The sequence below is a fragment of the Streptomyces sp. SLBN-8D4 genome (assembly GCF_049739545.1).
GTDB classification, from domain to species: domain Bacteria; phylum Actinomycetota; class Actinomycetes; order Streptomycetales; family Streptomycetaceae; genus Streptomyces; species Streptomyces canus_C.
Genome location: NZ_JBMGQC010000001.1, coordinates 6,152,432 through 6,383,117, shown reverse-complemented (window position 1 = coordinate 6,383,117; position 230,686 = coordinate 6,152,432). Strand labels below are relative to the sequence as shown.

The window sequence follows — 230,686 nt, the reverse complement described above, 5'->3', positions numbered from 1 at the left end:
GAAGTGCGGCGGATCCGTGCTTGTCGAGGCGGAGTTCGGTGATCGCCGCGTTGCGCAACCGCGGGAACACTCTGCGGTACTCCCTGAGCGGGATCGACAGCAGCGCGCACAGCGTCAGCCGCAGCAGGGTGTTGTGGGCGACGACGAGGACGCGCTCGCCGGGGTGGGCGGCGGCGATGGTGCGCAGGGCCTGCGTGCCCCGGGCTGCGGCCGCCGCCGGGTCCTCCGCGCCGGGGAAGGGGTAGGCCACCGGGTCCGCGCGGAAGGCCTCGGCGGCGTCGGGCACCTCCGCGGCGAACTCCGCGAGGGTACGGCCCTCCACCACCCCGAAGTCGCACTCCCTCAGGCCGGGTTCGCGGTGCGGGGAGACGCCGAGGGCACGGCAGGCCGGGTCGGCGGTGGCGATCGCCCGCGACAGGGGTGACGTCCAGATCGCGTCGGGGCGGTGTACTCCGGCCCACCGCCCGAGCGCCGCCGCCTGGGCCCGCCCCTCGTCGGTGAGCCCGATGTCGCTCACGCCCGCGTAGCGGTTCTCGGCATGCCAGATGGTCTGCCCGTGGCGGGTCAGCAGGAGGGTGGTGCTCATGTCTGGGTCCCGTCTTCGAGTGCGGCGCCGTCGTGGCTGGTCGCGCAGTTCCCCGCGCCCCTAGGTAGGTGGGTGTCCAGGCTGGTTTTCTCAGTTCAGTCGGCTGTGTGCGTGTGCCGCTACCGGGGTCGGGAGCCAGCCCCGCTTCGTGAGTTCGTCGATGAGGCGGGCGTAGGGCTCGGCGAACAGGGCCGTGCGGCCGGGGCGTGGTTCGAGGACCGTGCGGATGCGGACCATGCGCTCCGCGAGGTCCGGCAAGGGCTCCCCGGTGACGCCGTGGGCCGCCAACGCCGCCATTCCCAGGGCCGGTTCGGTCTGTTCGGGTACGCGGGCCGGGCGGCCGAGGATGTCGGCGCGGAGCTGGTTCCAGTAGGAGCTGCGGGCCGCGCCGCCGGTGAAGGTGAGGGGGCCGTCGAGCGGGGCGCCCAGGTGGTGCAGGTAGTCGCGGCAGAGGCGTTCCGCGAACCCGACGCCCTGGAGGAGCCCGGCCCAGCGGTCGGCGTCGTCGGCGGGGGTGCCGAGGAGGAGGGCGGTGGCGTCCGGCGCGCGGAAGGGGAACCGCTCCCCCCGCGACACCAGCGGGTAGGCCAACGCGCCGGACGGCTCGTACGCGGCCGCCCGTTCGTCCATGGCCCCGGGGTCCAGGTCCGTCGGGAGCGCCCCCGCGCCCACGCTCGACGCCCCGCCGGGCAGCCAGGTGCCGCCCGGCGCACGGTGGTTGTAGACCACGCCGCTCGGGTCCCGCACCGGGTCCGGGGTGGCCCCCTTCAGTACGAGGGTGGTGCCGAGCACCGAGTTCCAGGACCCGTGCCGCAGGGCACCCGCGGCGATCTGGGCCGCGCAGCCGTCGGTCATCCCGGCGACGACAGGCGTGCCGCCGGGGATGCCGGTCGCCTCCGCGGCGGCCGCGCAGACCTCGCCGAGCCGGGTGCCGGGCAGAACGACCTCGGGAAGGTCCAGGGCGACTTCCGGCCAGGCGCCGCGCTCGACGTCGTAGCCCGTCTTGAGGGCGTGGCTGGAGTCGGTGGGCACCGGGCGGCCGACCAGGTGTGCGGTGACGACGTCGGGTTGGTGGGTGACCCGGCCGCCCTGTCCGCCGTACTCCCGCATCAGCCACAGCGCCTTCGGCAGCGCCCACGTGTCCTGTACCGCGAGTCCCGCCGCACGCAGCCGGGCCGCCTCGTCCGCCGCGCGTGCGTCGTCGTACATGAGCGCCGGGCTCGTCGGCCGGCCCTCCGGGTCGGTCAGCAGCACCGTCCCCGACGTCCCGCACACCGCGAGTCCGCCGATCCGTACACCCGTCAGGGTGAGAAGCGCGGAACGGGACGCCGTGCGCACCGCCTCCCACCACTGACCCGGATCCTGCTCGTGCCGCACGCCCTCACGCATGCCGCCGAGCGGGGCGGACCCCTGGCCCAGCACGGTTCCGTCGGCCGTGACCGCCAGCGCGCGCACGCTCTGCGTGCCGAGGTCGATCCCCAGCCACGCCGTCTCGTTCTCGTCCGTCATCCCTGTCATCGGAGCCTCCCACCCGCACGGGGTCTATGCGTACCCGGGACTCGCGGCTCAACATCGTCTCAGTGAAGCGACGATCCGGAGGTCGACGATGACCCAGAGGACCGATCCCGTACGTGTCGTGGCGGCCGGCGACCACTTCGTCCTGCCGGGGCTGATCGCCGGGGCCGTCGAGGCCGAGCTGGGCGGCATCAGCGCGCAGACGAAGGAGGTGACGCTCGGCTGGCCCCTGGAGCCCTTCGGGCCCGTCTCGGAGGTGACGGAGGCGAGCGACGCCGAGGACGAGCTGATCGAGGCGCTGGACGGCGCGGAGGTCCTCGTCACCCAGATGGGCCCGGTCACCGAGCGGGTGCTGAACGCCGCCGACAGCCTGCGGCTGGTCGTCGTGTGCCGGGGCGGCCCGGTCAACGTGAACCTCGACGCGGCCAAGGCCCGTGACGTGCGGGTGTGCTTCGCGCCCGGCCGCAACGCCGCCGCCACCGCGGAGTTCACCGTCGGCATGCTGCTGGCCGCCGTGCGCCGCATCCCGCAGGCCCACGACCTCCTTGCCGGACAGGGCAGTTGGGAGGGCGGCGCCGCCTACTACACGTACGAGCACAGCGGCCTCGAACTGGAGGACCTGCCCGTCGGGCTCGTCGGCTACGGGGCCGTGGGCAGCCGGGTGGCACGCGTGCTGTGCGCGTTCGGGGCGCAGGTCATGGTGTACGACCCCTATGTGCGCGGCGAGATCCACGGTCTGCGGGTGCACTCCCTCGACCACCTCCTCGCCCGGTCCCGTGTCATCACCCTGCACGCCCGGCTCACCTCCGAGACCCGTGGTCTGATCGGCGCCCGGGAGCTGGGGCTGCTGCCCGAGGGGTCGGTCGTGGTGAACGTGGCCCGCGGCCCGCTGATCGACGAGTCCGCCCTGTGCGACGCCCTGGAGAGCGGCCGGCTGTCGGCGGCCGCCCTCGACACCTACGAGCTCGAACCGCTGCCCGCGGACTCCCGGCTGCACGCCCTGGCCGACCGGGTCGTCCTGACCCCCCACCTCGGCGGGGCGAGCCGGGCGGTGGCCGAGAAGGCGGCGAGGATCGCGGCGGCCGAGGTGGGCCGCTGGGCGCGGGGGGAGCCGTTGGCGCACTGCTTGACGTGACGGTCGTGGTCGGTCGTAGGAGGGCGTAGGAGGGAATCCGTATGTACGTCGGTATCGATGTGGGCACGTCCGTCGTCAAGGCCGCCGCCTTCGACGGCGGGGGCCGTCAACTGGCCGTCGAGTCACGCCCGGTGGAGCTCTCCCTGCACGGCGGGTTCGTCGAGCAGGACATGGACGAGGTCTACGGCGCCGTCGTCGACGTCCTCGGCAAGCTGACCGGGCGGGTGCCGGGGCCGGTGGAGCTGGCCGGGCTGACCGGGCAGGGCGACGGGGTGTGGCTGGTCGACGGGGAAGGGCGTCCGGTGCGGTCGGCGCTGTCCTGGATGGACGGGCGGGCGCACGAACTGCTCGACCAGTGGCTCGCGGACGGCACGTTCGAGACGGTGTTCCGGCGGACCGGCGGCGCGATGTTCCCGGGCTCGCCGGGACCCCTGCTGGCCTGGCTGGACCGGTACGACCCGAAGTCCCTGGACGCCGCCGCGGCCGCCGTGTACTGCAAGGACATGGTCTTCCAGCGGCTCACGGGGGCCGCGCGGGCGAGGACGGACGTGTCGGACGCGTCCATGCCCTTCCTCGACCCGCGGGCCCGGTCGTACGACAACCGGGTGGTGGAGCTCCTTGGGCTCACCCATCGCCGGCGGCTGCTGCCGCCCGTCGGGGATCCGATCACCACGGGCGAGGCGCGGGAAGGGCTGCCGTCCGGGACGCGGCTCTCGAACGGGCCGTACGACCTGCCGGCCTGTGCGCTGGGGGCGGGGGTCACCGAGCCCGGGGACGGTCTTCTGATCGTGGGGACCTGTCTCGCGGCGCTGGTCGCCACGACCGAGCTCGATCTGAGCGGTGAGCCGGCCGGCCTGTACATCTCCACCGACCGGCACGGGCACCGGCTGCGGGCGATGCCGGCGATGGTCGGGACCGCCGCGCTGGACTGGGTGCTGTCGACGACGGGCGTCACGCACGCGGAGGTGGACGAGCTGCTGGCGTCGACCCCGCCGGGGGCGCACGGGGTGCGGGTGCTGCCGTACTTCGCTCCCTCCGGGGAGCGGGCTCCGTTTGTCGAGCCCCATCTGCGGGCCGAGCTGAGCGGGGTCTCTCTGGAGACGACGCCTGCCGATCTGATCCGGGCGACCTGTGAGGGGATCGGGTACGCCGCTCGGCACTGTCTGGAGGCGGCGGGGCTGACGGGCGCTCTCGCGGTGTGCGGCGGGGGGACCCGGAGTCCTGCCTGGATGCAGCTGCTGGCGGATGTGCTCGGGCGGCCGCTCAGGGTCGTGGAGGGGGAGGTGGGGGCCCGGGGGGCCGTGTTGGCCGCGGCCGAGCGGTACGGGGTTTCTCTTGACGCCGGGGAGTGGACCGAGCCGACGGCGATTGTTGAGCCGGATTCGGGGCGTTCCGCGTACTACTCCAAGGGGTTCGAGGAGCATTTGGGACGGTTGGATGTGGCTCGGGGGCGGGCCGGTCGCTAGGAGTACACGGTGTTCATGCGGTGCTCGAATTGTGGTGGGACTCTTCAGGAGTTCCGCTCGCTCACCGACGACGAGCAGAAGTTCGTCCGGGAGCACAAGCCCAGGCACACCAGCCTGGGCTCGTACTTCCGGTGTGCTCGTGAAGGGTGTCTGCGGTATCAGCGGCGCGGGGACCAGAAGGACGGGGGGTCCTTCCCCAAGCCGGAGAAGTGACTACAGGTTGCTGAAGTCGGGGCCCTTGGTGCGGGTGCGCTTGATCTCGTAGAAGCCCGGGACCGAGGCGACCGCCACCGTGCCGTCCCACAGGCGGGCGGCCTCCTCGCCCTTGGGGGCCGGGGTGACGACCGGGCCGAAGAAGGCGATCTGCTCGCCGTCGGGGCCGGGGACCGCGATGACCGGGGTGCCGACGTCCTGGCCGACCTTGTCGATGCCCTCCTTGTGGGAGGCGCGCAGCTCGGCGTCGAACTCGAAGTCCTTCTGGTCGAAGTACCCGATCAGGTCGGCGGGCAGGCCGACGTCCGCCAGGGCGCCCTCGACGGCCTCGCGCGTCGGGCCCTGGCCCTCGTTGTGGATACGGGTGCCGAGCGCGGTGTACAGCGGGCCGAGGATGTCGGAGCCGTGCTTCTGCCAGGCCGCGGTGACCACCCGGATCGGCTGCCAGGCCTTGGTCTCAAGGAGTTCGCGGTACTCCTCGGGCAGTTCGTCGATCTTCGGTTCGTTCAGCACCGCCAGGCTCATGATGTGCCAGCGCACCTCGATGTCCCGGACCTTCTCGACCTCCAGGACCCAGCGGGAGGTCATCCAGGCCCAGGGGCACAGCGGGTCGAACCAGAAGTCGACGGGGGTCTTGCCGGAGGTGCTCGCGGTCTCGGACATGGGTCTCCTAGAGAAGTGTTCGTTTCACCCCGCAACACCGGTCGCCGCCCACCCCATTCCCGGCTGACCGATGTCAGGGGCACATGGCAGGATCGGGCCTGTCCGCATGCTGAACACCCATCCGAGGGAGCATCGCCCGTGCCCGGTGAGAATCTGTCCCGTGACGAGGCCCGGGAGCGGGCCGCCCTGCTGTCCGTCGACGGGTACGAGGTGTCCCTCGACCTGCGCTCGGCCGTCGGGGACGAGGCCGGGGACGGTCCGCGCACCTTCCGGTCGGTCACCACGATCCGCTTCCGGTGCAACGAGCCGGGGGCCACGAGCTTCGCGGACCTGATCGCACCGAGCGTCACGGCACTCTCGCTGAACGGCCGGGACCTGGACCCCGGCGAGGTCTTCGACGGCACCCGGATCGCCCTGGAGGACCTGGCCGCCGAGAACGAACTGATCGTGGACGCCCGGTGCGCCTACTCCCGCACCGGCGAGGGCATGCACCGCTTCGTCGACCCCGAGGACGGCGAGGTCTACCTCTACACCCAGTACGAGCCGGCCGACTCCCGCCGCGTCTTCGCGAACTTCGAGCAGCCGGACCTCAAGGCGCCCTTCCGCTTCGAGGTGCGGGCGCCGGAGGGCTGGACGGTGTGGAGCAACGGCGTCGGTTCGGAGCACGACGGTGTCTGGCGGTTCGCGGAGACCAAGCCGATCTCGACGTACATCACGTGTGTGGTGGCCGGTCCCTACCACTACGTGACGGATTCCTACGAGCGGGTCCTCGAGGACGGCACGCGCCTGGAGATCCCCCTCGGCGCCCTGTGCCGCAAGGGGCTCGCCCCCCACTTCGACTCCGACGACGTCTTCCTCGTCACCAAGCAGGGCCTGGACTTCTTCCACGAGCACTTCGACTACCCGTACCCCTTCGGGAAGTACGACCAGGCGTTCGTGCCCGAGTACAACCTCGGCGCGATGGAGAACCCGGGGCTCGTGACCTTCCGCGAGGAGTACATCTTCCGGGGCAGGGTCACCCGGGCGTCCTACGAGGGCCGGGCCAACGTCATCCTGCACGAGATGGCGCACATGTGGTTCGGCGACCTGGTCACCATGGTGTGGTGGGACGACCTGTGGCTGAAGGAGTCCTTCGCGGACTTCATGGGCACCTTCGCCAACGTCGGCGCGACCCGCTTCACCGACGCCTGGATCACCTTCGCCAACCGCCGCAAGGCCTGGGCCTACCGCGCCGACCAGCTGCCCTCCACGCACCCCATCACCGCCGACATCCGCGACCTCCAGGACGCCAAGCTCAACTTCGACGGCATCACGTACGCCAAGGGCGCCTCCGTACTGAAGCAGCTCGTCGCGTACGTCGGCCAGGACGCCTTCCTGGAGGGCGCGCGACGCTATTTCAAGCGGCACGCGTACGGCAACACACGGCTCGGCGACCTGCTGTCGGTCCTGGAGGAGACCAGCGGCCGGGACATGGGCGCGTGGGCGCGGTCCTGGCTCCAGACGGCCGGGGTCAACTCCCTCACCCCGCAGGTGCTGCTGAACGCCGAGGGGCGCGTGGACGAGCTGGCGGTCGTGCAGGAGGCCGCCGAGTCGCACCCCGAGCTGCGACCGCATCGCGTGGCGGTGGGCCTGTACCGCCGTACGCCCGAAGGGGCTCTGGAGCGGTACGTGCGTGCCGAGGCGGACGTCGACGGGCCGCGTACGGTCGTGGCGGAACTGGCCGGTGCCGAGGTGCCGGAGCTCGTGCTGGTCAACGACGACGACCTGACGTACTGCAAGACCCGCTTCGACGCGGGCTCCCTGGAGACCCTGAAGGCGGGGCTCGGCGACCTCACCGACCCGCTCGCCCGCGCCCTGTGCTGGTCGGCGCTGTGGAACATGACGCGGGACGCGCTGCTCCCGGCCGGGGAGTTCGTGGACATCGTGCTGCGCTTCGCGGGCCGCGAGTCCGACATCGGCGTCCTGCAGATGCTGCATGCCTGGGCCGAGTCGGCGCTCGTGCACTACGTGGCGCCCGAGTGGCGGGGCACGGGCGCGGGGCTGCTCGCCGAGGGGGCCGAGCGGGAGCTGCTCGCCGCCGAGCCGGGCAGCGAGCAGCAGTTGGCGTGGGCGCGGTTCTTCGCGCGGACGGCCGCGGACCGGGCCGCCTTCGACCTGTTGCAGGGCCTGCTGGACGGCACGTCGGCCATCGAGGGGCTGGACGTCGACCAGGAGCTGCGGTGGGCGTTCCTGCAGCCGCTGACCATGTGGGGGGTCGCCGACGAGAAGGCGCTGGCCGCCGAGCTCGCCCGCGACGACACCGCTTCCGGCAAGCGCCACCAGGTCCGCTGCCTGGCCGCCCGGCCCTCCGCGGCGGTCAAGGCGCAGGCGTGGGCGCAGGTCGTGGAGTCCGACGCGCTCTCCAACGCGCTGACCGAGGCGACGATCGCGGGGTTCGAGCAGCCGTCCCAGCGGACCCTGCTGGAGCCGTACACGGAGAAGTACTTCGCGGCGATCGAGCGGGTCTGGAAGGACCGCTCGATCCAGATCGCGATGAACATCGTCTCGGGGCTGTTCCCCTCCCTCCAGGACTCGCGGGCGACGCTGAACGCGGCCGACGCGTGGCTGGCGGCCCACGAGGACGCGGCGCCGGCGCTGCGCAGGCTGGTGCTGGAGGGGCGGGACGATCTGGCGCGGGCGCTGCGGGGGCAGGAATGCGACGCGCAGTCCGTCAACGCCGTCAACGCCGAGTGACCTTTGGCCTGAGCTTGGGCGTCCGGTAGCCGTTACGAAATACGGTCAATAGGAGCCGTAACCCCTGGTCCCACCCGAAAGGACCAGGGGTTTTCGCTCCCCGCTCGGCACCCGAACACCCGTCCTTTAGTGCTGTCTTGTCCGTATTTGTCGACGGGCGTGTAACAGCGGTTAGCGGGCGGTCCGGAGGCGGGAACCTCCGCTGCATGAACCACAACACCCCGGTCCCCCCGCTCTCCCCCCGCCCCCTGCGTCACCTCTCCGAGGTGCAGCGCCGTGTCGTGACGGCCGGCCGGCTGCGTGCGACCGGCGTCTCGGTCGCCGAGGCCAACGAGCAGTGCCGGCCCGGCGGCCCCTGGCAGCAGATCCTCCCGGGTGTCTTCCTGCTCCACCCGGGCCCGCCGACCAGCGAGGAGCGGCTGCACGCGGTGCTGATGTACGCGGCACGGGAGCAGAGCGCCGGGGTCCCGACGCAGCCGGGCGCGGAGGAGCCGCACCGCCCGGTGTACGCGGATGCGATGATCACCGGCCTGGCGGCGCTGACCCTGCACGGCTTCAGTTCGACCCCGCCGCTGCCCTCCCTGGACCGGATCGACGTCCTGGTCCCGAGGATGCGCCGGCTGCGCTCGACGGGCGGCGCGCGGATCGTCCGCACCTCGGGGCTCCCCGCCGCCGAACAGGTCACCGGCCTCCCGGTCGCCCCGGTGCCGCGCGCCCTCGCCGACGCGGTCACCGAACTGACCGACGGGGGCGCGGTACGCCGGCTGCTGACGGAGGCGGTGCGCGGCGGCCACTGCGAACCGGCCGCGGTCGTCCGGGAGTTGAACAACGCCAAGCTGCTGAGCCGCCCGCACGTGGTGGACGCGGTGGACTCCCTGCTCGCCGAGGGCCGCGCCATCGCGGAGGACCGCCTGTACCGCATGGTCGAGGAGTACGGCCTCCCCGACCCGGTGTGGAACGTCGACCTGAGGCTGCCGGGCGGCCCCCACCTGGGCGGCCTGGACGCGTACTGGCCGGTGCAGGCGGTCGCGGTGGAGCTGGACACCCGCGCTCCCCGTCAGGACGAGGACGCGCTCTGGTCCGAGTACGCCCGCAAGCGCGAGCACCTGGAGCGGCTCGGCATCACGGTCGTCCACATCACCCCGCGCAAGCTCCGTGACGCGATGGAACAGCAGGCGACGGTGGTCCGTACGGCCCTGATGGCCTCCGGCGACCGAGATCCCGCCGCGTATGTCGTGGTGCTGCCCCGGTAGTGACGGACCGGGGCGGGACCAGGAGGGGAGAGGAGGGGCCACGGCACTGGGGAGCGGGGCCCCTCCTCGCGTCGCGCGCCCGCGGCCGCTAGAGCGGGTCGGGCAGCGCGGGGTGGGCGACGCCCGCGGCGGCACGGTCCAGCAGGGCCGCGTACGACGCGATCATCCTCGTACGGCTGAAGCGTTCGCGGCTCGCCGCGAGGGCCGAGGCGAGGTCGGTTCGGGCATCCGCGGCCCGGGACCAGGCCGCCGCGATCTCCTCCGGGTCCGGGGCCGTGATCAGGCCGTGCCCCGCCACGATCGCCGCGCTGTCGCCGACGTCGGTCGCCACCGGGACCGCGCCGCACATCATGCCCTCGATCAGGCACAGCGGAGCGGCCTCGCCCCAGGCGGAGGTGAGAGCGACGACGTCCGAGGCGGCGTACAGCGTCTCCATGTCGCGCCGGACACCCAGCAGCCGCAGTCCCCGGTCCGCGAGAGCCGGGGCCCCTCGGAACGCCGTCGCGATGTCCGCGGTCAGCCCGGGGTTCGCCGCCGTCATGCCCGCCCCGCACATCAGCACCTGCCCGTCGGGGATCCGGCCGAGCCAGGCACGGGCGGCGGCGAGCAGCAGGGGGACGTTCTTCATCGCGTCGCAGCGGGCGGCGAAGACGACCACGGGGGCCGCCTGGCCGATGCCGAGTTCCGTGCGCAGCGCGAGGCGGCGGGCCGCGTCCGGGCGGAAGCGGAAGAGGTCGACCCCGTTGGGGATCACGTGGAGGAGCTCGGCGGGAATCCCGGCGGCCCGGTACGCGTCCCTCGTCGACTCGGCGCAGCAGACACAGGCCACGACCGTGCCGTCGGCGATGGCGGTCTTCAGCTCGTCGAGGGCGCGGCCCTGGTTCTCCGGGTCGGAGCGGTGCAGACAGACCACCACCGGGCGGCGCGGCAGCCCCGCCTGGTTCAGCAGCCCCAGCGGCTGTTCCTTCAGGGAGAGGACGACGTCCGCGCCGGCCGTCGCCCGGGCCGTTTCGGCCAGCTCCGGGCCGGTGAAGTCGGCCGAAACGCCGGTGCCGCGGAAGGTGCGGTCGAGGGAGGTGACGCCCACTCCGGCCGCGGTGAGCGCCCGGTAGCAGGTGTCGTCCGTCATCCGCTGCCGGGTCGTCTCCCGGTGCACCTCGCCGTACAGGCTCAGCACCCGATGGTGCTGGCCGCCCTCGGTGAGACCCAGAACGATGTCGCTGTGCACGATCCGGGCCCCACCGGAGAAGAAACCCTCGTAGACCGACAGCACTCGCAGCTCGCGTCCCGTACGCACACGACCACCCGCCTTGCACACCAATCGAGCCATCCCCGTGAAGTGCGGGTTAGCCGATATGAGGCGGTACGGACATTACGTCCGGATGAACGGCGCGCTTCGGATCCGAGTCGGCGCGCCTACCCGCCGCAGAACTCCGCCTCGACCACCGCGTCGGCGTCCCCCGACCAGTCGCCGTTGAAGTTGAAGGCGAGGGAGTGCCGGCCGTCGGCCGTGGTCACGGCCACGGAGGAGGAGCCGTGGATGCCGCCGTTGTGGCCCCAGACGTGGACTCCGCAGCTGAGCTTGCGGTCCATGAGCGCGAGGCCGTAGCCGGCGTTCGGGATCCCCTCGACGGGCACCGTCGTCTTCATCTCCTTCAGCTGCTTCGGCGGCAGCAGCCTGCCCTTCAGCAGGGCCGAGTAGAAGCGGTCCAGGTCGGCCGAGTCGGAGATCATCTCGCCCGCCGAGGAGGCGAGCGAGGGGTTCAGCTCGGTGACGTCGTACGTCGGTCCCGTCGCCGTCTCCGCGAGCTTGGAGTAGGCCCGGCTGCTGGGCCGGGGCACGGTGACGCGGGTGCCCGGGACCGAGGTGGCGCTCAGGTGCAGCGGGTCGATGATCCGGTGCCGGATCTCCTCGCCGTACGAGCGACCGGTGACCTTCTGGACCACCATGCCCGCCAGTACGTAGTTGGTGTTGGAGTAGTTCCAGGAGGTGCCCGGCGCGAAGTCCGGCTGGTGGGCCAGGGCGACCGCGACGAGCTGTCCGGGGCTCTGGGTGTCGTAACGGTGCTTGAAGAAGCCGTCCTTGAGGAAGTACGTGCGCCCGAACGTCTCGTCGGCGGTGTAGTTGAAGATCCCGCTCGTGTGGTTGAGGAGCTGCCGGAGGGTGATCCTGCTGCCGTCGTGGCCGTTGCCGCGGACCACGCCGGGCAGCCACTTCTCCACCGTGCCGTGGAGCGACAGCCGCCCCTCCGCCTCCAGTTGGAGCAGCACGGTGGAGACGAAGGTCTTGGTGATGGAGCCGACGCGGTAGCGGTCGTCCGCCGTGCGCGGGGCACGTGTCCTCAGATTGCCCACCCCGGCGGTGGTCGACCAGGTGCTGCGGCCGTCCCTCGCGGTGAGCGTCACCCCGGGCACCCCGTCCTGCACCGCGGCGCGGACGGCCTGCCGGGTGGCCGCGTGAGTGTCGGACCCGGCCGCCATCGCCGGAGCGGCGAGGCCGGTCGCGAGTGCCACCGCAGTCGCCCCGACCACCACAGTCGTACGTACGGTCATGTCTTCCCCCTGTTCAGGCACGCCAGGTCGGCGTGATCGGCGGGAGAGACCCCCGCCGGGAGGGGAAGGTTGAGGCCGGTCCGGCCGGTTGGGCGGGATTCAGCCCTTCTTCAGCACCAGCTCCGTGTTGCGGTCCCCCGAGGCGCCGCCGAGCTTGTCGCTGGAGCCGGGGGCGTTGTAGGCCAGTTCGCGGTAGAGGGCCGCGAGGCCGGTCTGGGAGAGGTCGGCGAAGTCGGTGCGGTGGGGGGCCGCGGACTCGACCAGGGTGGTGAAGATCGAGATCGTGCCGTCCTTGTTGTCGGCCAGCTCGATGACCCGGGCGAGGTGCGGGAAGTCGATGTGGGAGGCGGTGGAGATCTCCCAGAAGGAGCGGCCGTCGGGGGCCGAGTGGGCCTTGACCACATTGCGGTGGATGTGACCGTTGACCCAGGCGAGGACGTTGCTGTGGCTGGCCAGGAGGGCGACCACGTCTCCGCCGCCGTAGCGCCGCTCGTCCGGGTGGGCCGGGTCCCGGCGGAGGTTGTCCATGGAGTCGCTGGTGTGGTGGCTGAAGACGACGACGAAGGAGTCCTTGTTCTCCTGCAGCGTCCGGTCCAGCCAGCGCAGCTGCTTGGTGCCGACGGACCCCTGGTAGTGGCCTCCCGGGTCGGTGGTGTCGAGGCTGATGCCCACGACGTCGTCGGCGATGCGGAAGCTGTAGTACTGGGTGCCCGCGTCGAGGTTGGCGGTCGAGTAGCCATGTCCGACCGGGCCCACGCCCCGGTACGCGGGGTCGAGGTGGGCCGTGAGGTAGTCGCGGGCGGTGTAGGGGGCGCGCCGCTCGTCGGGGGTGACCGAGCGCATGTTCCGGGCGTGCGCCTTGAGCAGGTCGCGGAAGTGGTGGCCCTGCGGGTCGTTGGCCTTGCGGATCATGTCCTGGAGCTTCTTCGACTCGGACGCGGGCAGCGACATCAGCTTCTTGCCGCCGACGGCGTACTCGGCGAGCCAGGAGTCGCCGTGGCCGTAGCAGCCGAGCGGCAGGCTGTCGTGGTTGCCGACCGTGGAGTACCAGGGGATGGCGAGGCCGGGGCTGTTCACCTCCCGTATCGCGGCGGCGAGATAGCCGTGCAGGTGCGGGAAGCCGAGCTGCTTGTCCTGGTCGCGGGTGGTCGAGTCGGGCTGCCAGTACTGCTTGAGGCCGCTGTTCTGGACGCCCTCGTAGTGGCGCGGGTCCCCGGAGTTGGGGGTGATCCGGCCGCCGCTCATGACGGTGAGGAACCAGTCCAGCTCGTGGCGGGAGTTGTTGTCCGTGTTGTCGCCGGTCGTCATGGCGAACTGGAGCGGGGCGCCGGTGACGGGGCCGCCGCGCAGCGCGTTGACCCGCTCGACGAGCGAGATCGCGCCGGGCACGGTGAGCGCCTCCTGGGGCCGCCAGGCGTGCACGTCGGTCGAGCGCAGGTACTCCAGCCGCATCGGGTGCTGGCTGTCCATCAGGTGCAGGTCGGTGAACTGCACGAACGCGGCCAGGGAGGTACGCCGGCCGGCCCGCCCGGACTTCGGGGCGGCGAGCTCGGCGCGCACCTTGCGGCTCCAGCCGGGACCGTTGCCCAGGCGCCGGTAGCCGGAGCTCGTGCGCGGGGCGGCGACGGAGGCGACGGTGGTGCCGCGGGTGTACGGGGCGAGGGGGACCTCGACCGGGACGGCGGCCTTGTGGACGGTCTGCGCCACGGGTGCCTCGGCGGCACCGGTGGTCGTGGCGGCCTGGCTGTCGGTGGGCCGCAGGGCGTAGCCGACGCCCGCGGAGACGGCGACCGCACCTGCGGCGGCGAGGACGGTGCGACGGTGGACCGCCGGCGTGGTGCTGGCGACAGAGCGTGTGCGCGACATGGCGCGATCTCCCCGAGTGCGAACTGCGTCGGCAGTGGTCGCGGGGTGATCGCGTTCGCGAACAACCCGCTCGCTCTGGATGCTTGGCACCGGGAATGACCTGCGCGTGAACGAGACGGCAACGCGCAACGCCGATCACCGTACGTGGATCTTGGGCCACCCTGCGCGTTCAGGAGCGCTCGTCGAACGGCCCGGGGGCGGTCACTCCGTGTTCATCTTGCGGGGTACGACACCTATTCCCCGGGCCGTCCGGCCACCGGCCGCTCCCGCCACAGCCGCAGGCCGAAGTCCACCATGGGCACGCGCTTCAGCGCGGGTACCGCGTCCAGGTCGTGCCATGCGGCCATGTCGGTGGAGCCGCCGACCTCGTACCGCAGTTCGCCCCCGGTGACCCGGGCCTCGTACATGAGCCCCACGTGGTGGCGCTCGACCGTGCGGCCGAAGCGGCTCCGGGACGGGAAGCGCACCGACCGGACCCCGAGCATGCCGGTGATCTCGACGCGGTAGCCCGTCTCCTCCTCCACCTCCCGCAGGACGGTGTCGTGGGGGTCCTCGCCGTGCTCCATACCGCCACCGGGCAACGTCCACTCCGGCAGGCCGTCGTTGAGCCAGCGGGCCAGCAGGATCTGTTCGTCACGGACGCATATGGCGTAGGCCGCCACCCTCAACGTCTTGCGCATACGGGCAAGTTAGCCCGCCGGGACCGGATTGGCCGGTGAGTATTGGGGCGCGGACCAGCGCAGCGGGAGCGCCGAGGGGGTCTCGACCACCTCCCGTACGGTGAAGCGGACCCTGCGCTCCGGGCCGAACTCGGTGTGCGCCTCGCCGGTCAGCTGGAGTGCCGTGCCGGTGGTCCAGTCGAGGAACAGCAGGCCGGCCCGGGGGTCCGCGGCGAGGTTGCCGAGGGTGAGGAACATGGAGTTTCCCGGGTAGTCACGCCAGCTCAGCTCGCCCGGTGAATCGACGCGCACGAAACCGGGGTTGCCGCCCCGGTGGCTGACGTCGGCCCCGCCCTCGTGCACGGAGGCCAGGAAGAAGGTGTCGGCGGCGGTGACGAACTCGGCCTGCTCCGGGGTCAGTTCGGCGGTGCGTTGGGGTTTGCCCGGTCGGCGGTCCGGCACGATCTCGTACGACTCCCTCCGCTGAAGGTACTTGGGGCAGTTCGCGAAGACCTGATCGGCCTCGATCGCGAACCCCCGTGCCGTGGGCCCGAGTCGGCCGTTGAGACGCATCCGGCGGCGGGTGCGGGGGTCGAGGGCGATCGTGCCGACGGGCGTGCCGGGGGTGGCGAGCGCCGTCGCGAGGGGGTCGGACGGCAGCCGATCGCCGGTGACCGAGACGCGGTGCGGGCCCGTCGCCCTCACGAAGCCCGGCGCCCCGGCGAGCGGGGACGCCCAGACCCGGCCCGTCGAGGGGTCGGCGGCGCCGGCGACCAGCAGCGGCTGGAGTTCCAGGAAGGCCGCGGCAACGTCCCGGATGCCCCGGCCGACCGAGCGGCCCACGTGATCGGCCTGCTCGCGCACCCCCACCCGGTCCTGCACGGCCCGAGAGCCCGCGTGATAGACGCCCATGACTAGAAGAACCCGCAGGTCGGGGCGGTGCCGGAGGGTGCCGGGGCTTCCTCGGCACCGCTCGGCACGGAGATCTCCAGGCGGGTGCCGTCCGGGTCGTGGAAGAAGATGCCGCCCGAGCCCGAGCCCTCGCGGTGGGCGACCACGCCCTCGTGGGCGAAGTCCGCGCCGTACGCCCGCAGCGCCTCCTCGTACTCCCTGACCCGCTCGATCGAGTCCGCCTCGAAGGCGAGGTGGTGCAGACCCGCGCGGTCGGGTCCGTACGGCTGCTCCGCCTGCTGCCAGAGGGTGAGGACGAGGGTCTCGCCGTCGCCGAGGAAGGCGTACCGGCGGCCTTCCTCCTTGCCCTCGGCGAGGGGCGTGAAGCCGAGGACGTCCCGGTAGAAGGCGAGCGAACGGTCGAGGTCGGTGACGTTCAGGCCGATGTGGCCGGTGCGCAAGGTCACGGCTGTCCCCTTCAGCTTGGCCAACCCGCATGGTTAACCCTTGTAAGTGACTTTAAGGGTTAGAAGCAGCGGGCGCAACCAGTCACGTAGGCTTGACCGGTTAGCACGGAAGGGAGCCCCGCATGTCCGCCCCCCGCGATCCCCGCCCGCTCACCGGCGAGCCGCTCGCACTCGATCTGCTCAACACGCGATGGATGAGCGAGGGGAGCCTCCAGGACCTCCTCGCCGACGTCGACGGGCTCGGGGTGTGGCTCGACTCGGCCGGGCTGAGCGGTGCCCACACCCCGGACGGCAGGATGCTGCGGCACGTCCGGCAGGCCAGGGAGGCTCTGCGCACGGCGGTGGACGGGTCGCCGGAGGAGGGGGCCTCCCTGGTCGACGCGGTGCTGGAGCACGGGCGGGTGCGGGTCACGCTGACCCCCCAGGGCCCCGTCGAGCGACCCGAGTTGGGCGACCCCGACTGGGCGCCCGCCTGGCTCGCCGCCCGCAACTACCTGGAGCTGCTCAGCACCGCGCCGGACCGGATCCGGTCATGCGCCCACGAGTCGTGCGTGCTCCACTTCCTCGACACGTCGAGGAACGGCACCCGGCGCTGGTGCTCGATGGCGACCTGCGGCAACCGCGCGAAGGCGTCCCGCCATTACGCGCGCACCAAGGACGCCTGAAAAGACCGCCCCAAGGACTCGTAGGGCGAATCGCCCGCTTTCGCACGCATCTTCACCGATGCCCCTAAAGGTCATCGCGGGTTTTCCCCATACACCCATATCGATTCGGTCAACTCTCCCTAAACATCCTTCCCATGGGTAAAGCTGGGCGCTCATCCGGGGTCGTAATCCGGATCACCGTGGCCGGGACCGATCGGTCCCGGTCACACGCCTGCTCGTTCCTTTACTCACAAGGGATGCCGATGACCCTCACCCCCCAGAGCGCCCCGATATCGGGCGCGAGACGTGTGGCGCGCATAGCCGCGGCCGCCGGACTGGTCGCCGCGCTCTCCGCGGCGGGGCCGATACCCATGGCCTTCTCCGCGGACACGGGGACCACCCCCGCGGCGTCGGACCCGGGTCTGAAGTCCGCCGACGAGAAGCTCGGTTCGGACGACGCCGACGCGCTCGCCGAGGCCAAGGCCGACGGCGTCAAGAACATCACGCTGATGGTCGCCACCGCCCCCGGCAAGACCGAGCAGGTCGCCGAGGAGCTGGACGCGGTCAAGGGCGGCCTGGTGGGCCTCACGTACGACAAGCTCGGTTACGTCCGGGCCACCGTCCCCACCGCGAAGGCGGACTCGGCCATCGCCGCCGCCGCGAAGCTCTCCTCCGTGCACGGCATCGACGTCAAGCAGGACATCCCGCTGGACGACCCGACGCCGAGCGCCGACACCGCCAAGGGCGCCGCGCACAAGGCCGCGAAGACCTACCCGGCCCCGAGCGCGAAGACGCCCGCCGAGAACCCGTACAACCCGTCCTTCGAGACGGGCGCCGTCGACTTCGTGCAGGACCACCCGAAGGCGGACGGCCGCGGCGTCACGATCGGCATCCTGGACTCGGGTGTGGACCTCGGCCACCCGGCCCTGCAGAAGACCACCACCGGTGAGCGGAAGATCGTCGACTGGGTGACGTCGACCGACCCGGTCTCCGACGGCGACGCCACCTGGCGGCGGATGAACAACCCCGTCAGCGGCCCGACCTTCACCATCGCGGGCGCCACCTGGAAGGCCCCGGCGGGCTCCTACCAGTTCAACCTGTTCCGCGAGTCGGCCACCACCGGCGGTGACGCCAAGGGCGACGCCAACCGCGACGGCGACACCACCGACGTCTGGGGCGTCCTCTACGACGCGGCCGCCGGAACCGTCCGGGTCGACCTGAACAACAACAACGACTTCTCCGACGACACCCCGATGAAGCCGTACAAGGACGGCTACCAGGTCGGGTACTTCGGCACCGACGACCCGTCGACCGATGTCGCCGAGCGCCAGCCGTTCGTCGTCGAGATCCGCAAGGACGTCGTCTACGACGCCGCGGGCAGCAAGGCCGACTACGTCAACATCGGCGTCATCGAGTCCGAGCACGGCACCCACGTCGCCGGCATCACCGCCGCCAACGGCCTGTTCGGCGGCAAGATGAACGGCGCGGCCCCGGGCGCGAAGCTCGTCTCGTCCCGTGCCTGCACCTGGACCGGCGGCTGCACCAACGTGGCGCTGACCGAGGGCATGATCGACCTCGTCGTCAACCGCGGGGTCGACATCGTCAACATGTCGATCGGCGGCCTGCCCGCGCTCAACGACGGCAACAACGCGCGCGCCGAGCTCTACACGCGCCTCATCGACACCTACGGCGTCCAGCTGGTGATCTCCGCGGGCAACTCCGGCCCCGGCGCGAACACCATCGGCGACCCTGGTCTGGCCGACAAGGTCATCTCGGTCGGCGCGACCATCTCCAAGGAGACCTGGGCCGCCAACTACGGCTCGGCCGTGGAGAAGAAGTACGCGATGATGCCGTTCTCCTCGCGCGGTCCGCGTGAGGACGGCGGCTTCACGCCGACGCTGTCCGCCCCGGGTGCGGCCATCAACACCACCCAGACCTGGCTGCCGGGCTCCCCGGTCGCCGAGTCGGGCTACACGCTGCCGGCCGGCTACTCGATGCTCCAGGGCACCTCGATGGCCTCCCCGCAGGCCACCGGCGCCTCCGCGCTGCTCCTTTCGGCCGCCAAGCAGAAGCACATCGCGCTGACGCCGGCCACCCTGCGCACCGCCCTGACCTCGACCGCCGAGCACATCAAGGGTGTGCAGGCGTACGAGGAGGGCGCGGGCCTCATCGACATCGTGGACGCCTGGGACTCCATCAAGGACGGTGCCACGGCCCACGACTACACGGTCAAGGCGCCCGTCGACACCGCGATCGACCAGCTCCTGAAGACCCCGGGCTACGGCACCGGTCTCTACGACCGCGAGGGCGGTCTGCGGGCCGGCCAGAAGAAGACGTACGACGTCACCATCACCCGTACGTCCGGTGCGGACAAGGCGATCCGCCACGACCTGTACTTCGACAACAACGCCGGTGGCGCCTTCCGGATCCTCGGCAAGGACGACATCCGGCTCCCGCTGAACCAGCCGGTGACCGTCAAGGTCCAGGCCCAGCCGAAGTCCGCGGGTCTCAAGAGCGCGATCCTGGTCGTCGACGACCCGAAGACCGAGGGCGTCGACCAGCAGATCCTCAGCACGGTCGTGGTCTCCTCGCCGGTGAAGTACACGTACTCGGCGTCGAACACCGTGCAGCGCAACAGCACCCAGTCGTACTTCGTGACCGTGCCCGCGGGCGCCAAGTCGCTGGAGGTCGCGATCGGCGGGCTCAAGGACAAGAGCCAGACCCGCTTCATCGCCATCCACCCCTACGGCGTCCCGGTCGACAACACCGGCACCCCGTACTGCTACAACAACTACCTCGACGGCAACGGCTGCAAGGCCGACGCCCGTTCCTACGCCGACCCGCAGGCCGGTGTCTGGGAGATCGAGGTCGAGTCGCGCCGCACCTCGCCGCTGCTCGACAACCCGTACAAGCTGGACGTCGCCGTCTACGGCGCGGTCTTCGACCCGGAGACCGTGACCGTCCCCGAGGCCAAGGTCGGCACCCCGGCCACCGCCTCCTGGAAGGTGACCAACACCCTCGCCGCGATCGACGGCAAGCTGGCCGGCGGCCCGCTCGGCTCGTCCAAGACGGCCCGCCCGACCATCGCCGAGGGCGCCACCCAGACCACCACGGTCGAGGTGCCCGCGGGCGCCAAGTCGCTCGACGTCGCCATCGGCAACGTCTCCGACGTGGCCGCGGACCTGGACCTGACGGTCTACAACGCGGCCGGCACCGTGGTCGGCTCGTCCGCCGACGGTGACTCGGAGGAGGCCGTCTCGGTCGCCTCGCCCGCCGCCGGCACGTACACCATCGAGGTCGTCGGCTACTCGGTCCCGGCCGGTTCCACGGCGTACGACTACCAGGACGTGTTCTTCTCCAGCACCCTGGGCACCGTCTCCGTCTCCGACGCACCGGTGAAGCTCGCCACGGGCGCCTCGACGACCGTCTCCGGCAGCGTCACCGCCCTGGCGGCCGCTCCGGAGGGCCGTGAGTTCTTCGGCCAGGTCAGCCTCGTCAACGCGCGCGGCACGGTCGCGGGCGTCGGCAACGTGAAGATCGAGAAGGTCACGCCGTAACACTTCTCCGTACGGCGACGAGGGGCGGGCGTCCGAGGGGCGCCCGCCCTTTCTCGTGCCCTAGCAGCCGAGGCCGCGCGAGGCCGGGAGCGAGGCGGTGATCCAGGCCCGCTCCGGGGCGATCTGCTGCTCGCCGACCGCCCAGTGGTCGGGGCTCGGTGCGCCCCCGGTCACGCCGAACAGGACGCGGGTGCCCTTGGTGAGGGGTTCGGGCAGGTCGTACGCGCCGATCGCATAGGTGAGGTCCTTCACCCCGACCGTCGGCTTGTAGTAGCGACTCACGCGCACGGTGACCTGGAGTTCCCCCGCGGCGGGGAGCTCCTTGACCGCGGTGACCTCGGCCTCGGCGACCGTGGTGGCGCAGGCCAGGTAGGACGGGCTGCCGAAGCGGACGCCGGCTTCCGCCTTGGAGGACCCGGAGTCGGCCGAGCTCAGGTTGTCCGCACCGCCGCCGTGCCCCACGAGCCAGCCGAGCCCCGTGACGACGCCGGCGACGGCGGCCACCGCGAGGGTGCCGAAGGCCAGGGTGCGGGCGCGGCGGCGGGCGGCCCGGGAGGGCCGTGGGGGAGCGGCTCGCGGCGCGGGCGGCGCCTCGGCGAGCCTTTCGCCGAGGATCCCGAGCTGCATCCTCAGGAGCCCGATGTCGGCCTCGGCCGCGCGGTACTCGGCCAGGAACGCGGGGTCCGCCCGGGCCTCGTCGCCCGGCTCCTCGCCGGTGAGCGCGGCCATGAGCGCGTCGTCGTCGTACGTCTCGTTCTCGGCGCTCATGTCACACCACCTCGTCCTCGTGCAGGCGGGCGCGCAGGGCCCGCACCGCCGTGTGCAGGCGGCTTTTGACCGTGCCCTCCGGGACGCCCAGCTCCTGGGCGATGGAGCGCACCGGCAGGTCGGCGAAGAACCGCAGCACGAGGACCTGACGCTGCTGGTCGGGCAGCTCGTCCAGGCCCTGGGCGACGGCCAGGGAGAGCACACTGGTGTCCTCCCCCGAGGGGTGCTCGTGCTGGCGCAGCGAGGCGAGGCGCTCCCCCAGCCGCTCCTGGCGCTTCTTGGCCCGGTGCCAGTCCATGGCGAGGTTGGAGGCGACGACGGCGGCCCACGCGGACACGTCCCGTGGCGCCTCGTACCCCTTCGCCGCCCGCTCCAGCAACCGCAGGCGGACCTGCTGCACCCCGTCCGGCAGGTCCGCCTGCGGCACCCCGCCCAGGGCGAGCACGGCCCGCACCCGGCGTTCCTGCGCCGCGTCCAGGGGGTCGTCCCCTTCCTGGACCCGGCGAGCCTTTCCGCGCAGCACAAGCCACCCCCTCACCGCGTTTCCTCTACGACGCCGCAGCCCACGGAAACGTTCGCCGGATCCCGCGGAAAATCGCCGAGAGGTGTACGTCACACCGTCGGGCAGTCCATTCCTCGGGCATGGAGCGCAAAGAATTGGACAGGAAGCCCCGGGTCGGCCGCATGATGGAAAAGCGTCGGTCAAGTGCGCAGAGACAGTGCGAAGAGATAGGGAGTCACCGTGAGGGTCGGAATCGTCGGAGCCACCGGACAGGTCGGCACGGTCATGCGCGGGATCCTCAAGGAGCGGAACTTCCCGGTCACGGAGCTGCGCCTGTTCGCCTCCGCGCGCTCGGCGGGCTCGGTACTGGACGGCGTGACGGTGGAGGACGCGGCGACGGCCGACTACACCGGCCTGGACATCGTGCTGTTCTCGGCGGGCGGCGCGACCTCGAAGGCGCTGGCCGAGAAGGTCGCCTCGCAGGGCGCGGTCGTGATCGACAACTCCTCCGCCTGGCGCAAGGACCCCGAGGTCCCCCTGGTCGTCTCCGAGGTGAACCCGCACGCGATCGCGGACCGCCCCAAGGGGATCATCGCCAACCCGAACTGCACCACCATGGCCGCGATGCCGGTCCTGAAGGTGCTGGACACGGAGGCGGGCCTTCAGACGCTGATCGCCACCACCTACCAGGCGGTGTCCGGCTCGGGCCTCGCGGGCGTGGCGGAGCTGCACGGCCAGGTGCAGAAGGTCGCCGCCGACGCGGACAAGCTCACCCACGACGGCGGGGCGGTCGACTTCCCCGAGCCGCAGGTCTACAAGCGGCCCATCGCCTTCAACGTTCTCCCCTTCGCGGGCAACCTCGTCGAGGACGGCCTGAACGAGACCGACGAGGAGCAGAAGCTCCGCAACGAGTCCCGCAAGATCCTGGAGCTCCCCGAGCTGAAGGTCTCCGGCACCTGTGTGCGCGTCCCGGTCTTCTCCGGGCACTCCCTCCAGGTCAACGCCCGCTTCGCCCGCCCGATCTCCCCGGAGCGCGCGACGGAGCTCCTGGCGGGTGCCCCCGGTGTGACCCTCTCGGACATCCCGACCCCGCTGCAGGCCGCGGGCCAGGACGCCTCCTTCGTCGGCCGCATCCGCCGCGACGAGACGGTCGACAACGGCCTGGCCCTGTTCATCTCCAACGACAACCTCCGCAAGGGCGCCGCGCTGAACGCGGTCCAGATCGCGGAGCTGGTGGCGGCGGAGCTCAAGGGCTGACGCCTGTCGGACTCATCGGGCGGGCTGCCGGAAACGGCACCTGCCTGCCGGGGCGAGCGCGTCGCCGGGGCGCCCCCGCGCCACGTCACCGGTGCACCCCGACCGGGCCGCGCGGGCCAAGACGGCGCCCCCGCGCAAGGACCCGGAGCGCGACGCGGCGCAGCGTGTGCCCGACTGCCGGAAACGGGCGTCTGCCGCCGGAACAAGCACATATCCAGGGCGCCCCCGCGCCACGTCACCGGTGCACCCCGACCGGGCCGCGCAGGCCAAGACGGCGCCCCCGCACAAGGACCCGGAGCGCGACGCGGCGCAGCGAATCCCCGACTGCCGGAAACAGGCGTCTGCCGGCCGGGCCGCCGGAGCCGTACGCCCCGGTGGGGCCGACGCGGCAGGCCCCGGACAGGCGCCCTACGGTCTGCGCACCTCGTAGAGGAAACAGCCGTACTCGACGGCCCGGACGTGGACGAGCGCCACGGACGGGTCGTCGAACGCGTTTCGGAAGGCGTCGTCGCCGAGAGCCTCGACCAGCTCACCGCCGAGGATGCGTCCGTCGGCGGAGTAGCGGCGGACGGTCCGGTGAGCGTTGGCGAAGGGGTATCCGTCGCGCCCGTCCGGCCCCGCGCACTCGTCGCCGTGGATGAAGACGGGCCCCTGCTCGTCGTACGCCCCGGGCTCGGCGCCGGTCCCGGCCGCCCAGCGGCGCAGGGGCGCGTAGGAGACGAGCGCGATCCGCTCACCGGGCCGACTGCGGCGCAGACAGCAGCGGAGCGGGGCACCGCCCCCCTCGTCCGGGAAGGGGGCCGGGGGGCGGCCGGCGTCGTCGGCGGAGCGGAGTTCCTTGAGGGCGACGGCGTCCACGGGACGTGCGGTGTAGGTCGTCATGGGACCAGGCTGGCGCGGCCGAACACGGATGACCGGCGGGAATCGGACGGGGCGGCCCCGAACCGCAGGGTAATCCCCCGATCCGTGGGAGACAGTTCGTGGAAGGATGACCGAACCGCCGAACCTACACATAACGAGGAGATGACCGCGTGCCTGGCACAAACCTGACTCGCGACGAAGCTCAGCAGCGGGCGAAGCTGCTGAGCGTCGAGTCCTACGAGATCGATCTCGACCTCTCCGGCGCGCAGGAGGGCGGTACCTACCGGTCCGTGACCACGGTGCGCTTCGACGTGGCCGAGAACGGGGCGGAGTCCTTCATCGACCTCGTCGCTCCCACCGTTCACGAGGTCACGCTGAACGGGGACCCGCTCGACCCGGCGGAGGTCTTCAAGGACTCCCGGATCGCGCTGCCCGGCCTGCTGGAGGGCCGCAACATCCTGCGGGTCGTCGCCGACGCCGCGTACACCAACACCGGTGAGGGCCTGCACCGCTTCGTCGACCCGGTCGACGAGCAGGCGTACCTCTACACGCAGTTCGAGGTGCCGGACGCCCGCCGCGTCTTCGCCTCCTTCGAGCAGCCGGACCTGAAGGCCACCTTCCAGTTCACCGTGAAGGCGCCGACCGGCTGGACGGTCATCTCCAACTCCCCGACCCCGGAGCCGAAGGACGACGTCTGGGTCTTCGAGCCGACCCCGCGGATCTCGTCGTACATCACGGCCCTGATCGTCGGCCCGTACCACTCCGTGCACAGCGTGTACGAGAAGGACGGCCAGTCCGTGCCGCTGGGCATCTACTGTCGCCCCTCGCTCGCCGAACACCTCGACTCGGACGCCATCTTCGAGGTGACCCGGCAGGGCTTCGAGTGGTTCCAGGAGAAGTTCGACTACGCGTACCCGTTCAAGAAGTACGACCAGCTGTTCGTGCCCGAGTTCAACGCGGGCGCGATGGAGAACGCGGGTGCCGTCACCATCCGCGACCAGTACGTCTTCCGCTCCAAGGTGACCGACGCCGCGTACGAGATGCGCGCCGAGACCATCCTGCACGAGCTGGCCCACATGTGGTTCGGCGACCTCGTGACCATGGAGTGGTGGAACGACCTGTGGCTGAACGAGTCGTTCGCCACCTACACCTCCATCGCCTGCCAGGCGTACGCCCCGGACAGCCGGTGGCCGCACTCCTGGACCACCTTCGCCAACTCCATGAAGACATGGGCGTACCGCCAGGACCAGCTGCCGTCCACGCACCCGATCATGGCCGAGATCCGCGACCTGGACGACGTGCTGGTCAACTTCGACGGCATCACGTACGCCAAGGGTGCCTCCGTTCTCAAGCAGCTCGTCGCCTACGTCGGCGAAGACGAGTTCTTCGGCGGGGTGCAGGCGTACTTCAAGCGCCACGCGTACGGCAACACCCGGCTGTCCGACCTGCTGGGCGCGCTGGAGGAGACCTCCGGCCGTGACCTCGGCACCTGGTCGCAGAAGTGGCTGCAGACGGCCGGCATCAACATCCTGCGCCCGGAGATCGAGACGGACGGCAACGGTGTCATCACCTCCTTCGCCATCCGTCAGGAGGCCCCCGCGCTCCCGGCGGGCGCGAAGGGTGAGCCGACCCTTCGCCCCCACCGCATCGCCGTCGGTCTGTACGAACTCGACGACGACAGCGGCAAGCTGGTCCGCGACGAGCGCGTCGAGCTGGACGTCGACGGCGAGCTGACGGCCGTACCGCAGCTGGTCGGCAAGCGCCGTCCGGCGGTCGTGCTCCTCAACGACGACGACCTGTCGTACGCCAAGGTCCGCCTCGACGAGCAGTCGCTGGCCTTCGTGACCGAGCACCTGGGCGACTTCGAGTCGTCGCTGCCGCGCGCGCTGTGCTGGGCGTCGGCGTGGGACATGACGCGGGACGCGGAGCTCGCGACCCGCGACTACCTCTCCCTCGTCCTCTCCGGTATCGGCAAGGAGTCCGACATCGGTGTCGTGCAGTCGCTGCACCGGCAGGTGAAGCTGGCGATCGAGCTGTACGCCGCCCCCACGGCTCGCGAGGCCCTGCTGACCCGCTGGACCGACGCCACGCTGGCCCACCTGCGGTCCGCGGCGGCCGGCAGCGACCACCAGCTGGCATGGGCGCGGGCGTTCGCGGCGACGGCCCGTACGCCGGAGCAGCTGGACCTGCTGGAGGGGCTGCTCGACGGGTCCCAGGTCATCGAGGGCCTGGCCGTCGACACCGAGCTGCGCTGGGCGTTCGTGCAGCGGCTGGCCTCCGTGGGCCGCTACGACGAGTCGGAGATCGCCGCCGAGTACGAGCGGGACAGGACCGCGGCGGGTGAGCGCCACGCGGCGACCGCCCGTGCCTCGCGGCCGGCCGCGGAGGCGAAGGCGGAGGCCTGGGCGCAGGTCGTCGAGTCCGACAAGCTGCCCAACGCGGTCCAGGAGGCCGTCATCGGCGGCTTCGTGCAGACCGATCAGCGGGAGCTGCTCGCGCCGTACACGGACAAGTACTTCGAGGCGCTCAAGAACGTCTGGGAGTCCCGCTCGCACGAGATCGCGCAGCAGATCGCGGTCGGCCTCTACCCCTCGCTCCAGGTCTCCCGGGAGACCCTGGACAGGACGGACGCCTGGCTGGCCACGGCCGAGCCGAGCGCGGCCCTGCGCCGGCTCGTCTCGGAGTCCCGCGCGGGCGTGGAGCGCGCGCTGAAGGCCCAGGCGGCTGACTCGCTGGCGGACCAGTAGGACCCGGCAGGAGGCGGACGGCTCCGGTCGTCCGTCTCCCGCCCCGCGCAGGCAGTGCCGGGGGTGCAGGCGTCCCGGCGCACCGCCCGGGACGTGCTCAGCATCGTCCGCATGCGCAGGCGGACCGAGGTCGAGCGCGGGCCCGCTTCAACCACCCCCGCACACCAGCCGGGCCGTGTTCAGCATCGTCCGCACGTGCAGCCCGGTCTGCGCGGCCACCGGCACCCATCGCAGGTCGTACGTCTTCTCCAGCTCCTGGCTCCACTCGCGCACCAGGTCGTCGAGGATCTCGACGGTCCGGGGGTCGGTGCGGGCCAGGGCGCGGCTCGCCATCGCCGCCACCCTGAGCGGGATACGGCGGGCGGAGATCCCCCGGCTGGCGAAGTGGCCGTGGAACCGCCCGGGTTCCTCCGCCGCCCAGCTCGCCACGATCGACGGCGCCACGTCGAGGAGCTCCCGCGCGGCGACCCGCAGCGGCGCCAGATCCTCCGGTCCGGCCGTGTCGAGCCGTGTCCCGAGGACGGCCGCGAGTTCCCGGGTGCGGCCCAGCAGCACCTCCCCCAGCCGGGCGGCCTCGCGGTCCGGGTCGGTGACCGGCCGGGCGTCGCTCACCGAGGGCACGGCCCAGGCGGGGGCCTCGATCAGGGTGGTCAGGGTGCCGTGGCGGCGCGGATGGAGCCAGGTGCTCTCGGCGACGTACCCGCTCGGGTCGCGTTCGCCCTCGCCGTGGCCGTCGGGCAGCACCAGGACGCCGGGCGGGTCGAGCCGCCAGTCGGGGCCGTCGACGGGATGCCGGTCGACGGGGACGCGCAGCCGCGCGGCGGTCTCACGGAAGGCGGCCGCGGCGCCGGGCAGCTCCCGCGTCATCATCACGAAGGCACCGCCGAACTCGATGCCGTGCAGGGTGAACTGGGCGAGGGGCCGCAGCTCGTCGAGGAGCCGGACGAGCGTGGCCGACTCGGGGAGCGGCTTGCCGGGAGGCACGGGCAGGGACTCCGGCTGACGGGCGAACGCGGGCCGGTAGAAGTGCCGGTGACACTCCGTCAGCGAGGGCTCCGGCTCCTCCGGCTGCCAGCCGTGCGCGAGGTGCGCCCCGTCGGGGTCGAGGCAGAGCAGGAAGTGCCAGGTGCAGCCCAGGAGTTCGAGCAGGTGGGGCCTGCGGGCGAACAGGGCGGCGAGCCGCAACGCGGAGGCGCCGCCCACCGGTTCGTTGGCGTGCGCGCCCGCGACGGCGAGGATGTGGCGCTCGCCGTGTCCGGCGGACAGCAGCCACAGCGGGCGCCCGGCCCGGCTCTGTCCGACCTGGCTCAGCCGCAGCAGGCCGGGTGCGGCGCGGACCAGCGTGCGGGCCCTTCGCTCCAGTTCGTCGACTGCCGGATAGAGCGAAGTCCGCACGCCGGTCCTCCCACGCTGGTGATCAGATCAAGCACCCTGGGAATTACTGTCCCCAGTGGTCTCTTTCTTGTCCAGCGGGCGAATCACGATCTTGACCGGCATGTGAGCTCCTCTCAGCTGCCGCCGTTGCCGCCGCTGTCCCCCGTGGTCTCCTTCTTGTCCAAGGGGCGGATCACGATCTTTGTCGGCATCTCAACTCCTCGCATTCGTACGGGATTTGACCTTTCCGAAGCGATCGCTGACCGCTCTTGTCAAGGCTGTGCCGAGGGAGTCAGAGTGTCAAGGAGGTGTACGTGTGACGGGCAGGGGGCCCTGATGACGGAGGCGGCGGCGGTGACGGTCGAGGCGTTCCGGCGGCCCCGGATCAAGCCCGAGCACCGCGCCTACCGCACGGTCGACGGCAATGTCCGCGTCGGCAGCGTGATCCACGGCATCGGCGCGGAGATCGCGGACCCGCAGGGCTGGGTGTGGACGCTCGTCGAGGCGATGGACGGGACGCGGGGGCCGTCGGAGGTGGTCGCCGAGGTCCTGCGCGGGCACCCGGAGCTGTCCGGCGCGGACGCCCGCCAGGCGATGGCGGACCTGCTGGCCGCCGGTTTCGTGGACGACGCGGAGGCGCCCGTGCCGGTGCCGCCCGGCGAACAGGACCGCTACAGCCGGGGCGTCCCGCTGCTCCGCTGGATGGACCTGGCCCCTCGCACCAGCCCCTGGGACGCCCAGCTCCGCCTGCGCGAGGCCCGGGTCCTGCTGATCGGAGTCGGCGGCACGGGCGGCCACGCGGCCCAGGCCCTGGTCGCATCCGGTGTGGGCCACGTCCACTGCGTCGACCCGGACGTGGTCGAACTCTCCAACCTCAACCGCCAGCCCCTGTACCGCGAGTACGACCTCGGCCGGCCCAAGGTGGAGGCGGCGGTGGCAACCCTGCGGGCGCTCAACTCGGACGTGACGGTGACCGGGGAGCGGAGGGAGGTGTCGGGCCAGGAGGACTTGACGGAGCTGCTGGCCGGACCACAGCGGGCGGAACGGCTGCCGTGCCCGGCACGACCGCCGGGGGCCACCGGCCCGGGCTCCGGCGGCGGTCACCGGAGCCTTGACGCGGGCCCCGGACATACCTGCGCGCCCGCCGGGACCGAGGCCGGGCCGCCCGCAGCGGCCGAAGCCGGCCCGCAGAAGCTCGCGCGGCCGGTGTCCTCCTCCCCCTACGACCTCCTCGTCCTCGCCGCCGACCGCCCCGACGCGATCCGCCGGTGGACCAACCGGGCCTGTCTGGCGGCCGGGCTGCCGTGGGTCGACGCCGGATACCGGGGGCCTCTCGTGACCGCCGGGGTGTACGTGCCCGGTCAGGGGGCCTGCTGGGAATGTCTGCGGGACGGGGAGATCGCCCGGCGCGATCTGCGGCTCGGGCCCGGGCAGGACCCGGAGACCGCGTCGCCGCGGATGCCGTGGAACCCGGCGAGTGCCGTCACCGCCGGGCTCTCGGGGGCCCTGCTCGCGCATGCCGCCCTCGCCCTGCTGACCGGGATCCCCGCGATGGAGCCGGGCTTCCGCTTCGGTGTGAACCTCATGCTCCCCGGCGACCCCGTCCACCAGCGCACCCCCCGCCACCTGGACTGCCCGGCGTGCGGGGAGCGTGCGTGAACCGGGTACGGCTGCACGCGCTGGACTCCCGTCCCGACGGTGACGAGTGGATCGTGGGCCGCAGGGCGACCGGCCGGTTCGTCGCCCTGCCGGAGGTGGGCAAGCAGGCCCTCGATCTGCTCGACCAGGGCCTGACCCCGGCCGAGGTCGGCGAACGGCTCCGCACCCGGACCGGCGACGACATCGACGTACCGGACTTCGTGGAGGCCCTGCTGGGACTCGGGTTCGTGGCGGAGGTCGACGGCCGCGCGATCGATCAGGAGCCGCCCCCGGCCCCGACGTTGGCGTGGATACGGCCCCCTCGGGTGCGCTGGCTGCTCAGCCCCGCCGTTCCCGTGGCCCTCGCCGTCCTGATCGCGGTCACCTTGCTCACCCGGCCCCCCGTGCCGCTCGACTACCGGACCCTGTTGTGGAGCGCGCACGGCAGCGCGGTCGTCGCCCTGGGCGCGGCCGTCGGCTGGAGCCTGCTGCTGCTCCACGAGTGCGCCCATCTGCTGACCGCCCGCGCGACCGGGGTGGCGGGGCGGATACGGCTCGGCACGCGGCTGCAGTTCCTGGTGATGCAGACGGACATCAGCGGGATCGAACTCGCCCCGCGCCGCCACCGGTTGACCGCCTACCTCGCCGGCATCGCGACCAACCTCACGGCCGCGTCCCTGGCCGCCCTCGCCGCGGGCGCCACCACCGGCGCACCCCGCCGCGTCCTCGCCGCCGTGGCCCTGCTCGCGCTGCTCCCCCTGCCCTTCCAGCTCATGGTCTTCATGCGCACCGACCTGTACTTCGTCCTCCAGGACCTGACCCGTTGCCGCGACCTGTTCGGGGACGGGGTGGCGTACACGAGGTACCGGGCCCGGCGGCTGCTGCGGCGCCGGAGCCGCCGTACCGACGAGCCGGACCCCAGCCTCGGACTGCCCGCGCACGAACGACGGGCCGTCCGCGCGTACAGCGTGGTGCTGGTCGTCGGCACCACGCTGTGTCTCGCGTTCTTCGCCGCCGTCACGCTGCCCGCGGACGTCACGCTCCTCGCCCGGGCGATGGCCAAGTCGGTCGCCGCGGAGTCGACTTGGGACCGGCTGGACGGGATCGCCGTCGTCGTCACGCTCGGCGGCCTGCACGCCCTGTGGCTGCGCACCTGGTGGCGGGGCCGTCGGCTCAGACGGACACCATCCCGCCCGTCACGTTGACGAACGTGCCGGTGATGCCGCCCGCCTGGCCGGAGGCGAGGAACACCGCGGTGGCGGCGATCTCGGCGAGCGTGGGGTTGCGGCGGGTCATGCGCATCCCGGCGAGCTGGTCGATGATGCCCTGGACGGCGCTCTCGTCGATCGCCGGGTTGACCGCGGAGAGCTTCTCCACGGTGAACGTCTCCGGCACCCCGGCCGCCCACAGGCCCACCGCCCGCACCCCGCGCGGCCCCAGCTCGATGGCCAGGTTGCGCACGAGCGTGTCGATCGCCCCGTCCGCCGGACCGGTGCCGCCCATCATCGGACTGCCGTGCGCGGAACCGCTGTTGAGGGCGAGGATCACACCCGAGCCGCGCGCGGCCATCCGGCGTCCGGCGGCGCGGGCGGTGAGGAAGTTGGCGCGCAGGCCGTCGGCGACCGGCCTCATGAAGTCGTCGACCGCCATGTCGGTCAGCGGCGCGCCCTGCACATCGCCGCGCGTGACCAGGTTGATGGAGATGTCGATGTCCCCGACCTGCTCGGCGTGCGCCTCCACGGCCGCCTCGTCCAGCGCGTCCACGACGGCGACCTCGGCGTCCTTGATGTCGGCGGCCACCGCCTCCAGGGTCGTGCGGGTACGGCCCACGAGGTGGACCCTCGCGCCCTGCTCGGCGAAGGCCCGGGCGACGGCCCCGCCGATGGAACCGCCGGCGCCGTAGACGATCGCGGTCTTGTCGGTGAGCAGCATGGTGACTCCGTAAGTTGTTAGGCGGCCCGGGAGGGCCGGATGTGGCTGATGGTGGCTTGTCAGTTGTGGCTCACAAGGAGTGGCCGTCCGGTTCTCCGGGGCGCCCTGGCTGCTGATTGAGATGTGCGCGCCGTGTGCGGTCGCTGATTACGGAGATGACAGCGGGGTGTTCCTCGGGCCGACGGCACGCCGAGCGGTGTGAGGAGGGGCACGTGAGCAAGCGGAAAGCCCAGGTCTGGGCCGGTGTCGACGCGGGCAAGGGCCACCACTGGGCGGCCGTGGTCGACGAGACCGGTGCCACCTTGTGGTCCAAGAAGATCGACAATGACGAGTCGGCCATCCTGACCGCGCTCCTTGGAAGTGGTGCGTACGTGACATCCATGCAGACGTACGGCTCCGCGGATGCTCATCGGTCGGTCGCCGCTCGTCGGTCGGTCGCCGCTCGTCGGTAGGTTCGCCGCTCGTCGGTCGGTCAGAGCCGCAGGGGCAGTCCGAACGCGGGGAAGAGGTGCGGCTCGAAGGAGGTGATCTCCGCGATGCGGTCGCCGTGGCCCTGGTCGGTGAAACGCAGGACGTCAAGGACCTGGGCCCGGTAGACGCTCGTACCCGGCCTGCGGACGTAGTGCGCCGCCGCCTGCTGGCCGTTGGCCCGGGTGGGCAGGCTGCGCCAGTGCCCGAGGAACATCGGGGAGGCGGGATCGAGGCTGACCCGCACGAAGTCGATGATGGCGTCCCGGCCGACGAACCAGAACGGGTTCGGCGGCATGGTGAGGGTGACGTCCTCGGTGAGCAGCTCGGCCATCGCCGCGAAGTCGAGGCGTCCGACGGCGGCCATGTACCGGTCCAGTACGGCCTGTTGGGCCTCCGTGGGCACGGTGGCCCGCCAGTCCGAGCGCTCCCGGGGCAGGTGTGCGCGCAGGGTGGGCCGGGCCCGCTGGAGCGCGCTGTTGACGGAGGCCACGCTGGTCTCCAGGGCCTCGGCGGTCTCGGCGGCGGTCAGCCCGAGGGCGTCGCGCAGGACGAGCGCGGCCCGCTGACGCGGGGGCAGATGCTGGATCGCGGCGAGGAGGACGAGCTCCAGGGTCTCGCGGGAGACCGCGGCGGACTCGGGCTGCTCGTGCTCCTCGGTGAGGGGCGTCTCGTCGTCCGGGTAGGGCTGCAACCAGGTGATACGGGTGGGCGGTTCCCCGTCGCCGTGGTTCATCCCCGGCACCGGTTCGTACCGTTGCGGGCGGCGCGCGGTCCGCCGCAGCAGATCCAGGCCGGCGTTGGTGGCGATCCGGTACAGCCAGGTCCGCGCGCTCGCCCGCCCCTGAAATCCGTCCCGCGCTCGCCAGGCCCGCAGGAAGGTCTCCTGCACCAGGTCCTCGGACTCGTCGTAGGACCCCGTCATGCGGTAGCAGTGCACCTGGATCTCACGGCGGTACTGCTCGGTGAGGGCGCCGAACTCGGTTTCGGTGAGGTGCGTGACGGGGGCGGCTTCGGGGAGTTGCGTAACGGGGTCGGCTGTGACGGAATCCCCGGCGGCGGCCTGGGTGGTGTCGCGCACCGTGCGGGCCACCCGCCTCAACCGCGCGACCGATTCCGACAGTTCGGTGACGGTCGAGTAGAGGGCGTCCACGGGCTGCGGCGCCAGCTGCCCCGCCCGGCGCCCGATGTCGTCGATGAGGCCCTGCACGGTGAGGCCCTGGGGCTGCCGCCGTTCCCGGTAGGCCTTCTGCCGGCAGGCGGCGGAGCAGTACACGGAGCCGCGTCCGGTGCGGCCGGCTCGCGCGGCGAGCGGCTTCCCGCACACCGCGCAGACGTCTGTGGCCACGTGCGCCTCCGGGAGTTTCGTAACGCGGTGTCGGAGTGACGGTGTCGGAGTGACGTTACAACGCCCCCGCGGCGCGTGGGCCCGCTATCGGCGGGGCGTCGGAAGCCGCAGATCCGCAGGCGCCTCGCGATGCTCCCGCCCGGCAGAACCGAACGCCGACCGGGCAGGCGGCCACACCCCCAACTGCCCCACCACCGTCGCACCGAAGGCCACCGCCATGCCCGCCAGCTGCACCGGCGTCAGCGTCTGGCCGAGGGCCGCCCAGCCGACGACCGCGGCGGTCAGCGGGGACAGCGGGCCGAGGAAGGTGACCTGGGTGGCGGTCAGGCGGCCGATGCCGCGGAACCAGAGCCAGTACGCCACCGCCGTGTTCGCCAGCGCGAGGTAGAGGTAGCCGCCGACCGCACGCCCGTCGAGCGCGGGCGGGGCGCCCTCGACGAGGAGGGCGAGCGGCGCGATGAGCAGGCCGCCGGCGGTGAGCTGCCAGGCGGTGAGGGCGAGCGGGCCGACGCCCTCGGGGCGGCCCCAGCGCTTGGTCAGCACGGTACCGGCGGACATGGAGGCGGTGGCCGCGAGCGCCGCGAGTACTCCGACGGCGTCGAGGGCCCCGGCCGCCTTGAGCACGACCAGGCTGACGCCGAACGCGGCGACGAGTCCGGTGAGCACGCTCCGGGCGGTGGGCCGCTGCCCCAGCAGGACGGCCGACAGCCCGACGACGATCAGCGGTCCCACCGAGCCGACCACCGCGGCCATCCCGCCCGGCAGCCGGTACGCCGACAGGAACAGCAGCGGGAAGAAGGCCCCGATGTTCAGCGCCCCGAGCACGGCCGCCTTCCCCCACCAGACACCGCGCGGCAGCACCCGGGCGAGACCGAGCAGCACGAGCCCCGCGGGCAGCGCACGCATCATGCCGGTGAACAGCGGCCGGTCGGCGGGGAGGAACTCGGTGGTGACGGCGTAGGTGGTGCCCCAGGAGACGGGGGCGAGGGCGGTGAGAAGGATGGTGGCGGGGCGGTTGGCGGTCGGCTTCCTCATGACTCCCCCTTCTATTGGCTTACGAGAAAGTAGCTTACCCCTAAGCTACTTTTCCGCAAGCTACTTTCTTGCGGGCGAGCCGAAGCCTGCGGATACTCGGTGCATGAGTGCACAGCGCAAGGACGCCGTCGACGCGATCATCGAGCAGTGGGCAACCGTCCGGCCCGACCTCGACACCAGGGCCATGGAGGTCTTCGGGCGCATCTACCGCCTCTCCCGCGCCATGGGCGACCGCGTGGAGAAGGTGTACGCCCCCTACGGCATCTCCCGCGGCGAGTTCGACGTCCTCGCCACCCTCCGCCGCGCCGGCGAGCCGTACACCCTCTCCCCTCGCCAGCTCTCCTCGACCCTGATGCTCACGACCGGCGGCATGACAGGCCGCCTCGACAAACTGGAACGCGCCGCCCTCCTGCGCCGCTCCCCCGACCCCCACGACCGCCGGGGCCTCCAGGTGACCCTGACGGAGAAGGGGCTGGCCGTCATCGACGAGGCGGTGGCAGCGGGCCTGGCCGCCCAGACGGCGGCCCTGTCCCCCCTCGACGACGAACAGGCCGACCAACTGGCCGACCTGTTGCGGACGTTGCTCGCGGGCACCCAGGACTCGGAGCACTAACGGCCCACCCGGGCGGCCAGCGCTGCCCCCACCACCCCGGTGTCCGCCTCGTCCGCCGCCCACGCCACGTACCCGTCGGGCCGCACCAGGACGGTCGTACGGCGGGAGGTCGCCCAGCGCTCCACGGCGAGGCGGTCCTTGTGGGCGCCCCAGTCGCCGTAGGCCTCCGGCTCGGGGGTGATCAGGACGAACCTGCCGCCGCGCAGGGACTCGTAGAGGCGGCCACCGTCCGCGAGGGACACGTCGGGGACCCGGGTGCCGGTCAGGGGGTGGGAGCCGCGGGGGGCCGCGTACCGGTAGCCGATGCCGGTGAGTTGGCCGAGCATGCGCCGGCGGGCCGGGCCGACGTGGTCGAGGACGGTGGTGAGGGCGGCGCGCAGGGCAAGCTCCCAGGGGCGCTTGGCCATCGCGAGGCGGACGATGCCGCCGCTGCTGCGGAGGACGGCCTTGCCGACGGGGTGGCGTTCGGACTGGTAGGTGTCCAGGAGTTCGGGGCCCGCGTGGCCGCCCGCCACCTGGGCCAGCTTCCAGCTCAGGTTCGCCGCGTCCTGGAGGCCGGTGTTCATGCCCTGCCCGCCGGCCGGGGTGTGGACGTGGGCGGCGTCGCCGGCCAGGAAGACCCGGCCCACCCGGTAGGCGGGCGCCTGGCGTTCGTCGCTGTGGAAGCGGGACATCCAGCGGGCGTCGTGCATCCCGAAGTCGCGGCCCAGGGCGAGACGGGTGACCTCCTTGATCTCGTCGAGGTCGAGGGGCTCGCTGTCGGGGAGGTCGCGGGCGCGGTTCCAGGCGATGACCCGGTGGTAGCCGTCGCCGAAGGGGGCGATGAAGGCGAAGGCGTCACCCACGGCGTTGACGGTGAGCAGGGTCTCGGGCTGCTCGGCGAGGCGGACATCCGCCAGGACCACCGAGCGGATCACCGAACGGCCGGGAAAGGGCAGCCCGATCGCGTCGCGTACGGCGCTGCGCATGCCGTCGGCACCCACGAGGTACTCGGCGCGCAGGGGCTCCAGGACCCCGTCCGGCCCCTTGACCCGCACCGTCACGCCGTTCTCGTCCTGGGACAGCCCCGTCACCTCGGTCTCGTACCGGAAGTCGACGCCCGCCTCCACGGCCCGCCGCTCCAGGGCCTTCTCGACCTCGTACTGCGGCAGGACCAGGAGGTGGTGGAAACGGGAGGGGAGGGTGTCCAGGCCGATGGTCAGGTCGCCGAACAGGCGCAGCTTGTCCAGGCGCTGCCCTGCCGCCTCCAGGTCGTCGGCGAGACCGCGGGCATCGAGCTGTTCGAGGGTGCGGGCGTGCAGGACGAAGGCGCGGGAGAGGTTGCTGATCCGGTGCGGGCGCCTCTCGACGACGGTGACGGGGACGCCGGCGGTGGCCAGGTCACCGGCCAGCAGCAGCCCGGTGGGGCCGGAATCGACGACGATCACGGTGGGGGTGCCGATCACGGGGGTGCCGTTCATGGTGGCCTCCTGTTGCCAACACTTGCTTGCCAACACTTGTTGCCGACATCTCATTGCCAACGTTTGTTGGCCAACGCCTGTTGACGAAGGTAGCGCCACCCCGGCACCGCGTCAACACTTGTTGGCCAACAGTCGTTGACCTACGATTGTCGGCATGAACGAAACACCCCGCCGCCGCTCCGACGACACCCGCGACGCGATCCTCGCCGCGGCCCGCGAGCGCTTCGCCGCCGACGGCTACGAGCGGGCCACCATCCGCGCCATCGCCATGGACGCTCGCATCGATCCGTCCATGGTGATGCGCTACTACGGCAACAAGGAGGGCCTGTTCGCGGCGGCCGTCTCCGTGGACCTGAGACTGCCGGAGCCCGGCTCACTGCCCCGGCACGACATCGGCCGCGCACTCGTGTCGCACTTCCTCGACCTCTGGGAGGAGAACGAGGTGCTCACCGCGCTGCTGCGGGTCGGCGCGACCAATCAGGCGGGGGCGGAGCGGATGCAGGGCATCTTCCGGGAGCAGGTGATGCCGGTGGCCCTGCGGGTGTGTCCGGACCCCGAGCAGGCTCCCGCGCGGGCCGCGCTGGCCGCCACGCAACTGCTGGGGCTCGCGCTGACCCGGTTCGTCCTGCGGTTCCCGCCGACCGTGGCGCTGGCGCGCGAGGAGGTCGTGGCGTGGCTGGCGCCCACGGTGCAGCGCTACCTCACCGCGCCGAGCCCCTGAGAACGCGCCGGGGCGCCGGCCTCGCCCACGTACGGCTGATACAGCTGACGCGCGTACGTACGGCGGGAACGACGCCCCGGAAAAGACGAAGCCTGCGCCCCGAGAAAGGCGAGCTCAGCGCCCCGGGAAAGCCGACGTCACCGGCCCCGGAAAGGCGAGCTCAGCGCTCCGAGATGCCGAGCTCAGCGGTCTCGACAAGGGAAGGCCGACGCCCGGAGAGAGCCCGAGCTCGACGCCCCGGAAAATGTGGGTCAGGCCTTCGAGCCGGCCTTGGCCTCGGCCTCGGCGGGCTTGGTCCTGATGTTGCGGCTGGTCACCCGGTGCTCTTCCTTGGACTTGTCCAGGACCATCACCAGACCGGCGATGACCCCGAACAGCACGAGCGGGGCCACGACGAAGAGGCCCAGCGTCTCGATGACGCTCAGGCCCGTGCCGGGGTCGTCGCCGTCGTCGCGGGTCAGCGCGGAGGCGGGGGACGACATGAGCAGCATCATCAGCGTCGTACCGGCCACCAGGGCGCCGGCGCGCAGGGCGTTCTTCTTGTCCACGGAGTCAAAGTATCCAACGGCGGTTCGGGCCGCGCGTCCGGGGTGCCGTATGAGGCGCCCCCGGTCCGTGGGCGCCCGCCCCTACGGTGCCCGCAACACCTCCACCAAGGCGTGCAGGCGGGCCGAGGCCGCCAGGTCCTCCAGCGTCATCGCCCGCCCCTCCCCGTCCGCGATCGGCAGCCGCCAGTTCGGATACTGGTCCCACGTCCCCGGCAGGTTCTGCGGCCGGCGGTCCCCCACCGTGTCCGGCAGCCAGATCCCGACCATGCGGGCCGGGGTGTTCAGCAGGTACCGGTGCACGGCCTGGATCTGGGCCTCCTCGGTGGAGGGGTCGGCGCCGCCGCCGGTGCCGTGCAGCAGCCCGAGCCGGGCCAGCAGCTCCAGCCACTCACCCGTGTCCGCGGCGGCCTCCGCGCGCTCCTCGTCCAGCGGCCGGGTCAGCAGGCCGAGCCCGTCGCGGAGTTCGACGTGCTCCCCGGTGAGTCGTGAGGCCGTGGGCGGCAGGTCGTGCGTGGTCGCCGTCGCCAGGCAGTCCGCCCGCCACCGCTCGGGCGGCAGCGGACGTCCGTCGCCCTCCCAGTCCCGCTCGAACCACAGCACCGACGTCCCCAGCACCCCCCGCTCGCGCAGCGCCTCCCGCACGCCGGGCTCGACCGTGCCGAGGTCCTCGCCGATCACCAGCGCCCCGGCCCGCGAGGCCTCCAGGACGAGCACGGCGAGCATCGCCTCCGCGTCGTAGCGGACGTAGGTGCCCTCCGTGGGCGGCTGCCCCTGCGGGACCCACCACAGCCGGAACAGGCCCATGACGTGGTCGATGCGCAGCGCGCCGGCGTACCGGAAGAGGGCCCGCAGCAGCTGCCGGTACGGCGCGTAGCCGGACTCCGCCAGCCGGTCCGGGCGCCACGGCGGCAGGCCCCAGTCCTGGCCGCGGGCGTTGAAGGCGTCCGGAGGCGCTCCCACGGACATCCCGTCCGCGAAGTACGCCTGCTGGGCCCACGCGTCCGCGCCCTCGGGATGCACGCCCACCGCGAGGTCGTGGACGACGCCCACCGGCATCCCCGCCTCCCGCGCGGTGCGCTGGGCCGCGCCGAGCTGGCTCTCGGTGAGCCAAGCGAGGCGGCTGAAGAAGTCGACGCGGTCCATCAGCTCACCGCGGGCGCGGGCCGTCTCGGCGGAGCGCGGGTCGCGCAGACCGGGGGGCCAGCCGCGCCAGTCCGAGCCATGCGCCTCGGCCAGCGCGCACCAGGTCGCGTGATCCTCCAGCGCCTGGCCGCCCTCGGCGAGATAGTCGGCGTAGGCGGCGCGGCGGCCGGGCCCGAGCGGGACCTCGCGGACGAGTTCGAGCGCCTCCCGCTTCAGCTCCCACACCGCGTCCCGGTCGATCAGCGCGCCCTTCTCCAGCACGGATTCCCGCAGCCGCCCGGCCCGCTCGCGCAGGGTCCGCAGCCGCTCGGAGCCGGCGATCTGGGCGTACTCGGGGATGTCCTCGATCCGCAGGTGCACCGGGTCGGGGAAGCGGCGCGAGGACGGCCGGTAGGGGGACGGGTCGGTGGGGGCGCCGGGCACGGCCGCGTGCAGCGGGTTGACCTGGACGAAGCCGGCGCCGAGCGCACGCCCCGCCCAGGAGGTCAGTTCGGCGAGGTCGCCGAGGTCACCCATGCCCCAGGAGCGGTGCGAGAGCAGGGAGTAGAGCTGGACGAGGAAGCCGTACGACCGCCCCGGCGGCGCGGGCAGGCGCGGCGGGGCCACGATCAGGTGGGCGTCGCCGGTGCGGCCGTCGGGCGCGGTGGCGGTCAACCGGTGGACGCCGGGCGGGAGTTGGTCGGCGGCGGCGCGGGTCTCGCCCTGTTCGGTGGTGATGTGCAGCCGGGTGCCCTGGGGCAGGTCGGCGACGAAGGCGGGCGGGCTGCCGCTCCAGCACACCACCGTGGGCGGCAGCAGGCGCGCGCGCAGTTCGCGTTCCCGCGCCGCGAGAGCGGCGGCCGGGTCGCCGGCGTCGACGCCGAGGGCGGCCAGGGTCAGGGTGACGGCGGTGGCGGAGGCGGCGACCGTGCGGTCCGGGGAGGGTCGGTAGGACGTGGCGATGCCGTACGACTCGGCGAGCCGGGACAGCTCCGGACCGGGGGGCGCCACCATCTACGGCTCCAGGTATGCGTCGGACTCGCTGGTCAGGGCGGCGGCGTCGGCGAGCGGCGGCTCGCTGGTGAGGGGCTCGGCGTCGGGCAGGGGTGGTTCGCTGGTGAGCGGGGTCTCGGTGCAGGCGCCCTCGGCGCTGAAGACACAGAAGTGCTCAGCGGGCGCCTCGGGTTTGGACAGGGCCGGGAGCAGAAGGGGTGCCGATGCGGCCACGGGGGCCTCCTTGTCGAGTACGACGACGGGGGTTACCGCAGCCCTACCCACAGGACGCGACGACAGACGTACCAGAGGGGAGAACGTGCTTTTCGTCATGTTCCGTTGCTCTGTCGCTCCCGTCCACCGATCGTCCGCCGGCCGTCCGTGGAACACCATCTCGGGTGATCACTATTCACTCAGTACATGTACGTGATGCATACTGATCGCCATGAGCATCCGCCACATCCTGCTGGGGCTGCTCGCCGGAGGGCCGAGCCATGGCTACGACCTCAAGCGACGCCACGACGACCGTTTCCCCGAGGCCCGTCCACTGGCCTACGGGCAGGTCTACACGACCCTCCAGCGCCTGGTCCGGGACGGTCTCGCCGAGGTCGAGGGCACGGACTCCGACGGCGGCCCCGAGCGCACCAGGTACCGCTCGACCGAGGCGGGCGCGCGTGAACTGGCCGAGTGGGCCGGGCAGATCGCCCCGCCCGCGCCCTTCGTGACCAACGAGATCTTCTCCAAGGTCGTCGTCTCGATCCTGTCCGGCGGCGACCCGGACGCCTATCTGCGGGCCCAGCGCGCCGCCCACATGGCGCGGATGCGGGAGCTCACGGCGGTCAAGACCGCCAAGGGGGCCGACCTCGCCTCCGTGCTCTCGGCGGACTACGCCCTCAACCACCTCGACGCCGATCTCCGCTGGATGACCACCACGGCGGCCCGGCTCACCACTTTGACCGCGGAGGTCGACTCGGCATGAACACCAAGGGGGACATCACGGTGCCACTTCTCGAAGGGCGCGGGCTCGTCAAGGCGTACGGCCCGACGGAGGCCCTGCGCGGCGCCTCGGTCCGGCTGGACGCCGGCGAGATCCTCGCCGTCACCGGCACCAGCGGCAGTGGGAAGTCGACGCTGCTGCACTGCCTGGCCGGGATCGTCGGGCCGGACGAGGGTGCGGTGTCCTACGGCGGTGAGCGCCTCGACCGCCTGCCCGAGAAGCGGCTGAGCGAGCTGCGCCGCACGGAGTTCGGCGTGGTCTTCCAGTTCGGGCAGCTCATCCCCGAGCTGACGGCGATCGACAACGTGGCGCTGCCGCTGCTGCTCGCGGGCCTGACCCGCGCCGACGCCCACACGCGGGCCGGTGAGTGGCTGGAACGCTTCGGGGTGCGCGGCCAGGCCGGACTGCGGCCCGGCGAGATGAGCGGCGGCCAGGCCCAGCGGACCGCGCTGGCCCGCGCCCTGATCACCGGACCGAAGATCGTCTTCGCGGACGAGCCGACCGGCGCGTTGGACTCCCTGGCGAGCGAGCAGGTCATGACGGCCCTGGTCCACACGGCCCGCGAGTCGGGCACGGCGGTCCTGCTGATCACCCATGACGCCCAGGTGGCCGCGTACGCGGACCGCGAGGTGCGGATGGCCGACGGGGCCGTCATGCCGGTGGGGGTGACGGCATGAGCGCCGGCCCGAAGGCACGTCTGGGTGCCGATCTGCGGATGGCCTGGCTGCTGACCCGCGGTTCGGACCGGCGGGAGTGGTGGCGCATCGGGCTCACGGCCGGCGGGGCGGCGCTCGCGACGGGGATCGGGCTGGCGATCGTCGCGCTGAACTCCCTGGACGGGTACTACTCGGTGTCCTTCGGGGACGGACTGCTCAACTCCGCGAGCGACCGGCGGAACGTGAGTGTCGTCATGGCGCTGCTGCTCGTGCCGGTGCTCGGGTTCCTCGGGCAGTGCGCGCGCATCGGTGCGGTGCACCGGGACCGGCGGCTGGCCGCGCTGCGGCTGGCGCGGGGCCGATGCGTGGCAGGTGCGGCGGATCGCGGCGCTGGAGTCGGGACCGGCCTGCCTGGCGGGTTCGCTGACCGCCACGGCCCTCGGCGTACCGCTGCTGCTGCACCTGTGGGCCCGGCCCGCCGCGCTCGCCTGGGCCGGGTTCGCCCTGGTCGCCGTGGCCGTACCGGTGCTGGGCGCGGCCGTGAGCGTGCTGTCGCTGCGACGTGTGGTGGCCTCACCGTTGGGCTGGGTGCGGCGGGTACGGCCCGTGTTGGGTCCGGGGCGGGCCCTGCGGGCGGTGAGCGCGCTGCTCGGGGTCGCGGGGCTGCTCGTCGGCCTGTCGACGTTCACCGGCGGCCCGGTCCGCCTCGCCCTCGGGCCGCCCGCGCTGTTCGTCGTGGTCCTGCTCGTCGGGGCCGCGACGGTGTCCCTGGCCGGTACGACGGCCCGGCGGCTGGGCGGGGTCCTGGCGTCCCGCGCCCAGAGCCCGGCGCTGCTGATCGCGGCCGAGCGGCTGCGGGAGGACCCGTGGGCAGCCGCCCGTACGCATGCCGCGGTGCTGCTGGTGACGGTCGTGGGGGCGGGCTTCGTGGGCGTGCGCCAGGTGCTGCTGGAGACCCTGCACACGATGCGCCGCGAGGGGACGCTGTCGACGGACCTGGGGTACTACACGACCGGCATCGACCTGACGGCCGCCGCGATCCTCGTCGCCCTCGCTCTGACCTTGACGGGGCTCGCCGTGGGCACTGTGGAGTCCCTCGCCACCCGACGCCGGGGCCTGGCCGTCCAGGTCGCCGCCGGGGTGCCCCAACGGGTGCTTGCCAGGGCGCTGCTTCTGGAGACCGCGCTGCCGCTGGCTCCCGCGGTCGCGGTGGCGGGCGTGGGCGGTACGGCGATCGGCTTCTGGTACGCCTCGCTGGCCTCGCACGGGTCGGGCACGGTCCTGCCGTACGCCGCTCTCCTGGTCCCGCTCGCGGTGTACGCGGCCTGTCTGCTGGCCGCCGCCACGTCACTGCCGCTGCTGCGCCGCTCGGTGCGCCCGGCGGAACTCAGGCACGCCTGACGCGCTGATCTTCCGGTCCCGGAGGCACGGGGGACCTCCGGGACCGGATCCGAGCCGTCGTGTGCGGCAACACAAAGGCCCGGATCGTCGTCAGGCTGAGATGCCGTCGATCCGGGCCATGGCGTCCTCCGCGCCGTACGGTTGCAAGTACGGCAGCCAGCGCGGGTCCCTGTGGCCGGTGCCGATGATGCGCCAGGCCAGACCGGTGGGCGGAGCGGGTTTGTGGCGCAGCCGCCAGCCGATTTCGAACAGATGTCGGTCGGCCTTCACGTGGTTGCACCGGCGGCAGGACGCCACCACGTTGTCCCAGACGTGCTTGCCCCCGCGGCTGCGCGGGATGACGTGGTCGACGCTGGTTGCGACGCCACCGCAGTACATGCACCGGCCCCCGTCGCGGGCGAAGAGCGCCCTGCGGGTGAGAGGAACGGGCCCCCGATAGGGAACCCGGACGAATCGCTTGAGCCGGACCACGCTGGGTGCGGGGACTGTGACGGTCGCGCTGTGCATGAAGGCGCCGGATTCCTCAAGGGAGACCGCTTTGTTCTCCAGGACGAGGACGAGCGCGCGGCGGAGCGGTACGACGCCGAGGGGCTCGTACGACGCGTTGAGTACCAGGACATGCGGCACGGATGCCTCCTTGGGCGTCGGCGGCGCGTGGCTCGCGCCGGGACGAACTGAGGTCAGTCTCCCCTCTCGGCCGGGAGAAACGCCACCATGTGCCGGTAACGGGCTGGGAGTGTTTTCGACCACACGTTTCTTCATCCCCAGGTGAGAGCCGTCTCTCCCCCGAACATTGCAACGATCCACACACGATGCACCGTTAGTGTGGTGAGCCTGCTTTACCGGTGACCTTTTCGTGACCTTGACCGCCGTACCGGAAAGCAGACGCAGCACCTGGAGGTACCTGCCGTGTCCTTGTCCGCCGTCCTACTGGCCGCGAGTCCGTCGCCGTCGCCGTCTCCCTCGGAGACGTCGACGCCGGCCGTGCCGAGTCTCCAGGACGCCCAGGAGAGCGCGACCAACGCCGCGAGCTGGGTGGAGCAGAACTGGTCGACCTGGCTGGCGATCGGTCTGCGGGTCCTGCTGATCCTGGTGATCGCCGGAGTGCTGAGAATGGTCGTGCGGCGGGCCATCACCAAGCTGATCGACCGGATGAACCGCACCGCCCAGGCGGTCGACGGCACCTCGATCGGCGGTCTGCTCGTCAACAACGAGCGCCGTCACCAGCGCTCCCAGGCGATCGGCTCGGTGCTGCGTTCGGTGGCCAGCTTCGCCATCCTGGGCACCGCGGCCCTGATGATCCTCGGTGCCTTCGAGATCAACCTGGCCCCGCTGCTGGCGTCGGCCGGTGTCGCGGGTGTGGCGATCGGTTTCGGCGCCCGCAACCTCGTCACGGACTTCCTCTCCGGTGTCTTCATGATCCTGGAGGACCAGTACGGCGTCGGCGACACCATCGACGCGGGCGTGGCCTCCGGCGAGGTCATCGAGGTCGGCCTCCGCGTGACCAAACTGCGCGGCGACAGCGGTGAGATCTGGTACGTCCGCAACGGCGAGGTCAAGCGCATCGGCAACCTCTCCCAGGGCTGGGCGACGGCCGGCGTCGACGTGACCGTGCGGGCCTCCGAGGACCTCGACAAGGTCAAGCGGGTGCTGGGCGAGGTCGCCGAGAAGATGAGCAAGGAGGAGCCCTGGAACGAGCTCCTGTGGAGCCCGATCGAGGTCCTCGGTCTGGACAGCGTCCTGCTGGACTCCATGGTCGTGCGGGTCTCCGCCAAGACGATGCCCGGCAAGTCCCTCACGGTCGAGCGCGAGCTGCGCTGGCGCATCAAGCGCGCCTTCGACGCGGCGGACATCCGCATCGTCGGAGGCGCGACCGTCCCCGCCGACGGGGAGTCCGACGACCCGGCCGCTGCGGTCGCGGCCCCGTCGGTCTTCTCCAACTCCGACTCCCCGCAGCACGCCGCGGCCTCCCCGCTCGTCTCGACCCCGGCCCAGCGCCCGGCGCCGAAGTAGAGCGCCCCTCCCGCGAGACCGCCCCCGCAGGTAACGAGTCCGTTTCCTGCGGGGGCGGTTTGTCGTTCCCCTCTTGACGGAAGGGTGGTCCAGACCTATGTTCCGTGCATCCGATAGGAAACCTTCCTAACAGTCACCGGACAGTACAGTCGTCCGGCAGTCACGGAGAGGGGCACCCATGGCAGGCACACCACGCACACTCCGCGCCATGAACGACCGTGCCGCGCTCGACCTCCTGCTGGAGCACGGCCCCCTCTCCCGTACGCGGATCGGCAAGCTCACCGGCCTCTCCAAGCCGACCGCGTCCCAGCTCCTGGCCCGCCTGGAGGCCTCGGGGCTCGTCCTCGCCACCGGTACCAGCGAGGGCAGGCCGGGCCCCAACGCCCAGCTCTACGAGGTCGACCCGAGCGCCGCGTACGCCGCCGGGCTCGACGTCACCCCCGAGCGCGTCCTCGCCGCGGTCGCCGACATCACCGGCCGCACGGTGGGCTCCTGTGAACTGCCGACCCCGGGAAGGCGACCCGCCCAGCCCGTCGTACGGCAGGTCACCGATGCCCTCGACGGCGCGATGAAGGCGGCGGGGCTCGCCCGCGGCGACGTCCACCGGCTCGTCATCGGCACCCCGGGCGCCTTCGACCCGGGCACGGGCCGGCTGCGCTACGCCTCCCACCTCCCCGGCTGGCACAGCCCGACCCTCCTCGACGAACTCGCCGCCGCGCTGCCGATGCCGGTCGAGTACGAGAACGACGTCAACCTCGTCGCCGTGGCCGAACAGCGGCTCGGGGCGGCCCGCGGACACGAGGACTTCGTGCTGCTGTGGAACGAGGGCGGCCTGGGTGCCGCCCTGGTCCTCGGCGGACGGCTGCACCGCGGCTGGACCGGCGGCGCGGGAGAGGTAGGTTTCCTGCCGGTTCCCGGAGCACCTCTGGTACGGCAGGTCACCAAAGCCAACAGTGGTGGCTACCAGGAGCTCGCCGGTTCCCAGGCCATCCCCGAGCTCGCCCGTGAGCTCGGCATGGCGGACATCCCCTCGGGACCGTACGCCGACGTCGCCGCCGCCCTCGTCGGGCGGGCCGCCACCGAGGACACCGTCCTGGGCCGGCTGCTCCTGGAGACCTACGCCACCCGTCTGGCCACCGGTCTCGCCTCCCTCGTCTCCGTCCTCGACCCCGAACTCGTCGTCCTCAGCGGTGCCTCGCTCACCGCCGGCGGCGACACCCTGCGCGCCCTCGTCCAGGCCGAGCTGGAGGAACTGGCAGCCTCCCGGCCCCGGCTGGTCGTCGGCGCCGTCCATGAACACCCCGTGCTGCGCGGCGCGCTGGAGAGCGCGCTGGCGGCCACCCGCGACGAGGTCTTCGACACCTCGCGCTGACCCCCGTACTCCCCCACACCCTCATCTCACCGCCCGTCCCTGGGAGACCCCGTCATGCGCACAGCCCTCTCCTCCGCCATACCCTCGACCGCCCGAAAAGCGGCGTTTGCCCTGACCGTGTCCGCCGTGCTCGTCACCACCGCCTGTACCGGCCAGTCCTCCTCCGGCGCCGACGACGACGCGTCGAAGGAGACCACCATCAACTTCTGGCACGCCTGGAGCGCGGACTCCGAGGTGGCGGGAGTGAAGGAGTTGGTCGCCGGCTTCGAGAAGGCGCACCCCAACATCCACGTCAACGTCGTCGGCAACATGACCGACGACAAGATCAACCAGGCGCTGCGCACGGGCGGCGGCAAGGCCCCGGACGTCATCTCGTCGTTCACCACGAACAACGTCGGCAAGTTCTGCTCCTCGGGCGCGCTGGTCGACCTCAACCCGTTCTTCAAGAAGTCGTCGATCGACCCGGACACCACCTTCCCGGCCGCGATGAACCAGTACACGCAGTTCGACGGCGACCGCTGTGCCGCGCCGCTCCTCGGTGACGCGTACGGGCTCTACTACAACAAGACGGCGTTCGAGAAGGCGGGCATCACCTCGCCGCCCAAGACGTGGACCGAGTTCGAGGCCGACGCCAAGAAGCTGACGATCGCCCAGGGCGACTCGTACAAGCAGCTCGGGTTCATGCCGGACTATCACGGCTGGGAGACCACCACCGAGCACTACATGGGCCAGTTCTCGCCCACCTACTTCGACAAGGCGGGCAAGTCCACGGTCGCCGGCGACCCCGCCGTCGCCGCCGCCTTCACCCTCCAGAAGAAGCTCGTCGACGACCTCGGCGGCTACCAGAAGCTGGAGAAGTACCGCGCGGGACTCGGCGACGAGTGGGGTCCCAAGCACCCCTTCCAGACCGGCCAGGTCGCCATGCAGCTCGACGGCGAGTGGCGGCTCGGCATGGCCGTGGACGCCAAGCCCGGCTTCGACATCGGCGTCGCCCCACTGCCCGTCCCCGACGACCAGGCCGACCAGTACGGCAAGGGATACATCACCGGCACCATCGCCGGCATCGCCGCCAACAGCACCAAGCAGAACGCGGCCTGGGAGTTCCTGAAGTACATCACCACGGACACGGACGCGGTGGTCGGCTTCTCCAACGCCATCCACAACGTGCCCTCGACGCTCGCGGCCCTGAAGTCCCCGAAGCTGAAGTACGACCCGCGCTTCAAGACCTTCCTCGAGATCGCCGCGAACCCGAACTCGACGACCGCCCCGTCCTCGATCAACGGCGGTGTCTACCTCACCACCGTCCAGCAGCTCGGCTACGACTACGAGAGCGGCAAGGTCACCGACCTCAAGAAGGGCCTCGCCGCCGCGGCCAAGCAGATCGACACGGACATCGCGCAGGCGAAGTAGCGATGAGTACCGTCACTCTGGCGTCGAAGCGCCGCAGGTCGGCGCTTCGCACGGCCGCCTTCATGTCACCCTGGCTGATCGGCTTCACGGTCTTCTTCGCCTATCCGCTGCTGTCGACCGTCTACTTCTCGTTCATGCACTACGACGGCTTCAAGCCGCCGACCTGGAGCGGGACGAAGAACTGGACCTACGTCTTCGAGCACTACCCCTTCTTCTGGCCCGCCCTGCGCAACACCCTGTGGCTGGTCGTGGTGATGGTGTCCCTCCGGGTCGTCTTCGGCCTCGGGGTCGGTCTGCTCATCACGAAGATCAAGACGGGCACGGGGGTCTTCCGGACGCTGTTCTACCTCCCCTACCTGGCCCCGCCCGTCGCCGCCACCATGGCCTTCGCCTTCCTGCTCAACCCCGGTACGGGACCGGTCAACTCGATCCTGGAGAAGGTCGGCATCCCGGCGCCGGGCTGGTTCAACGACCCCACCTGGTCGAAGCCGGCCCTCACCCTGCTCGCCCTGTGGGGCATCGGCGACCTGATGGTCATCTTCATGGCCGCGCTGCTGGATGTTCCGCAGGAGCAGTACGAGGCCGCCGAGCTGGACGGGGCGTCGGCCTGGCAGCGGTTCCGGTTCGTCACCCTTCCCAACATCTCGCCGATCGTGATGTTCGCCGTGGTCACCGGTGTGATCCAGACGATGCAGTACTACACGCAGCCGCTCATCGCCGGGAAGGTCGCCTCGGGGGTGATCCAGGGCGCGGGCACGCAGTTCGAGCCCGGTTACCCGGACAAGTCGACGCTGACCCTTCCCCAGCTCGTCTACAACCTCGGCTTCCAGCGCTTCGACTACGGCTCCGCGTGTGTCGTCGCCCTCGTCCTCTTCGCCCTGTCGATGGTGTTCACCGCGTTCCTGATGCGGCGCCGGGGCGGTCTCATCCAGGCAGGTGACTGACCATGACCCAAGTACTGGACCGGCCGGTGGAGTTGAAGACGCCGGCCTCGCCCGCCGAGCGCACCGCCCGCCGCAAGGCACTGCTCGAATGGGTGGCGATCCACTCGCTCGGCATCGCCGCCGCGCTCTTCTTCACCCTCCCCTTCGTGTTCGTGTTCCTGACCTCGCTGATGAGCGACAGCCAGGCACTGAGCCGGGATCTGATCCCGCACACCTGGGAGTGGGGCAACTACAAGCGGGTCTTCGACACCCCGGGCTTTCTGACCTGGTGGCGCAACACGCTGGTCTACGCGGGACTGGGAACAGTCCTTACGGTCGTGTCATCGATCCCGGTGGCGTACGCGCTCGCCAAGTTCCGCTTCCGGGGCCGCAATCTCTCCCTGATGCTGGTCATCTCGATGATGATGCTGCCGCCCCAGGTGGTCATCATCCCGATGTACCTGTTCTGGGCGAAGCAGCTCGGGCTGTCCGGCACCCTGTGGCCGCTGATCATCCCGATGGCGTTCGGGGACGCGTTCTCGATCTTCCTGCTCAGGCAGTTCCTGATGACGATCCCCAACGAGTACGTGGACGCGGCCAAGGTCGACGGCTGCGGCGATCTGCGCACCCTGCTGAAGGTCGTCGTCCCCATGGCCAGGCCCGGGATCGCGGCCGTGGCCCTGTTCCAGTTCTTCTACGCCTGGAACGACTACTTCGGCCCGCAGATCTACGCCTCGGAGAACCAGAACGCCTGGACGCTGAGCTACGGCCTGGAGTCCTTCAAGGGCATGCACCACACCGACTGGAATCTCACCATGGCCGCGACCGTGCTGGTCATGGCCCCCGTGATCCTCGTGTTCTTCTTCGCGCAGAAGGCGTTCGTCGAGGGCGTCACGCTGACCGGAGTGAAGGGTTAACCACGTATGCGGCATCTCCCCGGGGGGCAACCCCCGGACCCCCGGCCGACGATCACCGCTCCCCACGCCCGGAAGCGAGGCAACCTTCAGTGAAACTCACCGTGGTCGGCGGCGGCTCGACCTACACCCCCGAACTCATCGACGGCTTCGCCCGCCTGCGCGACACCCTGCCCGTCGAGGAACTCGTCCTCGTCGACCCGGCCGCCGAGCGCCTGGAGCTGGTCGGCGGTCTCGCCCGGCGCATCTTCGCCAAACAGGGCCACGACGGCCGTATCGTCACCACGTCCGACCTGGACGCGGGCGTGGACGGCGCCGACGCCGTGCTCCTGCAGCTCCGTGTCGGCGGCCAGGCCGCTCGTCAGCAGGACGAGACCTGGCCGCTGGAGTGCGGCTGCGTCGGCCAGGAGACGACCGGCGCGGGCGGGCTCGCCAAGGCGCTGCGCACGGTCCCGGTGGTCCTCGACATCGCCGAACGGGTCCGCCGGACCAACCCGCACGCCTGGATCATCGACTTCACCAACCCGGTCGGGATCGTCACCCGCGCCCTGCTGCAGGCCGGGCACAAGGCGGTCGGGCTGTGCAACGTGGCGATCGGCTTCCAGCGGAAGTTCGCCGGACTGCTCGGCGTCACACCCGCCGACGTCCACCTCGACCACGTCGGCCTCAACCACCTCACCTGGGAGACCGGGGTACGGCTCGGCGGGCCCGAGGGCGAGGACGTCCTGCCCAAGCTGCTCACCGGGCACGGCGACACGATCGCCGCCGACCTGCACCTGCCGCGCCCGCTCCTCGACCGGCTCGGCGTGGTCCCCTCGTACTACCTGCGCTACTTCTACGCGCACGACGAGGTCGTACGGGAGCTCGGCACCAAGCCGTCCCGGGCCGCCGAAGTGGCGGCCATGGAACAGGAGTTGCTCCAGATGTACGGCGATCCGGGGCTGGACGAGAAGCCGGGGCTGCTCGCGAAGCGGGGCGGCGCCTACTACTCGGAGGCGGCCGTGGACCTCGCCGCCGGACTGCTCGGCGGGGGCGGCAGCCCCTACCAGGTGGTCAACACCCTCAACCGGGGCACGCTGCCCTTCCTGCCCGGCGACGCGGTGATCGAGGTGCAGGCGGCGGTGGGTCCCAACGGGCCCACCCCGCTGGCGGTGCCGGCCGTGGACCCGCTGTTCGCGGGGCTGATGGCGCAGGTGACGGCATACGAGGACCTGGCGCTGGCGGCGGCTCTGCGGGGCGGCCGGGACCGGGTCTTCAAGGCACTGCTCGCGCATCCCCTCGTCGGCCAGTACGCGTACGCCGAGGGCCTCACCGACCGACTGATCGCACACAACCGGGAGCATCTCGCGTGGGCCTGACCGCATGCGTCCTCGCCGTCGACGCGGGCAACAGCAAGACCGACGTCGCGGTCGTGGCGGCCGACGGAAACGTCCTCGCCACGGCCCGCGGCGGCGGGTTCCGGCCGCCGGTGGTGGGCGTCGAGGCGGCGATGGACACCGTCGCCGACGCGGTCGGGCGGGCCTTCGCCGCCGCCGGGGTGAGCTCCGTGGAGCACGTCTCGGCGTGCCTCGCCAACGCCGACTTCCCCGTCGAGGAGCGGCAGTTGGCCGCCGCGCTGCACACGCGCGCGTGGGGAGCGGACGTGGAGGTCCGCAACGACACCTTCGCGATCCTGCGGGCCGGGATCACCGAACCGCGCGGGGTCGCCGTGGTGTGCGGCGCCGGTATCAACTGCGTCGGCATGCGCCCCGACGGCCGTACCGCACGCTTCCCCGCGCTCGGCCGGATCTCCGGCGACTGGGGCGGCGGCTGGGGCCTCGCCGAGGAGGCCCTGTGGCACGCCGCCCGCGCGGAGGACGGGCGGGGCGTCGACACCGACCTCGCGCGCGTGCTCCCGCGGCACTTCGGGCTGGCTTCCATGTACGCCCTCATCGAGGCCCTGCACCTGGAGGAGATCGCCCCGGCCCGCCGCCACGAACTGACCCCGGTGCTCTTCGCCGCGGCCGCCGCCGGGGACCCCGTGGCCCGCTCGCTCGTCGACCGCCTGGCCGACGAGGTGGTGTCCATGGCGACGGTGGCCCTGACCCGCCTCGACCTCCTCGACGAGGAGACCCCGGTCCTGCTCGGCGGCAGCGTCCTGGCCGCCCGGCACCCCCAACTCGACGACGGGGTGCGCGAACTCCTGGCGGCCCGCGCCCCGAAGGCCGTACCGCAGGTGGTGACGGCGCGTCCGGTCCTGGGCGCCGCGCTCCTCGGCCTGGACCGGGCGGGGGCGTCCCCGCAGGTGCAGGAGAGGGTGCGGGCCTACTACGAGGCCTGAGCGAGCACCGCGTCGGCCACCTCGGAGACGGTCATGCCGTTTCCGACGTCGACGCGGGGCAGTCCCAGCCGGTCGACGGCCTCCACCATGAGCTCCTGGTACCGCACGCTCCGGGCCAGGAACTTGTCCATCAGCGCGCGCTCCCCTTCGGACGCCTCGTCGTAGCGCCCGCCCGCACGGATCCGGGCGCGTACGACGTCCTCACCGGCGGTGAGCCATACGGCGGCCGTGTGCGGGGCGTCCAGCGTGGCGACCCGCTCCGGCCACAGCGCGGAGCCCTCCAGGACCAGGCCGGGTCCGCCGGCGTGCGCCCCGACCAACTCCTCGATGCGGGGCCAGAGCCGCTCGTAGTGGGCCAGGACCGAGTCGATCAACTCGTCGACGCCGAGCGTCGCGTAGTGCTCGGCCACATGCGGCGGCACCTCCCGCTCCGGCGTGCGCCAGGGCCGCCCCGGGTGTCTCGCCAGCAGGTCCGTCGAGCGCTGCGTGAAGCCGAGGCGTTCGGCGACCGCCCCGGCGACCGTGGACTTACCGGTGTTCGACGTTCCGCCGATCATCACCACTCGCACCCCGCGCACGACGGCGACCCTACGCGCCCCGGGGGAACCGAACCGATTCCGGGGGCGTATTCATGGGCAAGGGGTGGTGCAGAACGCGGAGCCGCCGACGGGCGCTCCGCTGCGATCCGATCAAGATCGAGTGAAGCCCGGTGCGGATGTCGGTCCCGGCAGCGATACTTGCGGCGAGGGATGACCATGGGGGAGGTCAAACAGTGACACACCCGCCGAAGAGCAGTGCGGCGCCACCGGGTTCCGGGGTGCCCACGATGCCGGCCGTGCCGCCGCAGCCGGGCCCTGCGGCCCCGGCCCCGCAGGCACCCCCGCCGGCCGCCGCGCCGGACCGGGTACCCGCTCGTCGTACGGCCTTCGCGGAGGGTTTCGACCAGCTGCGCGCGGCCGCCACCACCGAGCCGGGCCGGCTGCGCATCATCGGCGCGGCGCTCGCCCTGCTCGTCGTCCTCTTCGGCGCGGTGACCGCCTGGCAGACCAACGACCGGGCCGCCGCCGCGGACGACGTGCTGCACAAGAGCCAGCCGCTCAGCAGCGCCGCCGCCGACATCTACCGCTACCTGGCCGACGCCAACACCGCGGCCTCCAGCGCCTTCCTCGCCGGCGGCCAGGAGACGGCCCATTCCCGCGAGCTGTACGAGAAGGACATCGACCTGGCCGCGGCCGGTCTGGTCAGGGCGGCCTCGAACTCCGACCCGGACTCCCCCGCCGCGCGGACCGTGGCCGAGCTCAACACCCTGCTGCCGGAGTACAAGGGCCTGGTGGAGCGGGCCCGTACGTACAACCGCCAGGGCTTCCCGGTCGGCGGCGCGTATCTGCGCTACGCCAACGAGAAGATGCAGGACCAGATGCTCCCGAAGGCGCAGAACCTCTACACGAGCGAGAACCAGCGGCTGCGCGCCGACTACGCCGACGCCACGCCCTACCCGTGGGCCGCGATCGGCCTCGGCGTCCTGGCGCTCGCCGGGCTCGCCTGGGCCCAGCACCGCAACTACCGGCGCACCAACCGGGTCCTCAACCACGGCCTGGTCGCGGCCACCGCGACGGCGACCGTGGTGCTGCTGTGGCTGGTCGTCGGGCACACCGTCGCGCGCGCGGGCCTCAACGACTCCTACGACCACGGAGTGCGCTCGCTCAACGTCCTGCACGACGCCCGGATCGCCTCCCTGAAGGCGCGCGGCAACGAGAACCTCACGCTGGTGGCCCGCGGCGCCGAGACGGTGACCAAGAAGAACGCCCAGGGCGTGGACGTCACCTACGACGCCTACGACTACGACTTCGACAAGGACATGGACACCCTCGGCAAGGGCCTGGCCCAGGCGTCGAAGCTCGCCGACGACAGCAGCGGCAAGCAGCCGGTGACCGCGGCCGAGGGCAACATGGCGGTGTGGAAGCAGCGCCACAGCGCGGCCCGCGAGCAGGACGACAACGGCAACTACGAAGAGGCACTGCTGCGGGTCATAGGCCCCAAGGGCGCGACGGGCGAGTGCTTCGACAGCGTCGACGACAACCTCGCCAAGGCCCTGACGCACGAGGAGGCAGAGTTCCGGCGCTCGGCCGGTGACGGTCTGGGCGCGATGACCGGCCTGTCGGCGGGCGCCGCCGTGCTGGCCGTCCTGGGCGCGGCCGGCGCGGTGCTGGGCATCGGGCGCAGGCTGTCGGAGTACCGGTGAGAGGGGGCGCGACGATGCGGATGCGTGGACGGGTGCGGACCGGTCTCAAGGGCTGGGGCGGTGTCGGGGCGATGGCCGCCGTCTGCGCCCTGGCGCTCGCATTCCTGCTGCTGCTGCCGCTGACCCGGTCGAGCGGCGACGGCGCCGCGGCCACCGGCGGCCCGGGACTGACCCGTGCCGAGCAGGCGGCGGACGACAACCCGTGCGACAACCCGGCGATCAAGGCGCACCCGGAGGAGCAGACGCTGTCCCCGTCGAGCGCGGACGGCACGACCATAGACAAGATCAAGGCCCGCGAGGGCGCGAAGCGCAAGCTGATCGTCGGCGTCGACCAGAACAGCTACCGCTGGGGCTACCGCAACCCCAACGGCGGACCGAAGGCCGACCTGGAGGGCTTCGACATCGACCTGGTGCACCGGATCGCGCAGGACATCCTCGGTGACACGAACGCCGTGCAGTTCAAGGCGATCCCCACCAACCAGCGCATCCCGGCGATCCAGAAGGGCCGGGTCGACATGGTCGTGCGCACGATGACGATCAACTGCAAGCGCCTGGCCGACGTGGCGTTCTCCGCGCCGTACTTCAAGACGGGGCAGCAGGTCCTCGCCCCCAAGTCCTCGGGCATCAAGGGCTACGACGGCACGCTGGCACACAAGAAGATCTGCACGGCGGAGGGTTCGACCGCCTTCAGCCAGCTGGACGAGGACAAGAAGGCGGGGCGGCTCGTCGCCTCCGCGGACCTCAGGACCACCGTCCCCAGTCAACTCGACTGTCTCGTCAGGCTCCAGCTCGGTGAGGTCGACGCCGTGGTCACCGACGGCGCGCTCGCCGCCAGCCAGGCCGCCCAGGACCCCACGGTCGAACTGAAGGGCTCCCCCTTCACCACCGAGTACTACGGCGTGGCGATGAAGAGCGACGCCGACGATCTGGTACGCCGGGTCAACCAGATCCTGGTGGACTACCGCAAGGACACCACCGACGGCTGGCAGGCGTCGTACGACAGGTGGCTGTCGGCCACACTGAACGAGAGCTCGGCGAAGTCGGAGCCGCCGCCACCGAAGTACCTGCGCAAGAGCTGACGCATCGTCACAATCGAACAACCACCCAGCAACCCTTCAGCAGCGAGAGGTGATCGATGGGCGTCACGGGACCCCCTGGGCCGGTGATGGACCGGGACGAGGTGGACCGTGCGCTGGCGCGGCTCGGCGCGGAGCACGAGGCGATCGAGACCTCGCTCCTCGCCCTGCAGGACCACGCGGGCCGCAGGCTCCTGGAAGGCGCCGCGCTCACCGGGGTCACCAAGGAGCGCTGGGAGTCCGCCGACGCGTCGATCACCCTGCTGTGGGCGTACTTCGACGCGTACGCGGACGCGCTGCACTCCGCCCGCGAGATCCGCTCCCGCCGCCGCTGGTCCAGCCGCGAGGACCTGGCGGAGCTGACCGAGCTGCTGCGCGGCGAGTCGGTCACGGTCGCGGGCTCGGCGACCGCCACGGCCAACGCGCCCACCCTGCACGGCAATTCGGGCAAACTCAGCGAGCGGTTCTCGCTGGCGACGCTCGTGGAGCGGATGAACGAGCTGTACGCGACGAGCCTGGACATGGTCGTCGCCGCCGACGCGGTCTGGTCCGCACTGCCCGCCCGGATAGACCTGCTGTCCGCCGAACTCCAGCGCACCCGCCGGCTCGCGCACTCCGTCGGCGTACGCCCCGGGGAGCACCCGTCCGGGGACGACCTGGAGCACATCACCCGCACCCTCACCTCGCTGCGCGAGCAGGTGATCTCCGACCCGCTCGCCTTCTGGCAGCCCACGCCGGGCAGTTCGGCCCCCGGCGGCGGCAAGCCGGACACCTCGGCGTACGACCGTGAGGCGCGCGCCCTGGAGGACGTGCGCCGGGAGATCGACGCGGTGCTCACGGTCCGGCAGGACGCCGAGGCCCGGCTCGTCAAGCTGCGGGACGTGCTCTCCCGCGCGGACCGCACGCTCGCCGAGGCCCGCATCGCGCGCGGCGAGGTCCTCGCGAAGATCGCGGCCACCGAGGTGCCGGTCGTCAGCGGACCGCCGACCGCGCTCCAGGAGCAGCTGGCGACCGCCGCCGAGTACCGCAGACACGCCCAGTGGCACCGCCTGTCCCCGCTCCTGGAGTCCCTGGAACAGAAGGCGGAGGACGAACTGCTGCGCGCCCGCGAGTCGTTGACCGCGGTCACCGCCCCGCTCGCGGTCCGCGCGGAGCTGCGCGGCAGGCTCGACGCGTACAAGGCGAAGGTCGCCCGGCACGGCCTCGCCGAGGACCCGTTCCTGATCGAGCGGTACGACGCGGCCCGGCGGATGCTGTGGAGCGCGCCCTGCGACCTGCGGGTCGCCGAACAGACCGTGCTGCGCTACCAGCACGCGGTCGCCGAAGTGCTGGGCGCCCCGCGGGTGCCGCAGAGCGGGCCCGAGGACCGTAGGGGGGAGTCGTCGTCATGAGTCAGGAACAGCAGCCCTGCCAGCGACCCGGCTGCGACGGGACGTACGAGGACATGGGCGGCGGCGAGCTGTACTGCGACACCTGCGGCCTGGCGCCGGTCGTCGGGGGCAGCGGCCGGGCCGGCTCGGTGCCCAGCGGCACCGCCGACGGCAGGGACTCGCAGGGCAGCGGCAGCGCGCCCGCCACCAGCCGCGGTTCCGCGCGGACGTCCTCGCACTCGTCGAAGTCACGGCGATCGGTGTCGGGACGGCTCTCGCGCTCGGTCTCCGGGAAGTCCACGGGCCGTTCCGTGTCGGTGCGCGGCTCCGGCTCGACCTCCGGTTCGACCGGGCGCGGCCGGCTCGGCGCGGGGCTCGTCGAGGTGCCCGGGGTGCCGCGGCCCGACCCGCGCGTGATGGTCCTGGAGAACCCCGAGGTGCCCGAGCGCAAGCGGTTCTGCTCGCGCTCCGACTGCGGTGCCCCGGTGGGACGCTCACGCGGGGACCACAAGGGACGCACGGAGGGCTTCTGCACCAAGTGCGGCCACCCGTACTCGTTCGTGCCGAAGCTGAAGTCCGGCGACATCGTGCACGGCCAGTACGAGGTCGCGGGCTGCCTCGCGCACGGCGGTCTCGGCTGGGTCTACCTCGCCGTGGACCGCGCGGTGTCCGACCGCTGGGTGGTCCTCAAGGGCCTGCTGGACACCGGCGACCAGGACGCGATGGCCGCCGCGATCTCCGAGCGGCGCTTCCTCGCGGAGATCGAGCACGCCAACATCGTGCGGATCTACAACTTCGTGGAGCACCTCGACCAGCGCACCGGCTCGCTCGACGGCTACATCGTCATGGAGTACGTCGGCGGCAAGTCGCTCAAGGAGATCGCCAACGGCCGCCGTTCGGCCGACGGCAAGCGGGACCCGCTGCCGGTGGAGCAGGCGTGCGCCTACGGCATCGAGGCCCTGGAGGCGCTCGGTCACCTGCACAGCCGCAACCTCCTGTACTGCGACTTCAAGGTCGACAACGCGATCCAGACCGAGGACCAGCTCAAGCTGATCGACATGGGCGCGGTGCGCAGGATGGACGACGAGGAGTCGGCCATCTACGGCACGGTGGGCTACCAGGCGCCCGAGGTCGCGGACGTGGGCCCCTCGGTCGCCTCCGACCTGTACACGGTCGGGCGCACCCTGGCCGTGCTGACCTTCGACTTCCAGGGCTACACCAACGTCTTCGTCGACTCGCTGCCCGACCCCGACAACATCGAGGTCTTCCGCCGGTACGAGTCCTTCTACCGGCTGCTGGTCCGCGCGACCGACCCGGACCCGGCCCGCCGTTTCGCCTCCGCGCAGGAGATGTCGGAACAGCTGACGGGCGTCCTGCGCGAGGTCGTCTCCCTGCAGACGGGCCGCGCCAGACCCGCCCTGTCGACCCTCTTCGGCCCCGAAGTGCGGGTCACGGACACGGAGTTGTTCCCGAAGCTGGACGGGGAGGTGTCGCGCCTTGGGGGACGGGTGCTGCCTGCCCGTAAGACCGCCAACGCGGGCAGCGCGGGTGCCGAGCGTCCGGGCGGCGGAGCCCTCGGTACCCCCCAGACCCTCGTCAAGCCGGTCAACGCTCTCGTCACCTCCCTCGCGCTTCCCGTCCCCCACGTCGACCCCTCCGACCCCAACGCCGGTTTCCTCGCCGGGCTCATGACCACCGCGCCCGCCGAGCTGCTCGGTGCCCTCGCGGCCGCGCCGGCCCCGTCGGCGGAGTCACGGCTCAGGCAGGTCCGCGCCTGGCTGGAGAACGGCGACACGCACACCGCGGACGAGGCGCTGCGCCGCCTCGAGGACGAACGGCCCGACGACTGGCGGGTGGTCTGGTACCGGGGCGTGGCCGCCCTGGTGACCGGCGACCACGAGGCCGCCGCGCTCGCCTTCGACGCGATCTACGACGCCTTCCCCGGCGAGCCCGCCCCCAAGCTCGCCCTCGGCCTGTGCGCGGAGGTGCTCGGCCAGCTCGACAACGCCGCCGAGTACTACCGCCTGGTCTGGTCGACCGACCCCAGCTATGTGAGCGCCGCGTTCGGCCTCGCGCGCGTGCAACTGGCGACCGGGGACCGCCGTAGCGCGGTGCGGACGCTGGAGTCGGTGCCGGAGTCCTCCATCCACTACACCGGCGCCCGGGTGGCGGCCGTCCGCGCGCGGCTGCGTGGCCGCACCGCGACCGCGGGCGACGTACCCTTCCTGGACGACCTGACCGCCGCCGCCGGGCAGGTCGAGGCGCTGGACGCGTACGGACTGGATCCGGCGCGCCGCGAGCAGTTGTCGGCCGAGGTGCTGGGCGCGGCCCTGGACTGGATACTCTCCGGTGGCCAGGACTCCGTCGCCCCCGCCACCGGGGCACGGGCACTGCTCGGCAGCGGACTGGACGAGCGAGGACTGCGCTTCGGCCTGGAGCGTTCGTACCGCGCGCTGGCCCGGCTCGCGCAGGGCGGCGAGGAGAGGATCTACCTGGTGGAACGAGCCAACCGTTACCGCCCCCGGACGTGGGTGTAGTTGATGTCGCAGATGCCCCAGCAGACCGCCCTTTCGAGGTGCCCGAGCTGCGAGGAACCCGTCGAGTCGGGCGACCGTTTCTGCGGTGCGTGCGGATACGACCTGTCCGCCGTCCCGGCACGGCCGGACGACAGCCCGACCGTCGCCCTGAACGGCGCGCCCCCGGGCGGCCCCTGGCCGCAGGCCCCGCACCCCCCGGCGGAGCTCCATCTGCCGACCGACCTGCGGGCCTCCGCGTCGGGCGAGCACGAACTGCCGCCGGTGCCGCCTCCGTCGGGGCCGGTGCTCGGGTCGCCGGTCTCCCCCGCCTCCGGCGTGCGCTTCGACCGGCCGCCGGAGCCCGACGAGTACGTCCTCCAGGCTCCTGACCCGCGCGTGGCCGCCGGACCGGCCACCCCTGCCGAAGGAACCAAGGTGTGCGTGGCCTGCCGCGCGGGCCGCGTCGACGACGACGGCTACTGCGAGAACTGCGGGCACGCCCAGCCGCGTGAGCGCGACCACATGGAGCAGGAGCTCGGTCCGATCGCCGCCGTCAGCGACCGCGGCCTGCGCCACCACCGCAACGAGGACGCCTTCACCCTCGGCACCAGCGTGCTGCCCGACGGCTCACCGGCGACCTTCGCGGTCGTCTGCGACGGCGTGTCCTCCGCGACCCGCCCCGACGACGCCTCCCTGGCCGCCTCGCGGGCCGCGGCCGACGCGCTGCTGGCCGCGCTGCCGCAGGGCACCCACCCCCAGCAGGCCCTGCACGAGGCGATCGTCGCCGCCTCCCGCGCGGTCAACTCACTCGCCGGGGAGCCCGCCACCGCCCGCGAGCACCAGCCGCACCAGAACGCCCCCGCGTGCACGATCGTCGGCTCGGTCGTCACCCCGAGCCTGCTGGTCGTCGGCTGGGTCGGCGACAGCCGCGTCTACTGGGTGCCCACGGACCGCAGTTCACCCCCGGCCCGGCTCACCGAGGACGACTCCTGGGCCGCGCAGATGGTCGCCGCGGGCCTGATGAACGAGGCCGAGGCGTACGCCGACGAGCGCGCCCACGCGATCACCGGCTGGCTCGGCGCGGACGCCTACGAACTCGACCCGCACACCGCTTCCTTCAAGCCGGACCGGCCTGGTGTGGTGGTGGTGTGCACCGACGGTCTGTGGAACTACGCGGAGGCGGCCGACGAGATGGCCCAGGCCGTGCCGGCCGACGCCGCCGCGCGCCCGCTGCACACCGCCCGGGTACTGGTCGGTCACGCTCTGGACGGCGGGGGCCACGACAACGTAACAGTGGCCGTCGTGCCGTTCCCGACCCCCGTGCAGGGGGCAGGATCGGCCTGAGGCCGTACACGGGGAGGCCTCGGCGGACCGGAGGGGACCGGTCCGCGATCAGTCATCGCCCCATGAATGTGGGGTTCGCGAGGGGGATTTGAGTAGGCATGGCCAATTTCTCGAAGTCGAACGTGCCGCAGTTCGCGATGGACGTCTACCAGAACGAGTACCTGCCAGAGGGCGGCCGAGAGGTCAACGCGATCGTCACGGTGACCTCGACCGGCGGCGGCACGATCGGAAGCTCGGTCGGTGCCCCGCACCTCTGGTCGGCGGGGCAGGGCCCCTCGGCCGCGGTCGCGATCATGGTCGACTGCTCGGGCTCCATGGACTACCCGCCGACCAAGATGCGCAACGCCCGCGACGCCACGGCCGCCGCGATCGACACCCTGCGCGACGGTGTGCACTTCGCGGTGATCGGCGGCACCCACGTGGCCAAGGAGGTGTATCCGGGGGACGGTCGCCTCGCCGTCGCCGACGCCACCACCCGCGACCAGGCCAAACAGGCCCTGCGCAGGCTCAGCGCGGGCGGCGGCACGGCCATCGGGACCTGGCTGCGCCTCGCCGACCGCCTGCTGTCCTCGGCGGACGTCGCCATCCGCCACGGCATCCTGCTCACCGACGGGCGCAACGAGCACGAGGCTCCGGAGGACCTCAAGGCCTCCCTCGACTCCTGCGCGGGGCGTTTCACCTGCGACGCCCGGGGCGTGGGCACCGACTGGGAAGTGAAAGAAGTCACAGGGATCGCCTCCGCCCTGCTCGGCACCGCCGACATCGTCGCCGACCCGGCCGCCCTCGCCGCCGACTTCACGCAGATGATGGAGACGGCCATGGGCAAGGAGGTCGCGGACGTCGCCCTGCGCGTGTGGACTCCGGTGGGCACCACCATCAAGTTCGTCAAGCAGGTCGCGCCCACCGTCGAGGAGCTCACCGACCGCCGCACCGAGGCCGGTCCGCGGGCCGGGGACTACCCCACCGGCTCCTGGGGAGACGAGTCCCGTGACTACCACGTCTGCGTCGAGGTCCCGGTCGCGAACATCGGCCAGGAGATGCTCGCCGCCCGGGTCTCGCTGGTCGTCCCGCAGCCCGACGGCACCCCGCAGAACCTGGGCGCACAGGGTCTCGTCAGGGCCGTGTGGACCGACGACATGGCCGCCTCGACGTCGATCAACCCCCAGGTCGCCCACTACACCGGCCAGGCCGAACTGGCACAGGCCATCCAACAAGGGCTCGATCTCCGCAAAGCGGGCGATATCGATGGAGCGACGGCCAAACTGGGCCGGGCCGTTCAGCTCGCGAACGACTCCGGGAACGCCGATACTGCGAAACTGCTTTCGAAGGTGGTCGACGTGGTCGACGCCACGACAGGTACTGTGCGACTGAAGGCGAAGGTCGAGGAGGCCGACGAGATGACTCTCGAGACCCGGTCGACAAAGACTGTTCGTGTAAAGAAGTAGACAGTTACCGACGTAGAAGTTCCCTGATCCGAGAGGGGGAAGCGCCGACATGCCGACCTGCCCGAACGGACACCAGTCGGGTTCCGACGACTGGTGCGAGGTCTGCGGTCACCGCATGGCCGGTGCCGTGCCTCCGCCCCCTCCGCCGCCACCCGGTCCGGGTGGAGGCGGCTACGGATTCCCGCCGCCCGGCGGCCCCGGGGGCCAGCCCGGTGGACGTCCCCTGTCCTCCGTACCGGACCCCGAGCCGGAGCTCTGCCCGCAGTGCCGTACGCCCCGTGAGGGCGGTGCGCCCTTCTGCGAGGAGTGCCGGTGGAACTTCCTGACGAACACGGCGACCTCGTACACCCCGGCCGCCCCGCGCCCGCCGGCCGGCTCCGGCGGCCCGCCCTCGCACTTCCAGCAGCAGGCGGGACCCGGTCCGTCCTTCGGCGGCGGTGACTCGTACGAGTACCAGGGCTCGCGCCCGTCCCAGGTGAACCGCCCCGCAGAACCGATCCCCTTCGGCTCGGAACCGTCGGGCCGCACGGGTCCGGGCGGTCCCGGCGGTGGTCCTGGCGGTCCCGGTGGTCCGCAGGGCTTCCCCGGTGACCCGTCCCGCCCCGGCCCGGGTGGCCCCGGCGGCCCTGGATCCTCCGGTCCTTCCGGTTTCCCGGGCGGCCCTGGTGCGCCCGGCGGTCCCGGCCCGTCCGGTTACCCCGGCGGTCCCGGTCAGTCCGGCCCCGGTGGCCAGCAGGGCTTCCCGGGTGACCCCGGACGTCCCGGTGGCCCCAATCCCTCCGGTTTCCCGAACGGCCCCGGCGGACCCGGTGGCCCCGGTCCCTCCGGTTTCCCCAACCAGTCCGGTCCTGGTGGCCCCGGCGGTTACGGCTACCCCCAGTCCGGCTCGCCCCAGGCGCCTTCCGGTCCCGGCGGCCCCCAGGGCTTCGGCGGCCCGCCCACCCAGCCCGGCCCGGGCGGCCCCGGTTCCCCGCAGGGCTTCCCCGGCGACCCGTCCCGCCCCGGCCCAGGTGGTCCCGGTGGTCCGCCGCACTTCGGTGCGGACCCCTCCCGCCCGGTCCCGCCGCCCCCGGGCCCGACCCCGCCCGCCGGCCCCGGTGGCACGAGCGGTGCCCCGCAGGGCTTCCAGGCGCAGGGCGCCTCGGCCCCGCCCGCCTTCCCGCAGGAGACCAACCGGCCCCAGCAGGGCGGTGCGCCCTTCGGTGGCGGCGGCGCCGACGACTGGGTCATCTCCCCGCCGTCCTCCACCGCCCCCGGCGGCCCCGGAGGTCCCGGCAACAACCCCGGCCCCGGCGGCTACGGCTACCCGCAGCCCGGCGCCACCCAGGCCCCGCCCGCGCCCCCCGGCCCGTCCTTCCCGCAGCAGTCGGCGACCTGGACGGCGACCATCGGTCCGGACCGCGACTACTTCATGGCGATGATGCAGCGCTCCGGTCCCGAGGCCGCGGGCCTGAACCTGCCCGCGTACTCCCCCGAGCAGCAGCGCACCCTCACCGGCAACCAGGTCACCATCGGCCGCCGCCGGCACTCCACCGGTGACACCCCCGACGTCGACCTGTCGGTGCCGCCGGAGGACCCGGGCGTCTCGCACCAGCACGCGGTGCTGGTCCAGCAGCCGGACGGCTCCTGGGCGGTCGTCGACCAGAACTCGACGAACGGCACCACGGTCAACGGCGCCGAGGAGCCCATCACACCGTTCGTGCCGGTGCCGCTCCAGGACGGCGACCGGGTGCACGTCGGCGCCTGGACGACGATCACGATCCGCCGCGGTTAGCCGTCACGGCTGAGAACGGCCACGTCACCGGAGGGGCCACGTACACGGTCCCTCCGGGTCGTCCAGCCAGGCCCACTCCCGGTCCCCGCTGACCGTGATGCCGTAGCGCTCACGACTCGGCTGTGCCTCCCGCTCCCACAGCGCGTACGCCTCCCGCGGTTCGAGGCTGCCGCGGCTCAGGGCCAGCAGGAACCGGAACCGCTCGTTCTCCCGGGCCCGGCGCGGAAGAGCGTCCAGGTCGGCGGGCTCCTCGTCCGGCCGGTCCGCGCCACGCAACGGCACGAAGTAGGCGGGCGTGTGCAGGAACCGCCCCTCGGCGTGCCCGGCGTCCCGCACGGTCAGGGCGATCAGGCCGGTGGCGAGCGGGCTCAGGACGCGGGCCCCGGGGCGGCACTGGGCGAGCCAGGCGGTCGGGACCGAGGCCAGGGTGCAGGTGGCGATGATCCGGTCGAAGGGGGCGCGTTCGGGCACCCCGCGCGCACCGTCGCCGGTGACGACGACGGGGTGGTACCCGGCGGCGGCCAGATGCCTGCGCGCCGCCTCGGTGATCTCCGGCTCCAGGTCGACGGTGGTGACGCGGTCCTCGCCGAGCCGGTGAGCGAGCAGGGCCGCGTTGTAGCCGGTGCCGGCGCCGATCTCCAGGACCCGGTCTCCGTCCCGTACCCGCAGCTCGGCCAGCATCATCGCCATCAGCGAGGGCTGGCTGCTGGAGGAGACCAGTTCGCCGTCGCGCAGCCTGGTGGCCAGCGGGGCGTCGGCGTAGGCCCCGCGGACCCACTTCTCCCGTGAGCGCGGGTCCGGGCTCTCGCCCCAGCGCCGCTCGTAGCCGCCCATGACGCCGACGTAGTAGTAGGGGACGAAGAGGTGCCGGGGCACCGCCTCGAAGGCCGCCCGCCATCCCGGGTCGGCGGCCCAGGCCCCGCTCGCGTCGATCTCCCGCACCAGCGCGGCCCGCGCGGCGGCGGCGAGTTCGGCGAGGTCCCTGTCGAGAGCGTGCGCGCCCATACCTCCACTCTGCACCCTGCGCGCGGGAGGTCCTAAGCCTTGAGTCCTCGTCCACCCCGTCTGAGACCATGGTTGACGTGAAAGAGATCCGGCGCGGCACGCTTCAGACGCAGACCTTCTACGAGCAGGTCGGCGGGGAGGAGACCTTCCGCCGCCTCGTCCACCGTTTCTACGAGGGGGTGGCCGAGGACCCCATCCTGCGGCCCATGTACCCCGAGGAGGACCTCGGCCCGGCCGAGGAGCGCCTCACGCTGTTCCTGATGCAGTACTGGGGCGGTCCCACCACGTACAGCGACAACCGCGGTCACCCCCGGCTGCGCATGCGGCACGCCCCCTTCGTCGTCAACCGCGAGGCGCACGACGCGTGGCTGAGGCACATGCGGGACGCCGTCGACGAACTCGGCCTGTCCGAGGAGCACGAGACACAGCTGTGGAACTACCTGACGTACGCGGCCGCTTCGATGGTGAACACCGCGGAGTGACGACCGGCGACTGATCTCCGCCGACTGATCACTCCTCAGCGACTGCCGGTCACTGATTGCCGGATTCCGGTCACGAGGGACCGGATTGCGGTCACGATCCGGTCAAGCCCGGGCTACAAGCGCTTACCCGGGACCGTCCCCTCTGACATCCTCGCCGGAGATCTGGCACGACACGGCGGGGGGCCGGGTGACGGGGTTCGGGGGAATCGCGCGTTTCGTGTTCCTGCGTGCGCGGGCGCACCGGCTGCTGATCGCCGCCGCGTTGCTCACGGTCCTGCTCACCACGGCGGTCCTCGCGACCCTGACCGCCTACTCCGGCGCGATCGGTGACGCGGCCCTGCGCCACTCCCTCGACGACCCGCGCAACGCCGCCGACACCGTGCTGGTCGTCAAGGCCGACGTACCCGAGGACCGCCGTACGGCCGCCGACACCGCCGTACGCAAGGTGGCGCGGCAGACCTTCGACGGACTGCCGGTGAGCGTGCGGACGTTCCTGAGGTCGGGCCCGTACGCGCTGCCGCGGTCGCTGCGGCCCGAGTCGGCGCGGTCCGGAGACCCGGACCTGACCCACTTCGCGGCCCTGGACCGCAGCCGGCTGCGGCTGGTCGAGGGGAGGCTGCCCCGGCCGGCCGAGGGGCTGGTCGAGGTGGCGCTCCCGCAGACCGCCGCCCGCACCCTCCACCTCGGCCCCGGCGCCCGTTTCACCCTGACCGACCGGCTGCGCGGCCCGGCGGTGCGGGTCACGGTGACCGGCCTGTACCGGCCGGTCCGCACGGACGACTCGTACTGGCTCCTCGACGACCTGCACGGGCGGGGCATCAACAAGCTCGACTTCACGACGTACGGCCCCTTGCTCGCCGATCCCGCGGTCCTGACCGACGGGACGGTGAGCGTCGGGATGTCGGGGTGGGTGGCCAGGGCCGACTTCACCACGGTGACGACCGCGCGCTCGGGCGCGCTGCGGAAGTCGGCCGTCGCGGGCAACGCGGCGCTGCGCAAGGAGTCCTCCCTCGGCGGTGCCACGACCGCCTCGACCTCGCTGCCCGAGGTCCTCGACCGCACCGACCGCTCCCTGCTCGTCTCCCGCTCGACCCTGCTGATCGTCGCCCTGCAACTGGTGCTCCTCGCGGGCTGCGCGCTGCTGCTGGTGGCGGGACTGCTGAGCAGCGAGCGCACCGGCGAGAGCCGACTGCTGCTGGCACGCGGCTCCTCGCGTGCCCGGATCGCGGGCCTCGCCGCCCTGGAGGGGGCGCTGCTCGCGGTGCCCGCGCTGCTGTGCGCGCCGCTGCTGGCGGCTCCCCTGACCCGGATGCTGGCCGGGCGGGGACCGCTGGCCCGGATCGGGCTGCACCTGGAGGTGCCGTCGGGCGGGCGGCCCGCGGTGTGGCTGGTGGCGGGGGCGGTGGCGTTCGGGTGTGCGCTGGCGGTGACCCTGCCCGCGCTGACCTCCTCGTTCGCGCGCGGCCGGGCCCGGGCGCTGCCCGGTGCGGTGCGCTCGGGGGCGGACCTGGGGCTGCTGGCCGTGGCCGGGGTGGCGTACTTCCAGCTCAGCCGTCAGACCTCCGGTGCCGTGTCCGACGACACCTCCGGCACGCTGGGCGTGGATCCGCTGCTGGTGGCGGCGCCCGCGCTCGCGCTGCTGGCCGGGACCGTCCTGACGCTGCGGCTGCTGCCGCCGCTGGCCCGGCTCGCCGAACGCCGGGCGACCGGCGGGCGCGGGCTGACCGCGGCCCTGGCGGGCTGGCAGATCGCCCGCCGCCCCATGCGCGGGGCGGGCCCGGTGCTGCTGCTGGTCCTCGCGATGGCGCTGGGCATGCTGGCGATCGGACAGGCCGCCTCCTGGAACCGTTCGCAGTCCGACCAGGCGGACTTCCGGGCCGGGGCACCGGTGCGGGTGCTCGCCCCCGGGAACGCGGGTCCCGGCCGCACCGAGGAGTACGCGGCCGTCGCGGGCGTACGGCAGACCGCCCCCGCCGCCCGGTCCGAACTGCCCCTGTCCGGCAGCCGGTCGGCGACCGTGCTGGCACTGGACACCTCGAGCGCCGCCATGCTGATCCGTCCCGACCTGCACTCCGGACCGTTCCTCCGGGGTCTGGGCCCCAACGGCGCGGTCGCGGGGGTGAAGGTGCCCGCGGACACGGCCCGGCTACGGCTGACGGCGACCCTGAACAGCTCCGCCCCGAGCACGACGGGACAGGTCGCCGTCACCCTGGTGGACGCCTACGGCACCCCCTACCGGCTCCCGGCCGGCCAACTCTCCGCCGACGGCCGGCCCCACCCGCTGGACGTCTACGTGTCCGGGGGCCCGCTGACCCTCACCACCCTGGAACTGGTCGTCACCGTCCCGAGCGGCAAGGCCGACCGACAGCGCCTCACCGTCACCGAGTTGACGGCCACGGACACCGAAGGGACGGTACGGCGCCTCGCGTCGCCGACCGACTGGGGGGCCGGCTCGCGGACCGACGGGGTGAGTTCCACGCCGGACCCCAGGACCAAACCCACCGCACCGCGCCTGAGTTCGGGACCCGGGGGGCTGAGCGTGGACTACGGCACCGGGTTCATCCCCGGGGACGACACCTGGAGCTCGGGGTCGCTGACGGTCCGCCTCAAGGCACCGCAGCCGAAGGCCGTCGGGATCACGGCCGTCGCCACCGAGAGCTTCCTCGCCTCGACGGGCGCGGCCGTCGGGGACAGCCTGGACGTGCCGCTGAACGGAGAGACGGTACCGGTGCGGATCGTGCGCGCTATACGGGAGTTGCCCACCGTCTCGGACGACGGCGGGGCCCTGTTGATCGATCTGCGGACCGTGAACCGGGAGTTGCAGGACAAGTCCGGCCGCGCCGTGGAGCCGACCGAATGGTGGCTGTCGACGGAGCCGGGCGCGTCGGACAGGGTCGCGGCGGCGCTGCGGGCCCGGCCCGACATGGACCCCGCGCAGGTCGTGGTACGGGACGAACTCGCCGGGCAGCTGCGCGACGACCCGTTCGGCACGGGCCCCGAGGCCGCGTTCGCCGCGGCGTCCGCGGTGGCGGCGGCGCTGGCCGCGGTCGGGTTCGCGGTGAGCGCGGCGGGGTCACTGCGGGAGCGCGGCGCCGAGTTCGCCGTACTGCGCGCCCTGGGGGCCCCGAGGCGCCGGCTTGCCCGCGCGGTCGCCGTGGAACAGGGCGTCCTGGTGGTGCTCGCGCTGCTGGTGGGCGCGCTGCTGGGCACGGCGTTGACCCGGGCGGTGGTGCCGCTGATCGTGCTGACGGACGAGGCGACCAGACCGGTCCCGCGGGTCCTGGTCCTGCTCCCGCTCCCGCAGGCGGCCGCGCTGCTGGCGGCGGTGGCCCTCGTCCCGCTCCTGGTGACGGCGGCGCTGGCGCTGCGGCGGGCGGATCCGGCGCGGGCGCTGCGTGAGGGGGGTGAGTGAGGTGAGGTTCTTCCGGAAGACCGAGCCGGAGGTCTCCGGCCCGACCGTGCCCTGGGTGCGCACCCGGCTGCGGACCGCGCCCGGCACCGCGTTCTGGCTCGCACTGCTGGTCGCGCTCACGGCGTGCCTCGCGGCCGCGTTCCCCCGGGGGGTCGACCGCTACGAGGACTCCGGACTGCGCCGGGCCGCCGAGCGGGCCCGCCCCGACCGGACCAGCGTCGAGGTGTACGCCCCGCCGCCGTCCGTGATGCTCACGCCCCACGAGCGGGAGGGCGTCCTGCGCCCCCGCCTGCTGGCCCGGCAGTACGCCGAGGTCCGCGCCGAGGTCCCGCGCGCGCTCGACCTCGACCCGGGCCAGTCGACGTACGGCGTGCGCACGACCCTGGACATCCCGGTACCGGACCCGTGGCTGCCGAGGCCGACCGGCAAGCCCGCGGAGGTGACCCTGGTCGCCCAGGCGGGCCTCGGCGCCCATGCCTCGATCGCCCGGGGACGGCTGCCGCGCGCGGACGAGGACGTGACCGCCGCGGCACCGGAGCTGGAGGCCGCGGTCACCGTGGAGACCGCCAAGTCCCTTCACATCAAGGTCGGTTCGGTGATCCACGTCCCGGCCACCGGCCGCACCCTCCCCGTCCGGATCACGGGCCTCGTCACCCCGCACGACCCCAAGGGCGCCTACTGGTCCACCGCGTCCATCCTGCGCACCCCGGCCCTGGTCCGCGAGCCCGCGCCGTCCGTGGACATGCACTGGCTCGGCGCCCTGCTCATCGCCCCCGAGGGGGCCCCGGTCCTGCTGGCCACCCCGGGACGCCCGGAACGCTACTGGCAGTTGGCGCCCTCCGAGGAGGCACTCCGGGCCCGCGACATCCCGGCCCTGCGGTCCGCGCTCGCCTCCCTGGAGGCCGGTCCGGCTCTGCGGAGGGTGCGTCTGAAGATCGACGGTCCGGTGACCGAGCTGACGCAGATCACCGGCCAGACCGAGATCCTCACCGACCTCGACGAGGTGCTCATCGCCTACGACCGGTCCCGCGAGTCGATCGCCCCGCTCGTCGCGGTCGCCGCGGTCGGCACCGGCACGGTCGCCGCCGTCGTGCTCCTGATGGCGGGCGGACTCACCGCCGACCGCCGCCGCAGCGAACTCGCCCTGCTGCGGGCCCGGGGCGCCTCCCTGCGGGGCCTGACGGCCCGCCTGTTCGCCGAGACGGCGATTGTCGCCGTCCCGGCTGGCGCCCTGGGTCTGGCCGCCGCGGTGGTCGCGGTCCCCGAAGGCCGCTTCCGGTACGCGATCGCGGCCGCCGTGGCGGTCACCGCCGTCACCTGCGCTGCCCTCCCCCTGCGCGCGGCGGCAGCCCACCGCGTGGTCCGCGTCCACACCGGCCGCGAGGACATCTCCGCCGTACGACCGTCCCGGCGCCGTACGGTCGCCGAGCTGACCCTGCTGGTGCTGGCGGCCGCGGCGGTGGAGTCGCTGCGCCGGCGCGGCACGTCGGGCGCTTCCGACGACCTCGTCTCCCTGGCACCCGTGCTGGTGGGCGTGATCGCCGCGCTGGTCCTGGTCCGCGTGTACCCGCTGCCGCTGCGGGGCCTGGCCCGCCCGGCGGCCCGTCTGCGCGGTGCCCTCGCCCATCTGTCCCTGGCCCGCGCGGGCCGCACCTCGGCCTCCGCCGTCCTGCCCCTCCTCGCCCTGCTGACCGCCCTGACCACGGCGGCCTTCGGCGGCTCGGTCCTCGCCGGCGTGCAGGAGGCCCGCGACCACGCCTCTTTCCTCGCGGTCGGCGCCGACGCGCGCGTGGAGACGGCGACACCGCTCCCGACAGGTCTGCCGGAGCGGCTGCGCAGGTCACCGGGGGTGAGCGACCTGTCCGCGGTGAGCGTCGTCTCCGACGCGAAGACGGAGAACGGAGCCCAGTCGCTGCCGCTGGCCGGGGTGCGCCCCGCGGACTACGCGGCCCTGTCGTCCCGGACGGACATCGGTGCCTTCGCTGCGGCCCGGTTGCCGGACGGGGCCTCCGGCGGCACGACCCCGGCCCTGGCCTCCACGGCCACCGCCCGGACGTACGGCACCCGTCCCTTCCCGGTCCTCCTCCCGGACGGCAGCTCGCTCACCGTCCGCATCACCACCGTCCTGGACCGCACGCCGGCGGTGCCGGGCCCGGACTTCCTGATCGTGAACCGCGAGGCACTGAGCCCGGCGCTGGCACGGCCGACGACCCTGCTGCTGACGGGGAAGGACCTGGACGGGGCCGCGCTGCGGAAGGCTGCTCCCAAGGCGGCGGCCGTGCACCTGAGGTCCGAGGAACGGAAGCGCTACGTCGACTCCCCTCTCCAGACCGGCGCGGAAGGCGTCTACGCCACGGCGGTGGCGGCCGGCACCGGATACGCGGTCCTGGCCCTCCTCCTGGCCCTCCTGCGCACGGCCCCCGAACGCACGGCCCTGCTGGCCCGCCTCCGCACGATGGGCCTGACCCGGGCGGGAGGCCGCCGCCTGCTGGTGCTGGAGTCCCTCCCCCAGGCGATCCTGGCGGCCCTGGGCGGCACCCTCACGGGCTGGGCCACCATCCGCCTGCTGTCCCCCGGCATCGACCTGACGGCCATCGCCCTCGCCACGGCCGAACCCGACGCGGCCGGAGCGGAGTTGCGCACGGACGCCCTCTCCCTGGCGGTACCGGCGGCGGCCGTGCTGCTGCTGGCGGTGGCGATGGGGATCGGCCAGGCATGGTGGTCGGGCAGACGGGGCTCGGTGCGGGAGCTGAGAGCGGGGGACGCGAGATGAGCGACTTCCCCGGCCTCAGCCCCGGTCGCGGCCGGTCGAGCCACTACGGCGGCTCCCCGCCCCAGGAGAGCGGCGGCACTAGTCCGACGGCACAGCGCGGCACATCGACAGGCGCCCTCACAGGAGACGGCCAGTGACCACGAACCCCACCCTCACCGACCTCGCCCGCAAGGCGACCGAGGCCCGCTCCCGCCCCACCTACGGCCACGACGCCCTGATCACCTGCGACCGGCTCGTCCGCGTCTTCACCACGGACGGCGTGGAGGTCCAGGCCCTGCAGGGCCTCGACCTGCTCGTCCGGGAGGGCGAGCTCCTGGCCCTGGTGGGCGCGTCCGGCAGCGGCAAGTCCACCCTCATGAACATCCTCGCGGGCCTGGACACCCCCACCGCCGGCGCCGCCAGGGTCGCGGGCCACGACCTCCTCGCCATGACCGCGAAGGACCGCCTCGCCTACCGGCGCAAGACGGTCGGCTTCGTCTGGCAGCAGACCTCCCGCAACCTGCTGCCCTACCTCACCGCGGCCCAGAACATCACCCTCCCCATCCAGCTCTCCGGCTCCCGGACCCCCCGCCGCGCCCACACCGAACGGGCCCTGGAACTCCTGGAGTTGCTGGAAGTCGCCGACTGCCGCAACCGCCGCCCCCACCAGATGTCGGGCGGCCAGCAGCAACGCGTGGCGATAGCGGTGGCGTTGGCCAACAGCCCGGCGGTCCTGCTGGCCGACGAACCGACGGGCGAACTCGACTCCCACACCGCGGAACAGATCTTCGCCGCGTTCCGCACCGCCAACGAACAGCTCGGCACGACGATCGTCATCGTCACCCACGACCAGGCGGTGGCGGGAGAGGTCCGCCGTACGGTGGCCATCAGGGACGGCCGTACCTCCACGGAGGTCCTGCGCCGCAGCGAGGTGGACGCGACGACGGGCCACGAGACCCTGGTGGCGAGGGAGTACGCGATGCTCGACCGCGCGGGCCGCCTCCAGCTCCCGAAGGAGTACACCGAGGCACTGGACATGCGCGACAGGGTCGCGCTGGAACTGGAGCCCGACCACATCGGCGTATGGCCGGACGCCAGCGACCGGGACTGACGGGCACTCAGCGCACGGTGACGCCGAGCATCCCAAGTCCCCCTTGACGTACGGCGATCGAGCCGTACGGCGTACGCAGCCGCAGCCACGCCCCCGACGAGAAGAGCGCCGGCTCCGCGCCGGGCCGCAGGAATCCCAGCGACTGGGCGGCGTGCACGGCCCGCACGGGCAACCCGGTGTCCGCCACGGTCCGGGACCAGATCTCCCGGCCGATCCGGTCGAGTTCGGCCCGGGTACGCCCCTCGGGACCCAACTCCTCGGTACGGGACCGGAATTCAGCGATCCCGGAGTGGACGAGCGCCCGCAGCGCCTGCGGCTCCGGCAGCCCGGTCACCGCCCGCCACCCGCCACGCGGCGGCAGCACCCCGGCCCACGGCGGCCCGGTCACCGCCCGCGGCACGACCGCCGTACCGGCGGCCTCGTCGACGGACTCCAGGAACTCCCCGGCGGACACGGTCATGTCGAGCGTGACGTCGAGCCCGTTCTCGTACGGCTTCGAGAGCCGCACCGCCCGGATCGCCAGCACCTCGAAGGACGGCGGCCGCCCGAAGACGGCGAGCGCGGTGCCGGTGCCCTGGAGGCGTACCGCGGCCGAGCGGTCATAGTGGAGCAGCCGGGAGAGGAAGGCGGCGAGGTCGGCCGCCTCCGACTCGTCGGCGAGATGGAGCACCGTCATGCGGCGACGGCCTCGTCCTTGTCGTCGTCCCGGTACCCCTCCAGGAACTCCCGTTCCTCGGCGGTGATCCGGCGCGGCCGCTGCGCCTCGAAGTCGAACGGCACGACCACCGTCGAGGCCCGTACGTAGACCAGGTCGTCGTCCTTCACCTCGTAGGAGATGGTGAAGGACGCCGCCCTGATCTGCGAGACCCACAGCTCGATGTCGACCGGGTGGTGCCGGTGGACGAGCTGCCGCTTGTAGTCGATCTCGTGGCGCGCCACCACCGAACCCTGCTTGAAGTCCTTCTCCGGCCGGAAGAGGAAGTCGATCCGGGCTTCCTCCAGATAACGGATGAAGACGGCGTTGTTGACATGGCCGTAGGCATCCATGTCGGACCAGCGCAGCGGGCAGCGGTAGAGGTGACGCAAGATCGATCAGCCCCGGGTCAGCTTCTTGTAGGTGGCGCGGTGCGGACGCGCCGCGTCCGGGCCGAGCCGCTCGATCTTGTTCTTCTCGTACGACTCGAAGTTGCCCTCGAACCAGAACCACTTGGAGTCACCCTCGTAGGCGAGGATGTGGGTGGCGACCCGGTCCAGGAACCACCGGTCGTGGGAGACGACCACGGCCGCACCCGGGAACTCGAGGAGCGCGTTCTCCAGCGAGCCGAGGGTCTCGACGTCGAGGTCGTTGGTCGGCTCGTCGAGGAGCAGGAGGTTGCCGCCCTGCTTGAGGGTGAGCGCGAGGTTCAGTCGGTTGCGCTCACCGCCGGAGAGCACACCGGCCGGCTTCTGCTGGTCCGGGCCCTTGAAGCCGAAGGCCGAGACATAGGCCCGGCTCGGCATCTCGACCTGACCGACGTTGATGTAGTCGAGCTCGTCGGAGACGACCGCCCACAGCGTCTTCTTCGGGTCGATGTTCGCGCGGCTCTGGTCGACGTACGAGATCTTGACCGTGTCGCCGACCTTGATGGTGCCGGAGTCCGGCTCCTCCAGGCCCTGGATCATCTTGAAGAGGGTGGTCTTGCCGGCGCCGTTGGGGCCGATGACGCCGACGATGCCGTTGCGCGGGAGCGTGAAGCTCAGGTCGTCGATCAGGACCTTGTCGCCGAAGCCCTTGGTGAGGTTGTTGACCTCGACGACGATGCTGCCGAGCCGCGGGCCCGGCGGGATCTGGATCTCCTCGAAGTCCAGCTTCCGCATCTTGTCGGCCTCGGCGGCCATCTCCTCGTACCGCGCGAGACGGGCCTTGGACTTGGCCTGACGCCCCTTGGCGTTGGACCGCACCCACTCCAGCTCTTCCTTGAGGCGCTTGGCGCGCTTGGCGTCCTTCGCACCCTCGACCTTGAGACGGGTCTGCTTGGTCTCCAGGTACTTGGAGTAGTTGCCCTCGTAGCCGTGCAGGCGGCCGCGGTCGACCTCGCAGATCCAGCCGGCGACGTTGTCCAGGAAGTACCGGTCGTGGGTCACGGCCACGATGGTGCCGTCGTACTTCGCGAGGTGCTGCTCCAGCCAGTTCACCGACTCGGCGTCGAGGTGGTTGGTGGGCTCGTCGAGAAGCAGCAGGTCAGGAGCCTCCAACAGCAGCTTGCACAGCGCCACGCGGCGGCGCTCACCACCGGAGAGGTTGGTGACGGCCCAGTCGCCGGGCGGGCACCCGAGCGCGTCCATGGCCTGCTCCAGCTGAGCGTCGAGGTCCCACGCGTTGGCGTGGTCGAGCTCCTCCTGCAGCTTGCCCATCTCGTCGAGCAGCGCGTCGGAGTAGTCCGTGGCCATGAGCTCGGCGATCTCGTTGAACCGGTCGAGCTTGCCCTTGACCTCGGAGACGCCTTCCTGGACGTTCTCCAGGACGTTCTTCTCCTCGTTCAGCGGCGGCTCCTGCAGCAGGATCCCCACGGTGTAACCCGGCGACAGGAAGGCATCGCCGTTCGACGGCTGCTCCAGCCCCGCCATGATCTTCAGGATGGTCGACTTACCGGCACCGTTCGGGCCGACCACACCGATCTTCGCGCCAGGCAGGAAGTTCAGCGAGACGTCGTCAAGGATGACCTTGTCGCCGATTGCCTTGCGCGTCTTGCGCATGGTGTAGATGTACTCAGCCAAGAGAAACCGTCCGGCAGCTTGAAATCTGGCAGTGGGCAGATACACCCCATCTTGCCGTACCGCCACCCCTGGGCGGAAACGCGTTAGGTCGGGAGGCTCTGACCTGGGGGATCGTGGCTGGCGGCTCCGGCTCGACTGTCCCTGCCGGTCGCCCTCGGTCAGCCTCGGGCGCCCTCGCACGGCCCAGAGACGGCCCAGCCGGGCAGGCGAAAATGAGTCCCCCTCATTGTCAGTGCGTGCCGCTATGGTGCGTCCGCATCAAGGGGAACGCTTTGGGGAGGGGCTTGGGGAGCCAAGGCGGGACTGCTGGTGTACGCCGACGGCGACGTGCCGGGGGTGCTGCGCCGAGTCGGAGCGGCGGGCCTCGATCGGACGGTCGCGATGATGCGGCGGCTCTACCCGGGCTGGGAGATCAACGAGTGCGAGGGCTCGACTCTCTGGGACGGCGTGTACGACCCGAAGGGCACGGCGTACGCGGCCAGCTGGCCTGGCCTCGACGTCATCGGTGATCAGAGGGTGATGATCGACCTCCCCTCCCAGCTCCCCGAACACCTCGTGTCGGCAAGCGCCGGAAGACGGCTCGTCCTGCACGCCAGGCACAGCGTCGTCGACTGGCTGGCATTCGCCGTATGGGAGGACGGGGGTCTCGTCCGTTCCCTGAGCCTGTCCCCGGACAGCGGCATCATCGAGAACATCGGCGAACCGCTCCCCTTCGAGCTGCCTACCGGGCCGGAGACCGCCCAGCCGACGTCATCCCCTGGCCGGACGAGGACGACGAGCCGTACCCGTTGCCGTTCCACCCCTTGGAACTGGGCGAAGACGCACTGCGAGCGCTCTGCGGCTTCGTCCAGGAGGGCCGCCCCGAGCCGGACGATCCGCACGGCCTTGATCCCGCGGAGCAGGAAGCGCAGCTGCGTAGAGCAGTGGAAGCCATGGGACCGCCACGCGTGTACGCATTCGGGCTCGACGGCTCGCCGGTCTCGACTCTGCCGTTCTCGCAGCGCCTTTAGCTCCTCCGGGGTGAAGACTCGGGAGCAGTCAGGGCAGTAACGGTTACCGCTAGGCTTCCTCATCACGACCTCGCGGACCGTGTGCTCATGCCGACAGGTGATGTGCAGCCCACCCGGCCACCGGCACGTTCGTCGCGAAGGCGGAGAACGTGATCCTCCTCGGCCCACCCGGGATCGGCAAGACACACTGTGAGACTCACGGATGGCAACTGGCTGTGGTTGCTGGCAGGTGAGTGGAGCCTGGTATCCGTCTGACTCAAAAGACACATTGACCCTTTGGTGCCCTTGCCTTGGATATGCCGGCTGGTGCTAGTCCGGTTGCAGGCCACCGTTCTCCGCCCGCCACCGGTAGCCCGTCTTGCGCCCGATCCCAAGGCGCCTGCACGCCTCGACACTGCCCACCCCGGGCCGCCAGAAGCCGCCAGTACTCGGCCTCGAGCTCCAGCCTGCGCTTGCGTCCCCGCCTCGCCATCAACACTCCGCAATGATCAAGGAATGTTGCGACAAGCGTTAGAACCCAAGGAGCGGCAGGGGGTCAATTTTCGCGGAGCGTTGACCCGGGCATGACAGATTCACGAAACACCGTAGCTCCGTTAGGGGTAAGCGACCCCACAGGTCACTCGCCCCAACGGAGCTACGGTCTTTCTGGTCACGCCCACTCTGACCTGGCCCTCACAAGATCACCTCGGCCTTGCAACAGCCTGGCAGGACACCCCTTCGGGGCTCCCGTATTGCTCAGAAGAGGGCGCCGATGACGATTTCCAGAAAATTGCCAACAGAACCGAGGATATTGGTCAACATTTCAAGCTCCCTAGAGAGAAGAGGACGGGTAGGTATGAGTAGAAATACCCGTTCTTCCCCGGGTGCGCATGTCAAGGCCGATTTCAGGGTGAATCCGGCCCGCCCGCAAGCGTTTCGGTCGAAAACTTGGCACTGATGTTCGAGTCTCGCCCCGTCGTCCCACGAAGGCGGTTCGACCGAACCACCTTGGACGCGCATTCGACCGGCGGCTGGGCGTTCACCGGAACGGCAGCACCACTCTCCGCCCGCCCGTGCCTTCCCGAAACCCGTCCTGGAACCGCAGCGCGAGCTGGTCCAGAACATCGTCGTGTTTTCCGTAATCGGGAAGGGTTCCGGGGAGATGGTCGCCGCCACCATCCGCACCATCTTCGCGCAGACCACCGGCGAGCAGGTGCGCACCCAGCTGAACGTGGTCGCCGACATGCTCGGACGGCAGTTCCCTCAGGTCAAGACGATGCTGCTGGACGCGGCAACAGACATCACTGCGTTCGCCAACTTCCCGCCGGCGCACTGGAAGAAGATCTGGTCGACCAACCCGCTGGAGCGGTTGAACCGGGAGATCAAACGGCGGTCTGACGTCGTCCAGGTCTTCCCCAACCCCGCCGCCCTGGACCGGCTCGCCGCCGCGGTTCTGGCCGAACTCCACGACGAGTGGCAGGTCTTCGACCGCCGCTACCTCTCCGAAGCCTCCATGGCCGAACTCTTCACCATCAAGCCGACCGAACCCGAACCGCAGATCACCCCACAACCGGAAACGAAACAACTGCCGTGACTACACCACCCGGCGGGACATGACCCAGGCGTCTCATCTTTGACGCTGTCTCCTCCGTGCTCAACCCGGCCGTAGATGACCGCCTGCTGGCCTCGAACCCCTGCCGAGCCCGATCCGGCAAAGGCTCCTCGTCCTGCACCCACACGCGTACATCCCTGGACCGCTGAGCAGGTCTTCGGCGTTCGCGCCGGGTTACCCGATCGCCACCGAGCCATGGCCGACGTGGGCGCTGGGTGCGGTCTGCGACGGGGCGAGATCTTCGGGCTCGCCGCCGACAACATCGGGGATCTCGGCTGGCTCTACGTCCGCCGGCAGGTCAAAAAAAGGTGCGCGGGACGCTCGTTTTCGCACCGCCAAAGCGCGGCAAGCTCCGCGATGTCCCGCTCGATCCCGAGGTGTCGAACGCCCTGGACGAGCACATGAAGCTATTCCCTCCGGTGGATGTCACGCTGCCGTAGCTGACGCCGACCGGCCCGAAGGTGACACACCGCCTCGTCTTCACGAGCGGCGTCGGCTCCGCCATCCGGAGCCAGGCTTTCAACGACCAGGCGTGGAAGCCCGCGCTGGCATCCGCCGGCATCATCCCCGTTATCTTCTTCGCGGTCCTGATCTTCTTCGCGGTCCTGCAAGAGGGCCGCTGGCCTCGGGGCCCGGCATGACTGCTCTCACGGAAGGTGATCAACGACGAGCCGGACCTGCTGCGTCTCATCAGCGAAGTGCTAGCGCTCGGTGAGGATGTGGTGTGGTCGGTCGACGTCGCCGACGGCATGGCCTCTCTGCTGGTCAATCTCCTACTCAACCATGGACAGGCCATCGTCCATCTGCCCGACCTCGCGGTGAACCGGGCCTCGGCCGGCTACCGCGGCCTGGGCAAGACCGATGCGAGGGACGCCGCCCCTTCCGCGCCCGAGGAACTCCGCACCTCGTCCGACCGGCACCTCAGCGCCTCCGATCAGGCCCGCGGCCACGCCGGCCTCCTGACCGGCAGCACGTCGGATCAGTCGTCCGTCCCGCGCACGGCCAGCAGCACGGCCGCTCCCACAGCCACCGCTCCCGCAACCCCCGCGGACCGCATCAGTCCCTGGGACGAGCGCCACGACAGCACCGACCACCTCGACTGCGCCGAGAGGAGCGACCCCGTGCTCAGCCACGAGCCCGCCGAGATCAGGGACAGGGACGAGCCGATCGAGCCCACGGACAGGGCGCTGCCGATCGAGCCGACCGAGAGGGCCGAGCCCACGGAACCGATGGACAGCACCGAGCCCACCGAGCCGATCGACAGCACCGAGTCCTGCGACCACAGGGACAGCATCGAGTCGGACGAGGGGTGACGCGCCGGCGATGCGGATGGCTTGGTCATGACGTCATTCTGCCCGTCACCGGCGCGCCCGTCAGTCCTGCGTCCCGTTCTGCTTCCTGCCGGTGAGGACCAGGGCGGCGCCCCCGATCACGACCAGGGCGATGGCGGTACCGGCGATCAGCGGGGTGGTGGCGGAGCCGCCCGTCTCGGCGAGGTTGACGTCGGTGGTGGGGAGGGCCACCGTGGCGGGGCTGGGCTCGCTGAGGGTCTGGGCCGTGGCGCCCTTCTCGCTGCTGCGGGTGCGGCAGTCGAGGACGCCGGTGAAGCGCTTGGCGAATCCGTCGGGGCCGGTGATCGTGAAGTCGTACGCCTGGTCCTCCTGGAGCGGGACCGTCACCGTGCGGGACTCGCCCGCCGCGATGGCGTACTCCGTGCCCATCAGCTCGAACGCGAACTCCTCGTCGCCCTTGTTGACCGCCGTGATGTCCAGGCCGCCCTCGGTGCAGTTCCGCGCCGCGGAGAGGGCCGGTACGGCGCCCTCCTTCGCCCAGGTCGCACTCGCCGTGGCCGAGACCGTCGACTCGCTGGAGCCGGCGAGGATCTGGGTCTGGCTCCGGCTCTCGGAGGCGAACGCACGGCCGACCGGCACAGTGGTCGAGGCCTGCACGGTGAGGTTGGCCGAACCCCCCGCCGCGTCCTCGGGGACCTCGAAGTAGAGCTCGCTTCCGTTGCTCGCGGAGGTTACCGGCCTGCCGTCCTTGCCGACGATCCGCACGCCGCTCGTGGTCGCGTCCGTCGGCGGGGTGACCGTGGCACCGGCCGCGTTGGTGTGCACCGTCACCGGGCCGAGCAGCTCGCCGGGGTGGCCGGAGACCGCGGGCGGGTCGAGCGTCAGCGACGCCGCCGGCTCCGCGATGTCACGGGCGCTCTTCTCCAGGTAGTCCGCGAGCTTCTCGGCCTGCGGGTCGGCGGCGTCGACGTCCGCGTCGTCCGAGTAGCGCCAGATCGCCACCTGGGTGCCGGCCGCCGCGTCCTGCTCGGTCAGTCCCGCGGCGATACCGGCCTTTGCGGCGAGCGCCGCGAGATCGTTGACCTGGGGGTAGGAGTTCTCCAGGATCCAACGGATCTTGCCCGCACCCTTGTTGGCGCCCAGCGAGGTGCCGCTCCAGTCGGTCTCGTGGTACTTGGCGTCCTTCTGCGTGGGGTTGTAGAGGTCGACGCAGTACGTCTGGAGGGTTCCGCCGCCCTCGACGGACATCTCGAACAGCCCCGCCGACACCTGGAGGTCGCCGTCGGTCCCGTGTATCACCGCGTCACCGTAGGTCTTCAGGCCCCCTATGGTGGCCGTCGCCCCTCTCTGGTTCTGCGCCGCCTCGTCCGCCGACGCCGTACCGGCGGCGGCCGCCGTGGCACCGACGGCGAGCAGGCCGGAGACGAGCGTGACGGCCGCGAGGCGAGCCGCCCCCCGTCCGCGCACGGACAGCGCAGAGAACGCAGAAAACACGGAATTCCCCTTCGAGCAGGACCCGTTGTCGAGCGGGCTGGCGGTCCCACCAGCAGAATCAGTAGCCCCGGGAGCTGTGTTCGGCATCCTAGGGACGCGGCCGCCCGCCTCTTCCCGGGGATGCGGTCGGAAGATCGATCCGACTCGGAATCGTTATCGCCGCGGCCTTCCATCCGTATGGCTTATCGACAAATCGACCGGAGCCATCCGGAACGCATTCGCCGATAAGCCGCACTTCGGTCAGGGCGGTGCTACGGTCGGAGCCTCCGCGCCCCCGGCCCCCGACGCCACGCCCTCTCGCTGACGTCACGTCATGTCACGTCACCGCGACGGGTTCCTTGCGGTCCGCGGCCTCGCCCGGCGGTGTCTCCCAGGCGGGCTCCGGCTGCGCGGACGACCCCGCGACGGTGTTCTCCGGTCGCTGGGTGCGCCGGAAGGCCGAGGTGCCGCGTGCGAGGTCATGGCCGATCGCCACCGCGTCGATGTCGGCCGAGGTCCAGGCCGGCTGCCCCTCACGCATCTCCGAACGCACCTTCAACCGGCCCTGGACGACCACCGGATCGCCCACGTTGATCGACCCCGCCACGTTGGTGGCGAGCTGGCGATTGGCCCACACCGTGAAGAAGTTGGTGTGCCCGTCCGTCCATTCGTTCTTCTCGCGGTCCAGGTAGCGCGCCGTCGCCGCCAGCCGGAACCGCACCGACGCACCCGTCGCCAACTCCCGGTACACCGGCTGTGTCGCCACGTTGCCCACCGCGCAGATCATGGTCTCGTTCATCACTGGAACCCCTCCCGGACATGCGTACGGGCCCGTCCCGTACGGCTGCTGCTGTCTGCTTGCCGACCGCGTCACCACGATCGCCGCGAAGCCAGACTGCCTCCGCCGGGCCGAGCCCGCTGCGCCCTGTGGACCGTCCCCGGGTTGTGGAAAACTCCGCCACCCGAACGAGGGACCCGGCCCACGGGCCTGGTCCACGGGACCTGGTCCAGGGGACCGGCCGTCACACCCCGACGACCCTGCTGTACTGCTCCCGGACCTCCCGGTAACGCAGCAGCTCCGCCGCCACCGGATCCAGCACCCGCGCCCGTCCGCACCCGGACGCCGCCTCCCGCAACCGCCGTTCCGCCTCCACGCCGTACCGGCGCGCGGGCCCGCGCGCCGCCATCCGGCAGCTCCACTCGACGAGCGGGCCGCCGATGATGCCGGCCACCATCAGCAGCACCGGAACCCCCAGGTTCGGCGCCATGACCCCGACGATCTGACCCACCAGCCAGAGCCCGCCGGCGACTTGAAGGAGCGTCATGGAGGCCTGCGCCAGCACGGCCACCGGCCACCAGCCCGGACGCGGCGGACGGCCCGGTGGCAGCCCGGCCCGGGCCGTCAGCTGGTCCAGCGCCTCGGGCAGCCCCTGGGAGCCGCGTACGGCCGCCTCGCGCACCGCCTGCGCCCACGGCGCGGGCAGTCCCGCCGAGGCCCGGTCGGCGAGCGTCCGTACGGCCTGCTCGACACGCTGCCGGGCGGTCGCCTCCTCGTCGGGCTGGGCGCGCAACGGCAGCCGCCCCGTGGCAGGCTCGCGCCGGTCCTGGTACCAGCGCCACAGCCGCAGCCAGGGTGTCCCGCACGCGCGGTTGGCGTTGCGCAGCCAGGCGCGTTCGGCCGCCTCGCCCGCCGCGGTGGCGCCGACCGCGTCCGCGAGCCGGGCGGCGAAGTCGTCGCGCGCCTCCTCGCTCAGTCCGGTGCGCCGGCCCGTCGCGTACACGGGCCGCAGCCGCCACGCCGCCGCGTCCACGTCGGCCGCGATCCGCCGCGCGGGAGCACCGCGCTCCGTCACGAACTGACCGAGCACCTCCCGCAGTTCACCGATGCCGTCCCCGGTGAGCGCCGACAGCGCGAGCACGGTCGCGCCCGGTTCGCCGTACTCCCCGAGGGCGATCCCGTCCTCGTCCAGCAGCCGCCGCAGATCGTCGAGGACCTGCTCGGCGGCCTCCCCGGGCAGCCGGTCGATCTGGTTGAGGACGACGAACATGACCTCCGCGTGGCCCGCCATGGGGCGCAGATAGCGCTCGTGCAGCATCGCGTCGGCGTACTTCTCGGGGTCGACGACCCAGATGACGGCGTCGACGAGCGCCAGGATCCGGTCCACGTGCTCGCGGTGCTGAACGGCCGCCGAGTCGTGGTCGGGCAGGTCGATCAGGACGAGCCCACGCAGTTGTTCCTCCGACTCGGCGCTCTGCAGCGGGCGCCGCCGCAACCGGGGCGGGATGCCGAGCCGTTCGATGAGACTCGCCGAGCCGTCGCTCCAACTGCACGCGATCGGCGCGGCCGTGGTGGGCCGGCGGACGCCGGTCTCCGAGATGGCCACTCCGGCGAGCGTGTTGAACAGCTGCGACTTGCCACTGCCCGTCGCGCCGGCGATGGCGACGACGGTGTGCTGCCCGGAGAGCCTGCGCCGGGCGGCCGCCTCGTCCAGGACCTGGCCGGCCTCGGCGAGCGTCCGGCTGTCGAGCCGGGCCCGCGAGAGCCCTACGAGCTCCCGCAGCGCGTCCAGACGGGAGTGCAGGGGGGCGTCGTACGCGAGCGGGGCAGCGGGCGGGGCGTTGGGCCCACGGACCTCCACGGCGGCGGCCTGCTCGGTCTCGGCGGTGACCCGGCGCGCGATGAGCCCGTCGTCCCAGCCGCCCGCGGAGTCGGCGTCGGCCGACCCCTCAGGGGTTTCCACGGCCTCTCCGCGCGCGTGCGCAGCCTCCTCCCGCGCGCGCCCCGGACCCGCCCCATCCCGCGCCTGACCCGGTCCGGCTTCCGCCCGCGCGGAGCTGCTCTGCGCACTCTCCACGCGCGTGTGCCCGTCCTTCCCGCCCATGTCCGCGTCGCTCCCCACGGGTTCCTCGACCGGCCTCTCCCCGTTCTCCGATCCGGCGTCCCCCGCCTGCTCCGTGCGGTCCTGATCCGTGACGGCGGTCATCGGTCACCTCTCCTTCTGCAGTACGGACAGCGCGGCGATGAGTTCGGCCTGGGGTTCGGGATGCACGTCGAGGGCGTCGAGCGGGGCGAGCCGGCGCTCGCGTTCGGTGTGCACGACCCGGTCGAGGTGCTCGGCGAGCAGCCGTCCGCCCCGGTCGCGCAGCCGCAGGGCCCCGTGGGCGCCGATCCGTTCGGCGAGCCTCTCACCGGCGACCCGCGCCCGGCGTCCGCCCAGCAGCGCGGTGGCGACGAGGGCGGCGACCGTCTCGGGGTCGGGCGCGACCCCGCGGTCGAGGTCGCGGATCTCCTCCTCGGCGTATTCCTCCAGCTCCCGCCGCCACCGCCGTACGGCCATCCCGATCCGGTGTTCGGCGCTCTCCGCGGTCGGATCGCGGTTCGTCAGTTCCGGCGCGGCCGCGGCCGGTTCGCGCCGCCATGCCTCGTCGACACGCTCGTCGGCGGCGGTGACCGCGCACAGCAGGAGCGCGCCCAGGCTCTCCACCAGGGCGTCCAGGAGTTCCGCGGCGGTGCAGTCGAGGGAGAAGGCCCGCCAGCGCTTGAGCGCGTCACCGGCGAGCACGGCACCGGCCTGGAGCCGCCCCCGCACACGCGCGTACTCGCTGTCGTACGCCCCTTCGACGGCGTTGGTGAGCCGCAGCGCGGCCGCGTACTGGGCGGCGGCCGCGCCGGCCAGCTCGGGCATCCGGGACTTGAGGGAGGCGAGGACACCGTGGGCTGTACGGGCGACGGCGTGCTGCCGGGCCGCGGGGTCCTGCGCCTGGTGGACGAGCCAGGTCCGCAGCGACGCCACGGCGGTGGCGGGCAACAGCCCCCCGCCCCAGGCCGACTCGGGCAGCTCCGGCACCGTGAACCGGGGCACGTCGCCGAGGCCGGCCTTGGTGAGCAGGGCGCCGTACTGGCGCGAGACCTCGGAGACGACCTGGTGCGGCACCCGGTCGAGGACGGTCACGAGCGTGGCGTCGTACTCCTTGGCGGTGCGCAGGAGATGCCAGGGGACGGCGTCGGCGTAGCGGGCGGCCGTGGTGACCATGATCCAGACGTCGGCGGCGCAGATCAGTTCGGCGGCGAGCGTGCGGTTGTCGGCCACCAGGGAGTCGACGTCGGGAGCGTCCAGGAGCGCGAGGCCCGGCGGGAGGGTGTCGGCGGTCTCGACGCGCAGCACGCGCGCGGGGTTCTCGCCGGGCAGCAGGAGCTCGTCGCCCGGCTCGTGGTGGGGCACCCACACGCGGGTGAGGTCGGGCAGTACGCGCATTCCGCTGAACCAGTGATGGTCCTCCGGATGGCAGACCAGCACCGGTGTCCGGGTGGTCGGCCGCAACACGCCCGCCTCGCTCACCCGCCGCCCCACAAGGGAGTTGACGAGGGTCGACTTGCCGGCCCCGGTGGAACCGCCCACCACGGCCAGCAGCGGCGCTTCGGGGTCCCTCAACCGGGGCACCAGATAGTCGTCGAGCTGGGCGAGCAGTTCGTCGCGGTTGGCACGCGCGCGTGGGGCCCCCGCCAAGGGCAGCGGGAAGCGTGCGGCGGCGACACGGTCGCGCAGGGCGGAGAGTGCGTCGAGCAGCTGAGGCCGTACGTCCAAGGTCACCACATGTGAAGAATGCCCAATTTTGGGGGAATTCTGAAGCATATGGCCATGTCTGCGCGCCGACCGGACACAAGGGGCGGAAGGGATGACTGGGACGCAGGCACAGTCCAGGCATAACGAGTGCACAACACCCGGTGCGCGAGGCGCCAAAAGCGATGCACGATTCGTACCTGCCTGCGATTATCAGGACCGCTTCACTGAACCTCCACATCGAGCCACGGAGGCGAAGCAACAGGGACAAGGTCGTGGGAGCCCTATCCTTGTCCCCGGCAACGTCACGGAACGGCCCACACCCGGGCACCCAAGACAGAGGCCACCACACCCGGCCCCCGTAGCTCAGTGGATAGAGCAGGCGCCTTCTAAGCGCTTGGCCGCAGGTTCGAGTCCTGCCGGGGGCGCCTTGTATGTCTGAGCTGCACAAACGCTGATCCATACCGCTGTGACACTCATGTCCAGCGGGGTTAGGCAAGAAGACTCAGAAGATTGATCTTGCTTAGCTCCCTCCCGCAGGAGGTCACACAGCGTGCCAGCAACACCAAGAAAGCAGCACAGAGCGCGCCGGGCAAAGCGACTCGGCGCAGTCCGCTGCGCAGCGCTCGGCGCACGTCTACGCCGACGGAGCACGAGAGCACAGAGACACACTCCGGCTCGTCCGTACGCGTCATCAGGGACGCTCAGGACGTGCGCGTTGCGATGCTCGATGAAATAGAGCTGCACCTCAGCACGACCACGAACCGACTCGGGCGCCCATATCAGCAGGGCACCATTCGCGCGTACATGACCGGGGCGCGCGCACTGCACCGATGGATGATCGCGGCTGGTATGGAAGAAGACTTCACCGCCAGCGACGCCTCGCTCCTCTACCGGTTCTTCCGTCATCACTACGACACCCACGACGTCCCGAAGTCGCAGGATGACGGCAAGGGCGGATACACGGGCGGCACGTCTACGCTGCAACGAAACGTCCGCGTCCTGTTCGCGTGACTGGAAGAGGAGTACGAGCACCCGAACCCATGGCGTGACAAGAAGCTCCACCGCTACTCAGCGCAGCCGCAAGACAAGCCCGAGACCCTCTCCTCGGAGTTCGTGACGGACTGTCTCAAAGCCACGGGTAACGGCAACCCTCGCATCCGAGACTCCGAGACCACGCCATCATCGGGGTTCTGACGGAGGGTCTGAGGGCGGAGGAACTTCCGAACCTTCGCATCCAGGACCTCGACCTTCCCAGTCACACCCTGGTCGTCGTCCCTCCCAAGGGCGACAGGAACGGCCAGGACGGACGAACCATTCCGCTCTAGCCCAAGACCGTGCGCGCACTCCAGCGGTATCTACGGGCGCGGGAAGAGCACAGCCTCTCTCAGGGGCCGTGGCTCTGGCTGGGCACGAGGAACAGGAACCGTCTCCGTTACTCGGGCCTGTACCGCATGGTGAAGCGACGGGCCGAGGAAGCGGGGTACGACTCCTCAGAGGTGTCGCCGCACTCGTACTGCCATACGTGGACTGACGACCTTCTGTCGTCGGGCGTGAGCGGCGAGAACGTCATGGCCGTACTCGGGTGGAAGTCTCCGGCCATGCTCCGGCGCCATGCCCACGACCAAGCGAGCCAGCGGGCAGTCACCGCCGTGCACCAACTCGGCGACCGCTACTGACGGTAGACGGCCGGCTGAGCACTGAGTGACGACACGGTGAGTGTGGAGCAGAGGACGTTCCACACCCGCCAACTCAAGCCGCGTGGTCTGTCAGCAGTGCCGCGACCTCTGGCACGTCGTCGTACTCACGGAGCCTGGCGAGCACGACGCGGACCCGTTCGGCTGTGCGCTCCGAGGCCACGTCTGACGGATCTGTACTCGACATAGCGACCCGTATCCGGCATACCGACGAAGGGCTTCGCCTCCGAGGACGAACTGGTTGCCGCGCTGGCCGAGTTCAACATCATCGTCACCCTGCGCGAACCGCGCCGCCCGCGCCGGGCGCAGGGCGAGTTGGAGACGCAGGTGCTTCCGGGGGATCTCCTGGTCCCCCACCAGCAGGCACCAGGCGACGTCGCCGACCGCCGCCCCGGCCCCGGCGATCAGCCCGGCCGTGATCAGTCCTCCGCCGATGTACGGACGTCCGTCGAAGAAGGACAGGGCGACCCGCGCGTGCGGGTGCGTACGAGTGCGTGCGGTCTTCAAAAAGGGTGACGCACCGATGAACGCCGTGACCCTGCGCGAGGCTCGGCGTTGAAGGGGAGTGCGACGGCGAGTGATGCCGACGCACTTGCCTATTCAGAAGGAGAACGTGATGTCTCGCATCGCGAAGGTGGCCGCCGTCGCTCTCGGCACCGGTGCCGTCGTCGTCAGCGGCACCGGCCTGGCCATGGCCGACGCCGGTGCCCAGGCCGCGGCCGTGGGCTCGCCGGGCGTGCTGTCGGGCAACGTCGTCCAGGTCCCGGTCCACATCCCGGTCAACGTGTGCGGGAACACCGTCAACGCGGCCGGCCTGCTGAGCCCGGCCTTCGGCAACAGCTGCGCCAACATCAGCGGCCACCACGACAAGAGCGGCGGCTACGGGGACGACAACTGACGCACCCGTGGGACGAGCCCCGGCGCTGGAGGCGCCGGGGCTCGTCCCATATCCATGTCCGATCAGACGTACCGGTAGATCCGGCTGACGTCCTCCATCTGGTCCGGTGTCACGTCCCAGGGCGGCATCTTCTCGTGCCGTGCGACGATCCGCCCGTGCTGCTTGTCACGCACGCCCGGCGGCTTGGCCGGCAGATAGCGGGCGCCCTTGTGACGGGCCTGCCAGCGGGTCCACTGCAGATCGACGAAGGCGTGGTGGAGCCAGAACACCGGGTCGTTGACGGAGGCGCCGCCGAGCATCGCGCCGCCGACCCAGCGGTGCACCCGGTTGTGGTTGCGCCAGGCGGCACTGCCCCGCCCGGTCCCCCACCCCTCCAGCTTGTTGCGGAAGCCCTTGGTGACGGTGGAGTCCCAGGGCGAGACGTCGTAGACCCGCTCGGCGAGCGCCGACTTCAGTTCGCTCCGCGTCGGCAGCGCGATCGGGTCACGGGCCCGCCCGAGGTCCCGGGTCAGGAACTTGCCGTCGGTGACGCCCTCCTTGATGGTCCAGTGCCCGGCCGCGTAGGCGAACGGCCCGGTCGTCACCCGGTGGTCCGTGATACGCCCGTTCCCGCCGAGCAGGTCCGCGGTCCAGGGCGCCGAAGTCGCGGTACGGTCGCGGGTCCAGTCCCAGTACGGCACGCTCACGGAGGGAGTCGACCCTGCGCAGCGCCTTCTCCAGCTCCAGCAGGAAGCGGCGGTGCCATGGCAGGAAGGAAGGCGTCATGTGGGCGGCGCGCAGCCCCTCCTCCCCGTCGGAGGTGTAGTACTCGATGTGCGTCCGCACGAACTCGTCGTACTCCCCCCGCCGTTTGACCTCCAGCATCGCGTTCACGAACCGCCGCTTCTCGGCGCTCGTCAGCGTGCTGACGTTCTTACGCGTGTACGCCATCGTCTTCCCCCATGTGCACGTGTCCCCCCATGTCCGTCTGTTCGTCGCTCATCGGCCCCGGTGCCATGTCCCGCAGATGCTCCCCGGGCCCCATCTCGTCGACGGCGGCGCGAGCGGCCTCCAGGGGAGTCGGGTACGAGCGGTAGTGGTCGACCATGCTCAGCCAGGTGCCGTTGGCCCGGCGCATCAGGTGCAGCGGGCGTCCGTCGACGGTGACCTGCCAGTGCTCGCCGACGGCGCCGTGCGCCGCCATCGCCGTGGCGGTGGTCCTGAAGCCCTGGATGCGGCGGCCGTGGTACGTCTCGTCGAAGGCCCCCTCGCCGGGCCGGGGCTCCACGCTCGCGGGCCGCGAGGCGGCGATGACGGGCGCGAAGGCCAGTGCCATCGCGGGCGCCATCAGCCCCCGCAGCATCTCCCGCCGCGTTCCGGCTCTCGTCGGCTCCTTCTCCGCGCCCACCGCCGCCCCGCCTGCACTCACAACCATGACTCGCTCCTCATCCGATCCGGTTCGCTCGGTTCTCCGATGCGCTAACCGACCGTCGTCCCGTGCGGTCACCGTCGGGGGGCCAACAGATGGACACGGGGCGGGGGCCGACGGATGAACTGGCGGAGGCCAACAGATGGACAGGGGCAAGGGAGAAGACCGACGGCCACGGGGTCGCGAACGGGCGCGGACCGGTCGAGGGTCCGGGCCCGGCGGGTACGCGGCTACAGGCCCGGACCGAGCCCCAGGTTCGCGCCGGGGACCGTCTGCAGGACCGGGGGCCGGCACGCCCGCCTCGGGGAGCTTCAGGTCGGGCAGGCCGGCGTTCTGCGGGTTGGGCGGGGTCAGGGGGGCGTCCAGGTTCAGACCGGGGGCGACGGTGCGCAGGCCGGAGGCCGGGGTGGAGAGACGGACGTGGTCGAAGTGGTCGCCCGGGACGTGCGGCAAGGGCGCACGCAGTCCCGCGCCGGGCAGTCCGCCGGTGACCGGCACCTGGGGCAGGACTCGCTCCGGGATGAGCCGGCCCTCGGCATACCGCAACCCGTCGGGGCGGCCCGGCGTCGGCAGGGGGATCTCGCCGCCGAGCTTGGACAGTTCCATGCCCAGGGACTGCTCGGCGCCCTCCGCCGGTACGGGGACGGGTACTGTGCCGCTCGCGGCGGCGGGGGTCGCCGCGGCGGTGCCGACGGCGGCCGCGACGCCGGTGAGGACGGCGGCGAGGGTTCCTCGGGTGGTGGACTTCATCTCGGGTACGGTCCCTTTCACGGTTCGGCCGGGTCTGCGTCCGTACCGAGTAACGAGGCTGCCTGCGCCTTCAGTCCGCAATTCGCCCGGGTGCAGCAGTAGTCAGCTTGTCCAGAAGTCCCACCAGCGGGTCAGCACCAGCATGCCGATCACTCCGACGTGTGCCACCGGGAGCACCCAGGTGAACTCGGCGAGGAACGTCCTCGCCCAGCCGGGCGCGGGCAGGAAGCGGCGCAGGACGGCGTACGAGATGACGTACCAGAACAGCAGGATCGTGGCGACCCACGCCAGACAACACCACAGGCACAGCGCGTCGATCCGGTACAGCGACTCGAACTGCAGCCAGGACACGAACCCCACGCCGAACAGACATCCGGCGTCGAAGGTCAGCCAGTACCAGCGGGGAAGGACGGCGCCGACCAGCAGGCTCATGCCGACGCAGACCACGATGCCGTACGCGACCAGGCCCAGCATCGGGTTGGGGAACCCGAAGACCGAGGCCTGGTCGCTCTTCATGACGCTGCCGCAGGACACCACAGGGTTCAGGCTGCAACCCGGCGTGAAGTGCGGGTTCTTATACAGCTTGAACTCGTCGAGGGTGATCATCCAGGAGGCCAGCAGTCCGGCCGCGCCCGTGATCACCAGCAGCAGGGCGAACCCGAGGCCCGTGCCCGACCGCCGCGCCGCGTCCTCACCCGCGGCCAACGCCGTCAGCCGCGCAGCCTGCGGGCCGGCAGGACGACGTGCGCCGCCGCGTTCAGGGTCTCCTCGGCGCCCGCGAAGGCGGCGAACGCCTCCGGGTCGACGGGCTTGCCCGGCTCGGCCTCGGGCCAGGGACGGGTGGTGAACACCAGGTAGGCGTAGCCGCGTTCGGCGACCGCCGCGAGCCACTCCGGCGGCGGGGTGCATGGAGCGTTGGAGCCGGGCAGGGTGACGACGGCGTGGCCGCCCTCCACGAGCATGCTCAGCGGCAGGCTGGGCCGTGCGGCGGCGTCAATCAGCTCGCCGCCGATGGGTAGGCCGACGCTCCCCAGCAGTTCGGCGACGGCGGCCGACGCGGCCTCGGGGCCGGCCGACGCGTCGCCGAGGGAGTAGGCGAGTAGGTAGGGCATGTCGCCGCCGGGGGCCTCGCCGCTCCAGGCCATCACGACGAGGGTGCCCAGTTCGGCGGGGCCGAGGGGGCGGGTTCCGCTTGAGGTTGAGGTCACCGCGCGACCTTATCGACGGCCCGGAAGGCGACCGGGCGGCTTCTCACCCAACCGGGGGACGGTCCCCGCCCTCTCCACACGAACGAGGGACCCGCCTCGAACAGCCCACGGTCCTACGCGCATTCGGCTCCGGAGTGATTCCGTGCTGGAGTGGCTCAGTGCTGGAGCGGAAGGCCGCCGAGCAGTCCGCCTTTCCTGTTCAGCGCACCCGTCGCGCCCTTCGCGGTGCTCAGCAGGGAGTCCTTGTTCTCGGTGTCGAGCGCGTTCGACTGGTGCTGCAGCGGCATCACGTCGCGGGGCTCGATGCGCCCGCTGGTGAGCGTGTTCACGGCGCCGTTGAGGCTGGTGGGCGTCACGTCCGCGGCGCTGTAGGCGAACGCGGGCGCGGCGGCGCCGGCGAGGGCGACGGTACCGGCAACGACAGCGGCGGCCTTCAGGGACTTCATCGGGTTCCTTTCATCGGGCAACTCACGTCACCAGGGGAAAACTGGCGCCATGCCCAACGATCCACGCCCGGCAGGGAAACCCCGTACGCAGAAAACGTCTCTCATCCTGATATGAAAGGCCGCCCGGCCGGTCCTCGCTGCGGATGGGCCGGGCGGCCCGGTGCGTTGGTCTCTCGTCCCGGGTCACGCGACAGGCAGCGGGGGCGTCGCGGAAAGCGATGGCGTCGACATCGGCAGACCCGGCAGATTCACGGCCGGCAGGTTGCCGCCGAGCAGGGTCGCGGTGACGGTGCTGACCAGCCCAGTCACCACGCTGGTGGCGGCCGGCGCCACCTGGGTGACGTCCCCGGAGGTGACCGCCTGGAGCAGCGCGTCGATCGCCTTCTGCAGCGCGGCCAGGGCGTCACCGATGAGGCCGGCGGCGGCCCGCGGCTTGGCGTCACCGCTGTTCTTGGCGAGCGTCGGCAGGACGGGCAGGGCCGGGGTCGCAGGCAGGGCCGGGGCCGGCGAAGCGGCGGAGGTCGCGGGCAGGGCCGGGGTCGCGGGCGCCGCGGGGACGGCGGCGGAGACCTTGGCGAGGGCGTCGGTGGCGGCCTTGCCGAGCGTGCCGACGTCGGCGGCCGGGAGCCGGCCGCTGTCGGCCTTGAGGACTGCGTTCAGCAGGTCGGTGACCGGGGTGAGGACGGTGCCGAGGTCGCCCAGGCTCTTGACCGGGGCGAGGAGCGCGTCCGCGCCGAGGACAGGTGCGTGGGCCGCGGCCTGGACACGCTGCTCCCGGGCCGACGCGCCGTCGGCCGCCAGGGCGGCCGGTGCGGCGATACCGACGAGGAGGGCGGCGCAGAGTGCGGAGGACGCGATACGCCGTGCGGGCAGACCACGCATGGGTGTTCCTTTCGGTGGTGCAGGGGACCTGTTGGCCACCGTGGGACCGCCCCTCGCGCCCCGCAACCGCACGGCCCCGTTCGGGGCAGCGCGAACCGGCCGCTCGCCCGCGGAGGAACCACGGGAGGGCGGCCGGCGAGGGAATGCGCGCCTGAAGGCAGCGACGTCGAGGGACGTCAGTTGTTGACGCACTCGTTGCCGAACACGGGGTTCAGCAGGCCGGTGGCGTCGGTGGAGTTGCCGCAGACGTTGACCGGGTGGTGGATCGGGACCTGGACAACGTTGCCCGACAGCACACCCGGCGAGTGGGCGGCGACGCCGTGCGCGTCGGCGTCGGCGGAGGCGAGACCGGCACCGCCGGCGACCGCCGCGGCGGCGACGGTGGTAAGGACCAGGCCCTTCGCGATACGCGACATGGAGAGGTGCTCCTTGGGAGTTGACACGAATTTCCGGGCGGATGCCCGGCGCTGTGTCAACGCGTGACGCGCGGGCGGGTTGTGCCGCCAAAGGGGTGATCCGGCGACAGGCCGTACTCACCAATCCAACACACTTGTCCGGTTTAAACCGATTCATACGGACAGTGGCTAGAGTTGCGCACCTCCTGACGCACCCCTACGGCCAGCCGATCGCACTCTTCTCGCTCCCCGAGGTTGTTCGATCTCGGCACCGCTCCACGGCCCGGCGGTGACCAGCTGGCCTTCCGGCTCGTTCCCCAGCGGGACGCCCGAGCGCCACCCATGAGCGAGGAAACCGCGCAATGCACCTGCCAGCACCCGACCCCCGGCCCCGGGTCCTGCACATCACCCAGCCGGTGGACGGCGGGGTCGCCCGTGTCGTGACGGACCTGACGCAGGCCCAGCTCGCGGCCGGTCTGCACGTCTCGGTCGCCTGCCCCGCGAGCCGTCTCGCCGACGAACTGCGGTCGCTGGGCGCCGAGGTGCATCCCTGGCGAGCGACCCGTTCGCCGGGCCCGACACTCGTTCGAGAGGTACGCCGACTGGTGCGAGTGGTCGCGAGGGTGCGGCCCGATCTGGTGCACGCGCACAGTGCGAAGGCGGGGCTGGCCGGACGGCTCGCGGTGCGCGGGCGCGTCCCCACAGTGTTCCAGCCGCACGCCTGGTCGTTCGAGGCGGTCGACGGGGGCATGGCGGCGCTGGCGCTGCGCTGGGAGCGGTGGGGGGCACACTGGGCCTCCCGGGTGGTGTGTGTGAGCGAGGCGGAGCGCGCGACCGGCGCGCGCGCCGGGATCGCCGCCCAATGGGCCGTCGTGCCGAACGGCATCGATCCCGGACGTTTTCATCCCGCGGCCGTCGACGCCGTACGAGCCACGCTGCTCCCGGACGTCGATCCGGCGGCCCCGCTGGTGGTCTGTGTGGGACGGCTGTGCCGGCAGAAGGGGCAGGACGTCCTGCTCGACGCCTGGTACGCCGTGCAGGACCGGGTCCCCGAGGCCCGGCTGGTGCTGGTCGGCGAAGGGCCGGACCACGACGAACTCCGCTCCCGCGCACCCGAGTCGGTGGTCTTCGCCGGGGCCGTCCCGGACGCCGCGCCCTGGTACCAGGCCGCCGACCTGGTCGTGCTGCCCTCACGCTGGGAGGGCATGGCGCTTGCCCCGCTGGAGGCGATGGCCTGCGGACGCCCGGTGGTCCTGACGGACGTCGACGGAGCCCGCGAAATCCTGCCACCGGCCCTGAGGCCGACCCGCCGCCCCCTGAGGAATCCGGCGCACAGACCCCCTGCCTCCGCGCCCGGCCACCCCGGCTCGCGAGTCGGCCACCGCGGTCCGGCCACCGGAACCGTGGCGGGCGGCGCCGCCTCGGCACCCGGTCGCCCCGGCCCGGGAGCGGGCTCCAGGGATCCGTCCGCCGCCTCCGCGGCGGGCCGCCACAGCGCCCCCGCGACCGACACCGGGAACCCCACGGACGTCCCCACGCCCCGGTGCCTCGTCCTCCCGGGCGATCCAGGCGAACTCGCCGACGCCGTGTCCTCGTTGCTGCTCGATCCGTTGCTCCGAGAGTCGCTCGGGCATCTGGGGCGCCGACACGTCCTGTCCACGCACGACGTGCGGCACGCGGCCGAAGCGGTGGCGGGCGTGTACCGCGACCTGCTCGGCGACGTGCCCGCCGCTGCCGCCGTGCCCTCCGAGTCCAGGGAGTCCATCCACTCGTGACCGCGGAAAGTACCGTCCCCTCGCCCGGCGGGCAGCCACGAGATCCCGGATTCTCGCCCGTCTCGGTCATGCCCACGCGCACCGCCGCGGCCGGCTTCCGGTTCCCGGCCAGCCGCCCTCCGGCGCGCCCCGCCTCCCCGGTGCCGCTGCTCGCCGCCGACGTCACCGCCGCCGTCCTCGGCGCCGTGGCGTTCGCGGGCGTCGAGCAGGGCCCCCTGCTGCTGGCCCTCCTGGTCGCCACGTCGGTGCTGCTGCGCCCGCATCCCCCGCAGCACGCACCCGGCGTCCTCGACGAACTCCCCGTCGTCTGCGGCCGGATCGCCGTGACCTGGGCAGCGCTCGCCGCGCTCGTCGCGGCGTACGCCCTGACGCACGCGCTGTCCGCCCGCACCCTGCTGCTGGGCTTCCTGCTCCAGTCAACGGCGGACTGCGCGGGCCGCGGCCTGGTGCACTGGCGCCGGCGCACCGCCCTGCTCGGCGGCCCCCGCACCGCCCTGGTCATCGGCCCGGCGGCGACCGCCCAGCGCGTCGCCGCCGCCGTCCTGCGGCACCCCCGCTGCGGGGTGTTCCCGGTCGGGATCGTCGCCGAACGCCCCGAGGGCAGCGACGGGCTGCCGGTGCTGACGACCGGTCAGGAGGTGCAGCGGGCGCTCATCCAGAACGGCGTGCGGGACGTGCTCGCCATCCATCCCTCGGTACGGACCCAGCAGGGACCGCTGCTGCGCGCGCTCGCCGAGTCCGGGTGCACGGTGTGGGAGGTCGACGCGGACTTCCCGTCGTACGCGACCCGGGACCAGCTCGCCGGATTCTCCTGCCGCCGCCTCGACATGGGATATGGGCCGCGGCGCGGGAGCGCAGGCAAGCGGCTGCTGGACGTGCTGGTCTCCGGGACGCTGCTGCTGCTGGTCAGCCCGGTGCTGCTGGTGTGCGCGGTGGTGCTACGGGTCAGCGACGGGCCGGGGGTGGTCTTCCGGCAGGAGCGCATCGGCAAGGACGGCCGCCCCTTCACGCTACTGAAGTTCCGCACCCACCGCCCGGTCGACGAACACGAGTCCGCGACCCGCTGGAGCGTGGCCGACGAGGACCGCATGTCCTGGTTCTGCCGCTTCCTTCGCCGCAGTTCCCTCGACGAGTTGCTCCAGCTGTGGAACGTCCTCTGGGGCGACATGAGCCTGGTCGGCCCGCGCCCCGAACGCCCGTACTTCGTTGCCCAGTTCAGCCAGCACTATCCGGGCTACGCGGCCCGCCACCGCATGCGGACCGGGATCACCGGGCTCGCCCAGGTCAACGGCCTGCGCGGCGACACCTCCATCGAGGACCGGGCGCGCTTCGACAACGCGTACATCGACAACTGGTCGCTGTGGCAGGACATCTGCATCCTGCTGCGCACCGCGGCCACACTCGTACGGCCGACGGGGAGCTGAGCGACGCCCATGAGCCATGCCCTGCCCCTGGCCCGCGTCCGCGAGTGGCCGCCGGTCCTGCCCGTGCTCGCCGTGCTCGTCCTGCTCGGTCTGCCGCTCACGCCTACCGGTGAGAGCGGCGCGGGCCCCGCCGACGCGCTCTCCGCTGTCGTGGTGCTGTACTGCGCCATCCGTGTCGTGCGGGACCGCCGGCGCCCCCTGTCCCGTACGGCCGCCGTAGTGCTGGGCCTTCCGGTGCTGGGGCTTGCGGTCGCCGCGACGGGGGCGTCCTCGCCGGGCGCCGGGATCACCGGTCTCGGCCGCTACCTCCAGATCTTCGTCCTGGTGCCCGCCGCCGTGCTCCTGCTGATCCGCGGCCGCCGTGACTTCCGACTGCTGGCCTGGTCGTTCGTGGGACTGGCGGTGTGCCAGGGCGCCATCGGGGTCCACCAGTACGTCACCGGGACCGGTGCCTCGTACCAGGGCGAGGACGTCCGCGCGGTGGGCACCTTCGGGCCGACGGACGTGATGGGCATGGCGACGGTCGTGTCCTTCGGTCTGGTGTGCGCGCTGGGTCTGGCGCTGGGCCGGGCCTCGGTACGGCAGCGGACCGTCGCCGCGTGCTGCGCGCTGGCGCTGTTCCTCCCGCTCGCGCTGTCCTTCAGCCGCGGGGCATGGATCGCGACGGCGGCCACCTGCGCGGTGCAGCTGGTGCTCGCGGGGGTGCGGCGGGCGTTGAAGGTGGCGGCCGCCGCGGTCGCGGCCGGGGTGATCCTGGTCGGCGGCTTCGGGGTCGGTTCGGCGATGCTGCAGGAGCGGATCGCCAGCATCACGCGGGTCACCGACGCGCCGGACCAGTCCGTGACCGACCGGTACACGATGTGGGCGGCGGCCGTCGGCATGTGGCGCGAACAGCCGCTGACCGGCGTGGGGCTGAAGGGGTTCCCGGAGCACCGGGACAGTCACGCCTCGCTGGCCCTGTCCTCGGGCAGCGACACGGAGGGCGCGGGCGCGGCGTACCTCAAGCAGCCGCTGCTGTCCCCGCACAACATGTACCTGCTGGTGCTGGCCGAGCAGGGCCTCGTCGGGGCGCTCGCCCTGACCGGCGGCTGGCTGGCCCTGCTGGTGTGCGGTCTGCGCGGGCTGTGGCGGGCGCGGGTGCCGGGCACGGGGCTGGACTGCGCCCTGATCGGGACGGGTCTGCTGGTCTGGCAGCTCATCGACTTCGCGTACGCGGACATCGGCGGCCCGTCGACGGTCCTGACGGCGGTGGTCTTCGGGGCGGTGGCCTGGTGGGCGCTGGTCGGGGCCGACGAGACCGGGCTCCGGGCCAGGCGGGCACGGGGAGCGGTCGAGCGGACCCGCGGCGGCGCCGAGGAGGCCACGTCACGATGACGGTGACACCCCCGGGCACCCCCCGAATCACCCACGCCACCGGCCCCGTACCGCACCCCGCGACACCGCCGAACCCGGCGGGGGTGCCGGCGGCCCGCTCCTTCGGGGACGCATCGCAAGTCCCATCAGTGCCGACTCCGACGGACCCGTGCGGTGCCCAGGACCCCACGGACGCATGGTCCTCGGGAAGCGCCCCGCACATCGTTGCCGGAGGCACGCGCGCCACCGCAACCCCCCGACCCTCCCCGATCCCCTCCGCCCCCCGCCCCGGCGACGACCGGGAGCCGGCCGGCGGTACTGGTGACCCCGCCGCGACCGACGCCCCCGACGCGTCCTCCCCCTCCGGGCGGTTTCTCGCCAAGGCCGCTCTCGTCACCGCCGGGCTGTCCATCGCCGGGGCCCTGCTGGGGCTGGTGCGGGACCAGGCGCTGGCCCGGCTGTTCGGGGCCGGGAGTGAGACGGACGCCTTCCTGGTGGCGTGGACTGTGCCGGAGTTCGCGGCGACCCTGCTGATCGAGGACGGGCTCGCGTTCGCGCTGATCCCGGCGTTCAGCGCGGCGCTGGCCCGGCGCGCGCAAGGAGTTCCCGGTGACCCCGTCCGAGCGCTGGTCGGCGCCACCCTGCCGCGCCTCACACTGGGCTTCGTCGCCACGGCCGTTCTGCTCATCGTTACCGCACCGCAGCTGGTCGAGGCCCTCGCCCCGGGCCTGCCGCATCCCGCGCTCGCCGTCGACTGCACCCGGCTGACGGCGACCTGCGTGCTTAGCTTCGGACTGGCCGGCTACTGCAGCGCGGCCCTGCGCGCCCACCGCCGCTTCCTCGCCCCCGCCGCGATCTACGTCGCCTACAACATCGGCATCATCACCGGGATGTTCGCCCTCGGCGGCCGCTGGGGCGTGCGGTCGGCGGCGGTGGGCGTCGCGGTGGGCGGGTGCCTGATGGTCACCGTACAACTGCCCTTCATGTGGCGACAGTTGCGCAGGCGGGCGGAGACGGTGGCCGCCTCCGCCCCCGACCGAGCGCGGCCCATGGAGTTCGCCCTCGTCGCCACCGTCCTGCTCTTCGCCCTGTGTCGGCAGTCGCAGGTGCTCATCGAGAGGTTCCTCGCCTCCCACCTCCCAGCCGGCGCCATCTCGCACCTGAACTACGCGCAGAAGGTCGCCCAGATGCCGATGGTGCTGTCGCTGATGCTGTGCACCGTCACCTTCCCTGTGGTGGCCCGCGCCCTGGCCGAGGGCGACACCGAACAGGCCCGGGTCAGGGTGGAGCGGGACCTGTCGCTGGCCGCGTGCATCGTGCTCCTGGGCACGGCGGTCGTGATCGCCTGCGCCCCGCAGATCGTCGAACTCCTCTTCCAGCGCGGCGCGTTCACCCCGAGGGACTCGGCGGCGACGGCGGGCGCCATGCGCGTGTACGCCCTCGGGCTGCTCGGGCAGACCCTGGTCGGCGTCCTCGTCCGCTCCTACTTCTCCGCGGGCCGCCCCACCTGGTACCCGGTCTGCGCGATGACCGCCGGCATCGTCGTGACGGCCTGGATCGGCGCCTTCACGGTGCTGCCGTGGGGGGTCGACGGCATCGCGACCGCCAATGCCGCCGGCATCACCGTCACCGCAGCCCTGCTGCTGGCCGGCATGGGCCGCGGCGGCATCCCGATCCCCACCCGCCGGGTGCTGGCGGAGCTGACCAAGCCGCTGCGCGCGGCGGTGGTGGCGACGGCGGCGGGAGCCTTCGTCGCGCACCACGTCGCCGCCCCTGTGCCCGCCCTCGCCGCGGGCTGCCTCACCGCCACCACGGTCTTCCTCCTGCTCGGCCTGGCTCTCGGCGCCCGGGGCCTCGACCCCGCGCTGCACTCCGTACGCACCCTCACACGAAGGCTCTCGCATGGCCGTTGACTCCCAAGACACCGGCAGACGACTCACCCCGGGCCCGGTTCCGTGGGTGGCGATGTACCACTCGGTGGCCGAATTCGAGGACGACCCGTACCGCATCACGGTCACGCCCGAGCGGCTGGAGACCCAGCTGCGGTGGTTCAACCGGCGGGGCCTGCGGGCCGTCTCCGTGGCCGAACTGCTCGCCGCGCGCGCCCGTGGCGAGGGCCGGGACCTGATCGCGCTGACCTTCGACGACGGGTATGCGGACTTCATCGACCACGCCCTTCCCGTCATGGACCGTTGGGAGTGCCGCGCCACCCTCTTCGTCCTGCCGGGCCGGCTCGGCGGCAGCAACGCCTGGGACCCCCGGGGCCCGCGCAAGGCGCTGCTCACCGCCGACGGCATCCGGCACGCGGCCGCCGAGGGCGTCGAGATCGGCTCGCACGGCCTCACCCACCTCGACCTGACGAAGGCGGACGACGAGACGCTGAGGGCCGAGGTCTTCGAAAGCCGGGCTGCGCTGGAGGAGTTGTTGGGCGGCCCGGTCGCCGGGTTCTGCTATCCGTACGGGACGATCGACCGGCGGGTCGTCGGTGCCGTCCGGGACGCCGGCTACGCGTACGCCTGTGCCATCGATCCCGGCCCGTTGACCGGCCCGCACGCCCTCCCCCGCGTCCATGTCGGGCAGAACGACCACGCCGTGCGCCTCTTCCTCAAGCACCGGCTGCACCGGCTGCGGCGCCGCCCCGTCGAGGAGTCGCGATGAAAGCGCTGCAGGTGATCACGGGCCTCGGGGTGGGCGGCGCCGAGCAGCAACTGCGGCTGCTGGTGCGGCATCTGCCCGTCGACTGCGATGTCGTCACGCTCACCAACCCGGGTGCGGTGGCCGAGGGTCTGACCGCCGACGGGGTGCGCGTCACCCACCTCGGCATGGCCGGCAACCGCGACCTGGCCGCGCTGCCCCGGTTGGTGCGGCTCATCCGCTCGGGCGGCTACGACCTCGTCCACACCCACCTCTACCGCGCCTGCGTCTACGGCCGGCTGGCCGCGCGTCTCGCTGGGGTTCGGGCGATCGTCGCCACCGAACACTCCCTGGGCGACTCGCAGATGGAGGGCCGGCGGCTGTCGCGCGGGGTGCGTTCCCTGTACCTGGCCAGCGAGCGGCTGGGCCGTTCGACCGTCGCCGTCTCCCCCACGGTCGCCGAGCGCCTGCGCCGCTGGGGCGTCCCGGCCCCCCGGATCGTGGTCGTCCCCAACGGCATCGACCTGGCCCGCTTCCGCTTCGACCCCGACCGGCACCGTCAGACGCGCCGCCGCCTCGGCCTGCCCGAGGACGCCTACGTCATCGGCGGCATCGGACGCCTGGCCCCCGGCAAACGCTTCGACGTCCTCGTCCACGCCCTCGCCCGGCTCCCCCGGGACCACTGGCTGTTGCTGGTCGGCGGGGGCGGCGAGGAGAACGTCCTGCGCCGCACCGCGCACGAGGCCGGTGTCGCCGACCGGGTCCTGTTCACCGGCGAACGCCCCTATGCGCCCGACGGCACCCCGGGCCCCGACCTGCCCTCGCTCGCCTCCGCGATGGACGTGCTCGCCTCGCCGTCGCCGGAGGAGGCCTTCGGCCTGGCGATCGTCGAGGCCCTGGCCTCGGGACTGCCGGTGCTCTACGCCTCCTGCCCGGCGATCGAGGACCTGCCCCCTCAGCAGGCCGCCTCCGCGCGCCGAGTCCCGTGCGTTGTCGAGGAGTTCGCGGCCGCCGTGGCCGCGACCCGCGCGCGGGGCCCCGCTCCACGGACGGCCCCCGAGGCCGCCCGCCACTACTGCATCACCCGCAGCGCCGCCCAGCTCATGGGCGTGTACACGACCGCGGTGTCCCTGTCGTCGTCCCCGTCACTCCAGGGAGTCCCCTCGTCATGACCGAAACCCTCACCGCCCCCCGCCGCCCGGCCGTCGCCCGCGCCAGGACCCTGCCGCCGTGGACCCTGATCGCGGCCGGCGTCCTCGCCGGCGGCCTCCTCGGCGGCGGCTACGGCCTGGCGAAGCCGCCGACGTACACGGCCACCAGTTACGTCGTCGCCGTGCCGACCTCGAAGTCCGACCCTGCGTCCGCGCTGGGCTTCGCGCAGGCCTACGGCCGGGTCGCCACCCAGCTCGCGGTGCTCGGGGACGCACAGGTGTGGGCGGGCGTACCGGTGAGGACGCTGCAGTCCAGCGTGCAGGCGGCGACCTCGCCAGACGCGCCGATGGTCGCCATCACGGCCACCTCCTCCCAGCCCGACCTGGCCGCCGACATGGCCAACGCGGTCTCCCGCGCCCTGACCCAGCACTCCACGGACACCAGGAGCGAGACCAACGTCGAGCTCCAGCAGTTCGCCCGGGCCACCAAGCCGACCTCCCCGTCCTCTGCCTCCCCGGCGGCGATCGGTCTGATCGGCGCGAGCGCGGGCGGGCTGCTCGGCGGTCTGGTTCTGCTGGTCCGGCCCCGCCGCACCACTGACGGATCCGGGCCCGCCCTCTCCGTGCCGTCCCCCGCCGTCGCCGCCGAAGCCCACGGCCGGCTGTGACGTACACGACCGAACTCGTCACCGACGAGGCCGTCTTCGCCGGGCTCGGCCCGGACTGGGGGCGGCTGCACGGCCGGTGCGCCACCGCGACCCCCTTCCAGAGCCATGCCTGGCTGCACTCCTGGTGGCTGTCGTACGGCAGGCGCGGTCGGCTGCGCCTGCTGCTGGTGCGGGAAGGCGGCGAGCTCGTCGCCGCCGCGCCCCTGATGCGGGTGCGCCGGCCAGTGCCCGCGCTGGTGCCGCTCGGCGGGGCCATCTCGGACTACGGCGACGTCCTGCTGGACGACGGCCGCGGCAAGGAAGCGGTCGCCGCGCTCACCGAGGGCCTGTCCGTCTGCGCCCGCACCTCGCTGATCGACCTGCGCGAGGTGCGGCCGGGCGGGGCGGCCGAGCGCGTTTACGACCACTGGCAGGGCCCCCGGCGCCGGATGGCCGACTCGCTGTGCCTGGAGCTGCCCGCCGTACCCATGGACGAACTGGTGGCCCGGCTGCCGTCGCCGAAGGCCCAGCGCGTGCGCGCCAAGCTGCGTAAGCTTCACGCGCTCGGCGTCGAACGGTATGGGGTTGGGCCGGACGAGGTGGACAAGGCGCTGCGGCAGCTGATGGAGCTGCACGAACTGCAGTGGCAGGGGCGGAAGGTGACGTCCGAGCATCTGCGGGAGCGGTTCCGTGAGCATCTGGTGCGGGCGGTCGGGCCGATGGTGCGCTCGGGGGCCGCGGTCGTCACCGAATTCCGGCTCGACGACGACGTAGTGGCCGTCGATCTGACCCTGCTGTCCCCGCTGCTGGCGGGCGCCTATCTGTACGGCGCCCATCCGTGTCTGCGCGAACGCAAGGCGGACGTGGCGGTGATGCTGCTCGACGCGTGCACCTGGCACGCGCGCGGCACGCTGAGCCTGCTGCGCGGAGACGAGCCGTACAAGCACCACTGGCGCCCCGAACCCGCCGTCAACCAGCGGCTGTTGCTGGCCCAGCGGCGCACCGCCCCGCTGCTGGCCGCGGCCCTCTGCGACGTGGCCGCGCGGCAGCGGGGCAGGGAGGCCGTGCGGGCCGTGCGGAAGTGGAGGGAGCGCGGTGGCGGCGGGCCGTGAGACACCCGCCGCCTCCGGGTCACCGGCTGCGCGACCACCAGTCGAAGCGCAGGCACAGCTTCCCGCCGAGCCAGTACTCGACCCAGTCGCCGAGTTCGACGGGCGAGCAGTTGGCCGGGTGCGTCGGTGTCGGGACCGAGGTCGGCACCGGGGTCGGCTCGGTGGGCTGCGGGGTCGAGGTCGCCTCGTCGGTGCGGCCGAAGAGGACGGACCGGTAGACCGTGGACGACCGCGGGTTCTGCCCGCACCCGAAGACGCCGTGCGGGCAGTAGTCGGTGAGCGTGTTGTACAGCGGCTTGTGCTCGTCCATCCAGGCGAGCATCCGCTTCATGTACTCCGCGTTGTCGCCGTTGCGGAAGAGTCCCCATTCCGGATAGGAAATGGGCTTGCCGTGGGATCTGGCGAAGTCCACGTGTGCCTGCAGGCCGTAGGGCTCTTTCACCTGTTCGTCGAACGACAGTCCGGAGGGCTGGTCGTACGCATCCATGCCCATGATGTCGACCGTGTCGTCCCCCGGATAGCACTGCGTCCAGGGAATGGCGTCCCGGCCGCGGGTCGGTGCGAAATCGAACCGGAATTTCTGGCCCGGCACCGAGCGCATGGTGGTGACGATCCTGTTCCAGTACGTCTTCCAGGCCTCCGGGTCCGGCCCGCAGCGGGAGGTGTACGTGATGCCGTTCATCTCCCAGCCCAGCACGATCACCGTGTCGGGTACCTGCAGCTCCACCAGCCGCTCGGCCAGGGCCCTGAAGTGACGGTCGAACGCGCCGGCCGCGCCCAGCCGCAGCAGCCGGCCCACCCGCGCGTCGGAGACACCGTCCTCGTTGTGGTCGAGCATCGGCACGTTGAGGACGAGCATCCGGTCGGCCCGCTCGGTGCGCCAGTCCGCCCACACATCCAGGAAACCGGGGGCGCCCTCGATGTCGCTCCAGGTGTTGCCGGGCAGGTAGGTGTGGCCGACGCGCAGGTCGGCGCCGCCCAGCCAGGTGCTGAGGTCGGCCATACGGGCGATGCCACTGGCACCGGAGTCGAGGAAGGCGCCGAACGCGGGCGTATCCGGGCGGGGTTGCACGGCCGGTGGGGTGACGAGGGCCGACGGGCCGGTGACGGCGGGCGGTGTGGTGACAACGGCCGGAGGCGTCGCCGTCGACGGCGACGGGGTCGCGGAGAGCGCCGGCGTGGGAGAGGACGGATCGCCGACCCGCACCACCCCCGCGGCGAATCCGGTGCCCGAGGCCAGCACGGCGGACGCGGCCACGGTCGCCACTACGACGGCCAGCCCCCGGGACCTGGGACGTCGCTTCTTTCGGTCCATGCCCGCTCCTTTCTGAAATCCGATTTCTGAAGTCCGGTTACTGACACTCAGTCACATGAACAGGAATTACGCCACCGCCGTTACGGCCGACGAGTGAGAAGACATTCACGGCCGTGTCGCTGTTTGACATCCGCATCCCCACCGTTCTCCTGCGGATCGACCGGAATCCCTTTCATCACGGCACGCTCGGGGCCGTACGCTCGCTCGGCAGAGCGGGAGTCGAGGTGCATGTGGTCGCCGATTCGACGGGAAGTCCCGTTTCCCGATCGCGTTTTGTACGGCAGTTGCATCCCCCGCCGCCCGGTTCATCCGCGCGCGACATCGCCGTGTCGCTGCGCCGGGTGGCCGCCCGGGTCACCCGTCCGGCCGTCTGATCCCGATGGACGACGCGAGTGCCGTCGCAGTGAACCGGATGCGCGACGACCTCGCCCCCACCTATCTTCTCCCGGCGATGCCGGACGCGCTGCCCGAACTCGTCGCCGACAAGGCCGAACTGGCTGATCTGTGCGCCGCCCTGGGCGTCTCGCCCCCCTCGACGCTGGTGCCCGGACAGCCCCGCCCAGGCCGCCGGCGCCGCCTGGCGTCTGGGGCTGCCCGTGGTGGCGAAGTGGAGCCGCCCCTGGCTGGTGCCGACCGGGACCGGCCTGCGCAGCACGGTCCTGCTGCGCTCGGCGTCCCAGGCCCGTGAGCTGTACCTGCGTGCCGAGGAGGCGGGCAGCCGCCTGCTGTTGCAGGCCTTCCTGCCTCCGGGCCCCGAACGGGACTGGTTCTTCCACGGGTACGTCGACCGGACGGGCCGTGTCCACGGCGGTGGGGCCGACGTCAAGCTGCGGTCCTGGCCGCGTGACACGGGCCTGACGGCGGTGGGCCGCTGGGCCCCCAACCCCACGGCGCGGGCGGTCGCCGACCGCCTCACCGCGGAGCTCGGCTACCGGGGCATCCTCGACCTCGCCTTCCACCGCTGCGGCAGCACGGGCCGCTACCGCCTCCTGGACTTCAACCCCCGCCCGGGCGCCCAGTTCCGGCTCTTCGCCGACGCGGCCGGCCTGGACGTCGTACGCGCCCAGCACCCCTACGCGCCGCTCCGCGCGCTGCGGCCCGCGTCCCCCGGCCGGGAACACGCCTGGCACGCCCCCGACGACCGTGGCCCCGGGCGCGCCCTGTGGCCCCTGTGGACCCGCCATGTCGCCCACCGCCTCCGCGACCGCGTGGGCGGGCGCGCGTGCTGCACCAGGCGCCCTCCCCCTGTGACGTCCCCCCGACCGAACTGTCGGACGTGAGCGACCGGTCCGACGACGAGAAAGCGAGCAGTTGCTGATGTACGACCTGCTGGTGGTGGGCGCGGGCCCGTACGGCCTGTCCGTCGCGTCCCACGCCGCGGCCGCCGGACTGCACCCGCGCGTCTTCGGCAGGCCGATGGCCTCCTGGCGCGACCACATGCCGCGCGGCATGTTCCTCAAGTCGGAGCCCTGTTCCTCCGACCTCTCGGATCCGCGCGGCCGTCGGCGCCTCGACGTCTACTGCGCCGCCCAGGGGGTCTCGGCCCGGCACGGGGAACCGGTCCCGGTGGAGATGTTCGCCGACTACGGCCTGTGGTTCGCCCGGCAAGCGGTACCGGAGGTCGACTAGCGCACGGTGACCCGGGTGGCCCCCTGCCCCGGCGGTTTCGAGGCGGTCACGGACGACGGCCAGGTGCTGCTCGCCCGCACGGTGGCGCTGGCGGTGGGGGTGATGCCGTTCGTGGAGATCCCGGCCGCCCTGCGGGGACTCGACGCGTCGCTGGTCTCGCACAGCAGCCACCACAGCGACCTGATCCGCTTCCACGGCAAGGACGTCACCGTGATCGGTGCCGGCCAGGCGGCCCTGGAGACGGCGGCCCTGCTGGCCGCACAGGGCACCCGCGTACGGGTGTTGGCACGCGCCGCACGCTTGTGCTGGAACGACGCGCCGCCGCCGTGGGAGCGCCCCTGGTGGCAGTCGGCCCGCTCGCCGCACAGCGGCCTGGGTCCCGGATGGCGCAACTGGTTCTACTCCGAACGCCCCGGCGTCTTCCGCCGTCTGCCGGAGCGGACGCGGGCCCGGATCACGGCCTCCGCCCTGGGGCCGGCGGGCTCCTGGTGGGTACGGGACCGGGTCGAGCGGGCCGTCGAGGTCCTGCTCGCCCACGAGGTCACCTCGGCGCGGGCGGTGCCGGGCGGGGTGCGTCTGGAGGTCCTCAGCCGGGCGAACGGCTCGCATGCTCCGCTGCGTTCGGTCGAGACCGAGCACGTGGTCGCCGCCACCGGTTTCACTGCCTCGCTCGACCGGCTGACCCTGCTCTGCGTCGACCTGCGCGACAGTCTGGGCACGATGATCGACGGCTCCCCGGAGGTCGGGCGGGACTTCGAGTCGTCGTACCCCGGCCTGTTCCTGGCGGGTCTGGTCACGGCCTCGGGATTCGGCCCGGCGATGCGGTTCGTGCACGGGGCGACCTACACGGCGGGCGCGTCGGTGCGGGGGGTGCAGCGCCATCTGCGGGTCCGCCAGCTCAGCGGGGCGATCCCGGCGCCCGGACGGCCCTCCCCGAGCGAGAGCCCGACGCGGGCGTACCGGTGATCGCCCTTCCCCGCACGGGCGCGGGTGCCGGACGAGAACCCGTCCGGCACCCGGTGCGATCCCCTCGGCCCTACCGCCGGGACGCGGCTCGGCCCCGTCGGTACAGCACGGCCCCGGCCACGATCATCGCGGCGCTCGCACCGGAGGCGGCGAGCATGGCCTCACTGTTGCTGCCGGTGTGGGGCAACTGGGGCGGCTGGGTGTGATGGCCGCCGCCGTGCGGAGGCGGCGTGCTCTCATCGCCACCGTAGGGGGGCGGCGTACTCTCATCGCCGCCGTAGGGGGGCGGCGTACTCTCATCGCCACCGTAGGGGGGCGGCGTACTCTCATCGCCACCGTAAGGGGGCGGCGTACTCTCATCGCCACCGTAGGGGGGCGGCGTACTCTCATCGCCACCGTAAGGGGGCGGCGTACTCTCATCGCCGCCATGGTCGCAGGGCGGGGTGTGGTCCCTTCCACCATGGGGCGGGGGCGTGGTCTCGCCGTACGCAGGCGGGGTGTGGTCCCCTCCATCATGAGGCGGAGGCGTGGTCTCGCCGTACGCAGGCGGGGTGTGGTCCCCTCCATCATGAGGCGGAGGCGTGGTCTCGCCGGACAGAGGCGGGGTGTGGTCTCCCCCGGCGTTGGGCGACGGAGATTGGTGCCCGCCATCGGGCGGTGGCGTGTGGTCGCCGTGTCCGGGAGGCGGCGTGTTGTCGACATGCCCGGGTGGCTGGGTGTGGTCGCCGTGTCCGCCACCGTGGCCGACGTAACCGGTGTCACCGTGCCCCGTGTCGCCGTAGCCGGAGTCCTCGTCGCCGTACCCCGTGTCGTCGCCGTAGGATTCGTGCGAACTCTGGTGTTCGCGGTGCTTGAGGGAACCCGAGTCGCTCGCACACTGGTTGCCGAACGCCGGGGCGAGTCCGGCGGCCGCGTTGACGGAGTTGCCGCAGGCGTTCACCGGCACCTCGACGGGGACTTCGACATGGTTGCCGGACACGACGCCCGGCGAGCCCTTGACGGCCCCACCCGCCTGCGAGTCGGCGAGGGCGGGGCTGCTGTACAGGGACAGGATGCTCGTCGCGGCGGCGGCCGCGACCATTCCCTTGCTCAGGGTCTGTCGCACTCTCGTTGTCTTCCTGCTGGGAGAAGTGGGAAAAGCCGGCCCTGGAACGGGGAGAAGACGTCCAAGGCCGGCCACGACACAGCCGCAGCGGCTCGTGCGTTGAGCGTTACGTCGTCAGTCGTTGCTGCAACGGTTACCGATCACGGGGCTCAGCAGAGCGGTGACGTCGGTCGCGTTGCCGCACTCGTTGAGCGGAGCGTCGATGGGGAACTGGATCACGTTGCCCGAGAGGAACCCTGGGGAACCGATCGCTACACCCTCGGCCTCGGCGTCCGCGAAAGCCGGGGCGGCCGTACCGAGAGCCATGATCACACCCGCGACGACAGCGGCGGTCTTCTTCATGAGCTTCCCTTCTCTGTGGTCATGTCCTGGTGACGGCCGAAACCGAGCGAGCACAGCCTCAACGGCTCGCACCATGACCTACAGGCTGCACAACGAGGGATAGACAGCCGGAGAAACCAAGGAACCCGCGCCGCAGGATAATTCACTCGAACGCCTCGTGTTGAATCTTCGATTTCCCCCGGGAGGAGTAAGAAACGCTTCCCCCAGCGGTGGCGGAAATCTGAAAAGCGGTCCGGGGTGGCTCGCCCGAAAGGGTTGGCTGCCCGATCCGCTTTCGCCGATCCGCCAGCTGGGTGGTTCGCTTGCCCGCGGCCGGCCATCGCGCAGGCCGCCGGTGAGCCGCGAACCCGATCAAGGGAGTGGTCGGCGCTGTGGCGATGCCCGGTCCGCCAAGTCTCTCAGTCCTATAGATAAGTGTTCAGCACCCTGCAAGCCTGGGAAACTCCATTTTCTGCACTCAGTGCTCGTCCAAGCCTTGATGCCGCATCTTCGTAAGCCGTACTGGTGAGAACGCGGAGGCGTCGACTGAGGGTGGAAGCCGTCAGATTGCGGGCCGGCAACGGCTTGGGCCCGGCACCCAGGCCATGCACCCGATCTGCCCAGTAGAATTGATCACCGAAGAATGGGCAGACAAGTGACGGCTTTCCGGCGCGCAGCGCTGCTGCTGTGGTTCCCGCCCCACCGTGGTGGATGATCGCAGCCATCCTCGGAAACAGCCAGTGGTGGGGTGTTTCCCGCACCGCTAGCATGTCAGGCTCACTCGTTCCTGGAACACCAGCAAGCACTCCACGCAGTCCTGCCCGTCGCAATTCCTTCCGTACGAGGTCGCTGGTGGACGCGGGATCCTTGGGCGTCATGCTGCCGAACCCGAAATAAACAGGGGGTGGGCCATCGGCAAGGAAGTCCAGCAGCTGTCGGGACGGTTCCCAGGACGGCTGTTCGTGATGCCAGAATCCAGTCATATGGATATTCCCGCCCCAGTCAGGCGGTCTCGGCACGATCGAGGAGCTGAACGCACAGAGTACAGGCGCGCGGCGGATGCGACGCATCGAAGCCCGCAGGGACAAGGCCGGCAGGCCGAGGCCTTGTCGGCGCCATTCGTTGATGAAGGGACGGAACATGAGCCAGGACCCGGCATCGACCGCGTCAAAACTCAAGCGGTTACCCAAGGAGCCGAGCAGCTTTGCAGCCGGCATCAAGGGGTGCGGAAATTTTCTGGTGGGCTGACTGGGCTGGAAGTGAATGATCGCGTGCGGAACTCGCAGGAACTGGCCGAGGTGAATGCCGAGGAAGCCAAAAGAAGGGGCCAGAACCAAGTCGGCCCCCTTTGCGCCGCCCTGTGTCTGTTCCAGTAGATTGGTGATGCAGGGGCGCAATACTCTTCGCATGCCGAGGATGAAGGAAACCGGATTGCTCCCCGTTTCCAGAAGTTCCCTTCCCGCTGCTGACTCGATGATCTCTGCGGGGTCCGCAACGAGGGGGTGAAAATCAATCCCGGCCTCACTGATGAGAGGCGAGTAGCGCATACTGGCGAGGATGCGGACTCGATTCCCCTGGCGAATTAGCTCTCTGCCCAACGCCAAACAGGGTTGAACGTCGCCGCGGGACCCCGCAGCGAAGATCATCACGGTTCGCCCCATGCCATCCCTTTCTCGGCCGGTTCTGCATTACACCATGACCGACAGGACTCCGTGGAAAGCGGCACTACTTGAGTGATCTCATCACGGCGGGCCAGATGGCATGCAATTCTCGCTGCCAATACGGCCAGGCATGCGTGCCCGGCTGATAGAAGTGAGTCGTGACCTCTACGCCCGCCAAGCGGAGCGAAGATGCGAACTTTTCCATGGGCTTCGGAAGCATCGCTTCAGCCACTGCGCCAACAAGTACCTGATCGTAGCTGCGATGAAGGTCCAACGGGCCCGGCACGCCATTGCCCGACGAGAGATGCACGTGCGCGCCCCGGAAAGCATGCGGCATGGCGGAAGGGTTGTGCGCCTGCCAGACACCGGAATCCTTGACGGGGTCGCCCCAGACACGTCTGATGTCGATGCCGTCCCTCTGGGAACCGAGCGCCAGGGCAATTCGGACAGCTGGATCGTTCAGATCGACGTAGGAACTCATTGCGCCTACGTACCTGTACATTCCTTGGTGATGTGCCGCATAGTTGAGAGCGCCGAAGCCTCCCATGGACAGACCAATGATCGCCCTCGAGGAACTGGCTCGGTATGTTCTCTGCATAAGGCGCACCAGCTCACCCGTGTGAAACGTCTCCCACCGTGGCTCACCGGCGCGCCAGTCACTGTAATACCCGGCTTTCCCGGCATCGGGCATCACGACGAGCACATCTGACGACTGCGTCAATTCCTCGATATCGGTCTCACGAGTCCACGAAGTGTAGTCGTCATCACCGCCGTGCAGCATGTACAGGACTGGGAAGTTTACCTTCGGACCCTGTGCCCAATTCTTGGGCAGAATGACTCGAACGGGGATGACACTCTTCATGGCCGGCGAGCTCACCATGAGGTCCTGTGTACGGGAGTCGATCCTTTTCACGGAAACAATGTGAGCCTCCGGGGCGACCGGCGGGCCGTCATGGCCTTCCGCCGCCGTCGACACTCCCGCGGTCATCAGTAGAGCAAGGAGCGAAAGATATGACACGTGCCGGAGGCCGCGCAGCCGAAGGCGACCGACAAAAAGTCTGACCGAAAGAGTCACGCCGCGAAGTCTCCTCGAGATGACATGGAGGTGCCGGGAATAAGGGATCCCAAACCAGACCATGCCTGAATTGCACTACTAAGTACCAGTGGACACACCGGAGGCGGAGCAAAAAAGACCCACGCTCTCGCACACTCCGAGCATATGAACGGATTTACTGGTTCCCTTGCGCCCTTGCCGCGATGCACTCCCCCGGCGCGCCCCGCCAAAAGGGTGACCATATGCCTCTGGCTCTTGCGGCATATGCCGAATGTTGAGTCACTGGAGATATCCAACCGGTGGGCAGCCCATACCTCTCGGGGGTGCAGCTTCGGTGGCTGTGGCAAAGCAGGAGGCTACGGCCGTGGCAAGCTGCGATGGGCCCCCTGCGGGGTGTTGGATCGCCAGTCGGTGCCACACGTGTGGCACCGACTGGTCGGTTGAACTGCCTCAGACGGAATTTATCCGTCGTCAGCGGGTCGGTTGTCGACCGCTCTGAGGGACTGCGTCAGGTGGCGAGCGATCGTGGCAACGTGTGGCGGATCGATGAGGGAGAGGTGGTCACCCTCAACCGGGACGATCTCGAGGGCGGGGCACAGGGGTCCCCAGCCGAGATCCGCATCCGGCCTGAGGTAGCGCGGGTCGAGGGCCGTGGTGAGCGGTTGAGCTTGCTGAGCACGGTAGAGGACTACGGGACCGTTGTACGGCCGCGGTGTGTAGCGTTCACCGACGCGCGCGTCGAGATACGAGGTCCGCTGGTGTTCCATGATCCCAGGGCTCATGTCGAGGCCCGACTCGGCCACCAGGCGCATGACCAGATCGATCTGCTGATCCTCGGGGGTAGCGGCCAGTTCGTCGTACGGCAGTTGAAGGTCATGCCCATAGGTCTTCCGTACGTACTCGGCGAAACGGCCGAACCGCTCCAGCAGTACGTCCTGCGAGTGCAGGCCGGGCAGAGCAGCGGGAAGGATCGTGTCCACGAGGCCGAGGAAGCTGATGTCCTGTCCTGCTGCCCGCAGCTGTTGCGCCACTTCGTAGGCGAGGCAGCCGCCGAAGGACCAGCCGAGAAGTCGAAACGGTCCGTGCGGCTGGATGTCTTTCACGAGGCCTAGATAGTGTGCCGCTTTTTCTTCCATCGTATCGAGCGTGCTGATCCGCTCCATCCCGTACACGGGCTGGTCGGGCGGCAGGAGTTCCGTCAGGGGCCGATAGACGGAAGTCGGTCCCCCGGCGGGGTGGAATGTGAACAGCGGAGCCTTTGCCGTGCCTGGGCCAGGCTTTCGCAATGTGGTGATGACGGACTCGGCGGCCGGGTTGACTGCCGGCCGAATGAGGTCTGCCACCCCGGCCACTGTCCGCTGCGTCAGGATTTCCGCTGCGGTGATGTCCAGGCGGACATCACCGACTCGGCGCCGGATTGCCTTCACGAGCTGCTCAGCGGTGCCCCGATCTCCGCCGGCCGTCACGAAGTCGGCTCGTACGTCGCTGGGCGAACTGTGCAGGACCTCCGTCCAGGTGCTGGCAACCAGGCGCTCGGCGGCATCCCGCGGTTGGATCGTCGACGGCAGGACGGGATGCGGCCGACAGGTGGGTCCGCTCTCGGGCGGGGACGGCGCCTGCTCATTGTCGGCGCCCAGTCCGAGGTCGCTCAGCACGGCGTCGGCGACCTCCCGCAGCGTCGCGCCCCGCAACATGAGGTCCGTGGGCAGGGTGACAGCGAAGTCCTGCTGTACGGCGTTACGGATGCGTACGGCCATCAGCGAGTCAAGGCCGAGCGCTGGGAGGGAGGCCGTCTCGTCGAGGTCAGCCACGCTGAAGCCCATGATGGCAGCTGTGCGTTTGACCAGCCGTTCGAAGACCTTGTCGGCCGCGTCGGCACCGAGTGCTGCGACACCGTCGGGGCCGGCCCAGTCGTCGCCGGCGGTGGTGTCGTCTGTGAGCGTTTCACAGAAGAAGGGGATGTCGAGCATGCCGGGGAATGCCTCGAGCACTCGGCGCGTGTCGAGGTGCATGACACCTGTGTGCGTGCGGTTGCGGACGATGAGGGTGTGCAATGCGTCCAGGCCTTCGGACAAGCTCAGGCCCTCCGTCGCCATGTCGCGCTGGGCAGGGGCGGCGCCGGTGTCGTGCCAGGGACCCCAAGCGATCGAGAGGGCGCGCTTGCCTTGGGCCCGGTGCTGGTACGCCAACGCGTCCAGCCATGCGTTGGCGGCCGCGTAGGCGGCCTGGCCCGGCGAACCGAGAAGTGCCGCTGCGGAACTGTAGGAGACCCACCAGTCCAGTTCGTGGCCGCCGAGTGCCTTCTCGAGTTGCAGTGCTCCCGTGACCTTGGGGCGCAGGACCGCGTCGACGTCGGTTGGGGCCAGGTCGGTGATCATCCGGTCATGGAGAACTCCGGCGCAGTGGGCGATCCCGCGCAGGGCATGCCCTTCGCTGCATGCGCTGTCGACCAGTCGTGCCGCTACCTCAGGGTCTGCGATGTCTCCCTGCACCACAGTGATCGAGGTGGCGCCGCCCGACATCTCGGCGATGGTCTTCTGGGCTTCCGGCGAAGGGGGCCGCCTGCCGTTGAGGACCAGGCGGCCCGCGCCTTGGTCGGCGAGGCGGCGCGCCGTCGCCAGGCCCAGGCCCGTGAGACCGCCGGTGATGATGTAGGCACCGCTGCGCCGGACGAACGGTGCCTTGTGTTGCTGTTCCATCAGGTCGGCGCGGGTCAGACGGGCGACGAGACGGGTTCCCAGACGCCAGACGACTTCGTCTTCAAGGCTGTCGCCGAGCAGTTCCTGGACGAGGTCGTCGGCGGAGCCAGGGTGCATGTCGAGGTCCACTAGGCTCGCCCTCAGGCCGGGTTCTTCCAGGTGCAGGACGCGGACGAGTCCGCGAAGACAGGCCAGGCTCGGTACCCCGCCTTCAGCCTGTGACGTCGACACGGCCCGTTCAGTGACCAGCCACAGTCGTGGTGGTGCAGCAGGAGCATTGGACGCGAGGTGTCTGGCGACCTGTGTGGCTGTCTGCAACGCTTCTGCATGGTTGGCCTGTGCTGGAGGGGGCAGCAGGAGGACTACGGCCCGGTTGGCATGGCGCTCGGTGCCGGCCAGCCAGTCGGCGAGTACCTGGTCTGTGTGCTCTTCGGAATACGTGCCGGCTGTGGTCTGTACCCGTCGCTGCTTCAGGGCGGTGTGGAGGGCAGTGTTCACAGTGGCGTTCGAACGCGCGGAGGCCTCGTCGCTCAGCACGAGCGCGCTGTCGAGTCGGCCGGGCAGCGGGGCGGGCGACTTTTGCCACTGGATCTCGTAGGTGAACGCTTCCAGTGGCTCCGGTACCTCTGCGCGTTCGGCGCAGTGCAGTTGGACACCTTGGGCCGTGATACACGTTCCTGCCCCGCTCGCGACCACGTTCCAGGCCGGCAGGGTGGCGGCCGGGGGCGTCGGTGCGCCGGCAGATGGCGCAAGGTTCGGTGCGGTGGGGTGTGCTTGGATGCTGAGGGGCCCGTCTGCCGTGAGGTTGTGAACGTGCATACGGTGCACGGCGACAGGGACAGTCTGGGAAGGATCAATGCCGGGGACAGCGTCGCGCGCATCAGCTGTGTCTGTTCCGGCAGGCGCGTAGAGCACTGCAGTGAGCGCTTCTTCGACGGCCCGGGAGGCCGATTCCCTCTCTGTGGTGGGTGCCCAGTGGCTGGTGAGGGCTGGTTGCGTCCCAGGGGTGTCTTCGGGTGTGCTTTCGGGAGGTTCTCCCAGGACGCGGACCTGAGCTGATGCGTAGCGGTGCCAGGTGCCGTCGGTGGCGCGGGCGTTGATCGTTGCGACGGCGTCTTCTTCGCCGGGTTCCCACATCACAGTGACGGGTGTGCTGCTGGCGATCGGCAGCCATCCGTGCAGGGCCAGGTCCTCGATTCGCACACAAGCGCTCGCGTCGCAGTCTTGGGCTTCCCGGGCTGCCGCGATCACGATGGCGGCGGCTGCGGGCAGGGTGAGGACCGGACAGCCGTGGAGGTGGCTTTCGGGAGCGGGGGCAGTGCCGGCTCCCAGGTCGGTTTGCCACAGGATGGTGTCGTTGCGCGGATCATCGGTACGCGTGCCCAACAGACCGTGGCCGACGTCGGAGGCAGCGGTTGCCCGTCCTGGGCGGCCGAACCAGTAGCGTTTGTGCCGCCACGCCGGAGTGGGCAGGGCGACGCGCGTCCCGACAGGCCACAGGCGGTCTTCGTCCAGATGAACTCCGGCGAGGTGCAGTCGGGTGAGTGCCGAGCGCAGGTCGACTGCCTCATCTCCCTCCTTGCGGAGCAGGGAGACAACCGATGCGCCGTGGGCGTGGAGCGTTTCGTTCAACGGAACGAGTGCGATGGGGTGGGGTGAGATTTCTAGGAAAAGGTCGTGCCCGTCTGCCGCGGCCGCCTCGACCGCCTGGTAGAGGCGAACGGGGCGGCGGAGATTGGCACACCAGTAGTCGGCATCGGCGTGGACGTCTGCGCGGGGGTCTTCGTGCACGGTGGTGTACCAGGGGAGGTCCGCCCGTCGGGGACGCAGTGCTGCCAGCGCGTTGTGGACCCTCGGCAGCACGGGATCGACTGCCGCGGAGTGACCTGCTCCCGCTACCTCAAGGAGCCGGGCGAACACTCCTTGGGCCACCAGTTCTTCCACCAGTGCCTGCACAGGCCGCGCGGGTCCAGCCACGGTGCACCTGAGGGGAGAGGAGTGCACGGCGATGCCGACGCCGGGGTGACGCGACAGGACCGCTGCGCGGGTCTCGAGCGGAAGCTCGACGGCGGCCATCGCCCCGAGGCCCTGTGCGTCGATGGCGGCCAGTGCCTCGGACCGGCGCAGAATCACGCGCAGAGCGTCAGCCAGGTCGAGTGCTCCTGCGGTGACCGCAGCACTGACTTCTCCCATCGAGTGACCGATGACGGCCGCTGGGCGCAAACCGTAGGCTTCCAGGGTTCGCGCCAGCGCGATCTGCATGCCGAACAGCAGAGGCTGGACGTGGTCGACGTGGGTGGGGGACGGCGACGGGGTCAGCATGCTGCTGAAGGGGAGCCCCGTTTCGGCCAGGTAGACGGGGTCGAGGTCGCGCACGGCTGCGGCGAAGAACATGTCCTCTTGGAGGAGTCGCCTGCCCATGCCCTGCCACTGGGATCCGTAGCCGGAGAACACAAAGACCGGCCGGCGGGTAGCGGCCGATCGTCCTGCCGGGTCGTCAGGTGGCGGGGAGACGATGCCCGGCAGTTCCTCGCCGCGCGCCAGAGCGGCCAGTAGTGCTGCAGCGTCCTGGCCGGTGCGCGCGGTAACGGCCGCGCACTTGGGGCCTCGCCGGTGGCGGGCAAGCGTGTGCGCGATGTCCAGCAGGGCGGGTGCGTCCTCGGCCGCGGTCAATCGGGCAAGGCCGGCTGCCGCGTCCGCGATGCGATCCGTTGACCGAGCCGAGACGATCAGTACGTGTGGGCCGTCGTGGCAACCGTCTTCCGTCTGCAATTCGGGAAGGGGCAGGACACGCTTGGTGACGGGTGCCTGTTCAAGAACGACGTGCGCGTTCGTGCCGCCGAAACCGAACGCGGAGACGCCGGCCCGCGCAGGCCGGGAAGGCCGCTCCGGCCAGGGGGTGGCGGCGGTGACGACCCGTAGCCGCAGGGCCGGGAAGTCGATGTGCGGGTTGGGGGTGTGGAAGTGCAGGGTCTGCGGGATGCGCTGATGGTGCAATGCCAGGACCGTCTTGATGAGACCGACGATGCCCGCGGCTCCCTCGAGATGGCCGAGGTTGCTTTTGACCGACCCGATCAGCAGCGGCTGGTCGACCGGCCGACCGCAGCCCAGCACAGCACCCAGTGCACTGGCTTCCATGGGGTCGCCCAGGAGGGTACCGGTACCGTGTGTCTCGACGTAGTCGATGCTGTCGGCCTCAACCTGTGCGTGGTCGAGCGCTGTGCGCAGAAGGCTCTCCTGAGCTGCGGGGTTGGGGGCCATGAGCCCCGCAGAGCGTCCGTCGCTGTTGACAGCGGTGCCCTTGATGACGGCCAGGATCCTGTCGCCGTCGCGCTGGGCATCGGCGAGCCGTTTGAGCACGACAACCCCGCAGCCTTCTCCTCGGGTGATGCCGTCAGCACAGCCGTCGAAGGGCTTGCAGCGTCCATCTGCGGCCAGTGCTCCAGCCTCCTCAAAGGAGGCCGTGACCAGCGGAGACAGCAGGACGTTCACACCAGCCGCCAGGGCGGTGTCGCACTCACCGCTGCCCAGGCTCCGGCAGGCATTGTGCACGGCGACCAGGGACGATGAGCAGGCCGTGTCGATCGTGAGGCTGGGTCCGTGCAGGTCGAAGACGTACGACAGTCGATTGGCGGCGATGCTCCCGGCCGCCCCGGTACTGGTCCAGGGAGTGAGTCGCGAGGGATCAGACGTGGTCAGATGACCGTATTCGAGGGCGCTCAGTCCGACGAACACACCGGTGTTGGTGCCTTCGATCCCGTGCGCCGGCACTCCCGCGTGGTCCAGGGCTTCGCAGCACACCTCGAGCAGCAGTCGTTGCTGAGGGTCCATGACCTCGGCTTCGCGCGGCGTGATGCCGAAGTAGTCGGCGTCGAAGGCCTCGATGTCGTGGAGGAAGGCACCGTAAGGGCTGGTGTCCTCGACCAGTTTCGCTGCGCCGGGGCCGGTGGCGAAATCTCGCCACCGTCTGCTCGGCACCTGCCCAGTAAGGTCGCTCCCCGTCAGAAGGTGTCTCCAGAAGGTGTCCGCCCCGCTGATACCACCGGGCAGGCGGCAGCCAATGCCGACCACCGCGACAGAGCATGGTGCCGAAGGGGCCACGCGAACGTGGTCGCTGTCCGGGTCAAGCCCCTCAGCGAGGGGCCGCTCAGGACATGCTCGTGACTCCCCGCTTTCGACAGCATCTTGTGGGACGGGACACAGGTGCTGCACGAGACGTTCCATGGTTGGGTGTTCCCACACCAGGGTGGCGGGCAGCGGGCGTTTCAGCAGCCGTTCCAGACGTCCGGCCAAGTCGACTGCGGCACGGGAGGTCAGGCCGTAGGTCGCCAGCGGAGCGGCGGGGTCGATTTCTTCCTCTGGCACCCTGCAGAGGTCACTGACGAGTTGGCGCAGGGCTGCCCGCAGCCCCGATGCGGAGATCGGGTCGTCCTCGGATTCCGTGGCCGCTTCGGTGTTGGGTTGCATGGTCTCTCCCCGGGTGCTCCGTCGTGTAGGGCCAGCCCGCGCGCCTAGTCGCCGGTGGGTGCCGCCCAGGTACCGGCCAGGTACAGGTCACGGCATGCGCTGCGGGCGACCTTGCCGCTGGTGGTGTGGGGAACCGCCCCGGGTTGCACGAGAAGGAAGTCGTGGAGGGCAAGTCCGTGCTCGGAGGCGACTGCGGCCCGGACGGCGCGCGTCACGTCCTCGAGAACGGAGTCGACATCCGTAAGGTCCCGGCCATGCTCAGCGACGACGACCAGGCGTTCCCCGCCGGCAGTGGTCACCGCGAACGCGGCGATATGGTGAGGCCGGATCACCGGATGTGCCTTTTGTACCGTGTCTTCGATGTCGTGCGGATAGTGGTTGGTGCCGTCCACGATCACCAGATCCTTGAGACGACCAGTCACGTAGAGTTGCTTGTCGTGCCACACGCCAAGGTCTCCGGTACGCAGCCAGGGCTCACTTCCCTCGAGAACTGCGCGGAAGGCGGCCTCACTGCTTTCGGCGCAGCCCCAGTAACCGCGTCCGATGTTCGGTCCACGAAGCCAGATCTCCCCGACCTGCCCGTCTTCTCGCCGCTTGTGCGTCGAGGGATCCACGATGGCGATCTCCTGGCCGGTCGGCCGGCCGCATGCGACGAGTTCGACGACCGCCTCCTCGTCGCCGTCCTCGACGACGCGGGCAACCCCCTCCCGCAGGGACTGCCTGTCGAAGGCGGTGACCGTCGGCTCTTCGCCAACGGGAGAAGCAGAAACGAAGACCGTGGCTTCGGCAAGCCCGTAGGAGGGGCGCATGGTCGTGCGCTTCATGCCGACCGCCGAGAATGCCGCCTGGAAGCGATCCAGGGTTCGCGGCGCGATGGGCTCGCTTCCGTTGACCATGGCTGCAACGGAGCCGAGTGTCAGAGCGGCCCGTTCATCGGCAGTCACCCGTTCGACACAGTAGTCATATGCGAAGTTGGGTGCCGCGGTGATGGCCCCTTTGTGCTGAGAGAGCAGGCTCAACCAACGGCCCGGCTGTTGGATGAACGCCAGGGGATCCATGAGCACCGAAGGGATATGCCCCAGGATGGGCAAGGCGACCGCAAGCACGAGACCCATGTCATGGTAAAGCGGCAGCCATCCCACAGTACAGTTGCGCCCTCGGCGGATGTCATAAGCATCAAGCGCCTGCCGAGCGTTGATGCACACGTTGGAATGTGTGATCTCCACGCCCGACGGAATTCGGGTGGAGCCGGAGGTGTACTGCAGGTAGGCCACATCACCGGGTTGGGGGTCTCGATCCTCGAGAGGAGGCTGCTTCGCGACCTCCTGCACGTCCGATTCAGTGACGACGCCGCAGCCGGGCACGACGGCTTGGGCGGCGCAGAAATCCGTGAGTGGCTGGCGGTGGTCCTCCACGGTCAACATCAGGACGGGGGCCGCGTCCTGAAGGACGGCCGCAAGTTTGTCCTTGTGGCCTGGAAGGAACGGGGTGAACAGCGGGACGGCGATCGCCCCCGCGCAGATGGCACCCAGGAAGCCGACGATGTATTCGAGGGACTGCGGCGCGACGATCGCGACTCTCTCACCGGCAGCACCCATGTGTCGCAGGCCTGAGGCTGTGACGCGTACCCGGGTATTGAGTTGCTTCCACGTCAGCGATGTGACTGTTCCCCGGATATCAGTGCTGTGGTCGACGAACGTGAAAGCCGTTTCGTCCGGGGTGCACGCGGCTGTGTGGGCGAGTTGCTGGCTGAGTGTCTCTGTCACCGACGATGGCACTGACTCACCGACCTTCGTTTCAGCATGGCAAAGAGCTTCGGGATCAGTCGGGCACAGCCGAATGGGATATCACACGCTACAGTTGCATGATTATGAGTGCAAAGCAGCACAAAGAGTGAAACACGATACCGACCCCTTCTCCACGTGACACGCCGCCACCTGGACGGCGGGCGGCCCGTACAATCGGCCAGCGGGTTTCGAGAGCGCTCCTATGCCAACGCCCCCAGGTGCGGGGCCTGTTGTTCCGAATTGCCGGCCTCGGAGGGCGTGAAGTCGCGGGGCCCGCAACACTGAGGTTGTGCCGGTAGGCCAGTCGAATGAACTAGCGTGGCGGCGCTCCGGAGGGCTGCGCTTCGAAGATGACGGCGGCTTCTCGCAGATGGCACCCGTTGCTCCCCAGACAAGTGGGGCAGACCCCGGTTTCTCCTGGCCCCATGACCGCGACCTGCTGAGAGCAGCTCGCCGCGCCGATCGTGCCCCTATGAGACAACCTGAACGTGGCACAAAGACGCCCAGATGCAAAGCGCCTCGACACCCGCCCAACCGCCTGATGCGCCCATCGGCCGGGGCCTGCGCAATATCCAGTGCCGAGGCAATCTCGTTGATGGATGTCTCAGCTAAACCGACCTCACAGCAACGAGGCGCACCAGAAAGGCCAGTAGTTGACCGTCACGACGGATTGGTTGCCGACACAAATGTCAGAAGCATCGTGACAGGTAGGGAATCATGGGTCGACTACGTGTACTAAGCATCGTCACAGCTGTCGTTCTCTCGACCTTCTTGACGGCCCTGGACAACACCGTAGTGAATCTCGCCATCCCGCAGATGCGCACTGAACTCGGCCTGACAGACACTGATGTGAAGTGGGTGGCGACCGCATACCCTCTCGCCCTTGCCAGCTTCTTGCTGCTTGCCGGGCGCCTGACGGACGGAAAGGGTCGACGATGGTCCCTGCTGACAGGTGTCGCCGTATTCACGGTGTCGTCGGCCTGTTGCGCTTTGTCGACCACGGGAGTGGTGCTGGCCTGCCTCCGCGGTGTCCAGGGCGGCGGTGCCGCCTTCATCTTGCCCGCGTCGCTTGCCATGATGTCGCACGATCTCCCGAGCCGGGTACGGACTGCGGGCTTTGGCGCAACGACTGCCGCGATGGCCTCTGCTTTGGCCTTCGGGCCTGTGATCTCCGGCGTCGTCACGCAGCACCTCGGATGGGAGTGGCTGTTCGTCATGAATGTCCCGCTCGGCGTAGCCAGCTTCGTTGTCGGTGCCCTCGCCCTGCCCAGCGGCCCTTCTCGTCCACAACAGGGCCCACATGATGGAGCCGAAGGGTTGCATCGTCATATCGCGCTGGCGTGCCTGTCCATCGCCTCCTTCGTCTACTGCCTGATCCAGGCGCCTTCCACGGGGCTCGGTGAGCCATCCGTGATCGTCTCTGGGATCGCCGCCGTCAGCGGTGCGATCGTACTGGGGTGCAAGAAGCGCAGCAGGCGCAGCAGTAGCCCCGCGGTGGGGCAACTTCTTCGAGCCCGACCCTTTGCGGGCGGGCTCATCACCCAACTCCTGTGGGGCCTGGGAGTGACCGGTGTGTACTTTTATACGTCCCAGTTCCTGCAGAGTGCCCTACACCTCAGCCCGACAGAAGCTGGGCTGACATTCACTCCGGTAGTTTCGGCTCTCTTCCTCACGGCCCCATTCGTTTCCGTCATGGCCAAGCGGTGGGGAGATGGTCAAGTCGCCGCTACAGGTCTGATGTCAGTTGCCGCGGGACTCCTGCTGATCGCCCTCGGCAGTCTTCAGGGCAAGCTCCTCGGCCTCATGCCCGGCCTGGCGGCGGTAGGAGCGGGCTCCGCCTTGGCTCTTCCTCTGACAACGCGTGCCCTGGAATCTTCACCCGTCCACCTATCCGGGTTCGCCGCCGGCCTGTTCAGCGCTACCCGCGAACTGTCCGGGGTGCTCGGTATTGTCTTGGTAGGTGCAGTAGTGACCGTTGGAGATTATGCGTCCGTGGCTCGGGGAGCTACACAGGGGCAGGCATTCCTGACGGGCTACCAGCTCGGTCTCTGTGTGGCAGCAGCGCTCGTGGCAACCGGAGCACCGGTGGCCGTGTGGGCCCTTCGCCCCATCAAGTGCACGCCCTAGCTGTATTGATCACGAGCGTTGTTGACACTTGCCGGGCTTGAACATGGCGAAGACCTCCGGTGTGGTGGAGCTGTCTAGGAACACACCGCACGGAGGTCTTCGTGTCCCACCGTAATGCCCGGCTGACCGTTCACGGCAGGCGGCTGCTGGTCGAGCGTGTCCGCTCAGGCCGCCCGGTCGCCCATGTCGCCGCCGAGATGGGCATCTTCCGCGCCACGGCCCAGAAGTGGATCCGGCGCTGGCGGTCACAGGGCGACAGAGCAGACTCCACGACCGCTCCAGTCGCCCCCGCACGACGCCGCACCGGACCAGTGCCGCAACCGAGGCCCGCGTCTGCCAGCTGCGGCAGGCCCGCAAACTCGGCCCGGCCCGCCTCGGCCCCATCCTGGGCCTGCCCGCCTCCACCGCCCACCGAATCCTGGTCCGCCACGGCCTGAACCGGCTGGCCTTCCTGGACCGGCCCACTGGGCAGATCATCCGCCGCTACGAGCGGGACCGGCCGGGCGAACTGGTTCACGTCGACGTCAAGAAGCCCGGCTGGATCCCCGACGGCGGCGGTCACAAGGTGCTGGGCCGACAAGCCGGCCGCGCCACCCGCAACGGCATGGGCTTCGACTACGTCCACTCCCCCGCCGACGACCACAGCCGCCTGGCCTACAGCGAGATCCACGCGGACGAGAAGGCCGCCACCTGCGCCGCCTTCCTGCGCCGGGCCGCCGCCTTCTTCGCCACCTACGGCATCGACCGCATCGAACGAGTCCTGACCGACAACGCCTGGCCCTACCGCAAGAGCTTCGTCTGGCGGCAGGCACCGGCCGACCTCGGCGTGGCCGGCAAACTCACCCGCGCCTACCGGCCGCAGACCAACGGCAAGTTCGAACGCTTCAATCGCACCCTGCTCGACGAATGGGCCTACCAGCGGCCCTACACCAGCAACACCACCCACCGATCACCCACGTGAACAACGCTGCGGGTCAATACACCTAGCCAGCGCGTTGGGCGAGACGCCGGACGTCTTCCCAGGCGCTGGCTCTGCGGTGCCGGATCGTGCTGGATAGGCGCACTGGGTGCACCGAACAAGGACGTTGCAGCCCGGCTGGGCGTTGAGGCGCACGCGGTGAGTCGGCGGCGGGCCCGGTTCGTCCGGGACTGAGTGGAGGACCAAGCGCTGGTCGACGCTGTCCTGAGAGGCCGCAGATCCGGTGGCTGGGCGGTCGGCGCCGGTGCTGCACCGCCACGGCCAGATGATCGCACCTCACCCCCACCAGCTCCTTCTGGCTCAACCAGGTCGAGCCATGATTCGCAAGCGTGGTCGCCTGCGGCTATCAGCAGAGCGTGGCACGGCCCGGGCCATCCGGGACGGCCCCGGTACGCTGGGCGCGCTGACGCGCACCGCCGGGGCGACCGGCCGCGCGAGTTCGGTGAGCTCCTGCCGAAGCCCGAGACGCGATGCGATGCGCGAGCAGCCGAAGCGTGCAGACCGTCATCTCGGCTGCCGCGCCGCCTTCACAGGGGATCCTGCTCCGCCGTACTGGTCAACGCACCGTCCACCCTGCGCGAGACGCTGGAGCCGCGGTGAACGCGCGCATCTTGCGAGCGGTGACAGTCGTAGGACTACCCGGACCAGCAGGATGTCCCGAAGCGCGTCGACATGGCGCTGCCCGCTGTCACCGGCGGTGAGCCAGGGCCGCGGCTTTGACGGACCCGGACGGAGTCGAAGACCGTGCAGATCTCTGCTTTGTGATCGTGTACTTGTCGATGGCAACGGTGTTGTTGTTGGAGTCGCTGACGGAGAAGTTGATCAGCCCGTTGCACAGCAGGAAACACCCGCCGGGAGTGGGGCCTGGTGCCAGCGGCGTGACCTGGACGGTGGTGGTGCTGCTGGAGGCGTCACACTCCGCGTTGCCGTTGTAGGCGGCGGTGATGTCGTGCGAGCCTGTGGTAGTGAACGTGGTGGTGTAGCTGGCCTGGCCGTCCGCACTGACGGGCACGGTGTCGAGCAGGGTGGGGCCGTCGAAGAACGTCACGCCGAGCCCGCCGCTGGGGTCGGCGGTACAGCCGACCGTGGCCGTCAGCAGCACCGGGGAACCCACCACGGCGGACGCCGGAATGGCCGTCACCGTGGTGCTCGAGGCTACGGCCCAGGCAGGCGATGCCAGGCCCAGCACGGCGGCCAGGGCTGTGGCGACGACCAGTCGCCCTGTACGTGGTGTGATCCTCACTGGTTCGGCTCCTTGTACTCTCCGGATCCGCGGACTGCGGATGCCGTGCAAGCCTCACGCTAGGAGGATCTCTGTTGCCGTCCGGGAAGGAGCGCCCGCAAGTAACCTGATTGGATCATCTGTATGAACCGGTCGTCGTACGGACGAGCGTGGGGGCGGTCATGGTCCACTGCGTACGAGGTGTGGGCGGCGGCTGCTGCCCGGGGTCTTTGGATGTCAGATGCCAGGCGGTGCGTTGCGGGTGTAGGTCAGCCCGGGGGCTGTACCGCCCGCTGTGGTGACGGTCACGGTGACTGGACCTGTCGGTCCTGCGGGTGCGACCGCCGTGACCTGAGTGTTCGACACGACGGTGAACGGGGCGATCACAGCCCCGAAGACGACGGCTGAGGCGGTGGCCAGGTTCGTCCCGGTGAGGGTGACCACAGTGCCCGCGGTCGTTGGACCACTACTGGGCACCAGTACTGTCAGGGCGGGGCTGGGGATGTAGGAGAAGGCAACAGGGTTGCTTGCGCCCCCCAGGGTGATCACCGTGATCGGTGAACTGCCCGTGCCTGGCGGGGCGATGGCCGTGATCTGCGTCGCCGACACCACGGTGAAGGAGGCGGCGTTGGTGTTGTCGAACAACACGGTGCCGGTGTTGAGCAGATTGCTCCCGGTCAATGTGACCGTCACTCCTCCGGCCGTAGGGCCCCGGGCGGGTTCGGCACTGCTCAGGACGGGAGGCGCCGCGTAGAAGAAGAAGGCGTCCGGGGCGCTGGTGCCCCCCGGTGTCGTGACGGTCACGACGGCGGCCCCGGCGCTTCCGGCAGGTGTCACGGCAGTGATCTGGCTGGCCGAGTTCACGGTGAACGACGTCGCCGGGACCCCAGCGAAAGTGACCGTGGTGGCCCCAGTGAACCCGGTTCCTGCGAGGGTGACACTGGTGCCACCCGACGTCGGGCCGTTGCTCGGGGTCAGGCCCGTGACCACCGGTGTCGGCGCCGCCACGTAGGTGAACGTCACCGAGTTGCTGGTACCGGTTGGATTGACGACGGTCACCGCAGTGGCTCCCGCGGCGTGGGGAGGGCTCACGGCGGTGATCTGGGTGGCCGAGTTGACGGTGAAGGAGGTGGCATTAGTGCTGCCGAACCGTACGGCGGTGGACCCCGTCATCCCAGTGCCGGTGAGGGTGACCGTGGTGCTCCCGGTAGTGGGCCCCTGCGAGGGACTGATGGTGCTGATCGTGGGTGGCATGACGATGCCCCGCCTTTCTGCAGGCCTCGAGTTCCTTCGTGAGTTCAGCGGGTCCCTGTGCTCCGCGACGGCCACGGCTTGGCGTCAGCATGGGGAAGCTCCTACGGCAGCTTGGGGAAAGACTGCTACGAGGCAGATGCCTATCCGCGCCTCCGGTGCGGCGCTTGGGGGCTTTGCCGGACCGGAGACGTCCGCCCGGTGGGGATCAGATCGTCGGTCCCGTGAGGACCTGGCACCGCATGTGAGGGTCGAATACCCGAACGACACACCGGCGGCCGTTGCTGGCCCAACGCCGTTTGCCGTGACCGCGTTACCGCCGGGAAAGCACCGGTAAGCCGGCCCGAGCGAGGACTTGAGCGAAGCACCGACGCAGAAGAACGGCATCAGGTTGCCCATGCCGTCCGCGCTGGTCATCCTCTCGCCGGCAGTGCCGGCACCCGAACGCGACACGGCGGTGCCAGACAGGTTCGTATTGGAGTGATGGTCGCCAGAGCACCGTCGCCGGTGGATGCCTGGTGCGAAGAGATAGGCATGACAAGGCTCCTCGTTGACAGAACAGGGCCAGACACATCGAATCCCCAGGGACCACGGAGTCCTGCGTGGAAGACCCACGGAGGGAGTCGGGATCCGAACTGTGCAGCCGGGGTGGCGGAGTTCCGCCGTCGGTGCACAGAAAAGAACCGGCACATGCCGCCCTTGACGTGATCTCCGGTCAAGGGATGGGCGGCCCGCCGGTTCGCTGTTTCAAGTACTCCACAGGGAACCGCCTCTCGCAAGGGGGCGACACAACACAATGGATGCTTGAGCATGTTCATTGCGGGCGCCTGTGTACCACCGGCTTGCGCGCCTGTCCTGCGACCGGCCTGACCCCAGTGGGTCGAACGCAGCGGGGATAGTGCCCCGGATCCGCGGAATCGGGCTACTGGCCAATTGACCGCTCATCAGCCTTCGCAAGCCGTGATGCCCCGCAGCTGTCCGCCCTAGTTCCGCAGCGAGGTCTGCGGCCACCCGCATCCAGAAGGAAGGCCGCCGAGTCACCCACCTGCCCAACTGTCCAACGTCAGCGACCAGACGAACTCGTTCCTGTAGTGCCAACCCCTCATCGAATCAGGGCAGTTGGCCGGCACAAACAGAACCGATCAGTCCGGACTCGCTGCGGCCGGCAAGCCCATGAGATGTACTCCATTCGGGTGATGCGCGGCGTGACCCCTTGTCACCCATTTGGGGCTGTGCGTCACTGAGAGTGCGAACCGGCGGGCTGCCCATCCCGTGCCGGGGTGAACGTTGAGACAGGCAGCCCTTGCCGGTCGTCTCCTTGCCCAGGGAGATGACGCAGGCTGCTGTGCTTGCCGCCATGCCGCGGCGGGCGGCTCTTCATTCACTCTGGGCCCGGCACTGACAGCGCCTGAAGGCGTCGGGAAGAGAGCAGGTGCATGTCGCCTGCGGCTCGGCTCCGCGATGCTGCGCCCCGGTGGTCAGGTCCCCCATGCCGGTTCCTCGCATGTCCCCTTCGATCAGCGAGGAGTACCATCATGCCCATTTCTCCGAATCAGGGTTCCACCGGTGGCGGAACCCTGGTGACCATCACCGGCACAAACCTGTCCAACACCAGCGCGGTGACCTTCGGCAGCAAGCGGGCCACAAGCGTCACCAACGTCTCGCCGACCCAGGTCACCGCTGTTGCCCCCTCGGGGACCGGCACGGTCGGGGTGACCGTGACCACCCCGGGCGGGACCAGCAACCCGGTGTCGTTCTTCTACGTCGGCGCCCCGTTCAAGTCCTCCCTGGGTACAACCTCCGGGGCGCTGGCCGGAGGCAACAGCATCACCATCAACGGCACCGGCCTGTCCACGGCCACGAGCGTGTCCTTCGGCGGCGTGACCGCCACGCCGACGGTGAACTCCGACAGCTCGCTCAGCGTCACCGTGCCGGCAGGGGCTGCGGCCGGGCCGGTGGCGGTCAGCGTGACCACCGCCGGGGGCACCAACAACGGCCTGACCTACACCTACATCGACGACCCCACGATCGGCACGCTCAGCCCGACTTCGGGTCCCACGTCGGGTGGAACGGCGGTGACCATCACCGGCACCAACCTCGACAGCACCGACTCGGTCACCTTCGGCGGCACCCCCGCGCCGTTCTCGGTGATCAACGCGACCACGCTGTCCGCGGTCACCCCGCCCGGCGCCGCTGGGGCGGTCGACGTGGTCGTCACCAACCCCGCAGGGTCCGCCACCGCGGCCGGCGCGTTCACCTACGTCGCCGGCCCAGGCATCTGACCCTCCCCGGCCTTCGCTCAGCGAAGGCAATGACCCGTCCGGGCGGCAGCCCCCCCTGCGCCCGGACGGGTCTCATCCTTCTCCGGATATGTAGTGCGTGGCACGTCGTTCCCCGCCACGGAACGGATCATGCCGCCGTGTCGCTGGCCGCCGAGCCCGCACGCCGACCCTGACATTTCGGGCGAGGAAGCCGACGCGCGCCGGGTACGCGGCCGCCCGGAGGCCGGTCCCGCTCCACACCGGCGGCGCTCGCGGCGACGACGGCCTCAGACCGGCCCGACAGTCTGATCGCCTCGGCGTCAGTCAGAGTGACGACGGCACAGTAGTCGCAGGTCACGTCGCCCAGGCGGGATTGCAAGTTGAGCATCGGCGATCAGGCACCTGCCATCCCTTGATCACGAACTCCACTCGAAACGAGCCGCACCCTTCACCGTTTCGGGCGTGGTTACTGTGAAAGCACAGTCGGCCGAGATGCTCATAAGGCAGTAGATAGGTCTTGTGATTGATCAGCATTCCCCGCCTAATACGATGGCCTGTAGGTCTGCCCGATACCTGCACAACATGTTTGTCTGGCTAATCATTCACCCGTTCGCGGCGCATCCGCCAACGGGGGACGCCGTTAGTCGCTACATGACGAAGGCAATCGAGGAACAGACCATCGACCCTCTCCCGAAGAGGACTCGCCCGAAAGGTGCCCGTGTCACACGGCTGGGCTGCTTCACTTACATCCCAAAACCCGCCAGCGACGAAACGGCGAGCGGAGTTCTCGCAAAGGGGGGACTGTCCATCACGCTTGATGTGACCGATGAGGACCTGCAGGATTTCGTGCAGGCTTTGAGCGTCCTGGAAGGTGGCCTTTCAAGACGCTGGATGGAGCTGGAAGCCTGAGTGTCGACACGAAAAGACGGGCACCCACGCCATGCACGAAGAAGGACCAACTCCCTATTCCGATTTCTCCGGCGAATTTCTGTACGGCTATAAGGACGCCAACGAATATCAGAATCCAGTTGGAATTCTCTATCCTCCTTTGACGCCGCCGGAGTCAGGCTGGGATCCTGCAGAAGAGCTGGCCTATATACTGCGCGATGCCGTCGAGGCGGAGCAGGCCAAAATTCCGGCCGCACGAGGCGGGGAACGTGCGGATGCGAGGTCCCATCGGGAAAACCTGGTGCAGATCACCGCAGAGTTGCCACCCGTCAAGGCCGCGCCCCCGGGCCATCGCAGGACGCGGGCACGACACAGAGACAAGTTCCTCACTCTCAGTTACTGCATTGGCGCAGTGGTGGCCGTCATCGCGGCGACGGTCAGCGTGTTCGGTGGGGTGATCGCTTACGATCCGCTACTGTTCATCGCCGCGGGCCCCACGGCCAGCAGCGTCGTCTCCTGGTGGCCTCTCCTGATCTTCGGCCCCTGGCTGGTGGCGTCGCTGTCCATCCTGCGCCACGCTCTGCACCGGAGCCGGTCCTTGCACTCCTGGTGCGTGGTCTTGGTGTTCTCCTCCATCGCCATGGCCTTGTGTATCGCCCAGGCCCCAAACGACCTCATGGGCAGAGCGGCGGCTGCGATGCCGATCTTCGCGTCCTTGACGTGCTTCCAGCAGCTGGTACGCCAGATCACCCTGACCAGGCCACCCCGGCGCCCATTGCGCCGACACCGACTGCAGCCGACGGAGGCACCCGTCGGTGGAGTGCCGTCGAACAGCGGGCCTCAGACCTCCGTCAGGTGACACTGCCAAGAACGGCTCACGCGAGCGGACAGCTGTCCACAGTGACCCATACGACCTGCCCCAGGCACGCGTCGAGTGGGTCACCATGCTCATCTCGCGCGTGAGGGTGACCGCCACCAGCGCCGGCGGCCTGCATCAGTCACCCGGACAGGACCCCAAACGGTGCCGCCGCTGCTTCGCCGACAACGGCGGCACCGGGGAGCCTCCGGCCCCTGCGGCGACGTGGGGAGGACCGGATGAGCCCACACCGCAACCCTGCAAGCGGCGCAGCCCCGGCGCCAGCGGTGCGCCGCCGAACGGAGGACCGACGCCACGAGAGCCGTGCGGTCCCTTCTTCGGCCCGCACGGCCGATCCCGCAAAGCCAGCGGCGCTCGCCGCGTCATCAGGATCCGCGAGAAGCGGATGGTCCTCTCCGCCCATTTTCCTGTCTTTGCCGGACGTCGGTTCCCGTCGAGGCGGCCGACCTCACCTCTGTCGGCATGCACCTGAACGACCCGTTCGCCGACAAGGTCGGGGTGACCGCCCCGTCCCGAAGTCCGGCCGATGGCCGGCAACTCAGGGCGAGATGTCTGCCGTAGGTTGGCCGAGGGACGCGCACTTCGAGAGCATGTGGTCACGTCCCGGGTCCGCCGCCGCCCGACCGGCCACCGTCGGCAACGCCGACTACCTGGTCGTGGATGGTGACCCGGCAAGCGTGGCAGCCTGCAGGGCTCTTTCCAGCAGGTCCGGGGAGTGCAAAGTCCCAGTTCCATTCGGTGGAATGACCCATTCCAGATGTCCGGTGTCACGGTAAGGGGGCGGAACCGCAACCCAGCATCCCTTGCCGACGTGGCGGACTCCGACGCCGATCCACTGGCCGGCCTGGCCGGGAGGCAGGAAGAAGCCCACCCTACGAGCTCTTCTGTGCCTGAGGACCGGGCCGGGAGTGCGCAGCGGGTCCTCCCACAGGACGTTCAGAGCGAGCAGCCCGATGCTTTCGGGGACACTGAGAACGGTCCAGTAGCGCCCGGCTTCCAGCAGGGTGGTGCCCGTTCCGGAGTCCCACTGCCGTTTGCACGCTCGAGGGTCGGAGGAGGCCGCGGCAAGCCACTCCACACTGCGCATCCATGCTGAGTTCCACATGTGATCTCCTGAAAGGCCTCGTCAGGAACGCGCCATACCCATGGCTGCGCACTGAGTACGTATCTGCAGGTCAAACGGTGATCATGCTGATGGTTGCCGGAAGGCCGGGGGAAGGGTGGCGGACCCTGGCGCTTCGGGGATCACCGTTGTGGGTGACAGCAGGCAGCGAGGGCATCGACAATGTCGCGTGATGCCCGGGTTTATGCTCGCGAGGTTCCAGGTGGTGATGGCCATTGAGCGCAGCATTTACGGGTACACTTGCAGCGTTACACGCGGGTATATGGTGGCCGCAGCAGACTCCCTAAAGAGATACGCAGCTTACCGGTTAATCATGCTAACCAATGTCTGACTCCATGCAAATAGGCTGGCCGAAGTTTCATCAGACCGGATCCTCGCGTGGAGTTGCTGAGCGGGCCCGACTGTCTCCCTTTCCGGTCGGGCCCGCTCAAGGTCTATTTGGACTTACCTACGGAACGTCCTGAGACGGTGCTCGCCGATCTTCTCCCGGGCGTTTGGATCGCTAACACCCAAGCCGGGATGAGGCGCGAGACACAACACGCCTACCTTGCCGATGTGCTGATTGGTTTGAACGCTGCGGGCCGCAACCCCGACTTCATCCAAGGTGTATGTTGCGGAAAGGGCTGGCACCACATGCCCCAAGGCGATGAGTCTATTGACCTCCCACTGCTCGTGGAGGTTTGCGCCGTGACTCCCGATGATCCTCTTCAGGCGCATCCAAAGGTATCTGTTGTCATAACGGTGCTCGTAACCTGTGCTCGATCCACAGGTCACGACGGTGCCCCCACGCCTGGCAAGGAAGACGGAAGCGGCAAAGGTCTTCCTCCCGACGTGCTCGAACACAATGTGCGGGTCCTCCCCGACCATGTCGCGGATGGCTCGCCCCATCCTCTTCCACCCCTCGGGCTGCTGCAGAATCGCAGGGTCGCCATCCTCGAGGTCGGCGCGGTTGATGACCGCATGGCATCCGAGCGCCTTCAACAGCTCTGCTTTTTCAGCCGAGTTGACAACGCCGACAGGGATCCCGCCGCCATTGAGGACCAGCTGAATGGCGTAGGATCCCAGCCCTCCGGTAGCGCCCCAAACAAGAACAACATCTCCTTGCTTCATCTGCGCTCCGCGGTCACTCACCAACATTCGGTAAGCAGTGCTTGCGCATAGCGGATTGACTGCCGCCTCCTCCCAGGTCAGAGCAGCAGGCTTAGGCATCAGCTGGCTGGCCCGCACCACCGCATAATGCGCCAGCCCTCCAAAATTGGTCTCGAAACCCCAAGCCTTCTGCCCCTCTCCAAGCATTCCGTCGCGATGGGTGTCGTGGTCCTGCTCGTCGACGTAGGCCGGGGAAATCACAACATGATCACCCACCTTCCACTTTCGCACGGAAGAACCTGTCCTGACGATGACTCCCGATGCGTCAGAGCCGACGATGTGGTAAGGCAAGTCGTGACGCTTCTCCCAGCCGCCGGTCTTGCTCATCTGCTTGAGGAACTGGAATGTGGGGATCGGTTCGAACATGGCCGTCCACACAGTGTTGTAGTTAATTGAACTGGCCATGACTGCAATCAACGCCTCATCGGGCGCCAGATCGGGCATGGGTACCTTGTCAACAACAATGGACTTGCGTACGTCCTTGTCCTCCATGGACTGAAAGATGTCGATGTCTTCCTCGCGCACAGTGGCAGCCGGGAAATAGTCTGGGACCGGGAGGCCTTCCAGGTCCGCTGCCTCGGCACCAGCGATGACTGCTTCGGACATGGACGTCTGCATCATGACTCCCTATTGACCAACGTCGGCGACGTTACTGCCCCGCACTTTCCTTTCTCAGCAAGCCCTCACCAGGCCAGTGGCGCAAGCGCAAGAAACGCGGTGTGCTCTAACCCCCGGCCAAAAAGCCCAGGTCAACTGGGCAGTGCACACTCCCGGTCCGCCGGGTTCTTCTTCCCGAATGGAGCAGGCCGCCACACCTACGCGCGCACCGTGCACTTCCTCATACCTCGGGAGGAGCCAGTGGGACGCGGAACGGTGGGGACGGCGCCGGCTGGGGGTGCGCACGAAGCGACCCCGGAGAACGCTTCGCCCTGCCGGGATTCACCTGCGGCCATTGGGGTGAAGGGGAGCAACCATGCGGTCCGGGCGGAGTTGTTCAGGGCGCTCCGGTGGACGGGGTTACTCCAGAAGGGATCAGCAAGTGATCAAGAAGGTTATGGCTGCCGCGGTGGTCGCCGCTTCCGTTGTCGGAGCCTCGGCGGTCTTCGCGCCCCAGGCGCTGGCCATTGGGAACGACGGTGGCGTCAGCACCGCCAACGGCAACGGTGCCGCGCAGATCTACGGCAACCAGGCGACGTACGGGAACATGAGCCCGCAGATGGCCCTCATCCAGGGTTCGCTGAACAAGCCCTGCCTCGCCCTGCCCACGAAGGTCAACACCCAGTCCTTGACGACGGTCACCACCGCCCTCCAGGACGTCCCGATCCTCTCGGCCCCGCAGAACCAGCAGTGCACCGAGAACTCCACCCAGGCCAAGGGCGACGAGCCGCTGTCGCACATCCTGGACAACATCCCGGTCCTGTCCGGCAACGGCTCCCGCCACAGCTGATCGGGTGACGCACACAACGGGCCGCCGAATTCTCGGCGGCCCGTTCGCCTGCCTTCCTCGCATGGCCAAAAACCCTATCCGTTTCCGGAAGTCACTGCGGCGCATGCTCATTCCGGGAATGGTGCTGCTGGCTGCCGTCCCTCTTCTCGGTGACTCCGCGTTCCGGGCTCCCGCGAAAGCGGACCACGGAACGAACATCCTGCTGCTGGGAACCGACGGCCGCGACACCATCACACCCGAGGAAAAGCGGAAGTTCCACGCGGGTGGTGTCGCCTGCTACTGCACGGACGTCATGATGCTCGTCCATCTCTCCAAACGCCGGGACCACGTGAGTGTGGTCAGTCTGCCGCGCGACTCCCTCGTACAGCTTCCCGCCCGGCGCGACGACTCCACCGGAAAACAGCGTCCGGCGCATCCGGCGAAGCTCAACAACGCCTATGCCGAGGGCGGCGCCCACCCCACCGTGCAGGACATGACGCAAGTGCCGATCGACAACTTCCTGCAGATCGACTTCCGCCGGTTCATGGACGCCGTGGACCAGTCGGCGGAGTCGAGGTGTGTACGGTCCGCCGGCTGAAGGACTCAGCCACCAAGCTCGACCTCGCGCCCGGCCGGCACCGGCTCGGCGGCGGGCGGTCCCTGCAGTACGTCCGCTCACGCCATGTGGACAGTTCGGCGGACCTGGGCCGGATTCAACGTCAGCACCGGTTCCTGGTCGCGGCGTTGCGCGGACTGGTGTCCCGCCATGTGCTGACCGACCCGGAAGCGATGCTGCGCATCGGCCGCACCCTCCTCGGCGCTGCTTCCGTAGACCCGGGCTTCGGGACCGGTGACCTGGCGGAGCTGGCGTCCGTACTGAGCCGGGTGCCGCTGTCGGGCACCGAGTTCGCCACGGTGCCGATCGCCGGCTTCAACCCGGTCATCAAGGGCGTCGGCTCGACACTGCGCTGGGACCGGAAGAAGGCCGACCAGGTGTTCGCCGACCTGCGTGCGGACCGGCCGCTGATCCCGGCGGGACGGAACCCCCTCCCCAGCGATCCGCCGGACATGCGCTCCTCCCTGCCCGTCCGGGGAAGCTCACTCGGGTGTCGGTAACGAGATAACACTTTCTCCTCCACACTGGGCCGAATGGGGCAAACGGCGCAACCAAACCCCGACTCGGTGGTTGGTCAAAACGCGGCTCTACAACGGGGTCCGCTCTCCGAAACTCTGCACCGGAGTCCGCTCTCCGAAGGGAAAGAAACATGAAGAAGCTGTGGACAAGCGCGGCCATCGCCGCCTCCATCGTCGGCGCCACGGCCGCGACCGCCGCCCCTGCCTTGGCGATCGGCAACGACAACGGGGTCACCACCGTGAATGGGAACGGCTCCGTCCAGAAGTACGGCAACCAGGCCACGCACGGCGACATGAGCCCCCAGCTCGCGCTCGTGCAGGGTTCGCTGAACAAGCCCTGCCTCGCCCTGCCCTCGAAGGTCAACACCCAGACCATCGGGACGCCCGTCACCGCCCTCCAGGACGTCCCGATCCTCTCGGCCCCGCAGAACCAGCAGTGCACCGAGAACTCCACCCAGGCCAAGGGCGACGAGCCGCTGTCGCACATCCTGGACAACATCCCGGTCCTGTCGGGCAACGGCGCCAGCAACAGCTGACCGCCGCACCGCCGAGGCGGGTCGCCGAGCACATCGGCGGCCCGCTTTCGTGTGCCCGGGCAGCTACTTGGCGTACAGCGCCTCGATCTCGTCCGCGTACACGGCCCGTACGGCGTGCCGCTTGACCTTCAGGGACGGGGTGAGCAGGCCGTTCTCCTCGTTGAACTCGCCCTCGATTAGCGTGAACGCGCGGATCGACTCGGCGCGCGAGACGGCCTCGTTGGCGTAGTCGACGGCCTGTTGGACGTCGGCGCGCATCCGGGGGTCGCGTACCACCTCGGACATCGGGGTGTCGGCGGGCAGCCCGCGGACGGACAGCCAGTGGGCGACCGCCTCCGGTTCGACGGTGATCAGGGCGGCGACGAAGGGACGGTTGTCGCCGACCACGACGCACTGGCCGATCGGCGGGCGGCTGCGCAGCCGGTCCTCCAGGACGGCCGGGGAGACGTTCTTGCCGCCCGAGGTGACGAGGATGTCCTTCTTGCGGCCGGTGATGGTGAGATAGCCGTCCTCGTCGAGCGCGCCGAGGTCGCCGGTGGCGAACCACTCGTCCTGGAGCACGGCGTCCGTGGCCGCCGGGTTGTTCCAGTAGGCGCCGAAGACGATGCCGCCCTTGATCAGGACCTCGCCGTCGTCGGCGATGCGCACCGCGGTGCCGGGGACGGGCTGACCGACGGTGCCCGGGCGGGGCCTGAGCGGCGGCACGATGGTGGCGGCCGCGCTGGTCTCGGTCAGGCCGTAGCCCTCGTAGACGATGATCCCGGCCGCGTAGAAGAAGAGGTTGAGGTTGCGGTCGAGCGGGGAGCCGCCGCTGATGGCGTAGCGCATGCGGCCGCCGAGCTCCTTGCGGACGCGGCGGTAGACCAGCAGGTCGTAGAGGGCCCAGGCGGCGTACAGGGAGGGTCCCGGGCCCTTGCCCCGGTCGAGGAACTTGTCGAGGTACGCCTCTGCGAAGCGGACGCCGACACGGTCGGCGCGGCCGAAGGAGGCGCCCCGGCCGATCTTCTCGGCGGTGGCACGGCCGGTGTCGTGGATCTTCTCGAAGAGATACGGCACGCCGACCAGGAAGGTGGGGCGGAACTCCTTGAGGGCGGGCCGGAGTTCGTCGGGCTTGATGCTGGGGCAGTGGCCGATCTCGATGCGGGCCATCAGACAGGCGATCTGCAGCGTGCGGCCGAGGATGTGGGCGAGCGGGAGAAAGAGGAGGGTGGAGGCCTGCTGACGGGTGACCTCCTTGAAGATGGGGTGCAGCAGTTCGACCGTGTTGGCGGCCTCGGCGTGCAGGTTGGCATGGGTGAGCACACAGCCCTTGGGCCGGCCGGTGGTGCCGGAGGTGTAGCAGATCGTCGCGATCGTGTCGGGCGTCAGGGCGGTACGGCGCTTGGTGACCTCCTCGTCCGGGACGTCCCGGCCGAGGACGGTGAGCTCGGTGAGCGCGTCTTCGTCCAACTCCCAGGTGCGGGGCGGGGTCTGGTGGCCGGCGGTTCCGGTCGTCACCGTGGCGGTGTTGTCGGCGGTCTCGGTGACGACGAAGCGGGCGCCGGAGTCGCGGACGATCCACTCGACCTGCTCGGCGGAGGAGGTGGCGTAGACCGGGACGGTCTGGCCGCCGGCCGCCCAGATGGCGAAGTCGAGGACCGTCCACTCGTAGCGGGTGCGGGACATCACCGCGACCCGGCCGCCCGGTTCGAGGCCGGCCGCGATCAACCCCTTGGCCACGGCGCTCACTTCGCGGGCGAAGGCGGCCGCGGTGACCGGCTGCCAGGTGCCATGCAGCTTGCGGCGCAGGATCACGGCGTCCGGGGCCTCGGCCGCGTTGGTGTGGGGCAGGTCGGCGGTGCTTCCGGTGGAGGGCGTCCTCGCCAGCGGCGCGGTGCGGGCCTCGCGCACCGTGCCGGACGTGTCCCTGACGACCTCGACCCTGGTGCGCGCGGCCAGGTCACCGCGTTGTTTCGCCCGCTTCAGATCCTTGCGTACGCCCATGACGGCTCCCGGTCGGCTCGGACTGGGAGCACAACTTACTCGCAAGTAAGAAAGAGTCAATGGGGTTGGATCATTTCATGCTGCTCGCCTCGTCGATCGCCTCCGCCAGCCGGTCGACGTCCTGGTCCTCGGTCTTCTTCGCCAACGCGTGGGCCCGCTCGCCGAGTTCACCGAGGCCGGGGTTGCCGGGGAGGGAGCCGACGTCGTCGGCCTCGGAGGCGCGGGTGCGCAGGGTGTCGGCGAAGTAGGCGGCGATCGCGGTGACCTGGAAGCGGCTGGGGGCGCTCCACACGTCGTCGTGCAGGGCGTCGGTCTCCAGCTGGCCGGACTCCTCGTGCGGGGCGCGGGACTTCGGGTCGAGCCAGCGGACGCTCGCGGTGGCGAGGTGGCCGTCGGCGCCGGGCTTGGTGCGCACGGCGTACAGGGCGGTGACGGTGTGGCCGGGGCCGACCTCGCCGCCGTCGACGTTGTCGTCGCGGAAGTCCTCGTCGGCGACCTTGCGGTCGTCGTAGCCAACGAGGTGGAACTCGGCGACGGTCTCCGGGTCGAAGGCGACCTGGGCCTTGGCGTCCCGGGCGGTGAGCTCGATGTTCTGCGGGAGCTGGTCGACGAAGACCTTGCGGGCGTCCTCGTCGCCGGAGACGTAGGCGGTGTGGCCGTCGCCCTTGTCGGCGAGGCGTTCCATCAGGGCGTCGCCGTAGTCGCTGCCGACGCCGACGCCGAAGAGGGTGATGCCGTGGTCGCGGCGTTCGCGGGAGACGCGTTCGAGGATGGAGTCGGCGTGCGTGTCGCCGGTGTTGGCGAGACCGTCGGAGATCAGTACGACCCGGTTGGTGGCTCCCTCGCGCAGGCCGTCGGTGGCGGTGGCGTAGCCCTTCTCGACGCCCGCGCCGAGGTTGGTGGAGTCCTCGGTCTCGAGGTCGTCGACGGCATCGTGGACCCTGCCGCGGTGGCCGCCGAGGCGGGTCATCGGCAGGACGGTCCGCGCCTCGTCGCTGAAGGTGACCAGGGCGACCGAGTCGTCGTCGCCGAGCTGGTCGGTCATCGTGTCGAGGGACTTCTTCGCCAGGTCGAGGCGGCCGGGCTCACCCATGGAGCCCGAGACGTCGACGACGAACGTGAGCGCGGCGGGCGGGCGTTCGCCGGAGTCGGCGGCGCGGGTGGCGAGGCCGACACGGACCAGGGACCAGGCGGAGCTGTCGGTGCGGGCCCCGTCGACAGTGACCGAGAAGCCGTTGCCGTCGGGGCGGTCGTAGTCCTGGCGGAAGCTGTTGACGAACTCCTCGGGGCGCACCTGCGAGGGGTCCGGCAGCCGGCCGTCGGCGAGGACCCGGCGGGCGTAGCCGTAGGAGGCGGTGTCGACGTCGAGGGCGAAGGTGGAGAGGTGGTCGGCGGACGGGCTGTCGTCCGGGCTCACTCCGCGCTGCTCCCCGGCCGCCGCCGAGCCGGCCGGGGCCGGGAGGCCGCCGGTGCGCTTCGAGCGGTCCGCCGAACCGGTGTTGCTGTCCTGGCCCGCGCTGCACGCCGTGAGCAGCAGGCCGCCCGTCGCCGCGAGGGCGAGCAGGGCGACGCGCAGCCGTCGGGTACGACGGTGTGCCGTGCCGGGCCCTGGTGTTGGATACCGCTGCTTCATCTTCCGTGCCCCCTCTGCCGATTGACCGGTGGTTCGAACGGCCGTGTTGGCGTCGCCGTCTGTGACTATGACGGCGGAGGGGGTCGGAACGTGCGTGACGAACCGTTGCGGATGGATCTCGAAGCGGCCACGATCATGGCCCGCCGAGACCGGTGGGTGACCCTCCGTTGACCTAGGAGACCACGTCCTTGCGGGCGAAACCGCGGAAGGCCAGGGCGAACAGGACGAGCGCGTACGTTATGGAAATCGCCGTGCCCTGGATCATGCCGGACCACTCCGGATGCGGCTGGACGGCGTCCGCCCAGGCGAACTGCCAGTGCGCGGGCAGGAAGTCCCGCCAGTGGCCGAGGGCGGTCACGGCGTCCAGGACGTTGCCGACGATGGTCAGGCCGACCGCGCCGCCGACCGCGCCGAGCGGCGCGTCGGTCTTGGTCGACAGCCAGAACGCCAGCCCGGCGGTGACCAGTTGGGACACGAAGATGTACGCCACCACCACCAGCAGGCGCTGCGTGGCCGTGCCGGTGTCCAGCGCGCCGCCGGTGGGGATCTGCAGCGGGCCCCAGCCGTAGGCGGCCGTGCCGACGGCCAGGGCGACCACCGGCAGCAGGATCATCGCGGCGAGGCTGAGGCCGAGTCCGACGACGAGCTTGGACCACAGCAGGCGGGCGCGCGGCACGGGCGCGGCCAGCAGGTAGCGCAGGGAGGACCAGCCGGCCTCCGAGGCGACCGTGTCCCCGCAGAACAGGGCGACCGGGATGACCAGCAGGAAGCCGGCCGACACGAACAGGTTGACGGCGGCGAAGTTGGCGCCGGACGCCGTCGCCGTGTCCATCAGCGTCACCTGGCCGTTGCCCTGGCTCGGGTTGCCGATCGCGAAGGCGATCAGCAGTACGAATGGCAGCGCGGCGAGGATCGCGCCCATGACGAGCGTGCGGCGGCGCTTCAACTGCCGTACCAGCTCCACCCGCAGGGGCAGGGTGCGGCCGGCCCGGTAACCGGAGGCGGTCTCGGTGCGCTCGACGAGCGTGCTCATGCGGAACCTCCGATCAGGGTGAGGAAGGCGTCCTCCAGGCGGCGGTGCGGGCCCACCGACTGGACGGGCACTTCGAGCCGAACGAGCTCGACGACCAGGCGCTGCGCGCTGCCGTCCGGGTCGAGCCGGACCAGGAGGCCGCCGTCGGCGGGCACCGCGGAGGCGACGCCCGGCAGGGTGGCGACCTTCTCGACGACCGGCTCCTCCACGGGCGCGGCGGTGCCGACGAGCAGGGTGTCGCCCGAGCCGATGATCTCCCCGACCGGTCCCGCCTGGACGAGCCGGCCGCGGTCCATGACGACCAGGTGCGTGCAGGACTGCTCGACCTCCGCGAGGAGGTGGCTGGAGACGATGACCGTACGGCCGGCGGCCGCATAGCGGATCATCACCTCCCGCATCTCGCGGATCTGCGGCGGGTCCAGGCCGTTGGTCGGTTCGTCGAGGATGAGCAGGTCCGGCAGGCCCAGCATGGCCTGGGCGATGGCCAGGCGCTGGCGCATGCCCTGGGAGTAGGTGCGCACGGCCCGGGCGAGCGCGTCGCCGAGCCCGGCGATCTCCAGGGCCTCCTCCAGATGGGCGTCCTCGGGCGGGCGGCCCGTGGCCTGCCAGTACAGCTCCAGGTTCTCCCGGCCGGAGAGGTGCGGCAGGAAGCCCGCGCCCTCCACGAAGGCGCCGACTCGGGAGAGGACCGGGGCGCCGGGGCGGATGGCGTGGCCGAAGACGCGGATCTCGCCGGCGTCCGGCTTGATCAGGCCCATCAGCATGCGCAGGGTAGTCGTCTTGCCCGCGCCGTTCGGCCCCAGCAGGCCGAGGACCTGGCCCTCCTCGATACGGAAGGTCACCTCCCGCACCGCGTACCGGTCGGCGGAGCGGGCGTACCGCTTGCTGAGGCCGGTGATCTGCAGCGGGACGTCGGCGAGGCCGGGGTCGGGCGGCGGTGCCGCGGTCGTGCGGCGACGGCTCGTCAGGAGGAGGGCCAGGGCGATGACCGCGCCGGCCAGCGGCAGCCACCACGCCCAGGACGGCAGAGGGGCGGCCACGGTCGTCACACCGGGGGCCGTCGGCACCGTGAGGTCGCCCTTCAGTGAGACGGTGTACGTCGCCGGGGCGGTCGGGGAGGCGTAGCCGAGGTCGGTGGAGGCGAGGACCAGGCGCAGACGGTGGCCCTGCTCGACCTCGTGGTCGATCGCCGGGAGGGTGATCGTGACGTCCTTGCCGGCCTTGGCGCCCTCGACGCGGACGGGCGTCACCAGCTGCGAGGGCAGCACGGGGGTGCCGCCGCCGGGCCCGAGGTCGTACACCTTCGCGAAGAGGACGGCGTCGTCGCTCGTCGACGTCACGTGCACGGTGACGGTCGGCGATCCGGTGACGCGCAGGCCGGTGCTGAGTGGCGCCGACTCGAACCGGGCGTACTGGCCGGGGAAGTCCAGCGAGACGCCGACGCCGAGCGAGGACAGCTGGGCGAGGCCGCCCGCGCCGCCGAGGCCGGGCAGGGCCGAGACCCCGGGCGGGGTGGCGCCGGGCGGGTTGTCGAAGCGCTGCTGGGTGCCGCGCAGGGTGACCGGGCGGCGACCGCTCTCCAGGCCCGGGTAGGTGGTGTCGGTGGCGCCGCGCAACTGGGCCGCGCCGCTGGTGGAGTCGACGCCTCCGGTGCGGGTGACGCGGAAGGCCGGGCCGGTGTCGGTGCCCTTGTCGTCCTTGAGGTAGCGGTCGAACCAGGCACGCACGCGTGACTGCGTCCGGCCGGTCTCCATGTCGCCGCCGTCGTGTCCGCCGGCGATCCAGTCGACGTCCACCGGAGCGCCGTTGGCGCGGATCGCCTTCGCGGCCGTGTCCGCCTGGCCGAGCGGGAAGAGGGAGTCGGTCTGGCCCTGCATCAGCAGGGTGGGCACCTTGATGCGGCTGCCGACGGCGGAGGGGGAACGGGCCTGGAGCAGCTCGCGGGCCTGGGCGTCGGGCGTGCCCGACTCGGCGACCCGCTCGTACATCCGGCACAGCTGCGGCTCGAACTTCGCGCAGCCGCCGCCGGAGTTGACGAAGATGCCGGCCCACAGCTTCTTGAAGACGCCGTTCGGGAACAGGGCGTCCGCGAGGTTCCAGTAGGTGATCGCCGGGGCGATGGCGTCCACGCGCTGGTCGTAGCCGGCGGCGAGCAGGGAGATCGCGCCGCCGTACGAGGCGCCGGCGACGCCCACGCGCGGGTCACCGGGCCTGTCGAGCTGGACCTGGGGCTGCTCGGCCAGCCAGTCGATGAGCTGGGAGACGTCCGCGACTTCACCCTTGGGGTCGTTCAGGCCGATTTTGCCCGTGGACCTGCCGAAGCCCCGGGCGGACCAGGTCAGTACCGCGTAGCCGTCTCTTGCGAGGTCCTCCGCCTGCTGTCTTACGTCCTGCTTGCTGCCGCCGAAGCCGTGGGCCAGCAGCACGGCGGGCCTGCGGCCGGCGGGACCGGATGTGAAGTACGAGGTGTCGACGCGGACACCGTCGATGGCCATGACGCGGTCGGTCTCTTGCACCGGAGGCCTGCTGTCCGAGGCGACGGCCGTCCACGTTCCCGCGCCCGCGAGTACGACGACGGCGGCCCCGGCGGCCAGCAGCCGTCGGGGCCTTCGCAGCAGCCCTCGCGGGCGGGGCAGTCGAAGATCCATGCGTCAACGGTACGGGGCGTCGCTGACAGTAGGGGCAGACCCTGGGGGGAACTGTGGGCGTCGACGTACCGCAGTTGGTGTACGGCTACGAGCTCGATCGGTCCTGTGATCCGCCGGGTGCGGGTTCATGGGGGTTGGTCGCGCAGTTCCCCGCGCCTCTTTGCGCCCCTTCGGGGCGATCAAATCTGCTGGTCCTGCGCAACGAGGGCCACATGCTCTGCTGCCCCATCCTGCCCTGACTGGCATGTCCCGCAGCAACTGAGCAATCTCACCGACACTTTGGCCATCGACGGCGACGTCAAGCGCGGCCGCCCGCCCCGGCTCGCCTCACCCACCAGGTCCTGGCCACCGTGCTGCCCGTGCGGGTCGCCCTGGCTGCGGAACCCCCGCCGTGCTGTTCGACAGCAGCCGGACCGCCATGCACCGCACCCTGCTGATAATCAGGGACACTGTTGAAGGCGCACAGCATCGTCATCCCGCCGGCAGCCGCCCCGCCCCTCGCCCCCACATCCCTCCAGGCTCGCATTCGAACCCTGAGCGGCGGCCCCAGCAGCATGATCAAGACAACCTGGTAATAGTCTGCGAGCCCTTAGTACTCCAGCAGCGCTTCGCTATCTGGCCTGGTCAGAGGCGTCGTCGCGTGGAGTGTGGCGGGGCGTCAGGTGGGCGGGACGGACTTCCCCACCGTGCCCCGCGAACGAGTGCTTTGCCGCATGCCCGTGAGCGGGTGCGAGCAGTCCCTGGACATGCTCAACGATGCGCCGGTGAATGTGTGGGATCGGGAACTCGAAGAAAGAAGGGTCTTCACAGGCCGCCGCCTGTGAAGACCCTTCACCCCAACATGGGGAGCCACCGAGGTAGGGCTTGCTCAGTGAATCACCGGCCCTCTCGGACGACTCCTCGGGTCGGCACTGCGCGAGGAGCGGTCGGTCAGGCGGCGCTCACACAAGCGTTGGCCTTGAGTGCCGCGCTGGTGGTGAGCACCGCGTTCAGCGCCAGAGTGATCTGGTCCTGGTTCGGCGGGACGGCCGTCACCGCCGCGACCAGGGCCTTGAGGTCCTGCTGGAGCTGGAGAGCGAGAGCCGCACAGATCGGAGTCATGGGGGGCGTCGGGAGACACAGCTGAGCCTGGAGCTGGACGACCGTGGCCTGGGCCGCGGTGATTGCGGCCTGGGCCGCGACGACATCGGGCGGCGTGGCGGCCAGAGCAGTCTGGGCGGCCTTCAGTTGCGTGGACAGCTGAGCGCTCAGAGCGGCGCAGGTCAGCGACCTGGCCCCCTGGGTCTTCACTTCCTGAACGACAGGGACATGCTTGGTGATCTGCGGGGTCGTGGCCGCTGTGGCTGCCGGGGAGAGAGCCATAGCCAGGGAGGTCAGGACCGCGGCCGACGCGACAGCGGACCCGAAGCGCTTGAAGGATGGCATTCCGCGCCTTTCTCTGTGTGTGAATGAGGAAGCCGGTGGGGATGTCCCCCTGCTCAGAAGGCCTCACAACGTGATCGGCGGCAATCCAGCCATCCTGTGCACCCCCAGCCGCAGGAGGCGTCAGGAGACCGTTATCGACAGAAAACACCAGGTCAGAAGCTTTTGGAGCACGAAATTCGTACCGCGGTTCGCATTGCTGTGAATGAGTGGCCCGAAGGGCAACCAGCACGGTGGGCCCGGACCTGCCGCCATCTCGCCGGGGAACGCGGCACGGCTGCCCCGGTCGGCGTCGAGCGTGTGACGTCACCCGCGACTCGGATCGGCTGAGGCGCTCTCCCCAGGACCGGGGACGCGGGTGGGGCAGACCGACTCGGTCGGCGATGATTTGAGAGGGCGTTTGAAGTGGGCCGATAGCTACTGAGCGACCTGCGATCCGATCGCGTGCTCGACGCGCTGTCGGTGCAGCAGCTCGCCCTCGACAAATACATCGGCAAGGCTGGCGTTGTGGAGTTCCTCACCGGCCAGCGCACGTGGAAGCCGACACGCAGACGGCGCAGTGACTTCGCTGGCCTTCTACACGTCCGCCTCGGGCCGCCGTTCCTCGAGGATCTCAAGGACCTGAATCTTGCCCGCCGGGACGATGTGAGCAGCGGGAATGTAGTGGTGCGTCGTCCACCACGCGTCCGTATCGATCTCCTGGGCTGCCCGCCCCCACTGCATCATCTCCAGCTCCTCCCCAGGCCGGAAAACCCTCGACTTCCCTTCCAGCGAGTTGGCGCGATGTTCCTCGCTGATGCGGACCCGAGCACGCACGAACCAGTCCTGCGCGGCGACATCTCCAGGCAGGTCACCATCAGTCATTCCAGATATCTACCCGCATTACTCCACATATTGCATATCGCCACGCCGACCGGCCGGCGCACACCGGGCCGGCCATACGCGACTGGGACGACGTCACCGCCCGCTACACCACAGCATCCAGAACCTGCCCCGCAAAAGGGCATCACTGGCGGGCGGGGAAGCCACGGTGCCTTCCCGGCCCGCTCATCCTTGCGCCTCATCCAGTTCTACAGCCGCTCACGTGCCGGATCTCCTGCCGAACAGCGCCTTGAGCAGACCGGGTGGCTGGTGGGCGAGGTCCGTGCGGCAGTCGGGGCAGTGGCGGCCGTCCTCGGGCGGGGCGTCGTCGTACCGAAGGCCGGACGCGCCGGTGACGGGCAGGCCGCAGCGCTCGCAGGGAGCCGGCGGCGGTGGCGGGTCTGCAAGGGGTGCTTGTTCGCAGCTCGCGCTGCAGGTCGGCTTCGCGCTGAAGGCGTTCCTGTTCCAGCTCCTGATCGCGTTCGCGGCGGCGTTCTTCGTCGCGGTGGTGCCAGGCGTCGATGTCGTCGGGGTTGTCGAGGGCGTCGGTGAGGGTTTCCCACCGGCGATGGCCGCAGCGCCACCACACCGCCTCCAGCGGCCCGTGCTCTTTGAGGCGGGGCAGGGTGGTGACCAGCAGCGGGACGGCGTCGGTGTAGTTGGTGTAGCCGTCGGCGGGGCCGCTGAGGATGCTGCCCATGCGTTCGTAACGGCCCGACCAGATGTCGCGGGTCCCTTCCAGGACCCGGTTCATGCGGTTCTTCAAAGCCTGCTCGCCGGTGCGGATGCCAGGGTTGAACACCACAGCCACCGGCGGGTGCCCCTCCCGCCCGGTCGGCGGATACAGAGTGCTCCACACCGGGACCTCCAGGCCCTGGTGGCCCTTGGTCTTCAGGTGGAAGAAGCGGCGGTAGCGGTCGAACTTGGCTGCCAGCACGTCCAGGGTCTCGGTGCAGTTGTCGACCTCCACCAGCAACACCGGCACCCCCGCCTCCGGGGCCAGCAACACCGCGTCGGCCTGGACCGCGGAGCGGTTACACCCGACGGCGGGCAGGTGATGGACCACCTCCGTGGACCACGAGGCGACCGTGCCGATCCCCGCCACCCCCGAATCGCCGGTGCCCTGCTCCGCAGCGACAGTGTCTTGCGCGGGCGGGAGCGAGGCTGCGGTCTCGGGCCGGCTGCGGCGTACGGGCCGGGTGGCTTCCGGGATGGTGTGGGTGATGGCGATGATCGTCTCGTTGACCGCCATCGCGTGCGGGGCGCCAGGGCGGGCCGCGCCGCGAGCGGTCCCGCCCATCTCGCCCAGCGGACGGGCGAGGACCTCGGAGGCGGCCTCCAGACCGAGCGCGGTCAGCCCCCACAGCTTGTTGCCGTCCCGCGCACTGCCCTCCGGGACAACGAGGCTGTGGCGGGCCAGGTCCAGGCATAGATCACTAAGAGCGCGACCAGACCGAGGCAGACGGACAGGCAGACCACGCCAATCACCATGCGGTCGAGCCCTTCACTGGTCATTTGGGCACCTCCTTGCTGCGGAATCGGCGCAGGGCATCACGGACTGCGCTACGGAGTTGGCGCGAGGCACGGTTTGAAGGGGTGGGCCGGACGGCGGCAAACATCCCGACCTGCTCGGCGAGATCGACCAGCGTCCGCGCCTGATCGCGTTCGATCTCTACGAGCAGGCGCGCGTCGAAGTAGAGCCACACGTCGGCGTCGCTCTTGGCCCCACCGATTACGGAACACGCTTATGTCCTTGGGTCTGATCACTCGGCGCCCCTGCCGCCCTCGTGGAGGCGGAACCACACGGCTTTGGACGTGGGTGTCAGTCCGCCGGACAGCGAGGCCCCCATTGATCGGCGAGCTGATCAACGACATAGAGGCCGAGTCCTCCCTCACGGTTGGTGTCGTCAGGGGCAGCGGGCAGTTCCTTCGGCAGGTCGTCGTCAGTGCGCGCGCCATCCGACTCGGTCGAGTGGCACAGGGCGGGAACGCCACACGTGCCGGGCCCCACAGTCGTGATCAGACGCGCGTTCTGGTGCGAACACACGGCGTCCAAAGGGGACCTCAAGATCAAAGGCCGCCCCGAGCGCGAGATCGTCAGCACACCGGGAGAGGCCATTCGCAAAATCCGCATGAACGTCCGCAGGCTGGCGCCCACCCTCCCGTCATTCGGACAAGAGCGCGCTCTCAACTGGACTGACAGCGGCGGATGTTTGCAGGCGACCGGCGCTCTCCACCGCGGCGAACCCTGCGGATTCTCGATCAGCAGCCACGGCACTTGGTACGAGTGGACCGTTCGGTCCTTTGATCAATTCCTCGCGCCCGCCGAGCTGTTGCTGCCACTCGTGCCGGTCCATTCGGCGCCCCGCCCCCGCTACGCATCGCACTGAGTCGTTGGAGACAGGATGCTGTCTGACTTGATCGTCGCCCCCTTCCTGGACGACTACTTGATGCTCCGGCCATGAAGCACCGCCGGGTTGAAGATCCCGGCGCACAGGTACCTCGAACTGCGCTCCGCGGCACGGACACGACGATGCACTCGTGGCTGTCCAGCCGCGTTCAGCGCACCTGGGGACTCGGCATCAGCCATCGCTGCCCCGGCGAGGCCCTGCTGATTCGCGACCCGTCCCCCTACAACAAGGACTGCTACCTCAGCGCCTATTACCGGCGCATTGCCGCCCGCCGTGGTCGGCAATGGGCACTGATCGCTGTCATGCACAAGCTCGCCATAACGATCTGGCACATCCTCAGGAACAAGACCGCTGCTAGGACCTCGGGCCCGACCACTTCACCCGACCAGCCCCCGAACGTGCCATGCGCCGGATGACCAAGGAAGTCAACCGTCTCGGCCTGACCATACGCTTCGAACCCATCACCGCGACGGCCTGATCACGTGTCAGAGTCAAGGTCAGACGATCATTCGACCCTTCGTGTCGGCTCACTGAAATGAAGCTGCGGAGATAAAGTGCGCAGTGCTTTGTCAATGCGTGTCGGCTCTCTTCGGCCGCCTGCGCAGCTGGTTGCCGCTCGGAGGAAGTAGCCCGTGCAGATCTGTGTGGTGGCGCTCGGAAAGATCGGTCTGCCGCTGGCTGTCCAGTTCGCGGCAAAAGGCCACCACGTCATCGGCGCCGACGTGGATGAGCGAGTCGTGCGCCTGGTCAATGAGGGCGTTGAGCCGTTCCCCGGCGAGGCTGAACTCGCTGAGCGGCTGAAGACCGTCGTCGCGGCGGGGCGGCTGCTGGCCACCACCGACACGACCGCGGCGGTCACGCACGCCGAGGCGGTCGTCCTGGTCGTTCCGGTATACGTCGACGCCCAGGGCACGCCCGACTTCGGTTGGATGGATACGGCGACGCAGGCGGTGGCGCGCGGACTGCGGCCGGGCACACTCGTGTCCTATGAGACGACACTGCCCGTCGGTACCACTCGAGGGCGCTGGGCGCCCATGCTCGAGCAGGGCAGCGGGCTGACCGCGGGCCGGGACTTCGCTCTCGTATTCAGCCCCGAACGGGTGCTGACCGGACGTGTATTCGCCGACCTGCGCCGCTACCCCAAGCTGCTCGGCGGCATCGACGTGGCCTCCGCCCGCCGAGGTGTCGAGTTCTACGAGTCCCTCCTCGACTTCGACGTACGCGACGAACTGCCTCGTCCCAACGGCGTCTGGGACCTCGGCTCGGCGGAGGCCGCGGAGTTCGCGAAGCTGGCCGAGACGACCTACCGTGACGTGAACATCGGGCTGGCGAACCAGTTCGCACGGTTCGCGGACCGCATCGGCATCGACATCGAGCTGGTGATCGACGGCTGCAACTCGCAGCCGTACAGCCACATCCACAGGCCTGGCATCGCCGTAGGCGGTCACTGCATTCCCGTCTATCCGCGGATGTATCTGTGGAACGACTCGGACGCGACAGTCGTACAAGAGGCCCGTACGGCCAATGCCTCGATGCCCGAGTACGCGGTACGGCGGCTTGCGGAGGTGTACGGCGACCTGACCGGCGCAGGCGTGCTGGTATTGGGCGCCGCCTATCGGGGCGGCGTCAAGGAGACCGCATTCTCCGGGGTGTTCCCCGTCGTCGAGGCGCTGCGGGCGCGCGGCGCCGAGCCGTACGTGTCCGACCCGCTGTACACGGCCGATGATCTGAGGGCACTCGGCCTGCCACCGTACAGCGGCCAGACAGTCACCGCCGCTGTCGTCCAAGCCGATCACGGCGAGTACCGAGAGCTCGGATCCGACCGGTTCCCGGAGGTGCGCGTCGTGGTCGACGGGCGGCGGATCACCGACCCCGATCGATGGGCCGGGGCCGAGGTGATCCTTCTTGGTGCGCCGACCCGGACGGCTCAGCGGGCTTGAGATCCGCTCACGCGATCTTCCAGCGCCCGCACCACACGGGGTGCTGCTTTGCCGTCGCCGTACGGCACGCCGCGTGAGCTCTTGGGTGCAGGACGCAGGACGGTGTCACGCCATGCCTGGGAGCCCAGTTCACAAGGATCCGGCACGAGTGCGTTCCAGCCACCCCGGAGCGTTTCGGGCCATTCCGTCTCCGTACGGAGTGTCGTGCAGACGCGCTCCAAGAGGAACGCCTCTTTCTGGAGTCCTCCCGAGTCGGTGATCACACCACGCGAGCCGAGCACCGTGCGGATCAGCTCGGCGTAGGGAAGGGGGCGGCTGATACTGAGGGAGCCGCTGTCGAGCTTGATGCCGAAGTCCTCTGCACGTGCGAGCAGCCTGGGATGGGCGGCCAGGGCGACGGGAACCGGCAGACTGGCCAGGGCATCCACGAGAGCGGCCAGGCGATCGGGACGATCCGTGTTCTCGGCCCGGTGCAATGTGGCGAAGAGGTAGGGCTCCTGAGCGTTGACGAAGGCCGGAAGTGCGGCGGTGGCCTTGTCCCTCAGCACCTTGTCCCTGATGCGCAGGCACGTGTCGACCATGACGTCCCCGGTCAGGACCACACGGTCGGCCAGGCCCTCGGCTGCCAGGTGGTGCACCGCCTCCTCGGTGGGTGCGAGCAGCAGATCGGCAGCGTGGTCCGTGAGAACGCGGTTGTGCTCCTCGGGCATCCGCCGGTTGAAAGAGCGCAGGCCCGCTTCCAGGTGGGCAACGGGGATGTGCTGTTTGGCAGCGGAAAGGGCGCCGGCAAGAGTGGAGTTGGTGTCTCCGTAAACGAGCACCCATTCAGGGTGTGCGGCGGCGATGACGGGATCGAGGGCCGCCAGAATGGTACCGGTCTGCACGCCGTGGGTGCCTGAGCCAACGCCCAGGTGCACGTGGGGCTCGGGGATGGAGAGGCCGGTGAAGAAGACGTCGGACAGATCGGCGTCGTAGTGCTGACCGGTGTGGACGATCATATGATCGTGCTCCGTGTTCCCGAACGCTGCGGCGACTGCGGCAAGCTTGACGAATTGGGGTCGCGCCCCGACTACGCTCATGACCTTCACGGGTTCGACTTTTCTCGGTATTGAGCTGAAAGCTCCGTCAGAATTCCGTCGTTCTCCGAGTAGAGATTCCCATTGCTCGGGCACTCCCAGAGTCCGACCCGATCCGGCAGTGCCCGCAGACGCTCGCCGGCAGGTCCCACCCATCCGATCTGACGGGCAGGGACACCGGCGACGAGGGCGAAGTCCGGCACGTCCTTGGTGACAACGGCCCCCGCGGCGACCATCGCCCAGCGGCCGATGCCGACCGGAGCCACACACACTGAGCGCGCGCCGAGTGACGCGCCCTCAGCGACCCGGACGCCGACCGCCTCCCAGTCACCGGCGCGCTTCAGACGTCCGTCCGCGCCGACGGCGCGAGGATTGCGGTCGTTCGTGAGGACGACCGCGGGCCCGACGAAGACGCCGTCGGCCAGCTCGGCAGGCTCGTACACCAGCGCATGGTTCTGAATCTTGACCCTGTGGCCGATCTTCACACCGGGCCCCACATAGACACCCCGACCCACGACGCAGTCGCAGCCGAGCACCGCTTCCTCGCGGATCTGCGCGAGTTCCCACACAGTCGTACCCGGGCTGAGCACGGCCGACTCGTCGACCTGCGCACCGGGCGCGATCCGTACCTGCGCAAACGCCACCTCACCGCTTTGGTTCATGTGCTGAGCAACGAGCACTAACTGCTCCGGGTACTGGGTCTCCGCGTAGCCTCGCCAGGCTGGTTCCTGGCCCTTGGCAGGGGTGCTCGTCATGACCGCTGGGGGACCACCGCCAGGGTCGGCGTGCGCGGGCGTCGCAGGCTCACGGATGCCTTCCGCCGTGCCGAGTCGAGGACAGCCTCCGCCACCTCCACCGTCCTCAGCCCCTGATCGAGCGTGACGATGTCCGTGGCCTTCCCGTCCACGGCATCACGGAACAGCTCGTGCTCGACGAGGAGCGGCTCACGCTTGGGGATGGCGTAGCGGACCATGTCGCCCTCGGCCACGCCGCGGAAGGCGCGCAGGGCCTCCCACTCGGTGGCCACCGCTCCGTTGGCGTGGAAGGTCAGGTCTGCCGTGAGAGTGTCGGCGACGAGGCAGCCACGCTCGCCGGTCACCGCCGTGTAGCGCTCCTTGTGGGGGCTGAGCCAGTTGACGAGGTGGCTGACCAGGGTGCCGTCGCTGAGGTCGGCGACCACGGAGACCATGTCCTCATGGAGTCGGCCGCTCTTGGACACCGTGCGCGCGGATAGCGAGACGTAGTCGTGTCCGGTGACCCAACTGGTGAGGTCGATGTCGTGGGTGGCCAGGTCCTTGACGACCCCGACATCGGCGATGCGGTGTGGGAAGGGTCCCTGGCGCCGCGTGACCACTTGGAAGACGTCCCCGAGTTCTCCCGCCTCGAGTCGGGAACGCAGGCTCTGCAGTGCCGGGTTGAACCGCTCGATGTGTCCGACACCGGCGACCAGTCCCGCTCTGTCGAAGGCGTCGACCAGTCGCTGTGCGGCCGTCGCCGAGTGGGCGAGCGGCTTCTCGATCAGCGCGGGCACGCCGTTGTCGGCCAAGTCCAGGCCGACCTCCTCGTGCGACGCCGTGGGACAGGCGACCACCGCGTAGTCGAGTCCACGCGCGAGCAGCTCATGCAGGGTGGCGACGACAAGGGTGTTCCGGCCGGCACCCGTGGTGTCACCTGCCGGGTCCATGACGCCCACCAACTCGACGCCGTCAAGCGACGACAACACCCGGGCATGGTTGTGTCCCATTGCTCCAAGGCCGATGAGCCCGGCCCGCAGGGTGCGCCGGCTCACCCGACTCTTCCGGCATCGTTCACGGCCTGTGCGATCCGCTCCAGCTCGGCCTGCCGCAGGGTCGGGTGTACCGGGAGGGAAAGAACCTCCGTCGCTGCCCGATCGGTCTCGGGCAGGGGCGGGCTGCCCTGGTCCTGATAGGGCCTGAGTCGGTGGATCGGGGTCGGGTAGTACACCGCACTGCCGATGCCCTGTCGCGCCAGGTCCCGCTGCACGGCATCCCGGAGACCGCCGCGGGATGCGGACCGTGTACTGGTGGTAGACGTGCCGCGCACCGTCGGCCTCCTGTGGAACGGACAGCTCCTCGATGTGGGTGTCGAGCACCTTGGCGTTGGCTCTCCGCCGCTCCGTCCAGGCCGGCAGCTGCTTCAGCTGCTCACGGCCGACGGCCGCCGCGACGTCGGTCATCCGCATGTTGGCCCCGACGATCTCGTTCTCGTAGCGCTGCTCCATGCCTTGGTTCCGCAGAAGCCGAAGGGTGCGGGCGAGGTGCGGATCGGCGGTCGAAATGATGCCGCCCTCGAGAGCGTGCATGTTTTTCGTGGGATAGAAGCTGAAGCATCCCGCCTCACCGAAGGTGCCGACGGGGCGTCCGTGCAGCGTGGCTCCGTGCGCCTGACAGGCATCCTCCAGTACGGCGAGCCCATGGCGTGCGGCAAGTTGCATCAGCTGGTCCATGGGCGCGGGGTGCCCATACAGATGCACCGGCATGAGCGCGGCGGTGCGCGGACCGATCATCGCTGATACGGCGAGCGGGTCGAGGCAGTAGGTGCTGGACGTGATGTCGGCGAAGACTGGATCGGCGCCTACGAGGCGTACTGCGTTGGCGGTCGCCGCGAACGAGAACGAGGGCACCACGACCTCGTCTCCCGGTCCGATGCCCAGAGCCATGAGGCTCAGCTGCAGGGCGGAGGTTCCTGAGTTGACCGCTACGCAGGCGCGGCCGGCGACCAATTCGGAGAACGCATCTTCGAACGCGGCCACTTCCGGGCCCTGGACGACACGGCCACTACGCAGAACGCGTACGGCCGCAGCGATCTCGGCTTCTCCGATCACGGGTCTGGCCGCCGGGATCGATGGAAGGGAGCGGGTCACTGGACTTCTCCGTTCGAGGGGCGGAAGAGAGTCGACCCACGTTCAACTTCTCGTTGACCCGTCCGGTTTTCCTGCGCGCCGCGTATCCACCCTTATGGATGATCGCGACGCGACCAGCTCCACCGCCCGAGGCGAATCGGCGACATCGATGACGCATCGCTCACAGCCGAACCAGTCCGCTCACCTCCCTGGCGATCTCCAGGGCACACTCGTACAGCTCCTCACGAGGCCCGCCCCAGGGGTCCGGGATGTCGTCCTCGGCCTGCGGGACCGGGGCCGCGGTACCGCGACGATTGGCAGCCGCTGCCACCACTGCCTCGAATCCGCCCCCACCCTCCCCTGCGGCTCCCCCGTTCGCGAGCCGCACGAACTCCTTCAGGGTGAAGCAGCGCCGCATCGCCGCCGGGGCGAGGCGGACGGCCGCCTCGCGGTGCTCGCGCGCGAGTCCGAGGACCAGTGGGGCACCCGCCATGAGCTGTGCGGTGAGCGGGCGGGAGACGAATCCGGAGCCGTCGCCTCCCAGCCGTTCCAGGACCGCCCGGGTGGTGTCCTCCATGCGGGGACGGTGACACGCCTGCGTACCGGCGCTCTCCGGCCGCAGGACCGAGCCCTGCGGCAGCCTCGCCGCCAGGAGGCGCTCGGCGAGCACCGAGCGGTACACGTTGGCCGTGCAGACGAACAGGATCCGGGTCATGTCCCGTCCGTGGTACGCGTCACCGCCGAGGCGGCCGCCCCCTCCGGCGTGGCCGACGTACGCGGAGCGGGCAGCTCGCCGTAGGCGCCGTAACGGCCATAACGGCCGCCCTTGGGAACCGGAGCCATACTGAACACGGTGCCGAGCACGCGCGCGCCCACGCGCTCCAGTGATTCCTTGGCGGTGCGCACCTGGTCCCGGTTGGTCTTCCCGGCCCGTACGACGAGCAGCGCGCCCTGGGTGAGGGAGGCGAGCCCCGCGGTGTCGGCGACCGGCAGCAGCGGCGCCGTGTCGATGATCACGACGTCGTACATGTCGGCGAGCTCGCGCAGCACCTCTTCCATACGCGCCGAGGCGAGCAGTTCCGCGGGGTTCGGCGGCACAGCGCCGCTGGCGAGCACCGAGAGCCCGCCGGCGACCTTCTGCATCACCTCCTCGACACGGGCCTGTCCGATGAGCACCGTGGTCAGACCGCCGTCCTGGACGAGGCCGAAAGCCGGTGCCACGCAGGGGCGGCGGAGGTCGCCGTCCACAAGGCAGGTGGAGACGCCGGCCTCGGCGAGGGATCGGGCGAGGTTCATCGCGATGTTCGTCTTGCCCTCACCGGGCACCGAGCTCGTCACCAGGATGATCCGCGGCGGATCGTCGACCTGTGAGAACTGCAGGTTGGTCCGCAGCTTGCGGAACGCCTCGGCACGCGCGGAGTGCCCGTCGGCACCGATCAGCGGCTGCCTTGGGGCGTTCCTGTCGTACGGGATGGTGGCGAGGCCGGGCATGGCGGTGAATGCCCCCAGTGCCTCGCTCGTCTTGAACGTGGTGTCGAGCGTCTCAAGGAGGGCCACCAGCCCCGCGGCGAGCAGCAGGCCGCCCACCACACCCGCGGCCAGGTTGAGCAACGGGCGGGGCTCTGTGGGAGAGGTCGGGGCGACGGCTGCCTCGGTGACGCCCATGGAGACCGGGGAGACCGGGCGTGCGGCCGTGTCGTCATCGGCCCCGTCGCCCTTCTTGGATGTCGAGGAGACCGACCGCTTGGGGGTCTCCAACTGCTCGACGACCGAACTGAACCGCTTTGCCACGGCGTTGGCGATGCGCGCCGCGCGCCGGGGCGCGGTGTCCCGGACGGTGATGTCGATGAGCACGGTCTTGAGCGGGACGCCGGCGGTGATCCGGGACGCCAGCTCCTCCGGAGTGGTGTGCAGCCGCAGCTGTTTCACCACCGGAGCGGTGACCTGACGGGTCCTCACAATCTCGGCGTACGACTGCACGCGCGCCTGCGAGAACGTCTGCCCCTGGTTCAGATCGATGGTGTTCTCGCCGGCGCGGGTGGCGACGAAGAGCTGCGTCCTCGCTTCGTAGACGGGGGTGCTCGCGCTTGTCACGGCGAGCGCCGTCCCGACCGCGAGAACCAGACAGACGACGACCGTCGGCCATCGTCTGGCAAGAGCCTTCAGGAATCCTTGGAGATCCAAGCTGCACCCCTCACGGGACTGAGGGAACCACCCGAATCGGGGCTTTCTGTTCCCTATGGACGATGTCGACCATAGGGACTCGGACTCTTCGAAAGAGGGATCCACCCCTTGTGTCGCCCCCTCGAAAGTCCCTTGCGACGCGCACCGCGCGAGCCGGGACTGGGCCAATCCGGTGACTTCTCGCGCCATCAGACTAACGAGTGTCGTTATGTTCTCTTTGCGCCATGTATCCAGGTCTTGGTGTCCACACCAAATGACGGCCGCCGCACGATCAGGCCCGGACCCAAGTCGAGGAGATTGAGGAAAATGACAGCATCACGCAGATGGCGGGCCGCTCTGGTGTCGGCGGCCTCGACTGCCATTCTCATCGGAGCACCGCTGATCGGGGCGCAAGCCGCCTCGGCGCAGCCGTACCCGCCGCCGCCCCCGCCCCTGTCCGTCAGTACCACGATGGTGACAGCCGGGGACTCCTTGGACTTCAGCACCTCCGCCGGGGTGTTCGCCCCCAGGTCGAGCGTCACAGCGCTGCTGGAATCGACCCCGGTCGTGCTCGGCCACTTCCGGGCCCGGGCCGACGGATCGGTTTCGGGAACCGTGACCATCCCGGCGAACACCATCACCGGCTGGCACGTGTTCCGGCTCACCTCGGCTCATCCCGACCCGAGTGTCGGCGTCAGCATCTACGTGCGGGGCAGTGTGAAGCCCACCCCGCCCCCCAAGCCGCCCCACCACCCGGGCAAGCCCGGGCACCACGGCACGCCGGCACACAGTGGCCACAACGGAGGTGGCGTCGGACCCAACGACTCCCACGAACTCGCCGCAGCCGTCGGCCCGGCGAGCTACCCGGACGTGAACGGGAACGCCGAGAAGCTCGCGGCGACGGGCAGTGACAAGGCCCTGGTGATCGGCGGCACCGCGACCGCCCTCCTCGCGGCCGGTGGTGGCACGATGCTGGCCGTGCGGCGTCGTCGCAGCTCCTGACAATCAGAGCGTGCCCACAGCAGGACTACGGCGTCCCGGCCCCGGCCGGGACGCCGTCCGCCTGCCCGGGCCAGCCGTTCCGGCAACCGGGCGGCGCGCTGTCGCAGCACCGTGCTCCTGGCCACCGCTCCCTCTGCATCGGAGCCACCGCGCTGCTCACCCGGTCCGAGCCGGTGGCGGCCCGGGAGCGTCCCAGCAGTGTCCGACGATCCGGCCTGCCGAAGCCGCACTCACCGACGGCAGGCTGGCCCCCACCAGGTCGAACACAAGGTCTGATCCCGGGGCGTGGGGAGGGTTTCGAGGACCTTCGCCCGCAGGCTTCGGCGAGGGGACCACTCTGATGGGCCGGCCTCGCCTCGGGCCTCTTGCGTGCCGGCGAAGTCCCCCCCCCGGCTCTCCTCTTCCGGCATGAGGTACCCCTCGCGGCCCCTGGGCGTCCAGCGGGATCACATCGTCCCCGCCCGGACCACATTCCTGTACAGCCGTTCGAGTTCGGCGACCTTCAGGGAACCACGCTCGGTCTGGCCGATCAGCTGGTTGTTGGCAAGGCGACCGGCGGCATCCAGTGGCCCCGTGCCTGAGAGGGCATCAGCCAACGTGCTGACCAGCGGATCGGGAAGCAGGTCCGCCAGCAGGCCGTCCGCCAGCAGTTCCCGGTAGGGCGCGATGTCGGAGAGCAGCAGCCGGCACCCGGCAGCCGCAGCCTCGAGCACCGAGGAGCTTCGCTGGTCGGACCGGGGGACCGAGATCGCCACATCGCTCGCGCGCATCAGGCTGAACATCTCGGCCTGGCAGAGTCGCTGATCGACGAGGGCGACCCGGCCGGACAGGTCTTGTGCCCGGGCGCGCAACAGCCCGAGATATTCCTGCTGCGCCTGTCTGGCGGCCACGTGAATCGGCTGGTGACCCGCCACCAGCAGGAGGAACAGGTCCGGCCGGACCCGCGCGGCGCGGGAGAAGGCCGCGAGGATCTCGTGTGTCCGGTAGACCTCCGACGTGCTGCGGACCGACAGCGCGACCGTGGCTTCCGCCGGAATGCCGTACTTCGCGCGTGTCACCCGGGGATCGGCGTCGTGCCCGGCATCCAGCAGCACGTCCGGTACCCCCCAGGACAGGACCGTGATCCGTGAGCGGAGGACCCGGTACCGGCTCGCGACCAGCTCAGCCACCTCCCGGGAGGTCGGCACCACGCGCGCGGCCCGCCGCAGCGCCTGCCGAGCGACCAGCGCCCGGCCGAGATGCCGGTCCGCCGCGCGCAGTTCGGAGCCCCACGGCGTGACAAGCAGCGGCACTGCCGGGCGGGCCGGCAGCAGAAGGGAGAGCGCCCCGTGCACACCGAGCGAATGCACGTGGATGACATCCGGCCGCGCCCCGCGCACCTCGCGGCGCAGCCAGTGCCCCGCGCGCAGCACCCGCAACGGCCGGCCCCCTCCGGCGGGGGCGGATGTGATTCGCCAGTCATCGGGACACAGGCCCGGCCCGTGCCAGCTGCAGACCGTCACCTGATGCCCCCGCAGGGCCAGGTCGTCCGCCCAACGCCGGGTGTGCGCCGACGTGGCCGGCGCGAGCAGGACGACGCGCAGCGGCGCGGCCGATGCATCGTCCATACCCCGCCGTAGCGGGACGTGATCACGATCCTGCACGGTGCTCCCTGAGTACGAAACGGCCCTTGCCCGCCGCTGCTCGCAACCGCTTGGTCGGGCTCCTCGTGTAGCGCTCCCACGCGGTGCCCACCGCCAGCCATCGCGGGTCGGCGAGCGCGCATCCAGCCGCGGTCAGCAAAGCAGTGTGCAGGCAGTGGTAGGCGAAACTGGCGGGCGCGTGGTGCCGCAGGTCGTATCGGGTCCAGTACCCCAGGTCGAACTCGGGCAGCGAGTCGCGCAGCCGGTCCGCCACGCGCTCGTGGACGGTCCCGCCCTGATGCCCACTCAGCTCGCACAGACCGAAGAGGGCAAAGACCGCACCGTTGAGAATGTGACTGACCGGGTCCGACGGGCACTCCTCGGGAAAAGGGCGCCCCAGTTGGTCGTAGTGCGAGCAGCCGCCCGCCTCCAGCGGCCGAAGCATCAGTTCCACCGCACCCTCACTCGCATCGAGAAAGGACCGCTCGCCGGTCGTGGCGTATGCACGCAGCATCACGGACACCGCCAGGCCCTGAGCCATGGCGGAGTACCAGCCCGGGCGTACGCCGTACCGCGGCACCGGTACCGGATAGCGCCAGCCGCCATTGCTGTCCTGGCCGGCACGCAGCCATCTGGCCTGGGTCAGCAGAGCCTGGATGCCCGGCGGCCGTTCGTCCGCAGTGGCAGGGGACCATCCGGCGGCGAGGTCGCGGGTGTGCTGGGCGAGCGCATACAGGCTGACCGAGACCGGGTTCCGGTACATTGCGCCGGACACGGCACGCGTCACCACGACGTGCTCGTGGTCGAGCACGCTCCCGGCGGTCATCGGCCGCAGGTCGAGCGGGTATCTACCCGGTTGACCGGTCGGCATGTCACCTGGCGGTGTCGTCACGTCGACCGGGAAGCTCGGCCGCCGCAGATCGCGTACCGCCTTCCCCGCCATGCCGGCAAGGGTTGCCGTGGACCACGCCCTGTCCTTCACGCCTTCCTCCAGCGCAGCGGCCGGCGTCGCCCCCGCGCGGCCAGCGCCTGGTGGTACAGCTCGTCCACCTGGCTCACTGTCCCGGCGATGTCGAATTGCCGGAACGCGAGTTCGCGGCCGCGGTCGGCCATGCGGAGGCGTGCTGCGGGATCGGCGACCAGTGCGTTCACGGCCTGTGCCAGTGCTGCCGCGTCGGCGGGTGGGACCAACAGGCCGGTATGGCCGTGCTGGACGGTGTCCGGCAGGCCACCGACCTCGGTCGCCACCACGCCCTTACGCATGAGCAGCGCCTCCACCACGGTGTAGCAGGCGGACTCGTCCATGGAGGGGTTCACCAGTACGTCCAGCCCGGCCATGACCGAGCTGATGTCGGACCGGAAGCCGGTGAACCGGATCCGGTCGGCGACGCCGAGCCGGGCGGCGCGGCGTTCCAGCTCTCTCCGGTACTCTCCGTCGCCGACCAGCTCGTCGCCGACCACGAAGAACCTGGCGTCGGAGTTCTGCCGCAGAATCAGCGGGACTGCGTCGATGAAGACTTCGTGCCCCTTGACGCCGACCTGGCGGAACTCGCGCAACTTGCTCGGATACATGTAGGCGACCATGCCGATGGCCGGCGTGTCGCCGCCGAGCCCGAACTCCCGGCGGAACGGCCCCGGCGGCGTTGCCGGATCGAACCGGTGCACGTCGCAGCCGTAGTAGCTGACCGCGACCGACCGCGCTCCCATGGCCCGGTAGCGGTGCGCGATCGCCCGGCACGACCCGAGCACCAGGTCATCCCGACGCAGCGAGAGCCATTCCAGGATCCGGAAGGGAGCCATCCGTAGATGCACCAGTCCTGGAACCTGCGACACGACCAGCGCCGGCCGATGGGCAAACGAGGCCACTCGTGCCGCGAGCATCGCGATGATCAGATGCGAGTGGATGACATCCGGTTTGTACTCCCTGACGAACTTCATCAGCCGCCACTGCGCGGCCATCAGCCCGGGCAACTGTCTGATACGACGGGACAGTCCGAACCCGATGATCTCCACCCGGACGCCCCCGACCCTGCGCAGCCGGTCGGCGAGCGGGCCTTCGCGGGGCAGCACCGCGCAGACCTCGTGGCCCAGCTCGGCCAGCCCCCGCACCTGATCGTGGAACCAGCTCCCACCGACGGCGGTCGAGGTGATCTGGAGGATGCGCAGCCGCCGCGGGGGCTTCCCGCTGTCGAACGTACTCATCGCGCCACCGGCGCAGGCGCCGACGCCAGTACCGGTGCTGATTCCGGCACCGGTACTGGTGCCGGCCCCCGTGATGGGCCGACCGGAACCGGCTTCGCAGCCAGAACGATCAGCATCAGGGCGGCCAGCAGAGGGGGCACCAGCAGGACCTCACCGAACAGCGAGCAGACCCCGGCACCGACCATGGCCAGCAGCGCCGCCTCACCCGCGGGATCACCGGAGCGGATCGCCCGCAGAGCTCGGAGGGCGCCGAGCACGGCAAGTGCGCCGATCCCGAGCGCCCCCACAAGCCCTGTCTGCGAGAGCACGGTCAGGTACGTGTTGTGCGCGAATTCCAGGAGCGGGAACTGTAGGAACATGACCTCGTAATCACCGGTGGCTTGGTAAAAGGCGGGCAACTGGGCCGCGAAGTTCAGGTATCCGACGCCGAAAGCCGGGTGTGCCTCGAACATCCGCAGGGCGCTGCTCCACAGATCGAGCCGTACAGCGGAGTTGGCGTCCGGAGCGCCGCCGAGGATCGAGTCGAACCGGGCCGCGATCGCCGCGGGCAGCAGCGGCAGCATGCAGGCCGCGCCGGCACCCAGGGCCAGGACACCGCGCAGTGATCTGCGGGCGGCATAGAGAGCGATCATCGCGATGCCCGCCAGATAGGCCGCGCGGCTCAGCGAGTACGCAACCCCCAGGGCGAGCACGACGACCGCGGCGGCGGTGGCCAGTCGCGTCACGCGCCCCTGGACGGCCGTGCAGCGTCTGAGCAGGACTGCGGCCGCCATGACGAACAGGGCTCCCACGGCGTTGTGGTTGGCCGTGCCCTCTTGGGTGATGGCCAGAACAGCGGTGTCGGCAGGGGTGAGGTCCGCCTTCATGGCGAAGATGGACCCGGCTTGGGCGATTTCGATCACGGCCAGAATCACACTGCCGCAGCAGAACACCGTGAGCGCCCGGTCAAGAGCGGGTCCCGGTGGGGCGATCAGTGGTACGAGCAACAGCGGCGCGCACATCAGCAGCAGGTATTGCCAGTTACCGGTTCCCTGCAGCCCGGTGTCGCCGACCACGGCGCTGGCGGCCGCCATATAAGCGACCGTGCCGACGGTGATCAGGGCGCCGATCAGCTTCGGCCACGCGATCCCCGCGCCGGCGACGACGCGACCCAGCAGGCAGAGGAGCATCAGGGCGACCAGCCGTCTCGGGCTGATGAGCGATGTCCCGATGTCCGACTGCGAGAGCGGGATCGCGACCGCGAGCACATACAGACCCGCGTCCGGGATCAGTAGGCAGGCCACGACGATGACCGCGAGCCCGACGGCGGCGCTGACCAGGCTGACGGCGGGGCCGTACGCCATCGCGAGGTAGCCGACTCCTGCCACGGTCACAAGCCCCGCCGCGACCAGGTGGGTTCGCCTGAGCATCATGGACCTCACGTACCTCTGATACACGGCCGGCCGGCGGTCGCCGCCCCACTTGGCCACCAGTCGGCCGAGCGGTCGGCGCGCGGGGGCGGGCTGCCCGCCCTCGGTGGCAGGCCGAGCCGGCGGGTGCGGGCCGGCGCGGACGCCCCACCGCACACCCCTGCCGATCAGCACCGCGAACACCAGGTATCCGGCCGAGTCGGCCGCGCCGGCACCGACTGCCGCATAGTGGGGGGTCAGGACTCCGAGCAAAGCGACGTTGACCATCCCAGCGATCACGGTGGCCACGATCACCGGCCGAAGCAGGTCGGTGGCCGCCAGATAGGCCTGGAGCGAGCGGCCCATACTGAACAGCACAAGGCCCGGGAGCATCGCCCAGATCACCTGCACGGCACCGGAGTACGGTCGCCCGTAGACCGCCGGGATCAGGACGGGGGCAGCTGCCGCCACCATGGCGGCCGACACGGCGGCGGCAGCGAAAACGGTCCGGGCAATCCTGGCCGCCGCCCGCGCGTCGACAGCACCCGACGTGACCGCGGGAAACATCACCAGCGCGACCGCCGTGGGAAGCAGGAACATCGCCTCGGCCACGGGCAGCGCCACAGCGTACATGGCCACGGCCGTCGCCCCGGCGAGCAACTGGATCACCGGCACATCGAGACGCAGCATTCCGTAGTGGATGAGATTCGGGAGATAAGCCCTGAGGGCGAAGCTGCCGAAGGTCCGGGCGGACACCCGTTCACCATCGTCGTGGACCCGGGTCGTGGTCGCGATCAGCAGTACTCCGGCGCAGAGCAATTGCCCGGCCAGCGCGGACAGAAAGCAACTGGTGGGGGTCAGTGATCTTGCGGCGAACAGGCCGCAGACTCCGACAAGGTGGCAGGCCGCGGGGACGGTGCTCGCGAGGTTGTACGTCCTGACCCGGCCGCGGCCGATCTCGGCCGTGCCGAGCAGCGTGGTCAGCAGGGTCACCGGGCACATGGTGGCCGCGACCAGGGCAAGCCGGAACGGCACACCGAGCAGCACGACCGGCAAGAGATGACCGAGCAGCAGCCACAGCCCCGCCAGTGCCGAACCGGGAACCAGGGAGAACGCCACGGTCCACCGGACGATCTGGCGGTACGCGGTGTGTGAGGTTCCGGCGAACCGGGCGTTGGCGCTGTCCATGCCCAGGACCGTGACGATGCTCAGCACAGTGGGGACCGAGATCATGACCGCGAACGTGGCCCGGCCGTGCACCCCCAAGTCTCGTGCTGCGATGACGCCCGCCGCGAAGCTCATCGCCGTGGCGAGCAGTCGCGTGGTCAGTGTGCCTCCGATGGCGGCCGGGCTTACTCCTGGCAGTCGCACGCGGAGACCTTTCATGATCGACTGCACCACGAAAACGGCCTCCGGAGTCGCGAAACGGGATCGGTACCGCAGGGACGGCGGATGTGGTCACCGCCTCGGCACGCGCACAATCTAGCGGCATGAGTAACCCAAAGTAGCAAACTGGGCACACAGAGTAGTAGCGTTTCTCGGCGTCGAGCCAGTTACCGCTGGCGTATGCAGACGCCGGACAGGGCTGTTCCGGCGTGGACGACCGGGCCGGACATGGGAACGCCGTGGCGAAAGTGCTCAGTGCGGTCGGAGCACGTCCGCTGTTCGTCGAGCCTGCGCCGATCGCCTGGCAACTCACCCCGCTGGCCGGGGCCGACGGACTGATCGCCGACTCCGGCGACCTACAGAAGGAGGGGCTGGCGCTCGGTGCCCCGTGCGGCACCGTAGGGCGGCTTCGGCGGAGGTGAGGACATGAGGATCTGGATCTTCAACCACTACGCGGCGCCGCCGGACTGCGCCGCCGGCACCCGGCATTACGAGCTGGGACGTGTGCTGGCGTCGAAGGGACATGAAGTCACGGTCTTCGCCAGCAGCTTCAGCCATTTCAGCAGGCGCGAGGAACGGCTCGCGCCTGGCGAGACCGTGGCCACCCGGACGATCGACGGCGTCCGCTTCGTCTGGGTCCGCACGCCGCCGTACACCGGCAACGGACTCCGCCGCGTGGCGAACATGGCCCACTACGCGGCCCGGGTGCTCTGGGTGCAGCTCCGCCTGAACCGGCCGGACGTGATCGTCGGCTCCTCGGTGCACTTGCCCGCGGTGCTCGCCGCCTGGTTGGCGGCCCGCGGCCGCCGCGCGCGCTTTGTCTTCGAGGTGCGCGATCTGTGGCCGCAGACCCTGATCGACATGGGCGCGCTGCGCACGAACGGGCTGCCCGCCCGGCTGCTCCGGCTGGTCGAGTCCTTCTGCTGCCGGCAGGCCTCCGCCGTCATCTGCCTCCTGCCCGGGGCCTCCGGCTACCTGCAGGCCCGCGGCGTCCCGGCCCACAAGATCCGATATGTGCCGAACGGGATCCCCGACCTCCCGCCGCCGGGGGATCCGAGCCTGCCTGCCGGCCTGGACGGTGAGGACTCCGCGGACCAGGCCGCCGACCTGATCGACCGGATCAGGCGCTTGCGCAAGGATGGCTTTCTCACCGTCGGCTACATCGGCTCGCACGGTCCGGCCAACGGGGTGGCGACCATTGTCGCGGCCGCGGCGGGGTTGCGGACCGCCGGCCATCTGCGGGTCGCTGTGGTGCTGGTCGGCGACGGCCAGGAGAAGGCCGCGTGCCAGCAGCTCGCGCGCCGGCACGGCCTGGACAACGTGCTGTTCTGGCCGCCGGTGCCCAAGCGGGCTGTGCCGGCCGTGCTGGCCGAGTTGGACGTGACGCTGTTCTGCCTGCGCGATGTCGCGGTCTTCAAGTACGGCCTGAGCAGCAACAAGCTGTTCGACTACTTGGCGTCCGGCAAGCCGGTGCTGTTCGCGAGCAATGCGCCCGGCGGCCCCGTACGCGAGTCCGGCGGCGGCGTGTGCGTGCCCGCCGAATCCCCGGCGGACATGGCGGCCGGGTTGGCCGGGCTGGCCGGGATGAGCCGGTCCGACCGGGAGCGGATGGGTGAGCGCGGCCGCCGCTGGGTGTACCGGCATCACGGCATGACCGCCCTGGCGGACGCGTTCCTCGACGCGGTCTCGGCACCGGCGCGGCGCGAGGAGCCGGTGACGGAGGTGCGACCGTGACGCTGCACATCGTGGGCGCGGGCGGCTTCGGCAGGGAGACGCTGGACGCGGTGCGCGCGATGGCCGCGGCACCCGAGGTGGTCTTCGTGGACGAGCACCCGGCAGCCGCTGCGGTGGAGGGCTGTCCGGTGCTCGTTCCCGGGCAGTTGGCCGCGCCCGACGGACAGCGCAACGAGTTCGTCGTGGCGATCGCCGACGCCGATGCGCGCCGCAGGCTGGCGCGGGAGTTGGAGGATCGTGGCATGCGAGCGGCGACCGTGATCGACCCACGGGCGGTGGTCTCCCCCGGCGCACGGATCGGGCGCGGCTGTGTCGTGCTCGGGCAGGCGTTCATCTCCACCGGCACCGTCATCGGCGCACACGTCCAGGTCAACTACCAGGCCAGTATCGGGCACGACACGGTGCTCGACGATTTCGTGACGATCCTGCCGGGGGCCAACATCGCCGGGAACGTCACCGTCGGCGCCGGGTCCACGGTGGGCAGCAACGCCGCCGTGCTGCAGGGCCGGCGGATCGGGCCGTCCGCGATGGTCGGCGCCGCGGCACTGGTGACCCGCGATGTCACACCGGGTCAGGTGGTCGTGGGCGTGCCCGCCAGGCCCCGGGAGTCCTGACCGTCCGGTTCGATCAAGGGCTCCTGGGCACCGGCGTCGACGCGGCCAGGCCCACCCCGAGCATCGCGGCCGGGACCCGGGCGCGGTTGTGGCCCTCGCGCCCAAGTCGTGCGGGCCGGCATGTCATTGCGCGGTCAGCGGGCACCGACCGGCATCGGCCGGTCCATCGCGTTCGCAGCCGTGGTCGCCCGCTCTACGGCGGTGCTCACTGCGTCGGCGATCTCGGCCACCTCCGCCTCGGTCAACCGGTGATGAACCGGCAGCGAGAGCATCGCCTGGGCGACGGCCTCGGTCACCGGCAGTTCAGCGGCGAGCCCGGCGCCGCCGTCCCGCCGGGCGAAGAGCGGCTGCCGGTGAACGGGCGGGAAGTAGATCCGTGCTTCGATTCCCCGGTCCAGCAGGTCGGCCAGCACTTGGTCTCGGATGCCGGGAAGCAGGCAGGTGTAGAGCGCCCAGGTGCCCCTGGCGTCGGGCACCTGATGGGGCGTGGTCAGGCCGGGCAGTCCGGTCAGCCGCCGGGTCAGCGATCGAACGATCTGCTGTTTGCGCCCGAGGATGCCGTCCAGCTTGCGCAGCTGCACCCGGCCGATCGCGGCCTGCATCTCGGTCAACCGCCAGTTGTAGCCAAGGCTTTCATGCTGGTACAGACCGGTCTGACCATGGTTGCGGAGCAGTCTCAGCCGCTCCGCGACGCCCGGGTCGTCGGTCAGCACGATGCCGCCCTCACCAGTGGTGATGTTCTTGGCCGGGGTGAAGCTGAACATGGCCGACCGGCCGACGGTGCCGACCGGTCTGCCGCGGTACTGGGCGCCGGCCGCCTGTGCGGCGTCCTCCAGCAACGGCACGCCGGCCGCGGCGCACACCCGCGCCAGCCCGTCGAGGTCCCCGGGCTGCCCGGCGTAGTGCACGGTCATGACGGCCCGGGTGGCCCGGGTGATGCGGGCCGCGACCGATACCGGGTCGAGGTTGAAGGTCCGGGGATCGATGTCGGCGAAGACCGGGGTGGCCCCGACGTGGCACACCGATGTCGCGGTGGCGACGAAGGTCATCGACGGGACGATCACCTCGTCGCCGGGACCGATGCCCTCGGCGAGCAACATCGCTTGCAGCGCGGCCGTACCGGTGCAGAACGTCACACCGAACCGCGCCTCATGCCGGTCGGCGAACTCCTGCGCGAAGGCTTCGTTCTCCGCGCCGTTGGTGAGAACACCGCTGCACAGGACCCTGCGTACCGCCTGCGCCTCCTCCTCACCGAGGTCGGGACTGGCAAGCCGGATCCGGACGTTGCTGTCAGGCACCTGAGAGCATCCTTTCTGAACTGCGGGCGATCGGATCTTTGTCGTGGCTGACGGTGGCTCCACCCCTGGCCAGGACCGTCCAGATGGTGAGGAACATGATGGCCAGGTCGAGCCGGAAGCTCTGGCGCAGGACGTACCGCAGATCCCACTCGATGCGCTCCGGCCAGCTCAGCCGCTGCCGCCCGTGCACTTGCGCCAGGCCGGTCAGACCCGGGACGGCCAACAGCCGCAACTGCTGACGATCGGTGTACCGGCGTACCTGGTAGGGCAGCGTCGGTCGCGGCCCGACCAGGCTCATCTGTCCGCGCAGCACATTGACCAGCTGGGGCAACTCGTCGAGAGACGTGCGGCGCAGCACCCGTCCGACTGCGGTCACCCGGGTGACATCGGGGTCACCCGGTGTGTCCGGTCCGTCCGGGGCGTTCCGCATCGTGCGCAGTTTCAGCAGGACGAACGGGCTGCCGCCGCGGCCGACGCGCTGCTGCCGGAACAGGACGGGTCTGCCGTGCGCGAGCAGATGCGCCAGCGCGGCGATCGCGCAGAGCAGCGCGGCCGGCACGATGATCAGGCCGACCACGACCAGGTCCAATAGACGCTTGCCGCGGTACGGCCTGCGGTGAGGCACCTGGTTGCCGCCGGGCCGCGCGGTGGACGCCTGCGCCATCGCCCAGCCTGGCCGGTGCCGACCCGGTACGGGCGGGGCGGTCACCTGCTGGCCTCCGCTCTTCCGGGCTGGCCGGGCAGCGCGGCCTGGTCGGCCGACTCCTCGGGACCGGCCGCCGTGGCGAGGAGCGCCAGGGCGGCGCGTACCTCTTCGGGATCGGTGAGGTGAGCGATGCCGGTGACCTCACCCGCATCGAGTGCGGGCACCGGCACCTGTCTGACCAACGGATGCCTCGGCCGGTGGTCACGTTCCCCGGCGCCCAGCAGGTCCTCGGTCAGCTTCTCGCCAGGCCTCAGCCCCGTGAAGACGATCTCCACGCGCCGTGACGCTGCGGCGGCCATCCGGCGGGCGAGGTCGACGATGCAGACCTGGTCTCCCATGTCGAGGACGAGGACCTCGCCGCTCTCCCCGACCGTCACAGCCTGCAGCACCAGCTGGACGGCTTCGGTGGCCGTCATGAAGTAGCGGGCGACGTCCGGATGAGTCACGGTGACGGGGCCGCCCGCGTCGATCTGCGCGGACAGCGAGCCGAGCAGCGAACCCCGGCTGCCCAGGACGTTGCCGAACCTGACCGACACCCAGGTCCCGGGAAACTCGCCGGCCATGTGCGCAGTGAGCCGCTCGGTGATCCGCTTGGAGGTGCCGAGGACGCTCACCGGGTCGGCCGCCTTGTCCGTGGAGACGTTCACGAACGACCGCACGCCGCAATCCGCTGCCGCTCGCAGCACGTTCAGCGTGCCAGTCACGTTCGTCTTCAGCGCCTCGGCCGGATACCGCTCGAGCAGTGGCAGATGTTTCACCGCCGCCGTATGGAACACGATCTCCGGGCGGGCCTGCGCGAAGACTTCACGGATGCGGGAGGCATCCGTGATGTCGGCCAGCACGACCTCGTCGGAATCGAGCAGCGCACGGCCGTGCAGCGCGAGCTGGATCGCGTGCAGAGCTGATTCGTCCCGGTCGAGCATCACCAGCGACGCGGGACCCAGACGATGCAACTGGCGGCACAGCTCCGAGCCGATCGAGCCACCGGCGCCCGTGACGAGGATGCGGCGTCCGGCGAATTGTGCGGCAGCCGACTTCAGGTCCAGGCGGACCGGATCGCGACCCAGCAACTGGGTGATCCGCGGGTCGCGGACGTCGTCGATCCGCGCCGGTCCTGCGACCAGTTCCTCGATGCGCGGAATCACCTTGGTGACCAGACCGACCGACTCGGCCAGGGTGATCAGCTCGCGGATCACCTGGCCGTCCCGGCACCCGCCGGCGATCGCGATCACCATGACCGTCGCCCCGGTCTCCGCGGCGACCTCCGCCAACCACTCCCGTCCGCCGCGCACTCGGATCCCACAGATCCGCAGCCGGCGCTTGGCCGGGTCGTCATCCAGCAGGGCGACCGGTTGGTACTGCGCGCCAGGCTGACACATGAGCCGCTGCACGAGCTGCGCTCCGGCACTGCCCGCGCCGAACACGATCACCTTGGTGGCGGTCGGCGCGGGCCGTCGCGGCCTGCGTCGGACGGTCGCCGCCGCGGCCCTGATGGTGATCATGCCAAGCACGCCGACCAGAGCGGCCAGTCCGGCCACGGCCGGCCTGACTCCCACCAGGGGCAGTCCCGCCTGACACATACCCAGCAGAAGGAGCCCGGTCAGCCCCGCGGAGACCAGTACCGCACTCAGTTCCGGGCCGGTCTCCGCCTGATAGCGCCCGGAGTAGAGCCCGCACACGGCCCCGGCCAGCACCGCTGCCGCCCCCGTGACAGCACAGACGACGACCGGATGGCCGGGTCCGACGAGCAGGTCGGAAGCGCCGCTGCTGGTCATGCCTGCGATGAGGAGGCCGCATGTCCAGGCGACCGCGTCCATGGCGGCCTGCACCGCCGGGCGGCGACACCGGGCGGCAACGCCGGACCAGCCATCCGACCGGGCTCGGATTTCCGGTGCGGTGTGGAACACCGCAGGTTGAACCGCTGTCAGCTTGTCTTTGCCCGCGTATTCCCCACGCAAGGTGAACCCCGATCAGCAGGATGTCAATTGCCGAAGACCTATTTCGGCACTTCATTGACGGCATGTCCACGGACGCTGCCGCGTCCTTCTGGGTGGATCAGAATGTTTCTTGTGATCTCGCGGACGCTGATTTTCCGTGGGTACGATTTCGCCGCCTGCCTGAACGGCCCCCGCTGCACGCTTCTCGAGCGTGCGTGGGCCCCTTGAGGTTCACTCGATCGGCCCGACTACTTCACGCACGGCTGCACATACACCTTGGTGATCTGCGGCCGCGCCAACGGCTGAGAGGGCACCACGGGGGGCCGATCCGAAGCCGGTTCCAGCAGACGAACGTCCACTTCTCGCGTCTGACCGGGCAAGAGTTCCACCTGCGTCCCGAGCACCGGGTGACCTCGCTCCTCGGTCGACGACAGCATAAGTCGCCGCCCGTCCAGCGTCGCACCGGTGAACCGCGCGCCGGAACTGGCGTAAAACGAAAGCCAGATGCTTGTGGATCCCGGGGGGTGTGAGTGCCGGGGATCGTCGGAACGGAGAGCGACGAGAGGAGGGAGGCCCACAGTGGGTGCACCGTTCGTCAGCCTGATCCGCACCGCGCTGGAACGGGTACCGCCCTTGCAAGGACCAAGCTCGTAGGCCAGCGACCGCCCCAGGTAGTAGTCCATTTTATTGCCCGCGGAATTGTTGACCACGAGATAGGCGAACGGCCCTGTCCTCTCGGGGATGTCGCCGGCCAGCCCGGCTTTTCCGAGTGCCGACTCGGTGGAGGCATCTCTACTCCACACACGCAGTCGGCCGTCGCTGGCGTTCTGCCCCAGCGCGTGGAGGAGGGCCACCGAATCGTGCCCGTGGCGCAGCAAGGCAGCAGCGACCGACTGCGCGACCTGTACCAGGAAACGTTTTCGCTCGATATTGCTGTACGACGCGTACAGGGTGCTCTCGGTGAGCTCCACGGTGTTCTCCGCCGTCAGCTGCTTTCCATCCGGAAGTCGGACCGGGCCCGTGGCTTTGAGGACACGGGCGAGTCCTACAGGATCGGTCGCGATGGCCCCATCGAGACGTTGCCCCGTAAGTCGCTGCCACAGGCCCACCCAGACCTGCGCCGCATACGGAAAATGAGCGGACAGATTGGAATTGGCCAGCCCCTGAGTACTCTCGGCACCGCTGTACCGGCGGTCGAACGCCGGTCCGAAGTTCGCCACGGGGGTGTTGGTACGCGGCAGCGTGTCATCCGACGCAAAGTCGTGCAAAGTGATGCCACCACGGTCGGCGGTCAAGATACCGAAGGCGCCTACGAGGCCACCAGTGCCCCGGGCCTCGGCATTGTTCTGGAAGGCAAGAAAGTAGGAGCGTGGCGCCGTGCCGCCCAGAACAGGCATCAGCAGCCGCGTCGTCGACTCCGCCTCGGAGACCGAGTCGGAGAGGCGCGCCACCCGGTCGGACAGCCGCTGCCGTGCCAGGTCGAGGCGACTGACCACCGTCGAGCCGGGCAAGCCATCCAAAGTCGTTTGGACTCCGGCCAGTTGACGGCGCACGCCCCCCAGCAGGTCCGTGACGGACGAAAGCCGGCGGAGGTCGACGCGCCCCTGGTGCACCATCCGCCCGGACGCGAGCATCTGCTGCAGGCGCACAGCCTCCGGCAGCACCCCGGTGACCATGTCGTCGGCGGCGACAGTCAGCCCCCGGGCAGAACGGAGCGGGGGGCCCATCAGTGGAAGACTCTCAGCTGCGCTCCACACCGGCGTGCCGGCCGCGCTCCGGGCGGCCGCTGTGTGTTTCCGGATGTCGTCCAGAACCTCGGCCGAGGGCTGACGACGACCGGTCATCTCCGTTTGCAGTCGGTCAGTGGCCACCTGAGCCGCGGCAAGATTGGTCTGGACCGCGCGAAGCTCCCACACCAGGAAACCGGCCAACGCTGCGGACAACAGACCGACAGCTCCGGCGCCCCAGAGGAAGGTTCGGTGGCGGCGCCGTAGCATCACGGCAGCGGATGCCCGCGCCCGCGCCACAGCGCCCTTCCGGCTGCATCCCGGATCCTTCCCTGCCTTCATTGCCTACCCATGAATCGAAGGGTCCAACGGAACCAAGCATTTGGATTGGATCAGTAATGACAGTCACTGAGACCGTTGCAAACTTCACCGCGCCACGTGGCGGGAAAGTCGGTCCGAACGGGCTATCAGGCTGACTCGTGAAGTCCGGGAGTCTCCCCGGAGGCCCGGACAACAGGAGTCCGGGTCCCCACCGTGCCCGGGGACGAGAGTGGCTACTGCGTGGATTCGAAGAACGCGGCCTGGTTCTTGCCTGCCGTCTTGGCTTTGTAGAGAGCGGTGTCGGCGTCCCGCAGGGCTTCTGCAGGCGTGATCGGTCTGGTGACGCTCCTGACCCCGATGCTCGTCGTCACGTGCACCGAATGGCCGTGCCCGAGGGTGAAGGGGGCTGTGATGGAGTCGAGAATGCGCGTGGTGTATTCGTGCAGCGTGCTCGCGTCCACGCCTTCCACTAGGAGTGCGAACTCGTCGCCGCCGAGTCTGGCCACCAGGTCCTGCTCGCGGACCCTGCCCGTCAGCCGCCGTGCGATGTCCACCAGCAGTTCGTCTCCGACCGAGTGTCCCAGCGTGTCGTTGACGTCCTTGAAGCCGTCGAGATCGAGCATCAGCAGTCCTGCGCAGGCAGCGGTGGAGCACCGCTCGAGGGCGGTCTCCAGACGTTCGTTCAGGAGGGCTCGATTGGCCAGACCCGTCAAAGGGTCGTGGGTCGCCTGATGACTCAGAAATTTCTGGAGCTCCGCCTGCTCCTGCAGCGAGGCGGCGAGGGCCAAGGCTCGCGTCCTCGCGGCGGCGGCCGTCTCCTGGGCGTACCGGGCCAAGAACGCGATGCGCAGCACCAGCAGCAGCGACAGAGCCGCCATCATGCCGACGATCACGGTGACATGCATCGGTTGATCCCGAATGCCACCGACATCGGCGAGCACGATCAACGGCCCCATCAGGATGAGCGCAATCAGGATCGAGAGTCGCCGCAAGGGCATCCTCTCCTGGGTCTCGGCGAGTTCCAGCGGTCGGGCAACGGAGGAGTGCAGCGCCGCCGACCCCAGCAGGAGGGACGACACCATCCACCCCACTTCGGACACGTTCTCCGCGAGCGCGGTCCCATGCGTCGCCTCGGTCCCGTAATAGAGGCCGTCGGAGGCGAGCAGGACGAGCAGCCATCCGATGAACATCAGGGACGACGGTGTGCGCGTGCCGGTGGTGAACATCAGCCACGCGGCCAGGGACAACAGCACCAGGTCGGTGACGGGATAGGCGATGGACACCGCCATCGGCCACGCGGCAAGCCGACTGCGCAGGTAGGGGGCGATGATGAACGCCCATGCCAGAGTGGCGAATCCCAACGTGACGATTCCCGCGTCCAGCAGCCCCGCCCAATGCAGCCGGCCCGCGTGCTTCCGGGCCAGGATCACCAGGCCGGCGGTGAACAACATGTAGCTGCCGAGGTAGAACAGGTCGGCCACGCCGGGGAACGGAACCTCGGCGCCGCGGATCTGGTAGATACCCCAGATCGTGTCCGCCACCGCGTACGGTGCCATGGCTGCCGCGAACAGATACCACGGAAGGGCCGACGGCGGCCTGTTCCTGGCCACGCCCACCAGGATCGCGAAGACGACCGAGGCAGAGATCAGCACGGCCAGCAGGTAACGCGCCGAGGAGGAGGTGAGCAGGAAGGTGACGATCACTGCGGTTCCTGTTGCCGCGTACGTCCAGGCCGCCGCCTCACGGCCGGCGAGCAGCCCGGCCTGAACCTTGACCACGTCCTCATCCCGGTCCGCGTCGGCGAGGACGGGAGCGGAGCGTCTCCAGGGTGCGGCAGGCTCGGTCGAGCTCCTCCTGAAGGCGGGGGGCGGCCTGAGTCAGCGGGGCCGGGTCTCCGGCCTGGGCGTACTGTTCCAACTCTGTGCAGCAGTCGGCGAGGCCCTGGGCTCCGATGTTGCCTGCAGCGCCTCTGAGACTGTGTGCCACCTCCGCGATTTCCTCGCTGTCGTGGCGGTCCAGTGCGTGGAAGAGTGCGCTGGTCATCTCGGGGGCGCGGACGAGAAAGTGGTCCACCAGCCGGTCCACCAGTTCGTTCTCACCCGGGGAGCCGTCGCCGCGCAGTTCGTTCAGCCGCTGCTCGATGGAGTCGCGCGGCGCCTCGTCGCCGGTCTGCTGGTCGGCCGGGTTGACCCAGCGGGCGAGGATTTCTTCCAGCTCGTCCGCAGCGACGGGTTTGGAGACGTAGTCGTCCATGCCCGCGGCCAGGCATCTCTCGCGGTCCTCGGCGAGAGCGCTGGCGGTCATCGCGATCACCGGCAGGTGCGTGTCTCCCCGTGCTTCGCGGCGGCGCAGTTCCCGGGTGGTGGCGTAACCGTCCATCCGGGGCATCTGGCAGTCCATCAGCACGGCCTGATAGGTGTGTTCCTCAACCATTCGCAGGGCCTCGATGCCGTCGGCAGCGGTATCCGCGCTGTAGCCGAGGCGGGCGAGCAAGCCATGGGCCACCAACTGGTTGATCTCGTTGTCCTCGACCAGCAGCAGATGACCGCGCCGCGGTGGCCGGGAGATGGCGGGAGCGGGCGCCGTTGCGGCGATCGTCACGGGAAGTGTCCTGGTGGTGAGTTCGACCAGGGCATCCATGAGCTGGGACTGCTGGACGGGCTTGGCCAGACTGCGGGCGATGCCGGCAGCCTGCAGTTCGGCAGCGGGCAGTTGGGCGCCGGAGCTGAGCAACAGCAGCCGTACACAGGCAAGGGTCCTATCCGTGGTGATGCGGCGGGCCAGTTCCAGGCCGTCCATCCCAGGCATGTGCATGTCCAGGAGGGCCAGGGTGAAGGGGCGGCCCGCAGCCGCTGATTCGTGCAGCGCCACCAGGGCCTGGGGGCCGCTGGAGACCGTCGTCGGCTGCATGTGCCATCTGCGCAGCTGGGCATCAAGGATCAGCCTGTTGGTGTCGTTGTCATCGACGACCAGGACCCGCAGTCCACGAAGCGTGCCGGGGTCCAGAGGGGCCGGGGACGGTTCGGGGGTGTCCGGTGTGCGCACGGGTACGTCGAAGAAGAACGTGCTGCCCTGGCCGGGCCGGCTGATGACGCCGATGGAGCCGCCCATCGCCTCGGTGAGCCTCCGGCAGATGGCCAGGCCAAGCCCGGTACCTCCGTAGCGGCGGGTGGTTGAGGCATCGGCCTGGGAGAAGGCGTCGAACATCCGCTCCTGATCGGCCTCGGCGATGCCGATGCCGGTGTCGGCCACCTCGAAGCGCAGCCATGGCACATGCCCTGCGGATGGCCGGGGCGGGTCCGGGCGGACGCGGAGTACGACCTCGCCCGCTTCGGTGAACTTCACCGCGTTGGATGCCAGGTTGAGCAGTATCTGCCGCAGTCGGCCGGCATCCCCGAACACCGTCGCGGGCAGTTCGGGATGGCAGTCGCTGAGCAGTTCCAGGCCCTGGGCCTGGGCGGTCTGCGCCACCAGCGAGACGACCTCTTCCACCAGCGCCTGGGGGCTGAAGGCGACGCTGTCCAGCTGGATCTTGCCCGCCTCCAGCTTGGAGAAGTCCAGGATGTCGTTGATGAGCGACAGCAATGCCGAGCCGGCGGCCTGAATGCCCTCGGCATAGCGGCGCTGCTCGGCATCCAGCGCGGTCCCCAGCAGCAGGTCGCTCAGCCCGATGACGCCGTTCATGGGGGTACGGATCTCATGGCTCATGGAGGCGACGAACTGAGACTTCGCCTGGGACGCGGCGATCGCCTGGTCGCGCGCCTCCGCCAGGGCGGCTTCGGCATGCTTGCGCTCGCTGATGTCACGGACGAAGGCGTTGAAGCAGCGGGCCTTCGCCGACTTCATCCGCCACACTGTCAGTTCGACCGGGATCTCGTGGCCGTCGTGGTGCAGGGCGCTGAGCTCGATGCGGCGGCCCAGCACATGAGTCTCACCACCGGCCAGCACCCGCTTCAGACCTGCCGTGTGTGCGGCGCGGTACCGTTCGGGGAGAATCGTCTCGCTCAGCGGACGCCCCATCACCTCGCGGTGGCTCAAACCGAACAGCAACTCGGCGCTGTGGTTCCAGTCGATGACCAAGCCGTCCTCGTCGATGGAGACGAAGGCGTCCCAGGCGGTCTCGATGACCGAGCGGGCCTGCTCCTGCAACAACCGCAGGGCTTCCTCCCTGCGCCGCTGGCCCTCCGCCTCACGGACGAACCCGCGCACTTCGAGGGGCTCGCCCGAGGCGTCCCGCACCACCCACGATGTCGTCTCGGTCCATGTCCAATGCCCGTCGGCGTGCCGCAGCCGCAGACACACCACCACCCGGCCGTCGCGCAGCAGATCCCGCTCAGCCCACTCGAACTCCTCCACGTCGCCCGGATGCACCCAGGAAGCGACCGTCGTCCCCACGATCTCCTCCGCCGGCCGCCCGAACAACGCCGACGCCGACGCGGACACCTCCTGGTAGACGCCCGGGACGGTGCGGCGGAAGACCATGTCCGCGGAGTTCTTCACCAGAATCCGAAACCGCTCCTCGTCGTCGGCCGCGTATTGCCCTGGTGCATCCGGGGGCTTGGGTTCCATCATCCGCCTCCACATGTCGTGCTCGACCGCAAGCTGCGGCCGGGACTGCCGACAGACCGGTCGCGGTCTCGTCGGTACGGCGTCTGCGAGCGACGTGTGATCTGCAGCGTCCGCTCACGGTGGACGACCCCGAGACACAAGGTCAGCCACCTGCCCAGCGGTTGCGTAGGACTCTTCAAGCGAAGGACGAACGAGGGAAGATCGCAAATCGACCCACGGGCCGCGCTCCGGGACGGACTGGGCGGGCCTGGCCAGGACCTACCGGCGGGCTGCGGCATCCGGGTGACGGGTTGCCCGTCACCGCTTGCCCGCCGCGTCATGGACCAGTTCCCTGACGTTGATTCGGTTCCGCTCGACCGCTCACGCACGATCGCCTCCGCGCTCCTTCACGTGACCGGAGGTGCCGAACCCGGAGCGGGTCATCGAGCCCCACACCTGGGGAGTCCGGCACAGCGCGTCCCACAGGCCGCGCAACCGCCACCAAGCCGTCAGCTGGCGGTAGCCGATGTTCTCCGCGACCACCCCGACGAGGGCGCCCCAGACGTCCCGCCATCGTGTGAAACGGTGGAAGGCGTACTCCTCCACCGCGACCGAGACCAGGCTGACCACGATGGCGTAGGCGTAGGCGGCGAGCAGGAAGCGCCACAGGAAGCCAACGTCGACCGCGCCGATCAGCACGCCGAGCGGGACCAGGACGAGGCTCGCGAGCTCCACCACCGGGGCCAGCAGTTCGAAGACCACGTAGAAGGGCAGGGCCACCAGGCCGATGCGGCCGTAGCGCGGGTTGCAGATCATGCCACGGTGCTTGAGCAGGATCTCCGTCAGGCCCCGGTGCCACCGCCGCCGCTGATGGCCCAGAACCTTCAGCGTCGAGGGCGCCTCGCTCCAGGAGATCGGCTCGGTGACGAAGTCGATGCGGTAGTCGCGGCCCTGCTCGCGCATGTACCGGTGGAGACGGAAGACCAGTTCGGCGTCCTCCCCGATGCAGTCCCTGTCCATCCCACCGACCGCCACGACCGCGTCACGGCGGAAGAGACCGAAGGCGCCGGCGATGATCAGCAGGCTGCCGACCTTGGACCACCCGGTCCGGCCGAGGAAGAAGGCGCGCAGATACTCGACGACCTGAACCCGTCCGAGGAGGTCCGGGGGCACATGCGGCTCGACGACCCGTCCGGCCACGACGGTGCAGCCGTTGGCGAGACCCACTACACCGCCCGTGGCCACCACCCGCATGGGGTCGTCGCTGAAGGGTCTGGCAACCGCGAGCAGCGCCTGTGAGTCGAGGATCGAGTCGGCGTCCACCATGCACAGCAGCGGATAGCGTGCCAGGTTGATCCCCACGTTGAGCGCGTCGGCCTTGCCTCCGTTCTCCTTGCGGGCCACCACCAGGGGCACCGGCCCGCCTCTGGGCAGATGGACCGAGGCGATCCTGCCGCGTACGGGGACGTCGTCGGGCACCACGTACTCCACCCCAACCAGGTCGAAGGCGTCCCGCAGGGCGTCCAGCGTGCCGTCGGTAGAGCCGTCGTCGACCACGACCACCTCGAACATGGGGTAGCGCAGCAGCAGCATGGCCCGGATCGCTTCGACGATGCCGACCGCCTCGTTGTGGGCGGGCACGATCACGGACACGGGCGGAGTGAAGGGGCTGCTGGAGGCGTCGTCGTACCCGGCGAAGGACGCCCGCCGCAATCGCCTGACGAACTCCACGACTGCGATCAGGATCAGCACCAGGTAGGAGGTGTTGATGGCCAGGAAGTAGACGATCACCACTTCGTCGCAGATGGCGATCAGGCTGTGCGCCGGGCCGGTCAGCCACGCCCACGGATCCGCGGCCACCGTACTCACAGCGCCACCTCCGCGCGGACGTCGTGGTGTGCCCCTCCGACCGCCGATTCGGCCAGTACGGCCCTGGCCTGGGCGGCGGCCGGACCACCGGATGGATCGTCCGCCGCCGCACGCAGCGCCGCACGACCTGTCGGGCCGAGCCGTAGCAGCGCTCGGGCTGCGGTGCCCGCCACATGGGGGTCGGGGTCGTCGAGCAGGTCCGCGAGCGGGCCGGTCGCGGCGATGGCACCCAGATTGCCGAGTGCCCCGGCGGCCACCATGCGCAGGGCGACCGGCCGTCCCGGCCGGACGGCCGCGAGCAGCGGCTCCAGGCCCTCGGGCATGCCCAGCCTGCCCAACGCCCGTGCAGCTTTGATCCGCACCTCGATGGAGGGGTCCCGGTACTGCGCACGAGCGATCCGGGAGGTGTGGGAAACCGCGCCGGTCGCGCCGAGAACCTCGATCGCCACGGCCCTGACGAGCGGCTCCCGGTGCTCCAGTCCAGCCGCGACATTCCGCTGTGCCTCCGGTCCCAGCGAGACCAGCGCCATGGTGATCACACCGGGGGGTTGCCTCCGCGCTCCGCAGAGTGACTCCAGAAGGTGCGGGACGGCCGCCGGTCCCCCGCACCGGCCCAGCGCACGTGCAGCGGCCAGGCGTACATCCGGGTCACGGTCGGTCAGTAGTCGGCACAGCGGCTCGGCCGCTGGGCGGTGGGAGAGTTGCCCGAGCACCTGCGCTGCGCGCCCCCGCCGCACCGCGCTGCGGCTTCCCAGGTCGGCGACGGCGTCCACGGCGGCCCCACGCAGCTCGTACAGCCGGATCAGCGCGGTGCGGGCTCCCCCGGAGACTTTCTCCAGCAGCGCCGTCAAAGTCGGCTCCAGAGCGATCCAGGTCCTTTTGTCGATCCCCGCCAGCTGGTGCAGCAGCTCGGTCTGCTCGTCCTCATCGGCACACAGGAGCTGCAGCACGAGACCGCGCACAGGTGCCACGATCCGCTGGCGTCTGGCTTGCCGGTACTTGCGGAAGCCGCGGGCACAGACGATCAGCAGGCACATCGTCAGGATGACGGCCGTGAGGCACAGCAACGCTCTGATGACGAAACCCGTGGGGATCACCGCTCAACCCTGCTGAGCACCGCGATGACCCGGCTGGACAACTCCCGTGGGCTGAACGGCTTGATGATGTAGTCGTCGGCGCCCGCCGCGAATCCGACCTCGACGTCTCCTTCCTGCGACCGGGAGGTGATCATGATGACGGGGAGCGAGGCGGTCTCGGGCGTGGCGCGCAGTTCCCTGCAGACGTCCAGACCTGACATCCCCGGCATGCGTATGTCCAGCAGGGCCAGTTCAACCGGCTGTTCGCGCACCGCGCGGAGCGCGGCCATGCCGTCCTCCACGGCCGTGACCCGGTGACCGTTCTGCGTCAGCTTGAAGGCCACCAGATCCCGGATGTCCGCGTCGTCGTCGGCTATCAGGACATGCGCCATTGTTCTCCCTGGGGCTCCTGGGCCACGGAACTCCGGTACGACCCCGGGGGGCGCACGGCGGCCGGCAGCCGGAAAGGGCTGGATCAGATCTTCATAGACAAATTAGAGTCAATGCTTGACTTCCACCACATATGCCGCACTGCCCGAGCGGCCGCGCTCGGCCTGCTCACCGTGCGCTTGCGTGGGTCAGCCGTGGCAGGGCGAGACAGACCGTCGAGGCGGCTAGCAGAGCCGCCGCGCACGGCACCCGATAACCCGCCGCGGCCCCCGCGGCGTCGACCACCCACCCGGCCGTGGCGTAGCCCAGCGCCACACCGACCGAGAGCCCGGAGACGATCCAGGTGATGCTCTCGGTGAGTTGGGCGGACGACGCCAGGTGGTCCACCAGACCCATGGTGGTGATCAGTAGCGGTGCGACGGCCATGCCCGCCACGAAGAGCATCCCCGCCAGGGCCGCGAGACCCGGCGCGAACAGCAGCGGTGCCGTCGTCGCCACCATCGCGCCGACGCTGAGCAGCAGCCGCCGCGTGAGCGCTCCTCGCGGCCCGATCGCGCCGACGACGACGCCCGCCAGGCCCGAGCCGAGTGCGTACAGGCCCAGCAACAGTCCGGAGAGCGCCTTGTGGTGGTGTGCGCCGGCGAACGCCACCGTCGCGACGTCCACCGAACCGTAGGACGCGCCCACCGACGTAAGCGTCAGCACCAGCAGGCCGAGGCCCGGACTGCGCAGCGCCGGGCCTCTGATGTGTCGCGGCTCTGAGCGCACCGGTGGTTCCGTACGCCGCTGGACGGCGAACAGCAGCACGCCGACGGCCAGCAGTACCGCCGCCGCCAGCGGCCCGGCCCCGGCACGGACCTTGGTGGACAGTGTGATCGCCAGGATCGGGCCGACGACGTAGACCAACTCGTCGAGAACCGACTCCAGCGAGTACGCGGTGTGCAGCAGCCGCGGCGAGTTCCGGTGGATCTCCGCCCAGCGGGCCCTGACGAGCGCGCCCATGCTGGGCATGCAGCCCGCCACCGCCGCCGCCACGAACAGCGTCCAGTCCGGGGCGGCGAAACGGGCACACAGCAAGAGCGCACAGATCGCGGCGACCGTCACGGCCGTGGCCGGGAGGACGACGCGACGCTGACCATGCCGGTCGACGAGCCGGGAGATCTGAGGTCCGACAGCGGCGGCGGCGAGCGCCTGCGTGGCGGAGACGGAGCCGGCGAGCCAGTACTCACCACCGAGTTGCGACAGCATGGTGACGATGCCGACGCCGATCATCGACAACGGAAGGCGTGAAACGAAGCCCGCGGCAGAGAAGAGAAGACTGCCCGCAGGAGAGAAGATCCGACGGTAATCGGAGAGCATGAGACTCCACGCTCTGTCAGGAGCCGATCGGCACTGAGGGATCCGGTGCGGTTTCTGCGTCCTCCATCTTCAGGCATGCGGCGGTGACTCGCGACGCGACCCGGAATCCGGCCGTTCCGATGTGCGTGAGCGTGCGTTAAATGGCGAGCCGGGTTAGCTTGATGGAAGACACGTAGATGTGAAGACACACCGATGTCTCGGCGAGAAGGAGCCCGCACCAACCGGCGCCCGCAAAAGGCGCCCGCGATACACAGGCGGCGCGTACCGATCCCCGGACCCGGAGAATTCTCAATTACCAACTGGTCCCACGGGTTTCTCCGTCGCAGCCGGGTGCTGTTCGCCCAGCTCCGTCCGCCCCGTCACGTTGCCCTACTGGGAGGTGAGTTGGGGTGAACCCGCGATTGCGAGGCCGGGCCGTGACGGCCTTGGTCTGCGCAACCATCGTCGCGCTGACCGCGTTTTACTACGCATTTCCTGAGCAACGGATGATCTTCGTCGCCATTGGCGCGACCGGTGTCATCGGCATTATTCTTGGCATCGCCATCAACAATCCCGCGCATCGACTCCCGTGGCTGCTGCTCGCCGTGGGAAACCTCGCATTCGCCGCGGGCGAGGCCACCCAGATCATTCTCATCCAGCTCAAACATATCGCGTTTCCGTCGGTCGCCGACGGCTTCTATCTTGCGGCATATCCGCTCTATGCGGCCGGGTTGCTGGGCTTCGTCCACTGGCGCACGGGGCGGCGCGACCGCGGGAGTCTCGTCGACGCGCTGACGCTGACCATCGGCCTGGCACTGCTGTCGTGGCTCTTCCTCATCGAGCCGTACGCCCACGCGGCAGGCCTCACCTGGGTGCAGAAGGCGTTCTCCATGGCCTACCCGCTGGGTGACATCCTCGTCCTGGCGATGCTGCTGCGCCTGCTCGCCAGCCGGGGCGGCAAGAGCCCCTCACTCATGCTCCTGACCGCGGGCACCGTCGGTCTGCTCACCGCGGACGTGCTGTACGGCCTGATTCAGCTGCACGGGACGTGGCGCACGGGTACCGCGGTCGAACTCGGCTGGGTCGTCCTGTACGGCGCCTGGGCGGCCGCCGCGCTCCATCCTTCCATGCGGTCGGTGACGCAGTTCGTGCCATGGCGGGCCGAGACGGGCGCGGGCGGCCGACTCAGCCTGCTCACGCTGGCATCGCTCATCGCGCCGGCCATCCTCCTGGTCGAGGCGGTGCGCGAGGGGAGCGCCAACATCGGCGTCATCGGGGTGTTCTCCGCAGTGCTCTTCCTTCTCGTGCTCTACCGTCTGGCAGGCGTGGCGACGACCCACCGGCAGGCGGTCGGCCGGGAGAAGGTACTGCGTATCACGGTGTCGTCGCTGGGCGGCGCGAGCGATCTGGGGGAGGCGGCAGCCGTCGTCCACTCCGCGGTGACGGAACTGGTGCCGCACGGTCCGCGTTCGGCGCTCCTCATCGTGCCGGACGACGCCCTCTGGGTGAACGGAGAGCACGGCGGCGCGGCAGGGCCGGTGTCCGAGCAGGTGACCGCGACCATACGCGAACTGACTGCGCCCGGCGAGAGCCGCCTGGTGGCCCTGGACGGCGTGGGGCCCGATCTCGCCGCCCGCCTCACGGATCCGGGCGAGGAGCCGCCCCACACGGTCCCCGCGCTCGTCTGCCCGCTCATCTCGCAGGACCACCCTTCGGGAGATCCGCTGATCGGGGCGCTCGTCCTGGCCGGGCCCGAGCAGAACCTGCTCATGGTCCGTCAGACGCTGGCCACACTCGCCGCGCAGGCGGCACTCGCCGTGGCACGGATCTCCCTCGCCGAGGAGGTCAACCATCGCAACAGCGAGGCGTACTTCCGCACGCTGGTGCAGAACGCCTCTGACGTCATCCTGATCCTCGACGACGACGACCGGGTCCGCTACGCCAGTCCTTCCGCCGACCAGCTGCTCGGTGTTCCGGAGCTGGAGGGCACCCACCTCATCGGCCTGGTGCCGCCGCAGGACAGCCGCAGGGTGGTCGAGACGCTCGGCCGGATACGCAGCGGCGAGTACCAGACCAGGCGCGAGCACTGGCGCATGATCCGCGTCGACCGGGCGACCATCGAGGTCGAGGTGAGGTGGAGCGACCTGCGCGAGGAAGCGACCGTAGGCGGGGTGGTGCTCACCCTGCGGGACGTGACCGAACAGCGCAAGCTCGAACGCCAGCTCACCCATCAGGCCTTCCATGACTCGCTCACCGGCCTGGCCAACCGCGTGCTCTTCCAGGAGCGGGTCAACCACGCCCTGGTACAGGCCCAGCGCGATGGCACGGTGGTCGGCGTACTCTTCCTCGACGTGGACGACTTCAAGGTCGTCAACGACATACACGGCCACGGCGTGGGCGACGAGCTCCTGGTCGCGCTGTCGCTCCGGCTGCAGACCGCCGTCCGTGCCTCCGACACCGCCGCGCGCATCGGCGGAGACGAGTTCGCACTCCTGGTGGAGGGTTCCGCCGCAAAGGACGGCGTGGAGCGGTTCACCGAAAACCTGATGTCCGTGTTCGTCGAGCCGTTCCGGCTCAGCGTGGGGCCGGTGAGCACCTACGCCAGTGTCGGCGTGGCGACGACGGAAGACAGCGTCGACTCGGTCGAACTGCTCACCCACGCCGATCTCGCGCTGTACGCGGCGAAGACAGCAGGCAAACGCCAGTGGCGTCACTACCGCCCGGAACTGCAGAGTGGCATGGCCGAGCGTGCCATGTTGCAAGAAGGGCTGGACAGTTCGTCGATCGAGACGTCGTTCATGGTGCTCTACCAGCCCATCGTGGAACTGACCAGCGGTCGGATCGCCGGCTTCGAGGCGCTCGTTCGCTGGCCCCACTCCCCGCACGGCATGATATTGCCGGAGCAGTTCATCACGCTGGCCGAGGAGAGCGGGCAGATCGTCCCGCTGGGCGCCTGGGTGCTCGATCAGGCCGCGACCGAGGCTGTCCGGTGGCGGGGCTTCATGCGACGCGAACTGACAGGCGACCGCAAGGAACCCTACGTCAGTGTGAATGTGTCGCCGCGTCAGTTTCGGGACCAGGAGTTCTACAACGTGGTCCGGCGCGCCCTGGATCTCTCCGGCATCGCACCGTCGTCCCTGGTACTGGAACTGACCGAGAGTGTACTGCTGTACAACGACGAACGTATCCTGCGTGAGATGAGTTCGCTCACCGACCTCGGGATCCGCATCGCGATCGACGACTTCGGAACCGGCTACTCGTCCCTGAGCTATCTGCGTGAGTTCCCCATCTCGATCCTCAAGATCGACAAGTCGTTCGTGGACGAACTGGGGCACTCGCCCGAACACTACGCCCTGGTCGAGGGCATCACGCATCTCGCGGACTCGCTCGGCCTGGCGGTGATCGCCGAAGGAGTGGAGAACGTGAGACAGCAGGAGCTGTTGATCTCTATGGGCTGCCCGCTCGGCCAGGGGTACCTCTTCGCCGAACCGATCACGGCCGAGGAGGCGGAACAGCTCGTCCTCGCACCGCCGCTGGGCCGCCTGGCCGCGCTGCCTGTGCTGCCCGAGGAACGGAACCCGTGATGGCGTGGGGCCTCTCCCGCGAGGGGTTCGGGTCGTGCTCAGCAGAACGCCGCGCGAGGCAGGAGACCCAAGGTGTTGGAACCTGAGGACCCGTCGGCAGAGCTGGCTGAGCTGTGCCTCGTGCTGCGCAACGACGAGGACCAGTACGCGATCTGGCCCGCCGGGCGTCGTATTCCGGCCGGATGGTGCCAGATCGACGGACCGGCGTCCGCCGCGGAATGTGGGCACCTGGTCGAGCGCCTGTGGACGGACATGCGGCCCCTGAGCGCCCGCACCGAGCGGCAGCCCCCGGGATACCCGGGATCCGGGCCGGCTACGGTGCCCGAGCTGGTCCGGGAGCGGGCGCGACGGGCCCCGTCCGATCTCGCCGTGCTCTCGGACGAGGGCCGGCTCACCTACCTCGAACTGACCGCCCGCGCCGACCGACTGGCCCACGAACTGCAGGAGTCCGGCGTCGAGGCGGAGTCCGTCGTCACCGTGTGCCTCGACCGCGTGCCCGAGCTGATCGTCGCGCTGCTGGCGGTGCTGAGCTCCGGCGGCGCGTTCCTGCCCCTCGACCCGGCGACTCCGCGGCAACGGATCGTCGGGCTGGTAGGGGAGACCGGTTCGCGTCTCATCGTCTCGAGCCACGAGCATGCCCCGATGTTCGCCGGCTGCGGGGCCCGGATCCTCGACCCCGGGGCCGCCGGGGAACCGGCCACGCGTACCCCGCCGCGGGGAGCCCGAACGGCACACGGTTCCCGCCCGGACGACCTCGCCTACGTGATCTACACCTCCGGATCCACCGGCCCTCCCAAAGGCGTGATGATCACCCACCGGTCGCTTGCCCAATCCCTCACGGCGGTGGCCCGGGCATACCAGCTGACGCCCGGCGACCGGGTGCTGCACGCCGCGGCGCTCGGCTTCGACACCTCCCTGGAGCAGATCTTCGCCACGCTTATCAGCGGCGCGACGCTGGTCCTCGCGGGCACCCGGACATGGGCGCCCACCGAACTGCTGCACCGCTTCCCGGAGTACGGGATCAGCGTCGCCGACCTCACCCCCGCCTACTGGCAGCAGACCGTCTCCGTAGCGGACCGTGATGAGAGCCTCGCGTCGCTGAGGCTCGCCATCGTCGGCGGCGAGATCGTCACCGCGAAGGACTGCCGCGCCGTTCTGCGCCGGATCCCCGGCGCGCGGCTCGTCAACGCCTACGGGCTCACCGAGACCACCATCACCTCCACGCTCTGCGAACTGAACGAGGAGGTGCTCGCGGCGCCGGAGAGCGCGGTCGCCCCGGTCGGCAGGCCCCTGGAGGGGACTCACATCCATCTGCTCGACGCCGAACTGCACCCTGTGCGACCGGGCGAGCGCGGCGAGATCTACCTCGGCGGCCCGGGGCTGGCGCGCGGTGTCTGGCGGCAACCCGCCCTGACCGCACAGCAGTTCCTCCCCGACCCGCACGGCTCCGCGCCGGGCGACCGGATGTACAGGACCGGGGACCTGGGCCGCCTGCGCTCGGACGGCAACCTTGAAATCCTGAGCCGGGTCGACGACCAGATGAAGATCCGCGGGTTCCGGGTCGACCCGGCCGAGATCGAAGCCGCGCTCGTCTCCCGCCCGGAGATCGGCCAGGCGATGGTGGTGGCCCGGGCGCGCCGCCACGGCGAGCCGGAGCTCATCGCGTACTGCACGCTGGCCTCGCCGTCGGTCGGCGGCGGGACGGCGCTGCCCGCACGGCTGCGGTCGGCACTCGCCGAGGTCCTGCCGGGATACATGATCCCGGCAGCCTTCCGCGTGATGGAACGGCTGCCCGTCGCGCCCAGCGGAAAACTCGACCGCAGGGCCGTGCCGGAACCCGGAACCGCGGCGACCACGGCCGACACAGACGCAGACACAGACACCCATGAGCGTCCGGTGCCGCAGGGAATGGCCCAGTTGTGGTGTCAGATCCTGGGTGTGGACTACGTCCGTCCGCACGACAACTTCTTCGAACTGGGCGGCAACTCGCTGCTGGCCATGGAGATGCTCGCCCGGACCCGCGTCATCTTCGGAATCGGCGTCACACAGATCCGCGACCTGACCCGGTCACTGCTGCGGCGGCCGATGCTCGCCGCGTTCGCCGAGTCGGTGCGTCAGGCGCGCGCCGGCACGCTGGCGCACCCGGACGGTGGGAGCGTCGACTTCGCCGCCGAGACCGATCGGCCCGTTCCCGCGGTCGGCAGCGACGCGCCGACTCCGCATCCCCAGCACCCCGGGGACGTGCTCCTCACGGGGGCGACGGGGTTCTGCGGCGCGTACATGATCGACGAACTACTGCGCACGACGACGGGACGGGTCCTTTGCCTGGTCAGGGCCTCCGACGAGCAGGAAGGAATGAAGAGGATCCGCGCGAGCCACCAGCGGTACGTCCTCAGCGACCTGTCCAGCCCGCGCGTCCAGCCGGTCGTCGGCGACCTGGCCAAGCCCGGACTGGGGCTGTCTTCAGGCCGGTTCGAGGAGCTGGCAGCGACCATCGACGCTGTTTACCACTTCGGCGGCCAGGTCAACTTCATCTATCCGTACCATGAGCTGCGCGCGTCCAATGTCGAGGGCACATACGAGATAATCCGCCTCGCCGCCCGCCGGGCAGTCCCCGTCCACTTCACCTCCAGCATGGCCGTGCTCGCCGGCTTCGGGCCGGCTGGGGTGCGCGAGGTGACGGAGAACACGCCGTTGCGCTTCCCGGAGTACCTGTCGGTGGGATACGTGGAGACCAAATGGGTGGGCGAGGCGCTGCTCAAGAAGGCCTCCGACGCGGGCCTGCCGGTCACCGTCTACCGCCTGATGGACATCACGGGCAGCAGCGGAACCGGCGTGATGAACACCAGCAGCGAGATGGCCGCCCTCATCGACTTCATCGCACGAACCGGGCTGTGCCCCCACATCCGGCTGCCGCTGGACTTCCTGCCGGCCGACTGCCTCGCCCGCGCCATCGGACACATCTCCACCCGGCATCCCGCGTGCGGCGAGGTCTACCACCTCACCAACCCCCGTTCCACGCTGCTGGCCTCGCTCACCGAGCGCCTGCGCGGACGGGGTTACCCGATCCAGGAGATCCCGTATGCCGAGTGGGTCGCCATGCTGGTGAGGTACGCGGCGGGGCACCCCACCGACCCGATGACCGCGTTCGTCCCGCTGTTCGTCGACCGCTGCGCGCGCGCCGACATCACCGTGAGCGAGATGTACTTCCAGGACGTCTTCCCGGAGTTCACCCGCAACAACGCGGAACGGGGGCTGCGGGACGCCGGGATCGACGTTCCTCCGGTGGACGCGGAGATGCTGGACCGTTACGTCGACTTCCTCCAACACGACGACGTCCAGCCGGTGCTGAGGCGAGAACCCGGAGGGCCAGGGTGGTGAGCCGATGCCCCGACTGGGAGGCGCTGGACGTGCTGGAAGCAGCGCCCGACGGTCCGGTGGCCTTCTGCGCCGACCTCAGTCCCACCGGGCTCCTGGCGGCCTACCGCGCCGGGGTCTATCCGTTCCCGGCGGCCGACGAATACACCCGCGCGCTCAACGAGGTGCAGTTCGACGATCAGGTCCAAGCGGGCCGTATCCGGCTCGTGGGGGCGGATTCGTTCGATCCCTACGCCGTCTCCTGGTGGTCTCCCGACCCCAGGCCAGTGCTGCCCGTCTCGGCCACTCACCTCGGTCGCAGCCTCGCCCGACGGCTGCGCAACCGGCTGCCGTGGTCGACCAGCCTGGACCGGAGCTTCGAGCGGGTCGTCCGCGAATGCCGCGCCGGCCGCTCCCCCCTGTGGCTCACCGACGAGCTGATCGAAAGCCTGGTCCGCCTTCACGATCTGGGGCATGCTCACAGCGTCGAGGTGTGGGAGGACGGCGATCTGATCGGCGGCGTCTTCGGCATTCGGATCGGATCGGTCTTCAGCATGGACTCGATGTTCTTCCACCGCTCCGACGCCTCGAAGGTGGCGGTGACCGACCTCGCGGCGCGTTTTGCACAGGCCGGCGGTGTACTGCTCGACGCACAGCGGGACAGCCCGCACGTCCGCGGCCTGGGGGGCATTCTCGTACCGCGAGAGCAGTTCGTGCGAAACCTGCGCGGCACTGGGCGCGAGAGCCTCCCGATGTCCAACGCCACCTTGCCCGCTCGCCGCCTCGTCCAGCCGACGGGATCACGCTGACCGTCTTCGTCGAAGCGGCGCGCCGCAGGGCTTTGTCCGATAACCGCATGGCCCCGAACGGGGGATGCAAAAATCGTCCGATACGGGCGATGCCCGTGCGCAGGCGTACCACCGGCATACGGCGGCGCGTTGCGGATGCATGGATTACACCGTCACCACCGGTTATCTCTTCTTCGAGCGGGAAGAACAGCCGCCGTACCGGGAACGGCCCCGGGTGGGCCAGGAAGACCCTCCCATCTACGCCGCCCTGGTCAGGGAGTGGCGGGCCCGCGGCCAGATGGTCCCGGGCACCTGGGACGCGCGATGGACCGCCCTGGTATCCGCGAGTTCACCGACCGGGCGGCACCGACGCTCCATCTGCGTTCCGCCTCCGGTCCTGTGGGAACGTGTCGCCAAACCACCCCTCGTGAGTTGCGACGAGATGGTGCCCGCTCCCTGAAGCGCGCGGCCCGTCACACGGTCGCCCCTGAACTGGCAGTGATCCGCGGGTGCCGACGTCAGCGGGCCAGTGTGGCGGCGCGGCTCGAAGGAGTGGTGACGGGCGAGTCACAGGCGGGGTACCTTGCGCCCCTGCGGGGCGATCAGGGCTGCGCGTCCTCCGGGATGGAGACCATCGGCCCGATGACCGTGACCATGGACTTCGAGAAAGTTCGGGAAGACAGCCGTGGTGAAGGCACCGCCGACCGCCGAGACCGGTGACCTGAGCGAGGCCGTGAAGGGCGCTGCCGGCAAGCAGTGAGCATGGCCGAGCGCCGGGCACGCGTGTGCGTACCCGGCGCTCGGGACCGGCTCAGTGGTTGCGCGGGAAGCCCAGGTCCACGCCCGCCGGGGCGTCGGCCGGGTCGGGCCAGCGGGTGGTGACGACCTTGCCGCGGGTGTAGAAGTGCGTGCCGTCGTTGCCGTAGATGTGGTGGTCGCCGAAGAGCGAGTCCTTCCAGCCACCGAAGGAGTGGTAGCCGACGGGGACCGGGATCGGGACGTTCACGCCGACCATGCCGGCCTCGACCTCCAGCTGGAAGCGGCGGGCGGCGCCGCCGTCCCGGGTGAAGATCGCGGTGCCGTTGCCGAAGGGGGAGGCGTTGATCAGCGCCAGGCCCTCCTCGTAGGTGTCGACGCGCAGCACGGTCAGGACCGGGCCGAAGATCTCGTCCTGGTAGGCCTTGGCGGTGGTGGGGACCTTGTCGAGGAGGGAGATGCCGATCCAGTGGCCGTCCTCGAAGCCCTCCACTGTGTGCCCGGTGCCGTCCAGGACGACCTCGCAGCCCTCGGCGGCCGCGCCCTCGACGTAGGAGGCCACCTTGTCGCGGTGGACCTTGGTGATGAGCGGGCCCATCTCGGAGGCCGGGTCGTTGCCCGGGCCGATCTTGATCTTCTCGGCGCGCTCGCGGATCTTCTCGACCAGCGTGTCGCCGACGGCGCCGACCGCGACGACCGCGGAGATGGCCATGCAGCGCTCGCCCGCGGAGCCGTAGGCCGCGGAGACGGCGGCGTCGGCGGCCGCGTCCAGGTCGGCGTCCGGCAGGACCAGCATGTGGTTCTTGGCGCCGCCCAGGGCCTGGACGCGCTTGCCGTTGGCGGAGGCGGTCGTGTGGATGTAGCGGGCGATCGGGGTCGAGCCGACGAAGGAGACGGCCTTGACGTCCGGGTGCTCAAGCAGACGGTCGACGGCCACCTTGTCGCCGTGCACGACGTTGAAGACGCCGTCGGGCAGACCGGCCTCGGCGAGCAGCTCGGCGATCTTGATCGAGGCCGACGGGTCCTTCTCGGACGGCTTCAGCACGAAGGTGTTGCCGGTCGCGATGGCGATCGGGAACATCCACATCGGCACCATGGCCGGGAAGTTGAACGGCGTGATGCCCGCGACGACACCGAGCGGCTGGCGGATGGACGCCACGTCCACGCGGCTGGCGACCTCGGTCGACAGTTCGCCCTTCAGCTGCACGGTGATCCCGCACGCCAGGTCCACGATCTCCAGACCGCGCGCGACCTCGCCGAGCGCGTCCGAGTGCACCTTGCCGTGCTCGGCGGTGATCAGCTCGGCGATCGCGTCCCGGTTCGCCTCGAGGAGCGCCCGGAAGCGGAACAGGATCGTGGTGCGCTTGGCGAGCGAGGAGGTGCCCCAGGTCTGGAACGCGTCCTTCGCGGCGCCCACGGCGGCGTCGACCTCGTCGACCGACGCGAACGCGACCTTCGTGGTGACCGCGCCGGTCGCCGGGTCGGTGACCGGCCCGTAGTTCCCCGACGCGCCCTCGACGGTCTTGCCGCCGATCCAGTGGTTGACGATCTTCGTCATGACCGAGTACTCCTTTTCACAGATGGCGGCGTCGGGTTGAGACGTGCCGTTCGTACAGCTCACGGGCCTTCACCGCGGACGCGCGCGTCGCGGTCTCGGCCACAGGAACATCCCACCAGGCCTGCGCCGGAGGCGCGCCCGACACTGTGTCTGCCGTTTCCGTCTCGACGTAGACACATGTGGGAGTGTCGGCGGCCCGTGCCTCTTCGAGGGCGGCGCGCAGGTCCCGTACGGTCTTCGCGCGCAGCACACGCATGCCGAGGCTGGCCACGTTGGCGGCCAGGTCCACGGGCAGCGGAGCGCCCGTGTAGGTGCCGTCGTCGGACTGGAAGCGGTACGCCGTGCCGAACCGTTCGCCGCCGACCGACTCGGACAGGCCGCCGATGGAGGCGTAGCCGTGGTTCTGGATCAGGAGGAGCTTGATCGCGATGCCCTCCTGTACGGCCGTGACGATCTCCGTCGGCATCATCAGGTACGTTCCGTCGCCGACCAGCGCCCAGACATTGCGGTCGGGAGCGGCCATCTTCACACCGATCGCGGCCGGGATCTCGTAGCCCATGCAGGAGTAGCCGTACTCCAGGTGGTACTGGTCCCTCGACCGGGCGCGCCACAGCTTGTGCAGGTCGCCGGGGAGGGAGCCGGCCGCGTTGATGATCACGTCGGACTCGTCCACGAGCGCGTCCAGGGCTCCGAGGACCTGCGGCTGGGTCGGCCTGATGTCGGGCTCGTCGGCCTCGTAGCAGGCGTCGACGCGCTGCTCCCAGCGCTCCTTGTCGAGCGTGTACTCGTCGACGTACACGCCCGGGACGCGGTGCGCGTGCAGCTGAAGAGCCTCGGTGAGCTCCGTCAGGCCGCTGCGGGCGTCCGCGACCAGCGGCCTCCCGGCGAGCTTGTGGCCGTCGTAGGGCGCGATGTTGAGGTTGAGGAAGCGGACGCCGTCGCCTGCGAAGAGGGTGCCGGAGGCCGTCGTGAAGTCGGTGTACCGGGTGCCGACGCCGATCACCAGGTCGGCCTGGCGGGCGAGTTCGTTGGCGGTGGCGGTGCCGGTGTGGCCGACGCCGCCGACGTCCTGGGGGTGGTCGTGGCGCAGGGAGCCCTTGCCGGCCTGGGTGGAGGCGACCGGGATGCCGGTGGCGTCCGCGAACTCGGCGAGGGCCTCCTCGGCGCGGCTGTGGTGGACTCCGCCGCCGGCGACGAGGAGGGGGCGCCGGGCGTCGCGGATCGCGTGGACTGCTTCGGCGAGTTCGGTCGGGTCGGCGCCCGGACGTCGTACGACCCAGGTGCGCTCGGCGAAGAACTCGTCCGGCCAGTCGTGGGCCTCGGCCTGGACGTCCTGCGGGAGGGCGAGCGTCACGGCGCCGGTCTCGACCGGGTCGGTGAGGACGCGCATCGCCTGGAGGGCGGCCGGGATCAGGGCCTCGGGGCGGGTGACGCGGTCGAAGTACTTCGACACCGGGCGCAGACAGTCGTTGACCGATATGTCACCGGCGTACGGGACTTCGAGCTGCTGGAGGACCGGGTCGGCGACGCGGGTGGCGAAGATGTCGCCCGGCAGGAGCAGGACCGGGAGGTGGTTGATGGTCGCGAGGGCCGCGCCCGTCACCAGGTTGGTGGCGCCCGGGCCGATGGAGGTCGTCACCGCGTGGGTGGACAGGCGGTTCGACTGGCGGGCGTAGCCGACGGCCGCGTGCACCATGGACTGCTCGTTGCGGCCCTGGTGGAAGGGCATGTCGTCGCCGTACTCGACGAGCGCCTGGCCGAGGCCCGCGACATTGCCGTGGCCGAAGATGCCCCAGGTCGCGGAGATCAACCGCTGTCGTACGCCGTCGCGTTCGGTGTACTGGGCGGCCAGGAAGCGGACCAGTGCTTGTGCGACGGTCAGGCGGGTGGTCATCGGTACCCCTCCGTGTGGTCCGGGTGGAAGCAGATCCGCCACTCCCGCGTCTCACCCGGTCCCGCCATGACGTTGAGGTAATACATGTCGTGGCCGGGCTGGGCGACGGACGGGCCGTGCCATCCGTCGGGGACGAGGACGGCGTCGCCGGAGCGGACCTCGGCGAGGACGTCGGATCCGCCCTCACGGGAGGGAGATACGCGCTGATAGCCGAAACCGTTCGGGCCGTCGATCTCGAAGTAGTAGATCTCCTCCAACTCGGCTTCCACGCCGGGCCGGTGCTCGTCGTGCTTGTGCGGCGGGTACGAGGACCAGTTGCCGCCGGGGGTGATGACCTCGACGGCGATGAGCTTGTCGCAGTCGAAGGCGTCGGCGGAGGCGAAGTTGCGGACGTGCCGCAACCGGTTGCCGCTGCCGCGGTCTTCGACGGGGACCTCCGGCGCGGGGCCGTAGCGGGCGGGGAGTCGTCGCTCGCACTTCGCTCCTGCCAGGGCGAAGCGGCCTCCCGCGCCGGAGGCGATCGATGCCTGGGCGTCCCGGGGCACGTACGCGAAGTCCGAGACTCCGGCGAACACGCTTTCCCGGCCCAGGAGTTGGAGCTCTTCGGTACCTGTGCGGACGGTACAGCCGCCTTCCAGCGGGAGCACGATCCACTCGCTGTCACCGGAGGTGAAGGTGTGCGTGCCGCCGGCTGCCAGCTCGACGATCCGCAGGCTGCAGTGGGTCCAGCCGGCCCGCTTGGGGTCGATGTCCACGGTGTACTGGGCGTTGGTGGAGGCACCCTTGGGGACGTACAGCTCGTTCTGTGTCATGCGGCGGCCCCTCACAGCAGTCCTACGGCGGTGTCCACGGCGGCGGCCACGTCGCCGTCCGCCGGGTACAGCAGCGAACGGCCGACCACCAGGCCGCGCACGGTGGGCAGTTGGAGGGCGCCGCGCCACTTCTCGTACGCGCCGTCCTGGTCGTCGCCGACCTCGCCGCCCAGCAGCACGGCGGGCAGCGTGGAGGCGGCCATGACCTCGCCCATGTCGTCGGGGTTGTCGCAGACGGGGACCTTGAGCCAGGTGTAGGCCGAGCTGCCGCCCAGGCCCGAGGCGATGGCGATCGACTTGGTGACGGCCTCGGCGGACAGGTCGTTCCTGACCTTGCCCTCGGTGGTGCGGCCGCTGATGAACGGCTCGACGAAGACGGGGAGCCGGCGTGCGGCCATGTCGTCGATGGCGCGAGCCGTGGACTCCATGGTGGTCAGGGAGCCCGGGTCGTCGTAGTCGATGCGCAGGAGCAGCTTGCCGGCGTCGAAGCCGAGGCGCTCCATGTCCTCGGGGCGGTGGCCGGTGAAGCGGTCGTCGAGCTCGAAGCTCGCGCCCTGGAGGCCGCCGCGGTTCATGGAGCCCATGACGACCTTGCCGTCGAGGGCGCCGAGCAGCAGCAGGTCGTCCAGGATGTCGGCGGTGGCGAGGACGCCGTCGACGCCGGGGCGGGACAGCGCGAGGCAGAGGCGTTCGAGCAGGCCGGCGCGGTTGGCCATGGCCATCCGGTTGCCGCCGACGCCGAGCGCGCCCCGGGCGGGGTGGTCGGCTGCGACGATCATCAGGCGGCCGCTGTCGTTCAGCAGCGGCCTGCGGGTGCGGCGGGCGGCCGCCTCGGCGATCGCTTCGGGGCGTTCGGCACGCAGGCGCACGAGTTCCGCGATGTCGACCCTCACTTGACCGCTCCCGCCGCGATTGCGCTGTCGATCTCGTCGGTCGTCGGCATCGCCGAACTGCACTCCAGACGGGAGGCGACGATGGCGCCGGCCGCGTTGGCGTGCCGCATGATCTTCTCCAGGTCCCAGCCGGCGAGGAGGCCGTGGCACAGGGAGCCGCCGAAGGCGTCACCGGCGCCGAGGCCGTTCAGGACGTTGACGGGCAGGGGCGGGACCTCGGCTTCGTTGCCCTTGCTGTCGACGGCGAGGACGCCCTTGGGGCCCTGCTTGACGACCGCGAGCTCGACACCGGCGTCCAGCAGCGCCTGGGCCGCCTCGCGGGGCGTGCGCACTCCGGTGGCGACCTCGACCTCGTCGAGGTTTCCGACGGCGACGGTGGTGTGCTTGAGGGCTTCGGCGTAGAAGGGGCGGGCGGCCTCCGGGTCCGTCCAGAACATGGGCCGCCAGTCCAGGTCGAAGACGGTGAGGCCCGCCTTGTCGCGGTGGGCGAGGGCCGCCAGCGTCGCCGTACGGCTGGGCTCCTCGCTCAGGCCGGTGCCGGTGACCCAGAAGACGCTCGCCTCGCGGATCGCGTCGAGGTCCAGCTCGTGGGCGTCGATCTCCAGGTCCGGGGCCTTGGGCCGGCGGTAGAAGTACAGCGGGAAGTCGTCCGGCGGGAAGACCTCGCAGAAGGTGACGGGGGTCTGCAGGCCCGGCACCGGGGTGACCCAGCGGTCGTCCACGCCGAAGCCCCGGAGGGCCTCGTGCAGATAGGTGCCGAAGGGGTCGTCGCCGGTGCGGGTGATCACCGCGGTGCGCCGTCCCAGGCGGGAGGCGGCGACCGCGACGTTCGTCGCCGAGCCCCCGAGGAACTTGCCGAAGGACGTCACCTGCGGCAGCGGGACACCGGTCTGGAGTGGATACAGGTCCACACCGATCCGCCCCATGGTGATCAGGTCGTACCCCATCGGCTTCCCTTCGTACCTGCGTCGGCTCTCCCGAGCGTTTGTAGCCCCGGACGCCGAGCCCTGTCAATGTTTTGTCCAGACATTCGGACGAGACCTTGACAGCGCTTGCTGTCCGAACCGAAGCTGACCGGCATGACAGCGCCCGCGCCTCTGCCCTCACTGTCCCGCATCCGGATCGGGTCGGCCCCCGACTCCTGGGGTGTGTGGTTCCCCGACGATCCCCAGCAGGTCCCCTGGCAGCGTTTCCTCGACGAGGTCGCGGACTCCGGTTACGAGTGGATCGAGCTGGGTCCGTACGGGTACCTGCCGACCGACCCCGCGGTCCTCACCGAGGAGGTCTCCCGGCGTGGCCTGAAGGTGTCCGCCGGCACGGTCTTCACCGGCCTGCACCACGGCGAGGCCGTGTGGGAGAAGACCTGGGCGCATGTCGCGGACAACGCGGTGCTCGCGCAGGCGATGGGCGCCGGGCACCTGGTCGTGATTCCGTCGTTCTGGCGGGACGACAAGACGGGCGAGGTGCTGGAACCGGACACGCTCACGCCGGAACAGTGGCGCAACCTCGGCTCGCTGACCGAGCGGCTGGGGCAGCGGGTGAAGGAGGAGTACGGCCTTCAGATCGTCGTGCACCCGCATGCCGACACCCACATCGACAGCGAGGAGAACGTGGTCCGGTTCCTGGACGCCACGGACTCCGACCTGGTGTCGCTGTGCCTGGACACCGGGCACTACGCGTACTGCGGCGGGGACAGCGTCAAGCTGATCGAGACCTACGGGTCGCGGATCGGGTATCTGCACCTCAAGCAGGTGGACCCTCAGATCCTGGCCGACGTGCGGGCCAAGGGGACGCCGTTCGGTCCCGCGGTGGCGCAGGGCGTGATGTGCGAGCCGCCTTCGGGTGTGCCGGCGCTCGGTCCCGTGCTGGAGGCCGCCCAGAAGCTGGACGTGGATCTGTTCGCGATCGTCGAGCAGGACATGTACCCGTGCGAGCCCGACAAGCCTCTGCCGATCGCCCAGCGGACTCGGGCGTTTTTGAGGTCCTGCGGGGCGTAAGAGGGTGTTGGTGAGCCCCTTTCGCTGAAAAGCTGGGGGGATGGTGTTGGTCCGTACCGGGCGTGGGTCCGGTGGGTACTGGGAGTTCGCCCTCGGCTCGCCCCATCCCCGGCTGCGGCCCGGGGTGCTCAGCTATCGCGGGGTCCGGCTCGCCATGGACCGGCCCCGGCGGCGGCTGGAGACACCCGTCGGGGCCGCGACCCTGCTGCTGGGGTTCGAGCACCCTGTGCGGATCACGCGCGCGGGGCAGCCGCCCGACACCCTCGTGTCCGTCTTCTGCGGGCCCACCACCACTCCCGCCGTCGGGGAGCACGGCGGACGGCTCTCCGGTGTCGAGGTGATGCTGGCCCCCTGGGCCGCGTTCACCCTCTTCGGCACCCCTCAGTACGAGCTCGCCAACCGCACCGTCGATCCCGACGCACTCCCCCATGCCCTGGACCGGCGCGTCGGTGAACTCTCCGCCGCGCTGGCCGCGTTGCCCTCGTGGGAGGCGCGGTTCCGGCTGCTGGACGAGGTGTTCGCGCGGTGGTGGGAGGCCGGTACGCCGTCTTCGGCCCGGTTGGTGCGGGCCTGGTCGGAGCTGGTGCGGACGGGCGGGGCCATGCCGGTGCGACGGCTCGCCGAGGAGGTGGGGTGGAGCGTGCGGCAGCTGGAGAACCGGTTCCGGGAGCAGATCGGGCTGGGGCCCAAGGCGGCGGCGCGGGTGCTGCGGCTGCAGCGGGCGCGGCGGCTGCTCGCCGCGGGGCACGGACAGGCGGAGACCGCGGCGGCCTGCGGGTACTACGACCAGGCCCATCTGAGCGGCGAGTTCAAGGCGATGACCGGGTGTACGCCGCGGGAGTTCACCACGGCCCGGCGGCTGCCGTTCGCCGCCGCCCCGCCCGGGGACCGGATGGACGGCGAGGCGACAAGCCTGGTCCTCACCTGAGAGGGACCGGGGAGAAGTGCGGTTTTCTCCAAGACCGACAGCCCCGGCCGACTGCACGCTGTGCGCGTCCGACCGGTTGATCCGGGGGGACGGCCGGGGGAGCCGGTGGGCCGGGCCCGACGCAGCGGGTCCGGCCCACTCGCGCCACGGGCAGCCATGACCTCGCGCCGTAAGTCAACGCGCCACGCCCGCACGCCCGCGTGCGCCTTTGCGTCACCTCTGTCACAAACTCCCCTTCCGTGTCACACATGTCCCATCTACGCGGCATCCTCGTCACACCAGGCGCACAACCCCTGACCGACGGTCACCACAGGTCGTTCACAAGGCGCAGGCTTTGTGATCGCCAGCGCAGCGCCCGGTACCCCCGACGGCCGTTCCCGGCCGCCGCCGCGGTGCGCGCGAGGAGGTGCCCCACATGACCGACCGAAGGCTCTGGTCGTACAAGGAGATCGCGGCGCACATCCGTGTGCAGCCGGACACCGTGCGGTCGTACCGCAAGCACGGGCTGCTGCCGCCGCCCGACCATGTCGAGGGCGGCAAGCCCTTCTGGTACGCGGACACCGTGCGCGCGTGGGTCGCGTCCCGGCCGGGGAACCGGGGGCGGAGACAGGACTGAGGCCGACTCGTGCGGGGGCGGGGGTGCCGCCGAAAGTCACGGGCCGCGCCGTCACCGACCGCGCCACCGGGGAACCGGTCGGCGAGGTCGCCCAGTACGAGCGGGACCCCACCGCCCGCAGCCGCACCTTCCGCACGCTCATCGGGCCCGGGCCCCGGGCCGTGGACGCGGGCCGGGCACCGGGGCCTCGCCACCACCCTCAGGCCCACGGCTCGATGACCGTCACCCCCGCTCCGGGGGCCGTGCCCATCGCCGCGAGGGCGTCCGGGGCCGCGTCGAGGGTGATCGTGGACGTGACCAGCAGATCCGGTCGCAGCACTCCCGACCTGACCAGCTCCAGCATCGGCGGGTAGGTGTGGGCGGCCATGCCGTGACTGCCGAGGAGTTCGAGCTCCAGGGCGACCGCACGGGCCATGGGGACCGGGGTCGTCCCGTCCGGCGAGGGCAGCAGCCCGACCTGGACGTGCCGGCCGCGCCGGCGCAGGCAGTCGACGGAGGCCGCACAGGTGGCCGGGGAACCGAGGGCGTCCAGGGACACCTGGGCACCCCCGCCGGTCAGCTCGCGGATCGCCGCCGCGGTGTCCCGCACACCGGTCGCGTCCACGCACTCCGCCGCACCGAACTTCCTCGCCAGGGCCAGGGCCTGGGCAGACACGTCCACGGCCACCACGCGGGCCCCTGAGGCCGCCGCGATCATCACCGCGGACAGGCCCACGCCGCCGCAGCCGTGCACCGCGACCCACTCCCCCGCGGTGGCCCGCCCCTGCTGCACGACCGCCCTGAACGCCGTGGCGAAACGGCAGCCCAGGGAGGCGGCCGTGGCGAAGGACATGTCCCGCGGCACGGCCACGAGGTTCACGTCGGCGTGGTCCAACGCGACGTACTGGGCGAACGAGCCCCAGTGGGTGAAGCCGGGCTGGGTCTGGCGCTCGCAGACCTGGTGGTCGCCCCTCGCGCAGGACGCGCAGGTGCCGCAGGCGCAGACGAAGGGGACGGTCACCCGGTCACCGGGGCGCCAGGTGCCCACCCGGGGGCCGGCCGCCTCCACCACACCCGCGAGTTCATGACCCGGCACGTGCGGGAGGGTGATGTCCGGGTCGTGGCCCTGCCAGCCGTGCCAGTCGCTTCTGCACAAGCCCGTGGCCTCCACGCGGACGACCACTCCGTGGTCCGCCGGGCGGGGGTCGGGCACGTCCCGTACCTGTGCGGTTCCGCCGTACTGGTCGAAGACCACCGCTCGCATCTGCGTCTCCCTCGCCGTTCCCGTCTGCCGGTACATCGTGGCAGTCACCGGCGGCTCTTGGAGAAGTACCCCCCAGGGGTATAGGGTGTGCTTCAGTAACCCCACACGCCTCCATGAGGAGAACGACATGACCGCCCAGACCGATACCCCGGGTTCCGTCACCGCCGTCTACAAGGTGAGCGGGATGAGCTGCGGGCACTGCGAGGGTTCCGTTTCCGGTGAGATCTCCGAGATCACGGGGGTCAGCTCCGTGAAGGCTGTCGCGTCCACCGGCGAGGTGACGGTCGTGTCGGCGGAGCCGCTGGACGAGGAAGCCGTGCGGGCCGCGGTGGACGAGGCCGGCTTCGAGTTCGTCGGCAAGGCCTGATCGCCTGGGAGCAGGGAACATGTCCACCACGGCCCCGATAGCACCCGTGTCCGAAGTCGAGCTCGTCATCGGCGGGATGACCTGTGCGTCCTGTGCCGCCCGGGTCGAGAAGAAGCTCAACCGGATGGACGGCGTCACCGCCACGGTCAACTACGCGACCGAGAAGGCGAAGGTCGTCCACCCCGCGGGGGTCGAGGTCGCCGATCTGATCGCGACCGTCGTGAAGACGGGCTACACGGCGCAGGAGCCGGCACCCGCGGTACAGCGGCCCGACGACACGGACCCCGAGCTCGCGGCCCTGCGGCAGCGGCTGTTCGTCTCCGTCGCACTGGCCGTCCCCGTCATCGCGCTCTCCATGGTCCCCGCCCTCCAGTTCGACAACTGGCAGTGGCTCGCGCTGACCCTCGCCTCGCCCGTCGTCGTCTGGGGTGCGTGGCCCTTCCACCAGGCCGCCTGGACGAACACCCGGCACGGCGCGGCCACCATGGACACCCTCGTCTCGGTCGGGACCCTCGCCGCCTTCGGCTGGTCGCTGTGGGCCCTGTTCTTCGGTGACGCGGGGATGCCGGGCATGCGGGAGCGGTTCGAGCTCACCGCCGGCGGTATGGACGGTGCCTCGACGATCTATCTCGAGGTGGCCGCGGGCGTCACCGCCTTCATCCTGCTCGGCCGCTACCTGGAGGCCCGCGCCAAACGCCGTGCGGGGGCCGCCCTCAGGGCTCTGATGGAGCTCGGGGCCAAGGACGTCAGCGTGCTGCGGGACGGGCGCGAGGTGCGGATCCCGGCGGAGCGGCTGGCCGTCGGGGACCGGTTCGTCGTACGGCCCGGCGAGAAGATCGCGACCGACGGCACCGTGGTCGAGGGCGCCTCGGCCGTGGACGCCTCGATGCTGACCGGTGAGTCGGTCCCGGTGGACGTCGGTGTCGGGGACGCCGTCACCGGCGCGACCGTCAACGCCGGCGGACGGATCGTCGTGGCGGCGACCCGGATCGGGGCCGACACGCGGCTCGCGCGGATGGCGAAGCTGGTGGAGGACGCGCAGAACGGCAAGGCGCAGGTGCAGCGGCTGGCCGACCGGGTCTCCGCGGTCTTCGTGCCGGCCGTCCTCCTCATCGCGGCGGCCACCTTCGGGGCCTGGCTCGGCATCACCGGGGACACCGTCGCCGCGTTCACCGCGGCCGTCGCCGTGCTGATCATCGCCTGCCCGTGCGCGCTGGGCCTGGCCACGCCGACCGCGCTCATGGTCGGCACCGGGCGCGGCGCCCAGCTGGGCATCCTCATCAAGGGTCCCGAGGTCCTGGAGTCCACGCGGCGCGTCGACACCGTCGTCCTGGACAAGACCGGCACGGTCACCACCGGCCGGATGACGCTGCAGGAGGTCCACGTCGTCCAGGACGCCGACGAGAAGCAGGTGCTGCGGCTCGCGGGCGCCCTGGAGCACGCCTCCGAGCATCCCGTGGCCCGGGCGGTCGCCCTGGGCGCCGAGGAGCGGGTCGGACCGCTGCCGGAGGCCGAGCGGTTCGAGAACGTCCCCGGCAAGGGCGTACGCGGCCGTGTGGAGGGCCGCGAGGTGGCCGTGGGGCGGCTGTTCGACGTGCTGCCCGCCGAGCTGGCCCGGGCGAAGGAGGAGGCCGAGCGGGACGGTCGTACGGCTGTCGTCGTCGGGTGGGACGGTGTGGCACGCGGCGTCCTGGCCGTCGCCGACGCGGTCAAGGAGACCAGTGCGGAGGCGGTGCGGTCACTGCGGGCGCTGGGGCTCACGCCGGTACTGCTGACCGGGGACAACCGGACGGTGGCCGAGGCGGTGGCCCGGGCGGTCGGGATCGACGAGGTGATCGCCGAGGTGCTGCCCGAGGACAAGGTCGACGCCGTACGGCGGCTTCAGAGCCGGGGGCGGGTCGTCGCGATGGTCGGCGACGGCGTCAACGACGCGGCCGCGCTCGCCGCCGCCGACCTGGGGCTCGCCATGGGGACCGGGACCGACGCGGCGATCGAGGCGGGGGATCTGACGCTGGTGCGCGGGGACCTGCGGGTGGCCGCGGACGCGATCCGGCTCTCCCGGCGCACCCTGACGACGATCAAGGGCAATCTCGTGTGGGCCTTCGGCTACAACGTGGCCGCGCTGCCACTGGCCGCGGCCGGGTTGCTGAACCCGATGATCGCGGGGGCGGCGATGGCGTTCTCCTCGGTGTTCGTGGTGACCAACAGCCTGCGGCTGCGGACCTTTCGTTGAGGATTCCTTTGACGGACCCCCTCTGGAGTCCGGAGCCACGCTCACATAAGCTCTTCACAAGACTCGCGCATCGTCCTTACGCTTGGGTCCCGATCGCCGCATCCGGGCTCTTGCGTATCTAACGGACATTTGCAAGAGACGCAGATCACAGTGATGCGAACGTAACCATCGAAGGGGTTCGAAGGTCTAAGTTGGCGATGTCAGCCAGCGTCTTGGGGGGCGCCGACTGACGTCTGAGGATGTCTTGGGGGACTTCCTCGGAGCTGCGTTGCCGGGGCACGCACTTAGGGAAGCTTTGAGCGGCCCTCCCGACCGTGCGCTGTCCCGGCAGACCGCACACTGGAGTAGTACGAGGAGTTTTGCTCGTTCTGCTCAAACAGCAGTACCGGAAAAGACAGCGATTCAGGCGCTGGTCTCTCAGACGCCCGGCCGGATCCCGTGGGGGGAATCCGCACCGGGACATGGGAAGGCGCCCTGGACGCCGGCCCGTGGGGGGACCGTCGCCAGGGCGCCTTTCGCTGCGCGGATTCAGCCGGGGGGTTCGTGGGGCTTCAGGTCGTCGCCCGGCCACCCGCCGGTGGGGGCTGGTCGCGCCCGCGGGGCGGAGCCCCACATCGACAGAGCCCCGCGCCCCTGAAAGAAACAGGTCAGCCCCGGCACCGGCGTCTGTCAGCGCTGCTCGACCGGGACGAAGTCACGCTCGACCACGCCCGTGTAGATCTGGCGCGGGCGGCCGATGCGGGACCCGGGCTCCTTGATCATCTCGTGCCACTGGGCGATCCAGCCCGGGAGGCGGCCGAGGGCGAACAGGACCGTGAACATCTCGGTCGGGAAGCCCATGGCGCGGTAGATCAGGCCCGTGTAGAAGTCGACGTTCGGGTAGAGGCTGCGCGAGACGAAGTAGTCGTCGGAGAGCGCGTGCTCCTCCAGCTTGAGCGCGATGTCCAGCAGCTCGTCGGACTTGCCGAGGGCCGACAGGACATCGTGCGCGGCAGCCTTGATGATCTTCGCGCGCGGGTCGAAGTTCTTGTAGACCCGGTGGCCGAAGCCCATCAGCCGGACGCCCTCCTCCTTGTTCTTCACCTTGCGGATGAAGGAGTCGACGTCGCCGCCGGAGGCCTGGATGCCCTCCAGCATCTCCAGGACGGACTGGTTGGCGCCGCCGTGCAGCGGGCCCCACAGCGCGTTGATGCCCGCGGAGATCGACGCGAACATGTTCGCCTGGGACGAGCCGACGAGGCGGACCGTCGAGGTCGAACAGTTCTGCTCGTGGTCCGCGTGCAGGATGAGCAGCTTGTCGAGGGCGGAGACCACGACCGGGTCGGGCTCGTACTCCTGCGCCGGGACCGAGAAGGTCATACGGAGGAAGTTCTCGACGTAACCGAGGTCGTTGCGCGGGTAGACGAACGGGTGACCGATCGACTTCTTGTACGCGTACGCCGCGATCGTCGGAAGCTTGGCGAGCAGGCGGATCGTCGAGAGGTTGCGCTGCTTCTCGTCGAAGGGGTTGTGGCTGTCCTGGTAGAACGTGGACAGCGCGGAGACGACCGACGACAGCATGGCCATCGGGTGGGCGTCGCGCGGGAAGCCCCGGTAGAAGTTCTTGACGTCCTCGTGCAGCAGGGTGTGCTGCGTGATGTCGTTCTTGAACACCGAGAGCTCGTCGACGGTCGGAAGCTCACCGTTGATCAGGAGGTACGCGACCTCCAGGAACGTGGAGCGCTCGGCCAGCTGCTCGATCGGGTAGCCGCGGTACCGGAGGATGCCGGCCTCGCCGTCGAGATAGGTGATGGCGGATTTATAGGCGGCGGTGTTGCCGTAGCCGCTGTCCAGGGTGACCAGACCGGTCTGGGCGCGGAGCTTCCCGATGTCGAAGCCCTTGTCGCCGACGGTGCTGTCGATCACCGGGTAGGTGTACTCGCCATCGCCGTACCGCACTACTACAGAGTTGTCGCTCACGTCATCCCTCACCGACGTTGTGCCTCTTCTTCGAGGTTGCCCTGACTGTCTCTACCATCCCCCATTTGGCGCAGGAGAGTGCACTCGGGGTCGGCCGTTGGGCGTATCGGCGGCACTGAGTGCCGCCAACTTGCTCATCCTGCCCCTCTCCACCCGCTTCCGGAAGGGCTGTGTGATCCACGTGACTCATTTGATCGATCATTTTTTGTGCTGCCTCACCATTGACGCTCGTCACCGGCCCGCGAGCCGGAAGTCCAGCGCCGTGCACCGCCGTCCCGCGGACACCGTGCGCACCGCCTGACCGATGGCCTTGCGCGAACCGACCAGGACGACGAGCTTCTTCGCCCGGGTGACCGCCGTGTACAGCAGGTTCCGCTGGAGCATCATCCAGGCGCTGGTGGTGACCGGGATCACCACGGCCGGATACTCGCTGCCCTGGGAACGGTGGATGGTCACCGCGTACGCGTGGGCCAGTTCGTCCAGTTCATCGAACTCGTACGGCACCTCCTCGTCCTCGTCCGTCAGCACGGTCAGGCGCTGGTCGACGGGGTCGAGCGAGGTGACGACGCCCACGGTGCCGTTGAAGACGCCGTTGGCGCCCTTCTCGTAATTGTTGCGAATCTGGGTGACCTTGTCGCCGACCCGGAAGACCCGGCCGCCGAACCGCTTCTCGGCGAGGTCGGGGCGGCCCGGCGTGATGGCCTGCTGGAGCAGGCCGTTGAGGGTGCCGGCGCCCGCGGGGCCCCTGTGCATGGGGGCGAGCACCTGGACGTCCCGGCGCGGGTCGAGGCCGAATTTGGCCGGAATCCGACGGGCCGCCACGTCCACGGTGAGCCGGCCGACCTCCTCGGTGTCGTCCTCGACGAAGAGGAAGAAGTCCTTCATGCCCTCGGTGACGGGGTGCTGCCCGGCGTTGATCCGGTGCGCGTTGGTGACGACACCGGACTGCTGGGCCTGGCGGAACACGCGCGTGAGGCGCACCGCGGGGACCGGGCCGCCCTCGGCGAGCAGATCCCTGAGGACCTCCCCCGCGCCGACGCTGGGCAGCTGGTCGACGTCCCCGACGAACAGCAGGTGCGCACCCGGAGGCACCGCCTTCACCAGCTTGTTGGCGAGCAGCAGGTCCAGCATGGAGGCCTCGTCGACCACCACCAGGTCGGCGTCGAGCGGGCGGTCCTTGTCGTAGGCCGCGTCGCCGCCGGGCTTCAGCTCCAGAAGGCGGTGGACGGTGGAGGCCTCGGCGCCGGTGAGCTCGGCGAGACGCTTGGCGGCGCGCCCGGTCGGGGCGGCCAGGACGATCTTGGCCTTCTTGGCGCGGGCGAGCTCCACGATCGAGCGCACGGTGAAGGACTTGCCGCAGCCGGGGCCGCCGGTGAGCACCGCGACCTTCTCGGTCAGCGCGAGCCTGACGGCGGCCTCCTGCTCGGGCGCGAGCTCGGTGCCGGTACGGGACTTCAGCCAGCCCAGCGCCTTGTCCCAGGCCACGTCACGGAAGTCCGGCATCCGGTCCTGGTCGGCGCGCAGCAGGCGCAACAGCTGGGCGGAGAGGGAGAGTTCGGCGCGGTGGAAGGGAACCAGGTAGATGGCGGTGACCTCATGGCCGTCGGGGCCGGGGACCTTCTCGCGCACGACGCCTGGATCGCCCGAGTCCTCGTCGGGCAGGGCGAGTTCGGCGAGGCACTCGATGACCAGGCCGGTGTCGACCTGGAGGAGCTTGACCGCGTCGGCGATCAGCCGTTCCTCGGGGAGGTAGCAGTGGCCCTGGTCGGTGGACTGCGAAAGGGCGTACTGGAGACCGGCCTTCACCCGCTCCGGGCTGTCGTGCGGGATGCCGACGGACTGGGCGATCTTGTCGGCGGTGAGGAAGCCGATGCCCCAGACGTCGGAGGCGAGCCGGTAGGGCTGGTTCTTCACGACGGAGATCGAGGCGTCGCCGTACTTCTTGTAGATGCGCACGGCGATGGAGGTGGACACCTCGACGGTCTGGAGGAAGAGCATGACCTCCTTGATCGCCTTCTGCTCCTCCCAGGCGTCGGCGATCTTCTTGGTGCGCTTGGGTCCGAGGCCGGGCACCTCGACGAGCCGCTTCGGCTCCTCCTCGATGATCTTCAGGGTGTCCATGCCGAAGTGCTGGGTGATGCGGTCGGCGAAGACGGGCCCGATGCCCTTGACGAGCCCCGATCCGAGATAGCGGCGGATGCCCTGGACGGTGGCGGGCAGGACGGTCGTGTAGTTCTCGACGGTGAACTGCTTGCCGTACTGCGGGTGGGAGCCCCACCGCCCCTCCATCCGCAGGGACTCCCCCACCTGGGCACCGAGCAGCGCGCCGACGACGGTGAGGAGGTCGCCGCCGCCTCTGCCGGTGTCGACGCGGGCGACCGTGTAGCCGTTGTCCTCGTTGGCGTACGTGATGCGCTCCAGTACGCCTTCGAGTACGGCCAGCCGCTGTTCGCCCGTGGGGTTCCCCGCCTGTTGAGCCATGATCCGACGGTATCGGCTCGCACTGACAGCACCGAAGGTCCGGCGGAGTCGTACCGGCCGTGGGCGCCGGGCCGCCGAACGCGGTGGTTGATAGCCTCGTCGCGGGTACGACGCCGGCCCGGCGCCGGGCCCGAACAGCCAGAGAGCCCCACCCGTCCGTGGTGGCCTCCGCGGACCTTCAGGGGCGAGGCTCCTGGTGTGGTGTCCGTAGGCCCTGGCTGACTCGTCAGTCGGGGCCCACACACGTCAGGACCGGAACTTCCACACCCACGCGACCAGGATGATCACATCGCAGGCCGCCGAGATCCTCTCCGAGGAGAGATGTGGTCGCACCCGTTCCTTCCACCGATCTCGCAACCAGTCCTTCAGTTTCAAGATCGGCTCCTCTCCGGCCGTGAGGCCGTCGATGCGGGATGGCGTCCCGCGCCGCTGAGGTCACGTCCGCGCCCTCACGTGTTGGGGGCGAACACGCTTCTACCATCCCCCCATTGACCGAGGAGAGTGCACTCGGGGTCGGCCCTCGGGCCGTCCGGCGACACCGAGTGCCGCCAGGGGTGGCACGGCGAGATGGGGATCCGGAGGGCCCGCCCGCGCTCCGCCCACCTTCGTCACGATCAGGTCTCGGGATGCGGCCGGGGTCTTGCCAACTGCCGTGTAATCGATTCCAATCCTCGGTACACGAAGTCGTGTAATCGATTCCACAAGGAGGTGGAGCGGCGATGGCGAGCATCAAGGACGTCGCTGCCGAGGCGGGGGTCTCCGTCGCCACGGTGTCGCGTGTGCTCAACGACCATCCGTCGGTCAGCGCGGACGCACGCACCCGCGTGCTGGCCGCCGTCGAGACCCTGGGCTACCGCCCGAACGCCGTCGCCCGCTCCCTGCGCACCGACCAGACCCACACCCTCGGCCTGGTCATCAGCGACGTGCTGAACCCCTACTTCGGCGAGCTGGCCCGCTCCGTCGAGGAGGAGGCCCGCACGCTGGGCTACAGCGTGATCATCGGGAACGCCGACGAACGCCCGGATCTGCAGGACCACCACGTACGGAACCTGCTGGACCGGCGGATCGACGGACTCCTGGTCTCCCCCACCGACGGCGGCTCCCCGCTGATGCTGGACGCCGTGCGCGCGGGGACGCCGATGGTGTTCGTGGACCGCTGGATCCCGGGTGTGGCCGTGCCGGTGGTCAGGGCCGACGGGCGGGCCGCCGTGCGCGATCTCGTCGCCCATCTGCACGGCCTCGGGCACCGCAGGCTCGCCATCATCGCCGGGCCCGCCGCCACCACGACCGGCCAGGAGCGCGTGGCGGCCTTCCGCGAGGCCCTCCAGGCGTACGGCCTGGAGCTGCCCGAGGCCTACATAGGGCAGGGCGACTTCCAGGCCGAGAGCGGGCGGCGCGTCACCGAGGGCTTCCTCGACCTGCCCGAGCCGCCCGAGGTCGTCTTCGCGGCCGACAACCTGATGGCGCTCGGCGCGCTGGACGCCGTACGCGCGCGTGGGCTGCGCGTGCCGGAGGACCTCGCCCTGGCCGCGTTCGACGACATCCCGTGGTTCGTGCACACCGATCCGCCGATCACCGCGATCGCCCAGCCCACGGGCGACCTGGGACGGGCCGCCGTGCGCGCGCTCGTCGACCGCATCGAGGGGCGGCCGCCCGAGTCGGTCACTCTTCCCGCCCGTCTGGTCGTCCGCCGCTCTTGCGGCGAGAACCCCAACCCTGTGCAAAGGAGCACGTCGTGAGCAACGAGGACGAGTTGCTGCGCATCGAGGGCATACGGAAGTCCTTCCCCGGCGTGGTCGCGCTCGACGGCGTCGACTTCGACCTGCGCCGGGGCGAGGTGCACGTACTGCTCGGCGAGAACGGCGCCGGCAAGAGCACGCTGATCAAAATGCTGTCGGGCGCCTACCACCCCGACGAGGGCCGCGTCCTGGTGGACGGCGAGGAGGTGCACATCCGCGGGGCGCAGGACGCCGAGCGGCTGGGCATCGCCACCATCTACCAGGAGTTCAACCTGGTACCGGATCTGACGGTCGCCGAGAACATCTTCCTGGGCCGGCAGCCGCGCCGCCTCGGGATGATCGACCGGAAGCGGATGGAGGCCGACGCCGAGGTGCTGCTCAAGCGCGTCGGTGTCAACGTCTCGCCACGCGCGCGTGTCCGCGAACTCGGCATCGCCCGGCTCCAGATGGTCGAGATCGCCAAGGCGCTCTCGCTGAACGCGCGTGTGCTGATCATGGACGAGCCGACCGCGGTGCTCACCTCCGAGGAGGTCGACAAGCTCTTCGCGATCGTGCGCACCCTGCGCGAGGACGGTGTCGGCGTCGTCTTCATCACGCACCACCTGGAGGAGATCGCCGCGCTGGGCGACCGGGTCACGGTCATCCGGGACGGGAAGTCCGTCGGGCAGGTGCCCGCCACCACGCCCGAGGACGAGCTCGTACGCCTGATGGTGGGGCGGTCGATCGAGCAGCAGTACCCCCGCGAGCGCGGCGACACCGGGGCGGCCCTGCTCAAGGTCGAGGGCCTCACCCGGGACGGCGTCTTCCACGACATCGGCTTCGAGGTGCACGCCGGTGAGGTGGTCGGCATCGCCGGGCTGGTCGGAGCCGGCCGTACCGAGGTGGTGCGGGCCGTGTTCGGCGCGGACCCGTACGACAAGGGAAGCGTGAAGGTCGCCGGGTCCGCCCTCAGGAGCCATGACGTGGGCGCGGCCATGGCGGCCGGGATCGGCCTCATCCCCGAGGACCGCAAGGGCCAGGGCCTGGTGCTCGACCAGACCGTCGAGGAGAACCTGGGCCTGGTGACCATGCGGGCCGCCACCCGCGCGGGGCTCGTCGACCTCAAGGGGCAGCGCGAGGCCGCCGCCCGGATCGCCGGGCAGCTCGGGGTGCGGATGGCGGGCCTGCACCAGCACGTCCGGACGCTGTCCGGCGGCAACCAGCAGAAGGTCGTCATCGGCAAGTGGCTGCTCGCCGACACCAAGGTGCTGATCCTCGACGAGCCCACGCGCGGGATCGACGTCGGCGCCAAGGTCGAGATCTACCAGCTCATCAACGAACTCACCGCGGCCGGTGCCGCCGTCCTGATGATCTCCAGCGATCTGCCCGAGGTGCTCGGCATGAGCGACCGGGTGCTGGTGATGGCCCAGGGCCGGATCGCCGGCGAACTCGACGCCGACGAGGCCACACAGGACTCCGTGATGGCACTCGCCGTCAGTACGAACACCGTCAAGACCGAGAAGGAGGCCCGTGGTGGCCACTGACACGCTCAAGAGCGGGGCGAGCGCGGGTGGCCTGCGCCGTCTCCTGCTCGACAACGGCGCGCTGACCGCGCTGATCGTCCTCGTCATCGCCATGTCGGCGCTGTCCGGCGACTTCCTGACCACCGACAACCTGCTCAACGTCGGCGTCCAGGCGGCCGTGACCGCCATCCTCGCCTTCGGTGTGACCTTCGTGATCGTCTCGGCGGGCATCGACCTGTCGGTGGGGTCGGTCGCGGCCCTGTCGGCCACCGTGCTCGCCTGGAGCGCGACGCAGCACGGAGTACCGGTCTTCATAGCGGTGGTCCTCGCCGTCGTCACCGGCATCGCGGCCGGCCTCGTCAACGGCTTCCTGATCGCGTACGGCAAACTCCCGCCGTTCATCGCGACGCTGGCCATGCTCTCCGTCGCCCGCGGTCTGTCGCTGGTGATCTCCGAGGGCTCCCCGATCGCCTTCCCCGACTCGGTCTCGCACCTCGGTGACACGCTCGGCGGCTGGCTGCCGGTGCCCGTCCTCGTGATGGTCGTCATGGGGCTCCTCGCGGCCTTCGTGCTGGGACGGACGTACATCGGCCGCTCCATGTACGCGATCGGCGGCAACGAGGAGGCGGCGCGCCTCTCCGGTCTCCGCGTGAAGAAGCAGAAGCTCGCCATCTACGCCTTCTCCGGTGTGTTCGCGGCCGTCGCTGGTGTCGTGCTCGCCGCCCGGCTGTCCTCGGCGCAGCCACAGGCCGCCGACGGCTACGAGCTGGACGCGATCGCCGCGGTCGTCATCGGCGGCGCCTCGCTCGCGGGCGGCACCGGCAAGGCGTCCGGGACGCTGATCGGCGCGCTGATCCTGGCGGTGCTGCGCAACGGCCTCAACCTGCTGAACGTGTCCGCGTTCTGGCAGCAGGTCGTCATCGGTGTCGTCATCGCGCTGGCGGTGCTCCTGGACACCCTGCGCCGCAAGGCCGGGGCGACCCCGGTGGCCGGTGCCCCGCAGGGCGGCAGGGGGCGCCAGACGGCGACGTACGGTCTCGCGGCCGTGGTCACCGTGGCGATCGTCGGCGCGACCTCCTTCCTGCACAACGACTCGTCCTCGACGGCGAACCCGAAGGTGGGCCTGTCGCTGTCGACCCTCAACAACCCCTTCTTCGTGCAGATCAGGACGGGCGCCCAGGCCGAGGCGAAGAAGCTGGGCGTGGACCTGACCGTCACGGACGCCCAGAACGACGCCTCCCAGCAGGCCAACCAGCTCCAGAACTTCACCAGTTCGAGCCTCGGCGCGATCATCGTCAACCCGGTGGACTCGGACGCGGCGAGCAACTCGGTGAAGGCCGCCGACAAGGCGAACATCCCGGTGATCGCAGTGGACCGGGGCGTCAACAAGGCGTCGGTGGACGCCCTCGTGGCCTCCGACAACGTGGCCGGGGGTGAGCTGGCCGCCAAGACCATCGGCGAGAAGCTCGGCGGCAAGGGCAAGATCGTGATCCTCCAGGGCCAGGCGGGCACGTCCGCGGCCCGTGAGCGCGCCGAGGGCTTCGCCAACGGACTCAAGGCGTACCCGGGCATCCAGGTCGTCGCGCAGCAGCCCGCCGACTTCGACCGCACCAAGGCCTCGACGTGATGTCGAACCTGCTCCAGGCCCACCCGGACGTCCAGGGCGTCATCGCCGCCAACGACGAGATGGCGCTCGGCGCGATCAAGGCGCTGGGCTCCAAGGCCGGCAGGTCGGTCTCGGTGGTCGGCTTCGACGGCACTCCGGACGGCCTGAACGCGGTGAAGAACGGCACCCTGTTCGCATCCGTGGCACAGCAGCCCTCCCAACTCGGCAAAATCGCGGTGGACAACGCGCTCAAGGCCCTTCAGGGCAAGAAGGTCGAGGAGACGATCAAGGTGCCGGTGAAGGTGGTCACGAAGGAGAACGTGGCCGGCTTCACGGGCTGACGACGGCGCACGGGCGGGCGGTCGCGCAGGCCGCCCGCCCCGCGTCACTGACTAGGGGAGTCATTCATGTACGACTACGACCTTCTGGTCGTAGGGTCGGCCAACGCCGACCTGGTGATCGGCGTGGAGCGGCGGCCGGCGGCCGGCGAGACGGTGCTCGGCTCGGACCTGGCCGTGCATCCGGGGGGCAAGGGCGCCAACCAGGCGGTCGCGGCGGCCCGGTTGGGCGCGCGTACGGCGCTGCTGGCCCGCGTCGGCGACGACGGGCACGGCCGGCTGCTGCTCGACTCGCAGCGGGCGGCCGGGGTCGACACGGTGGGGGTGCTGGTGGGCGGGGCGCCGACGGGGGTCGCGCTGATCACCGTCGACCCGTCGGGGGACAACAGCATCGTGGTCTCGCCGGGCGCCAACGGGCGTCTGACGCCGGGGGACGTGCGGGCCGCGGTCAGCCTCTTCCACGCCTCCCGGGTGGTGTCGACCCAGCTGGAGATCCCGCTGGAGACGGTCCTGGAGGTCGTACGGAACCTGTCGCCGGACAGCCGGTTCGTGCTGAACCCGTCGCCGCCGCGGCCGCTGCCCACCGAGGTCCTGGCCGCCTGTGATCCGCTGATCGTCAACGAGCACGAGGCGAAGGTGATCCTCGGGGACGCGTGCGTGAGCGACGAGCCGGAGGACTGGACGCGGCTGCTGCTCGCGAAGGGGCCGCGGTCGGTGGTGGTGACGCTGGGTGCGGAGGGGTCTCTCGTGGCGTCCTCGTCCGGGGGCGTGACACGGGTGGCGGCGGTGAAGGTGGACGCCGTGGACACGACAGGCGCGGGGGACGCCTTCACGGCGGCGCTGGCGTTCCGGCTGGGGGCCGGGGCCGGACTGGCGGAGGCGGCCGCGTACGCGTCCCGGGTCGGGGCGGTCGCGGTGACCCGGAAGGGTGCGCAGGACTCCTTCCCCACCGCGGAGGAGGTCGGGGCGCCGTGAAGAAGGCCGGAATACTCAACCGTCAGCTCTCCGGCGCGCTGGCCGAGCTGGGGCACGGGGACGGGTTGCTGGTGTGCGACGCCGGCATGCCGATCCCCGACGGGCCGCGCGTGGTGGACCTGGCCTTCCGGGCCGGGGTGCCGTCCTTCGCGGAGGTCCTCGACGGGCTGCTCGCCGAGCTGGTCGTGGAGGGGGGCACGGCGGCCGCGGAGGTGCGGGACGCCAACCCGGCGGCCGCGGAGCTGCTGGACGCCCGCCTCCCCGCACTGCGCCTGGTCTCCCACGAGGAGCTCAAGGTGCTGTCGGCGGGCGCGCGGCTCGTCGTGCGCACGGGCGAGGCACGGCCGTACGCGAATGTGCTGCTGCGCTGCGGGGTCTTCTTCTGACACCCGCCCGTTCTGGCAACCGCCCGCGGAGATGTTTCGAGGGGCCCGGTCGATGGACCGGGCCCCTCGGTTTTCCCTCCCCGTCAGAACCCCCGCGATCCCCCCGGATCCCCCTCCAAGAGTCCTGATGCCAAGTACGACCGGCCAGGTGGGGAAAGGGTTGTACGGTCTTCCGGATTTTTTTGTCCGTGCCCGCGGGAGACCTTCAAAGGGTGTGGGTCACGAACCGTTCGGCGGTCTCGGCGAGCACCTCGCGGCCGTCGCGGGCCCACAGCGCGTCGTTGAACAGCTCGACCTCGATGGCGCCCGTGTACCCGGCCGCCTCGACGTACCGCTGCCACTCCCGCATGTCGATCGCGCCGTCACCGATCTGCCCGCGGCCGTTCAGCACGCCCTCCGGCAGCGGGGTCGTCCAGTCGGCGAGCTGGAAGGTGTGGATACGGCCGCCGGCGCCCGCGCGGGCGATCTGCGCGGGCGCGTTGTCGTCCCACCAGATGTGGTACGTGTCCACCGTGACGCCGACCTGCCGGGCGGGGAAGCGCTCCGCGAGGTCGAGGGCCTGGGTGAGCGTGGAGACCACACAGCGGTCCGCGGCGTACATGGGGTGCAGCGGCTCGATGGCCAGCCTCACCCCGTGGTCCTCCGCGTACGGGCCCAGGACGGACAGCGCGTCCGCGATGCGCTCGCGGGCGCCGTGCAGGTCCTTCGAACCGGCCGGGAGGCCGCCCGAGACCAGGACGAGCGTGTCGGTGCCGAGCGTGGCCGCCTCGTCGACCGCGCGGCGGTTGTCGTCCAGGGCCGCGGCCCGCTCGTCCGGGTCGATCGCCGTGAAGAAGCCGCCGCGGCACAGGGTGGTGACGGTCAGCCCCGCGTCGCGGACCAGCTTGGCCGTCTCCTCGACGCCGTACGACCGGACGGGCTCGCGCCACAGGCCGAGGCTGCCGATGCCCAGCTCACGGCAGGCTTCGACCAGTTCCGGCAGGGACAGCTGCTTGACCGTCATCTGGTTGATGGAGAAGCGGGACAGGTCGGTCACTGGGTCACCCCGTACAGGGACAGCAGGTTCTTCATGCGCTCCTCGGCCAGTTTCGGGTCCGGGAACAGGCCCAGGCCGTCGGCGAGTTCGTAGGCGCGCGCGAAGTGCGGGAGGGAGCGGGCCGACTGGAGGCCGCCGACCATCGTGAAGTGCGACTGGTGGCCGGCCAGCCAGGCCAGGAACACCACGCCCGTCTTGTAGAAGCGGGTGGGGGCCTGGAAGAGGTGGCGGGACAACTCGACCGTGGGGTCGAGGAGTTCGCGGAAGCCCTTGGCGTCCCCGGTGTCCAGGACGCGGACCGCCTCGGCCGCGAGCGGGCCCAGCGGGTCGAAGATGCCGAGCAGGGCGTGGGAGAAACCCTGGTCGTCGCCCGCGATCAGCTCGGGGTAGTTGAAGTCGTCGCCGGTGTAGCAGCGCACGCCCTGCGGGAGCCGGCGGCGGATGTCGATCTCGCGCCGGGCTTCGAGGAGCGAGACCTTGATGCCGTCGACCTTGTCCGGGTGTGCGGCGATGACCTGGAGGAACGTGTCCGTGGCCGCGTCGAGGTCGCTGGAGCCCCAGTAGCCTTCGAGCGCCGGGTCGAACATCGGGCCCAGCCAGTGCAGGACGACCGGCTCGGTGGCCTGGCGCAGGAGGTGGCCGTAGACCTCCAGGTAGTCCTCGGGGCTCCTGGCCGCCGCGGCAAGCGCCCGGGAGGCCATCAGGATGGCCTGGGCGCCGGACTCCTCGACGAGGGCGAGCTGCTCCTCGTAGGCGGCGCGGACCTCGTCCAGGGTGGCCGGGCCGGTGAGCTGGTCGGTGCCGACACCGCAGGCGATGAGCCCGCCGACCGACTTGGCCTCGGCGGCGCTGCGGCGGATCAGCTCGGCCGCGCCCGCCCAGTCCAGGCCCATCCCGCGCTGGGCGGTGTCCATGGCTTCGGCGACCCCGAGCCCGTGCGACCACAGGTGGCGGCGGAAGGCGAGGGTGGCGTCCCAGTCGACGGCGGCCGGGGAGTCCGGCGTCGCGTCGGCGAACGGGTCGGCGACGACGTGGGCCGCCGAAAAGACCGTACGGGAGGTGAAGGGGGTGCCCGGGGTGGCGGCGAAGGGCTCCTCGCGGGGCTCGTAGGCCCTGAAGCCGCCCTGGAAGTCGGGGAGTTGAATGATCACTGGGAGCCTCCGAGGATGACACAGCCGTCGAACCGAGTGGCAATCGAACCCCTGCGGAGCAGGAGCGGGTATGACGAGTTACCGTCAGGGCGATTCGCTGTCCTGCTCGGTATCGGGGCGCCCCGCCTCAAGGCGGTACACGATTTCCGAGTTGAGAGACCGCCGAGTGGATTTGGCCTGGGCGACGAGCCATGCGTGAAGCTCGGCAGGCAGTCTGAGCGTGATGCGTACTTCATGGTCCATGACCTCAACTGTAGTGCCAGCGTGGTGTCATGACGACACCACATACGGCCCGAGGGGCCGAACACGCCCGGTACACCTACCGGCTTCGTGTGTCGTCGACAGCTTGCGCGGCGCTTCGCGGGGAGTGGAACCGGTGCCGATGGCTCTGGAACGAGTGCGTAGCCCGGTCGAAGAAGGCCTATGCCGCGGGCGAGACGTGCGGCCCGGCCCAGCTGGACAAGATGCTGACCGCGGCCCGGTCGACCACTCCGTGGTTGGCCGAAGCCTCTTCGGTACCGCAGCAACAGCTCATCCGGGACTTCGGCAAGTCCCGCGCGAAGGCACAGAAGGACATCAAGGAACAGGTGCCGATGCACCGGCGAGCCGGGATGCCGCAGTACAAGAGGAAGCGCGACTGTTTGCCGACGCTGAACTACACCCGGCGCGGGTTCCGCCTCAAGGGCGGCTGCCTGCAGCCGGCGGGCGGGATCGCACTGACGGTGGTGTGGTCGCGGGAACTGCCCGCCGACCCTTCCTCGGTGCGCGTGTATCAGGACAGCGTTGGCCACTGGTACTGCTCGTTCGTGGTTACCGCCGAGGTGCAGCCGCTGCCACGCACCGATGCTGTGCTCGGCGTCGACTGGGGTGTGAAGGAGACCGCGACCACCACTTCGGTCGCACATGATCTGCCACACGCCCAGCACGGGAAGAAGGCGCAGGCCAAGCTGGCCCAATACGACCGGATGATGGCCCGGCGCAAACCGAAGAAAGGGCATGCCGCCTCCGACGGGTACCGTGAGGCGAAGAAGCGGCGTGCGAGGATCTGCCAGAAGATCGCCCGGCAGCGTCAGGACACCGGCCGTAAGTGGGCGAAGAAGGCTGTGCGCGACCATGACGCCATCGCCCTCGAGGACTTCAAGCCGAAGTTCCTCGCCAAGTCCTCCATGGCACGCAAGGCCGCGGACGCCGCCATCGGCGCCACGAAAAAGGCCCTGATCGAAATGGGCCGCAAGCATGCACGGGACATCCGTCTCGTGCACCCCGCGCACACCACCATGGACTGCGCATCGTGCGGAGCGAGAACCAAGCACGCGCTTCCTCTTTCGGAACGTACCTACACCTGCACCGCGTGCGGCGTCGTATCCCCCAGGGACAAGAACTCCGCCCGCGTGATGCTTGTCCGGGCTGGTCTGAACCCGGCTGGCGCTGAGGGCCTAAGACCTCCGGGAGCGCAGCTCCCGGAGGCAGCCTGAGCCAGGAATCCCCTTCCTCCCGGGAGGGGAGCGGTCAAAGCGAGATCTCCGGGACGTCGAGACGGCGGCCCTCCGCCGAGGACTTCAGGCCCAGTTCGGCGAGCTGGACACCGCGGGCGCCGGCGAGGAGGTCCCACTGGTAGGGGGCGTCGGCGTAGACGTGCTTGAGGAAGAGCTCCCACTGGGCCTTGAAGCCGTTGTCGAACTCGGCGTTGTCCGGGACCTCCTGCCACTGGTCGCGGAAGACCTCGGTGGCGGGGATGTCCGGGTTCCAGACCGGCTTCGGGGTGGCGGAGCGGTGCTGGACGCGGCAGTTGCGCAGACCGGCGACGGCCGAGCCCTCGGTGCCGTCGACCTGGAACTCGACGAGCTCGTCGCGGTTGACGCGGACGGCCCAGGAGGAGTTGATCTGGGCGATGGCGCCGCCGTCGAGCTCGAAGATGCCGTAGGCGGCGTCGTCGGCGGTGGCGTCGTAGGGCTTGTCGTTCTCGTCCCAGCGCTGCGGGATGTGGGTGGCGGTGAGGGCCTGGACGGTCTTCACCCGGCCGAAGAGCTCGTGGAGCACGTACTCCCAGTGCGGGAACATGTCGACAACGATGCCACCGCCGTCCTCGGCCCGGTAGTTCCAGCTCGGGCGCTGGGCGCTCTGCCAGTCGCCCTCGAAGACCCAGTAGCCGAACTCGCCGCGGATCGAGAGGATACGGCCGAAGAAGCCGCCGTCGATGAGGCGCTTCAGCTTGAGCAGGCCCGGCAGGAAGAGCTTGTCCTGGACGACGCCGTGCTTGATGCCCTTGGCCTCGGCGAGGCGGGCCAGTTCCAGGGCGCCGTCGAGACCGGTGGCGGTGGGCTTCTCGGTGTAGATGTGCTTGCCGGCGGCGATCGCCTTCTTGATGGCCTCCTCGCGCGCGGAGGTCACCTGGGCGTCGAAGTAGATCTCGACGGTCGGGTCGGCGAGGACCGCGTCCACGTCGGTGGAGATGTTCGCCGGGTCCAGGCCGTGCTGCTCGGCGAGGGCCTTCAGCGCGTGCTCACGGCGGCCCACGAGGATCGGCTCGGGCCACAGCACGTTGCCGTCGCCGAGGTCGAGACCGCCCTGCTCGCGGATCGCGAGGATCGAGCGGACGAGGTGCTGGCGGTAGCCCATGCGCCCCGTCACACCGTTCATGGCGATACGCACCGTCTTGCGTGTCACGTCATTCCCTTCATAGGAGTCGTACGCGGTTGTGCGCGCCGCGCACGCCCTACTGATGAGCGTTACAGCAAGCGCTTTCTATCCAAGGAGAAGCTAGCCTCTCACCAGCGGTCTGGACAAGCCCGCGAACGGGGTGAGTTGTTCGAGGGGGCGAACAACTGGGAGCAGGGGGCTTAAGGTCGGCTCGGAACCGGGCCCTGGGGGCCCGCGTGTACGACGGAGTACGACTGAGATGCGCTGAGGCACGCCCGGGCACCACGCCAGGGCACGCCGAGGCGCGCAACCGGAGGACGACGAGATGACGGTGACCCTGGCGGACGTGGCGGCCCGCGCCCAGGTCTCCCCCGCGACGGTGTCGCGCGTACTGAACGGGAACTACCCCGTGGCCGCGTCCACCCGCGAGCGGGTGCTGCGGGCCGTGGACGAGCTGGACTACGTGCTGAACGGACCGGCCAGCTCGCTCGCCGCCGCCACCTCGGATCTCGTCGGCATCCTCGTGAACGACATCGCCGACCCCTTCTTCGGGATCATGGCCGGTGCGATCCAGTCCGAGATCGGGGGGCCGGGCGGCCGCGCGGGCGGTGAGCGGCTCGGGGTCGTCTGCAACACCGGGGGTTCCCCGGAACGGGAGTTGACGTATCTCACCCTGCTCCAGCGGCAGCGGGCGGCGGCGGTCGTCCTGACGGGCGGGGCGACTGAGGCCGCGTCGCACCAGGCCGCGATGTCCGCCAAGCTGCGGAAGCTGGCGGACGCGGGGACGCGGATCGTGCTGTGCGGGCGGCCGCCGGCGCCGGAGACCGGGGCGTTCGCGCTGACCTTCGACAACCGGGGCGGGGGCCGCGAGCTGACGGAACACCTCATCGGGCTCGGACACCGCCGCCTCGGGTACATCGCGGGCCCCGAGGAGCGGACGACCACCCGGCACCGGCTGGAGGGACACCGGGCGGCGCTGGCGGCGCACGGCATCGAGGAGGACCCCCGCTGGACCGTGTACGGCCGCTACGACCGCCGATCCGGGTACGAGGCCACGCTGGAGCTCCTGCGGCGGGACCCTTCGCTGACGGCTGTGGTGGCGGCGAACGACTCCGTCGCCCTGGGGGCATGCGCGGCGCTGCGGGATTCGGGGCTGCGCATTCCGGACGACGTGTCCGTCGCCGGGTTCGACGATCTGCCCTTCAGCATCGACGCGGTACCGGCGCTGACGACGGTGCGGTTGCCGTTGGCGGAGGCGGGGGCGCGGGCGGGCCGGATCGCGATGGGGCGGGAGGAGCCGCCGCCCGGGGGGATCGCGACCGTGCGGGGCGAGTTGATGGTTCGGGGGTCTTCGGGGGCGCCTCGGGGTTGAGGGTGCGGGGGGCGTCGGGGGCGCCTCGGGTCAGGCGTCGGCGGCAGGGCCGCTGACGTGCTCCCCGTCTTCGAGGGCCTGGGTGTCGTCGGCGAGGATCTCCAAGCGGTAGAGCCAGTCCTCGAAGTCGTATCCGTCGGGGAACCCGGAGTCGTAGGGGCCGGCGTACCCCTGGAGCATGAGGCGAGGGTGCGCCGGAACCGGGAGGCGGTGAGGCGGCCGCGCTCGTCCGGGGGGATGACGTCGGTGCGGCCCAGACGTCGGCATTCGGTGTCGACCAGGTGACAAACACGGCGAGGTCCCTGGCGATCTGGCCGTCGGTGCGTGCCTCCCCGCGGCGCCTGGTGGGTAGACCCGTGCTGTCGGACCCGCCAGGATCACGCGGTGCACCCCAGGGGACGCCACACTGGCCCTACGTCCAGGCCGTCGACGACGCCCTCACCCATCGGGGTATCCCGCCAGGCACCGTCGGGCCGGCCACCACGGCATGGGGCGCGGCCTGACCACTTGCATGACGCTCGCCTGGGACGTCTCCCGCACCAGCGGCCAAGGCGGGATCCGGCTCGACTGGGAGGAACGCCAGGGCTGGTACTACGCCCTGACCGGACTCAACTCCTACGACGTGCTGCTCTACACCGTGATCACGGCCCTGCGCACGCCCATCGCGGACCCGGAGCGGGTGGCCGACGTGGCGGAGGAACTGGTGCGCTTCCGCAGGCTGCCGGACGTGGAGTACCGGGAGGAGTGGGACGGCGCGCAGGAGGTGCGGGCGGCAGCGGACGACTTCCGCCGCGGCCGCCTGGGGCTCGGTCCCCTCCGGCTACGGAAGGACGGCACCGCTCCGAGAGAGGGAGCGGGCCGGGTGGGCAGCTGACGATCGACACCCAGGCCGACACCTATGAGCAGGCGGTCGAGGTGGTGCGGGCCGCATACGGGCGCGGTGCGACGGCGTAAAGGTTGCCCGACCTCATGCGGCGTCTGGCACGATCCCAGCGCGCATGGGCGGACCTCGTGTGTGCGTCCATTTCACAGCGTGTGGTTCAGCCAGCGTTGCAGGGTGGTGTTGATGCTGGGGGGCAGGGTGCTGAGCTGGTCGATGGCGTCGCGGTCTTCGGGCCGGGGCGGGATGCCGGCGGCGGTCAGTGCGGCGTGCAGGGCCAGGCGGCGCTGGTCGCGGGGGGTGATGAGGTTGCTGAGGCGCTCGGCGGGGTTGGGCGGCGGGAGCAGGCAGTCGGTGTCCTGCCCGGCGGCCGGGGGCCAGGCCGTCTCTGCCGGGTCGGCGGCGTAGGGGTCGACGAAGGTGTGCGGCGTGTGGTGGTCAAGGGCAAGGCTCACGTCGGTCTCCTTCAGCAGGGAGTGGATGTGCAGGGGGAGAGCCCCAGACGGCTGTGTGTGGTTGCGGTTGCCGGGCGATGTCACGCCGACGGCGTCATCGGCGGCTCATCGTCTTCTCCGACCAGTACAACTGCAGGCCGGCCGCGCCTGACCAGCCGCCCGTAGGCAACGGCACCGGCGCGGAGTCCGAGCGCTGTTACACACTCACGGGTGAGGGTCGTGCAGCTGCTGGGGTGGTGTGTCCTGGTCGTCGCGGGGGACGGTCAGGGCCCCGCACGGGATCTCTCATGGCGGGGCGTCAACTTCGCGCATACGCCGCATGAATGGACGATACAAGCGACAGTCACAGCAATGCGGATGAACAGCAACGGACCGCCCGTATCGCGTTCCCCACCTGCACGACACGGCCATGGTGTGGGTGTGCGGCCGACCGGCCGCCACCCGCACACCGCACCAACCCGCCCCACCCGCTCTGCTGTCAGGGCCCCGGGACGGGCGGGTGCCCGTACAGCCTGGGGGCCTTGTGTCTTCTTCCACGGTGACCGCCCGTCGCCTGTCCGCCGCCGCTCTCGCGGCCGCCGCGATCGTCGGAGCAGTCGCGCTGCCGGCGTCGGCCGCCGACCACGCCCGGCCCGACCGCACGAAGGTGGAGATCAGCGCGGTCCAGTACGACTCACCCGGCTGGGACGACCGTTCGCGGCGCTCGCTGAACAAGGAGTGGGTGGAGCTCACCAACACCTCCCGCCGCACGGTCAACCTCGACGGCTGGACTCTGACGAACGAGGACGGCGACACCTACACCTTCGACCACTACCGCCTTGAGGGGCGTGCCACGGTCCGCATCCACACCGGCAGTGGCCACGACACCGACAGCGACCTCTACTGGGACCGCAACAACGAGGTGTGGGACAACCACACCGACACCGCCACCCTGCGCAACGACCACGACCGCTTCATCGACGACGCGTCCTGGGGCCACCACCGCCACGGTGGCCGCCACCACTGACCTTGTTTCCCACACCCGCGGCTCGAGGTGATGCCGCGGGGCGACGGAGGGCCCGGCCGGCTCGCCCGGCCGGGCCCTCCGTCGCTCAGGCGCGCCAGTCGGGCCTTTGCCGACGCCTGCAACCAAGCCGGCGTCCGCCAGATGAGCGCGATCGGCTCCAGCGCGGGCAACGCGCTCGCCGGGTCCTTCAACGCGACGTTCAAACGCGAGACGCTCCAGGCCCCAAGTACTGGTCCAGTGAGTGCGGAGGCATTCGGCCGGCTGCACACTACGTTGACGCCAGCGGGACAACCCGTGTCCGGAATTCGGCGTCAAGACCCATCGCTACTTGAGCTCATCGGCCGTGTAGTAACCGTCCCGGATCAGAACGTCATAGTTGGTCTCGTCGAGGCTCTGCGGCTGCAGCAAGTAGGCGGGCACGTTCTTGACGCCGTTGTTGTAGTCACGTCTGTTGTTGACCCGCGGACGCCTGTCCTTGAGTATGTCGTCGACCATCTCTGCGGCGGCCCCGGCGAGTTCGCGGACGTCCTTGTAGACGGTCTCCGACTGCTGACCCGCGATGATCGACTTCACCGAGGCAGGCTCGGCGTCCTGACCGGTGATGACCGGGAGCCCGCTGCCGGAGCCGTAGCCGTCCGACTTCAACGCGGACAGGACCCCCCTGGAGATGCCGTCATACGGCGACAGGACCGCGTCGACCTTCTTGCTGTGGTACCACGTGGCGAGGATGCCGCTCATGCGCTTTTCCGCAGTGGGCCCGTCCCAGCGCAAGGTGGTGATCCGGCTGAGCTTGGTCTGACCCGAAGGGACGACCAACTGCTTGCTGTCCAGGAACGGCTGCAAGCGCGCCATCGCACCTTCGAAGAAATATTTGGTGTTGTTGTCGTCGGGGGAGCCGGCAAACAGCTCGATGTTGAAGGGGCCCTTGCCGTCCTCCAGTCCGAGCTTCTTGATGATGTGGGAAGCCTGCATCCGGCCGACCATCTCGTTGTCGAAGGAGACGTAGTAGTCGACGTTCTTGGTGCCGAGGATGAGCCGGTCGTAGGAGATCACCGGAATGTGCGCAGCGGCGGCCTCTTGAAGCACGCCGTTCAGCGACTTGGCGTCGATGGCCGCGATGATCAGTGCGTCGACGCGCTGCTTGATCAGGTTCTCGATCTGGGAGACCTGGGCTTTCGGGTCGTCGTCGCCGTAGACCAGCTTGGCCTTGTACCCCTTGCCCTTCAGGTCCTTGACGATGCTCCTGCCATCGGTGAGCCAGCGGTCGGAGGACCGGGTCGGCATGGCGACGCCGACGGTACCGCCCACGGACGTGCCCTCGGAGCTGCGCACGCTGCTCTGGCCGCAGGCGGACGCGGTAAGGGCGAGAGAGACGGCTCCGGCGAGGGAGGCGAGGGCGGTTCTTCGGTTGAACATGGCGATCGTTCCTTGTCCTTCTCATCGTTCTCATCGTTGAGGAATTGCGGCGGACCAGACGTCGAGGGGGAAGTGGTGGAGCGAGCCGGGCGCTCGGCAGGCAGGTCGAGAGCGAGTCGGAGCGCTGTTCGCGCGCTGTGGCAGGGGCAGGCCTCGCAGACGAATGCCGTACGGGCAGAACCCCGGGCGGACCGGACTTCGGACTGAACGGTGCACCGGAGCGGATCAGTTTCGGCGCCCTCGCCGGTCCGCACGCAGCAGCCGAGGTCGTTGGGGTCTTGGTGCACGGGTTTCAAGGCGAGCGAGCAACCGGCGAACCTGGCTCGCACGGTTGCGATCAGGCCGGCCCGGCACGTTGCTCGAGCCGGTGCTCAGACGCCTCGGCATCTCGTACATCGCCGATCAGCGCGTTGCTACGGCCTGGCATCGCCGACTCTCGTGCTCCCTTTGCCGGCGTGCTCCTGTACCTACGTCGGGCTGCGCTACGGCGTTCCGGCCACGTGCGTGCTGATTCCGGGGGTGCACAGGGCAATCGCCTTTCGCGTGTTCGAAATATCGACAAACGTTCGGAAGTTGGCGTGACAGTAAGGGGCCGTGTACGGGGTGTCAACGGTACGAACTGGAACGGTTACAGAGAGATGTTCAAAGCCGCTTTCGGCCTCCACACGGAGCAGAGGGGGCGTGGCGATGCCGATCGTGGCGACCACGCTGGAGCTGTTGCGCGAGCACGGCCCGGCCGGGCCCGCGTTCTGGCGCTTCGGCCGCGACGGCCGACAGAACCTCTGGGACGCGACCGGCAACCCCCGCCGGGACGCCGCCCTCGCCCGCCGGTACGAAGAGGCGCGGCGCCGTCCCGCGCAGGAAGCAGCCGAACGCGCGGCGCAGCGCCCGGTGTGCGCCGACTGCGGGCAGAAGTTCACCGACGACCGGTGGAAAGCCGGCATCGCGGTCGACTGGGGCCGCGGGGACAGCCACCCGCACCTGCGGCCGGGTGGCGGAGCCGTTTGCGTGGCGACCGTCACCCCCGACATATGCTCCCCCTTCACCGATGAGTTCCGCGCCCCACCTCGGTCTGCAATGCCGTAACCGACCAGCCAGGAAATGGAGTGAGTCCCATGCGCATCGTCGTCAGTGAGTTCATCAGTCTGGACGGGGTCGTACAGGCGCCGGGCGGGCCCGAGGAGGACACCGACGGCGGGTTCGCGCACGGCGGCTGGTCGCACCCGTACTTCGACCCGGAGGTGCTCGGCCCGGCGTTCACGGAGGGGATGGAGCGGGCCGAGGCGCTGCTGTACGGGCGGCGGACGTATCTGACGATGGCGGGTGCCTGGCCGGAGCGTGCCGGGGACCCGTTCGCCGACCGGCTGAACTCCCTGAAGAAGTACGTCGTGACGGACACTCTCGGCGACTCCGACCTGACCTGGAACAACACCGAGCGCATCCCCGGCTCCGAAGCCGTCGCGCGGATCCGTGAGCTGCGCGAGCGCGAGGGCGGCGAGCTGGCGATGATGGGCAGCCCCACCCTCGTCCGCACCCTGATCAGCGAGGGGCTCGTCGACGAGCTCCAGCTGATCGTGATGCCGGTGCTGCTCGGCGGCGGCAAGTCGATCTTCCCGGAGGACGGCGCGAAGCGGCCGTTCGAGCTGGTGTCGACCGTCAGCGGGAAGACCGGCGTGCAGGTGTGCGTGTACCGGCCGGCCGCCGAGGGGTAGCCGCGGCGGGCGCGGACGTCCTACGCTCAGCCCATCGATATCTCTGACTGAGTCAAGCATCCGGGGGTCGCCCGATCATGACCGTCCAGGACATCCGCGCCTTCAACCGCTTCTACACGAACGTCATCGGCGCCCTCGACTACAGCCGCCAGCTGTACGCGCCGTACACCCTGACCGAGTCCCGCGTCCTGTACGAGCTGGCCCACTCGCCGCGCACCGACGCGGCCGACCTGCGCACCGAACTCTCGCTGGATGCCGGGTACTTGAGCCGGATCCTGAACAAGTTCGAGCAGGACGGGCTGATCGAGCGCACGACCTCGGCCCGTGATCCGCGCCGACGCCGGGTCACGCTCACCGCACGCGGCCGGGAGACCGCCGCGCTGCTCGCCGAGCGCGCCGACGAGTCCGTGGGCGCGCTCCTCGCGACCGTCCCCTCCGCCGACCGGCCCAGGCTCTCCGAGGCGATGCGGACCGTCCGCACCCTCCTCTCCGACGGCCGCCCTCCCCGTCGCGAGGACGTCCTGCTGCGCGAGCCGGGCCCCGGCGACCTCGGGTGGATCGTGGCCCGGAACGCGGCCCTCTACGCCGCCGAGTACGGCTTCAACGCCGACTACGAAGCGCTGGTCGCGAGGATCGTCGCCGACTTCGCGGAGGACCACGATCCGCATCTGGAGCGGGTGTGGATCGCCGAGCTGGACGGGCGGCCGGTGGGGTGCGTGATGTGCGTACGGGACGACGCGCCCGCCACCGCCCGGCTGCGGCTGCTCCTCGTCGAGCCCGAGGCGCGCGGGCTCGGCATCGGGGACCGGCTGGTGTCGGCCGTCGTCGACTTCGCGCGCGGTGTCGGCTATCGCGACCTGGTGCTGTGGACCAACGACGTGCTCACCGCCGCCCGCCGCGTCTACCAGCGGCACGGTTTCGTCCTGGCCGCCGAGAAACCCCACCGCTCCTTCGGCAAGGACCTGAACGGGCAGGACTGGCGACTGGAGCTGACCGGGACGCGAGAGTGAGGGGGCGGTCAAGAGACGGCCCGGCTCATCCGGGCGCCCGGCTGGACCTCACCGACCCCACCGGGCGAGAGTAGGGCGCATGAAACTGGCGTTCTCCACCCTCGGTGTCCCCGGCCTCCCCCTCACCGACGTGCTGCGGCTCGCGAGCACGCACGGCTATCACGGAGTAGAACTGCGCGCGCATCCGGAGGAGCCGGTGCACCCCGGTATCGGGCTCGCCGAACGGGCCGACGCGGTCGCCGAGTTCAAGGCGGCCGGCGTGGAGGTGCTGGGGCTGGCCGGGTACGCGCGCGTGGCCGCCCCCGGCGACGACGAACCCGTGATCGAGGAGATCCACCGCCTCCTGGACCTCGCCCGCGACCTCGGCGCCGGCTTCGTACGCGTCTTCCCCGGCGCCGCCTCCGACCAGTCCCGCGAGGATGCCGACGCCACGGCCGCCCGGCGGCTCGGTACGGCCGCGGAGTACGCCGGCGACCTCGACGTACGCATCCTCCTCGAAACCCATGACTCGCACCGCACGGCCGCCGACGCGATCCGTGTCCTCGGCCCCGTAGGCCACCGTCAGGTCGGCGCGCTCTGGGACGTCATGCACACCTGGCTCGGCGGCGAACAGCCCTCCGAGACCTACGCGGCCCTCGCCCCGCACCTCGGATACGTGCAGGTCAAGGACATCGCCTCGGCCACGGACACCACCCCGGTCGCGCTCGGCACCGGTGTCCTGCCGCTCGCGGAGTGCGTGGAGGTCCTGTCCCGGCACGGCTGGGACGGCTGGCTGTGCTGGGAGTACGAGAAGCGCTGGTACGAGGCGGCCGCGCCGCTGGAGGAGCTGCTGGACGCGGGCCGCGAGCACCTGGCCAGGCTCCTGAACGACTCCGCCTGACGCGATTATTCGGTGGCCCCGGCGGGGACGGCCCGGTACCGTCCCCGGGTGCCTCAGCCCGCCCCTCCCCCGCTGCCCGTGTCATGAGCCTCAGCCGTACGTTCCTCGATGTACGGCCGCTGCGCACCTCACCCGTCTTCCGGCGGCTGCTGTTCGGGCGCACGGTGTCCACGCTCGGCACCTTCATGACCATGGTGACGGTCATGTACCAGGTGTGGGCCATGACCCACAGCACGGTCTGGAGCGGTGCGGTCGGGATAGCCGCAGCTTCTTTCGGAATTTCACCCCAGGACAAACTTTGCTCGCTTCGCCTGAGCCACATACATGAACTCACAGCGTGGAATCGAGCCGGGCTCCCCAGCGCACAAAAAGTCCACAGGTCAGGATATGGATGCCTGATTACGGTGCCGGGTGAGGCTGTCGAGCAACCAACCAGCGCGCGAGGGCCGCTATTACCCCCGCCGCGCCACGAATCCCGCCACCCGCTCCTCCAGCCGTCCCCGGCATTCCGGCCACTCCCGGACCGTGACGGAGAAGATCGCCGAGTCCCGCAGCTGTCCGTCCTCGCCGGGTGCCCAGGAGCGGGACCAGTTGCGCAGGATGCCCTCAAAGCGGGCGCCGACGCTCTGGATCGCGGCGCGTGAGCGGGCGTTGCGGGCGTCCGTCTTCAGGTCGACCCGGGAGACGCCCCATGTGTCGAAGGCGTGCCGGAAGAGCAGCAGCTTCGCCTCGGCGTTGATGCCCGTGCCCTGCGCAGAGGCTCCCAGCCAGGTGAACCCGACCTCGACGGCGTCGAGCCGGTCGTCCGAGCGCCAGCACCGCGGCTCCCAGAACGACGTGGTCCCCACCGCCCGACCGGTCGCCACCGACACCTGCGCGTAGGGCGCCAGCCGTCCCGTCGCCGCCCGCGCGAGCTGTGCGTCGACGTAGTCACCGACCTCGTGGGCCCTGGGCACCCAGGTGTACGCGTACGTGCCGCGGTGCTCCTCCGCCGCCACGGCCAGGTCCGCCGTGTGTCCGTGGTCCAGCGGTTCCAGGCGCACCAACGCGCCTGCCAGGACCGGCCCTTCCAGCTGGAAACCCAACGCCCGTTCACCCCCTGATGCCTCTGCGCAGCTCCGCGAACGCCTCGTGGAAACCGGGGAAAGTCTTCCGTACGCAGCCGGGGTCGTCGAACGAGATTCCCGGCACCCGGAGGCCGGTGACAGCGAAGGACATCACGATGCGGTGGTCGCCGTGCGTCTCGATGCGCGTCTCGGCCGAAGGCGCGGTCCCCGGGTGGATCTCGATCCAGTCCGGGCCCGTGGCCACCCGCACGCCCAGCCGCCGCAGGTTCCGCGCGCAGGCCTCAAGGCGGTCGCACTCCTTCACCCGCGTGTTGGCCACGTCCTCGATGCGGACCGGGCCGGTGGCGAAGGGGGCGATCGCCGCCAGCGTCGGCATGGTGTCGGAGATGTCCCGCATGTTGGCCGTCAGGCCGCGCAGTTCGCCGGTGCCCCGGACCGTGGTGGCGTCGGCGCCGACGGACACGTCCGCGCCCATCCGCCGCAGGACGTCCACGAAGCCGAGGTCGCCCTGGAGCGCGCCCGTGCCGAGCCCCGGGACCGTCACCTCGGCGCCCGGGGTCAGCGCCGCCGCCGCGAAGAAGTAGCTCGCCGTGGACGCGTCCGGCTCGATCGCGTAGGTCGTGGCGCGGTAGCCGCCCGGCGGGACCACGAAGACGTCGCCCTCCCTCGCCGCCTCCACGCCGAACGCCCGCATCATCGCGAGGGTGATCTCGACGTACGGCGCCGACACCAGGTCGGTGACGCGGATGCGCAGGCCCCGCCGGGTGAGGGGGCCGAGGAGCAGGAGCGCGGTGAGGTACTGGGAGGACTCGCCCGCGTCCAGCACCACCTCCCCGCCGTCGACGCCCGCCGCCCGCACGGTCAGCGGATGATGCCCCTCCGCCTCCTCGTGCCGCAGGTCCACCCCCAGGTCGCGCAGCGCCCGTGACAGCGGCAGCAGCGGACGCCGGCGCATCTGGGGCGACGCGTCGAAGCGGTACATGCCGTGGCCGGCCGCGGCCAGGGTGGGCAGGAAGCGCGCGGTGGTCGCGCCGTCACGGCAGTACACGTCGGCCTCGGCGACCGCCGGTCCCTGCGGGCGGCCGTCCACCCGCCAGACGTCCGGCGCACGGCCCACCCGGTAGCCGAGGCGCACCAGTCCCTCGGCGAAGCCCTCCGTGTCGTCCGAGCGCAGGGGGCGTACGAGGGTGCTCACGCCGTCGGCCGCGGCGGCCAGGAACAGGGCGCGGGCGGTGAGGGACTTGGAGCCGGGGAGGGAGAGGGAGAGGGACCGCGGGGCGGGCGTGTCGACGGGCATGCCCCTCATGATCGCCGCAGGACCGCCCCGGACGCCGGCACGTCCACGGGATGGACCTCGGAGTTCACCCAGGACCGGCGGACGGGCAGACGGGCAGACGGGGGGGCGGCAGACCGGCAGACACCGGCGGACGGCCAAGGCAGACCGGCGGACCGGCAGTCGGCGCTCACCCGCTCGGGCGTCGCCGCTTCCACCGGTCGTCCGGCAGCGGTGACTTCCGGTCCGTCTGCACCTGGAGTTCGTAGTACGAGTCCGCGGCCGTGCCGTGCCACACCTCGTCGTGCGCCGCCAGCGCCCCGCGCAGGGCCCCGCCCGCCGTCCCGCGGCGGCGGACGTGACGGGCCAGCAGTGCGAGGAGGGCCATGGTCACGCCGACACCGGCGAGGACGGTCAGCAGCGGCAGCAACTGGCTCATGCGCCGACCCTACGCCGGAGGCACGGTCGGCCCAATGAGCCGACTCATCCGTCCCGTTGGCCCCGGCCTCACCAACTTGGGGAAATCGGGCCCGAGCCGGGAACCTCGCCCCGCCTCCGCTCGTCCAACCCGCAAGCTGCCGGAGAGTCACCGCGGTACGGCGTCGGCCTCGCTGCTGGCTGCGAACGCTGACCACACCCTCTCCTCCGTACTGCGGCCGGCAGCATGCCGTCATCGGCGCGCCCCCCTCCAACTGCGCCGATGGCGGCCCCTCCCTGGTTACTGTGCGCTCCCTTGACTGGCAGAAACTTCCCGGATATTGGTGACCCCACGGAAGTTTCCTTCAGCGGATCACCTCCGGAAGGAGCGCACGTGCCCTCCAGACGTACCGTCCTCGCCGCCACGGCAGGCGTCGCCGCCTCACTCGCCCTCAGCGGGACCGCACACGCGAACGACCACAAGCTCCGCTCCCTCATCTCCCGTATGACGCTTGAGGAGAAGGTCGGCCAGCTCTTCGTGATGCGGGTCTACGGCCACTCCGCCACCGCCCCGGACCAGGCCGACATCGACGCCAACCTCAAGGAGATCGGCGTCCGCACGGCAGCCGAGATGATCTCCAGGTACCGGGTGGGCGGGATCATCTACTTCACCTGGGCGCACAACACCCGTGATCCGCACCAGATCGCCGACCTCTCCAACGGCATCCAGCAGGCGTCACTGCACCAGCCGCGCGGCCTGCCGGTCCTGATCTCCACCGACCAGGAGCACGGGATCGTCTGCCGCGTCGGCGAGCCCGCCACCCTCTTCCCGGGTGCCATGGCCGTCGGCGCCGACGGCTCGCGGAAGGACGCCCGCACCCTCGGCCGTATCGCCGGGCAGGAACTCGGGGCGATCGGCATCCGGCAGAACTACTCCCCCGTCGCCGATGTCAACGTCAACCCGGCCAACCCGGTCATCGGCGTCCGTTCCCTCGGCTCCGACCCTCAAGAGGTCGCCGGGCTCGTGGCGGCCGAGGTCGCCGGCTACCAGGGCGCCGGGGTCGCCGCGACCGCCAAGCACTTCCCGGGACACGGGGACACCGCGGTCGACAGCCACTACGGCTTCCCGGTCATCACCCACAGCCGGGAGGTGTGGGAGAAGCTGGACGCCGTCCCGTTCCGGGCCGCGATCCGCGCCGGCATCGACTCGATCATGACCGCGCACATCCAGTTCCCGGCCCTCGACGAGTCGGGCGACCCGGCCACGCTCTCCCACCCGATCCTCACCGGCATCCTGCGCGGCGAACTCGGCTACGACGGGGTCGTGGTCACGGACTCCCTCGGCATGGAGGGGGTCCGCACGAAGTACGGTGACGACCGCGTCCCCGTCCTCGCCCTCAAGGCCGGTGTCGACCAGCTCCTCAACCCGCCCTCCCTGGACGTGGCGTGGAACGCCGTCCTGAAGGCCGTACAGGACGGAGAGCTCACCGAGGCGCGGCTGGACGAGTCGGTCCTGCGGATCCTGCGGCTCAAGGCCCGGCTGCGGCTCTTCGAGGAGCCCTACGTCAGCCACGGCGGCGTCACCCGGACCGTCGGCACCCCGGCCCACCTCGCCGCCGCCGACCGGATCGCCGAGCGCACGACGACCTTGCTGGTCAACGAGCGGCGGCTGCTGCCCCTGTCCCGCCACACCCACCCCACGCTGCTCGTCGTGGGCGCCGACCCCGCCTCCCCGTCCGGTACGACGGGCCCGCCCACCGGGGTCCTCGCCGCCGCCCTCACCGAGCTGGGCTTCACGGCCACCGCCCTGTCGACCGGTACGGCCCCCTCGGCGGCCGTCGTCGCCCAGGCCGTCGCGGCCGCGCGGCAGGCGGACGCGGTGGTCGTGGGGACGTACAACATCACCGCGGCCCAGAAGACGCTCGTCGAGCAGCTCCTGGCGACCGGGAGGCCGGTGGTGGCCGTCGCGATCCGCAATCCCTACGACGTGGCCCAACTGCCCGCGGTCCCGGCGTACTTGGCGACTTACTCCTGGACCGACGTCGAACTGCGGGCGGCGGCACGGGTGATCGCCGGCCGGGCGGCACCGCACGGGAGGCTGCCGGTGCCGGTGCAGCGGGCGGATGACCCCGCGAAGGTGCTGTACCCGGTCGGGTACGGGCTGTCGTACCGCCGATAGCGCGCGGGACGTAGTTCCCGTACGACTCACAACTCGTACATCACCCCCGAAAGGCGCAAAGGACCCCACATGTCTGGCGTGGCCCCGCCGCGGCGGTCACGCTGGACGCGGGGGCAGCTCGGGGGGATGACGATGCGCGACAGGTTTTCCACGGGGGTGGTGTGTGTACTGCCGGTGCTGCTGGCCGCCCTGCTGACGGGGTGTACCCAGTCGGCGGCCGGTGGGGAGAACGACAAGGGGCCCGCCGCCACGGCCGCCGTCTCGCCGTCCGCGGCCCGGGCCTCCGATTTCGGCGCGGTGTTCCTCGGGGTCGACGAGTGCAGCTCCTTCGGCAAGACCAGCTTCACCGAGGTGCCCTGCTCCGGCGAGCGCGCGGCGGCACGGGTCGTGGCCCGGCACGACGGCACCCCGGCCGACGGCCCGC

The 230,686-nt window shown here is 70.5% G+C and carries 174 protein-coding genes, 1 tRNA gene and 16 pseudogenes (2 of these 191 cut by a window edge); 95 read left to right on the top strand and 96 right to left on the bottom strand.

What is annotated here, in order from left to right; all coding sequences use genetic code 11:
* Together RKD20_RS28940 and RKD20_RS28935 are read right to left on the bottom strand one after the other, a co-directional pair.
* Positions 1–586: the 5' portion of a histidine phosphatase family protein gene (locus RKD20_RS28940; protein ID WP_424880266.1), read on the bottom strand. The gene continues 38 nt to the left of window position 1, outside the view; only the first 586 of its 624 coding nucleotides appear in the window; its start codon is at positions 584–586; the stop codon falls past the left edge of the window.
* A 90-nt stretch (positions 587–676) separates the two neighbouring features.
* Positions 677–2,095: an FGGY-family carbohydrate kinase gene (locus RKD20_RS28935; protein ID WP_424883347.1), complete on the bottom strand. Its 1,419-nt coding sequence runs from the start codon at positions 2,093–2,095 to the stop codon at positions 677–679.
* Between the two features lie 97 nt (positions 2,096–2,192).
* Between RKD20_RS28935 and RKD20_RS28930 the strand changes: the two genes are divergently transcribed.
* From RKD20_RS28930 to RKD20_RS28920, 3 genes are read left to right on the top strand one after another with little or no spacing between them, the layout of a single operon-like run.
* A complete protein-coding gene (locus tag RKD20_RS28930) occupies positions 2,193–3,236 on the top strand; it encodes a 2-hydroxyacid dehydrogenase (RefSeq protein ID WP_424880265.1) in 1,044 nt (347 codons plus the stop codon).
* A 41-nt stretch (positions 3,237–3,277) separates the two neighbouring features.
* Positions 3,278–4,702 carry an FGGY family carbohydrate kinase gene (locus RKD20_RS28925; protein ID WP_424880264.1) on the top strand — a complete coding sequence of 475 codons (1,425 nt, stop codon included), beginning with the start codon at positions 3,278–3,280 and terminating at the stop codon, positions 4,700–4,702.
* A 15-nt stretch (positions 4,703–4,717) separates the two neighbouring features.
* Positions 4,718–4,915 carry a hypothetical protein gene (locus tag RKD20_RS28920; RefSeq protein ID WP_424880263.1) on the top strand — a complete coding sequence of 66 codons (198 nt, stop codon included), beginning with the start codon at positions 4,718–4,720 and terminating at the stop codon, positions 4,913–4,915.
* Here RKD20_RS28920 and RKD20_RS28915 read toward each other — a convergent pair whose 3' ends face one another.
* The gene (locus RKD20_RS28915) at positions 4,916–5,578 is read right to left on the bottom strand and encodes a DsbA family protein (protein ID WP_424880262.1); all 663 of its coding nucleotides are present in this window, start codon (positions 5,576–5,578) and stop codon (positions 4,916–4,918) included.
* A gap of 138 nt (positions 5,579–5,716) precedes the next feature.
* On the opposite strand from RKD20_RS28915, the gene pepN (RKD20_RS28910) reads away from it, so the two are divergent.
* Both pepN (RKD20_RS28910) and RKD20_RS28905 read left to right on the top strand, forming a co-directional pair.
* Positions 5,717–8,311, top strand: coding sequence for an aminopeptidase N (gene pepN / locus RKD20_RS28910; RefSeq protein ID WP_424880261.1), 2,595 nt, complete (start codon positions 5,717–5,719; stop codon positions 8,309–8,311).
* Between the two features lie 206 nt (positions 8,312–8,517).
* Positions 8,518–9,564 carry a hypothetical protein gene (locus RKD20_RS28905; RefSeq protein ID WP_424880260.1) on the top strand — a complete coding sequence of 349 codons (1,047 nt, stop codon included), beginning with the start codon at positions 8,518–8,520 and terminating at the stop codon, positions 9,562–9,564.
* A gap of 88 nt (positions 9,565–9,652) precedes the next feature.
* Here RKD20_RS28905 and RKD20_RS28900 read toward each other — a convergent pair whose 3' ends face one another.
* The 6 genes from RKD20_RS28900 to RKD20_RS28875 form a co-directional block, all read right to left on the bottom strand.
* Complete coding sequence (locus tag RKD20_RS28900) at positions 9,653–10,837, bottom strand: glycosyltransferase (protein ID WP_424883346.1); 1,185 nt, start codon at positions 10,835–10,837, stop codon at positions 9,653–9,655.
* Between the two features lie 143 nt (positions 10,838–10,980).
* Positions 10,981–12,117, bottom strand: a complete 1,137-nt coding sequence (locus RKD20_RS28895; protein ID WP_424880259.1) for a serine hydrolase domain-containing protein — start codon at positions 12,115–12,117, stop codon at positions 10,981–10,983.
* 99 nt (positions 12,118–12,216) lie between these two features.
* Positions 12,217–13,983: a TIGR03767 family metallophosphoesterase gene (locus RKD20_RS28890; protein ID WP_424880258.1), complete on the bottom strand. Its 1,767-nt coding sequence runs from the start codon at positions 13,981–13,983 to the stop codon at positions 12,217–12,219.
* Positions 13,984–14,216: 233 nt separating this feature from the next.
* Positions 14,217–14,663, bottom strand: a complete 447-nt coding sequence (locus RKD20_RS28885; RefSeq protein ID WP_424880257.1) for an NUDIX hydrolase — start codon at positions 14,661–14,663, stop codon at positions 14,217–14,219.
* A 9-nt stretch (positions 14,664–14,672) separates the two neighbouring features.
* Positions 14,673–15,554, bottom strand: a complete 882-nt coding sequence (locus RKD20_RS28880; protein WP_424880256.1) for a pyridoxamine 5'-phosphate oxidase family protein — start codon at positions 15,552–15,554, stop codon at positions 14,673–14,675.
* A 2-nt stretch (positions 15,555–15,556) separates the two neighbouring features.
* Positions 15,557–16,000 carry a VOC family protein gene (locus RKD20_RS28875; RefSeq protein WP_424880255.1) on the bottom strand — a complete coding sequence of 148 codons (444 nt, stop codon included), beginning with the start codon at positions 15,998–16,000 and terminating at the stop codon, positions 15,557–15,559.
* 122 nt (positions 16,001–16,122) lie between these two features.
* Between RKD20_RS28875 and RKD20_RS28870 the strand changes: the two genes are divergently transcribed.
* Positions 16,123–16,665 (top strand): CGNR zinc finger domain-containing protein, encoded by a 543-nt coding sequence (locus RKD20_RS28870; RefSeq protein ID WP_424880254.1) that lies wholly within the window; start codon positions 16,123–16,125, stop codon positions 16,663–16,665.
* Between the two features lie 242 nt (positions 16,666–16,907).
* The gene (locus tag RKD20_RS28865; protein ID WP_424880253.1) at positions 16,908–20,201 is read left to right on the top strand and encodes a S8 family serine peptidase; all 3,294 of its coding nucleotides are present in this window, start codon (positions 16,908–16,910) and stop codon (positions 20,199–20,201) included.
* Positions 20,202–20,261: 60 nt separating this feature from the next.
* Here RKD20_RS28865 and RKD20_RS28860 read toward each other — a convergent pair whose 3' ends face one another.
* Both RKD20_RS28860 and RKD20_RS28855 read right to left on the bottom strand, forming a co-directional pair.
* Entirely contained in the window at positions 20,262–20,969 is a 708-nt protein-coding gene (locus RKD20_RS28860) for a hypothetical protein (protein ID WP_424880252.1), read from the bottom strand.
* Position 20,970: 1 nt separating this feature from the next.
* Positions 20,971–21,492 (bottom strand): sigma-70 family RNA polymerase sigma factor, encoded by a 522-nt coding sequence (locus RKD20_RS28855; protein WP_424883345.1) that lies wholly within the window; start codon positions 21,490–21,492, stop codon positions 20,971–20,973.
* A gap of 219 nt (positions 21,493–21,711) precedes the next feature.
* Here RKD20_RS28855 and RKD20_RS28850 point away from each other — a divergent pair, with 219 nt between their 5' ends.
* Positions 21,712–22,728, top strand: coding sequence for an aspartate-semialdehyde dehydrogenase (locus RKD20_RS28850; RefSeq protein WP_424880251.1), 1,017 nt, complete (start codon positions 21,712–21,714; stop codon positions 22,726–22,728).
* A 408-nt stretch (positions 22,729–23,136) separates the two neighbouring features.
* Here RKD20_RS28850 and RKD20_RS28845 read toward each other — a convergent pair whose 3' ends face one another.
* Positions 23,137–23,610: a DUF1203 domain-containing protein gene (locus RKD20_RS28845; protein ID WP_424880250.1), complete on the bottom strand. Its 474-nt coding sequence runs from the start codon at positions 23,608–23,610 to the stop codon at positions 23,137–23,139.
* Between the two features lie 149 nt (positions 23,611–23,759).
* On the opposite strand from RKD20_RS28845, the gene pepN (RKD20_RS28840) reads away from it, so the two are divergent.
* Positions 23,760–26,336 carry an aminopeptidase N gene (gene pepN, locus RKD20_RS28840; protein ID WP_424880249.1) on the top strand — a complete coding sequence of 859 codons (2,577 nt, stop codon included), beginning with the start codon at positions 23,760–23,762 and terminating at the stop codon, positions 26,334–26,336.
* A 147-nt stretch (positions 26,337–26,483) separates the two neighbouring features.
* On the opposite strand, the gene RKD20_RS28835 is transcribed toward pepN (RKD20_RS28840), so the two are convergent.
* Positions 26,484–27,731: a M14 family zinc carboxypeptidase gene (locus RKD20_RS28835; protein ID WP_424880248.1), complete on the bottom strand. Its 1,248-nt coding sequence runs from the start codon at positions 27,729–27,731 to the stop codon at positions 26,484–26,486.
* A gap of 315 nt (positions 27,732–28,046) precedes the next feature.
* Between RKD20_RS28835 and RKD20_RS28830 the strand changes: the two genes are divergently transcribed.
* Both RKD20_RS28830 and RKD20_RS28825 read left to right on the top strand, forming a co-directional pair.
* Positions 28,047–29,369 carry a HesA/MoeB/ThiF family protein gene (locus RKD20_RS28830; RefSeq protein WP_424880247.1) on the top strand — a complete coding sequence of 441 codons (1,323 nt, stop codon included), beginning with the start codon at positions 28,047–28,049 and terminating at the stop codon, positions 29,367–29,369.
* Entirely contained in the window at positions 29,366–30,553 is a 1,188-nt protein-coding gene (locus tag RKD20_RS28825) for a hypothetical protein (RefSeq protein ID WP_424880246.1), read from the top strand. Before RKD20_RS28830 ends, RKD20_RS28825 begins: the two co-directional genes overlap by 4 nt.
* Here RKD20_RS28825 and RKD20_RS28820 read toward each other — a convergent pair.
* Positions 30,522–31,280, bottom strand: a complete 759-nt coding sequence (locus RKD20_RS28820) for an SDR family NAD(P)-dependent oxidoreductase (protein ID WP_424880245.1) — start codon at positions 31,278–31,280, stop codon at positions 30,522–30,524. The two genes, RKD20_RS28825 and RKD20_RS28820, sit on opposite strands and share 32 nt — an antisense overlap.
* A gap of 212 nt (positions 31,281–31,492) precedes the next feature.
* Here RKD20_RS28820 and RKD20_RS28815 point away from each other — a divergent pair, with 212 nt between their 5' ends.
* A complete protein-coding gene (locus tag RKD20_RS28815) occupies positions 31,493–31,732 on the top strand; it encodes an IS110 family transposase (protein ID WP_424880244.1) in 240 nt (79 codons plus the stop codon).
* A 20-nt stretch (positions 31,733–31,752) separates the two neighbouring features.
* On the opposite strand, the gene RKD20_RS28810 is transcribed toward RKD20_RS28815, so the two are convergent.
* The gene (locus RKD20_RS28810) at positions 31,753–33,096 is read right to left on the bottom strand and encodes a sigma-70 family RNA polymerase sigma factor (RefSeq protein WP_424880243.1); all 1,344 of its coding nucleotides are present in this window, start codon (positions 33,094–33,096) and stop codon (positions 31,753–31,755) included.
* Positions 33,097–33,180: 84 nt separating this feature from the next.
* A complete protein-coding gene (locus RKD20_RS28805; RefSeq protein ID WP_424880242.1) occupies positions 33,181–34,131 on the bottom strand; it encodes an EamA family transporter in 951 nt (316 codons plus the stop codon).
* A gap of 103 nt (positions 34,132–34,234) precedes the next feature.
* Here RKD20_RS28805 and RKD20_RS28800 point away from each other — a divergent pair, with 103 nt between their 5' ends.
* On the top strand, positions 34,235–34,744 hold the full coding sequence (locus RKD20_RS28800; RefSeq protein ID WP_020116440.1) for a MarR family winged helix-turn-helix transcriptional regulator: 510 nt from the start codon (positions 34,235–34,237) through the stop codon (positions 34,742–34,744).
* Here the strand turns inward: RKD20_RS28800 and RKD20_RS28795 are convergent.
* On the bottom strand, positions 34,741–36,204 hold the full coding sequence (locus RKD20_RS28795; protein ID WP_424880241.1) for an FAD-dependent monooxygenase: 1,464 nt from the start codon (positions 36,202–36,204) through the stop codon (positions 34,741–34,743). The two genes, RKD20_RS28800 and RKD20_RS28795, sit on opposite strands and share 4 nt — an antisense overlap.
* 154 nt (positions 36,205–36,358) lie before the next feature.
* Between RKD20_RS28795 and RKD20_RS28790 the strand changes: the two genes are divergently transcribed.
* Complete coding sequence (locus tag RKD20_RS28790; protein WP_424880240.1) at positions 36,359–36,925, top strand: TetR family transcriptional regulator; 567 nt, start codon at positions 36,359–36,361, stop codon at positions 36,923–36,925.
* A 251-nt stretch (positions 36,926–37,176) separates the two neighbouring features.
* Here RKD20_RS28790 and RKD20_RS28785 read toward each other — a convergent pair whose 3' ends face one another.
* The 3 genes from RKD20_RS28785 to RKD20_RS28775 form a co-directional block, all read right to left on the bottom strand.
* Positions 37,177–37,473 carry a hypothetical protein gene (locus RKD20_RS28785; RefSeq protein ID WP_020116443.1) on the bottom strand — a complete coding sequence of 99 codons (297 nt, stop codon included), beginning with the start codon at positions 37,471–37,473 and terminating at the stop codon, positions 37,177–37,179.
* Between the two features lie 81 nt (positions 37,474–37,554).
* Positions 37,555–39,609 carry a 4-alpha-glucanotransferase gene (malQ, locus tag RKD20_RS28780; protein ID WP_424880239.1) on the bottom strand — a complete coding sequence of 685 codons (2,055 nt, stop codon included), beginning with the start codon at positions 39,607–39,609 and terminating at the stop codon, positions 37,555–37,557.
* A complete protein-coding gene (locus RKD20_RS28775; RefSeq protein WP_037900058.1) occupies positions 39,610–39,822 on the bottom strand; it encodes a hypothetical protein in 213 nt (70 codons plus the stop codon).
* Between the two features lie 211 nt (positions 39,823–40,033).
* On the opposite strand from RKD20_RS28775, the gene RKD20_RS28770 reads away from it, so the two are divergent.
* The 3 genes and pseudogenes from RKD20_RS28770 (at position 40,034) to RKD20_RS28760 (ending at position 42,642) form a co-directional block, all read left to right on the top strand.
* Positions 40,034–40,567 (top strand): PadR family transcriptional regulator, encoded by a 534-nt coding sequence (locus tag RKD20_RS28770; protein WP_424880238.1) that lies wholly within the window; start codon positions 40,034–40,036, stop codon positions 40,565–40,567.
* Entirely contained in the window at positions 40,564–41,262 is a 699-nt protein-coding gene (locus RKD20_RS28765; RefSeq protein ID WP_424880237.1) for an ABC transporter ATP-binding protein, read from the top strand. The genes RKD20_RS28770 and RKD20_RS28765 overlap by 4 nt, the downstream gene beginning before the upstream one ends.
* Positions 41,259–42,642: pseudogene (locus RKD20_RS28760) on the top strand (FtsX-like permease family protein). Before RKD20_RS28765 ends, RKD20_RS28760 begins: the two are co-directional and overlap by 4 nt.
* Positions 42,643–42,732: 90 nt before the next feature.
* On the opposite strand, the gene RKD20_RS28755 reads toward RKD20_RS28760, so the two are convergent.
* A complete protein-coding gene (locus tag RKD20_RS28755) occupies positions 42,733–43,269 on the bottom strand; it encodes an HNH endonuclease (protein WP_020116449.1) in 537 nt (178 codons plus the stop codon).
* A 282-nt stretch (positions 43,270–43,551) separates the two neighbouring features.
* On the opposite strand from RKD20_RS28755, the gene RKD20_RS28750 reads away from it, so the two are divergent.
* The 7 genes from RKD20_RS28750 (at position 43,552) to RKD20_RS28720 (ending at position 51,594) form a co-directional block, all read left to right on the top strand.
* Positions 43,552–44,655 carry a mechanosensitive ion channel family protein gene (locus RKD20_RS28750; protein ID WP_424880236.1) on the top strand — a complete coding sequence of 368 codons (1,104 nt, stop codon included), beginning with the start codon at positions 43,552–43,554 and terminating at the stop codon, positions 44,653–44,655.
* Between the two features lie 178 nt (positions 44,656–44,833).
* Entirely contained in the window at positions 44,834–46,027 is a 1,194-nt protein-coding gene (locus RKD20_RS28745; RefSeq protein WP_424880235.1) for an ROK family transcriptional regulator, read from the top strand.
* 54 nt (positions 46,028–46,081) lie between these two features.
* Complete coding sequence (locus RKD20_RS28740; protein WP_424880234.1) at positions 46,082–47,437, top strand: ABC transporter substrate-binding protein; 1,356 nt, start codon at positions 46,082–46,084, stop codon at positions 47,435–47,437.
* A 2-nt stretch (positions 47,438–47,439) separates the two neighbouring features.
* Positions 47,440–48,381: a carbohydrate ABC transporter permease gene (locus RKD20_RS28735; RefSeq protein ID WP_020116453.1), complete on the top strand. Its 942-nt coding sequence runs from the start codon at positions 47,440–47,442 to the stop codon at positions 48,379–48,381.
* A 2-nt stretch (positions 48,382–48,383) separates the two neighbouring features.
* Positions 48,384–49,277 carry a carbohydrate ABC transporter permease gene (locus RKD20_RS28730; RefSeq protein ID WP_424880233.1) on the top strand — a complete coding sequence of 298 codons (894 nt, stop codon included), beginning with the start codon at positions 48,384–48,386 and terminating at the stop codon, positions 49,275–49,277.
* An 89-nt stretch (positions 49,278–49,366) separates the two neighbouring features.
* Positions 49,367–50,632 carry a 6-phospho-beta-glucosidase gene (locus RKD20_RS28725; protein ID WP_424880232.1) on the top strand — a complete coding sequence of 422 codons (1,266 nt, stop codon included), beginning with the start codon at positions 49,367–49,369 and terminating at the stop codon, positions 50,630–50,632.
* Positions 50,623–51,594: an N-acetylglucosamine kinase gene (locus tag RKD20_RS28720; protein ID WP_424880231.1), complete on the top strand. Its 972-nt coding sequence runs from the start codon at positions 50,623–50,625 to the stop codon at positions 51,592–51,594. The genes RKD20_RS28725 and RKD20_RS28720 overlap by 10 nt, the downstream gene beginning before the upstream one ends.
* Here RKD20_RS28720 and RKD20_RS28715 read toward each other — a convergent pair.
* Positions 51,582–52,172, bottom strand: coding sequence for an AAA family ATPase (locus RKD20_RS28715; protein ID WP_424880230.1), 591 nt, complete (start codon positions 52,170–52,172; stop codon positions 51,582–51,584). The genes RKD20_RS28720 and RKD20_RS28715 overlap by 13 nt on opposite strands.
* Before the next feature lie 248 nt (positions 52,173–52,420).
* Between RKD20_RS28715 and RKD20_RS28710 the strand changes: the two genes are divergently transcribed.
* The 7 genes from RKD20_RS28710 (at position 52,421) to RKD20_RS28680 (ending at position 63,361) form a co-directional block, all read left to right on the top strand.
* Positions 52,421–53,836 carry a hypothetical protein gene (locus RKD20_RS28710; protein ID WP_424880229.1) on the top strand — a complete coding sequence of 472 codons (1,416 nt, stop codon included), beginning with the start codon at positions 52,421–52,423 and terminating at the stop codon, positions 53,834–53,836.
* 14 nt (positions 53,837–53,850) lie between these two features.
* Complete coding sequence (locus RKD20_RS28705; RefSeq protein ID WP_424880228.1) at positions 53,851–54,915, top strand: glutamate ABC transporter substrate-binding protein; 1,065 nt, start codon at positions 53,851–53,853, stop codon at positions 54,913–54,915.
* Positions 54,916–54,971: 56 nt separating this feature from the next.
* Positions 54,972–56,303, top strand: a complete 1,332-nt coding sequence (locus tag RKD20_RS28700) for a hypothetical protein (RefSeq protein WP_424880227.1) — start codon at positions 54,972–54,974, stop codon at positions 56,301–56,303.
* Complete coding sequence (locus RKD20_RS28695; RefSeq protein WP_424880226.1) at positions 56,300–58,819, top strand: tetratricopeptide repeat protein; 2,520 nt, start codon at positions 56,300–56,302, stop codon at positions 58,817–58,819. The genes RKD20_RS28700 and RKD20_RS28695 overlap by 4 nt, the downstream gene beginning before the upstream one ends.
* Entirely contained in the window at positions 58,820–60,142 is a 1,323-nt protein-coding gene (locus tag RKD20_RS28690; RefSeq protein ID WP_424880225.1) for a PP2C family serine/threonine-protein phosphatase, read from the top strand.
* Positions 60,143–60,240: 98 nt separating this feature from the next.
* Complete coding sequence (locus RKD20_RS28685; RefSeq protein ID WP_424880224.1) at positions 60,241–61,587, top strand: vWA domain-containing protein; 1,347 nt, start codon at positions 60,241–60,243, stop codon at positions 61,585–61,587.
* Positions 61,588–61,636: 49 nt separating this feature from the next.
* Positions 61,637–63,361 (top strand): FHA domain-containing protein, encoded by a 1,725-nt coding sequence (locus RKD20_RS28680; protein WP_424880223.1) that lies wholly within the window; start codon positions 61,637–61,639, stop codon positions 63,359–63,361.
* 24 nt (positions 63,362–63,385) lie between these two features.
* On the opposite strand, the gene RKD20_RS28675 is transcribed toward RKD20_RS28680, so the two are convergent.
* On the bottom strand, positions 63,386–64,366 hold the full coding sequence (locus tag RKD20_RS28675) for a methyltransferase domain-containing protein (RefSeq protein ID WP_424880222.1): 981 nt from the start codon (positions 64,364–64,366) through the stop codon (positions 63,386–63,388).
* Between the two features lie 68 nt (positions 64,367–64,434).
* Here RKD20_RS28675 and RKD20_RS28670 point away from each other — a divergent pair, with 68 nt between their 5' ends.
* The 4 genes from RKD20_RS28670 (at position 64,435) to RKD20_RS28655 (ending at position 72,123) form a co-directional block, all read left to right on the top strand.
* Positions 64,435–64,848, top strand: a complete 414-nt coding sequence (locus tag RKD20_RS28670) for a globin (RefSeq protein WP_028807510.1) — start codon at positions 64,435–64,437, stop codon at positions 64,846–64,848.
* Positions 64,849–65,065: 217 nt separating this feature from the next.
* Positions 65,066–68,260, top strand: coding sequence for an FtsX-like permease family protein (locus RKD20_RS28665; RefSeq protein WP_424880221.1), 3,195 nt, complete (start codon positions 65,066–65,068; stop codon positions 68,258–68,260).
* Complete coding sequence (locus RKD20_RS28660; protein ID WP_424880220.1) at positions 68,253–71,033, top strand: ABC transporter permease; 2,781 nt, start codon at positions 68,253–68,255, stop codon at positions 71,031–71,033. The genes RKD20_RS28665 and RKD20_RS28660 overlap by 8 nt, the downstream gene beginning before the upstream one ends.
* 133 nt (positions 71,034–71,166) lie before the next feature.
* Positions 71,167–72,123 carry an ABC transporter ATP-binding protein gene (locus RKD20_RS28655; protein WP_424880219.1) on the top strand — a complete coding sequence of 319 codons (957 nt, stop codon included), beginning with the start codon at positions 71,167–71,169 and terminating at the stop codon, positions 72,121–72,123.
* 7 nt (positions 72,124–72,130) lie between these two features.
* On the opposite strand, the gene RKD20_RS28650 is transcribed toward RKD20_RS28655, so the two are convergent.
* The 3 genes from RKD20_RS28650 to ettA are packed head-to-tail and all read right to left on the bottom strand — an operon-like array spanning position 72,131 to position 74,880.
* Positions 72,131–72,799 carry a hypothetical protein gene (locus RKD20_RS28650; RefSeq protein WP_424880218.1) on the bottom strand — a complete coding sequence of 223 codons (669 nt, stop codon included), beginning with the start codon at positions 72,797–72,799 and terminating at the stop codon, positions 72,131–72,133.
* Positions 72,796–73,209 carry an acyl-CoA thioesterase gene (locus RKD20_RS28645; RefSeq protein WP_020116471.1) on the bottom strand — a complete coding sequence of 138 codons (414 nt, stop codon included), beginning with the start codon at positions 73,207–73,209 and terminating at the stop codon, positions 72,796–72,798. The genes RKD20_RS28650 and RKD20_RS28645 overlap by 4 nt, the downstream gene beginning before the upstream one ends.
* 6 nt (positions 73,210–73,215) lie before the next feature.
* Positions 73,216–74,880, bottom strand: a complete 1,665-nt coding sequence (ettA, locus tag RKD20_RS28640) for an energy-dependent translational throttle protein EttA (RefSeq protein ID WP_020116472.1) — start codon at positions 74,878–74,880, stop codon at positions 73,216–73,218.
* A 309-nt stretch (positions 74,881–75,189) separates the two neighbouring features.
* Between ettA and RKD20_RS28635 the strand changes: the two are divergent.
* Positions 75,190–75,890: pseudogene (locus tag RKD20_RS28635) on the top strand (DUF6928 family protein).
* 107 nt (positions 75,891–75,997) lie between these two features.
* Positions 75,998–76,078, top strand: a pseudogene (locus tag RKD20_RS28630) (ATP-binding protein); the annotation flags it as partial.
* Between the two features lie 127 nt (positions 76,079–76,205).
* Here RKD20_RS28630 and RKD20_RS28625 read toward each other — a convergent pair.
* A pseudogene (locus tag RKD20_RS28625) lies at positions 76,206–76,362 on the bottom strand (IS30 family transposase); the annotation flags it as partial.
* Between the two features lie 639 nt (positions 76,363–77,001).
* Here RKD20_RS28625 and RKD20_RS28620 point away from each other — a divergent pair.
* The 3 genes and pseudogenes from RKD20_RS28620 to RKD20_RS28610 form a co-directional block, all read left to right on the top strand.
* A pseudogene (locus RKD20_RS28620) lies at positions 77,002–77,463 on the top strand (transposase); the annotation flags it as partial.
* A 479-nt stretch (positions 77,464–77,942) separates the two neighbouring features.
* The gene (locus tag RKD20_RS28615; RefSeq protein ID WP_424880217.1) at positions 77,943–78,122 is read left to right on the top strand and encodes a hypothetical protein; all 180 of its coding nucleotides are present in this window, start codon (positions 77,943–77,945) and stop codon (positions 78,120–78,122) included.
* Positions 78,123–78,347 (top strand): annotated as a pseudogene (locus RKD20_RS28610) (IS110 family transposase); the annotation flags it as partial.
* 113 nt (positions 78,348–78,460) lie between these two features.
* On the opposite strand, the gene RKD20_RS28605 reads toward RKD20_RS28610, so the two are convergent.
* From RKD20_RS28605 to RKD20_RS28585, 5 genes are all read right to left on the bottom strand, one after another.
* Complete coding sequence (locus tag RKD20_RS28605; protein ID WP_424880216.1) at positions 78,461–78,823, bottom strand: hypothetical protein; 363 nt, start codon at positions 78,821–78,823, stop codon at positions 78,461–78,463.
* Positions 78,824–78,854: 31 nt separating this feature from the next.
* Positions 78,855–80,267, bottom strand: coding sequence for a TQXA domain-containing protein (locus RKD20_RS28600; RefSeq protein ID WP_424880215.1), 1,413 nt, complete (start codon positions 80,265–80,267; stop codon positions 78,855–78,857).
* A 316-nt stretch (positions 80,268–80,583) separates the two neighbouring features.
* Complete coding sequence (locus tag RKD20_RS28595; RefSeq protein ID WP_424880214.1) at positions 80,584–81,045, bottom strand: single-stranded DNA-binding protein; 462 nt, start codon at positions 81,043–81,045, stop codon at positions 80,584–80,586.
* A 223-nt stretch (positions 81,046–81,268) separates the two neighbouring features.
* A complete protein-coding gene (locus tag RKD20_RS28590) occupies positions 81,269–83,230 on the bottom strand; it encodes a GTP-binding protein (RefSeq protein WP_424880213.1) in 1,962 nt (653 codons plus the stop codon).
* Positions 83,231–83,233: 3 nt separating this feature from the next.
* Entirely contained in the window at positions 83,234–84,841 is a 1,608-nt protein-coding gene (locus RKD20_RS28585) for a dynamin family protein (RefSeq protein WP_424880212.1), read from the bottom strand.
* A gap of 322 nt (positions 84,842–85,163) precedes the next feature.
* On the opposite strand from RKD20_RS28585, the gene RKD20_RS28580 reads away from it, so the two are divergent.
* The 4 genes from RKD20_RS28580 (at position 85,164) to RKD20_RS28565 (ending at position 87,403) form a co-directional block, all read left to right on the top strand.
* A tRNA-Arg gene (locus RKD20_RS28580) sits at positions 85,164–85,236 on the top strand.
* A gap of 283 nt (positions 85,237–85,519) precedes the next feature.
* Positions 85,520–85,822: a hypothetical protein gene (locus RKD20_RS28575; protein ID WP_424880211.1), complete on the top strand. Its 303-nt coding sequence runs from the start codon at positions 85,520–85,522 to the stop codon at positions 85,820–85,822.
* Between the two features lie 323 nt (positions 85,823–86,145).
* On the top strand, positions 86,146–86,487 hold the full coding sequence (locus RKD20_RS28570; protein WP_424880210.1) for a tyrosine-type recombinase/integrase: 342 nt from the start codon (positions 86,146–86,148) through the stop codon (positions 86,485–86,487).
* Between the two features lie 634 nt (positions 86,488–87,121).
* The gene (locus RKD20_RS28565) at positions 87,122–87,403 is read left to right on the top strand and encodes a chaplin (RefSeq protein ID WP_424880209.1); all 282 of its coding nucleotides are present in this window, start codon (positions 87,122–87,124) and stop codon (positions 87,401–87,403) included.
* Positions 87,404–87,465: 62 nt separating this feature from the next.
* On the opposite strand, the pseudogene RKD20_RS28560 reads toward RKD20_RS28565, so the two are convergent.
* The 8 genes and pseudogenes from RKD20_RS28560 to RKD20_RS28525 all read right to left on the bottom strand — a co-directional run bounded on the left by RKD20_RS28560 (position 87,466) and on the right by RKD20_RS28525 (position 92,513).
* Positions 87,466–88,333 (bottom strand): annotated as a pseudogene (locus RKD20_RS28560) (tyrosinase family protein).
* A complete protein-coding gene (locus RKD20_RS28555) occupies positions 88,317–88,817 on the bottom strand; it encodes a tyrosinase cofactor (protein ID WP_424880208.1) in 501 nt (166 codons plus the stop codon). The pseudogene RKD20_RS28560 and the gene RKD20_RS28555 overlap by 17 nt, the downstream one beginning before the upstream one ends.
* Before the next feature lie 224 nt (positions 88,818–89,041).
* Positions 89,042–89,561: pseudogene (locus RKD20_RS28550) on the bottom strand (hypothetical protein).
* Between the two features lie 102 nt (positions 89,562–89,663).
* Positions 89,664–90,266, bottom strand: a complete 603-nt coding sequence (locus RKD20_RS28545; RefSeq protein WP_424880207.1) for a vitamin K epoxide reductase family protein — start codon at positions 90,264–90,266, stop codon at positions 89,664–89,666.
* A gap of 5 nt (positions 90,267–90,271) precedes the next feature.
* Positions 90,272–90,769, bottom strand: coding sequence for a DUF5949 family protein (locus RKD20_RS28540; protein ID WP_391171209.1), 498 nt, complete (start codon positions 90,767–90,769; stop codon positions 90,272–90,274).
* 155 nt (positions 90,770–90,924) lie between these two features.
* Positions 90,925–91,215, bottom strand: coding sequence for a hypothetical protein (locus tag RKD20_RS28535; RefSeq protein ID WP_424880206.1), 291 nt, complete (start codon positions 91,213–91,215; stop codon positions 90,925–90,927).
* A gap of 183 nt (positions 91,216–91,398) precedes the next feature.
* Complete coding sequence (locus RKD20_RS28530; RefSeq protein WP_424880205.1) at positions 91,399–92,097, bottom strand: hypothetical protein; 699 nt, start codon at positions 92,095–92,097, stop codon at positions 91,399–91,401.
* A 176-nt stretch (positions 92,098–92,273) separates the two neighbouring features.
* Positions 92,274–92,513 carry a chaplin gene (locus RKD20_RS28525; protein WP_424880204.1) on the bottom strand — a complete coding sequence of 80 codons (240 nt, stop codon included), beginning with the start codon at positions 92,511–92,513 and terminating at the stop codon, positions 92,274–92,276.
* A 341-nt stretch (positions 92,514–92,854) separates the two neighbouring features.
* Here RKD20_RS28525 and RKD20_RS28520 point away from each other — a divergent pair, with 341 nt between their 5' ends.
* The 8 genes from RKD20_RS28520 to RKD20_RS28485 are packed head-to-tail and all read left to right on the top strand — an operon-like array spanning position 92,855 to position 102,588.
* Positions 92,855–94,267: a glycosyltransferase gene (locus RKD20_RS28520; protein ID WP_424880203.1), complete on the top strand. Its 1,413-nt coding sequence runs from the start codon at positions 92,855–92,857 to the stop codon at positions 94,265–94,267.
* Positions 94,264–95,691, top strand: a complete 1,428-nt coding sequence (locus RKD20_RS28515) for an exopolysaccharide biosynthesis polyprenyl glycosylphosphotransferase (protein WP_424880202.1) — start codon at positions 94,264–94,266, stop codon at positions 95,689–95,691. The genes RKD20_RS28520 and RKD20_RS28515 overlap by 4 nt, the downstream gene beginning before the upstream one ends.
* Before the next feature lie 9 nt (positions 95,692–95,700).
* Positions 95,701–97,065, top strand: a complete 1,365-nt coding sequence (locus RKD20_RS28510) for an O-antigen ligase family protein (RefSeq protein ID WP_424880201.1) — start codon at positions 95,701–95,703, stop codon at positions 97,063–97,065.
* Complete coding sequence (locus tag RKD20_RS28505) at positions 97,062–98,957, top strand: lipid II flippase MurJ (RefSeq protein ID WP_424880200.1); 1,896 nt, start codon at positions 97,062–97,064, stop codon at positions 98,955–98,957. The genes RKD20_RS28510 and RKD20_RS28505 overlap by 4 nt, the downstream gene beginning before the upstream one ends.
* Positions 98,947–99,702 carry a polysaccharide deacetylase family protein gene (locus RKD20_RS28500; RefSeq protein WP_424880199.1) on the top strand — a complete coding sequence of 252 codons (756 nt, stop codon included), beginning with the start codon at positions 98,947–98,949 and terminating at the stop codon, positions 99,700–99,702. Before RKD20_RS28505 ends, RKD20_RS28500 begins: the two co-directional genes overlap by 11 nt.
* A complete protein-coding gene (locus RKD20_RS28495; protein ID WP_424880198.1) occupies positions 99,699–100,850 on the top strand; it encodes a glycosyltransferase in 1,152 nt (383 codons plus the stop codon). The genes RKD20_RS28500 and RKD20_RS28495 overlap by 4 nt, the downstream gene beginning before the upstream one ends.
* Complete coding sequence (locus tag RKD20_RS28490; RefSeq protein ID WP_424880197.1) at positions 100,847–101,497, top strand: lipopolysaccharide biosynthesis protein; 651 nt, start codon at positions 100,847–100,849, stop codon at positions 101,495–101,497. The genes RKD20_RS28495 and RKD20_RS28490 overlap by 4 nt, the downstream gene beginning before the upstream one ends.
* A complete protein-coding gene (locus RKD20_RS28485; RefSeq protein WP_424880196.1) occupies positions 101,494–102,588 on the top strand; it encodes a GNAT family N-acetyltransferase in 1,095 nt (364 codons plus the stop codon). Before RKD20_RS28490 ends, RKD20_RS28485 begins: the two co-directional genes overlap by 4 nt.
* A gap of 19 nt (positions 102,589–102,607) precedes the next feature.
* On the opposite strand, the gene RKD20_RS28480 is transcribed toward RKD20_RS28485, so the two are convergent.
* A complete protein-coding gene (locus RKD20_RS28480; protein WP_424880195.1) occupies positions 102,608–103,903 on the bottom strand; it encodes a glycoside hydrolase family 26 protein in 1,296 nt (431 codons plus the stop codon).
* A 113-nt stretch (positions 103,904–104,016) separates the two neighbouring features.
* Between RKD20_RS28480 and RKD20_RS28475 the strand changes: the two are divergent.
* Positions 104,017–105,221 (top strand): annotated as a pseudogene (locus tag RKD20_RS28475) (ATP-grasp domain-containing protein).
* Positions 105,221–106,498: pseudogene (locus RKD20_RS28470) on the top strand (NAD(P)-binding domain-containing protein). Before RKD20_RS28475 ends, RKD20_RS28470 begins: the two co-directional pseudogenes overlap by 1 nt.
* Positions 106,499–106,568: 70 nt before the next feature.
* Here the strand turns inward: RKD20_RS28470 and RKD20_RS28465 are convergent.
* The 6 genes from RKD20_RS28465 to RKD20_RS28440 all read right to left on the bottom strand — a co-directional run bounded on the left by RKD20_RS28465 (position 106,569) and on the right by RKD20_RS28440 (position 119,571).
* Positions 106,569–107,579, bottom strand: coding sequence for a chaplin family protein (locus RKD20_RS28465; RefSeq protein WP_424883344.1), 1,011 nt, complete (start codon positions 107,577–107,579; stop codon positions 106,569–106,571).
* 138 nt (positions 107,580–107,717) lie between these two features.
* Positions 107,718–107,945: a chaplin gene (locus RKD20_RS28460; protein WP_424880194.1), complete on the bottom strand. Its 228-nt coding sequence runs from the start codon at positions 107,943–107,945 to the stop codon at positions 107,718–107,720.
* Between the two features lie 404 nt (positions 107,946–108,349).
* Positions 108,350–109,570: a glycosyltransferase gene (locus RKD20_RS28455; RefSeq protein ID WP_424883343.1), complete on the bottom strand. Its 1,221-nt coding sequence runs from the start codon at positions 109,568–109,570 to the stop codon at positions 108,350–108,352.
* A gap of 79 nt (positions 109,571–109,649) precedes the next feature.
* A complete protein-coding gene (locus RKD20_RS28450) occupies positions 109,650–110,660 on the bottom strand; it encodes an alpha/beta hydrolase (RefSeq protein WP_424880193.1) in 1,011 nt (336 codons plus the stop codon).
* Positions 110,661–111,100: 440 nt separating this feature from the next.
* Positions 111,101–117,805: an SDR family NAD(P)-dependent oxidoreductase gene (locus RKD20_RS28445; RefSeq protein WP_424880192.1), complete on the bottom strand. Its 6,705-nt coding sequence runs from the start codon at positions 117,803–117,805 to the stop codon at positions 111,101–111,103.
* A 44-nt stretch (positions 117,806–117,849) separates the two neighbouring features.
* Positions 117,850–119,571 carry a fatty acyl-AMP ligase gene (locus tag RKD20_RS28440; protein ID WP_424880191.1) on the bottom strand — a complete coding sequence of 574 codons (1,722 nt, stop codon included), beginning with the start codon at positions 119,569–119,571 and terminating at the stop codon, positions 117,850–117,852.
* Positions 119,572–120,309: 738 nt separating this feature from the next.
* Here RKD20_RS28440 and RKD20_RS28435 point away from each other — a divergent pair.
* Together RKD20_RS28435 and RKD20_RS28430 are read left to right on the top strand one after the other, a co-directional pair.
* Positions 120,310–121,719, top strand: coding sequence for an MFS transporter (locus RKD20_RS28435; protein ID WP_424880190.1), 1,410 nt, complete (start codon positions 120,310–120,312; stop codon positions 121,717–121,719).
* A 101-nt stretch (positions 121,720–121,820) separates the two neighbouring features.
* A pseudogene (locus tag RKD20_RS28430) lies at positions 121,821–122,706 on the top strand (IS481 family transposase).
* Positions 122,707–123,386: 680 nt separating this feature from the next.
* Here the strand turns inward: RKD20_RS28430 and RKD20_RS28425 are convergent.
* Together RKD20_RS28425 and RKD20_RS28420 are read right to left on the bottom strand one after the other, a co-directional pair.
* Entirely contained in the window at positions 123,387–123,941 is a 555-nt protein-coding gene (locus RKD20_RS28425) for an Ig-like domain-containing protein (protein ID WP_424880189.1), read from the bottom strand.
* Between the two features lie 216 nt (positions 123,942–124,157).
* Positions 124,158–125,174 carry an IPT/TIG domain-containing protein gene (locus tag RKD20_RS28420; RefSeq protein ID WP_424880188.1) on the bottom strand — a complete coding sequence of 339 codons (1,017 nt, stop codon included), beginning with the start codon at positions 125,172–125,174 and terminating at the stop codon, positions 124,158–124,160.
* Between the two features lie 1,532 nt (positions 125,175–126,706).
* Here RKD20_RS28420 and RKD20_RS28415 point away from each other — a divergent pair.
* The 3 genes from RKD20_RS28415 to RKD20_RS28405 all read left to right on the top strand — a co-directional run bounded on the left by RKD20_RS28415 (position 126,707) and on the right by RKD20_RS28405 (position 129,179).
* Positions 126,707–127,453, top strand: coding sequence for an IPT/TIG domain-containing protein (locus RKD20_RS28415; protein ID WP_424880187.1), 747 nt, complete (start codon positions 126,707–126,709; stop codon positions 127,451–127,453).
* A gap of 630 nt (positions 127,454–128,083) precedes the next feature.
* Entirely contained in the window at positions 128,084–128,341 is a 258-nt protein-coding gene (locus RKD20_RS28410) for a hypothetical protein (RefSeq protein ID WP_424880186.1), read from the top strand.
* Positions 128,342–128,372: 31 nt separating this feature from the next.
* A complete protein-coding gene (locus RKD20_RS28405; RefSeq protein WP_424880185.1) occupies positions 128,373–129,179 on the top strand; it encodes a DUF2637 domain-containing protein in 807 nt (268 codons plus the stop codon).
* Positions 129,180–130,764: 1,585 nt separating this feature from the next.
* On the opposite strand, the gene ccrA is transcribed toward RKD20_RS28405, so the two are convergent.
* Positions 130,765–132,075 carry a crotonyl-CoA carboxylase/reductase gene (ccrA, locus tag RKD20_RS28400; protein WP_424880184.1) on the bottom strand — a complete coding sequence of 437 codons (1,311 nt, stop codon included), beginning with the start codon at positions 132,073–132,075 and terminating at the stop codon, positions 130,765–130,767.
* 433 nt (positions 132,076–132,508) lie between these two features.
* Here ccrA and RKD20_RS28395 point away from each other — a divergent pair, with 433 nt between their 5' ends.
* From RKD20_RS28395 to RKD20_RS28385, 3 genes and pseudogenes are all read left to right on the top strand, one after another.
* Positions 132,509–132,916, top strand: a complete 408-nt coding sequence (locus RKD20_RS28395) for a rodlin (protein ID WP_424880183.1) — start codon at positions 132,509–132,511, stop codon at positions 132,914–132,916.
* Positions 132,917–132,977: 61 nt separating this feature from the next.
* Positions 132,978–134,011: pseudogene (locus RKD20_RS28390) on the top strand (LCP family protein).
* Positions 134,012–134,160: 149 nt separating this feature from the next.
* The gene (locus RKD20_RS28385; protein WP_424880182.1) at positions 134,161–134,565 is read left to right on the top strand and encodes a rodlin; all 405 of its coding nucleotides are present in this window, start codon (positions 134,161–134,163) and stop codon (positions 134,563–134,565) included.
* A 63-nt stretch (positions 134,566–134,628) separates the two neighbouring features.
* Here the strand turns inward: RKD20_RS28385 and RKD20_RS28380 are convergent, their stop codons facing one another.
* From RKD20_RS28380 to RKD20_RS28365, 4 genes are all read right to left on the bottom strand, one after another.
* Complete coding sequence (locus tag RKD20_RS28380) at positions 134,629–136,548, bottom strand: AMP-dependent synthetase/ligase (RefSeq protein ID WP_424880181.1); 1,920 nt, start codon at positions 136,546–136,548, stop codon at positions 134,629–134,631.
* A 70-nt stretch (positions 136,549–136,618) separates the two neighbouring features.
* Positions 136,619–138,181: a YfbK domain-containing protein gene (locus RKD20_RS28375; protein WP_424880180.1), complete on the bottom strand. Its 1,563-nt coding sequence runs from the start codon at positions 138,179–138,181 to the stop codon at positions 136,619–136,621.
* Between the two features lie 172 nt (positions 138,182–138,353).
* A complete protein-coding gene (locus RKD20_RS28370) occupies positions 138,354–139,214 on the bottom strand; it encodes an ABC transporter permease (protein ID WP_133040866.1) in 861 nt (286 codons plus the stop codon).
* Positions 139,211–141,862 (bottom strand): alpha/beta fold hydrolase, encoded by a 2,652-nt coding sequence (locus tag RKD20_RS28365; protein ID WP_424880179.1) that lies wholly within the window; start codon positions 141,860–141,862, stop codon positions 139,211–139,213. Before RKD20_RS28365 ends, RKD20_RS28370 begins: the two co-directional genes overlap by 4 nt.
* 193 nt (positions 141,863–142,055) lie before the next feature.
* Here RKD20_RS28365 and RKD20_RS28360 point away from each other — a divergent pair.
* Positions 142,056–142,437, top strand: a pseudogene (locus RKD20_RS28360) (ISAzo13 family transposase); the annotation flags it as partial.
* A 355-nt stretch (positions 142,438–142,792) separates the two neighbouring features.
* On the opposite strand, the gene RKD20_RS28355 reads toward RKD20_RS28360, so the two are convergent.
* The 4 genes from RKD20_RS28355 to RKD20_RS28340 all read right to left on the bottom strand — a co-directional run bounded on the left by RKD20_RS28355 (position 142,793) and on the right by RKD20_RS28340 (position 145,851).
* Complete coding sequence (locus tag RKD20_RS28355) at positions 142,793–143,152, bottom strand: hypothetical protein (RefSeq protein ID WP_424880178.1); 360 nt, start codon at positions 143,150–143,152, stop codon at positions 142,793–142,795.
* Between the two features lie 708 nt (positions 143,153–143,860).
* Positions 143,861–144,148: a hypothetical protein gene (locus RKD20_RS28350; RefSeq protein WP_424880177.1), complete on the bottom strand. Its 288-nt coding sequence runs from the start codon at positions 144,146–144,148 to the stop codon at positions 143,861–143,863.
* Positions 144,149–144,344: 196 nt separating this feature from the next.
* The gene (locus RKD20_RS28345; RefSeq protein WP_424883342.1) at positions 144,345–145,565 is read right to left on the bottom strand and encodes a replication-relaxation family protein; all 1,221 of its coding nucleotides are present in this window, start codon (positions 145,563–145,565) and stop codon (positions 144,345–144,347) included.
* 91 nt (positions 145,566–145,656) lie between these two features.
* Complete coding sequence (locus RKD20_RS28340; RefSeq protein WP_424880176.1) at positions 145,657–145,851, bottom strand: hypothetical protein; 195 nt, start codon at positions 145,849–145,851, stop codon at positions 145,657–145,659.
* Between the two features lie 309 nt (positions 145,852–146,160).
* Here RKD20_RS28340 and RKD20_RS28335 point away from each other — a divergent pair, with 309 nt between their 5' ends.
* The 3 genes from RKD20_RS28335 (at position 146,161) to RKD20_RS28325 (ending at position 148,496) form a co-directional block, all read left to right on the top strand.
* Complete coding sequence (locus tag RKD20_RS28335; RefSeq protein ID WP_424880175.1) at positions 146,161–146,535, top strand: hypothetical protein; 375 nt, start codon at positions 146,161–146,163, stop codon at positions 146,533–146,535.
* A gap of 71 nt (positions 146,536–146,606) precedes the next feature.
* Positions 146,607–146,972: a hypothetical protein gene (locus RKD20_RS28330; RefSeq protein ID WP_424880174.1), complete on the top strand. Its 366-nt coding sequence runs from the start codon at positions 146,607–146,609 to the stop codon at positions 146,970–146,972.
* A 216-nt stretch (positions 146,973–147,188) separates the two neighbouring features.
* Positions 147,189–148,496 carry a nucleotide sugar dehydrogenase gene (locus RKD20_RS28325; protein ID WP_424880173.1) on the top strand — a complete coding sequence of 436 codons (1,308 nt, stop codon included), beginning with the start codon at positions 147,189–147,191 and terminating at the stop codon, positions 148,494–148,496.
* Here RKD20_RS28325 and wecB read toward each other — a convergent pair.
* The 6 genes and pseudogenes from wecB to RKD20_RS28295 all read right to left on the bottom strand — a co-directional run bounded on the left by wecB (position 148,484) and on the right by RKD20_RS28295 (position 154,619).
* Positions 148,484–149,584, bottom strand: coding sequence for a non-hydrolyzing UDP-N-acetylglucosamine 2-epimerase (gene wecB, locus RKD20_RS28320; protein ID WP_424880172.1), 1,101 nt, complete (start codon positions 149,582–149,584; stop codon positions 148,484–148,486). The two genes, RKD20_RS28325 and wecB, sit on opposite strands and share 13 nt — an antisense overlap.
* On the bottom strand, positions 149,581–150,234 hold the full coding sequence (locus tag RKD20_RS28315) for an acyltransferase (RefSeq protein WP_424883341.1): 654 nt from the start codon (positions 150,232–150,234) through the stop codon (positions 149,581–149,583). Before RKD20_RS28315 ends, wecB begins: the two co-directional genes overlap by 4 nt.
* Positions 150,235–150,323: 89 nt before the next feature.
* Entirely contained in the window at positions 150,324–151,316 is a 993-nt protein-coding gene (locus tag RKD20_RS28310) for a Gfo/Idh/MocA family protein (RefSeq protein WP_424880171.1), read from the bottom strand.
* A gap of 41 nt (positions 151,317–151,357) precedes the next feature.
* Positions 151,358–152,456: pseudogene (locus tag RKD20_RS28305) on the bottom strand (DegT/DnrJ/EryC1/StrS family aminotransferase).
* A gap of 160 nt (positions 152,457–152,616) precedes the next feature.
* A complete protein-coding gene (locus tag RKD20_RS28300; protein WP_424880170.1) occupies positions 152,617–153,150 on the bottom strand; it encodes a low molecular weight phosphatase family protein in 534 nt (177 codons plus the stop codon).
* Positions 153,147–154,619 (bottom strand): polysaccharide biosynthesis tyrosine autokinase, encoded by a 1,473-nt coding sequence (locus RKD20_RS28295; protein ID WP_424880169.1) that lies wholly within the window; start codon positions 154,617–154,619, stop codon positions 153,147–153,149. Before RKD20_RS28295 ends, RKD20_RS28300 begins: the two co-directional genes overlap by 4 nt.
* Before the next feature lie 306 nt (positions 154,620–154,925).
* Between RKD20_RS28295 and RKD20_RS28290 the strand changes: the two genes are divergently transcribed.
* A complete protein-coding gene (locus RKD20_RS28290) occupies positions 154,926–155,600 on the top strand; it encodes a hypothetical protein (protein WP_424880168.1) in 675 nt (224 codons plus the stop codon).
* 446 nt (positions 155,601–156,046) lie between these two features.
* Here the strand turns inward: RKD20_RS28290 and RKD20_RS28285 are convergent, their stop codons facing one another.
* The 4 genes from RKD20_RS28285 to RKD20_RS28270 are packed head-to-tail and all read right to left on the bottom strand — an operon-like array spanning position 156,047 to position 162,183.
* Positions 156,047–157,207, bottom strand: coding sequence for a glycosyltransferase family 4 protein (locus tag RKD20_RS28285; RefSeq protein WP_424880167.1), 1,161 nt, complete (start codon positions 157,205–157,207; stop codon positions 156,047–156,049).
* Positions 157,208–157,229: 22 nt separating this feature from the next.
* Complete coding sequence (locus tag RKD20_RS28280; protein ID WP_424880166.1) at positions 157,230–158,204, bottom strand: D-glucuronyl C5-epimerase family protein; 975 nt, start codon at positions 158,202–158,204, stop codon at positions 157,230–157,232.
* Positions 158,201–159,424, bottom strand: coding sequence for a glycosyltransferase family 4 protein (locus RKD20_RS28275; RefSeq protein WP_424880165.1), 1,224 nt, complete (start codon positions 159,422–159,424; stop codon positions 158,201–158,203). Before RKD20_RS28275 ends, RKD20_RS28280 begins: the two co-directional genes overlap by 4 nt.
* The gene (locus RKD20_RS28270) at positions 159,421–162,183 is read right to left on the bottom strand and encodes an O-antigen ligase family protein (protein ID WP_424880164.1); all 2,763 of its coding nucleotides are present in this window, start codon (positions 162,181–162,183) and stop codon (positions 159,421–159,423) included. Before RKD20_RS28270 ends, RKD20_RS28275 begins: the two co-directional genes overlap by 4 nt.
* Positions 162,184–162,437: 254 nt before the next feature.
* Between RKD20_RS28270 and RKD20_RS28265 the strand changes: the two genes are divergently transcribed.
* The 3 genes from RKD20_RS28265 to RKD20_RS28255 are packed head-to-tail and all read left to right on the top strand — an operon-like array spanning position 162,438 to position 164,546.
* A complete protein-coding gene (locus RKD20_RS28265) occupies positions 162,438–162,620 on the top strand; it encodes a hypothetical protein (protein ID WP_424880163.1) in 183 nt (60 codons plus the stop codon).
* A 4-nt stretch (positions 162,621–162,624) separates the two neighbouring features.
* Entirely contained in the window at positions 162,625–163,932 is a 1,308-nt protein-coding gene (locus tag RKD20_RS28260; RefSeq protein ID WP_424880162.1) for a glycosyltransferase family 4 protein, read from the top strand.
* Positions 163,929–164,546, top strand: coding sequence for an acetyltransferase (locus RKD20_RS28255; protein WP_424880161.1), 618 nt, complete (start codon positions 163,929–163,931; stop codon positions 164,544–164,546). The genes RKD20_RS28260 and RKD20_RS28255 overlap by 4 nt, the downstream gene beginning before the upstream one ends.
* A 134-nt stretch (positions 164,547–164,680) precedes the next feature.
* On the opposite strand, the gene RKD20_RS28250 is transcribed toward RKD20_RS28255, so the two are convergent.
* From RKD20_RS28250 to RKD20_RS28205, 10 genes are all read right to left on the bottom strand, one after another.
* A complete protein-coding gene (locus tag RKD20_RS28250) occupies positions 164,681–165,844 on the bottom strand; it encodes a DegT/DnrJ/EryC1/StrS family aminotransferase (protein WP_424880160.1) in 1,164 nt (387 codons plus the stop codon).
* Positions 165,837–166,553: a sugar transferase gene (locus tag RKD20_RS28245; RefSeq protein ID WP_424880159.1), complete on the bottom strand. Its 717-nt coding sequence runs from the start codon at positions 166,551–166,553 to the stop codon at positions 165,837–165,839. The genes RKD20_RS28250 and RKD20_RS28245 overlap by 8 nt, the downstream gene beginning before the upstream one ends.
* Positions 166,550–168,325 carry an SDR family NAD(P)-dependent oxidoreductase gene (locus RKD20_RS28240; RefSeq protein ID WP_424880158.1) on the bottom strand — a complete coding sequence of 592 codons (1,776 nt, stop codon included), beginning with the start codon at positions 168,323–168,325 and terminating at the stop codon, positions 166,550–166,552. The genes RKD20_RS28245 and RKD20_RS28240 overlap by 4 nt, the downstream gene beginning before the upstream one ends.
* Before the next feature lie 410 nt (positions 168,326–168,735).
* On the bottom strand, positions 168,736–170,430 hold the full coding sequence (locus tag RKD20_RS28235; protein WP_424880157.1) for a DUF4012 domain-containing protein: 1,695 nt from the start codon (positions 170,428–170,430) through the stop codon (positions 168,736–168,738).
* A gap of 338 nt (positions 170,431–170,768) precedes the next feature.
* Positions 170,769–172,313, bottom strand: coding sequence for a diguanylate cyclase domain-containing protein (locus RKD20_RS28230; RefSeq protein WP_424880156.1), 1,545 nt, complete (start codon positions 172,311–172,313; stop codon positions 170,769–170,771).
* Between the two features lie 4 nt (positions 172,314–172,317).
* Entirely contained in the window at positions 172,318–175,104 is a 2,787-nt protein-coding gene (locus RKD20_RS28225; RefSeq protein ID WP_424880155.1) for a response regulator, read from the bottom strand.
* A gap of 360 nt (positions 175,105–175,464) precedes the next feature.
* On the bottom strand, positions 175,465–176,952 hold the full coding sequence (locus RKD20_RS28220; RefSeq protein ID WP_424880154.1) for a glycosyltransferase family 2 protein: 1,488 nt from the start codon (positions 176,950–176,952) through the stop codon (positions 175,465–175,467).
* On the bottom strand, positions 176,949–178,049 hold the full coding sequence (locus tag RKD20_RS28215) for a HEAT repeat domain-containing protein (RefSeq protein ID WP_424880153.1): 1,101 nt from the start codon (positions 178,047–178,049) through the stop codon (positions 176,949–176,951). The genes RKD20_RS28220 and RKD20_RS28215 overlap by 4 nt, the downstream gene beginning before the upstream one ends.
* Positions 178,046–178,420 carry a response regulator transcription factor gene (locus RKD20_RS28210; protein ID WP_142152091.1) on the bottom strand — a complete coding sequence of 125 codons (375 nt, stop codon included), beginning with the start codon at positions 178,418–178,420 and terminating at the stop codon, positions 178,046–178,048. The genes RKD20_RS28215 and RKD20_RS28210 overlap by 4 nt, the downstream gene beginning before the upstream one ends.
* A 166-nt stretch (positions 178,421–178,586) precedes the next feature.
* The gene (locus RKD20_RS28205; RefSeq protein ID WP_424883340.1) at positions 178,587–179,690 is read right to left on the bottom strand and encodes an MFS transporter; all 1,104 of its coding nucleotides are present in this window, start codon (positions 179,688–179,690) and stop codon (positions 178,587–178,589) included.
* A gap of 572 nt (positions 179,691–180,262) precedes the next feature.
* Between RKD20_RS28205 and RKD20_RS28200 the strand changes: the two genes are divergently transcribed.
* The 4 genes from RKD20_RS28200 to RKD20_RS28185 all read left to right on the top strand — a co-directional run bounded on the left by RKD20_RS28200 (position 180,263) and on the right by RKD20_RS28185 (position 187,945).
* Entirely contained in the window at positions 180,263–183,340 is a 3,078-nt protein-coding gene (locus tag RKD20_RS28200; RefSeq protein ID WP_424880152.1) for a putative bifunctional diguanylate cyclase/phosphodiesterase, read from the top strand.
* A 72-nt stretch (positions 183,341–183,412) separates the two neighbouring features.
* Positions 183,413–186,721, top strand: coding sequence for an amino acid adenylation domain-containing protein (locus RKD20_RS28195; RefSeq protein ID WP_424880151.1), 3,309 nt, complete (start codon positions 183,413–183,415; stop codon positions 186,719–186,721).
* Positions 186,718–187,506 (top strand): leucyl/phenylalanyl-tRNA--protein transferase, encoded by a 789-nt coding sequence (locus tag RKD20_RS28190; RefSeq protein ID WP_424880150.1) that lies wholly within the window; start codon positions 186,718–186,720, stop codon positions 187,504–187,506. Before RKD20_RS28195 ends, RKD20_RS28190 begins: the two co-directional genes overlap by 4 nt.
* Before the next feature lie 139 nt (positions 187,507–187,645).
* Positions 187,646–187,945, top strand: coding sequence for a hypothetical protein (locus RKD20_RS28185; protein WP_424880149.1), 300 nt, complete (start codon positions 187,646–187,648; stop codon positions 187,943–187,945).
* A 351-nt stretch (positions 187,946–188,296) separates the two neighbouring features.
* On the opposite strand, the gene mmsA is transcribed toward RKD20_RS28185, so the two are convergent.
* The 5 genes from mmsA to iolC are packed head-to-tail and all read right to left on the bottom strand — an operon-like array spanning position 188,297 to position 194,345.
* The gene (mmsA, locus tag RKD20_RS28180) at positions 188,297–189,799 is read right to left on the bottom strand and encodes a CoA-acylating methylmalonate-semialdehyde dehydrogenase (RefSeq protein ID WP_424880148.1); all 1,503 of its coding nucleotides are present in this window, start codon (positions 189,797–189,799) and stop codon (positions 188,297–188,299) included.
* A gap of 16 nt (positions 189,800–189,815) precedes the next feature.
* On the bottom strand, positions 189,816–191,693 hold the full coding sequence (iolD, locus tag RKD20_RS28175) for a 3D-(3,5/4)-trihydroxycyclohexane-1,2-dione acylhydrolase (decyclizing) (RefSeq protein WP_424880147.1): 1,878 nt from the start codon (positions 191,691–191,693) through the stop codon (positions 189,816–189,818).
* Complete coding sequence (iolB, locus tag RKD20_RS28170) at positions 191,690–192,505, bottom strand: 5-deoxy-glucuronate isomerase (RefSeq protein ID WP_424880146.1); 816 nt, start codon at positions 192,503–192,505, stop codon at positions 191,690–191,692. The genes iolD and iolB overlap by 4 nt, the downstream gene beginning before the upstream one ends.
* A gap of 11 nt (positions 192,506–192,516) precedes the next feature.
* Positions 192,517–193,398, bottom strand: coding sequence for a Cgl0159 family (beta/alpha)8-fold protein (locus tag RKD20_RS28165; RefSeq protein WP_424880145.1), 882 nt, complete (start codon positions 193,396–193,398; stop codon positions 192,517–192,519).
* A complete protein-coding gene (iolC, locus tag RKD20_RS28160; protein WP_424880144.1) occupies positions 193,395–194,345 on the bottom strand; it encodes a 5-dehydro-2-deoxygluconokinase in 951 nt (316 codons plus the stop codon). The genes RKD20_RS28165 and iolC overlap by 4 nt, the downstream gene beginning before the upstream one ends.
* 132 nt (positions 194,346–194,477) lie before the next feature.
* On the opposite strand from iolC, the gene RKD20_RS28155 reads away from it, so the two are divergent.
* The 3 genes from RKD20_RS28155 to RKD20_RS28145 all read left to right on the top strand — a co-directional run bounded on the left by RKD20_RS28155 (position 194,478) and on the right by RKD20_RS28145 (position 196,939).
* Positions 194,478–195,395 carry a sugar phosphate isomerase/epimerase family protein gene (locus tag RKD20_RS28155; protein ID WP_424880143.1) on the top strand — a complete coding sequence of 306 codons (918 nt, stop codon included), beginning with the start codon at positions 194,478–194,480 and terminating at the stop codon, positions 195,393–195,395.
* Between the two features lie 40 nt (positions 195,396–195,435).
* Entirely contained in the window at positions 195,436–196,323 is an 888-nt protein-coding gene (locus tag RKD20_RS28150) for a helix-turn-helix domain-containing protein (RefSeq protein WP_424880142.1), read from the top strand.
* 415 nt (positions 196,324–196,738) lie between these two features.
* Complete coding sequence (locus RKD20_RS28145) at positions 196,739–196,939, top strand: helix-turn-helix transcriptional regulator (RefSeq protein WP_355739112.1); 201 nt, start codon at positions 196,739–196,741, stop codon at positions 196,937–196,939.
* A 199-nt stretch (positions 196,940–197,138) separates the two neighbouring features.
* Here the strand turns inward: RKD20_RS28145 and RKD20_RS28140 are convergent, their stop codons facing one another.
* Positions 197,139–198,182: a zinc-dependent alcohol dehydrogenase family protein gene (locus tag RKD20_RS28140; RefSeq protein ID WP_424883339.1), complete on the bottom strand. Its 1,044-nt coding sequence runs from the start codon at positions 198,180–198,182 to the stop codon at positions 197,139–197,141.
* Between the two features lie 127 nt (positions 198,183–198,309).
* On the opposite strand from RKD20_RS28140, the gene RKD20_RS28135 reads away from it, so the two are divergent.
* Both RKD20_RS28135 and RKD20_RS28130 read left to right on the top strand, forming a co-directional pair.
* Positions 198,310–198,549 (top strand): heavy-metal-associated domain-containing protein, encoded by a 240-nt coding sequence (locus RKD20_RS28135; protein WP_424880141.1) that lies wholly within the window; start codon positions 198,310–198,312, stop codon positions 198,547–198,549.
* A 19-nt stretch (positions 198,550–198,568) separates the two neighbouring features.
* On the top strand, positions 198,569–200,782 hold the full coding sequence (locus tag RKD20_RS28130; protein WP_424880140.1) for a heavy metal translocating P-type ATPase: 2,214 nt from the start codon (positions 198,569–198,571) through the stop codon (positions 200,780–200,782).
* 669 nt (positions 200,783–201,451) lie between these two features.
* Here RKD20_RS28130 and RKD20_RS28125 read toward each other — a convergent pair.
* Complete coding sequence (locus RKD20_RS28125; RefSeq protein ID WP_028807524.1) at positions 201,452–202,741, bottom strand: citrate synthase; 1,290 nt, start codon at positions 202,739–202,741, stop codon at positions 201,452–201,454.
* Positions 202,742–202,972: 231 nt separating this feature from the next.
* Positions 202,973–205,222, bottom strand: coding sequence for an ATP-dependent RecD-like DNA helicase (locus RKD20_RS28120; protein WP_424880139.1), 2,250 nt, complete (start codon positions 205,220–205,222; stop codon positions 202,973–202,975).
* 719 nt (positions 205,223–205,941) lie between these two features.
* Between RKD20_RS28120 and RKD20_RS28115 the strand changes: the two genes are divergently transcribed.
* The 5 genes and pseudogenes from RKD20_RS28115 to rbsD all read left to right on the top strand — a co-directional run bounded on the left by RKD20_RS28115 (position 205,942) and on the right by rbsD (position 211,768).
* A complete protein-coding gene (locus RKD20_RS28115) occupies positions 205,942–206,961 on the top strand; it encodes a LacI family DNA-binding transcriptional regulator (protein WP_424880138.1) in 1,020 nt (339 codons plus the stop codon).
* Complete coding sequence (locus tag RKD20_RS28110; RefSeq protein WP_424880137.1) at positions 206,958–208,484, top strand: sugar ABC transporter ATP-binding protein; 1,527 nt, start codon at positions 206,958–206,960, stop codon at positions 208,482–208,484. Before RKD20_RS28115 ends, RKD20_RS28110 begins: the two co-directional genes overlap by 4 nt.
* Positions 208,474–210,410 (top strand): annotated as a pseudogene (locus RKD20_RS28105) (substrate-binding domain-containing protein). The gene RKD20_RS28110 and the pseudogene RKD20_RS28105 overlap by 11 nt, the downstream one beginning before the upstream one ends.
* 66 nt (positions 210,411–210,476) lie before the next feature.
* Positions 210,477–211,382 carry a ribokinase gene (locus RKD20_RS28100; RefSeq protein ID WP_424880136.1) on the top strand — a complete coding sequence of 302 codons (906 nt, stop codon included), beginning with the start codon at positions 210,477–210,479 and terminating at the stop codon, positions 211,380–211,382.
* Positions 211,379–211,768: a D-ribose pyranase gene (gene rbsD / locus RKD20_RS28095; RefSeq protein WP_424880135.1), complete on the top strand. Its 390-nt coding sequence runs from the start codon at positions 211,379–211,381 to the stop codon at positions 211,766–211,768. Before RKD20_RS28100 ends, rbsD begins: the two co-directional genes overlap by 4 nt.
* 205 nt (positions 211,769–211,973) lie before the next feature.
* Here rbsD and RKD20_RS28090 read toward each other — a convergent pair whose 3' ends face one another.
* The 3 genes from RKD20_RS28090 to RKD20_RS28080 all read right to left on the bottom strand — a co-directional run bounded on the left by RKD20_RS28090 (position 211,974) and on the right by RKD20_RS28080 (position 214,198).
* The gene (locus RKD20_RS28090) at positions 211,974–212,804 is read right to left on the bottom strand and encodes a sugar phosphate isomerase/epimerase family protein (RefSeq protein WP_424880134.1); all 831 of its coding nucleotides are present in this window, start codon (positions 212,802–212,804) and stop codon (positions 211,974–211,976) included.
* Positions 212,801–213,955, bottom strand: a complete 1,155-nt coding sequence (locus RKD20_RS28085; RefSeq protein WP_424880133.1) for a dihydrodipicolinate synthase family protein — start codon at positions 213,953–213,955, stop codon at positions 212,801–212,803. The genes RKD20_RS28090 and RKD20_RS28085 overlap by 4 nt, the downstream gene beginning before the upstream one ends.
* Before the next feature lie 84 nt (positions 213,956–214,039).
* Positions 214,040–214,198, bottom strand: a complete 159-nt coding sequence (locus RKD20_RS28080; protein ID WP_424880132.1) for an Arc family DNA-binding protein — start codon at positions 214,196–214,198, stop codon at positions 214,040–214,042.
* 29 nt (positions 214,199–214,227) lie between these two features.
* On the opposite strand from RKD20_RS28080, the gene RKD20_RS28075 reads away from it, so the two are divergent.
* A complete protein-coding gene (locus RKD20_RS28075; protein ID WP_424880131.1) occupies positions 214,228–215,430 on the top strand; it encodes an RNA-guided endonuclease InsQ/TnpB family protein in 1,203 nt (400 codons plus the stop codon).
* A 34-nt stretch (positions 215,431–215,464) separates the two neighbouring features.
* On the opposite strand, the gene RKD20_RS28070 is transcribed toward RKD20_RS28075, so the two are convergent.
* A complete protein-coding gene (locus RKD20_RS28070; RefSeq protein WP_424880130.1) occupies positions 215,465–216,622 on the bottom strand; it encodes a Gfo/Idh/MocA family protein in 1,158 nt (385 codons plus the stop codon).
* A gap of 298 nt (positions 216,623–216,920) precedes the next feature.
* On the opposite strand from RKD20_RS28070, the gene RKD20_RS28065 reads away from it, so the two are divergent.
* Positions 216,921–217,967, top strand: coding sequence for a LacI family DNA-binding transcriptional regulator (locus RKD20_RS28065; protein WP_424880129.1), 1,047 nt, complete (start codon positions 216,921–216,923; stop codon positions 217,965–217,967).
* A gap of 30 nt (positions 217,968–217,997) precedes the next feature.
* Here RKD20_RS28065 and RKD20_RS28060 read toward each other — a convergent pair whose 3' ends face one another.
* Entirely contained in the window at positions 217,998–218,147 is a 150-nt protein-coding gene (locus RKD20_RS28060; RefSeq protein WP_424880128.1) for a hypothetical protein, read from the bottom strand.
* 331 nt (positions 218,148–218,478) lie between these two features.
* Between RKD20_RS28060 and RKD20_RS28055 the strand changes: the two genes are divergently transcribed.
* On the top strand, positions 218,479–218,841 hold the full coding sequence (locus RKD20_RS28055; RefSeq protein ID WP_424880127.1) for a hypothetical protein: 363 nt from the start codon (positions 218,479–218,481) through the stop codon (positions 218,839–218,841).
* A 152-nt stretch (positions 218,842–218,993) separates the two neighbouring features.
* Here the strand turns inward: RKD20_RS28055 and RKD20_RS28050 are convergent, their stop codons facing one another.
* On the bottom strand, positions 218,994–219,302 hold the full coding sequence (locus RKD20_RS28050; protein WP_424880126.1) for a hypothetical protein: 309 nt from the start codon (positions 219,300–219,302) through the stop codon (positions 218,994–218,996).
* Between the two features lie 538 nt (positions 219,303–219,840).
* On the opposite strand from RKD20_RS28050, the gene RKD20_RS28045 reads away from it, so the two are divergent.
* A complete protein-coding gene (locus tag RKD20_RS28045) occupies positions 219,841–220,308 on the top strand; it encodes a lamin tail domain-containing protein (RefSeq protein ID WP_424880125.1) in 468 nt (155 codons plus the stop codon).
* A gap of 324 nt (positions 220,309–220,632) precedes the next feature.
* On the opposite strand, the gene chvE is transcribed toward RKD20_RS28045, so the two are convergent.
* Positions 220,633–221,724 (bottom strand): multiple monosaccharide ABC transporter substrate-binding protein, encoded by a 1,092-nt coding sequence (gene chvE / locus RKD20_RS28040; RefSeq protein WP_424880124.1) that lies wholly within the window; start codon positions 221,722–221,724, stop codon positions 220,633–220,635.
* A gap of 681 nt (positions 221,725–222,405) precedes the next feature.
* Between chvE and RKD20_RS28035 the strand changes: the two genes are divergently transcribed.
* The 5 genes and pseudogenes from RKD20_RS28035 to RKD20_RS28015 all read left to right on the top strand — a co-directional run.
* Positions 222,406–222,810, top strand: coding sequence for a hypothetical protein (locus RKD20_RS28035; RefSeq protein WP_424880123.1), 405 nt, complete (start codon positions 222,406–222,408; stop codon positions 222,808–222,810).
* A gap of 29 nt (positions 222,811–222,839) precedes the next feature.
* On the top strand, positions 222,840–223,436 hold the full coding sequence (locus RKD20_RS28030) for a dihydrofolate reductase family protein (RefSeq protein ID WP_424880122.1): 597 nt from the start codon (positions 222,840–222,842) through the stop codon (positions 223,434–223,436).
* Positions 223,437–223,513: 77 nt separating this feature from the next.
* The gene (locus tag RKD20_RS28025; protein ID WP_424880121.1) at positions 223,514–224,446 is read left to right on the top strand and encodes a bifunctional helix-turn-helix transcriptional regulator/GNAT family N-acetyltransferase; all 933 of its coding nucleotides are present in this window, start codon (positions 223,514–223,516) and stop codon (positions 224,444–224,446) included.
* A 79-nt stretch (positions 224,447–224,525) separates the two neighbouring features.
* On the top strand, positions 224,526–225,326 hold the full coding sequence (locus RKD20_RS28020) for a sugar phosphate isomerase/epimerase family protein (protein ID WP_424880120.1): 801 nt from the start codon (positions 224,526–224,528) through the stop codon (positions 225,324–225,326).
* 83 nt (positions 225,327–225,409) lie between these two features.
* Positions 225,410–225,595, top strand: a pseudogene (locus tag RKD20_RS28015) (MFS transporter); the annotation flags it as partial.
* 183 nt (positions 225,596–225,778) lie between these two features.
* Here RKD20_RS28015 and RKD20_RS28010 read toward each other — a convergent pair.
* The 3 genes from RKD20_RS28010 to RKD20_RS28000 all read right to left on the bottom strand — a co-directional run bounded on the left by RKD20_RS28010 (position 225,779) and on the right by RKD20_RS28000 (position 228,105).
* Complete coding sequence (locus RKD20_RS28010; RefSeq protein WP_424880119.1) at positions 225,779–226,411, bottom strand: GNAT family N-acetyltransferase; 633 nt, start codon at positions 226,409–226,411, stop codon at positions 225,779–225,781.
* 7 nt (positions 226,412–226,418) lie between these two features.
* On the bottom strand, positions 226,419–227,690 hold the full coding sequence (aroA, locus tag RKD20_RS28005; RefSeq protein ID WP_424880118.1) for a 3-phosphoshikimate 1-carboxyvinyltransferase: 1,272 nt from the start codon (positions 227,688–227,690) through the stop codon (positions 226,419–226,421).
* A 166-nt stretch (positions 227,691–227,856) separates the two neighbouring features.
* The gene (locus RKD20_RS28000) at positions 227,857–228,105 is read right to left on the bottom strand and encodes a hypothetical protein (protein WP_424880117.1); all 249 of its coding nucleotides are present in this window, start codon (positions 228,103–228,105) and stop codon (positions 227,857–227,859) included.
* Between the two features lie 372 nt (positions 228,106–228,477).
* Here RKD20_RS28000 and RKD20_RS27995 point away from each other — a divergent pair, with 372 nt between their 5' ends.
* Entirely contained in the window at positions 228,478–230,262 is a 1,785-nt protein-coding gene (locus RKD20_RS27995) for a glycoside hydrolase family 3 protein (RefSeq protein WP_424880116.1), read from the top strand.
* 132 nt (positions 230,263–230,394) lie between these two features.
* Positions 230,395–230,686, top strand: the 5' end (the start) of a protein-coding gene (locus tag RKD20_RS27990) for a hypothetical protein (RefSeq protein WP_424880115.1). Its footprint extends 350 nt past the window's final position; 292 of the gene's 642 nt are visible here — the first part of the coding sequence; the start codon lies at positions 230,395–230,397; its stop codon lies off the right edge, out of view.

What these genes read in the sequence shown, in the direction of transcription:
- RKD20_RS28890 (WP_424880258.1), bottom strand. Translation starts at nt 13,983, where the DNA reads ATGTCGCGCACACGCTCTGTCGCCAGCACCACGCCGGCGGTCCACCGT.
- RKD20_RS28920 (WP_424880263.1), top strand. Translation starts at nt 4,718, where the DNA reads ATGCGGTGCTCGAATTGTGGTGGGACTCTTCAGGAGTTCCGCTCGCTC.
- RKD20_RS28380 (WP_424880181.1), bottom strand. Translation starts at nt 136,548, where the DNA reads ATGGGCGTACGCAAGGATCTGAAGCGGGCGAAACAACGCGGTGACCTG.
- RKD20_RS28130 (WP_424880140.1), top strand. Translation starts at nt 198,569, where the DNA reads ATGTCCACCACGGCCCCGATAGCACCCGTGTCCGAAGTCGAGCTCGTC.
- RKD20_RS28150 (WP_424880142.1), top strand. Translation starts at nt 195,436, where the DNA reads ATGGTGTTGGTCCGTACCGGGCGTGGGTCCGGTGGGTACTGGGAGTTC.
- RKD20_RS28240 (WP_424880158.1), bottom strand. Translation starts at nt 168,325, where the DNA reads ATGACCAGCAGCGGCGCTTCCGACCTGCTCGTCGGACCCGGCCATCCG.
- RKD20_RS28520 (WP_424880203.1), top strand. Translation starts at nt 92,855, where the DNA reads ATGCACCTGCCAGCACCCGACCCCCGGCCCCGGGTCCTGCACATCACC.
- RKD20_RS28740 (WP_424880234.1), top strand. Translation starts at nt 46,082, where the DNA reads ATGCGCACAGCCCTCTCCTCCGCCATACCCTCGACCGCCCGAAAAGCG.
- RKD20_RS28460 (WP_424880194.1), bottom strand. Translation starts at nt 107,945, where the DNA reads ATGAAGAAGACCGCCGCTGTCGTCGCGGGTGTGATCATGGCTCTCGGT.
- RKD20_RS28435 (WP_424880190.1), top strand. Translation starts at nt 120,310, where the DNA reads ATGGGTCGACTACGTGTACTAAGCATCGTCACAGCTGTCGTTCTCTCG.
- RKD20_RS28135 (WP_424880141.1), top strand. Translation starts at nt 198,310, where the DNA reads ATGACCGCCCAGACCGATACCCCGGGTTCCGTCACCGCCGTCTACAAG.
- RKD20_RS28370 (WP_133040866.1), bottom strand. Translation starts at nt 139,214, where the DNA reads ATGAGCACGCTCGTCGAGCGCACCGAGACCGCCTCCGGTTACCGGGCC.
- RKD20_RS28420 (WP_424880188.1), bottom strand. Translation starts at nt 125,174, where the DNA reads ATGCCACCCACGATCAGCACCATCAGTCCCTCGCAGGGGCCCACTACC.
- RKD20_RS28405 (WP_424880185.1), top strand. Translation starts at nt 128,373, where the DNA reads ATGCACGAAGAAGGACCAACTCCCTATTCCGATTTCTCCGGCGAATTT.
- RKD20_RS28565 (WP_424880209.1), top strand. Translation starts at nt 87,122, where the DNA reads ATGTCTCGCATCGCGAAGGTGGCCGCCGTCGCTCTCGGCACCGGTGCC.
- RKD20_RS28675 (WP_424880222.1), bottom strand. Translation starts at nt 64,366, where the DNA reads ATGGGCGCGCACGCTCTCGACAGGGACCTCGCCGAACTCGCCGCCGCC.
- RKD20_RS28500 (WP_424880199.1), top strand. Translation starts at nt 98,947, where the DNA reads ATGGCCGTTGACTCCCAAGACACCGGCAGACGACTCACCCCGGGCCCG.
- RKD20_RS28935 (WP_424883347.1), bottom strand. Translation starts at nt 2,095, where the DNA reads ATGACGGACGAGAACGAGACGGCGTGGCTGGGGATCGACCTCGGCACG.
- RKD20_RS28300 (WP_424880170.1), bottom strand. Translation starts at nt 153,150, where the DNA reads ATGACCCGGATCCTGTTCGTCTGCACGGCCAACGTGTACCGCTCGGTG.
- RKD20_RS28495 (WP_424880198.1), top strand. Translation starts at nt 99,699, where the DNA reads ATGAAAGCGCTGCAGGTGATCACGGGCCTCGGGGTGGGCGGCGCCGAG.
- RKD20_RS28880 (WP_424880256.1), bottom strand. Translation starts at nt 15,554, where the DNA reads ATGGGCGTCTATCACGCGGGCTCTCGGGCCGTGCAGGACCGGGTGGGG.
- RKD20_RS28845 (WP_424880250.1), bottom strand. Translation starts at nt 23,610, where the DNA reads ATGACGACCTACACCGCACGTCCCGTGGACGCCGTCGCCCTCAAGGAA.
- RKD20_RS28275 (WP_424880165.1), bottom strand. Translation starts at nt 159,424, where the DNA reads ATGAGTACGTTCGACAGCGGGAAGCCCCCGCGGCGGCTGCGCATCCTC.
- RKD20_RS28765 (WP_424880237.1), top strand. Translation starts at nt 40,564, where the DNA reads ATGAACACCAAGGGGGACATCACGGTGCCACTTCTCGAAGGGCGCGGG.
- malQ (WP_424880239.1), bottom strand. Translation starts at nt 39,609, where the DNA reads ATGGTGGCGCCCCCCGGTCCGGAGCTGTCCCGGCTCGCCGAGTCGTAC.
- RKD20_RS28185 (WP_424880149.1), top strand. Translation starts at nt 187,646, where the DNA reads ATGGATTACACCGTCACCACCGGTTATCTCTTCTTCGAGCGGGAAGAA.
- RKD20_RS28060 (WP_424880128.1), bottom strand. Translation starts at nt 218,147, where the DNA reads ATGCTCCAGGGGTACGCCGGCCCCTACGACTCCGGGTTCCCCGACGGA.
- RKD20_RS28930 (WP_424880265.1), top strand. Translation starts at nt 2,193, where the DNA reads ATGACCCAGAGGACCGATCCCGTACGTGTCGTGGCGGCCGGCGACCAC.
- RKD20_RS28895 (WP_424880259.1), bottom strand. Translation starts at nt 12,117, where the DNA reads ATGACCGTACGTACGACTGTGGTGGTCGGGGCGACTGCGGTGGCACTC.
- RKD20_RS28510 (WP_424880201.1), top strand. Translation starts at nt 95,701, where the DNA reads ATGAGCCATGCCCTGCCCCTGGCCCGCGTCCGCGAGTGGCCGCCGGTC.
- ccrA (WP_424880184.1), bottom strand. Translation starts at nt 132,075, where the DNA reads ATGTCCGAAGCAGTCATCGCTGGTGCCGAGGCAGCGGACCTGGAAGGC.
- RKD20_RS28410 (WP_424880186.1), top strand. Translation starts at nt 128,084, where the DNA reads ATGACGAAGGCAATCGAGGAACAGACCATCGACCCTCTCCCGAAGAGG.
- RKD20_RS28555 (WP_424880208.1), bottom strand. Translation starts at nt 88,817, where the DNA reads ATGGTTGTGAGTGCAGGCGGGGCGGCGGTGGGCGCGGAGAAGGAGCCG.
- iolB (WP_424880146.1), bottom strand. Translation starts at nt 192,505, where the DNA reads ATGACACAGAACGAGCTGTACGTCCCCAAGGGTGCCTCCACCAACGCC.
- RKD20_RS28055 (WP_424880127.1), top strand. Translation starts at nt 218,479, where the DNA reads ATGACGCTCGCCTGGGACGTCTCCCGCACCAGCGGCCAAGGCGGGATC.
- RKD20_RS28205 (WP_424883340.1), bottom strand. Translation starts at nt 179,690, where the DNA reads ATGATCGGCGTCGGCATCGTCACCATGCTGTCGCAACTCGGTGGTGAG.
- RKD20_RS28525 (WP_424880204.1), bottom strand. Translation starts at nt 92,513, where the DNA reads ATGTCGCGTATCGCGAAGGGCCTGGTCCTTACCACCGTCGCCGCCGCG.
- RKD20_RS28025 (WP_424880121.1), top strand. Translation starts at nt 223,514, where the DNA reads ATGACCGTCCAGGACATCCGCGCCTTCAACCGCTTCTACACGAACGTC.
- RKD20_RS28020 (WP_424880120.1), top strand. Translation starts at nt 224,526, where the DNA reads ATGAAACTGGCGTTCTCCACCCTCGGTGTCCCCGGCCTCCCCCTCACC.
- RKD20_RS28075 (WP_424880131.1), top strand. Translation starts at nt 214,228, where the DNA reads ATGACGACACCACATACGGCCCGAGGGGCCGAACACGCCCGGTACACC.
- RKD20_RS28695 (WP_424880226.1), top strand. Translation starts at nt 56,300, where the DNA reads ATGAGTCAGGAACAGCAGCCCTGCCAGCGACCCGGCTGCGACGGGACG.
- RKD20_RS28590 (WP_424880213.1), bottom strand. Translation starts at nt 83,230, where the DNA reads ATGACCGCCGTCACGGATCAGGACCGCACGGAGCAGGCGGGGGACGCC.
- RKD20_RS28605 (WP_424880216.1), bottom strand. Translation starts at nt 78,823, where the DNA reads ATGACCAAGCCATCCGCATCGCCGGCGCGTCACCCCTCGTCCGACTCG.
- RKD20_RS28795 (WP_424880241.1), bottom strand. Translation starts at nt 36,204, where the DNA reads ATGAACGGCACCCCCGTGATCGGCACCCCCACCGTGATCGTCGTCGAT.
- RKD20_RS28865 (WP_424880253.1), top strand. Translation starts at nt 16,908, where the DNA reads ATGACCCTCACCCCCCAGAGCGCCCCGATATCGGGCGCGAGACGTGTG.
- RKD20_RS28415 (WP_424880187.1), top strand. Translation starts at nt 126,707, where the DNA reads ATGCCCATTTCTCCGAATCAGGGTTCCACCGGTGGCGGAACCCTGGTG.
- RKD20_RS28530 (WP_424880205.1), bottom strand. Translation starts at nt 92,097, where the DNA reads ATGCGTGGTCTGCCCGCACGGCGTATCGCGTCCTCCGCACTCTGCGCC.
- RKD20_RS28315 (WP_424883341.1), bottom strand. Translation starts at nt 150,234, where the DNA reads ATGAACCAAAGCGGTGAGGTGGCGTTTGCGCAGGTACGGATCGCGCCC.
- RKD20_RS28595 (WP_424880214.1), bottom strand. Translation starts at nt 81,045, where the DNA reads ATGAACGAGACCATGATCTGCGCGGTGGGCAACGTGGCGACACAGCCG.
- RKD20_RS28455 (WP_424883343.1), bottom strand. Translation starts at nt 109,570, where the DNA reads ATGATCTTCGCTGCGGGGTCCCGCGGCGACGTTCAACCCTGTTTGGCG.
- RKD20_RS28535 (WP_424880206.1), bottom strand. Translation starts at nt 91,215, where the DNA reads ATGAAGTCCCTGAAGGCCGCCGCTGTCGTTGCCGGTACCGTCGCCCTC.
- RKD20_RS28465 (WP_424883344.1), bottom strand. Translation starts at nt 107,579, where the DNA reads ATGGTCGCGGCCGCCGCCGCGACGAGCATCCTGTCCCTGTACAGCAGC.
- RKD20_RS28365 (WP_424880179.1), bottom strand. Translation starts at nt 141,862, where the DNA reads ATGGATCTTCGACTGCCCCGCCCGCGAGGGCTGCTGCGAAGGCCCCGA.
- iolC (WP_424880144.1), bottom strand. Translation starts at nt 194,345, where the DNA reads ATGGGGTACGACCTGATCACCATGGGGCGGATCGGTGTGGACCTGTAT.
- RKD20_RS28120 (WP_424880139.1), bottom strand. Translation starts at nt 205,222, where the DNA reads ATGGCTCAACAGGCGGGGAACCCCACGGGCGAACAGCGGCTGGCCGTA.
- RKD20_RS28030 (WP_424880122.1), top strand. Translation starts at nt 222,840, where the DNA reads ATGCGCATCGTCGTCAGTGAGTTCATCAGTCTGGACGGGGTCGTACAG.
- RKD20_RS28290 (WP_424880168.1), top strand. Translation starts at nt 154,926, where the DNA reads ATGACAGCATCACGCAGATGGCGGGCCGCTCTGGTGTCGGCGGCCTCG.
- RKD20_RS28870 (WP_424880254.1), top strand. Translation starts at nt 16,123, where the DNA reads ATGTCCGCCCCCCGCGATCCCCGCCCGCTCACCGGCGAGCCGCTCGCA.
- RKD20_RS28925 (WP_424880264.1), top strand. Translation starts at nt 3,278, where the DNA reads ATGTACGTCGGTATCGATGTGGGCACGTCCGTCGTCAAGGCCGCCGCC.
- RKD20_RS28700 (WP_424880227.1), top strand. Translation starts at nt 54,972, where the DNA reads ATGGGCGTCACGGGACCCCCTGGGCCGGTGATGGACCGGGACGAGGTG.
- RKD20_RS28375 (WP_424880180.1), bottom strand. Translation starts at nt 138,181, where the DNA reads ATGAAGCAGCGGTATCCAACACCAGGGCCCGGCACGGCACACCGTCGT.
- RKD20_RS28710 (WP_424880229.1), top strand. Translation starts at nt 52,421, where the DNA reads ATGCCGGCCGTGCCGCCGCAGCCGGGCCCTGCGGCCCCGGCCCCGCAG.
- RKD20_RS28145 (WP_355739112.1), top strand. Translation starts at nt 196,739, where the DNA reads ATGACCGACCGAAGGCTCTGGTCGTACAAGGAGATCGCGGCGCACATC.
- RKD20_RS28385 (WP_424880182.1), top strand. Translation starts at nt 134,161, where the DNA reads ATGAAGAAGCTGTGGACAAGCGCGGCCATCGCCGCCTCCATCGTCGGC.
- RKD20_RS28915 (WP_424880262.1), bottom strand. Translation starts at nt 5,578, where the DNA reads ATGTCCGAGACCGCGAGCACCTCCGGCAAGACCCCCGTCGACTTCTGG.
- RKD20_RS28805 (WP_424880242.1), bottom strand. Translation starts at nt 34,131, where the DNA reads ATGAGGAAGCCGACCGCCAACCGCCCCGCCACCATCCTTCTCACCGCC.
- RKD20_RS28310 (WP_424880171.1), bottom strand. Translation starts at nt 151,316, where the DNA reads ATGGGACACAACCATGCCCGGGTGTTGTCGTCGCTTGACGGCGTCGAG.
- RKD20_RS28860 (WP_424880252.1), bottom strand. Translation starts at nt 20,969, where the DNA reads ATGAGCGCCGAGAACGAGACGTACGACGACGACGCGCTCATGGCCGCG.
- RKD20_RS28100 (WP_424880136.1), top strand. Translation starts at nt 210,477, where the DNA reads ATGTACGACTACGACCTTCTGGTCGTAGGGTCGGCCAACGCCGACCTG.
- RKD20_RS28490 (WP_424880197.1), top strand. Translation starts at nt 100,847, where the DNA reads ATGACCGAAACCCTCACCGCCCCCCGCCGCCCGGCCGTCGCCCGCGCC.
- RKD20_RS28770 (WP_424880238.1), top strand. Translation starts at nt 40,034, where the DNA reads ATGAGCATCCGCCACATCCTGCTGGGGCTGCTCGCCGGAGGGCCGAGC.
- RKD20_RS28480 (WP_424880195.1), bottom strand. Translation starts at nt 103,903, where the DNA reads ATGGACCGAAAGAAGCGACGTCCCAGGTCCCGGGGGCTGGCCGTCGTA.
- RKD20_RS28730 (WP_424880233.1), top strand. Translation starts at nt 48,384, where the DNA reads ATGACCCAAGTACTGGACCGGCCGGTGGAGTTGAAGACGCCGGCCTCG.
- aroA (WP_424880118.1), bottom strand. Translation starts at nt 227,690, where the DNA reads ATGCCCGTCGACACGCCCGCCCCGCGGTCCCTCTCCCTCTCCCTCCCC.
- RKD20_RS28210 (WP_142152091.1), bottom strand. Translation starts at nt 178,420, where the DNA reads ATGGCGCATGTCCTGATAGCCGACGACGACGCGGACATCCGGGATCTG.
- chvE (WP_424880124.1), bottom strand. Translation starts at nt 221,724, where the DNA reads ATGTTCAACCGAAGAACCGCCCTCGCCTCCCTCGCCGGAGCCGTCTCT.
- RKD20_RS28080 (WP_424880132.1), bottom strand. Translation starts at nt 214,198, where the DNA reads ATGGACCATGAAGTACGCATCACGCTCAGACTGCCTGCCGAGCTTCAC.
- iolD (WP_424880147.1), bottom strand. Translation starts at nt 191,693, where the DNA reads ATGACCACCCGCCTGACCGTCGCACAAGCACTGGTCCGCTTCCTGGCC.
- RKD20_RS28820 (WP_424880245.1), bottom strand. Translation starts at nt 31,280, where the DNA reads ATGCTGCTCACCGACAAGACCGCGATCGTCTACGGCGCCGGCGGTTCC.
- RKD20_RS28745 (WP_424880235.1), top strand. Translation starts at nt 44,834, where the DNA reads ATGGCAGGCACACCACGCACACTCCGCGCCATGAACGACCGTGCCGCG.
- RKD20_RS28505 (WP_424880200.1), top strand. Translation starts at nt 97,062, where the DNA reads ATGACGGTGACACCCCCGGGCACCCCCCGAATCACCCACGCCACCGGC.
- RKD20_RS28905 (WP_424880260.1), top strand. Translation starts at nt 8,518, where the DNA reads ATGAACCACAACACCCCGGTCCCCCCGCTCTCCCCCCGCCCCCTGCGT.
- RKD20_RS28330 (WP_424880174.1), top strand. Translation starts at nt 146,607, where the DNA reads ATGAAGCACCGCCGGGTTGAAGATCCCGGCGCACAGGTACCTCGAACT.
- RKD20_RS28000 (WP_424880117.1), bottom strand. Translation starts at nt 228,105, where the DNA reads ATGAGCCAGTTGCTGCCGCTGCTGACCGTCCTCGCCGGTGTCGGCGTG.
- RKD20_RS28260 (WP_424880162.1), top strand. Translation starts at nt 162,625, where the DNA reads ATGAGGATCTGGATCTTCAACCACTACGCGGCGCCGCCGGACTGCGCC.
- RKD20_RS28065 (WP_424880129.1), top strand. Translation starts at nt 216,921, where the DNA reads ATGACGGTGACCCTGGCGGACGTGGCGGCCCGCGCCCAGGTCTCCCCC.
- RKD20_RS28445 (WP_424880192.1), bottom strand. Translation starts at nt 117,805, where the DNA reads ATGCAACCCAACACCGAAGCGGCCACGGAATCCGAGGACGACCCGATC.
- RKD20_RS28670 (WP_028807510.1), top strand. Translation starts at nt 64,435, where the DNA reads ATGGTTGACGTGAAAGAGATCCGGCGCGGCACGCTTCAGACGCAGACC.
- RKD20_RS28800 (WP_020116440.1), top strand. Translation starts at nt 34,235, where the DNA reads ATGAGTGCACAGCGCAAGGACGCCGTCGACGCGATCATCGAGCAGTGG.
- RKD20_RS28140 (WP_424883339.1), bottom strand. Translation starts at nt 198,182, where the DNA reads ATGCGAGCGGTGGTCTTCGACCAGTACGGCGGAACCGCACAGGTACGG.
- RKD20_RS28285 (WP_424880167.1), bottom strand. Translation starts at nt 157,207, where the DNA reads ATGGACGATGCATCGGCCGCGCCGCTGCGCGTCGTCCTGCTCGCGCCG.
- RKD20_RS28705 (WP_424880228.1), top strand. Translation starts at nt 53,851, where the DNA reads ATGCGGATGCGTGGACGGGTGCGGACCGGTCTCAAGGGCTGGGGCGGT.
- RKD20_RS28790 (WP_424880240.1), top strand. Translation starts at nt 36,359, where the DNA reads ATGAACGAAACACCCCGCCGCCGCTCCGACGACACCCGCGACGCGATC.
- RKD20_RS28680 (WP_424880223.1), top strand. Translation starts at nt 61,637, where the DNA reads ATGCCGACCTGCCCGAACGGACACCAGTCGGGTTCCGACGACTGGTGC.
- RKD20_RS28650 (WP_424880218.1), bottom strand. Translation starts at nt 72,799, where the DNA reads ATGACGGTGCTCCATCTCGCCGACGAGTCGGAGGCGGCCGACCTCGCC.
- RKD20_RS28225 (WP_424880155.1), bottom strand. Translation starts at nt 175,104, where the DNA reads ATGGAACCCAAGCCCCCGGATGCACCAGGGCAATACGCGGCCGACGAC.
- RKD20_RS28685 (WP_424880224.1), top strand. Translation starts at nt 60,241, where the DNA reads ATGGCCAATTTCTCGAAGTCGAACGTGCCGCAGTTCGCGATGGACGTC.
- RKD20_RS28155 (WP_424880143.1), top strand. Translation starts at nt 194,478, where the DNA reads ATGACAGCGCCCGCGCCTCTGCCCTCACTGTCCCGCATCCGGATCGGG.
- RKD20_RS28350 (WP_424880177.1), bottom strand. Translation starts at nt 144,148, where the DNA reads ATGACTGATGGTGACCTGCCTGGAGATGTCGCCGCGCAGGACTGGTTC.
- mmsA (WP_424880148.1), bottom strand. Translation starts at nt 189,799, where the DNA reads ATGACGAAGATCGTCAACCACTGGATCGGCGGCAAGACCGTCGAGGGC.
- RKD20_RS28885 (WP_424880257.1), bottom strand. Translation starts at nt 14,663, where the DNA reads ATGCGCAAGACGTTGAGGGTGGCGGCCTACGCCATATGCGTCCGTGAC.
- RKD20_RS28200 (WP_424880152.1), top strand. Translation starts at nt 180,263, where the DNA reads ATGATCTTCGTCGCCATTGGCGCGACCGGTGTCATCGGCATTATTCTT.
- RKD20_RS28115 (WP_424880138.1), top strand. Translation starts at nt 205,942, where the DNA reads ATGGCGAGCATCAAGGACGTCGCTGCCGAGGCGGGGGTCTCCGTCGCC.
- RKD20_RS28735 (WP_020116453.1), top strand. Translation starts at nt 47,440, where the DNA reads ATGAGTACCGTCACTCTGGCGTCGAAGCGCCGCAGGTCGGCGCTTCGC.
- RKD20_RS28830 (WP_424880247.1), top strand. Translation starts at nt 28,047, where the DNA reads ATGACGGAGGCGGCGGCGGTGACGGTCGAGGCGTTCCGGCGGCCCCGG.